This window comes from Sphingomonas sp. BL-S-29 (assembly GCF_055521495.1).
Map to the genome: position 1 here is coordinate 4,198,897 of NZ_CM145482.1, position 223,936 is coordinate 4,422,832.

215 protein-coding genes, 1 tRNA gene and 2 riboswitches (2 of these 218 running past the window's edge) are annotated in these 223,936 nt (G+C 66.2%); of the genes, 122 read left to right on the forward strand and 94 right to left on the reverse strand.

The genetic code is table 11. The features are described 5' to 3' along the window. Positions 1–170: the end of an SRPBCC domain-containing protein gene (locus tag ACZ1I2_RS19965; RefSeq protein ID WP_465172438.1), read on the forward strand. It extends 307 nt beyond the left edge of the window; the window shows 170 of its 477 coding nt (coding positions 308–477); its start codon lies off the left edge, out of view; its stop codon occupies positions 168–170. A gap of 8 nt (positions 171–178) precedes the next feature. Here the strand turns inward: ACZ1I2_RS19965 and ACZ1I2_RS19970 are convergent, their stop codons facing one another. Both ACZ1I2_RS19970 and ACZ1I2_RS19975 read right to left on the reverse strand, forming a co-directional pair. Then, the gene (locus tag ACZ1I2_RS19970; protein WP_465172437.1) at positions 179–1,183 is read right to left on the reverse strand and encodes a cupin-like domain-containing protein; all 1,005 of its coding nucleotides are present in this window, start codon (positions 1,181–1,183) and stop codon (positions 179–181) included. Positions 1,184–1,190: 7 nt separating this feature from the next. Further along, complete coding sequence (locus ACZ1I2_RS19975) at positions 1,191–1,904, reverse strand: SapC family protein (protein WP_465181509.1); 714 nt, start codon at positions 1,902–1,904, stop codon at positions 1,191–1,193. A 517-nt stretch (positions 1,905–2,421) separates the two neighbouring features. Between ACZ1I2_RS19975 and ACZ1I2_RS19980 the strand changes: the two genes are divergently transcribed. Together ACZ1I2_RS19980 and ACZ1I2_RS19985 are read left to right on the forward strand one after the other, a co-directional pair. After that, positions 2,422–5,370, forward strand: coding sequence for a TonB-dependent receptor (locus ACZ1I2_RS19980; protein ID WP_465172435.1), 2,949 nt, complete (start codon positions 2,422–2,424; stop codon positions 5,368–5,370). Between the two features lie 103 nt (positions 5,371–5,473). Further along, entirely contained in the window at positions 5,474–7,021 is a 1,548-nt protein-coding gene (locus tag ACZ1I2_RS19985) for a tryptophan halogenase family protein (protein ID WP_465176095.1), read from the forward strand. Between the two features lie 6 nt (positions 7,022–7,027). Here the strand turns inward: ACZ1I2_RS19985 and ACZ1I2_RS19990 are convergent, their stop codons facing one another. The 4 genes from ACZ1I2_RS19990 to ACZ1I2_RS20005 are packed head-to-tail and all read right to left on the reverse strand — an operon-like array spanning position 7,028 to position 11,635. Next, positions 7,028–8,563, reverse strand: coding sequence for a DHA2 family efflux MFS transporter permease subunit (locus ACZ1I2_RS19990; protein WP_465176094.1), 1,536 nt, complete (start codon positions 8,561–8,563; stop codon positions 7,028–7,030). After that, positions 8,563–9,768: an EmrA/EmrK family multidrug efflux transporter periplasmic adaptor subunit gene (locus tag ACZ1I2_RS19995; RefSeq protein WP_465176093.1), complete on the reverse strand. Its 1,206-nt coding sequence runs from the start codon at positions 9,766–9,768 to the stop codon at positions 8,563–8,565. The genes ACZ1I2_RS19990 and ACZ1I2_RS19995 overlap by 1 nt, the downstream gene beginning before the upstream one ends. Then, a complete protein-coding gene (locus ACZ1I2_RS20000) occupies positions 9,765–11,174 on the reverse strand; it encodes an efflux transporter outer membrane subunit (RefSeq protein WP_465176092.1) in 1,410 nt (469 codons plus the stop codon). Before ACZ1I2_RS20000 ends, ACZ1I2_RS19995 begins: the two co-directional genes overlap by 4 nt. Continuing rightward, complete coding sequence (locus ACZ1I2_RS20005; RefSeq protein WP_465176091.1) at positions 11,165–11,635, reverse strand: MarR family winged helix-turn-helix transcriptional regulator; 471 nt, start codon at positions 11,633–11,635, stop codon at positions 11,165–11,167. The genes ACZ1I2_RS20000 and ACZ1I2_RS20005 overlap by 10 nt, the downstream gene beginning before the upstream one ends. A gap of 299 nt (positions 11,636–11,934) precedes the next feature. On the opposite strand from ACZ1I2_RS20005, the gene ACZ1I2_RS20010 reads away from it, so the two are divergent. Both ACZ1I2_RS20010 and ACZ1I2_RS20015 read left to right on the forward strand, forming a co-directional pair. Beyond that, positions 11,935–14,061, forward strand: a complete 2,127-nt coding sequence (locus ACZ1I2_RS20010; protein WP_465176090.1) for an autotransporter assembly complex protein TamA — start codon at positions 11,935–11,937, stop codon at positions 14,059–14,061. After that, positions 14,061–18,260: a translocation/assembly module TamB domain-containing protein gene (locus ACZ1I2_RS20015; RefSeq protein ID WP_465176089.1), complete on the forward strand. Its 4,200-nt coding sequence runs from the start codon at positions 14,061–14,063 to the stop codon at positions 18,258–18,260. Before ACZ1I2_RS20010 ends, ACZ1I2_RS20015 begins: the two co-directional genes overlap by 1 nt. Positions 18,261–18,454: 194 nt before the next feature. Here ACZ1I2_RS20015 and ACZ1I2_RS20020 read toward each other — a convergent pair whose 3' ends face one another. Then, positions 18,455–19,801, reverse strand: coding sequence for an L-serine ammonia-lyase (locus tag ACZ1I2_RS20020; RefSeq protein ID WP_465181672.1), 1,347 nt, complete (start codon positions 19,799–19,801; stop codon positions 18,455–18,457). Between the two features lie 109 nt (positions 19,802–19,910). Beyond that, positions 19,911–19,976, reverse strand: a riboswitch (glycine riboswitch). Position 19,977: 1 nt separating this feature from the next. Next, positions 19,978–20,065: riboswitch (glycine riboswitch) on the reverse strand. 43 nt (positions 20,066–20,108) lie between these two features. Continuing rightward, the gene (locus tag ACZ1I2_RS20025; RefSeq protein ID WP_465176087.1) at positions 20,109–20,963 is read right to left on the reverse strand and encodes a helix-turn-helix transcriptional regulator; all 855 of its coding nucleotides are present in this window, start codon (positions 20,961–20,963) and stop codon (positions 20,109–20,111) included. Between the two features lie 102 nt (positions 20,964–21,065). On the opposite strand from ACZ1I2_RS20025, the gene ACZ1I2_RS20030 reads away from it, so the two are divergent. After that, entirely contained in the window at positions 21,066–21,944 is an 879-nt protein-coding gene (locus ACZ1I2_RS20030) for an SDR family oxidoreductase (RefSeq protein WP_465176086.1), read from the forward strand. Here the strand turns inward: ACZ1I2_RS20030 and ACZ1I2_RS20035 are convergent. Next, the gene (locus ACZ1I2_RS20035; RefSeq protein WP_465176085.1) at positions 21,932–22,573 is read right to left on the reverse strand and encodes a glutathione S-transferase family protein; all 642 of its coding nucleotides are present in this window, start codon (positions 22,571–22,573) and stop codon (positions 21,932–21,934) included. The genes ACZ1I2_RS20030 and ACZ1I2_RS20035 overlap by 13 nt on opposite strands. A 20-nt stretch (positions 22,574–22,593) precedes the next feature. Then, positions 22,594–24,651 (reverse strand): M13 family metallopeptidase, encoded by a 2,058-nt coding sequence (locus ACZ1I2_RS20040; protein ID WP_465176084.1) that lies wholly within the window; start codon positions 24,649–24,651, stop codon positions 22,594–22,596. 171 nt (positions 24,652–24,822) lie between these two features. Between ACZ1I2_RS20040 and ACZ1I2_RS20045 the strand changes: the two genes are divergently transcribed. The 9 genes from ACZ1I2_RS20045 to ACZ1I2_RS20085 all read left to right on the forward strand — a co-directional run bounded on the left by ACZ1I2_RS20045 (position 24,823) and on the right by ACZ1I2_RS20085 (position 33,182). Beyond that, positions 24,823–26,424: a carboxyl transferase domain-containing protein gene (locus ACZ1I2_RS20045; protein WP_465176083.1), complete on the forward strand. Its 1,602-nt coding sequence runs from the start codon at positions 24,823–24,825 to the stop codon at positions 26,422–26,424. Positions 26,425–26,427: 3 nt separating this feature from the next. Then, on the forward strand, positions 26,428–26,769 hold the full coding sequence (locus ACZ1I2_RS20050; protein ID WP_465176082.1) for a hypothetical protein: 342 nt from the start codon (positions 26,428–26,430) through the stop codon (positions 26,767–26,769). A gap of 35 nt (positions 26,770–26,804) precedes the next feature. Continuing rightward, entirely contained in the window at positions 26,805–27,278 is a 474-nt protein-coding gene (locus tag ACZ1I2_RS20055) for a nuclear transport factor 2 family protein (RefSeq protein WP_465172420.1), read from the forward strand. 2 nt (positions 27,279–27,280) lie between these two features. Beyond that, a complete protein-coding gene (locus ACZ1I2_RS20060) occupies positions 27,281–29,233 on the forward strand; it encodes an acetyl/propionyl/methylcrotonyl-CoA carboxylase subunit alpha (protein ID WP_465172419.1) in 1,953 nt (650 codons plus the stop codon). Continuing rightward, positions 29,230–29,685 (forward strand): N-acetyltransferase family protein, encoded by a 456-nt coding sequence (locus ACZ1I2_RS20065; protein ID WP_465172418.1) that lies wholly within the window; start codon positions 29,230–29,232, stop codon positions 29,683–29,685. Before ACZ1I2_RS20060 ends, ACZ1I2_RS20065 begins: the two co-directional genes overlap by 4 nt. A 21-nt stretch (positions 29,686–29,706) precedes the next feature. Continuing rightward, on the forward strand, positions 29,707–30,486 hold the full coding sequence (locus ACZ1I2_RS20070; RefSeq protein ID WP_465176081.1) for an SDR family oxidoreductase: 780 nt from the start codon (positions 29,707–29,709) through the stop codon (positions 30,484–30,486). After that, positions 30,486–30,938 carry a MaoC family dehydratase gene (locus tag ACZ1I2_RS20075; RefSeq protein WP_465176080.1) on the forward strand — a complete coding sequence of 151 codons (453 nt, stop codon included), beginning with the start codon at positions 30,486–30,488 and terminating at the stop codon, positions 30,936–30,938. Before ACZ1I2_RS20070 ends, ACZ1I2_RS20075 begins: the two co-directional genes overlap by 1 nt. A gap of 588 nt (positions 30,939–31,526) precedes the next feature. Then, entirely contained in the window at positions 31,527–32,591 is a 1,065-nt protein-coding gene (locus ACZ1I2_RS20080; RefSeq protein WP_465176079.1) for an alpha/beta hydrolase, read from the forward strand. A 219-nt stretch (positions 32,592–32,810) separates the two neighbouring features. Further along, on the forward strand, positions 32,811–33,182 hold the full coding sequence (locus tag ACZ1I2_RS20085; RefSeq protein ID WP_465176078.1) for a hypothetical protein: 372 nt from the start codon (positions 32,811–32,813) through the stop codon (positions 33,180–33,182). A gap of 42 nt (positions 33,183–33,224) precedes the next feature. On the opposite strand, the gene ACZ1I2_RS20090 is transcribed toward ACZ1I2_RS20085, so the two are convergent. The 8 genes from ACZ1I2_RS20090 to ACZ1I2_RS20125 all read right to left on the reverse strand — a co-directional run bounded on the left by ACZ1I2_RS20090 (position 33,225) and on the right by ACZ1I2_RS20125 (position 40,254). Next, positions 33,225–33,578 (reverse strand): HesB/IscA family protein, encoded by a 354-nt coding sequence (locus ACZ1I2_RS20090; protein ID WP_465176077.1) that lies wholly within the window; start codon positions 33,576–33,578, stop codon positions 33,225–33,227. Beyond that, positions 33,578–34,045 (reverse strand): SUF system Fe-S cluster assembly protein, encoded by a 468-nt coding sequence (locus ACZ1I2_RS20095; RefSeq protein WP_465172412.1) that lies wholly within the window; start codon positions 34,043–34,045, stop codon positions 33,578–33,580. The genes ACZ1I2_RS20090 and ACZ1I2_RS20095 overlap by 1 nt, the downstream gene beginning before the upstream one ends. Positions 34,046–34,054: 9 nt before the next feature. Then, positions 34,055–35,236, reverse strand: coding sequence for an aminotransferase class V-fold PLP-dependent enzyme (locus ACZ1I2_RS20100; protein WP_465176076.1), 1,182 nt, complete (start codon positions 35,234–35,236; stop codon positions 34,055–34,057). A gap of 168 nt (positions 35,237–35,404) precedes the next feature. Next, entirely contained in the window at positions 35,405–36,157 is a 753-nt protein-coding gene (locus ACZ1I2_RS20105; protein ID WP_465176075.1) for a SufD family Fe-S cluster assembly protein, read from the reverse strand. 145 nt (positions 36,158–36,302) lie between these two features. Continuing rightward, positions 36,303–37,046 carry a Fe-S cluster assembly ATPase SufC gene (sufC, locus tag ACZ1I2_RS20110; protein WP_465176074.1) on the reverse strand — a complete coding sequence of 248 codons (744 nt, stop codon included), beginning with the start codon at positions 37,044–37,046 and terminating at the stop codon, positions 36,303–36,305. 246 nt (positions 37,047–37,292) lie between these two features. After that, positions 37,293–38,756, reverse strand: a complete 1,464-nt coding sequence (gene sufB, locus ACZ1I2_RS20115) for a Fe-S cluster assembly protein SufB (protein ID WP_465176073.1) — start codon at positions 38,754–38,756, stop codon at positions 37,293–37,295. Beyond that, positions 38,756–39,172 carry an SUF system Fe-S cluster assembly regulator gene (locus ACZ1I2_RS20120; RefSeq protein WP_465172407.1) on the reverse strand — a complete coding sequence of 139 codons (417 nt, stop codon included), beginning with the start codon at positions 39,170–39,172 and terminating at the stop codon, positions 38,756–38,758. The genes sufB and ACZ1I2_RS20120 overlap by 1 nt, the downstream gene beginning before the upstream one ends. Positions 39,173–39,396: 224 nt before the next feature. Then, the gene (locus ACZ1I2_RS20125; protein ID WP_465176072.1) at positions 39,397–40,254 is read right to left on the reverse strand and encodes a helix-turn-helix domain-containing protein; all 858 of its coding nucleotides are present in this window, start codon (positions 40,252–40,254) and stop codon (positions 39,397–39,399) included. A 248-nt stretch (positions 40,255–40,502) separates the two neighbouring features. Here ACZ1I2_RS20125 and ACZ1I2_RS20130 point away from each other — a divergent pair, with 248 nt between their 5' ends. The 3 genes from ACZ1I2_RS20130 to ACZ1I2_RS20140 are packed head-to-tail and all read left to right on the forward strand — an operon-like array spanning position 40,503 to position 45,085. After that, positions 40,503–41,549, forward strand: coding sequence for a quinone-dependent dihydroorotate dehydrogenase (locus tag ACZ1I2_RS20130; RefSeq protein ID WP_465176071.1), 1,047 nt, complete (start codon positions 40,503–40,505; stop codon positions 41,547–41,549). A 30-nt stretch (positions 41,550–41,579) separates the two neighbouring features. Next, positions 41,580–43,250 carry a gamma-glutamyltransferase gene (gene ggt / locus ACZ1I2_RS20135; protein WP_465176070.1) on the forward strand — a complete coding sequence of 557 codons (1,671 nt, stop codon included), beginning with the start codon at positions 41,580–41,582 and terminating at the stop codon, positions 43,248–43,250. Positions 43,251–43,300: 50 nt separating this feature from the next. Next, positions 43,301–45,085 (forward strand): AMP-dependent synthetase/ligase, encoded by a 1,785-nt coding sequence (locus ACZ1I2_RS20140; protein WP_465172403.1) that lies wholly within the window; start codon positions 43,301–43,303, stop codon positions 45,083–45,085. Between the two features lie 184 nt (positions 45,086–45,269). Here ACZ1I2_RS20140 and ACZ1I2_RS20145 read toward each other — a convergent pair whose 3' ends face one another. Continuing rightward, positions 45,270–48,164, reverse strand: a complete 2,895-nt coding sequence (locus tag ACZ1I2_RS20145; protein ID WP_465176069.1) for a M16 family metallopeptidase — start codon at positions 48,162–48,164, stop codon at positions 45,270–45,272. A 213-nt stretch (positions 48,165–48,377) separates the two neighbouring features. Between ACZ1I2_RS20145 and ACZ1I2_RS20150 the strand changes: the two genes are divergently transcribed. After that, on the forward strand, positions 48,378–49,238 hold the full coding sequence (locus ACZ1I2_RS20150) for an aspartyl/asparaginyl beta-hydroxylase domain-containing protein (protein WP_465172401.1): 861 nt from the start codon (positions 48,378–48,380) through the stop codon (positions 49,236–49,238). A gap of 382 nt (positions 49,239–49,620) precedes the next feature. Here the strand turns inward: ACZ1I2_RS20150 and ACZ1I2_RS20155 are convergent, their stop codons facing one another. The 3 genes from ACZ1I2_RS20155 to ACZ1I2_RS20165 all read right to left on the reverse strand — a co-directional run bounded on the left by ACZ1I2_RS20155 (position 49,621) and on the right by ACZ1I2_RS20165 (position 52,729). Further along, complete coding sequence (locus tag ACZ1I2_RS20155; protein ID WP_465176068.1) at positions 49,621–51,693, reverse strand: TonB-dependent receptor plug domain-containing protein; 2,073 nt, start codon at positions 51,691–51,693, stop codon at positions 49,621–49,623. A gap of 184 nt (positions 51,694–51,877) precedes the next feature. Continuing rightward, the gene (locus tag ACZ1I2_RS20160) at positions 51,878–52,258 is read right to left on the reverse strand and encodes a 6-carboxytetrahydropterin synthase (RefSeq protein WP_465176067.1); all 381 of its coding nucleotides are present in this window, start codon (positions 52,256–52,258) and stop codon (positions 51,878–51,880) included. A gap of 150 nt (positions 52,259–52,408) precedes the next feature. Continuing rightward, complete coding sequence (locus ACZ1I2_RS20165; protein ID WP_465172398.1) at positions 52,409–52,729, reverse strand: hypothetical protein; 321 nt, start codon at positions 52,727–52,729, stop codon at positions 52,409–52,411. A gap of 239 nt (positions 52,730–52,968) precedes the next feature. Here ACZ1I2_RS20165 and ACZ1I2_RS20170 point away from each other — a divergent pair, with 239 nt between their 5' ends. The 19 genes from ACZ1I2_RS20170 to ACZ1I2_RS20260 all read left to right on the forward strand — a co-directional run bounded on the left by ACZ1I2_RS20170 (position 52,969) and on the right by ACZ1I2_RS20260 (position 70,070). Beyond that, positions 52,969–54,744, forward strand: a complete 1,776-nt coding sequence (locus ACZ1I2_RS20170; protein ID WP_465181510.1) for a RiPP maturation radical SAM C-methyltransferase — start codon at positions 52,969–52,971, stop codon at positions 54,742–54,744. Next, complete coding sequence (locus tag ACZ1I2_RS20175; protein WP_465176065.1) at positions 54,741–55,361, forward strand: 7-cyano-7-deazaguanine synthase; 621 nt, start codon at positions 54,741–54,743, stop codon at positions 55,359–55,361. The genes ACZ1I2_RS20170 and ACZ1I2_RS20175 overlap by 4 nt, the downstream gene beginning before the upstream one ends. Next, positions 55,358–56,212, forward strand: coding sequence for a phytanoyl-CoA dioxygenase family protein (locus ACZ1I2_RS20180; RefSeq protein WP_465172395.1), 855 nt, complete (start codon positions 55,358–55,360; stop codon positions 56,210–56,212). Before ACZ1I2_RS20175 ends, ACZ1I2_RS20180 begins: the two co-directional genes overlap by 4 nt. Continuing rightward, positions 56,209–57,051, forward strand: a complete 843-nt coding sequence (locus tag ACZ1I2_RS20185) for a phytanoyl-CoA dioxygenase family protein (protein WP_465172394.1) — start codon at positions 56,209–56,211, stop codon at positions 57,049–57,051. Before ACZ1I2_RS20180 ends, ACZ1I2_RS20185 begins: the two co-directional genes overlap by 4 nt. 170 nt (positions 57,052–57,221) lie before the next feature. Then, positions 57,222–58,760 (forward strand): DUF1800 domain-containing protein, encoded by a 1,539-nt coding sequence (locus ACZ1I2_RS20190; protein WP_465181511.1) that lies wholly within the window; start codon positions 57,222–57,224, stop codon positions 58,758–58,760. Between the two features lie 15 nt (positions 58,761–58,775). Beyond that, on the forward strand, positions 58,776–60,005 hold the full coding sequence (locus ACZ1I2_RS20195; protein ID WP_465172392.1) for a DUF1501 domain-containing protein: 1,230 nt from the start codon (positions 58,776–58,778) through the stop codon (positions 60,003–60,005). 94 nt (positions 60,006–60,099) lie between these two features. Beyond that, positions 60,100–60,675, forward strand: a complete 576-nt coding sequence (locus tag ACZ1I2_RS20200; protein ID WP_465173885.1) for a NifU family protein — start codon at positions 60,100–60,102, stop codon at positions 60,673–60,675. A 27-nt stretch (positions 60,676–60,702) separates the two neighbouring features. Next, on the forward strand, positions 60,703–61,299 hold the full coding sequence (locus ACZ1I2_RS20205) for a malonic semialdehyde reductase (RefSeq protein ID WP_465172391.1): 597 nt from the start codon (positions 60,703–60,705) through the stop codon (positions 61,297–61,299). Then, positions 61,292–61,939, forward strand: a complete 648-nt coding sequence (tsaB, locus tag ACZ1I2_RS20210; RefSeq protein WP_465176063.1) for a tRNA (adenosine(37)-N6)-threonylcarbamoyltransferase complex dimerization subunit type 1 TsaB — start codon at positions 61,292–61,294, stop codon at positions 61,937–61,939. The genes ACZ1I2_RS20205 and tsaB overlap by 8 nt, the downstream gene beginning before the upstream one ends. Beyond that, entirely contained in the window at positions 61,936–62,412 is a 477-nt protein-coding gene (locus ACZ1I2_RS20215; protein WP_465172389.1) for a GNAT family N-acetyltransferase, read from the forward strand. Before tsaB ends, ACZ1I2_RS20215 begins: the two co-directional genes overlap by 4 nt. Before the next feature lie 108 nt (positions 62,413–62,520). Beyond that, positions 62,521–62,940, forward strand: coding sequence for a Ros/MucR family transcriptional regulator (locus ACZ1I2_RS20220; RefSeq protein WP_465172388.1), 420 nt, complete (start codon positions 62,521–62,523; stop codon positions 62,938–62,940). 115 nt (positions 62,941–63,055) lie between these two features. Continuing rightward, a complete protein-coding gene (locus ACZ1I2_RS20225) occupies positions 63,056–63,478 on the forward strand; it encodes a Fur family transcriptional regulator (protein ID WP_372853105.1) in 423 nt (140 codons plus the stop codon). Between the two features lie 3 nt (positions 63,479–63,481). Then, positions 63,482–64,375, forward strand: a complete 894-nt coding sequence (locus ACZ1I2_RS20230; protein ID WP_465176062.1) for a lysophospholipid acyltransferase family protein — start codon at positions 63,482–63,484, stop codon at positions 64,373–64,375. A gap of 99 nt (positions 64,376–64,474) precedes the next feature. Continuing rightward, positions 64,475–65,797 (forward strand): tRNA (N6-isopentenyl adenosine(37)-C2)-methylthiotransferase MiaB, encoded by a 1,323-nt coding sequence (miaB, locus tag ACZ1I2_RS20235; protein ID WP_465172385.1) that lies wholly within the window; start codon positions 64,475–64,477, stop codon positions 65,795–65,797. A gap of 312 nt (positions 65,798–66,109) precedes the next feature. Further along, a complete protein-coding gene (locus tag ACZ1I2_RS20240; RefSeq protein WP_465172384.1) occupies positions 66,110–67,105 on the forward strand; it encodes a PhoH family protein in 996 nt (331 codons plus the stop codon). Continuing rightward, positions 67,098–67,331 (forward strand): hypothetical protein, encoded by a 234-nt coding sequence (locus ACZ1I2_RS20245; RefSeq protein ID WP_465172383.1) that lies wholly within the window; start codon positions 67,098–67,100, stop codon positions 67,329–67,331. The genes ACZ1I2_RS20240 and ACZ1I2_RS20245 overlap by 8 nt, the downstream gene beginning before the upstream one ends. A gap of 120 nt (positions 67,332–67,451) precedes the next feature. After that, positions 67,452–67,964 (forward strand): rRNA maturation RNase YbeY, encoded by a 513-nt coding sequence (ybeY, locus tag ACZ1I2_RS20250; protein WP_465172382.1) that lies wholly within the window; start codon positions 67,452–67,454, stop codon positions 67,962–67,964. 9 nt (positions 67,965–67,973) lie between these two features. Continuing rightward, positions 67,974–68,900: a hemolysin family protein gene (locus ACZ1I2_RS20255; protein WP_465172381.1), complete on the forward strand. Its 927-nt coding sequence runs from the start codon at positions 67,974–67,976 to the stop codon at positions 68,898–68,900. Positions 68,901–69,092: 192 nt separating this feature from the next. Then, positions 69,093–70,070 carry a phosphoribosylaminoimidazolesuccinocarboxamide synthase gene (locus ACZ1I2_RS20260; protein WP_465172380.1) on the forward strand — a complete coding sequence of 326 codons (978 nt, stop codon included), beginning with the start codon at positions 69,093–69,095 and terminating at the stop codon, positions 70,068–70,070. A gap of 36 nt (positions 70,071–70,106) precedes the next feature. Here the strand turns inward: ACZ1I2_RS20260 and ACZ1I2_RS20265 are convergent, their stop codons facing one another. From ACZ1I2_RS20265 to ACZ1I2_RS20285, 5 genes are read right to left on the reverse strand one after another with little or no spacing between them, the layout of a single operon-like run. Next, entirely contained in the window at positions 70,107–71,108 is a 1,002-nt protein-coding gene (locus ACZ1I2_RS20265; RefSeq protein ID WP_465172379.1) for a DUF4402 domain-containing protein, read from the reverse strand. Next, positions 71,105–73,786: a hypothetical protein gene (locus ACZ1I2_RS20270; RefSeq protein ID WP_465176061.1), complete on the reverse strand. Its 2,682-nt coding sequence runs from the start codon at positions 73,784–73,786 to the stop codon at positions 71,105–71,107. The genes ACZ1I2_RS20265 and ACZ1I2_RS20270 overlap by 4 nt, the downstream gene beginning before the upstream one ends. A 16-nt stretch (positions 73,787–73,802) precedes the next feature. Next, positions 73,803–74,762, reverse strand: coding sequence for a hypothetical protein (locus ACZ1I2_RS20275; protein ID WP_465176060.1), 960 nt, complete (start codon positions 74,760–74,762; stop codon positions 73,803–73,805). Between the two features lie 26 nt (positions 74,763–74,788). Then, on the reverse strand, positions 74,789–75,211 hold the full coding sequence (locus tag ACZ1I2_RS20280; RefSeq protein WP_465176059.1) for a hypothetical protein: 423 nt from the start codon (positions 75,209–75,211) through the stop codon (positions 74,789–74,791). A gap of 30 nt (positions 75,212–75,241) precedes the next feature. Beyond that, positions 75,242–75,772 carry a DUF4402 domain-containing protein gene (locus ACZ1I2_RS20285; protein ID WP_465172375.1) on the reverse strand — a complete coding sequence of 177 codons (531 nt, stop codon included), beginning with the start codon at positions 75,770–75,772 and terminating at the stop codon, positions 75,242–75,244. A 622-nt stretch (positions 75,773–76,394) separates the two neighbouring features. On the opposite strand from ACZ1I2_RS20285, the gene ACZ1I2_RS20290 reads away from it, so the two are divergent. Both ACZ1I2_RS20290 and ACZ1I2_RS20295 read left to right on the forward strand, forming a co-directional pair. Beyond that, the gene (locus ACZ1I2_RS20290; RefSeq protein ID WP_465176058.1) at positions 76,395–78,461 is read left to right on the forward strand and encodes a phosphocholine-specific phospholipase C; all 2,067 of its coding nucleotides are present in this window, start codon (positions 76,395–76,397) and stop codon (positions 78,459–78,461) included. Positions 78,462–78,517: 56 nt separating this feature from the next. Beyond that, a complete protein-coding gene (locus ACZ1I2_RS20295; RefSeq protein WP_465181512.1) occupies positions 78,518–79,885 on the forward strand; it encodes an MFS transporter in 1,368 nt (455 codons plus the stop codon). On the opposite strand, the gene ACZ1I2_RS20300 is transcribed toward ACZ1I2_RS20295, so the two are convergent. Both ACZ1I2_RS20300 and ACZ1I2_RS20305 read right to left on the reverse strand, forming a co-directional pair. Then, a complete protein-coding gene (locus ACZ1I2_RS20300; protein ID WP_465181513.1) occupies positions 79,861–80,583 on the reverse strand; it encodes a DeoR/GlpR family DNA-binding transcription regulator in 723 nt (240 codons plus the stop codon). The genes ACZ1I2_RS20295 and ACZ1I2_RS20300 overlap by 25 nt on opposite strands. Before the next feature lie 155 nt (positions 80,584–80,738). Continuing rightward, positions 80,739–83,747 carry a TonB-dependent receptor gene (locus tag ACZ1I2_RS20305; protein WP_465176055.1) on the reverse strand — a complete coding sequence of 1,003 codons (3,009 nt, stop codon included), beginning with the start codon at positions 83,745–83,747 and terminating at the stop codon, positions 80,739–80,741. A 303-nt stretch (positions 83,748–84,050) separates the two neighbouring features. On the opposite strand from ACZ1I2_RS20305, the gene katG reads away from it, so the two are divergent. After that, positions 84,051–86,279 (forward strand): catalase/peroxidase HPI, encoded by a 2,229-nt coding sequence (gene katG, locus ACZ1I2_RS20310; RefSeq protein WP_465172370.1) that lies wholly within the window; start codon positions 84,051–84,053, stop codon positions 86,277–86,279. Between the two features lie 222 nt (positions 86,280–86,501). Here the strand turns inward: katG and ACZ1I2_RS20315 are convergent, their stop codons facing one another. Then, the gene (locus ACZ1I2_RS20315; protein WP_465176054.1) at positions 86,502–88,121 is read right to left on the reverse strand and encodes an NAD(P)/FAD-dependent oxidoreductase; all 1,620 of its coding nucleotides are present in this window, start codon (positions 88,119–88,121) and stop codon (positions 86,502–86,504) included. A 172-nt stretch (positions 88,122–88,293) separates the two neighbouring features. Here ACZ1I2_RS20315 and ACZ1I2_RS20320 point away from each other — a divergent pair, with 172 nt between their 5' ends. Both ACZ1I2_RS20320 and ACZ1I2_RS20325 read left to right on the forward strand, forming a co-directional pair. Beyond that, the gene (locus tag ACZ1I2_RS20320; protein ID WP_465176053.1) at positions 88,294–89,619 is read left to right on the forward strand and encodes a PQQ-dependent sugar dehydrogenase; all 1,326 of its coding nucleotides are present in this window, start codon (positions 88,294–88,296) and stop codon (positions 89,617–89,619) included. A 269-nt stretch (positions 89,620–89,888) separates the two neighbouring features. Next, positions 89,889–90,374, forward strand: coding sequence for a winged helix-turn-helix transcriptional regulator (locus tag ACZ1I2_RS20325; protein WP_465172367.1), 486 nt, complete (start codon positions 89,889–89,891; stop codon positions 90,372–90,374). A 21-nt stretch (positions 90,375–90,395) separates the two neighbouring features. Here ACZ1I2_RS20325 and ACZ1I2_RS20330 read toward each other — a convergent pair whose 3' ends face one another. Next, entirely contained in the window at positions 90,396–90,698 is a 303-nt protein-coding gene (locus ACZ1I2_RS20330; RefSeq protein ID WP_465176052.1) for a polyhydroxyalkanoic acid system family protein, read from the reverse strand. A gap of 11 nt (positions 90,699–90,709) precedes the next feature. Then, the gene (locus ACZ1I2_RS20335) at positions 90,710–91,129 is read right to left on the reverse strand and encodes a VOC family protein (RefSeq protein WP_465176051.1); all 420 of its coding nucleotides are present in this window, start codon (positions 91,127–91,129) and stop codon (positions 90,710–90,712) included. Positions 91,130–91,273: 144 nt separating this feature from the next. On the opposite strand from ACZ1I2_RS20335, the gene lnt reads away from it, so the two are divergent. From lnt to ACZ1I2_RS20355, 4 genes are all read left to right on the forward strand, one after another. Further along, entirely contained in the window at positions 91,274–92,890 is a 1,617-nt protein-coding gene (lnt, locus tag ACZ1I2_RS20340; RefSeq protein WP_465176050.1) for an apolipoprotein N-acyltransferase, read from the forward strand. 72 nt (positions 92,891–92,962) lie between these two features. After that, the gene (gene metK / locus ACZ1I2_RS20345; RefSeq protein WP_465172363.1) at positions 92,963–94,180 is read left to right on the forward strand and encodes a methionine adenosyltransferase; all 1,218 of its coding nucleotides are present in this window, start codon (positions 92,963–92,965) and stop codon (positions 94,178–94,180) included. A 109-nt stretch (positions 94,181–94,289) separates the two neighbouring features. Continuing rightward, positions 94,290–94,970, forward strand: a complete 681-nt coding sequence (gene trmB, locus ACZ1I2_RS20350; RefSeq protein ID WP_465172362.1) for a tRNA (guanine(46)-N(7))-methyltransferase TrmB — start codon at positions 94,290–94,292, stop codon at positions 94,968–94,970. 46 nt (positions 94,971–95,016) lie between these two features. Continuing rightward, the gene (locus ACZ1I2_RS20355; RefSeq protein ID WP_465181514.1) at positions 95,017–95,649 is read left to right on the forward strand and encodes a hypothetical protein; all 633 of its coding nucleotides are present in this window, start codon (positions 95,017–95,019) and stop codon (positions 95,647–95,649) included. Between the two features lie 31 nt (positions 95,650–95,680). On the opposite strand, the gene ACZ1I2_RS20360 is transcribed toward ACZ1I2_RS20355, so the two are convergent. After that, on the reverse strand, positions 95,681–96,301 hold the full coding sequence (locus ACZ1I2_RS20360; RefSeq protein ID WP_465176048.1) for a PilZ domain-containing protein: 621 nt from the start codon (positions 96,299–96,301) through the stop codon (positions 95,681–95,683). Between the two features lie 288 nt (positions 96,302–96,589). On the opposite strand from ACZ1I2_RS20360, the gene ACZ1I2_RS20365 reads away from it, so the two are divergent. The 3 genes from ACZ1I2_RS20365 to ACZ1I2_RS20375 all read left to right on the forward strand — a co-directional run bounded on the left by ACZ1I2_RS20365 (position 96,590) and on the right by ACZ1I2_RS20375 (position 98,644). Beyond that, positions 96,590–97,669: a 50S ribosomal protein L11 methyltransferase gene (locus tag ACZ1I2_RS20365; protein WP_465176047.1), complete on the forward strand. Its 1,080-nt coding sequence runs from the start codon at positions 96,590–96,592 to the stop codon at positions 97,667–97,669. Between the two features lie 112 nt (positions 97,670–97,781). Continuing rightward, entirely contained in the window at positions 97,782–98,243 is a 462-nt protein-coding gene (locus ACZ1I2_RS20370; protein ID WP_465176046.1) for a DUF2721 domain-containing protein, read from the forward strand. 32 nt (positions 98,244–98,275) lie between these two features. Next, positions 98,276–98,644 (forward strand): DUF4345 domain-containing protein, encoded by a 369-nt coding sequence (locus tag ACZ1I2_RS20375; protein WP_465181515.1) that lies wholly within the window; start codon positions 98,276–98,278, stop codon positions 98,642–98,644. Positions 98,645–98,763: 119 nt separating this feature from the next. Here ACZ1I2_RS20375 and ACZ1I2_RS20380 read toward each other — a convergent pair whose 3' ends face one another. From ACZ1I2_RS20380 to ACZ1I2_RS20395, 4 genes are all read right to left on the reverse strand, one after another. Further along, complete coding sequence (locus ACZ1I2_RS20380; RefSeq protein WP_465176044.1) at positions 98,764–100,341, reverse strand: amidase; 1,578 nt, start codon at positions 100,339–100,341, stop codon at positions 98,764–98,766. Between the two features lie 517 nt (positions 100,342–100,858). Beyond that, entirely contained in the window at positions 100,859–101,134 is a 276-nt protein-coding gene (locus ACZ1I2_RS20385) for a DUF3175 domain-containing protein (RefSeq protein ID WP_465176043.1), read from the reverse strand. Positions 101,135–101,136: 2 nt separating this feature from the next. Continuing rightward, entirely contained in the window at positions 101,137–101,286 is a 150-nt protein-coding gene (locus ACZ1I2_RS20390) for a hypothetical protein (RefSeq protein WP_465176042.1), read from the reverse strand. Between the two features lie 47 nt (positions 101,287–101,333). Then, on the reverse strand, positions 101,334–101,873 hold the full coding sequence (locus ACZ1I2_RS20395; protein WP_465176041.1) for a hypothetical protein: 540 nt from the start codon (positions 101,871–101,873) through the stop codon (positions 101,334–101,336). A gap of 117 nt (positions 101,874–101,990) precedes the next feature. On the opposite strand from ACZ1I2_RS20395, the gene ACZ1I2_RS20400 reads away from it, so the two are divergent. Then, on the forward strand, positions 101,991–103,265 hold the full coding sequence (locus ACZ1I2_RS20400; RefSeq protein ID WP_465176040.1) for an MFS transporter: 1,275 nt from the start codon (positions 101,991–101,993) through the stop codon (positions 103,263–103,265). Between the two features lie 19 nt (positions 103,266–103,284). Further along, entirely contained in the window at positions 103,285–103,659 is a 375-nt protein-coding gene (locus ACZ1I2_RS20405) for a PRC-barrel domain-containing protein (protein ID WP_465172351.1), read from the forward strand. Here the strand turns inward: ACZ1I2_RS20405 and ACZ1I2_RS20410 are convergent. From ACZ1I2_RS20410 to ACZ1I2_RS20425, 4 genes are all read right to left on the reverse strand, one after another. Beyond that, complete coding sequence (locus tag ACZ1I2_RS20410) at positions 103,645–105,192, reverse strand: PQQ-dependent sugar dehydrogenase (RefSeq protein WP_465176039.1); 1,548 nt, start codon at positions 105,190–105,192, stop codon at positions 103,645–103,647. The genes ACZ1I2_RS20405 and ACZ1I2_RS20410 overlap by 15 nt on opposite strands. A 45-nt stretch (positions 105,193–105,237) precedes the next feature. Beyond that, entirely contained in the window at positions 105,238–105,456 is a 219-nt protein-coding gene (locus tag ACZ1I2_RS20415; RefSeq protein WP_465176038.1) for a hypothetical protein, read from the reverse strand. Positions 105,457–105,697: 241 nt separating this feature from the next. Beyond that, on the reverse strand, positions 105,698–107,833 hold the full coding sequence (locus tag ACZ1I2_RS20420; RefSeq protein ID WP_465176037.1) for an outer membrane protein assembly factor BamB family protein: 2,136 nt from the start codon (positions 107,831–107,833) through the stop codon (positions 105,698–105,700). Positions 107,834–108,079: 246 nt separating this feature from the next. After that, positions 108,080–109,186, reverse strand: coding sequence for a helix-turn-helix domain-containing protein (locus tag ACZ1I2_RS20425; protein ID WP_465176036.1), 1,107 nt, complete (start codon positions 109,184–109,186; stop codon positions 108,080–108,082). 19 nt (positions 109,187–109,205) lie between these two features. Between ACZ1I2_RS20425 and ACZ1I2_RS20430 the strand changes: the two genes are divergently transcribed. Genes ACZ1I2_RS20430 through ACZ1I2_RS20440 form a run of 3 tightly spaced genes read left to right on the forward strand, consistent with a single transcriptional unit; the run spans position 109,206 to position 110,915 of the window. Beyond that, complete coding sequence (locus ACZ1I2_RS20430; RefSeq protein WP_465176035.1) at positions 109,206–110,084, forward strand: catalase family peroxidase; 879 nt, start codon at positions 109,206–109,208, stop codon at positions 110,082–110,084. Then, positions 110,071–110,472: a cupin domain-containing protein gene (locus ACZ1I2_RS20435; RefSeq protein WP_465176034.1), complete on the forward strand. Its 402-nt coding sequence runs from the start codon at positions 110,071–110,073 to the stop codon at positions 110,470–110,472. The genes ACZ1I2_RS20430 and ACZ1I2_RS20435 overlap by 14 nt, the downstream gene beginning before the upstream one ends. Next, on the forward strand, positions 110,469–110,915 hold the full coding sequence (locus tag ACZ1I2_RS20440; protein ID WP_465176033.1) for a carboxymuconolactone decarboxylase family protein: 447 nt from the start codon (positions 110,469–110,471) through the stop codon (positions 110,913–110,915). Before ACZ1I2_RS20435 ends, ACZ1I2_RS20440 begins: the two co-directional genes overlap by 4 nt. 71 nt (positions 110,916–110,986) lie before the next feature. Here the strand turns inward: ACZ1I2_RS20440 and ACZ1I2_RS20445 are convergent, their stop codons facing one another. From ACZ1I2_RS20445 to uvrB, 5 genes are all read right to left on the reverse strand, one after another. Further along, positions 110,987–111,277: an addiction module antidote protein gene (locus tag ACZ1I2_RS20445; RefSeq protein ID WP_465176032.1), complete on the reverse strand. Its 291-nt coding sequence runs from the start codon at positions 111,275–111,277 to the stop codon at positions 110,987–110,989. A 30-nt stretch (positions 111,278–111,307) separates the two neighbouring features. Then, entirely contained in the window at positions 111,308–111,628 is a 321-nt protein-coding gene (locus tag ACZ1I2_RS20450) for a HigA family addiction module antitoxin (RefSeq protein WP_465176031.1), read from the reverse strand. Further along, complete coding sequence (locus ACZ1I2_RS20455) at positions 111,597–111,884, reverse strand: type II toxin-antitoxin system RelE/ParE family toxin (RefSeq protein ID WP_465176030.1); 288 nt, start codon at positions 111,882–111,884, stop codon at positions 111,597–111,599. The genes ACZ1I2_RS20450 and ACZ1I2_RS20455 overlap by 32 nt, the downstream gene beginning before the upstream one ends. Beyond that, positions 111,881–112,300 (reverse strand): DUF4357 domain-containing protein, encoded by a 420-nt coding sequence (locus tag ACZ1I2_RS20460; protein ID WP_465176029.1) that lies wholly within the window; start codon positions 112,298–112,300, stop codon positions 111,881–111,883. Before ACZ1I2_RS20460 ends, ACZ1I2_RS20455 begins: the two co-directional genes overlap by 4 nt. Positions 112,301–112,381: 81 nt before the next feature. Then, positions 112,382–114,574: an excinuclease ABC subunit UvrB gene (gene uvrB / locus ACZ1I2_RS20465; protein WP_465176028.1), complete on the reverse strand. Its 2,193-nt coding sequence runs from the start codon at positions 114,572–114,574 to the stop codon at positions 112,382–112,384. A gap of 83 nt (positions 114,575–114,657) precedes the next feature. Between uvrB and ACZ1I2_RS20470 the strand changes: the two genes are divergently transcribed. Beyond that, positions 114,658–115,101, forward strand: coding sequence for a DUF3617 domain-containing protein (locus ACZ1I2_RS20470; RefSeq protein WP_465176027.1), 444 nt, complete (start codon positions 114,658–114,660; stop codon positions 115,099–115,101). Between the two features lie 31 nt (positions 115,102–115,132). On the opposite strand, the gene ACZ1I2_RS20475 is transcribed toward ACZ1I2_RS20470, so the two are convergent. The 8 genes from ACZ1I2_RS20475 to ACZ1I2_RS20510 form a co-directional block, all read right to left on the reverse strand. Then, a complete protein-coding gene (locus ACZ1I2_RS20475) occupies positions 115,133–115,588 on the reverse strand; it encodes a hypothetical protein (RefSeq protein WP_465176026.1) in 456 nt (151 codons plus the stop codon). 108 nt (positions 115,589–115,696) lie between these two features. Continuing rightward, positions 115,697–117,064 carry an MFS transporter gene (locus ACZ1I2_RS20480; protein WP_465176025.1) on the reverse strand — a complete coding sequence of 456 codons (1,368 nt, stop codon included), beginning with the start codon at positions 117,062–117,064 and terminating at the stop codon, positions 115,697–115,699. Between the two features lie 31 nt (positions 117,065–117,095). Further along, entirely contained in the window at positions 117,096–118,016 is a 921-nt protein-coding gene (locus ACZ1I2_RS20485) for a DMT family transporter (protein ID WP_465172337.1), read from the reverse strand. 2 nt (positions 118,017–118,018) lie between these two features. Beyond that, positions 118,019–118,444, reverse strand: a complete 426-nt coding sequence (locus ACZ1I2_RS20490; RefSeq protein WP_465172336.1) for an endonuclease domain-containing protein — start codon at positions 118,442–118,444, stop codon at positions 118,019–118,021. Positions 118,445–118,510: 66 nt separating this feature from the next. Next, positions 118,511–118,996: a hypothetical protein gene (locus tag ACZ1I2_RS20495; protein WP_465176024.1), complete on the reverse strand. Its 486-nt coding sequence runs from the start codon at positions 118,994–118,996 to the stop codon at positions 118,511–118,513. 3 nt (positions 118,997–118,999) lie between these two features. Further along, the gene (locus tag ACZ1I2_RS20500) at positions 119,000–120,520 is read right to left on the reverse strand and encodes a fumarate hydratase (protein WP_465176023.1); all 1,521 of its coding nucleotides are present in this window, start codon (positions 120,518–120,520) and stop codon (positions 119,000–119,002) included. 83 nt (positions 120,521–120,603) lie between these two features. Continuing rightward, on the reverse strand, positions 120,604–121,263 hold the full coding sequence (locus tag ACZ1I2_RS20505) for a glutathione S-transferase family protein (protein ID WP_465172333.1): 660 nt from the start codon (positions 121,261–121,263) through the stop codon (positions 120,604–120,606). Between the two features lie 12 nt (positions 121,264–121,275). Continuing rightward, the gene (locus ACZ1I2_RS20510; RefSeq protein ID WP_465172332.1) at positions 121,276–121,920 is read right to left on the reverse strand and encodes a dihydrofolate reductase family protein; all 645 of its coding nucleotides are present in this window, start codon (positions 121,918–121,920) and stop codon (positions 121,276–121,278) included. Between the two features lie 91 nt (positions 121,921–122,011). Between ACZ1I2_RS20510 and ACZ1I2_RS20515 the strand changes: the two genes are divergently transcribed. Beyond that, positions 122,012–122,509, forward strand: coding sequence for a winged helix-turn-helix transcriptional regulator (locus ACZ1I2_RS20515; RefSeq protein WP_465172331.1), 498 nt, complete (start codon positions 122,012–122,014; stop codon positions 122,507–122,509). 148 nt (positions 122,510–122,657) lie between these two features. Here the strand turns inward: ACZ1I2_RS20515 and ACZ1I2_RS20520 are convergent, their stop codons facing one another. Further along, entirely contained in the window at positions 122,658–123,209 is a 552-nt protein-coding gene (locus tag ACZ1I2_RS20520) for a hypothetical protein (protein ID WP_465176022.1), read from the reverse strand. Positions 123,210–123,390: 181 nt separating this feature from the next. On the opposite strand from ACZ1I2_RS20520, the gene ACZ1I2_RS20525 reads away from it, so the two are divergent. The 4 genes from ACZ1I2_RS20525 (at position 123,391) to ACZ1I2_RS20540 (ending at position 128,264) form a co-directional block, all read left to right on the forward strand. Then, complete coding sequence (locus ACZ1I2_RS20525; RefSeq protein ID WP_465176021.1) at positions 123,391–124,056, forward strand: response regulator; 666 nt, start codon at positions 123,391–123,393, stop codon at positions 124,054–124,056. Further along, on the forward strand, positions 124,053–125,420 hold the full coding sequence (locus tag ACZ1I2_RS20530; RefSeq protein ID WP_465176020.1) for a sensor histidine kinase: 1,368 nt from the start codon (positions 124,053–124,055) through the stop codon (positions 125,418–125,420). Before ACZ1I2_RS20525 ends, ACZ1I2_RS20530 begins: the two co-directional genes overlap by 4 nt. Positions 125,421–125,832: 412 nt before the next feature. Continuing rightward, complete coding sequence (locus ACZ1I2_RS20535; protein ID WP_465176019.1) at positions 125,833–127,779, forward strand: ribonucleoside-diphosphate reductase subunit alpha; 1,947 nt, start codon at positions 125,833–125,835, stop codon at positions 127,777–127,779. Positions 127,780–127,856: 77 nt separating this feature from the next. Then, on the forward strand, positions 127,857–128,264 hold the full coding sequence (locus tag ACZ1I2_RS20540) for an SPFH domain-containing protein (RefSeq protein WP_465172326.1): 408 nt from the start codon (positions 127,857–127,859) through the stop codon (positions 128,262–128,264). Between the two features lie 95 nt (positions 128,265–128,359). On the opposite strand, the gene ACZ1I2_RS20545 is transcribed toward ACZ1I2_RS20540, so the two are convergent. Beyond that, positions 128,360–128,602 (reverse strand): DUF2171 domain-containing protein, encoded by a 243-nt coding sequence (locus ACZ1I2_RS20545; protein ID WP_465176018.1) that lies wholly within the window; start codon positions 128,600–128,602, stop codon positions 128,360–128,362. A gap of 164 nt (positions 128,603–128,766) precedes the next feature. Here ACZ1I2_RS20545 and ACZ1I2_RS20550 point away from each other — a divergent pair, with 164 nt between their 5' ends. The 7 genes from ACZ1I2_RS20550 (at position 128,767) to ACZ1I2_RS20580 (ending at position 132,959) form a co-directional block, all read left to right on the forward strand. After that, positions 128,767–129,069 carry a hypothetical protein gene (locus ACZ1I2_RS20550; protein WP_465172324.1) on the forward strand — a complete coding sequence of 101 codons (303 nt, stop codon included), beginning with the start codon at positions 128,767–128,769 and terminating at the stop codon, positions 129,067–129,069. Further along, the gene (locus ACZ1I2_RS20555) at positions 129,066–129,260 is read left to right on the forward strand and encodes a hypothetical protein (protein ID WP_465172323.1); all 195 of its coding nucleotides are present in this window, start codon (positions 129,066–129,068) and stop codon (positions 129,258–129,260) included. Before ACZ1I2_RS20550 ends, ACZ1I2_RS20555 begins: the two co-directional genes overlap by 4 nt. Beyond that, the gene (locus ACZ1I2_RS20560) at positions 129,257–129,751 is read left to right on the forward strand and encodes a hypothetical protein (RefSeq protein ID WP_465172322.1); all 495 of its coding nucleotides are present in this window, start codon (positions 129,257–129,259) and stop codon (positions 129,749–129,751) included. Before ACZ1I2_RS20555 ends, ACZ1I2_RS20560 begins: the two co-directional genes overlap by 4 nt. Next, a complete protein-coding gene (locus ACZ1I2_RS20565; RefSeq protein WP_465172321.1) occupies positions 129,748–129,993 on the forward strand; it encodes a hypothetical protein in 246 nt (81 codons plus the stop codon). Before ACZ1I2_RS20560 ends, ACZ1I2_RS20565 begins: the two co-directional genes overlap by 4 nt. A gap of 26 nt (positions 129,994–130,019) precedes the next feature. Beyond that, positions 130,020–131,084: a ribonucleotide-diphosphate reductase subunit beta gene (locus ACZ1I2_RS20570; protein WP_465176017.1), complete on the forward strand. Its 1,065-nt coding sequence runs from the start codon at positions 130,020–130,022 to the stop codon at positions 131,082–131,084. A 5-nt stretch (positions 131,085–131,089) separates the two neighbouring features. Continuing rightward, entirely contained in the window at positions 131,090–132,361 is a 1,272-nt protein-coding gene (locus tag ACZ1I2_RS20575) for a RelA/SpoT domain-containing protein (RefSeq protein WP_465176016.1), read from the forward strand. 127 nt (positions 132,362–132,488) lie between these two features. After that, complete coding sequence (locus ACZ1I2_RS20580) at positions 132,489–132,959, forward strand: hypothetical protein (protein WP_465181516.1); 471 nt, start codon at positions 132,489–132,491, stop codon at positions 132,957–132,959. Positions 132,960–132,994: 35 nt separating this feature from the next. Here the strand turns inward: ACZ1I2_RS20580 and ACZ1I2_RS20585 are convergent, their stop codons facing one another. Further along, positions 132,995–133,396 carry a hypothetical protein gene (locus ACZ1I2_RS20585; protein ID WP_465181517.1) on the reverse strand — a complete coding sequence of 134 codons (402 nt, stop codon included), beginning with the start codon at positions 133,394–133,396 and terminating at the stop codon, positions 132,995–132,997. Between the two features lie 124 nt (positions 133,397–133,520). After that, positions 133,521–134,399 (reverse strand): alpha/beta hydrolase family protein, encoded by an 879-nt coding sequence (locus ACZ1I2_RS20590; RefSeq protein WP_465176013.1) that lies wholly within the window; start codon positions 134,397–134,399, stop codon positions 133,521–133,523. Positions 134,400–134,683: 284 nt separating this feature from the next. On the opposite strand from ACZ1I2_RS20590, the gene ACZ1I2_RS20595 reads away from it, so the two are divergent. From ACZ1I2_RS20595 to ACZ1I2_RS20605, 3 genes are all read left to right on the forward strand, one after another. Further along, positions 134,684–135,190: a hypothetical protein gene (locus tag ACZ1I2_RS20595; protein WP_465176012.1), complete on the forward strand. Its 507-nt coding sequence runs from the start codon at positions 134,684–134,686 to the stop codon at positions 135,188–135,190. A 586-nt stretch (positions 135,191–135,776) separates the two neighbouring features. Then, the gene (locus ACZ1I2_RS20600; RefSeq protein ID WP_465176011.1) at positions 135,777–136,943 is read left to right on the forward strand and encodes a glycosyltransferase; all 1,167 of its coding nucleotides are present in this window, start codon (positions 135,777–135,779) and stop codon (positions 136,941–136,943) included. Then, positions 136,940–138,874, forward strand: a complete 1,935-nt coding sequence (locus tag ACZ1I2_RS20605) for a hypothetical protein (protein ID WP_465176009.1) — start codon at positions 136,940–136,942, stop codon at positions 138,872–138,874. The genes ACZ1I2_RS20600 and ACZ1I2_RS20605 overlap by 4 nt, the downstream gene beginning before the upstream one ends. Positions 138,875–138,890: 16 nt before the next feature. On the opposite strand, the gene ACZ1I2_RS20610 is transcribed toward ACZ1I2_RS20605, so the two are convergent. Then, complete coding sequence (locus tag ACZ1I2_RS20610) at positions 138,891–139,220, reverse strand: hypothetical protein (RefSeq protein ID WP_465172312.1); 330 nt, start codon at positions 139,218–139,220, stop codon at positions 138,891–138,893. A gap of 199 nt (positions 139,221–139,419) precedes the next feature. On the opposite strand from ACZ1I2_RS20610, the gene ACZ1I2_RS20615 reads away from it, so the two are divergent. Both ACZ1I2_RS20615 and ACZ1I2_RS20620 read left to right on the forward strand, forming a co-directional pair. After that, the gene (locus ACZ1I2_RS20615; protein WP_465172311.1) at positions 139,420–140,136 is read left to right on the forward strand and encodes a class I SAM-dependent methyltransferase; all 717 of its coding nucleotides are present in this window, start codon (positions 139,420–139,422) and stop codon (positions 140,134–140,136) included. 180 nt (positions 140,137–140,316) lie between these two features. Then, on the forward strand, positions 140,317–141,003 hold the full coding sequence (locus tag ACZ1I2_RS20620) for a DUF4893 domain-containing protein (protein ID WP_465176007.1): 687 nt from the start codon (positions 140,317–140,319) through the stop codon (positions 141,001–141,003). 58 nt (positions 141,004–141,061) lie between these two features. On the opposite strand, the gene ACZ1I2_RS20625 is transcribed toward ACZ1I2_RS20620, so the two are convergent. From ACZ1I2_RS20625 to dxs, 4 genes are all read right to left on the reverse strand, one after another. Beyond that, positions 141,062–141,628, reverse strand: a complete 567-nt coding sequence (locus ACZ1I2_RS20625; protein ID WP_465172309.1) for an opacity protein — start codon at positions 141,626–141,628, stop codon at positions 141,062–141,064. 444 nt (positions 141,629–142,072) lie between these two features. Next, a complete protein-coding gene (locus ACZ1I2_RS20630) occupies positions 142,073–142,480 on the reverse strand; it encodes a CHRD domain-containing protein (protein ID WP_465172308.1) in 408 nt (135 codons plus the stop codon). A gap of 130 nt (positions 142,481–142,610) precedes the next feature. Continuing rightward, positions 142,611–142,862, reverse strand: a complete 252-nt coding sequence (locus ACZ1I2_RS20635; RefSeq protein ID WP_465172307.1) for a hypothetical protein — start codon at positions 142,860–142,862, stop codon at positions 142,611–142,613. A gap of 102 nt (positions 142,863–142,964) precedes the next feature. Then, positions 142,965–144,890 (reverse strand): 1-deoxy-D-xylulose-5-phosphate synthase, encoded by a 1,926-nt coding sequence (gene dxs / locus ACZ1I2_RS20640; RefSeq protein WP_465176006.1) that lies wholly within the window; start codon positions 144,888–144,890, stop codon positions 142,965–142,967. 97 nt (positions 144,891–144,987) lie between these two features. Here dxs and ACZ1I2_RS20645 point away from each other — a divergent pair, with 97 nt between their 5' ends. Next, entirely contained in the window at positions 144,988–145,524 is a 537-nt protein-coding gene (locus ACZ1I2_RS20645; RefSeq protein ID WP_465173884.1) for a GNAT family N-acetyltransferase, read from the forward strand. Here ACZ1I2_RS20645 and ACZ1I2_RS20650 read toward each other — a convergent pair. Beyond that, positions 145,521–145,997 carry a Fur family transcriptional regulator gene (locus ACZ1I2_RS20650; protein WP_372857177.1) on the reverse strand — a complete coding sequence of 159 codons (477 nt, stop codon included), beginning with the start codon at positions 145,995–145,997 and terminating at the stop codon, positions 145,521–145,523. The genes ACZ1I2_RS20645 and ACZ1I2_RS20650 overlap by 4 nt on opposite strands. Positions 145,998–146,041: 44 nt before the next feature. Beyond that, positions 146,042–146,449, reverse strand: a complete 408-nt coding sequence (locus ACZ1I2_RS20655; protein WP_465176005.1) for a MerC domain-containing protein — start codon at positions 146,447–146,449, stop codon at positions 146,042–146,044. Positions 146,450–146,569: 120 nt separating this feature from the next. Between ACZ1I2_RS20655 and ACZ1I2_RS20660 the strand changes: the two genes are divergently transcribed. The 6 genes from ACZ1I2_RS20660 (at position 146,570) to ACZ1I2_RS20685 (ending at position 151,480) form a co-directional block, all read left to right on the forward strand. Then, entirely contained in the window at positions 146,570–147,607 is a 1,038-nt protein-coding gene (locus ACZ1I2_RS20660) for a COX15/CtaA family protein (protein WP_465172304.1), read from the forward strand. Next, positions 147,604–147,924 (forward strand): divalent-cation tolerance protein CutA, encoded by a 321-nt coding sequence (gene cutA, locus ACZ1I2_RS20665; RefSeq protein ID WP_465176004.1) that lies wholly within the window; start codon positions 147,604–147,606, stop codon positions 147,922–147,924. The genes ACZ1I2_RS20660 and cutA overlap by 4 nt, the downstream gene beginning before the upstream one ends. A 118-nt stretch (positions 147,925–148,042) precedes the next feature. Further along, positions 148,043–148,522, forward strand: a complete 480-nt coding sequence (gene rplM / locus ACZ1I2_RS20670; protein WP_465172302.1) for a 50S ribosomal protein L13 — start codon at positions 148,043–148,045, stop codon at positions 148,520–148,522. Next, complete coding sequence (gene rpsI / locus ACZ1I2_RS20675; RefSeq protein WP_465172301.1) at positions 148,522–149,070, forward strand: 30S ribosomal protein S9; 549 nt, start codon at positions 148,522–148,524, stop codon at positions 149,068–149,070. The genes rplM and rpsI overlap by 1 nt, the downstream gene beginning before the upstream one ends. Before the next feature lie 113 nt (positions 149,071–149,183). Beyond that, positions 149,184–149,687, forward strand: a complete 504-nt coding sequence (locus tag ACZ1I2_RS20680) for a hypothetical protein (protein ID WP_465176003.1) — start codon at positions 149,184–149,186, stop codon at positions 149,685–149,687. Between the two features lie 56 nt (positions 149,688–149,743). Continuing rightward, positions 149,744–151,480 carry a serine hydrolase gene (locus ACZ1I2_RS20685; RefSeq protein WP_465176002.1) on the forward strand — a complete coding sequence of 579 codons (1,737 nt, stop codon included), beginning with the start codon at positions 149,744–149,746 and terminating at the stop codon, positions 151,478–151,480. Positions 151,481–151,510: 30 nt separating this feature from the next. Here the strand turns inward: ACZ1I2_RS20685 and ACZ1I2_RS20690 are convergent, their stop codons facing one another. From ACZ1I2_RS20690 to ACZ1I2_RS20700, 3 genes are all read right to left on the reverse strand, one after another. Beyond that, positions 151,511–152,194, reverse strand: a complete 684-nt coding sequence (locus ACZ1I2_RS20690) for a DUF4166 domain-containing protein (protein ID WP_465176001.1) — start codon at positions 152,192–152,194, stop codon at positions 151,511–151,513. A gap of 227 nt (positions 152,195–152,421) precedes the next feature. Beyond that, positions 152,422–153,189, reverse strand: a complete 768-nt coding sequence (locus tag ACZ1I2_RS20695) for a metallophosphoesterase family protein (RefSeq protein ID WP_465176000.1) — start codon at positions 153,187–153,189, stop codon at positions 152,422–152,424. After that, positions 153,186–154,016, reverse strand: a complete 831-nt coding sequence (locus tag ACZ1I2_RS20700) for a diacylglycerol/lipid kinase family protein (protein ID WP_465175999.1) — start codon at positions 154,014–154,016, stop codon at positions 153,186–153,188. The genes ACZ1I2_RS20695 and ACZ1I2_RS20700 overlap by 4 nt, the downstream gene beginning before the upstream one ends. 83 nt (positions 154,017–154,099) lie before the next feature. On the opposite strand from ACZ1I2_RS20700, the gene ACZ1I2_RS20705 reads away from it, so the two are divergent. From ACZ1I2_RS20705 to ACZ1I2_RS20725, 5 genes are all read left to right on the forward strand, one after another. Further along, entirely contained in the window at positions 154,100–155,617 is a 1,518-nt protein-coding gene (locus ACZ1I2_RS20705; protein WP_465175998.1) for a malonate--CoA ligase, read from the forward strand. A gap of 9 nt (positions 155,618–155,626) precedes the next feature. Continuing rightward, entirely contained in the window at positions 155,627–156,043 is a 417-nt protein-coding gene (locus ACZ1I2_RS20710) for a polyketide cyclase (protein WP_465175997.1), read from the forward strand. A 6-nt stretch (positions 156,044–156,049) separates the two neighbouring features. Next, a complete protein-coding gene (gene ybaK, locus ACZ1I2_RS20715; RefSeq protein ID WP_465175996.1) occupies positions 156,050–156,523 on the forward strand; it encodes a Cys-tRNA(Pro) deacylase in 474 nt (157 codons plus the stop codon). A gap of 110 nt (positions 156,524–156,633) precedes the next feature. Then, positions 156,634–156,707, forward strand: a tRNA-Gly gene (locus tag ACZ1I2_RS20720). Positions 156,708–156,763: 56 nt separating this feature from the next. Continuing rightward, positions 156,764–158,011 (forward strand): NAD(P)/FAD-dependent oxidoreductase, encoded by a 1,248-nt coding sequence (locus tag ACZ1I2_RS20725; RefSeq protein ID WP_465175995.1) that lies wholly within the window; start codon positions 156,764–156,766, stop codon positions 158,009–158,011. A gap of 525 nt (positions 158,012–158,536) precedes the next feature. Here ACZ1I2_RS20725 and ACZ1I2_RS20730 read toward each other — a convergent pair. Continuing rightward, a complete protein-coding gene (locus ACZ1I2_RS20730; protein WP_465175994.1) occupies positions 158,537–159,922 on the reverse strand; it encodes an RNB domain-containing ribonuclease in 1,386 nt (461 codons plus the stop codon). 313 nt (positions 159,923–160,235) lie between these two features. Between ACZ1I2_RS20730 and ACZ1I2_RS20735 the strand changes: the two genes are divergently transcribed. Together ACZ1I2_RS20735 and ACZ1I2_RS20740 are read left to right on the forward strand one after the other, a co-directional pair. Next, positions 160,236–161,975, forward strand: a complete 1,740-nt coding sequence (locus tag ACZ1I2_RS20735; protein WP_465175993.1) for a hypothetical protein — start codon at positions 160,236–160,238, stop codon at positions 161,973–161,975. Between the two features lie 3 nt (positions 161,976–161,978). Beyond that, a complete protein-coding gene (locus tag ACZ1I2_RS20740; RefSeq protein ID WP_465175992.1) occupies positions 161,979–163,307 on the forward strand; it encodes a ComEC/Rec2 family competence protein in 1,329 nt (442 codons plus the stop codon). 189 nt (positions 163,308–163,496) lie between these two features. Here the strand turns inward: ACZ1I2_RS20740 and ACZ1I2_RS20745 are convergent, their stop codons facing one another. Then, complete coding sequence (locus tag ACZ1I2_RS20745) at positions 163,497–165,392, reverse strand: ABC transporter ATP-binding protein (RefSeq protein ID WP_465175991.1); 1,896 nt, start codon at positions 165,390–165,392, stop codon at positions 163,497–163,499. Between the two features lie 248 nt (positions 165,393–165,640). Between ACZ1I2_RS20745 and ACZ1I2_RS20750 the strand changes: the two genes are divergently transcribed. Next, on the forward strand, positions 165,641–166,072 hold the full coding sequence (locus ACZ1I2_RS20750; protein ID WP_465172287.1) for a lysozyme inhibitor LprI family protein: 432 nt from the start codon (positions 165,641–165,643) through the stop codon (positions 166,070–166,072). 7 nt (positions 166,073–166,079) lie between these two features. On the opposite strand, the gene ACZ1I2_RS20755 is transcribed toward ACZ1I2_RS20750, so the two are convergent. Next, positions 166,080–166,976: an AraC family transcriptional regulator gene (locus tag ACZ1I2_RS20755; RefSeq protein WP_465175990.1), complete on the reverse strand. Its 897-nt coding sequence runs from the start codon at positions 166,974–166,976 to the stop codon at positions 166,080–166,082. A gap of 89 nt (positions 166,977–167,065) precedes the next feature. On the opposite strand from ACZ1I2_RS20755, the gene ACZ1I2_RS20760 reads away from it, so the two are divergent. Further along, entirely contained in the window at positions 167,066–167,890 is an 825-nt protein-coding gene (locus ACZ1I2_RS20760) for an SDR family oxidoreductase (RefSeq protein WP_465175989.1), read from the forward strand. On the opposite strand, the gene ACZ1I2_RS20765 is transcribed toward ACZ1I2_RS20760, so the two are convergent. Beyond that, positions 167,891–169,393: an FAD-dependent oxidoreductase gene (locus ACZ1I2_RS20765; protein WP_465175988.1), complete on the reverse strand. Its 1,503-nt coding sequence runs from the start codon at positions 169,391–169,393 to the stop codon at positions 167,891–167,893. Between the two features lie 132 nt (positions 169,394–169,525). On the opposite strand from ACZ1I2_RS20765, the gene ACZ1I2_RS20770 reads away from it, so the two are divergent. Then, complete coding sequence (locus tag ACZ1I2_RS20770) at positions 169,526–169,933, forward strand: MarR family winged helix-turn-helix transcriptional regulator (RefSeq protein ID WP_465181518.1); 408 nt, start codon at positions 169,526–169,528, stop codon at positions 169,931–169,933. On the opposite strand, the gene ACZ1I2_RS20775 is transcribed toward ACZ1I2_RS20770, so the two are convergent. The 4 genes from ACZ1I2_RS20775 to ACZ1I2_RS20790 form a co-directional block, all read right to left on the reverse strand. Next, positions 169,924–170,709 (reverse strand): hypothetical protein, encoded by a 786-nt coding sequence (locus tag ACZ1I2_RS20775; RefSeq protein ID WP_465172282.1) that lies wholly within the window; start codon positions 170,707–170,709, stop codon positions 169,924–169,926. The genes ACZ1I2_RS20770 and ACZ1I2_RS20775 overlap by 10 nt on opposite strands. Positions 170,710–170,821: 112 nt before the next feature. Continuing rightward, entirely contained in the window at positions 170,822–172,309 is a 1,488-nt protein-coding gene (locus ACZ1I2_RS20780) for a S41 family peptidase (protein WP_465175986.1), read from the reverse strand. Between the two features lie 63 nt (positions 172,310–172,372). Continuing rightward, positions 172,373–173,059 (reverse strand): lysozyme inhibitor LprI family protein, encoded by a 687-nt coding sequence (locus ACZ1I2_RS20785; protein ID WP_465175985.1) that lies wholly within the window; start codon positions 173,057–173,059, stop codon positions 172,373–172,375. A 185-nt stretch (positions 173,060–173,244) separates the two neighbouring features. Continuing rightward, the gene (locus ACZ1I2_RS20790) at positions 173,245–174,000 is read right to left on the reverse strand and encodes a competence/damage-inducible protein A (RefSeq protein ID WP_465175984.1); all 756 of its coding nucleotides are present in this window, start codon (positions 173,998–174,000) and stop codon (positions 173,245–173,247) included. A gap of 64 nt (positions 174,001–174,064) precedes the next feature. Here ACZ1I2_RS20790 and map point away from each other — a divergent pair, with 64 nt between their 5' ends. Continuing rightward, the gene (map, locus tag ACZ1I2_RS20795; RefSeq protein WP_465175983.1) at positions 174,065–174,892 is read left to right on the forward strand and encodes a type I methionyl aminopeptidase; all 828 of its coding nucleotides are present in this window, start codon (positions 174,065–174,067) and stop codon (positions 174,890–174,892) included. Here map and ACZ1I2_RS20800 read toward each other — a convergent pair. Next, positions 174,883–175,407, reverse strand: coding sequence for a helix-turn-helix domain-containing protein (locus ACZ1I2_RS20800; RefSeq protein ID WP_465175982.1), 525 nt, complete (start codon positions 175,405–175,407; stop codon positions 174,883–174,885). The genes map and ACZ1I2_RS20800 overlap by 10 nt on opposite strands. Before the next feature lie 134 nt (positions 175,408–175,541). Between ACZ1I2_RS20800 and ACZ1I2_RS20805 the strand changes: the two genes are divergently transcribed. Continuing rightward, entirely contained in the window at positions 175,542–176,225 is a 684-nt protein-coding gene (locus ACZ1I2_RS20805; RefSeq protein ID WP_465181519.1) for a hypothetical protein, read from the forward strand. A gap of 30 nt (positions 176,226–176,255) precedes the next feature. Here the strand turns inward: ACZ1I2_RS20805 and ACZ1I2_RS20810 are convergent, their stop codons facing one another. After that, positions 176,256–177,485, reverse strand: coding sequence for a TCR/Tet family MFS transporter (locus ACZ1I2_RS20810; RefSeq protein WP_465172274.1), 1,230 nt, complete (start codon positions 177,483–177,485; stop codon positions 176,256–176,258). 148 nt (positions 177,486–177,633) lie between these two features. On the opposite strand from ACZ1I2_RS20810, the gene ACZ1I2_RS20815 reads away from it, so the two are divergent. The 7 genes from ACZ1I2_RS20815 (at position 177,634) to ACZ1I2_RS20845 (ending at position 185,645) form a co-directional block, all read left to right on the forward strand. Next, a complete protein-coding gene (locus ACZ1I2_RS20815) occupies positions 177,634–178,023 on the forward strand; it encodes a hypothetical protein (RefSeq protein ID WP_465181520.1) in 390 nt (129 codons plus the stop codon). Between the two features lie 325 nt (positions 178,024–178,348). Further along, the gene (gene ybaL / locus ACZ1I2_RS20820) at positions 178,349–180,010 is read left to right on the forward strand and encodes a YbaL family putative K(+) efflux transporter (RefSeq protein WP_465172272.1); all 1,662 of its coding nucleotides are present in this window, start codon (positions 178,349–178,351) and stop codon (positions 180,008–180,010) included. A 308-nt stretch (positions 180,011–180,318) separates the two neighbouring features. Beyond that, positions 180,319–180,657, forward strand: coding sequence for a P-II family nitrogen regulator (locus ACZ1I2_RS20825; protein ID WP_332718811.1), 339 nt, complete (start codon positions 180,319–180,321; stop codon positions 180,655–180,657). Positions 180,658–180,754: 97 nt separating this feature from the next. Further along, a complete protein-coding gene (gene glnA, locus ACZ1I2_RS20830; RefSeq protein ID WP_465172271.1) occupies positions 180,755–182,167 on the forward strand; it encodes a type I glutamate--ammonia ligase in 1,413 nt (470 codons plus the stop codon). 346 nt (positions 182,168–182,513) lie between these two features. Further along, positions 182,514–182,864 (forward strand): GreA/GreB family elongation factor, encoded by a 351-nt coding sequence (locus ACZ1I2_RS20835; protein WP_465172270.1) that lies wholly within the window; start codon positions 182,514–182,516, stop codon positions 182,862–182,864. Next, positions 182,861–183,700, forward strand: coding sequence for a uroporphyrinogen-III synthase (locus tag ACZ1I2_RS20840; protein WP_465175979.1), 840 nt, complete (start codon positions 182,861–182,863; stop codon positions 183,698–183,700). The genes ACZ1I2_RS20835 and ACZ1I2_RS20840 overlap by 4 nt, the downstream gene beginning before the upstream one ends. A gap of 76 nt (positions 183,701–183,776) precedes the next feature. Beyond that, the gene (locus tag ACZ1I2_RS20845) at positions 183,777–185,645 is read left to right on the forward strand and encodes an AsmA family protein (RefSeq protein ID WP_465175978.1); all 1,869 of its coding nucleotides are present in this window, start codon (positions 183,777–183,779) and stop codon (positions 185,643–185,645) included. A gap of 19 nt (positions 185,646–185,664) precedes the next feature. On the opposite strand, the gene ACZ1I2_RS20850 is transcribed toward ACZ1I2_RS20845, so the two are convergent. Continuing rightward, on the reverse strand, positions 185,665–185,961 hold the full coding sequence (locus tag ACZ1I2_RS20850) for a hypothetical protein (protein ID WP_465172267.1): 297 nt from the start codon (positions 185,959–185,961) through the stop codon (positions 185,665–185,667). 75 nt (positions 185,962–186,036) lie between these two features. Between ACZ1I2_RS20850 and ACZ1I2_RS20855 the strand changes: the two genes are divergently transcribed. Beyond that, complete coding sequence (locus ACZ1I2_RS20855; RefSeq protein WP_465172266.1) at positions 186,037–186,645, forward strand: flavodoxin family protein; 609 nt, start codon at positions 186,037–186,039, stop codon at positions 186,643–186,645. A gap of 27 nt (positions 186,646–186,672) precedes the next feature. On the opposite strand, the gene ACZ1I2_RS20860 is transcribed toward ACZ1I2_RS20855, so the two are convergent. Beyond that, positions 186,673–187,647, reverse strand: a complete 975-nt coding sequence (locus ACZ1I2_RS20860; RefSeq protein ID WP_465175977.1) for a quinone oxidoreductase family protein — start codon at positions 187,645–187,647, stop codon at positions 186,673–186,675. Between the two features lie 120 nt (positions 187,648–187,767). On the opposite strand from ACZ1I2_RS20860, the gene ACZ1I2_RS20865 reads away from it, so the two are divergent. After that, complete coding sequence (locus ACZ1I2_RS20865; protein WP_465172264.1) at positions 187,768–189,192, forward strand: aldehyde dehydrogenase family protein; 1,425 nt, start codon at positions 187,768–187,770, stop codon at positions 189,190–189,192. A gap of 4 nt (positions 189,193–189,196) precedes the next feature. Further along, positions 189,197–190,033, forward strand: a complete 837-nt coding sequence (locus ACZ1I2_RS20870; protein ID WP_465175976.1) for an ATP-grasp domain-containing protein — start codon at positions 189,197–189,199, stop codon at positions 190,031–190,033. Here the strand turns inward: ACZ1I2_RS20870 and ACZ1I2_RS20875 are convergent. Further along, positions 190,030–190,314 carry a hypothetical protein gene (locus tag ACZ1I2_RS20875; protein WP_465181521.1) on the reverse strand — a complete coding sequence of 95 codons (285 nt, stop codon included), beginning with the start codon at positions 190,312–190,314 and terminating at the stop codon, positions 190,030–190,032. The genes ACZ1I2_RS20870 and ACZ1I2_RS20875 overlap by 4 nt on opposite strands. A 65-nt stretch (positions 190,315–190,379) precedes the next feature. Between ACZ1I2_RS20875 and ACZ1I2_RS20880 the strand changes: the two genes are divergently transcribed. Beyond that, positions 190,380–190,745: a VOC family protein gene (locus ACZ1I2_RS20880; protein ID WP_465175974.1), complete on the forward strand. Its 366-nt coding sequence runs from the start codon at positions 190,380–190,382 to the stop codon at positions 190,743–190,745. Between the two features lie 172 nt (positions 190,746–190,917). Here the strand turns inward: ACZ1I2_RS20880 and ACZ1I2_RS20885 are convergent, their stop codons facing one another. Then, on the reverse strand, positions 190,918–194,979 hold the full coding sequence (locus tag ACZ1I2_RS20885) for a translocation/assembly module TamB domain-containing protein (protein WP_465177104.1): 4,062 nt from the start codon (positions 194,977–194,979) through the stop codon (positions 190,918–190,920). 92 nt (positions 194,980–195,071) lie between these two features. Next, positions 195,072–197,054 (reverse strand): autotransporter assembly complex protein TamA, encoded by a 1,983-nt coding sequence (locus tag ACZ1I2_RS20890; protein ID WP_465172260.1) that lies wholly within the window; start codon positions 197,052–197,054, stop codon positions 195,072–195,074. 143 nt (positions 197,055–197,197) lie between these two features. Here ACZ1I2_RS20890 and ACZ1I2_RS20895 point away from each other — a divergent pair, with 143 nt between their 5' ends. Continuing rightward, entirely contained in the window at positions 197,198–197,377 is a 180-nt protein-coding gene (locus tag ACZ1I2_RS20895) for a hypothetical protein (RefSeq protein WP_465172259.1), read from the forward strand. 10 nt (positions 197,378–197,387) lie between these two features. On the opposite strand, the gene ACZ1I2_RS20900 is transcribed toward ACZ1I2_RS20895, so the two are convergent. Beyond that, entirely contained in the window at positions 197,388–198,002 is a 615-nt protein-coding gene (locus ACZ1I2_RS20900) for a S24 family peptidase (protein ID WP_465175973.1), read from the reverse strand. A gap of 112 nt (positions 198,003–198,114) precedes the next feature. On the opposite strand from ACZ1I2_RS20900, the gene ACZ1I2_RS20905 reads away from it, so the two are divergent. Together ACZ1I2_RS20905 and ACZ1I2_RS20910 are read left to right on the forward strand one after the other, a co-directional pair. Beyond that, entirely contained in the window at positions 198,115–198,294 is a 180-nt protein-coding gene (locus tag ACZ1I2_RS20905) for a hypothetical protein (RefSeq protein WP_465172257.1), read from the forward strand. Further along, positions 198,291–198,602, forward strand: coding sequence for a hypothetical protein (locus ACZ1I2_RS20910; protein WP_465175972.1), 312 nt, complete (start codon positions 198,291–198,293; stop codon positions 198,600–198,602). The genes ACZ1I2_RS20905 and ACZ1I2_RS20910 overlap by 4 nt, the downstream gene beginning before the upstream one ends. Positions 198,603–198,604: 2 nt before the next feature. Here the strand turns inward: ACZ1I2_RS20910 and ACZ1I2_RS20915 are convergent, their stop codons facing one another. Next, a complete protein-coding gene (locus ACZ1I2_RS20915; RefSeq protein WP_465175971.1) occupies positions 198,605–199,468 on the reverse strand; it encodes a hypothetical protein in 864 nt (287 codons plus the stop codon). A 123-nt stretch (positions 199,469–199,591) separates the two neighbouring features. On the opposite strand from ACZ1I2_RS20915, the gene ACZ1I2_RS20920 reads away from it, so the two are divergent. From ACZ1I2_RS20920 to ACZ1I2_RS20930, 3 genes are read left to right on the forward strand one after another with little or no spacing between them, the layout of a single operon-like run. Continuing rightward, positions 199,592–200,593 carry a DNA topoisomerase IB gene (locus tag ACZ1I2_RS20920; RefSeq protein ID WP_465172254.1) on the forward strand — a complete coding sequence of 334 codons (1,002 nt, stop codon included), beginning with the start codon at positions 199,592–199,594 and terminating at the stop codon, positions 200,591–200,593. A 4-nt stretch (positions 200,594–200,597) separates the two neighbouring features. Then, complete coding sequence (locus ACZ1I2_RS20925) at positions 200,598–201,851, forward strand: mechanosensitive ion channel family protein (RefSeq protein ID WP_465175970.1); 1,254 nt, start codon at positions 200,598–200,600, stop codon at positions 201,849–201,851. Further along, positions 201,848–202,219 carry a nuclear transport factor 2 family protein gene (locus ACZ1I2_RS20930; protein WP_465172252.1) on the forward strand — a complete coding sequence of 124 codons (372 nt, stop codon included), beginning with the start codon at positions 201,848–201,850 and terminating at the stop codon, positions 202,217–202,219. Before ACZ1I2_RS20925 ends, ACZ1I2_RS20930 begins: the two co-directional genes overlap by 4 nt. A gap of 46 nt (positions 202,220–202,265) precedes the next feature. Here the strand turns inward: ACZ1I2_RS20930 and ACZ1I2_RS20935 are convergent, their stop codons facing one another. Beyond that, positions 202,266–202,760, reverse strand: a complete 495-nt coding sequence (locus ACZ1I2_RS20935; RefSeq protein ID WP_465172251.1) for a hypothetical protein — start codon at positions 202,758–202,760, stop codon at positions 202,266–202,268. A 297-nt stretch (positions 202,761–203,057) separates the two neighbouring features. On the opposite strand from ACZ1I2_RS20935, the gene ACZ1I2_RS20940 reads away from it, so the two are divergent. The 3 genes from ACZ1I2_RS20940 (at position 203,058) to ACZ1I2_RS20950 (ending at position 205,932) form a co-directional block, all read left to right on the forward strand. After that, the gene (locus tag ACZ1I2_RS20940; protein WP_465172250.1) at positions 203,058–203,516 is read left to right on the forward strand and encodes a MaoC family dehydratase; all 459 of its coding nucleotides are present in this window, start codon (positions 203,058–203,060) and stop codon (positions 203,514–203,516) included. A gap of 147 nt (positions 203,517–203,663) precedes the next feature. Further along, positions 203,664–204,842, forward strand: a complete 1,179-nt coding sequence (locus ACZ1I2_RS20945) for an acetyl-CoA C-acyltransferase (protein ID WP_465175969.1) — start codon at positions 203,664–203,666, stop codon at positions 204,840–204,842. 181 nt (positions 204,843–205,023) lie between these two features. After that, a complete protein-coding gene (locus ACZ1I2_RS20950) occupies positions 205,024–205,932 on the forward strand; it encodes a glucokinase (RefSeq protein ID WP_465181522.1) in 909 nt (302 codons plus the stop codon). 11 nt (positions 205,933–205,943) lie between these two features. Here ACZ1I2_RS20950 and ACZ1I2_RS20955 read toward each other — a convergent pair whose 3' ends face one another. Next, complete coding sequence (locus ACZ1I2_RS20955) at positions 205,944–207,173, reverse strand: polyhydroxyalkanoate depolymerase (RefSeq protein WP_465175968.1); 1,230 nt, start codon at positions 207,171–207,173, stop codon at positions 205,944–205,946. A gap of 167 nt (positions 207,174–207,340) precedes the next feature. On the opposite strand from ACZ1I2_RS20955, the gene ACZ1I2_RS20960 reads away from it, so the two are divergent. The 3 genes from ACZ1I2_RS20960 (at position 207,341) to ACZ1I2_RS20970 (ending at position 211,394) form a co-directional block, all read left to right on the forward strand. Next, positions 207,341–209,143 (forward strand): ABC transporter transmembrane domain-containing protein, encoded by a 1,803-nt coding sequence (locus ACZ1I2_RS20960; RefSeq protein WP_465172246.1) that lies wholly within the window; start codon positions 207,341–207,343, stop codon positions 209,141–209,143. A gap of 1 nt (position 209,144) precedes the next feature. Then, entirely contained in the window at positions 209,145–210,584 is a 1,440-nt protein-coding gene (locus tag ACZ1I2_RS20965; protein ID WP_465175967.1) for an FAD/NAD(P)-binding protein, read from the forward strand. A 96-nt stretch (positions 210,585–210,680) separates the two neighbouring features. Then, positions 210,681–211,394, forward strand: a complete 714-nt coding sequence (locus ACZ1I2_RS20970) for a hypothetical protein (RefSeq protein WP_465175966.1) — start codon at positions 210,681–210,683, stop codon at positions 211,392–211,394. Positions 211,395–211,698: 304 nt separating this feature from the next. Here ACZ1I2_RS20970 and ACZ1I2_RS20975 read toward each other — a convergent pair whose 3' ends face one another. After that, a complete protein-coding gene (locus tag ACZ1I2_RS20975; protein WP_465175965.1) occupies positions 211,699–212,151 on the reverse strand; it encodes a MarR family winged helix-turn-helix transcriptional regulator in 453 nt (150 codons plus the stop codon). A gap of 57 nt (positions 212,152–212,208) precedes the next feature. On the opposite strand from ACZ1I2_RS20975, the gene ACZ1I2_RS20980 reads away from it, so the two are divergent. The 4 genes from ACZ1I2_RS20980 (at position 212,209) to ACZ1I2_RS20995 (ending at position 215,084) form a co-directional block, all read left to right on the forward strand. Next, positions 212,209–212,880 carry a glutathione S-transferase family protein gene (locus tag ACZ1I2_RS20980; protein ID WP_465175964.1) on the forward strand — a complete coding sequence of 224 codons (672 nt, stop codon included), beginning with the start codon at positions 212,209–212,211 and terminating at the stop codon, positions 212,878–212,880. 31 nt (positions 212,881–212,911) lie between these two features. After that, complete coding sequence (locus tag ACZ1I2_RS20985; protein ID WP_465175963.1) at positions 212,912–213,361, forward strand: hypothetical protein; 450 nt, start codon at positions 212,912–212,914, stop codon at positions 213,359–213,361. Positions 213,362–213,507: 146 nt separating this feature from the next. Continuing rightward, positions 213,508–213,780: a hypothetical protein gene (locus ACZ1I2_RS20990; protein ID WP_465175962.1), complete on the forward strand. Its 273-nt coding sequence runs from the start codon at positions 213,508–213,510 to the stop codon at positions 213,778–213,780. Positions 213,781–213,920: 140 nt separating this feature from the next. After that, complete coding sequence (locus ACZ1I2_RS20995) at positions 213,921–215,084, forward strand: saccharopine dehydrogenase family protein (RefSeq protein WP_465175961.1); 1,164 nt, start codon at positions 213,921–213,923, stop codon at positions 215,082–215,084. Between the two features lie 157 nt (positions 215,085–215,241). Here ACZ1I2_RS20995 and ACZ1I2_RS21000 read toward each other — a convergent pair whose 3' ends face one another. Genes ACZ1I2_RS21000 through ACZ1I2_RS21010 form a run of 3 tightly spaced genes read right to left on the reverse strand, consistent with a single transcriptional unit; the run spans position 215,242 to position 218,236 of the window. Continuing rightward, positions 215,242–215,556, reverse strand: a complete 315-nt coding sequence (locus ACZ1I2_RS21000; protein WP_465175960.1) for a hypothetical protein — start codon at positions 215,554–215,556, stop codon at positions 215,242–215,244. A gap of 41 nt (positions 215,557–215,597) precedes the next feature. Further along, the gene (locus ACZ1I2_RS21005; protein WP_465172240.1) at positions 215,598–215,900 is read right to left on the reverse strand and encodes a hypothetical protein; all 303 of its coding nucleotides are present in this window, start codon (positions 215,898–215,900) and stop codon (positions 215,598–215,600) included. Then, a complete protein-coding gene (locus ACZ1I2_RS21010) occupies positions 215,897–218,236 on the reverse strand; it encodes a ribonuclease R family protein (RefSeq protein ID WP_465175959.1) in 2,340 nt (779 codons plus the stop codon). Before ACZ1I2_RS21010 ends, ACZ1I2_RS21005 begins: the two co-directional genes overlap by 4 nt. 145 nt (positions 218,237–218,381) lie before the next feature. Between ACZ1I2_RS21010 and ACZ1I2_RS21015 the strand changes: the two genes are divergently transcribed. From ACZ1I2_RS21015 to ACZ1I2_RS21025, 3 genes are all read left to right on the forward strand, one after another. Next, positions 218,382–218,738 carry an ArsR/SmtB family transcription factor gene (locus tag ACZ1I2_RS21015; RefSeq protein WP_465172238.1) on the forward strand — a complete coding sequence of 119 codons (357 nt, stop codon included), beginning with the start codon at positions 218,382–218,384 and terminating at the stop codon, positions 218,736–218,738. Beyond that, positions 218,722–219,225 carry an SRPBCC family protein gene (locus tag ACZ1I2_RS21020; RefSeq protein WP_465172237.1) on the forward strand — a complete coding sequence of 168 codons (504 nt, stop codon included), beginning with the start codon at positions 218,722–218,724 and terminating at the stop codon, positions 219,223–219,225. Before ACZ1I2_RS21015 ends, ACZ1I2_RS21020 begins: the two co-directional genes overlap by 17 nt. Positions 219,226–219,293: 68 nt before the next feature. After that, positions 219,294–219,560, forward strand: a complete 267-nt coding sequence (locus ACZ1I2_RS21025; RefSeq protein ID WP_465175958.1) for a hypothetical protein — start codon at positions 219,294–219,296, stop codon at positions 219,558–219,560. Positions 219,561–219,676: 116 nt separating this feature from the next. On the opposite strand, the gene ACZ1I2_RS21030 is transcribed toward ACZ1I2_RS21025, so the two are convergent. From ACZ1I2_RS21030 to ACZ1I2_RS21040, 3 genes are all read right to left on the reverse strand, one after another. Continuing rightward, positions 219,677–222,433: a TonB-dependent receptor gene (locus tag ACZ1I2_RS21030; protein WP_465172236.1), complete on the reverse strand. Its 2,757-nt coding sequence runs from the start codon at positions 222,431–222,433 to the stop codon at positions 219,677–219,679. Between the two features lie 266 nt (positions 222,434–222,699). Beyond that, positions 222,700–223,767, reverse strand: a complete 1,068-nt coding sequence (locus ACZ1I2_RS21035; RefSeq protein ID WP_465173882.1) for an acyl-CoA dehydrogenase family protein — start codon at positions 223,765–223,767, stop codon at positions 222,700–222,702. A gap of 40 nt (positions 223,768–223,807) precedes the next feature. Then, positions 223,808–223,936 carry the final stretch of an acyl-CoA dehydrogenase family protein gene (locus ACZ1I2_RS21040; protein WP_465172235.1) on the reverse strand. Its footprint extends 1,089 nt past the window's final position, so only the last 129 of its 1,218 coding nucleotides appear in the window; the start codon falls outside the window, past its right edge — the gene reads right to left on this strand; its stop codon occupies positions 223,808–223,810.

Here is a 223,936-nt window from a genome sequence, read left to right on the forward strand (position 1 = left end):
ATGGCGCGGTCGGGCGGGTGAAGCTGGTCGAGGCGTCCGGCAGGACTCGCATGACCGTCGAGATCCAGTGCCAGTCGAGCGAGCATCTCGACCACTATATGCAGATCGGCGTGCATCTCGGCACCGACCGGACGCTGGACAATCTCGTCGCCTTTGTCGCTGGGGCCTGAGGCCAGGCTCAGCCGCGCAGCATCTGCATCACATAAGCGCGGATGCGGCCGTAATTGTCGCGGAGCGGCCCGAGGATGCCGTGCCGCTCCGGCGGCAGATGCGCGAGCGGATGGCCGTTCTCACGGAAGACATAATGGTCGAACAGCGCCTTCCAGGCGCCCCGTTCGCCCTCGGGCCGTTCGGCAATGGCGATCATCGCGAGCAACAGCGTGGTATAGGGCGCATCCGGCCCGGCGCCGAACGCGTCCCACCAGTAATTGACCAGGACGTTGAACGGCGCGGTCGATTCGACCTGATGCCACCAGAGCTTGGGCAGATAGAGCGCGTCGCCGGGTTCGAGCTCGGCCACCAGGGCCCGATCGCGTACCGTTTCGAACTTCGGATAGCGCGCATCGCCAGGTGCCGCGGCAGCGGCGAGGCTGACCGGCTGGCCCGCCATGGTCCGATCGATCGGGCCGACATAGAGGCTGTCGATCAGCCTGGGATCGTACAGCGTGAAGCGCCGGCGGCCGGCGACGACGCAGGCGACATTGTCCATCGTGTCGTAATGCGCCGCGACATTGGAGGCGTGGCCAATCCAGATGCGCGGCCTGACGCCGGGTAGCACCGGGATCGGATTACGGTCGGCGAGTCCGGGAAGATAATCGTCCGTCGAGAGCGAGCCGGCATAGATGCTGTCGGCGTCGGGCCGATCGAGGCCGGCCAGGATTGCCTCGAGCGCGTCAGCGAGGCGCATCCGGCGACGCTCGAAATTGAAGCCCTGCAGGGTCTCGTCATAATAATATTTGCCGGCGATGCGCGGCGCGCCGAAAAAGGCCTCCATCTCGCGGCCCGTATCGAACGACGCGAGGTAGCGCGCGAAAGCGGCCGGCGACTCGCCCGCCGCGGCGATCGCCGGCCAGTCACGCACCAGCCCGCGCAACAGGACCGGGCGGCACGGCTCGACGACATCCCGCCGGAACGCCGCGGCATCGGTGAGCAATTCTGCCGGATATTCCGCAACGGCGGGCATGGCTGGTTCAGAACGCTCCGACCGGGGCGAGCGCGGTCAGCCGGTCGTTGCGGCGACGCGCCAGCGACGGAATCTGATTGAGCGAGCCGAGCATCAGCGACGCGGCATGGAGATAGCCGCGCCGGAACAGGTCGACCACCCGCGCATCCTCCAGATCGGCCAGCGCATCGCGATTGATGGTATAGGCGCCCGCCACGCTGCTCTTCGTGCCGTCGTCGAAGCTCACATCGATATCGATCGGTTCGACCAGCTTGAGGTCGAGCATCGTCCGGATGAACGCGCGCGTCTCGTCCAGGCCCGGGCGCAATTCGCGGAAGGTGGCGATGACGCGCTGCAGATAGGGAGTCGGCCCTCCCCCATCGTCGAACACCCGCTCGCCGCCAAAAGCGCTCACCCGGGGGCTGTCGAGATCGACCGCGAGGCCCGTCTCGGTCGCGAAAAAGGGTTCGCGCTCCAGGTTCAGCGGCCGGTAACCGTGCATGCCGCCGCCCGGCTTCAGGAACAGATTCTCCCCTTCGTCGAAACCGAGCATCGCGGCACAGAAAAAGGCGCCGGTGTCCGACTGCTTGCCGAACAGGATGGGATAATCGACCGCGAGCAAGGCGAATTCGCGCAGGATGACCTGAACGAGATGCGTGCCGTCGCCGTTGCGCGGGGAAGCGATCGTATCGATGCGCAGGTCGCGGTGGGCGACCGTGTCCAATGGCACGATATTGCTCATCAAGTCAGACGCCTTCCCATGGCCGCACCGCTCTCTGACGGTTGACCTATCCGTTGTGGAGATGGCCCGTCGCAGCCGACATGCGCCTCCCCTGCGCGATGATAGCTGGCGCCATGCGCGAAGCCAATGACGGATGATAGCGCGCACAAACAAGATCCATTCCCGATATAAATGCCCCCGTTCCCGTGCTCCAACCGATCAGCAGCCAGCCTGACAACGGCGGAAATGTGGCAAATATGGCGCTTGCCCGACAAAAATGTTCGCGCTACCACTATAGGATATAGAATATGCGAAAACGCATATAGGATATCAAAATCGGTGAGGCGCGTAACGGCGCGACCTCATCACGGAGAGGATGAATGGGGCTCCACTCATCATCGTGACGGAATGTGTCGTCGGGTCCGAAGGACCCGGCGCAGCATGGGGCGTGGTTCGCAGTGATCCGCGCCGACGAGGACGCGCCGACCGGAAAATGTGCCGGCGCCGAACCAGAAACGACGTTAGGCAGGAGAGAAGAATGACCATGAACAGGGTGGGCACGAGAACCGGCAAGGGGAGCGCGCTGCCGATACGCAGCCTTTTGCTCCTCGGCGCCTCGACAGTTACGATGATGGCGGCGCCGGCCTATGCGCAGGCAGCGGCGGAGCAGGACAGCCCTGCCGCGGGCGCGGCGGCATCGCCTGACGAGGACATCATCGTCACCGGCATTCGCGGGTCGCTCCAGCGCAACCTCGACATCAAGCGCGATGCCGTGGGCGTTCTCGATGCGATCTCGGCGGAAGACATCGGCAAGTTTCCGGATTCGAACGTCGCGGCGGCGTTGCAGCGCCTGCCGGGCGTGTCGATCCAGCGCGACGGCGCGCGCGGCGAGCCCACGGGCATCACGGTGCGCGGCTTCGGCGGCGACTTCAACGAGACGCTCTATGACGGCCGCCGCGTGCCCACGACGAATGGCGGGCGCTCGGTCGACTTCAGCACCGTCGGCGCCGATTTCGTCGGTCAGCTGAACGTGATGAAGACCCCGGACGTCTCGATCGGCGCGAGTTCGATCGGCGCGACGCTCAACATCCTGCTGCCCAAGCCGTTCGACCATCCCGGCTTCCGCCTGGCGGCCAGCGCATCGGGATCGTACCAGGAATATGCCAAGAAGGTCGTTCCGACCGGCGGGATCCTGATCAGCGACACCTTCGCCGACGACACCTTCGGCATTCTCGCCGACGTCGTCTATACCCGGCACGATACCCAGACGAACCAGGCTTATATCAACGGCTTCGGCTTCGCCTATTTCGCCCCGTGCCAGCTGGCCGGGAGCACGGCGCAAAACTGCGCGCCGACCTCCGCAACGGCGAATGCCCAGGGCGTTCCGACGCCCGCCAGCAACCTGACCAGCGTGCGCGGCGCGTTCGAACAGCAATATGGCCTGAGCCAGATCTACACCAAGGACGAGCGCATCGACGGACGCCTCGCCCTGCAATGGCAGCCGTCCGACAAGGTCCTGGTGTCGCTCGACAGCAATTTCTCACGCCAGTCGATCAACCAGGATTCGTTCGGCTTCGGCATCTGGTTCAACCAGGGCAGCCTGCGCAACGTCACGCTCGACAGCAACGGCGTGCCGACCAACTTCACCCAGGCCGGCACCCAGACCGACTTCAACGCGACCACCAATAGCGACGTCCGGCAGACCAGCCAGACTGGTCTGAACGTGAAATGGGACGTCTCCGACAACTTCAAGGTCGAAGCCGACGCCAATTATGCCAAGGGCTGGCGCAATCCGGACGGACGGGTCAACAGCCGCAACGGTGACGTCGGCTATGGCTTCGGCATCGGCCCGTCGCTCGGCATCGTCATTGCCGGCGACAGCACGAATTCGATTCCCACGCTCAACAATTACGGCGTGAACGGCGACGAAGCGCGCTGGGTCGATACCTCGGTCATCGGTTCGCATGTGACCGTGAACACGGCGAACAAGAACACCGATACCGTCAAGCAGGCCCGGCTGTCGGGCGAGTGGAAGCAGGACGATTTCTCGATCAAGTTCGGCGGGACCTATCTCGACGATCAGTTCAAGATCCAGACCAGCGACACCTTCGCCAATAATTTCTGGCAGGCCTATGCGGGCTATGGACCGCCCTCGGGTGGCACGACGGGCGTTCTGCTCCCCGCGAGCCTGTTCAAGGGTACGGTGAGCACCGCCAACTTCCTGCCGGGCTATACGGGCAATCTGCCACCGTCGCTGCTCCGGTACACCGCGGCGGACTATCAGGCCTATCTGACGAGCCTAGGCAACCCGCAGACCAAGAACATCCCGGGGTTCAACTATCTGGACGGACAGGTCGGCCCGAATTTCAAGGGCACCTTCGACGTCAAGCTCAACCCGGCCAGCGTGCAGGTCATCACGGAGAAGACCTGGGCGGCGTTCGTCCGCGCCAGCTTCGAAACCGAGATCGCCGGCATGAAGTTCAACTTCAACGCGGGTGCCCGTGAGGAAGTCACTCACATCACCTCGAGCGGCGTAGGCCAAGTGCCGCTGACGCTGACTCAGGGCATTGGCGATCCCACCCTGTTGTCGGTCGGATTCTCGCCCAGCCAGCCGGTGACGACGAAGAGCAGCTATGCCTATCTGCTGCCGAGCATCGACATGAAGCTGAACCTCACGGACAATTTCGACGTCCGGTTCGATGCCTCGCGCACGCTGACTCGCCCGAATCTCGGCTTCCTGACCCCGGTTCTCAACGTGGGCAGCGGCCAGCGTATCGGTGCCTTCACGGCCACCGGCGGCAACCCGACGCTGCGTCCGTATCTGTCGGAGAATTTCGACCTCACGGCCGAATGGTATTACCAGCGCAACTCCTATTTCGCGGTGGATCTGTTCGTGAAGAACGTCAGCAACTTCATCGTTGCCGGCGTGACTCGCCAGCCGATCAACAACGTGATCGATCCGACCACCGGGTTGCCGGCGCAATTCTCCGTCTCGGCCCGGGTCAACGGACCCGACGCGACGGTGAAGGGTGTCGAAATCGCCTGGCAGCACGTGTTCGGGGACAGCGGCTTCGGCTTCAACGCGAACGCGACCCTGGTCGATACCAACAAGCCCTATGATCCGAACGACTTCACCCAGAGCGGCTTCGCCGTCACCGGGCTGGCCAATTCGGCGAACTTCGTTGGCTTTTTCGACAAATACGGCTTCCAGGCGCGTGTCGCGGTCAACTGGCGTGACGAATATCTGCTCCAGTTCGGCCAGGCGCAGAACAATGGCAGGTTCGGCGCCGAACCGACCTTCGTGAACCAGAGCACGCAGATCGACTTCAGCACGAGCTATGAGCTGACGAAGCAGTTCACGATCTTCGCCGAAGCGCTGAACCTGACCAACGAGACCTACAGCACGCATGGCCGGTACAAGAACCAGCTGCTGACCGCGTACGGCTATGGCCGGCGTATCACGGCCGGCGTGCGCTTCCACTACTAAGAGGGTCGCATCCCCTGGGGCCGTCGACCGTCGAGGTTGGCGGCCCCCTTTTCTTTCATGCTAGGGGCAGCCCGGGCCACAGCGAAGAAAGTAGCCGACTGATATGGTTCGTCCGGTTCGCAATATCGTCATCGTCGGCGGCGGCACCGCCGGCTGGCTGACCGCGGGCGTCATCGCCGCACGCCACAAGGGCCGGATCGCGGCGGGCGACGTCAGCGTCACCCTGATCGAATCGCCTAACGTCAAGATCATCGGCGTCGGCGAGGGGACCTGGCCGACGATGCGCACCACCCTGCAGAAGATGGGCGTGTCCGAAACCAATTTCTTCCGCGAATGCGACGCGGCCTTCAAGCAGGGCGCGAAATTCGCCAAATGGACGACAGGCGCGGAGGACGACGCCTATTACCATCCGCTGATGCTGCCCCAGGGGTTCAGCGAAGTGAACCTGGTGCCGCACTGGCTGCAGGACGGCCATGGCCGGACTTTCAGCGACGCGGTCTGCCCGCAGGAAGCGATCTGCGAGGCCGGCCTTGCCCCCAAGATGATCACCACCGCCGAATATGATGCGGTCGCCAATTACGCCTATCATCTCGACGCGGGAAAATTCGCGCCGTTCCTGCAGCGGCATTGCACCAGCGCCCTGGGCGTGCGGCACGTGCTGGCCGATGTGACGAGCGTCAACCAGGCCGAAAATGGCGATATCCTGAGCCTCACCACCGAACAGGCGGGCGAGATTCCGGGCGACCTGTTCGTCGACTGCACCGGTTTCGCCTCGCTGCTGCTGGGCAAGACGCTGGGCGTCCCTTTTCGCGATTGTTCGGACGTGCTGTTCTGCGACACCGCGATCGCGATGCAGGTGCCGTTCGACGACCCCGACGCGCCGATCGCCTCGCACACCATCTCGACCGCGCAATCGGCCGGCTGGATCTGGGACATCGGCCTGCCGACGCGGCGCGGCACCGGCCATGTCTATTCGAGCGCGCATATCGACGACGAGACCGCCGAGCGCGAGCTGCGCGCCTATATCGGTCCGGCGGCGGACGGACTGACCGCGCGGAAGATCCCGATCCGTGCCGGGCACCGCGAGACCTTCTGGAAAAATAATTGCGTCGCGGTCGGGCTGGCCGCCGGCTTCATGGAGCCGCTCGAATCCTCGGCGATCGTGCTGGTCGAGCTTTCGGCCAAGCTGATCGCGGAGCAGATGCCGGCCAATCGCGAGGTGATGGACATCGTCGCCAAGCGCTTCAACGAGACCTGCCATTATCGCTGGGGCAGGATTATCGACTTCCTGAAGCTGCATTATGTGCTGACCAAGCGGCGCGACACGCCCTTCTGGATCGACAATGTCGCGCCTTCCAGCATTCCGGAGCGGCTGCAGGAGCTGATGCAGCTGTGGAAATACCAGCCGCCCTGGTTCTTCGAGGAATTCGACCGGCTCGACGAGATCTTCCCGGCCGCGAGCTACCAATATGTCCTGTACGGCATGGGCTATGAGACCGAGGCCAATCCGCTGGAGACGGCCACGACCCGGCAGCGCGCGGCGCGCCTGATCGACGAGAATGCGCGGATGGCGGCGCGGATGCGCGAGCAGCTCCCCCGGAACCGCGAGCTGCTGAAAAAGATCGAGCAGTTCGGGTTCCAGGCGATCTAGGCGGGATCAGTCCGCCGCAACCGGGCCCTTGGCGGGTTGCGGGCGGCGGGTGAGCCAGACCATGAAGGTCAGCGCGACGCACAGCCAGGCCGAGAGGCGGAACAGGTCGGTCGAGGCGAGCAGATAGGCCTGCCCGACCATCTGCCGCGTGATCGCGCCGGCCGCCTGGACGTCGGTCAGGCCGAGACCGTGGAGCGCGTCGCGCGCTGCCTGGAACGGCGCGCCGCTGCCGACCGCTTCGGACAAATGGCTCTGGTGCAGCGCTTCGCGCCGGTCCCAGGCGGTGGTGGTGATCGAGGCGGCGAAGCTGCCCGCGGTGATGCGCGCGAAGTTCGAGATGCCCGATGCCGAGGGGATGCGCTCCGGCGGGATGCCGTCGAGCGAGATGGTGATCATCGCGAGGAAGAAGGTGCTCATCGCCACGCCCTGGACGAGCAGGGGCAGCATGAAATCCCATTCACTGGCGCCGGTCGTGTAGCCTGCGCGCATATAATAGGAGATGCCGAACGCCACGAAGGAGATCGAGGCGAGGATGCGCGCATCGACCTTGCCCGAGGCGCGGGCGACGAAGGGCGTGAGGATGACCGCGACCACCCCGCTGGGTGCCGCGACCAGACCGGCCCAGGTCGCGGTGTAACCAAGTTGAGTCTGCAGCCAGAGCGGCAGGATGAGCGTGTTGGCGAAGAACACCGCATAACCGAGACAGAAGGCGATCGACCCGAACAGGAAGTTGCGGTTCTTGAACAGGGTCAGGTCGACCGTCGGGTTGGCGTCGGTCAGTTCCCAGATCACCCAGGCGGCGAAACCGATCACCGCGATGACCGCCATCACCACGATGCGGGTGGAGTTGAACCAGTCGTCATTCTTGCCGAGATCGAGCATCATCTGCAGCGAGCCGACCCAGAGGACGAGCAGGATCAGCCCGACTTGGTCGATCGGCAGTTTGCGCGTCGGGGTCTCGCGCCGGCGCAGGCTCTGCCAGCAGATAAAGGCGCAGAACAGGCCGACCGGCACGTTGATCAGGAAGATCCAGCTCCAATGATAATTGTCGGAGATATAGCCGCCCAGGATCGGCCCCATGATCGGCGCGACCAGGGTGGTGATCGACCAGATGCCGAGCGCGGTGGAGCGTTTCTGCGGTGGGAAGATCGCGATCAGCAGCGCCTGGCTGCCCGGGATCATCGGGCCCGACACCGCGCCCTGCAGGATGCGGAAGCCGATCAGCGAGGGGAGATCCCAGGCGATGCCGCAGAGGAAGGAGGCGAAGGTGAAGAGCAGCACCGAGACGCTGAAGGTCTTCACCACGCCGAAGCGGCCCATCAGCCAGCCGGTCAACGGCACGGCTACGCCGTTCGCCACGGCGAAGGCCGTCACGATCCAGGTGGAATTGTCGCTGCTGACGCCGAGATTGCCGGCGATCGTGGGCAGGGACACATTGGCGATGGTCGAATCGAGCACCTGCATGAAGGTGCCGAGCGCCAGCGCGAACGCGGTCAAGGCTAGCGCGCCGCCCCGGAGCGGCGCCTGGGCGGCGCCGGACATCAGCGGTTCGCCGCGATGATCTGCGCGATACGCGCCTCGACCTTGGGGTCGCCGCCATCGGACGCGCCGTCATGATAGACCTGCCGCGCCGGCGCACCGACGCGCGCGCCGCTGGCGTCCGCGGTGTCGATCGTGGCGTTGACCGAGAGGCCGACGCGCAGCGGATTGCGCTGAAGTTCGCCCCGGTCGAGCGCGATGCGCACCGGCAGGCGCTGCACCACCTTGATCCAGTTGCCGCTGGCATTTTGCGGCGGGAGCAGCGCGAAGGCGCTGCCGCTGCCGGCGCCGAGGCCGATGACGCGGCCATGATAGACCGTGCCGCTGCCATACATGTCGGCGGTCACCGTCGCGGGCTGACCGATGCGGATATCCTTCAGCTGAGTCTCGCGAAAATTGGCGTCGATCCAGACGCGGTCGAGCGGGACGACCGCCATCAGCGGCGTGCCGGCCGCGACCTGCTGGCCGAGCTGGACGGTGCGCTGAGCGACGACGCCGTCGATCGGCGCGATGATGTGCATATGGCTGTGCGCGATGGCGGCGCGACGATAGGCCGCGATCGCGGCGAGCACTGCCGGATTGGTCGAGACGGTGGTGCCCTGCACGCCGGTGCGCGACTGGGCCTGCTGGCTGCGCGCGAGCGCGAGATTGGCCTGGGCGACCTTCACCGCATCGGCGGCGTGGCTGAGTTCCTCGCCCGAGACGGCACCTTCGGCGGCAGCGCCGCGACGGCGGGCAAGGTCGTTCTGGGCGCGCTGAAGCTCGGCCTGTGCCTGGCCGACGACGGCACCGGTCTCGTTGAGCTTGGAGAAGTCGGACCGGGTCGAGCGGACCGCCCGGGCCAGCTCGGCCTCGGCAGCGGCGAGGCCGACATCCACCGTCGCAGGATCGAGATCAAGCAGCGGCTGGCCGGCGCGGACCGTCTGGGTGTTGTCGGCATGGATGGCGAGGATGGTGCCGGGGTCACGCGCCGTGATCGAGACCACGTCGCCCGCGACATAGGCGTCATCCGTCTCCTGCTCGGGCTTGGCGAGCACGAAATGGAATACGCCCCAGATGATCGCCGCGATGGCGATGAGGATGGCGAGGATGGTCAGCCCGCGGCGACGCGCATTGGGGTTTCCGCGGACGGGCGGCGCCGGAGGAGCGGCGGGCTCGGGAGCGGCCGGTGCCTCGGCGGGCACTTCGATCTTTTCCATCTTGGTCATTTCGGGTCCTTCGGATCGAAGCCGCCGCCCAGCGCCATGACCAGCGCGACCCGCTGGCTGGCGGCATCGGCCGCGAGATTGGCATCGGATTGCTGCGCGTCGAGCAGCCGCACGTCATTGTCGACAAGGCCGAGGCGGGATTCGAGCCCGCTCGACACGCGGATCGTGTTGAGGCGTCCGGTCTCGGCGAGGCCGCGCACGACCTCGGCCTGGCGCGCGCGATCCTCGGCGAGGCTGCGGATGCGGGTGAGCGCATCGGCGGCTTCGCGAACGGCGCCAACCACCTTTTCGTTATAGTCGGCGATCGCGACATCGACCCCGGCAGTGGCGCCCGCGAGGCCTGCGCTCAACCGGCCATTGTCGAAGATCGGCAGATGGATCGCGGCGCCGCCGCCCACCGTGCCGGCATCGGCGTTGAAGAAATTGCCCACCCCGATCGCCTGCAGACCGACCAGCGCCGACAGATTGACGTCCGGGTAGAAAGCACGGCGCGCGGCCAGCCGGCCCTGCGACGCCGCGTCAATCCGCGCCAGCGACGCGGTGACATCGGCGCGCCGGGCGAGCAGGTCAGCAGGGATCGTCGCGGGCAGCGACAGGGCCGCATCGAGCTGGAGCCGCGCGGGAGCGATGGTCGCGGGATAATCCACACCACGCCCGGCCAGCGCGGCGAGCGCATTCGCCGCGAGTTCGCGTTGCGCCGTGGCGCGGACCAGCGCCTGCTGCGCCTGGGCGAGCAGAGTCTGCGCCGCCTGCGCGTCGAGATCGCTTGCCAGCTTGTTGCGGATACGGATCTGCACCAGCCGGAGCGAGCCCTGGCGGGTGGCGATGGTCTGCTGCGCCAGCGCCGCGAGGCGTTCGGCGCGGGCGAGCTCGATATAGGTCTGCACGACCGACCCGGCGAGCGCGAGGCGGGCGGCGGTCGCATCGAGCATTGCCGCACGCGTCGAGGCGCGCGCGCCGGCGATCACGGCCTTTTGCCGGCCGAAAAGGTCGAGGTTCCAGTTCAACCCGGCCTGGGCCTGGCCGATGAACCGCGTGGTGCCGGCGAAAGGCGGCGGGATCTGGTAGCGGCCGCTGAGACGGGCGACCTGCGCCTGGGCGTCGAACGCCGCATTGGGGCCGTCATCGGCGCGCTGGCTGGCGAGGATCGCGCTTGCCTGACGCACGCGCGCGAGCGCCGCATCCAGCGTCGGATTGCCCGCCTGGGCATCGGCGACCAGCCGGTCGAGCTGCGGATCGCCGAACGAACGCCACCAGTCATCGGCGATCGCCGGGAAGACGGCGTCGGTAGCACCGGTCAGGCCAAGCGCGGAATCGGCGATGGGTGCGACTTCGGGCCGCGACGCGGGGATCGCGCAGCCTGCAAGCAAGGCAGTAGTGGCGAGCGCCAGGGCGGTCAGGCGCATGATGGGTCTCCGACACTGGTCTCGAGCGTCGTCCGCAGGCGCTGGAGATGGCCGATCAGCTGCGCCGCATCCTCCGGCGACCAGTCGGCAAGCCAGCCGTTCCACAGATCGACCACGCCGTGCATGCAGCGCTCGGCGACCTGCTGACCTTTCTCCGTCAACACGAGATTGATCACGCGCCGGTCGCCTTCGTCCCGGTCCCGCGCGAGGAAGCCGCGCTCCTCGAGCGAGTCGACCAGACGCGTCGTGGCACCCTTGTCGTGCCCGAGATCGTGCGCGAGCGCACGACAGGTAAGGCCGCGGGCGAGCCAGATCGACACCAGCGCGGACCATTGCAGGTGCGTGACATCCTCCGCGACGAAGATCGGCTCGAGCCCCAACTGCGCAGCCTGGAAGATGCGCTTGGTCAGATAACCGACCGAGATGTCGGGGTTGAACTCATCGTGCGTGTAGATCGGCACGTCGTTGCTCCAGCAATGGTTGCTGCGGCAACTAATAAGCCCGCCACCTCGCCGTTTCAAGTGAGCGGCGCGGGGAAAATTTCGAGTCATGCCTTGGTATGAGGGACGGACGGAGACGCAGGTTCGATGTATGGAGGGAACCACTAGGGCCGCCGGCCAGTTAAGCAGGACAGGGGCCGGGATGGCCGGGTTGTGCCTGAACCACACGCAACCCGCCCGATAGGCACCGCAGGGCAGGTATTTTATTCATTCGCGCCGGGGGACAGGCTGTTTTGCGTTCAAGCTCAAGCTTAGTCCTGTTGGCTAGCCTGTATGCCGTTACGCAGCCTGTATCCGCACAGCGCCGCCCCGATCCGGTCGAGCAGGCGCGCAAGGACCAGCAGGATCAGGCGGCCAAGGCCGATCCCGCCGCGCCCGCCAGCAGTGATCCCATCATCCCGGAGTCGCAATTCCAGGAAGCGTTGCCGCCGATCGACGGGGAGCTGAACCAGCCGCTGGCACCGATCGAGAGCATCGATGCGATGCCGGCCGCGCCCGCCACCCAGCCGACGGCGCCGAGCCCCGCCGCGCCGCAGACCGTCGCCGCGCCCACCGCCGAGGATCCGGCGCTCACCCAGCCCCTGCCCCCGCTCGCCGGCTTCGACGTCGAGCCGCCGCCCGCGACGACGCAGACCGAGATTGCCGACACCCCGCCCGAGCTGCGCTACTCCGTAAAGGTCGAGGGGCTCGACGCGGTCAATCTCGAAGGCCCGTTCCGCGCGCTCTCGGCGCTCGACAAGGGCGACGGCAAGGGCGCCAATGGCGCGGTGATTGCCGCACGGGCGAAGGAGGATGAGGGGCTCGCCCAGCGCCTGCTCCGCTCCGAGGGCTATTATGACGGCGTGGCCTCCTCGCTGGTCGAGCCGGTGCAGAACCAGCCCGGGCGAGTCACCGCGACGATCAGCGCCGCACCCGGCACGCGCTACACGCTCGGCTCGATCGTCATCGAAGGGCCGGAGACGGTGCCGCCGGGTCTGGTGCGCAGCGCGCTCGCCCTGCGCACCGGCGATCCGATCGTCGCGAGCGCGATCGAGGCCGCCGAAGGCGGCGTCGCGCTGCAATTGCCGCAACAGGGCTATCCCTTCGTCAAGGTCGGGCAGCGCGACATCGAACTGGACGATGCGAGTCATCTCGGCGCCTATACGCTGCCGGTCGAGACTGGGCCGCGCTCCTCGTTCGGCACCTATTCGACGACGGGCAAGCTCGCCTTCGACGCGAAGCACGTCGGCATCCTCGCGCGCTTCAAGCCGGGCCAGCTCTATGACGACCGGAAGGTCAACGACTTGCGCGAGGCGCTGGTCGCGACCGGCCTGTTCGACAGCGTCGCGGTCGAGCCGCGCCAGACCGGCCGGACGGCGGCCGACGGCACCGAAGTGGTCGACCTGCTCGTCACCCAGAATGCCGGCAAGCCCCGCCGTCTGGCCGCGACCGCGGGTTATTCGACGGGCGAAGGCATCAGGCTCGAGGCGAGCTGGACTCACCGCAACCTGTTCCGCCCGGAAGGGTCGCTGACTTTCAGCGGTACCGCGGGGACGCAGGAACAGGGGCTCGCCGCCACGTTCCGCCGCGCCAATGCGGGGCGCCGCGACAAGACCGTATTGTTCGGCGTCACCGCCAACCGGCAGGACTTCAAGGCGTACAAGGCGCTGACGATCGGCATCAACGGCAAGATCTCGCTCGATTCTACCCCGATCTGGCAGAAGCGCTGGACCTGGGCGTACGGCTTCGAACTGCTGGGATCGCGCGAGGACACGTTCCAGCCGGCCAGCGGCACGCGCGCCTATCAGAATTACGGTATTTTCGGCCTGAACGGGCAACTCGCGTTCGACAGCACGAACAGCCTGCTCGATCCGACCAAGGGTTTCCGCGCGATGGTGCGCATCAGCCCGGAGACGTCGCAGACCGAAGGCAGCAACTATCGGTACGCCCGCGCGCAGGTGGACGGCAGCACCTATTACCCGGTCTCCGACAGCCTGGTGGTCGCCGGGCGCGTGCGGGTCGCTTCGATCGCCGGCGCGCCGCGCGATGCGATCGCGCCGTCGCGGCGGCTTTATGCGGGCGGCGGCGGATCGGTGCGCGGCTTCGGCTATCAACAGCTGGGCCCGCGCGACACCAATAACGATCCGGTCGGCGGGCGCAGCCTGGTCGAGGGCGCGATCGAGGCACGGTACCGCTTCGGCGACTACGGCATCGTGCCGTTCTTCGATGTGGGCCAGGCCTATGCCTCGACTCAACCGAAGTTCAGCGACCTGCGCTATGGCGTCGGTATCGGCGCGCGTTACTACACCAATTTCGGGCCGGTACGGTTCGACGTCGCGACGCCGTTGGGCCGGCGCAAGGGCGAAGCGAAGGTCGCGATCTATATCTCGATCGGGCAGGCCTTCTGATGGCCGAAACCGAGGTCGAAACCGTGGTGCCGCGCCGCCGCTTGCCGGTCGGGCGGATCGCCAAATGGGTGGCAATCACTGTCGCGGCTCTGCTCGCGCTCGCCGTGCTGGCGGTGTTCGCGCTCAATACCGATCCGGGCCGGCGATTCCTCGCTGGCAAGCTGACCGGCTATGAGACGGCGTCCGGCATCAAGGTCGAATTCGGCCGGCTGGAGGGTTCGCTCTACGGCAAGCTGACCATCCGCGACCTGAAGATCAGCGATCCCAAGGGCGTGTTCGCCACCGCGCCGCGAGTCGATCTCGACTGGCGGCCCTTCGCCTTCATCCGCAACCATGCCGATATTCGGTCCGCCAGCGCGCCGCTGATCACCCTTGCCCGCCTGCCCGAACTGAAAGTGGTGCCGAGCGACCCCAACGCCCCCACCCTGCCCGACGTCGATATCGATATCGGCAGACTGAAGGTCGACCGCCTGGTGCTCGGCGCGCCCGTCACCGGCACGCGGCGCCTGATGACACTCGATGCCGTCGCGCATATCGCCGATGGCCGCGCGCAGATCACCGGCAACGCAGCCGCGCTGGACGGCGGCGACCGGCTCGCGCTGGTGCTCGATGCGGTGCCGGATCAGGACCGGCTGATCGTCGATGCGCGGCTCGATGCGCCGGCGGGCGGAATCGTCGCGGGCATGGCGGGTCTCAAACAGCCGCTCGTCGCGCGGATCGACGGGCGGGGAAGCTGGTCGTCCTGGCAGGGCAAGGCGCGGGCGCTGCTCGGCGGCCAGCCGCTGGCCGCGCTCGATCTCACGGCACGCAACGGCACCTTCACCGCGCGCGGACCGCTTCATCCCGGGCTGATCCTGGCCGGGCCGGTCGAGCGGCTGACCGCGCCGGCACTGCTGGTCGATCTGACCACGACCCTGGCGCAGCGGCGCGCGAACACGAAGCTGTCGGTCAAGTCCGACGCGCTGGCGGTCACGGCGAACGGCATGATCGATCTGGCGCAGAGCCGCTTCGAGGGATTGCAGGTCGAGGCGAGCCTGCTCACCCCCGGATCGATCGCGCCGAACCTCAACGGGCGTGACGTGCGCGCGTCGCTGCGGCTCGACGGCGCCTTTGTCCGGCCGCTGGTCGACTACAAGATCAGCGCCGCGGCGATCGGCTTCGACAAGACCGTGGTGCAGGGCCTCTACGCCGAAGGCCGCAGCCGGGTCGATGCCGACCGCATCATCGTGCCCGTCACCGGCCGCATCGCGCGCGTCACCGGGCTGAACGCGGCGGCCGGCGGCTTGCTGACAAAGGTGACGATCAACGGCGAGTTCGCGATCTCCGGCGACACGATCCTGTCGGACAATCTGCGCATCCGTTCGCCCCAGATCGATGCCACCGCGATCGTCGTCGCCGACCTGTCGACCGGCATCTACCGCGCCGGGCTGAAAGGGCGGATCAACGATTACCGGATCGACGGCGTCGGCATCATCAACCTGACGACCGACATGAACCTGGTCACCGTCCCGTCCGGCGGCTTCGGGCTGAAGGGAAGGTTCGGCGTCACCACGGTGAAGCTCGACAATGCCGGCGTTCAGAACTTCCTGGGCGGACGCGCGGTGATCGTCGGCAATCTCAGCTTCGATCCCAAGGGCGTGTTCCGGGTCCAGAACCTACGGGTCGCGGCGCCGAGCTTCCGCCTCACCGGCGGCCAGGGCAGTTATTTGCCCGACGGCCGCATCGCCTTCACCGCGCAGGGCCATTCGACTCAATATGGCCCGCTGGCGGTCGCCATATCGGGCACCGCCGAGCGCCCGCTGATCAAGCTGCGGGCGAGCCGGCCCAATGTCGGCGTGCAGCTCAGCGATGTCGTGGCGACGATCCGCGGAACCGGGACCGGCTATGCCGTGGTCGCGACCGGCGGCTCGCCTTATGGGCCGTTCAACGCGGACGTGCTGATCCGCACCGGTGGCGGGCCGCTGACCATCGACATCCACCGCGCGCGCTTCGCCGGGGTCGGTTTCGCGGGCACCGTCCGCCAGGCGCCCGCCGGGCCGTTCATCGGGAAGCTCACCGCCAATGGGTCGGGCATCACCGGCACCGTCACTTTGTCGGCGGTCGGCAAGATCCAGCGCGCGCAGGTCTCGGCCCGGGCCAATGGCGCGCATATCCCCGGCCAGGCCAAGCTGGTGATCGAGCGTGCGATCGTCGAGGCGACGATCACCCTCTACACCAAGGCGCCGGAGATCCTCGCCGATGTCCAGCTCGCCGGCGTGCGCCAGGGCAGTTTCTTCCTCCAGGCGGCGCGCGCCAAGGTGAATTACCAGGGCGGGCGCGGCACCGCGCAGATCGTCGCCAATGGCCAGAGCGGCGCGAGCTTCCGCATCGCCGCCAACGCCCAGCTCTCGCCCGACCTGTACCGGGTCGCGGCGCAGGGCCAGGTAGGCACTGTGCCCTTCCACCTCGCCCAGCCGGCGATAATCCGGAACGAGCACGGCATCTATGTGCTCGCGCCGGTCGCGATCGTCGTGCCGCAGGGGCAGGTGCGGGTGGCCGGTCGCTATGGCAAGACGCTCGAGCTGCAATCGCGCTTCGACAATTTCGATCTCGCGATCCTCAACACCTTCGCCGCCGGCGCGGGCACCGGCGGCCGGGCGACCGGCAGCCTGGACTATGTCCAGGCCGGATCGGGCGTGCCCCGCGCCGACCTGCGCGTCGACATCCGTAGCTTCACCCGCTCCGGCGCGGCGGTCGTGTCCACCCCGGTCGACATCTCGGCGCTCGGCACGCTCCGCCCCGAAGGCGGCGCGCTCGCCGCGCTGATCAAGCGCGGCGGTGCGACGATCGGGCGGGCGCAGCTGCGGTTGCAGCCGGTCGGCGGCGGCGACTGGATGACGGCGCTGATGGATGCCCCGCTCGGCGGCGGCATCCGGTATAACGGACCGGCCGACGTGCTGTGGAGCCTGTCGGGCCTGGCGAACCAGACGCTCACCGGGCAGATCGGCATTGCCGCCGATTTCTCCGGCCGTATCTCCAGCCCGCAGCTGACCGGGCTGATCCGCGCCAATGCGCTGGCCTATGATAACGAGACCTATGGCACCCGCATCAGCGCGATCAAGCTGACCGGACGCTTCACCAACGACCGGTTCGAGATCAGCGAGTTCACCGGGCGCGCCGGCAAGGGCACCGTCTCAGCACGCGGCAGCGTCGGGTTCGGCTCGGACGCGGGCTTCCCGATCGATGTCCGGGTGACCTTGAGCAATGCGCAGCTCGCGCGCAGCGACGCGCTGGGCGCGACCGTCTCGGGCGAGATCGCGGTGACCAACAGCAAGGCGAATGGCGGCCTGATCTCCGGCACCCTGAACCTGCCCGAAGTGCGGTACGAGATCATCCGCCAGGGCGCGGCCGAAGTCGCCGAACTGCAGGGGGTGCGCCGCAAGGGCACCAGCCGCGCGCAGGCCGCGCGCGATGCGGCCGAAGCTGCGGCAGGCGTGCCCAGCCTGTTCAAGCTCGACCTGCGCATCCGTGCCGACAACCGGCTGTTCGTGACCGGCATGGGGCTGGAAAGCGAATGGAGCGCCGACCTGCGGGTGGGCGGCACCTCGGCCACGCCGGAGGTGATCGGCAATGTCGACCTGGTGCGCGGCACCTATAATTTCGCGGGCAAGCGTTTCGATCTCGACCAGGACAGCATCATCCGCTTCGAAGGCGGCCCGGTGACGAACCCGAGCTTGTCGATGCGGGCGACGGCGACTCTCTCCGGCACCGCGATCACCATCAATATCGGTGGCCGGGCGCAGAACCCGCAAATCACCTTCACTTCCTCGCCCAGCCTGCCGCAGGACGAACTGCTCTCGCGCATCCTGTTCGGCAACTCGATCACCGAGCTGTCGCCGATGCAGGCGATCCAGCTCGCCTCGGCGCTCAATTCGCTGCGCGGCTCGGGCGGCGGGCTCAATCCGCTGGGCAAGCTGCGCTCCGCCTCGGGCATCGACCGGTTGCGCGTGCTGGGCGCGGACGAGGCAACCGGGCGCGGAACGTCCGTCGCCGCGGGCAAATATATCTCCAACGATATCTATGTGGAGATCGTTACCGACACGCGCGGCTTCACCGCGACCCAGATCGAGATCGCCTTGTCCAAGGCATTGAGCATCCTGAGCCAGACCGGCGGATCGAACGGGACCGCGATCAACCTGCGCTATTCGAGGGATTATTGACGGGCGGCTTGAGGCGTAGAGCCGAAACCCATACCGTCTCCGTTCGTCCTGAGTAGCCATTGAGCTTGTCGAATGGCGTATCGAAGAACAGGCGTCATGCGCTCCAACTGTCCTGCGATACGGGTCTTCGACTTCGCTCAGCCCCTACTCAGGACGAACGGTTTGCTCCTTGCACCTATTGATCCAACTGCCTGTCAGCACTCCACCACGTTGACGGCGAGGCCGCCCAGGCTGGTTTCCTTGTATTTGGAGCGCATGTCCTCGCCGGTCTGGCGCATCGTCTCAATCGCCTGGTCGAGGCTGACGATGTGGGTGCCGTCCCCGTCGAGCGCGAGATAGGCGGCGTTGATCGCCTTGACCGCGCCCATCGCGTTGCGCTCGATGCAGGGCACCTGGACGAGCCCGCCGATCGGATCGCAGGTCAGGCCGAGATTATGCTCGATGCCGATTTCGGCGGCATTCTCGATCTGGGCATTGCTCGCGCCGAGCACCGCCGCGAGGCCGGCGGCGGCCATCGAGCAGGCCACGCCGACCTCGCCCTGGCAGCCCATCTCCGCCGCCGAGATGGAGGCGCGGGTCTTGTAGAGCATGCCGATCGCCGCCGCAGTCGACAGGAAGATGCGAATGCCCTCGCGCGTCGCGGGACCCTCGAACGTCTCGTAATAGCGGATCACCGCGGGGATGATGCCGGCGGCGCCATTGGTCGGCGCGGTGACCACGCGGCCGCCGGCGGCATTCTCCTCGTTCACGGCCAGCGCCCAGAGGCTGACCCATTGGATGGTATGCGACGGGGCGCCGCGTTCCGAGCGGGAGATCAGCGCTTCGTGCAGCCCCTTGGCGCGGCGACGCACGTTGAGGCCGCCCGGCAATATGCCACCCTTCACCATGCCGCGATCGATGCAGGCGCGCATCGCATCGGCGACGCCGTCGAGCAGCGCGTCGGTCTCGGCCGCGGTGCGCCAGGCAGTGTCGTTGCGGCGAACCAGCTCGCTGATCGAGATATGCTCTGCCTCGGCCGCCAGCAGCAGCTCGTCACCCGACGTGAAGGGATGGCGCACCGCGACATTGCCAAGCTCCGGTCGTTCCCCGCCGCGCCGGATGGTGCCGCCGCCGACCGAATAATAGCGTAGCGTCTGCGACGTACCGTCCGGGAACCAGGCAGTCAGATCGAGGGCATTAGGATGTTCCGGCTCGAAGCGTTCGGGATGGAAATCGATCCCGCCCTTGCCGTCCAGCGCCACCGCATAGCCGCCCTCTCCGCCTCCTCGCCCGAGCGGCAGCGCATTGTCCGTGCGGAACCCGGCGACCAGCGCCGCCGCCGCTTCGGGATCGACTGTCTCCGGCTCCCAGCCGGCAAGGCCGAGCAGGACCGCGGTATCGGTGCCGTGCCCGATGCCGGTGAGCGCCAACGATCCGTACAGGCTGCAACCGACCCTGGTCGCGCGTTCCGGCAGGGCGAGGATGGTCCGCGCGAAATCCGCCGCGGCGCGCATTGGCCCGACCGTGTGCGAGCTGGACGGGCCGATGCCGATGGTGAACATCTCGGCGATGCTGATCGGGCGAAAGCGCGGGTCGGGAAAAGTCGAGGTCGCGAGAGGTGAGGTCACCGGGGCATGCTCCTGTCAGGCGCTGCGCGCGCCGTTGCATGCCCCCTCTGTCCCTTTGCCTGAGATCGCTATCCCGTCGGCGGGTGCCGTGGCACCACTCTCCAGAGTGTCTGTGTCGCGCGGTCCTTTTGCCTGAGAGTTTCCGGGGCGGTTGCTCCTTCGGCGCCGGCCAAAGCCGATCTCTCCCGTGCGACCGCCGATAGGTGAGCGAGTGCCCGCGCCAAGTCAATCGCCACGCTGGTCAGGATGCCCAGACCGCGCGGGATTCCTCGACAGGAGCTTCCCACCCGTCGACCAGGGACTGGACGAGCGCCCGGTCGTCCGGCGTGGCCGGGTTGTAGACGATCAGGCTGAGGTCCGGCCGGCCGTCCACCGCGAAGGCGGAATATTCCAGGGCGATCAGGCCGACCTGGGGATGGCGCAGATGCTTGGTCCCGTCGCCATAGGTCCGCACTTCATTGTCCTGCCACATCGAGGCGAATTCGGGGCTCGACCGGCAGAGTTCCTCGACCAGCGGCGCGACCTCGGCGTCGGCGCCGGCGCGCGCGGCATCGATCCGGAAGGAGCTCACGACGAATCGCGCCACCGATTCCCATTGCGGCTGCGCCGCGCGGACTCGATCGTCGCAGAAGATCAGGCGCAGGATATTGCGCTGGCCGGGCGGGATCGTGCCGTAATTGGTGAGGACCACCGCCGCGGCGCGGTTCCAGGCGACGACGTCCCAGGTCGCGGTCCGCACGATGGCGGGACTGCAGGTCAGCACGTCGAGCAGCCCCTGCAAGCGCGGCGTGATCGGATCCCCGCCGCGATACTGGGCCGCGGGCGGGCGGCCGAGACCAAGCAGGAACAGATGCTCGCGCTCGACCTCCGTCAGGGTCAATGCCGCCGCGATGCGATCGAGCACGTCGGCCGAGGGTTTCCCACCACGTCCTTGTTCAAGCCAGGTATACCAGGTCGGGCTGATATTGGCGCGCTGCGCCACTTCCTCGCGGCGCAACCCCGTGGTCCGCCGCCGCCCGGCGAACCCGAACGAGGCGGGATCGAGCCTGGTGCGCCGATTCCGGAGATAGGTGCCGAGCATGTTGTCGTCGGACATGGCTGCCCATCCAGTTAGTGTTTATACCAGGATAATGTCACTACTTTACCCGCATAAACCGGATCACGACAATAGGCGGATCGAAATGCTGGAGATGAGCAGATGCGCGTATTTGTAACGGGTGCCACCGGATGGGTCGGGTCGGCGGTGGTCGAGGAACTGGTCAGTGCCGGCCATCAGGTGACGGGCCTGGCCCGGTCCGCGGAAAAGGCAGCCGGGCTCGCCGCGGCCGGTGCCGACATCGTGTCCGGGACGCTCGACGACCTCGATACGCTGCGCGATGGCGCGGCGGCGGCGGACGGGGTGATCCACACCGCATTCAACCATGATTTCTCCCGGTTTGCCGAGAATGCGCGGCAGGACCAGCTGGCGATCGAGACATTGGGCAGCGCGCTGATGGGGTCGGACCGGCCGTTGCTCGTCACCTCGGGCTTTGCGTTGCTCGCGCCGGGCCGGGTCGCGACCGAGGCGGATCTGCCCGCGTCGCACCCCTCCTACCCGCGCCGGTCCGAGGCCGCCGCGATAGCTCTGGCGGCGCGCGGCGTGCGGGCCGCCTCCATCCGGCTGGCGCCGTCGGTGCACGGCACTGGCGACCACGGCTTCATCCCGTTCCTGATCGGCCTGGCCCGCGAGAAAGGCGTGTCCGCCTATATCGGCGACGGGGCGAACCGTTGGCCTGGGGTACACCGGCTCGACGCCGCGCGCCTCTACCGGCTTGCGCTCGAACAGGGCGCCACCGAGGCGGCCTATCACGCGACCGGCGACGAAGGAGTCGCGTTCAGGGACATCGCCGCGGTGATCGGGCGGCGGCTCGGCGTGCCGGTCGAATCGCGTGGACCGGAGCATTTCGGCTGGTTCGCCGATTTCGCCGGAGCGGATATTCCCGCATCGAGCGCGCGCACGCGGTCGTCGCTGGGCTGGGAACCGACGGGCCCGGATCTGCTGAGCGACATCGACCAGCCCGGCTATTATGCTGCCTGATCCGGCAGCGTGAGCTTGAACGCCTGATAAGCGTCAGTGAATTCGGGGAGCGCTTCGCACCGTGCGGCGTGCTCCCCCAGGGCGACCCAGCCATCCATGACGAACTGATCGGCCAGCGCCTCGCTGACGAAGCGGTGCATCGTGCCGAGCAGGACATCGGCGTGGCTCATCGTCTCGCCGAGCAGCCATGGGTCCTTCGCCGCCGCGCGCTCGCGTTCGAGCAGGTCGAGCGTGTCGATCACCTGGGCGCGGCACCGCTCGACCCACATCTTCAGGCCGCCATCGCGAAAGGCACGTTCATAGACCAGGCTGACCGCCTTTTCCGCGACGCCGGCGGCGAAGGCGCAGGTACGGAGCATGGCACGGCGATCGTCGCCGCGGCGGGTGAGGAAGGCGCGCTCGGGGCCGACCATCTCGTCGAGCGCATCGACGATCGCGCCGCTGTCGGTCAGCGCGACGCCGTCCTCATAGACCAGGGTCGGCACGCGCCGCAGCGGGTTGTAGCGCGCGATCTCCTCGACATCGCCGAACGCCGACAGCGGCGCGTGGCGATAGGGCAGATCATAGAGCTTCAACGTCACCGCGACGCGGCGGACGAAGGGCGAATCATACTGTCCGATCAGCAACATGGTCCGCCCTTCCCGTCCTTTTACCAGACCTTCACGCGCGCACTGGGTTCCAGATACAGCTTCTGGCCCGGCTGCACGTCGAATGCCTTGTACCACGCATCGAGGTTGCGAATGGTCTGCGCACGGAAACGGCCCGGCGAATGGCCGTCGGTCGCGACCTGCTGACGCGTGGACTTCTCGCGAGTCTTCTCGCGCCAGCTCTGGGCGAAGGCGAGCATGAAGCGCTGATCGCCGGTCAGCCCGTCGATCACCGGCGCTTCCTTGCCGCCGAGCGAGGCACGGTACGCCTCGTACGCCGCGGTCAGGCCAGCAACGTCGGCGATATTCTCGCCCAGCGTCTGTTCGCCGCTGAGGTGAAGGCCTGGCAGCGCCTCATAGGCGTCATACTGCTTGGCAAGCGCCGCGCTCTGCTCCTTGAAATGCGCGAAGTCGGCGAGGGTCCACCAGTTGCGCAGTTTGCCGCTCGAATCGAACTCGGCGCCGGTGTTGTCGAAGCTGTGGCTGATCTCGTGCCCGATGACCGCGCCGATCGAACCATAGTTCGCAGCCGCGTCCGCCTTGGGATCGTAGAACGGCGCCTCAAGGATCGCCGCCGGGAAGTTGAGCGCATTCTGCAGCGGCAGATTGACCGCGTTGACCGTCTGCGGCGTCATCCACCATTCGCCCTTGTCCGGCGCCTTGCCGATCTTGCCGACCTGGTGTCGGTATTCCGCGAGGCGCGCACGCTGCAGATTGCCGAGCGGATCGTCGCCCTTGATCTCCAGCGACCCGTAATTGCGCCAGGTCTCGGGATAGCCGACGCCGACGCGCATCGTCTCGATCTTCTTGCGCGCTTCGGCCTTGGTCGCGGGCGCCATCCAGGTCAGATTCTCGACGCGCTTGTCGAAGGCGGCCAGGATGTTCTTCACCATATTCTGGATGTCGGTCTTGGACGAGGCCGGGAAGAATTTCGCGACATAGATCTGGCCGACCGCGTCGCCCAGGCTGTTGTTCACGGCGGCAATCGCCCGCTTGTCGCGCGGCCGCGGCTGCTGCGTGCCGCTCAGCGTCTTGCCGTAGAAGTCGAACGAGGCATCGTCGAAGGCCTTGGGCAGCACCGGCGTGACGGTGTTGATGTGGTGGAAGGCCATCCAGTCCTGCCACGCTTCCAGCGGCTCGCTCGCCACCAGGGCGGAGAGCTTCGCGGTCGGGGCGGGATGCCAGACGATGAAGTCCTGCTGGCCCGAAAGACCCGCCGCTTCGAAAAAGGCGTTCCAGTCCAGGCCCGGCGCCTTCTTCGCGAAGTCCGCCTGTTTCCACGGGTTGTTCGCCTTATGGACGTCCTGGCTCTCGATATAGCCGGCATGCGCCGTGGCGATCTTGGTCTCGAGCGCCATTACACGGTCGGCGCGCGCGGCGGGATCGCTCAGGCCGGCCAGGGTGAAGACCTTGGTAACATAGGCCTTATAGGCGGTGCGGACCTGCGCCATGTCGGGCTTGGCCGAGACATAATAGTCGCGCTCGGGCAGACCGATGCCGCCCTGAAGCAGATACGGCACGGTCTGGCCCGGATTGTCGAGCGCCTGGGTGACGAACAGGCCGAACAGATGCTCGGTCTTGAAATTGGTCGCGTTGAGCGGATCGACATCGGCGCGAAGATCGGCGCCGAGGGCCTTGGCCAGGGCGGTCTTGTCCGCAATGGCGGCGATCGCGTCCAGCTCGGGCTTGATCGGGGCGAGGCCGCGCTTCTCGATGCCGGCGGTGTCGAGATAGGCATTGTAGAAATCGGCGATCCTGCGCTGGTCGGTGCCGGCGGCGGCATTGGCCTTGACGGCTTCCGCGATCAGCTGCGCATTGCGGCCTTCAGCGATGTTGAACACCTGAAGGAAGATGCCGGTGCTCGACCGGTCGGCCGGGATCTCGGTCTTGGCGCGCCAGCCGCCATTGGCATATTCGTCGAAATCGTCGCCGGGTTTGACGGCCTTGTCGAGCCCCGCCACGTCGACGCCGATCGCGCTGCCCGCAACCGGCGTCGTCGCGCTCTGGGTGCAGGCAGTGGTGGCGAGCAGGGCCGCGAGAAAAATCGTTGAACGCTTCATGTGATAGACCTCTCCAAGGTGTATGGCGCGGGGGATACACCCGTGTTTTCGGTTACACCAGATACCAACGCCGCCGTTTCCCCGCACCGCCGCACAGAGCCTTATGCCGCGAGCGTCGCTTCCCATTCGCGCGATCGCTGTCTAGTCAGGGGCCAAGATGAGGATAACACCATGAGCGCGCCGGCTCTCGACACCAAGCTATCGCCGGAGAGCGAGACCTTCCGCGCCAACGCAGCGCACAACCGGGCATTGGCGGAGCGACTCCGTGCCGATGTCGCGCGGACGGCGCTTGGCGGGTCCGAGAAAAGTCGCGAACGGCACGCGTCGCGCGGCAAACTGCTCCCACGCGACCGGGTGGAGCGGCTGCTCGATCCGGGATCGCCCTTTCTCGAGATCGGGCAGCTCGTCGCGAACGGGCTGTATGACGACGAGGTGCCGGGTGCCGGCGTGATCGCGGGCATCGGCCGGGTCTCCGGCCGGCAGGTGATGATCCTGTGCAACGATGCCACGGTGAAGGGCGGGACCTATTATCCGCTGACGGTGAAGAAGCATCTGCGCGCGCAGGAGATCGCCGAGGCGAACCGCCTGCCCTGCATCTATCTGGTCGATTCGGGCGGCGCGAACCTGCCGCATCAGGCCGAGGTGTTTCCCGATCGCGACCATTTCGGGCGGATCTTCTTCAACCAGGCGACCATGTCGGCGAAGGGCATTCCGCAGATCGCCTGCGTGATGGGCAGTTGCACGGCGGGCGGCGCCTATGTGCCCGCGATGTCCGACGAGACGGTGATCGTGCGCAACCAGGGCACGATCTTCCTCGCCGGCCCGCCGCTGGTGAAGGCAGCGACGGGCGAAGTGATCTCCGCCGAGGAACTGGGCGGCGCGGAGACGCATGGCCGCAAGTCGGGCGTGGTCGACCATGTCGCCGAGAATGACGAGCATGCGCTGACCATCGTGCGCGACATCGTCTCCACGCTGCCCGAGAACCGGAAACCCGACATCGCGCTGGTGGAACCCCGGGCGCCGAAGTTCGATGCGGAGGAGCTGTACGGGATCATCCCGTCGGACGTCCGTGCGCCGTACGATGTGCACGAGGTGATCGCGCGGCTGGTCGACGCGTCCGAGTTTCACGAGTTCAAGGCGCTCTATGGATCGAGCCTGGTGTGCGGTTTTGCGCATATCTGGGGCATGCCGGTCGCGATCCTCGCCAATAACGGCGTGCTCTTCTCGGAGAGCGCGGTGAAGGGCGCTCATTTCATCGAGCTGGCGTGCCAGCGGCGCATCCCGTTGCTGTTCCTGCAGAACATCTCGGGCTTCATGGTCGGCGGGCGTTATGAAGCGGAGGGCATCGCCAAGCATGGCGCGAAGCTCGTGACCGCAGTGGCGACGGCGAGCGTGCCGAAGATCACCGTGCTGATCGGCGGCAGCTTCGGCGCAGGCAATTACGGCATGTGCGGCCGGGCCTATTCGCCGCGGTTCCTGTTCAGCTGGCCCAACAGCCGGATCAGCGTGATGGGTGGGGAGCAGGCGGCCTCGGTCCTGGCGACGGTGCACCGCGATGCGGAGAGCTGGACCGAGGAAGAGGCCGAGGCGTTCAAGGCGCCGATCCGCCAGAAATATGAGGACGAGGGCAATCCCTGGCACGCGACGGCGCGGCTGTGGGACGACGGCATCATCGATCCGGCGCAGACGCGCGATGTGCTTGGTCTGGCTTTTGCGGCGACGTTGAATGCGCCCATTCCGGAAAAGGCGTCGTTCGGCGTGTTCAGGATGTAAGCGATGGAATTCGAGCTCGAGGACGGCCTGGTATTCCCAAGGCCCAATGCCGCGACGCTGGATGCGCAACTGCGTATCCTCGCACCGGACAGCAGGAACAGCTTCGCGATCCTGACCCTGTCGGATGGCGATTACATGCAGACCGCCTGCGAGGGCGATGGCTACGTCATCGAACGGCAATCGCAGGATCCGGTTCACCATTTCCGGGCGGTCAGGCCAGCGGGTGGCACGCTGTTCACGATCGACGAAGTGATCGCGGCCTTTGCCGCCTTTGCGTACGAACCGGCTCATCCGCTCTTCCTCGTCTGGGAATCGATGGACGATGAGCTCGGAATATCATCGTGACCGTCGAGACGACGCCTTTCCATGGAGTCCTGTGAATGTCCCTGATGCTTGCGCTTCTCGCCCAGGTCACGCCGATGCAGCCGATGCCGAAGGGCACCGGCCTGCCGCCCCCCGGCACTGACGAGGGCGCGGTGATGGCGCCGATCAACGCATTGTTCGCCGGGCTGGCCGCACGCGATTCCGCGGCGATCCTGGCCCAGCTTCGTAGCGAGGGCGGCGCGACCGTGGCGAATGAAGCGCCGAACGGCACACGCACCGTCCGCCATATGAGCTGGGCGGAGTTCGCCGCCGGGGTCAAACCCGGCCCGGAGAAATATGAGGAGCGCATCAGCAACCCAGCGATCGAGATCGACGGCGACATCGCGATGGTCTGGGCGCCCTATATTTTCCTGATCGACGGCAAGGCGCATCATTGCGGCGTCGACCATTTCGATCTGGTCCGCGAAGCCGGCGCCTGGAAGATCGTCAACATCACCTGGACCGCGCGCGCCACGGGTTGCGAGGGCTGATCTTGCTGAAATCCCTTCTCATCGCCAATCGCGGCGAGATCGCCTGCCGGATCATCCGCACCGCGCGGGCGATGGGCGTGCGCACCGTCGCGGTCTATTCGGATGCCGATGCCAAGGCGCTGCATGTGCGTCAGGCCGATGAGGCCGTGCATATCGGCCCCTCCCCGGCGCGCGAGAGCTATCTGGTCGGCGAGAAGATAATCGCCGCTGCGAAGCACACCGGGGCCGAGGCGATCCATCCGGGCTATGGCTTCCTGTCGGAGAATGCCGACTTCGCGCAGGCGGTGATCGATGCCGGCATTATCTGGGTCGGGCCCAAGCCCGATAGCATCCGCGCCATGGGGCTGAAGGATGCCGCCAAGGAGCGGATGATCGCGGCGGGCGTGCCCGTGACGCCGGGCTATCTCGGCGAGGACCAGTCGCCGGAGCGGCTCGCGGCGGAGGCTGCGGCGGTTGGCTATCCCGTGCTGATCAAGGCGGTTGCGGGCGGTGGCGGCAAGGGCATGCGCCGCGTCGAAGCGCCGGAGAATTTCGCCGACGCGCTGCTGTCCTGCCAGCGCGAGGCAGCATCGTCCTTCGGCAACACACAGGTGCTGATCGAGAAATACATCCTCTCGCCGCGGCACATCGAGGTGCAGGTGTTCGGCGATGCCCAAGGCAATGTCGTCCATCTGTTCGAGCGCGACTGCTCACTGCAACGCCGCCACCAGAAAGTGATCGAGGAAGCCCCTGCCCCCGGCATGGACGAGGTGACGCGCGAGGCGATCTGTGCCGCAGCGGTGAAGGCGGCCAAGGCAGTCGACTATGTCGGCGCCGGCACGATCGAGTTCATCGCCGACGCCAGTGAAGGCCTGCGCGCCGACCGCATCTGGTTCATGGAGATGAACACGCGGCTGCAGGTCGAGCATCCGGTGACCGAGGAGATCACCGGGCAGGATCTGGTCGAGTGGCAGTTGCGGGTGGCGAGCGGGGAGCCGCTGCCGAAGCGGCAGGATGAGCTGGCTATTGATGGCTGGGCGATGGAGGCGCGGCTTTATGCCGAGGATCCACGGAACGGGTTCCTGCCCTCCATCGGCGAGCTCGAATCATTCAAATTCATGACGCCGTGGGAAGACCAATGGACCACACGAAAGGACATGGGATATGATTGGGGCGACGTCGTTTCTCCTTTCTACGACCCCATGCTCGGCAAGCTGATCGAGCATCGTGAAAGCCGGGAGGAAGCGGCGCGGGAACTGGCATCCACCTGCGAAACCGCGCAGATCAGTCCGGTGCGGACTAACTTGGCCTTTGTCGCCCGTGCTCTCGATCATCCTGATTTTCTGGCCGGCAAGATCGACACCGGCTTTATCGATCGACATCTCGCGGAACTCGCGACGCCTGAACTTCCCGTCGAGACCATGGCAGCAGAAGCTGCCTATGACCTAGGTGAACTCGACACGAAAGGGCAGGATCCCTGGAACAATCTCGGCTTCAGGCTCAATGCCGAGCGCCGTGCACCCGTTCGGGTGGTGGACGAATTTGGCGTCGTTCATGAGAGCAACCTAGTCGAGCGGTTCACTTCGCAAGCCTTGTCGATCATCGGCCAGAGCCTGATGAATACCGATTATGCCGGCCCGGGTTTACATTTTGGCGGGTTCGAACGGGACGGGACCGCGGTCAGCTTTGCTGACGGCGAACATCGCAGCTTCCGCCTTTACGAACCACGCGGAACCGCCGTCGGCGCATCTTCTGACGGCACCATCCTCTCCCCCATGCCCGGCCGCATCATCGCGGTCGAAGTCGCAGCAGGCGCCACCGTCACCAAGGGCCAGAAGCTGCTCACCCTCGAAGCGATGAAGATGGAGCACAGCCTCGTTGCGCCGTTCGACGGAACGGTGGCGGAGCTTGGCGCGGAGACCGGCGGACAGGTGAGCGAGGGTGCGGTGCTCGCCCGGATCGAGCGGGCCGCATGAGCATCATCTTCCGCCCAGCGACCGCCGATGATCTGCCCGCGATCGTCGCGCTGCTCGACGATGACGAGCAGAGCAAGGGGCGCGAGGATGCGAGCCTGCCGCTCGATCCGCGCTATCTCGCCGCGTTCGAGGCGATCGTCGCCGATCCGAACCAGATGCAGGTCGTCGCCGACCTCGACGGCGCGGTGGTCGGCACGATGCAATTGAGCTTCCTGCCAGGCATCGCCTTTCGCGGCGGCTGGCGCGGGCAGATCGAGGCAGTGCGGATCGCGAGCAGCCTGCGCGGCCAGGGACTCGGCAAGCAGATGATCGAATGGGCGGTTGCGCTGTTCCGCGAGCGCGGCTGCCATATGGCGCAGCTCACCTCCATGTCGACGCGGACCGATGCGCATCGCTTTTACGAGCAAATGGGCTGGAACAAGAGCCATGCCGGGTTCAAGCTGAAGCTCTGAAAAACAAACCAGGGGATGGATATGGCCGACGGCTTCGATTTCACCGGCAAGACCGTGATGGTGTTCGGCGGGACCAGCGGGATCAACCTGGGCATTGCCAAATCCTTTGCCCGGCGCGGGGCGACGCTCGCCGTTGCCAGCCGCAGCCAGGACAAGGTCGATGCCGCGGTGGCGGCGCTGTCGGAGAACACGCCTGCGCTCGGCTATAGCCTCGACGTGCGCGACTATGATGCGGTGAAGGCGGCGATCGACGATTTCCGCGCGCAACGCGGCACGATCGACGTGCTGGTGTCGGGCGCGGCCGGCAATTTCCCCGTCGCGGCGGCGATGCTCAGTTCGAACGGGTTCAAGGCCGTTACCGAGATCGACACGCTCGGCACCTTCCATGTCATGCGCGCCGCGTACGAGCATCTGACCAAGCCCGGCGCGAGCATCATCAACATTTCGGCGCCCCAGGCGTTCATCGCCACGCCGTTCCAGGTCCATGTCTGCGCAGCCAAGGCCGGGGTCGACATGATCACCAAGACGCTGGCGATCGAATGGGGGCCGGAAGGCGTGCGGGTCAATTCGGTCTCGCCCGGGCCGATCGCCGGGACCGAAGGCATGGAGCGGCTGGCGCCGACGCCCGAGGCCAAGGCGAAGTCGGCCCGGTCGGTGCCGCTGGGGCGGATGGGCACGGTCGACGATGTCGCCGATGTCTGCCTGTTCCTCGCATCGGACTATGCGCGCTATGTCTCGGGCGTGGTGCTGCCGGCCGATGGCGGCTGGACCGCGGGACGGACCTTGGGAGGCATGGGCTGATGGCCGGCAGATTCTATGACGAGTGGCAGGTGGGCGACCGGATCAGCCATGAGATCCGGCGCACGGTGACCGAGACCGACAATCTGCTGATGTCGACGCTGACGCACAATCCGCAGCCGCTGCACCTCGATGCCGAATATGCCGGCGCGACCGAGTTCGGGCGGATCGTCGTCAATGGAACCTTCACCTTCTCCCTGATGGTCGGGGTGTCGGTGGGCGACACGACGCTCGGCACGCTGGTGGCGAACCTGGGTTACGATAAGCTGGTGATGCCCAAGCCGGTGTTCATCGGCGATACGCTGCGCTGCGAGACCGAGGTGGTCGAGTTGCGCGAGAGCAAGTCGCGCGCCGATGCCGGACTGGTGACGTTCCGCCACCGCATGATTAACCAGCGCGACGAAGAGGTGTGCTCGTGCCTCAGGACCGCGCTGATGCGGAAGAAGCCGGCCTGAGATTTCCCTGTTTCTGCACCAATAACAGGGAATTAACAGGGAATTTCGTTTTTTCCGGCCGCCGACTCGACCGTTTTCACCAAATCGTCCAGCATTCACAATGTGTTGATCGAAATTCCCTGTTATGCCGGAACAGCGAATTTTGCCGAGCGGAACAGGGAAATGCGCGCCCGAAGGGCAAATCCGGTTATACAGCGACGAGAAGGAGCGAGGGTGAAGCCATACAACTCCACCCCGCACGATCATTACCCCTTTCACGCCGGATTTGAATCGATCCGCCCCGGCGCTGGAACAGCCATCGCGGCGCTGTCGTTGTGGGATAACTCCGACCTAATCCATGTTGGCCTCGCACGACCTTCGAGCGGGGATCGCCCTCCCATCTCTCTTCTGTTATCCGCCTCGCCCTTCCGGCCGTCGCGGAAAGGCAGCGCGAGCAGATGCGTCCGATCGTTGACTTTCGACGCAAATACACAGACAAATTGATACACGGGGGCGGAACGACCGGCCTGCGGAAATACGATCATCGGGAGAGGGGCCGCGTGCGCCTGCTTCCGCAAAGAATGGACGCCATCGCGAGGGGGCCTGAAGATGAAACCGTTTTACGGCGTGAGTGCCGCATTGCTGCTTTGCGCGGCGAACGCAGCCGGTGCCCAGGTGACGACGAACGCACCGCCGCCAGTTGCCGGCGCACAGCCTGTCGCGATTGAACGCATCAAGGTCCATTCACCGGCGATCATGGGCAACCTGGAAGGCGAAACCGCCGACCGGGACGTCATCGTGGTGCTGCCGCCCAGCTATGCGAAGAACCCGCGGCATCGCTATCCCGTGGTCTACGCCCTTCACGGCTATTCGATCGGTGCCGACCAGTGGACCAGGGAAATCCATGTTCCGCAGACGATCGAGGGCGGCTTCGCCAAGGGCGCGAAGGACATGATCCTGGTCTTTCCCGACAGCAAGACCATTCACAACGGCTCGATGTATTCCAGCTCGACGACGACCGGCGACTTCGAGACCTTCGTGGCGCGCGATCTGGTCGCTTATGTCGATGGCCATTACCGGACGCTGGCGAAGCGGGAGAGCCGCGGGCTGGCGGGCCATTCGATGGGCGGATACGGCACCAGCCGGATCGGCATGAAGCATCCGGAGGTGTTCGGCGCGCTCTATATGATGAGCCCGTGTTGCCTGTCGGCGCGCCAGGGCGGCCAGTTCAACGCGGAGGCGGCAGCGGCACTTGCGGCCGTGAAGGTGCCGGCGGATTCGGCCAAGCTGCCATTCGGGCTGAGAGCGCAGCTGGCGAGCGCCGCGGCATGGTCGCCCAACCCGAAGAACCCGCCGCTCTATCTCGACCTGCCGGTGAAGGACGGCGTGGCCCAGCCCGACGTGCTCGCGCGATGGGCGGCCAACGCACCGCTGGCCTTTGTCGACCAATATATTGGCAACCTGCGGCAATATCGCGCGATCTCGATCGATGTCGGAGACAAAGACGGGCTGAAGGTCGATGCCGAGAAGCTGCACACTGTGCTCGACAGCTATGGCATCGCCAACGGCTTCGACATCTATCCCGGCGACCACACCAACAATGTCGCAATCCGATTCCAGGATCAGGTGATCCCGTTCTTCAGCCGCAATCTCGTCTTCGAAAAGGGTCGCTGATGACGCCGACACAAAGCCAGGGAGCAATTCCTGGAGCAAAACTTAGTTAGCTGGAATCGTCTCTCCCCGTTCGCCCTGAGCTTGTCGAAGGGCTGTTCTTTCTTCCGAGGAAGAGGAGAGCAGGGCCTCGACAGGCTCAGCCCGAACGGTGGGGATTAATCCAGCCCGAGAGCGCTTTAGCGCAGCCGAACGACGACCGACCATCAGAGGGAGACTATCATGAAGCCTGGTTTCGCAGCCGCCATTATATTGACCTTTGCGGGCTCTGCCCTGCCAGCCCATGCCCAGGATTTCGATCCGATGGCGATGGCCGACACCAATGCCGACGGCAAGGTGAGCCTGGCCGAGGCGACCGCCTTTTCGGCACAGGGGTGGACGTTCGTCGATCAATCGAATGCGGGCAAGATCAAGAAGGAGACGCTGCCGGACTTCATGCAGCCCTCCTTCGCGAGCGCGCAGGTGGACGCCGAGGGCTATGTCACCAAGGACGCGTTCCTGGCGGCCGTGCCCGATCGTTTCAAGGCGGCCGATGCGAACGCGGACGGCTCGCTCAGCGATGCCGAGCTGCGCGCTTTTCTCGGCATGCCATGATCGGCGCGACCTCCAGCGACAGGCGGCGAGCGGCCGAACCCTTTATACGGTGAAGCTCTCGCCGCAGCCGCATTCGCCCTTGGCGTTAGGGTTCTGGAACACGAAGCCGGCCGCGAAATCATCCTCGACCCAGTTCATGGTCGACCCGATCAGATAGAGGATCGAGCCGCCGTCGACGAACAGGGTGCCGCCGGGCGTATCGATGCGCTCGTCGAACGGCTTGGCCTCGGTGACATAGTCGACCGAATAAGCGAGGCCCGAGCAGCCGCGCCTGGGCGTCGACAGCTTCACGCCGATCGCGCCTTCGGGGGCCTTGGTCATCAGGTCCGCGATCCGCGCCTCGGCGGTCGGGGTCAGGATCAGCGCCGCCGGGCGCACGCGCGCGGTGGTTGCCATCACAGCATCCCCAGTTCGAGTTTGGCGTCGTCCGACATCTTCTGCGGATCCCATGGCGGATCCCAGACGAGATTGACGTCAGCGGTACCGACGCCCGGCACCGAACCGACGCGCAGTTCGACTTCGGCGGGCATGGATTCGGCGACCGGGCAATGCGGCGTGGTGAGCGTCATCGTCACCACCGCATGGCCTTCATCAGTCACCTCGACGCCGTAGATCAGGCCAAGATCATAGATGTTCACCGGGATTTCCGGATCGTAGATTTCCTTGAGCGCGTCGACGACGGCCTCATACAGCGCGCCGCCCGGCTCGCCCGAAGGTTGAGCCTGCGGCTTCTGGGAAAGGAAACCCTCCAGATAGTCGCGCTTGCGCTCGAACGTCTCCGTCACCCCGCCATCGACGCGCGCCCTGGGCGGCGCCTCGACCGAGTCCACTTCTTCAACCACAATCTTGCGTTCTTCGTTCATCGAAGATCCCTACCCGAAAATTCTCGTTACCCGTTCGATACCGCGCACCAGAGCGTCCACATCCGCCGCGCCGTTATAGACGCCGAAGCTCGCCCGCGCCGTTGCCGGAATGCCCAGGGCCTCCATCAAGGGCTGCGCGCAATGGTGCCCCGCGCGGATCGCGACCCGTTCCTCGTCCAAGATGGTGCCGATGTCGTGCGGATGCACCCCCTCGATCGAGAAACTGACGATGCCCGCGGAATCCTCGGGGCCGTAGAGCGTCACCGAATTGATCTGCGACAGCGCCTCGCGCGTCTTCGCCACCAGCGCCGTTTCGTGTGCGTGGATCGCGGCGAGCCCGATGCGTTCGACATAGTCGATCGCCGCATGCAGGCCGAGTGCGCCGACGATATGCGGCGTGCCCGCCTCGAACCGCCCCGGCGGCGGCGCGTAGGTGGTCTTCGCGAAAGTGACGCGATCGATCATCGAGCCGCCGCCCTGCCAGGGCGGCATCGCGTCGAGCAGCTCGGGCCGCGCCCACAGCACGCCGATGCCGGTCGGACCGTAGAGCTTATGGCCGGAAAAGACGTAGAAGTCGCAGTCGAGCGCGGCGACGTCCACTGCAAGGCGCGGCACCGCCTGGCAGCCGTCGAGCAGGATTTTCGCGCCGACCGAATGGGCGATATCGGCGGCGCGCCGGGCATCGAGCACCGAGCCCAGCACGTTCGAGACATGGGCGAGCGCGACCAGCTTGTGCGCGGGCGTGATCATCGCGGCCATCGCATCGAGATCGATGCGGTGGTCGGCGGTCAGCGGGATGACGTCGATCACGGCGCCGACGCGTTCCGCCGCCATCTGCCAGGGCACGATGTTGGAATGATGCTCGAGCGTGGAGAGCAGGATGCGGTCGCCCGGCTTCAACTGCTCGCGCGCCCAGCACTCGGCCACGAGGTTGATGCCCTCGGTCGCACCGCGCACGAAGACGATCTCGTCCGCGCTGCCGGCGCCGATGAAGCGGGCGACCTTCTTGCGCGCTGCCTCATAGGCGAGCGTCATGTCGGCCGAGCGCTGGTACACGCCGCGGTGGACCGTGGCATAGGTCTCGGCATAGCCGCGGGTGATCGCGTCGATCACCGGTTGCGGCTTCTGCGCCGTGGCCGCGGTGTCGAGATAGGCCCAGCCCGCGGGGATCGCCGGAAAATCGGCGAGCACGTCGAGGGGGCTCGTATTCCCTCTCCTATCGGGAGAGGGAGGGAGGAGCGAAGCGACGGAAGGGTGAGGGTGACTAGCCATTCCGATCGCCCTCACCCTTCCCACGCCTTCGGCGCGGGCCCCTTCCCTCTCCCGCTGGGAGAGGGAGAGAAGAATGCCGAAGATTGCTCACAGCATCCGCTCCAGCGCGGCCTGCGCCGCAGCCTCGACCGCCTCGCGCTCGCCGGCATCCGCGACGCCGTCGAACACCGATCCGATGAACGCCCGCAACAGCAATGCCTTGGCCTCGGCCGGGGCGATGCCGCGGCTGGCGAGGTAGAACAGCGCCGTCGCGTCGAGCTCGCCGACGGTCGCGCCGTGCGCGCATTTCACGTCGTCGGCGTAGATTTCCAGCTCGGGCTTGGCATTGGCGGTGGCGGTGCGGGTCAGCAGCATCGCCTTGACCGACTGGCTGGCATCGGTCTTTTGCGCGTGGCGCGCGACGGCGACCTTGCCGAGATAGCTGCCCGTCGCCCGCCCGCCGAGCACCGAGCGCACGACCTGGTTGCTGGTCGCATTCGGCTCGATGTGGCGCATGGTCGTGACGATCTCGAGCGTCTGCTCGCCACCACCGAGGATCGCCCCGCCCAGCTCGAAATGCGCGCCGTCGTGCAGGGTCACGTCGATCGCGATGCGGCCGAGCTTGCCGCCGGTGTTGAGCACATGAAAGGTCGCGCGGGCGCCGGCGTCGAGGGTGACGGTATAGTCGCGGATCGCGACGGCATCGGTTGGAGCATCCTGCACGATGAGGCGGGTGATTTCCTCGCCGGCGGGGACGTGGATCGTCTCCGGTCCGTCAATCGGCCACATGGTGGCGACCGCGTCGAGGTCGCTGTAGCGCCAGGCTTCGTCGCGGCGTGTGGGGATGGCAAGCGTAGCCACACTCATTTCCCGTCACCCCGGACTTGTTCCGGGGTCCATGCTTCCGCAGATGCGCCGCCGGTTGGCGCCCGCGCCATATCAGCCTGCAGCGCCTGAGGCTCGATGGATGCCGGAACAAGTCCGGCATGACGGAAGCTGCCAGATGTCACGCCGCCAGCGCTCCGTAACCTTCGCGCTCGAGTTCGTGCGCCAGGTCGGGTCCGCCGGAGCGCACGATCCGGCCATCGGCCAGGACATGCACGAAATCGGGCTGAACATAGTCGAGCAGCCGCTGGTAATGGGTGATCAGCAGCACGGCCTTGTCGGGCGCGCGCATGATGCGGTTGATGCCGTCGCCGACGACGCGGAGCGCGTCGATGTCGAGGCCGGAGTCGGTCTCGTCGAGGATCGCCAGCTTCGGGCCGATGATGCCCATCTGGACCATCTCGTTGCGCTTCTTCTCGCCGCCCGAGAAACCGACATTGACCGGGCGCTTGAGCATGTCCTGGTCCATTGACAGCAGATCGGCCTGAGCGCGGGCGAGCTTGAGGAACTCGCCGCCCGACAGCGGCGCCTCGCCGCGGCCCTTGCGCTGCGCGTTGAGCGCCTCGCGCAGGAACTGGACGTTGGACACGCCGGGGATCTCGACCGGATACTGGAAGCCGAGGAACAGGCCGGCGGCCGCACGCTCGTGCGGCGCCATTTCCAGCAGGTCCTGGCCCGCGAAGCTGACCGAGCCCGAGGTCACCTCGTAACCGGGTCGTCCGCCGAGCACATAGCCCAGCGTCGACTTGCCTGCGCCGTTCGGGCCCATGATCGCGTGGACTTCGCCCGCATTCACGCCGAGCGAGAGGCCTTTGAGGATTTCCTTGCCGTCGATCTCGGCGTGGAGGTTTTCAATTCGAAGCATGAATAATACCAAGAAACTGGATCAGGAAGGCGAGAAACCCAAGCCCCACGAAAACGGCAAAGAGAATATTGAACGCTTGTCGGATTTTGAAGAGCGCTGGGCTCCGAACACGTGACCAAGGCTCGTACGGGATAAAGAAACGCAGCGCCTTTCCACTATTCATCTCATACCGCGTGACTGCCACGGCACCGGCAGTCGCCGCACCCGAGAGCAATACAAGCGGCAGAAACCCCCATATGATGTGCATCACCCGACGCTCCCCTCAAGCGAGATCCCCAGCAGCTTCTGCGCCTCGACCGCGAATTCCATCGGCAGCTGCTGCAGCACCTCGCGCGCGAAGCCGTTGACGATCAGCGCCACCGCCGCCTCGGCATCGAGGCCGCGCTGCATCGCGTAGAACATCTGGTCTTCGCTGATCTTCGAGGTGGTCGCCTCATGCTCGATCTGGGCGGAGGGATTGCGCACCTCGATATAGGGCACGGTGTGGGCGCCGCACTGGTCGCTCAGGAGCAGGCTGTCGCACTGGGTGAAGTTGCGCACGCCCTCGGCGGTCGGGGCGACGCGGACCAGGCCGCGATAGGTGTTGTCGCTATGGCCGGCGCTGATGCCCTTCGACACGATGGTCGAGCGGCTGCCCTTGCCGAGATGGATCATCTTGGTGCCGGTATCGGCCTGCTGGCGGTTGTTGGTGACGGCGACCGAATAGAATTCGCCGACGCTGTTCTCGCCCGCGAGAACGCAGCTGGGGTATTTCCAGGTGATCGCGCTGCCGGTCTCGACCTGAGTCCAGCTGACCTTGGAGTTCCGGCCCTGGCAGAGCGCGCGCTTGGTGACGAAATTATAGATACCGCCCTTGCCTTCGGCATCGCCGGGGTACCAGTTCTGCACGGTCGAATATTTGATCTCGGCGTCGTCGAGCGCGACCAGTTCGACCACGGCGGCGTGGAGCTGGTTCTCGTCGCGCATCGGGGCGGTGCAGCCTTCGAGGTACGAGACGTACGAGCCCTTGTCGGCGACGATCAGCGTGCGTTCGAACTGGCCGGTATTCTCCGCATTGATGCGGAAATAGGTCGACAGCTCCATCGGGCAGCGCACGCCCTCCGGGATGTAGACGAAGGTGCCGTCGGAAAAGACCGCGCAGTTGAGCGCCGCGAAATAGTTGTCATGCTGCGGCACGACCTTGCCGAGCCATTTGCGCACGAGATCGGGATATTCCTTGATCGCTTCGCTGATCGACCGGAAGATCACGCCCGCGGCTTCGAGCTCCTTGCGGAAGGTCGTGGCGACCGAGACGCTGTCGAACACCGCGTCGACCGCGACCTTGCGCGCGCCCTCGACCCCGGCGAGCATCTTCTGCTCCTCGATCGGGATACCGAGCTTTTCATAGACGCGCAGGATCTCGGGATCGACTTCGTCCAGGCTGCCGATCTTGGGCTTGGCCTTGGGCTCGGCGTAATAATAGGCGTCCTGATAGTCGATCGGGGGAATGTTGAGCTTGGCCCAGTCGGGCGGCGTCATCGTCAGCCACAGGCGATAGGCCTTCAAGCGCCAGTCGAGCATCCATTCGGGCTCGTTCTTCTTGGCCGAGATGAAGCGGACGGTGTCCTCGCTCAGGCCCTTGGGCGCGAATTCCTGTTCGATGTCCGAATGGAAACCCCATTCGTATGTCTTGTTCGCGGCGGCATGCGCCTCTGCGTTCCTGGTGGCCATTATGCCGGCACCTGCTGCGACAGGCTGGCGAGCGACACGCCCGCGAGCGCGCCCTTCACCGCTCCGTTGACGGCGTTCCAGTGCGGCTTCACCCGGCAATTCTCCTCGATGCAGCAATCATGGCTGCCATTTTCGACACAGGACGTCATCGCGATCGGCCCCTCGATCGCCTCCACGATATCGGCGAGGCTGATTGCCGCCGCCGGACGCGCGAGACGGAAGCCGCCGCCGGTGCCGCGCGCGCTCTCGATCAGGCCGGCCGCGGACAGGCGGCTGACCAGCTTCTGCACGGTCGGCAGCGGCAGGCCGGTTTCCTCGGCGAGCAGGGTCGCGTTGAGCCGCGCCGCGCCGCCGCAATGGCGGGCCGCGGCGGACATCATCACGACCGCATAGTCTGCAAGGCTGGAAAGGCGCATCTGGTCCAATCGGATTGATTCGTTCCGATTGGGCATGTGGGGGCGTGAGGGGCTTGGGTCAACCTTGTTTTCGTTCCTCCCCATCGCAGATGGGGAGGGGGACCATCCGAAGGATGGTGGAGGGGGATTGGAGCGCGGCAACGCAACCTCGCTCCAATTCCCCTCCACCATTCGCTGAAGAAGCGAATGGTCCCCCTCCCCAAGCGAGCTTGGGGAGGAAGTGATTACGTGTCGCTGACCAGAGGGCTTACCTGACCGCCGAGCGCGACGCGCTGGCTGATGGTCAGTTGCGACAACAGGCTCGGTTCCGCCTTGATCTGGCGCGGGGTGTGGCCGGTGAACTGCTTCACTTCGCGGATCAGGTGCGACTGGTCGTAGAAGCCACGAGCGATCAGGTCGTCGACCGACTGGCTTTCCGAGACCAACGCCACCGCTGCGCGGAGCGCGCGATATTTGCGGGCGAGCAGCTTGGGCGGCGCGCCGTACAGCGCCTTGCACTTGCGCTCGACCTGGCGGCGCGAAAGCTTCGTCGCGGTGACCAGATCCTCCATGTCGGGCGAGGGGCTGCCCGCCAGCCAGGTGTCGACATGGCGGACGAAGGTCGTCGCGCTGCGATCGCACCCGCGCAGCAGCTCGCGGATCAATTGTTCGCCGATCGCCACCCGGGCCGGGATATCGGGTGCCGCGCGCAAGGCATTGGCGGCGGCGCGCAGGCGCGGCGCCCCGAACAGATCGGTCGCGTCGATCACGCGGTTGAGCATGCTCGACGCGTCGTTGCCGATCAACGCGGCCCAGCCGGTCGCGGTCACGCCCATGCCGAGCACCCAGACGGGGCCGACACAGCGGACCCCCATCGCGCCGCTGGTCGGGCCGACGACATGGATCTCGGTCGCGTCCTGCTGCGTGCCGTCCGGGAAAGTGTAGTCCGAAGCGCCTGGGGACAGGCGGAAGCGGATCTGCGCATGATCCGCGCGCTCGGTGTCCTCGAACAGTGGAACATCCGCGCGGAAGTGATAGAAAAGGGTGATGTATTCGGCCAAGTCGGCAGCCGGGACCGCGTAGTCGAGCTGGATGTCCGGCAATGTACGCGCCCCTGTTTTGTACAGAAACGACATTACCCGGGTCCGACACCAATGAAAAGAGGCCCGGCCGGTAAACCGGCCGGGCCCAAGTGAAAGAGACCCCCGTTGGGAGCTCTTCGGGTCGCAAGCGCGTTAGACCAGCGTGCGGTTTGACTGTATTGGATGAAAGCGCCAATTCGGACATATTCGTCGCAGCTTCGTCGCAGCCGGTTTTTGACCCGCGGGCCCGGCGATGCCAAAGCGCCCCGATGATGTTCCCCCTGCTCCGCCCCGCCCTGTTCAGCATCGAAGCCGAGCGCGCGCACGGCCTGACGATCGCCATGCTCGAGGCATGGGCTCGGGCGGGGACGCCGCTGGCGGCCGGACCGGGCGATTCGAGCCTTCGCATCACGGTGGCCGGTCTTGATTTCGCCAACCCGATCGGCCTTGCCGCCGGCGTCGACAAGGACGGCCGGGCGATCGACGGATTTTTCGGCCTGGGGTTCGGCGCGGTGGAGATCGGCACACTGACGCCGGTACCGCAGCCGGGCAACCCGCGCCCGCGCCTGTTCCGCCTGGTCGAGGATCGGGCGGTGATCAACCGCATGGGCTTCAACAATGGCGGGCTGGAAGCAGCCCTGCCCCGCGCCGCCCGGGCCAAACGACGCGGCGTGCTCGGCATCAATGTCGGCGCGAACAAGGACGCGGCCGACCGGATCGCCGACTATCGGAACGGCGTGGAGAAAGCCGCGCAGATCGCCGATTATGTCACGATCAACATCAGTTCCCCCAATACGCCGGGCCTGCGCGAGCTGCAGCACGGCGCGGCACTGGCCGAGCTGCTCGCCGCGGCTGACGAAGCGCGGCACCTGCCAATCCAGCGGCCACCCTTGTTCCTGAAGGTCGCGCCCGACCTGGAGCCTGCCGCGATCGACGAGATCGCGCGCGCGGCGATCACGCACCATATCGACGGGCTGATCGTCAGCAACACGACCATTTCCCGTCCCGGGCTGCGATCCGCCCATGCGGCGGAGACCGGCGGCCTGTCGGGCGCGCCGCTCGCTGCGCTCGCACGGCAGCGCCTGGGCGATTTCCGCAAGGCGACCGGCGGCACGCTGCCGCTGATATCGGTCGGCGGGATCGGCAGTGCCGAGGAAGCCTATGCCCGCATCCGCGCGGGGGCGAGCCTGGTCCAGCTCTATACCGCGCTGGTCTATGAGGGCCCCGGCCTGCCGCGCCGGATCGCGCACGGCCTGGCGGGCCTGCTGAAGCGGGATGGGCATGATCATGTCGCGGATGCCGTCGGGGCCGGTTGACGTAGCGATAGTCACCGCTACCACGGAGCCATGAAGAAGCTCCTGCTCGCGCTTGCCATCCTCGTCTATTCCCCCGTCGCCTCCGCTCAGGGCGTCGTCACCTCCGCCGATCCGCGTGCGACCGAAGCCGGGCGAGAGATTTTGCGCGAAGGCGGCAGCGCGGCCGATGCCGCGATGGCGATGATGCTGGCGCTGACCGTGGTCGAACCGCAATCGAGCGGCATCGGCGGCGGCGGTTTCCTGGTCCATCACGACGGCAAGACCGGCAAGATGGACACGATCGACGGCCGCGAAAAAGCGCCGGCCGCCGCAACGCCGCAGCGATTCCTCGGCGCGGACGGCAAGCCGATGCCGTTCGGCCAGGCGTTCCAGGGCGGCAAGTCTGTCGGCGTGCCGGGCAATATCCGGCTGGCCGCGCTGACTCACCAGAAATGGGGCAAGCTGCCATGGAAGGCGCTGTTCGCCCCCGCGATCAAGCTGGCCGAGGACGGCTATCAGGTCAGCAAGCCGCTGAACGACCGCATCGCCGGCATGGCGCGCATCTGGGACCGCTTCCCGGAAATCGCGAAGCAATACACGGTCGACGGCCAGGTGCCCGTAGTGGGCGCGACGATGAAGAACCCGGCGCTCGCCGCGATCCTGCGCAGGATCGCCGATGAAGGGCCCGAAGCGTTCTATGCCGGCGACAACGCGAAGGCGATCGTCGCCGCCGCGACCGGCACCTCCGTCAATAGCAGCGACATCACCCTTGCCGACCTGACCGCCTATCAAGCCAAGGAGCAGCCGCCCGTCTGCGGTTTCTACCGGACGTACAGGATCTGCGGCATGGGCCCGCCCTCCTCAGGCGCGGTGACGGTGCTCGAGATCCTCGGCATGCTGAAGCGTTTCGACCTGAAGAAGATGGGGCCGAACTCGCCGGTCGCCTGGCATCTGATCGGCGAGGCGATGGAACTCGCTTATGCCGACCGCGAGAAATATCTGGGCGATACCGATTTCGTGCAGGTGCCGGTGAAGGGCATGATCGATCCGGCCTATCTCGCCCGGCGATCCATGCTGATCTCCACCACCGTGACCCTGCCGGCCTATGAAGCGGGCACGCCGCCGGGCGCGCAGGCGCGGACCGCGGCGGTGCAGAACGAGATCCACGGCACCACCCATTTCATCGCGATCGACAAGGCCGGCGACATCGTCGGCATGACATCGACCGTGGAGGGGCCGTTCGGCAGCCAGCTGATGGCGAACGGCTATGTGCTCAACAACGAACTGACCGACTTTACCTTCGCGCCGGAGAAGGAAGGCGCGCCCGTCGCCAACCGGGTCGAGGGCGGCAAGCGCCCGCTGTCGTCGATGGCGCCGACCATCGTCTATGACGCCAAGGGCAAGCCGGTGTTCACCGTCGGCGCGGCCGGCGGCAAGACGATCATCATGCAGGTCGCGAAGGCGCTGATCGCCCATCTCGACTGGGGCATGAGCGCACAGGAGTCGATCGGCCAGGGACTGATCTATTTCAGCGGCCGGACGTTGATCCTCGAAAAGGGCACGTCGCTCGAGCCGATGAAGGAGCCGCTGGAGAGACTGGGCCATCAGGTCGTGATATCCAGCCTCGGCCTCAAGGCGAATGCGGCGGAACGCACGGCCAGGGGCTGGGTCGGCGCGGCGGACCCAAGGAGTGTCGGAACAGCACTGAGCGACCTGCCCTGAAAACCTGAACGGCGCAGCCGAACACGGCGCGCCCCTCCCCGGGAGAGACAATGCGAACGCTCGAACATTTCCCCAACCTCGTCACGATGTTCTTCGCGCGGGCGCGGGAGAAGGGCGACAAGCCCTTTCTGTGGCACAAGGCCGGCAGCGCCTGGGTGCCGACCAGCTGGCGCGAGACCGCCGAAAAGGTCGCTAGCCTGGCCGCCGGGCTGAAGGCAATCGGGCTGGCCCCTGGCGACCGCGTGATGCTGGTCGCGGAGAACCGCCCGGAATGGTGCATCAGCGACCTCGCGATCATGGCCGCCGGTTGCATCACCGTCCCGACCTACACCACCAATACCGAGCGCGATCACAGCCACATCATCGAGAATTCGGGCGCCAAGGCCGTGATCGTGTCGAGCGCCAAGCTGGCCCGGACGCTGCTGCCCGCCGCGATCCGCGCGGACAATGCCAAGATCATCATCGGCATCGAGGATATCCGCATCACCCAGCCGGGTACGCTCGACGTGTATAGCTGGCCAAAGCTGATCGCCGACCACAAGACCGATCCGTCCGGTATGGTCAGCAACGCGACGCGCGAGGACACGGCGTGCATCATCTACACCAGCGGCACCGGCGGGGCGCCACGCGGCGTGATGCAGCATCACGGCGCGATCCTGCATAACGTCAATGGCTGCTGCACCGTCATCTCGGAGGATTTCGGCTGGGAGGACGAAGTGTTCCTGTCCTTCCTCCCTCTGTCCCACGCCTATGAGCATACCGGCGGGCAGCATTTTCCGATCGGGCTCGGCGCGCAGATCTATTATTCGGAGGGCCTCGACAAGCTGGCCTCCAACATCGAGGAAGTGCGCCCCACCATCATGGTCGTGGTGCCGCGGCTGTTCGAGGTGCTGCGCACCCGCATCTCCAAGGCCGTGGAGAAGCAGGGCAAATTCTCCAGCTATCTGCTCGGCAAGGCGCAGGACCTGGGCGCCAAGGAATATGAAGGGCGCATGGGGCTGCTCGACCAGCCGATGAACCTGTTCCTCAAGGCGACGCTCAAGCCGAAGATCCAGAAGCGCTTCGGCGGGCGGATCAAGGCGATGGTGTCGGGCGGCGCGCCGCTGACCCCCGAAGTCGGCATCTTCTTCCAGTCGCTCGGGCTGACCTTCCTGCAGGGCTATGGCCAGACCGAATCGGCCCCGGTCATCTCGTGCAACCGGCCTTCGGTGGGCTTGCGCATGGACACGGTCGGCCCGCCGTTGGTCAATACCGAGGTGCGCATCGCCGAGGATGGCGAGATCCTGGTGCGCGGCGAGCTGGTCATGCACGGATATTGGCGCAACGAGGCCGAGACGGCGCGGGTGCTGAAGGACGGCTGGCTCCACACCGGCGATATCGGGCTGATCGACGACAAGGGCCGGATCAAGATCACCGACCGCAAGAAGGACATCATCGTCAACGACAAGGGCGACAATGTCGCGCCGCAGAAGGTGGAGGGCATGCTGACCCTGCAGCCCGAGATCGTCCAGGCGATGATCTATGGCGATCGCAAGCCGTATATGGTCGCGGTGCTGGTCGCCGATCCGGAATGGACCCAGGAATGGTGTGCGCGGAACGGCGACAAATGCGATTTCGCGCGGCTGGCGGAGAATAGCAGCTACCGCACCGCGATCGGCGCGGCGGTCGAGCGGGTCAACAAGGACCTCTCGGTGATCGAGCGCGTCCGCCGCTTCATCCTGGCCGACCAGCATTTCACGATCGAGAACGAGCAGCTGACGCCCTCGCTGAAGATCCGGCGGCATGTGTTGAAAGAGGTGTACGGGCCGCGGCTGGACGCGCTGTACAAGGGGTAGGCATGGCCGGGGTCTGGCATGGCTGGGCCGAAGGTTGAATCAATCCTCTATTCCTTCTCCCCTCGGGAGAAGGTGGCGCGAAGCGCCGGATGAGGGTGACTTGGGCGCTACCTCTCACCCTCACCCTTCCCATCGCAAGAGCGATGGGCCCCTTCCCTCTCCCGCTGGGAGAGGGAGATAAGGGTTACTTCGCCGAAGCGACCGTCCCCGCCACTGACTTCGGCAACACCTCCAGCGTCCAGTCGGTATCGGGCCGCAGATATTTGCGCGCCGTTTCCTGCAGCTGGACCGACGTCAGGGTCGAGATGTCGCTGAGCACGCTGCGGAAGGCGGCGATGCGGCGGGGGTCGTAGGTCGCGCCTTCGAGGTTGAGCATCCAGAACTGGTTGCCGGTCGACTGGCGCTTGAGCACTTCGATCATCGGGCCGATGGTCCGCCGCAGCTCGTCGTCGCTGACGGGATTGGCGACGAGGTCGGCCGCAATCTCGCGGGAGAGCTTGAAGAACAGCGGCAGATTCGCCGGCGCGACCTGGCCGACCGCCATCACGCGGCCGCCCGAGGGCAGGCCGATCGGCCAGCTGCTCGATACGCTGGGGCTGTAGCTCGCCCCCGCTTCCGAGCGCAGCCGATCGAACAGCCGGTCGCTGAAGATCGCGGCGAGCACGTCGAGACGGCGGCTCTCGGCGACACCCTCGATTCCACCGCCGGTCGGCCAGGCGATCACCGCCGCGGCCTGGTTTTCCGGCCCGTCATGGGTGCGGATCACCGGGGTCTGGTTGTGCGCGGGGAAATGCACCGGCGGCACCGGCCGCGCATCGTCGACGCGGGGCTTCAGCGCGCCGATGCTCCGCGCGACCGCGTCGATCGCCTTGTCCGTGCCGATATCGCCGAACACCTGCACCTCGATCGGCCCGGTCGCGAGCAGCGGCTCCCACAGGGTGCGGAACGCCTCGGGCGTGGTGTTGCGGATCTCCTCGCGGGTCGGCGTGCCCCAGCGCGGATCGCCGCCGCGGAGCAGGCCGTCGAGATCGCGCGCGAGCACGCCGTCAGGCGAGGATTCGAGGCCGGCATAATTGGCCAGCACCGCTGTCTTGGCGCGGGCGAGCGGGCTCGGGTCCCAGGCCGGCGCGGCCAGCTTGGCGGCCATCAGCCTGAGCTGATCGGGCAGATCGCCCGGCGAGGTCATGGCACCCAGCTGGAAGGCATCGTCGTCCACGTCGAAGTCGAGCCCGATGCGGCGGCCGGCGGCCATGGCGTCGATATCGCCCTGCTTGAGCTTGCCGATGCCGCCCGCGATCAGCGCGAACTCGCCGGCCCAGGCCGGGCTTTCGCGATCGGCCGGAAGCGCGTTGAAGCCCTTGCCGAACCGCACGCGGACATAGACCCGGTCATCCTCCGACGTGGTCGAATAGACCATCAGGCGCACGCCGTTGGAGAAGGTGACCTGCTCCAGCCCGAATTCGGAAATCTTCTTGCGGCTCACCACCTTGGCCGGGGGACCAAGCTTCGGCAGCTTCGAGAAATCGACCGCTGCCTGAGTGCTGCGGATGCCGGCGACGCCCTTCACGTCAGCGCTGAGCGCTGCGGCGAGCCTGGCCGCGGCGCCCTCTTCCGGCTTCGACACGCTAACCAGCGCGCGGGTCGTGGTGCCCTGGAAGATGCGTTTCGTCGAGGCGAGGATCCGCGCGGGCGAGTACATGCCCTTGCGCCGCGCATCGAGGAACACGTTCTGGATCACCGCCGCGCTCGTCGTCGTCTCGCGGATATCGACGGCCTGGACCATGTCGTCGGCAAGCTTGCTGCCGGCATCGGCGCGCGCGGTATCGACCATCGTCTTGTAGGCAATACCCTGCTCGGCGAGCTCGCGGTCGATCTCGGCCTGGGACGGTGGCGAGGCCTGCGCGTCGGCGATCACCGCGCGGACATCCTTCAGCGCGGCTTCCCAATCGTCGCCGACGGGCGCGACCTGCACGAAAGTGACATTGGCCGAGCGCGCCGGATCGTCGAGCCCGACCCGGGCCGAGACATAGCTGCCCCCTGCCCTTGCCCGCGTCTCGAGCCGCCGGTTAATCACGGCCAGCGCGACCATGTCGACCAGGCGGTTCTGGTTGAAGATCACCGTATCGGCATTGAATTTCCAAGGGCGCAGCACCGCGATCATCGCCATGGTCGGCAGGCCGGGCTCGACGATCGCCTTGGTGGTCGGCTGCTTCGCATCGGGCACGCCGAAATCGGGCTCGGCCGGCGCCGGGCCGGTGCCGCGCCACGCCCCGAAATATTTGGCCACGAGGCGTTCGAAGATCGCCGGATCGAGATCGCCCGACACGACGACCACGGCGCGTTCCGGCCGGTACCAGCGATCGTGGAACGCCCTGACCGTCCCGGGGGTCGCTTCCTCTAGCGTCTTCGTGTGGCCGATCGGCGACCGGTCGGCAAAGGGCTGGCCGGCGAAGAACGCGGCGTTCATCGCATCCGACAGCCGGACCTGCGGCCCCGGCTGCTCGCGCTGCTCGGCGAGAACCGCGGGCCGCTCCGCCGCGAGGCCAGCCTGAGTGATGTTGGGCTTGCTGACCATGCCGGCGAGGATCTTCAGCGCGTCATCGAGGCTCGCCTCCGACGCGTTGGGCAGATCGAGCTTGTAGACCGTCTGGGTCGGGGTGGTCTGCGCATTGCTGTCCGACCCGAAGGTGGCGCCGAGCCGCTGCCACACCTTCTTGGTATCGCCATCGGGCACGAACTCGGAGCCGCGGAAGGACAGATGCTCGATCAGATGAGCGTAACCGAGCTCGCTGTCCTGCTCCATCAGCGAGCCGGCATCGATCCGCACCCGCACCGAGACCTGGCCCGGCGGCACGCCATTCTTGCGCACCGCGTAGCGCAAGCCGTTGGTCAGCGTGCCGAAGCGCCAGGCGGCGTCCGGCACGATGTCGCTGCCCTTGTACAGCCACGCCTCGCGGCTCGCGATGTTGCCGGAGCCGGCGACCGGTGCCGGAGCGGTCTGGCCGCTGACCGTCGGGGACAGGCCGAGCAGCAGCGAAGCGAGGAGCGACAGGCGCAGCGCGCGCGGTGTTACATACATGAAGGCGATCCTAGCGGTGTAATCCGATCGCGGCCAGCGTTGCTGACGCAAACCTGAACCTGCCGTTAAACTCCACGCCATCGCCACTATTTGGTCGAACACGGCCGATAACGATTCGGTTGCCGCATTATTGCGGGGTGTATTCGATCGCGACGCAGATGAGGCTTTTCCGGGCCGGCGCGTCGCCAGTGACGTGCGGAGGCGTGGTAGCGGATGAGAGTCGAAACCGGACCGGACGCGAATGCTTTGTGGCGCAAATCGGGCAAGACGCCCCCGCACGGCTCGCGCATCCCCGATCTCACGGTGATCTCGGGCGTGCCCAATCCCCAGCCCAGGCTGGAAGCGGAACGCGACCGGCCGCTGCTCATCAAATATGGCAAGCATCTGCGCGGGTTGTTCGACCGGCTGATTGCCTCCTCCTCGCTCGTCTCGAACGAGCCCGTGCTCGACGTGCGCGATTTCGCCTGGACGGCGCTGCTGCGCGCGCATTGGCGCGAGATCCGCGAGGAAGCGATCGCGGTCGCGCTGCAGGGCGACGCCTCGCCGAGCCTCGCGACCATCTCGCCCGATCACCGCGCGATCGCTGCGGTGAACATGTGGCGGTCCTTTTTCCTCTGGGGGTACAGCTACCCGATCGAGGACAATCTGGCACAGTGCCCGAAGACCGCGAGTATCGTCGCGCAAATCCCGCGGCTCAACAGCGCCTTCTTCTCGATCCTGGCGCCTGGCACGCATATCCCGGCGCATCGCGGCGTGACCAAAGGGCTGATCACCTGCCATCTCGGCCTGATCGTGCCGCGCGACGGCGATGTGCGGATGCGCGTGGACGACCGGGTGGTGCGCTGGGCGGAAGGCGAGACCCTGGTGTTCGACGACACCTATGACCATGAGGTGTGGAACGACACGGCCGGCACGCGCGTGGTGCTGCTGATCCAGTTCGAACGGCCGCTGCGGCGCCCGGGCAAGTGGATCGCCGACGCCTTTCTGAGCATCGTGCGCCGCTCCGCCTTCGTGCAGGAAGCGCGGGACAATATCCACAGCTGGAACGAGGCGGTGAAGCAGCTCGACGTTTGAGGAAGCGGCGACGACCGCCGCCTTTTTCCCGACCAGCCCGTCAGACGATGCGGTTTTCCCGTGCCTTTGCGCGTGCTGCACCGGGATTTTTCGAGTTTCGTTTTTTCTTCCGCTGTTATGTTGGATTTCCGCCGGACAATTTTCGTGCGGCATCAGCGGCTTGGTAGCCGTTTTCCCTGTTACGCCATAACAGCGGAAAAATGCGTCGATATCCGGCGAAACTTTCCCCTATTCGTGGCGGATCGGGGCTGACATTTCCGCTGCTCGAGTCAGCCTTGCGCGCGGTTCGGGTCTTGCGGCGGGGGGATCGTTCATGGCGCGTGCGTGACATTACCCGCCGGAAACTTGAATCGTCCTGCAGTCGGGGAAGTCAGGCCAACGGTCAAAAACTCCTGCGCAGCCGCATCATGAAGAACGGGTCGAGCACCGCCGTCCGCCGCTCGAACCCGGAGATATGCCCCGCGCTCCTCGGCCCGTCGAAGCGAATGCGGTCGCGGCTGCGCTGGCGGAAGGCGATGTTTTCGACCTGGAGGCGCAGCGAGGTGCCCGGGCGCGGCGTCCAGTCCCAATAGATCTTGGCGAGCGGATCGTTCGACGAGCTCTCGGTGCGTATCTCGTTGATGCGGTAGGAGCGTTCTTTCCAGCCGAAGAAGACATCGGCGGTGAACACCGATTTGAGCGCGGGCAGTTCCTTGATCAGCGAGACGTCGCCGCCGGTCGGGCGCTGGTTGGAGATGCGGCGCGTCGCCAGGGTCACCGGATCGGTGACGCGCGACCAGCGCAGCGCGCCGTTGAAGCGGAGTAAAAGGCCCGGCGCGCCGAGGCGGTCGAACGGGAGGGTGAGCGACGCCTTGGCTTCCTGCCTTGTACCGCTACCGATATTGCCGGGCGCGTCGAAGCGGCCGTCAATCGGGACCAGATCGATGGCATTGCTTATCGCGGCGTGGCTGGCGGTGAGAGTCAGCGCGCCTCGCGCCCAGAAATGACGCTCGATCGCGGCCTCGAACACCCAGGCCTGTTCCGGCACCAGATCCGGATTGCCGGCATTGACGGTACCGGTGTCGAGCGAGGCGGTGCTGGCATAATCCTCGAAATCGAGCTGGCTGACGGTGCGTTCGGCGCGCAGCCGCACTTCCCAGTCCTTGAACGGCGCAATCGTCGCGTTCAGCCGGGGCTTCCAGTAGCGCAGGGTGAGCGAGCTGTCGGCATCGCCCTGCTGCGCGATGGTCGAGCTTTCATAGGCAAGGTTCGCCTCGAGCGTGCCTTCCGCCCAGGCCTGCCACCGCGCCGACATCTGCGCCTGGATGCGGCGCTCCTCGACCCGGACATCGGCCGAGGGAAGGATGATCGGCACCCCGCCGCGTTCGAGCGTGTTCTCCGCATCGAGGAAATTGAACGCGCGCTCGACGCTGCCGTCCAGGGTGAGAGTTTCGGCCGGGAGCCAGGTAGCGGCGCCGCGGACGATGGATTCGCCGGCGAGCGCATCCTCGGTCGAAACCTGGATGGGCGACAGACCGGTCGAGGTCGAACTGCTCGTGTCGTGCTCCCGGCTCTCGAGCGCGAGCAGGCGCACCGTGAGCGCATTGCCGAATGTGCGTTCGTAATCGAGGCTGGCGGCGAACTCGTTGCTCTGGAAGTCAGTGATGACGCGTTCGTCGAAGCGGATACCCGCCGTGTCGAAGAGCCTGGAAATGTCCCGCCGGTCCTCATGGCTGAGTTCGCCGCTGAGGCTCAGACGGAAGAAGTTCGGGCCGGTGCGATATTCCGCCGCGCCGTTGCCGGCGAGCAGCCGGCGATCCCATGCCGCCTCGAATGTGCCGAAGCTGGCCGGCGCCCCGTTCCGGTCGCGGCGCATCACATGGCCGGTGCCGGACGCGCCCTGATCCTTCTCGTCGCGCCACTGGATCGCGCCTTCGAGCGACAGGTTGCCGCGGGCGCGCGATCCCTCGATCCGGGCGACGCGCGCGGGTATGTTGTCCCCGTAGAATTTGGTCAGCAGCTCGACCGCGGCGGAGGAGGTGCCCCCTGCCCTGCGGATGACGTTCGCGACGATCGGGCGGCCCTGCATGTCGACGCCCGGCGCGCTGCCGCGGATCACCTCGATGCGCGTCACATCCTCGACCGCGATGCGGCGCAGGATATCGTCGAGCGCGAGCGACTTGGTCGACGGGCGCTGGCCGTCGATCAGGATATTGCCACTCGCGCCCGAAAGGCCGCGCTGGCCAGTGTCGCCGCGTTCATAAGTGAAGCCCGGGATGCGCAGGATCATGTCGAGCGCATTGGTCGGCTGGAACTCAGCGAAGAAGGCCGGCGGCCAGATGGTGACGCGACCGCCGTCAACGGCCTCGGTCACCGGCGCCGCATCGTCCGGCACCGGCGCTTCCTGGGCGCGGAGCGGCGCATCGTCGAGCACGGCGAAGGACAGGCACAGACCAACGATCCAGCGACGCGACAATGCGGTTCCTCCCCCGAGCCCCGACCTTTGCGTGCACGATTTACAGACTGTATGCAAGATTGGGCGGCGATCGAGCGCTCATCAGGCGAAAGGCGTCGCGCCGGCTGCCTCCTCCCCGAGTCGGGCTCGCGGCGCTCGCGCCGTCGGGAATCCGGCGACATTGCGCACGGGATGGGCGTGGCCCTTAGCGGTCCCCCTGAAACGCCTCCCCCCAATAGGAGCAGGTTTCGCCACTGCTGTCGCGGTAGATGCTTACCCGGAAAAGACCGGTGACGACCGGCGACAACCGGCCCCATATCCACAGGCTGAGATTTTCCATCGTAGCCGGCCCGAGATCGTCGATTTCGTCGAGGAACCGGTGGTCGAGCGCATCGCGCGCCTCGGCCACCATGCGCTCCAGCAGGCCGAGATCGGCCACCATGCCGGTAACCGGATCGGCCCGCCCGCGCACGGTGACTTCGGCGCGGTAGCTGTGGCCATGGATCCTGCGGCTGGAGGCGGTTTCGATCGCGCGGTCGAGCGTATGCGCAGCGTCGAAGCGAAACTGCTTGCTGAGCTCGAACATCAGCGGCTTCCGATCCTCTTGGGCGACTGGAGCGAAAGGCGCCACCAGCGGCGCACCGGCATGACGGCGTGCGCGCGCATCGCCGTCAGGCGAGGACGCGCCCGGCCCTCCCGGGGGAGAGAGCCAGGCAGCGCCAGCGATGAGATGCGATCAACCCGGCGAGCGCGTGACGCCGCGAAAGAACGCCCGCTCTTTCGACCGGAGCTCCCCAATGCTGATCGGCACGACCGGGGCCGTTTGTCCGTCCTTGGTATAGTTAGCACCGATTGCGATGCTGTTGGCCAACGGACCGCTGAATTCGGTGATAGGATCCCTTTCGGATTTCGCTGCCGTCGCGGCATTGAGGATCACCCGCGCGAGGGCGGAACGCTCTCCTTCGCCCATGCTTGCGGCAAGAACGTCAAGTCTTTCCGCGAGGGACTCGATGTCCTTGGCGGTGACGGCGTAAAGTTCTGAGTCACTATTTTGCATCGCTTGCCACCTTCATGATAAAAATGTACCAGGACCGCAATATCCGCACCTAAAAATTCTGTCCGGGCCTTCATCATGACTGAGGTATGGATGAAAAGCAAATCGTTCGATTCGACCATTCCTTGAACTGTATCGAATTTATCTCCGATCAGTCATTGACTCTTCGTTATGACTTTAAAGTGGCATTCGTCGTGATGCCATTTGCACTGTCGACTCGGCCATCACTTCAGGCCGGTCTCTTGGGAGAAATCGCCAGAATCGGCGGATTTTCAGTCGACACGCTTCACCTCAACCTTGATCTCGCGCAGATTCTCGGCGTCCCGCGCTATCATCATCTTGCCTGTACACGCGATCCGATGGTCGGCGACTGGCTGTTCTCCCGCGACGCCTTTGGCAGCGCCGCGCCCGATCCGGCCGGCACGATGCTGGAGGATCTCGGCGCGGCCACCCAGGAGACGCTCGACCTGCTGGGGATGACGGCCGACGAGTTGCGCCATGTGCGGGACATCGTCGTGCCCGCCTATCTGGACGGCCTGATCGCCGGGACCAACTGGGCGCGCTATGCCGTCATCGCCTTCACCTCGACCTTCCAGCAGAATGTCGCCTCCTTCGCGCTGGCGCGGCGCCTCAAGACGCTGCATCCCGACATCACCCTGTTGTTCGGCGGCGCCAATTTCGATGGCCCGATGGGTCGGGCGTGGATGGAGGCGGTGCCGCAGATCGACCTGGCGCTGTGCGGCGAATCGGATCGATCCTTTCCCGTGCTGCTCGGCGCGCTGGCGAACGGCACCGATCTCTCGGCGATCCCGGGCCTGTTGTGGCGCGACGGCGACAGCATCGCGTCGGGTCCGCCCGCCATACCGCTCGACCGCATGGACGATCTGCCGGTGCCCGAGTTCGGCGAATATTTCGACCGCGCGCTCGATCTCGGGCTGCTCACCCCGGCATCGATCCGCAGCGTCGACATGCCGTTTGAAAGCTCCCGCGGTTGCTGGTGGGGCGCAAAGGTGACGTGCCGGTTCTGCGGCCTGAACGGCAGCACCATGACCTATCGCGCCAAATCGCCCGACCGCGTGCTCAGCGAGCTCGCGACGCTGGCCGGACGGCACGGCAGCCTCGCCTTCAACGCCACCGACAATATCATGAATGTCGACTATCTGCGCTCGATGATGCAGCCACTCGCCGAGGCGTCGATGGATTACTGGCTGTTCTACGAAGTGAAGGCCGATCTGTCGCGGCAGGACATCCGGCTGCTCCACCATGCCGGGGTGCGCGCGGTGCAGCCCGGCATCGAGTCGCTCAGTTCCCATCTGCTGCACCTGATGCGCAAGGGCACCCGCGCGGTGACCAACGTCAATCTGCTGCGCTGGACCCGCCATTACGGCGTCGACACGCACTGGAACCTGCTGTTCGGCTTTCCCGGCGAAACGGAGCAGGATTATGCCGAGCAACAACAGCTGGCGAAGGGGATCGTCCACCTCTCGCCGCCGGGCGGTTTCCTGCGCATCGGGCTGGAGCGGTTCAGCCCCTATTTCGAACGCCCCGAGCTCTATCCGGTGCGCGGCGGACGCGCGGTGCCGGAGCAGGGTTATGCGCACACCTACCCTGCCACGGTCGATCTCGAGCGCGCCGCCTATCATTTTTCGGGCGAGCTGGAGGGCAGCCTAGCGGATGCCGCCTATGTTCCGCTCGTGCGGTCGCTCGAGGCGTGGAATGCGCGCTGGCAGGCCGGGGAACGGCCGACGCTGACCTTCTGGTGGGCCCCGGGCATCCTGCATGTCGAGGATCGTCGCAGCGCGCTGGCACCTGCCTCCTTCCGCTTCGACGATCCCGCTGCCGCCCTGTACGTCGCCTGCAGCGATGCCCCGGCGACGATCGCGGCCCTGGCGCGCCACTGCGGCATTTCTACCGACGCGGTGTGCGAGATCGTCGATACCTTCGTCGCCGCCGGGCTGGCGATGCGCGACGGCCAGCAAGTGCTCGCGCTGGCATTGCCCGGGAGCCCGGGGCGATGAGCGGCGGCTCAGTCGTGCTTGCTTCCGGCGGGATCGATTCATCGCTGTGCATCGCGCTCGCCGCGCGCTCGGGCGGGCCGGTCCTCGCGCTGGGGATCGATTATGGCCAGCGCAACCAGATCGAGCTCGACCGGCTGGCCGCCGTCACCGCGCGGCTGGGGGTCGAAATGCTGATCGTGAACCTCGACATGGGGGGCTGGTTGAGCGGCGGGCTGATCGGTCGCGACGCGGCGGGGCCCGATCCCGCCGCGACCAATTATGTGCCGGCGCGCAACATCATCCTGCTGTCGATCGCGGCGAGCGTCGCCGAGGCGCGCGGCGCCGACCGCATCTATCTCGGCGCGACCGCGGCGGACTGGCGCCATCCCGACTGCCGCCCGGCCTTTTTCGCGGCCTTTGCGGCCGCGCTGAAACTGGGACAGGATTCCGCGCCGGACCTGCGCACGCCGCTGGCCGGCCTGTCCAAGACGCAGGTGGTGCGCGCGGCCCTGACTTTGGGGGTGCCACTCGAGCTGACCTGGTCGTGCCATATGCCCGGCCCCGTCCCGTGCGGGATCTGCGCGCCCTGCGGCATCCGGCAGGCGACCTTTGCCGAGCTTGGGCTTCCCGCCGAATGAGCGCGCACATCCCCCTGCGCCTGCCCACTGGCGAAGAGATCGACCAGTTCGAACGGGACGGCTTCGTCGTGCTGCGCGCGGTGCTGTCGCCCGAGGCGCTGGCGCCGTTGCGCACCGTCTGCGCCAGGCTGATCCGCGGCCCCGCGGCGCTCGACATCACCGACGAGACGTTACGTGTCGGGCTTCCGCCGCCCGACGCCCTGTTCGGCGCACCCAGCTTTGCCAGCACGCTCGCCGCGCGCGGCCATTTCCGGATGCGGTTCAACACCGCGCGCGACGAACCCGCGGTGCTGGCCTTTGCGCTGGGCGGCGCGATCGGCGCGCTGGTCGCCGCGCTGATGCGGGCAACCCGCGTTCGTTTCGTCGACGACATCCTGTTCGTGAAGGAACCCGGCACCATCGAGCCGACCGAATGGCATGACGATGATCGGGGCAGCGTCGCCACGGGGCCGCAACGCTGCTCGGTGTGGATATCGCTGGCCGATGTGCCGCTCGAAGCCGGGCCGGTGCAGTATCTGCGCGGCTCGCACCGCAAGCATCGTGGCTGGCGCGACCGCGGACTCTCCGCCGACGCGCTCGCGGCGGGAGCGCCGCATGATATCCTGACCTGCCCGATCGCGTGCGGCGACATCGCGGTTCACGATCTCGACACGCTCCATGCCGCCGGCCCCAATCGCAGCGCATCGACGCGCGAGACCTGGTCGTTCCGTTACGCCGGGGAGAAGGCCCACTTTCTCCTGCGCGACACGCGGCGCGAAGCGCGCAGCTATTACGGCCTGCCCGATGGGGCGCCGCTGTCCGGCCCACGCTTCGCCATCGCCTGGCCGGTTCCGACGGAGGCACAGACATGACCGGACTCGCTCCGTTGCGCCCCGTGACGCCTGCCGAAATCCAGGCCTTCGAGCGCGACGGCTATGTCATCCTGCGCGACGTCCTGTCGCCGAACTGGCTCGCCCCGCTGGTCGGCGCGTGCGAGCGACTGCTCGCCCGGTCCGAAGCGCTCGACGTGACCGAGGAGGCCATTGCGCTGGCCGTGCCGACCACCCCCGACGAGCTGTTCGGCGCCCCGCGGTTTCAGGAGGAAATGGAGCGGCGTGGGCATTTCTACGTCTATTTCAATTCCGCCCGGCAAGATCCGACCGTTCGCGACTTCGCGGTGCGGGGCGCGGTGGGTGCGCTGGCGGCCGGACTGATGCGATCGACCACCGCGCGCTTCGTCGACGATATCCTGTTCGTGAAGGAAGCCGGCGCCCGCGAGGCGACCGAATGGCATGACGACGATGGCGGCGGCGTGATGATGGGAGACCGCAAATGCTCGCTCTGGGTGTCGCTCGGCGATGTCAGCGATGCCGGCGCGCCGCTCGAATTCATCTCCGGTTCGCACCGGTCGCATCAGGGCTGGCGGGCGCGCGGCGAGCAGGCTGGCGATATCGCGATCGCCGACGCCGCCAGCATCGTGCGCTGCCCGATCCGCTGCGGCGACGTCATCGCGCATCACCCGGCGACGATCCATGGCAGCGGGGGCAATGAAAGCGCGGTGCCGCGCCGTTCCTGGGCATTGCGTTTTGCCGGCGACGGCGTGCGTTTCAACCTGCCCGAAGTACGCGAAGATGAGCGCGGATGGTATAACCTGCAAACCGGCGACCTGCTCGACGGGCCACGCTTTCCGGTTGCGTGGCCAAGACCCTGACGCAACGCGCCACGCCCATCATCCCTGATCTGGCGGATAGATGCGGTGAAGGGATTTCGCGACGGGACGCGACGAAAATCGGCGGGCATCCACCATTCCCGTCGCGCGTTAAGCCTGGAGCAATCATCCCGGTGCCATGAAAGCCGTCCGGGACAACGAGTTGCATGTTTATGGCGTTGCGCCGGCTTGCCTTGTGTCCATCCCTGAGTCGCGCGGGCGCGCTCGCGGCGCTGGCGCTGCTGATCGGCGGGGGCGCGCCGCCCGATCGCGCGGCTCGACAAGTGGCGCTGCTCAACCGGATAAGCTGGGGCGCGTCTCGCTGTTCCATCGCGGCGCTGGACGGGCATGGCGCTTCCGCGCTGATCGACGCGCAACTGCGTATGCCGGCCAACGCCCCCCTGCCCGTCGCCGCTCAGGCGCAGATCGACGCGATGGAGATCAGCGGCACGCCGATGGCGACGCTGGTGGTGAATCTCGACGCGGAAAACCGTGCCGCGCGGGCGCTGACCGATCCGGATCAGAAAAAGGCGGCAATCGCCGCCTATAACAAACACATCCAGGGCCTGGAAACTCAGGCAGCGACCCGATCGATCCTGCGCGACCTCTATTCCCCGGCCCAGCTCCGCGAGCAGATGACCTGGTTCTGGTTCAATCAGTTCAACGTCCAGGCGGCGAAGGCCGACATCCGCGCCATGGTGGGCGATTATGAGGACCAGGCGATCCGAGTCCACGCGCTTGGCCGGTATCGCGATCTGCTGGAAGCGACGCTGCGCCATCCGGCGATGCTGCGCTATCTCGACAACAGCCAGAACAGCGCCGGCCATATCAACGAGAATTACGCGCGCGAGATCATGGAACTGCACTCGATGGGAGTGGGTTCGGGCTATACCCAGAAGGATGTGCAAGAACTGGCGCGGATCCTGACCGGCGTAGGCGTCGACCTGAAGCCCGATCCGCCCAAGCTGAAGCCGACCCTGCAGCCGCTGCTGATCCGCGAGGGGCTGTTCGAATTCAATCCGGCCCGGCACGATTTCGGCGACAAGATGTTCCTGGGCCAGAAGATCAAGGGGTCGGGGTTCGCCGAGGTGGAACAGGCGCTCGACCTGATCGCCGCCTCGCCCGCGACGGCCCGTCGCATCTCGGAGCGGCTGGCGATCTTTTTCGTCGGCGACGCCCCGCCCGCGGCGCTGGTCGACCGGATGGCCGCGACCTTCCGGCGCAGCCATGGCGATATCGCCGCGGTATTGCGTACTCTGTTCCGGTCGCGCGAATTCGACGCGTCGCTGGGCAAGGCGTTCAAGGACCCGATCCATTATGCGGTGTCGGCGGTACGCCTGGTGCATGACGACCGGGTGATCGCCAATAGCGCGCCGATCCTCGGCTGGCTCCGGCGCATGGGCGAAGGCCTGTATGCGCGCGAGACGCCGGACGGCTATCCGCTGACTTCCGCCGCCTGGATCGGGCCCGGCCAGCTCAGCGTCCGCTTCGAGATCGCCCGGCAGATCGGCGGTAGCCCTGCCGGGCTGTTCAACGCTCCCGTGGCCGGCGCGACCGATCAGCCGGCATTCCCGCGCCTCCAGAACGCGTTGCAGGTCAAGGGTCTGCACGATCGCCTGTCCGCGCCGACGCGGACCGCGCTGGATCAGGCCGCGTCGCCCAACGAGTGGAACAGCCTGTTCCTGTCATCCCCCGAATTCATGCGCCGCTGAGGCCGGAGAAATGCCATGATCGACCGCCGCACCCTGCTCAAGACCGTCGCGATCGCCACGCCGCTGGTGCTGGCCGGACGCGCCTTCGCCGCGCCGCAGGCGGCAGGCGCGCGGATGCTGGTCGTGTTCCTGCGCGGCGCCTATGACGCGGCGAACATCATCGCGCCGACCGGCAGCGATTTCTATGCGGCCGCCAGGCCGACGCTGGCGCTGAAGAAGCCCGATCCGGCCAATCCCGACGCGGCGTTGCCGCTCGACACCGACTGGAGCCTGCATCCTGCGCTGAAGGATTCGATCCTGCCGCTATGGGACAAGAAGCAGATCGCGTTCGTCCCCTTTGCCGGCACCGACGATATGAGCCGGAGCCATTTCGAGACTCAGGACACGATCGAGCTGGGCCAGCCGATCGGCGGCTCGCGCAATTATCAGTCGGGTTTCATGGCGCGCCTGGCGGACGTGATCGGCACCGATGCCGCGGCGGGCAACCGGCCGATCGCCTTTACCGACCAGATGCCGCTGATCTTTCGCGGCGGCGGCGGCTCGATTCCGAATATCGCGCTGAACGGCGTGGGCAGGCCCGGGATCGATCCGCGGCAGGCCCAGCTGATCGAGGCGATGTACAAGGGCCAGCGTCTCGGCACCAGCGATCTGGGCGGATCGGTGGCGCAGGGGTTCAGGGTGCGCGACACCGTATACAAGTCGATCGCCCAGGAGATGATGGCGGCCAATCGCGGCGCGGTGAGCCCCAAGGGCTTCGAGCTTTCGGCGCGCCGGATCGGACGACTGATGCGCGACCAGTTCAACCTTGCCTTTGTCGATGTCGGCGGGTGGGACACCCATGTGAACCAGGGTGCCGCGCAGGGTTACCTCGCGGCGCGGATCGGCGAGCTGGGGCGCGGCCTGGCCGGATTCGCCGACGAGATCGGGCCGGAGGCGTGGTCGAGCACGATCGTGCTGGTCGTCTCCGAATTCGGCCGCACCTTCCGCGAAAACGGCGACAGGGGCACCGATCATGGCCATGGCAGCGTCTATTGGGTGATGGGCGGCGGGGTGGCCGGCGGGCGGATCGTCGGCCCGCAGGTGAAAATCGCGCCGGAGACGCTCAACCAGGGCCGGGACCTCCCCGTGCTGACCGATTATCGCGCGCTGACCGGCGGATTGCTGGCGCGGCACTACGGGCTGGATGCCGCGCGGCTGCAGACGATCTTCCCGGACACTGCGCCAGTGGATCTGCGGATCGTATGATCGCCCCGTCCCGGATGGATCGGGGATGATTGCGAGAACAAGGGTTTCCATATCGATCCTTGATCCCGCGGCGCTGTCGGCCCACATGCGACCCATGCTGATCGAGACCGAGACCACGCCGAACCCGGCGACCATCAAGTTCCTCCCCGGCCGCACGGTCATGGAGGCGGGTACCCGCGACTTCGCGACACCGGAGGAAGCCGAGGCCTCGCCGCTGGCCAACGCGCTGTTCGGGCTGGGCGACGTGACCGGCGTGTTCTTCGGGCGCGATTTCATCTCGGTTACTGCGGCGCCCGGCGTGGAGTGGGAAGGGCTGAAGCCGGACGTCCTCGGCCTGCTGCTCGATCATTTTAGCGCGAACATGCCGCTGTTCCGCCCCGGCAATGCCGGCGAGATCGCGGTTCCCGCCGCGGACGAGATGTTCGCCGAGGATCCGGAAGACGCGGACATCGTCATTCAGATCAAGGACCTGATCGAAACGCGCATCCGCCCGGCGGTGGCGAATGATGGCGGGGACATCGTCTATCGCGGCTTCGACAAGGGCAAGGTCTATCTGCAAATGCAGGGCGCCTGTTCGGGCTGCCCCTCGTCGAGCGCGACCCTGAAGAACGGGATCGAGCAGCTGCTCAAATATTACGTTCCCGAGGTCACCGAAGTCCGGGCGATCTGATCGCCTTTTCTTTTCGAGGAATTCTGCATGAGCGAGAAGCTGTCCGACGCGGCGCTCGACACGATCTTTCGTGCCGCGCGTACCTATAACGGCTATACCGACGAGCCAGTCGGCGAAGCCGAGCTGCGGGCGATCTGGGACCTGATGAAATGGGGCCCGACCTCGGCCAATCAGCTGCCCGCGCGGCTCGTGTGGTGCGTGAGCGACGAGGCCAAGGCGAAGCTCGCCGCCTGCGCCAGCGCGCAGAACGCCCCGAAGATCCTCGCCGCGCCGGTGACGGTGATCCTGGGCATGGATACCAATTTCCACGAGAATCTGCCCGAGCTGTTCCCGCACAACCAGACCGCGAAGAGCTGGTTCGACGGCAATAGCGAGCTGCGCGAGGTCTCGGCGCTGCGCAACTCGACCTTGCAGGGTGCCTATTTCATCATCGCGGCCCGCGCGCTGGGGCTCGATACCGGGCCGATGTCGGGCTTCGACAATGGCAAGGTCGATGCGGCGTTCTTCGCCGACACACCGGCGGTGCGGTCCAACTTCATCTCGACCTTGGGGCATGGCGACCCCGCAACGATCTTCGATCGGCTGCCGCGGCCCGAGTTCGAGCGGTTCAACATCATTGCCTGAGACGAGCCGGATCCTCGTCATCGAAACGGCCACCGCCGCCTGCTCGGTCGCATTGATCGAAGGTGGGATCGAGGCGGGCGTGGTGATCGAGGCGCGACATGAAGTGGTCGGGCGCGGCCATGCCGAGCGGCTGGTGCCGATGATCGCCGAACTGCCCGGCGGCGGCCGGGCCCCGCGTATCCTGGTCGATTGCGGCCCGGGCAGTTTCACCGGCGTGCGCGTCGGCATCGCCGCGGCGCGCGGACTGGCGCTGGGCTGGGGCGCCGAAGCGTTCGGCTATTCCTCGCTGCCGCTGGTCGCCGCGGCCGGTTTCGCGCAGAATCCGGGCTGGTCGAGCCTTGCCGTCGTGCTGGAAGGCGGGCATGGCGAGGTCTTCATGCAGGCTTTCGATGTCCAGCTCGCTCCCCTATCCGCGCTCGCCTCGCTCAAGCCGGAGGTGGCGCTCGTGGCGCTCGGCGAGCGACCGGCGATCGGCAATGGGGTACGTTTCCTCAAGACCCTGGACGACCGCCTGCCGTTGACCGAGGCACTGCCGCGCGCCGCCGATGCGGTGCTGCTGCCGGCGCCCCTTGCCACCCTGCCGCCCCGCCCGATCTACGGCCGGGCGCCTGACGCGAAGCCGCTCGCGCCGGCGCCATGAGCACGACCCTGAACATGATCGAATTGCGTTCCGGCAGCGTCGCCGATCTCACCCCGGTCGATCAGATCATGCAGGACGCGTTCGATCCGCGGTTTGGGGAGGCATGGACCCGCAACCAGTGCCTCGGCATCCTCGCCATGCCGGGCGTGTGGCTGACCATCGCGGCGGTCGATGGCACGCCGGCCGGCTTCGCCCTGTCGCGGATCGTCGCCGACGAGGCCGAATTGCTGCTGCTCGCGACCGCTCCGGCGATGCGACGCCGCGGCGTGGCCGCCGCTTTACTGCGTTCCGTCATTGCCGATGCCATAGGTTCCGGCGCCGTTACTCTCCATCTGGAAGTCCGTGAGGGCAATGACGCGATCAAGCTGTATCGCGGTACAGGTTTCGTTAAGGTTGGCGAGCGCCGTAACTATTATCGGGGTACCTCGGGTCAGGCATTTCACGCCTATACCTATCGTCGCAACCTTCCCTGAAAACGGTTCAATTCGCAATTGTTACTTGCACGTGGCGATCCAAAGTAGGATAGCGCGCGCCACGGTTGCGAATTCAATGCAAGCGAATAATGGGTCGAAAGGAATATAATGGATACGCAGAGCGAACTGCAGGAAACCTTGATAACGCTGACCGCGGATATTGTCGCAGCACATGTCAGCAACAATAGCGTGGCCGTTTCGGACCTGCCGGTGCTGATCGCCAACGTACATGGTGCGCTCGCAGGCCTTGGCGGCGCTGCGCCGGTGCCGGAAGTGAAGCAGGAACCTGCGGTTTCGGTGCGTTCCTCGATCAAGCCGGACTTTATCGTCTGCCTTGAGGACGGCAAGAAACTCAAGATGTTGAAGCGCCACCTGATGACGCATTATCAGATGACGCCCGAACAGTACCGCGCCAAGTGGAACCTGCCGGCCGACTATCCGATGGTCGCCCCCAACTATGCCGAACAGCGCCGCACCCTGGCGAAGAAGATCGGCCTGGGCACGAAGCGCCGCAAGACGACGCGCTGACCGGCCATCAGCTTCAGGAGTCCCCCGACCCTTCCCCCCGACGGGAAGGGGGGCTTCGGCTTATTGCGAGTCGGTCGCCCTTTATCAATAAGCCCAAAGAGACTACATGCGGGCCATGGCACGCAAGATAGATCTCGAAGCCCTGTGCAATGAAAAGGGCCTGCGGATTACCGACCAGCGCCGCGTCATCGCGCGGGTATTGTCCGAAGCCGAGGACCATCCCGATGTCGAAAAGGTCTATGCCCGCGCATCGGCGATCGACCCCGGCATCTCGATCGCGACCGTCTACCGCACGGTGCGCCTGTTCGAGGAAGCCGGCATCCTCGACCGTCATGATTTCGGCGATGGCCGTTCGCGCTACGAGCCTGCCCCTGAATCGCATCACGATCACCTGATCGACGTCGAGACCGGCAAGGTGATCGAGTTCGTCGATCCCGAGCTTGAGCAGCTGCAAAAGGCGATCGCCGAACGACTGGGGTTCCGCCTCGTCGACCATCGCATGGAACTGTACGGCGTCGCTCTCGACCGCAAGTCCTGATCCTTGTCCAGCGCCGACCTGAGGCGTGCCGAGGCAGCGGCAGGCAGACCCACCCCGATCGACGCGCTGGGCTGGACCCGGATCGCCCTGCGCGCCGCGGGGCTGATCCTCGGGCTGCTGGTCACCGTGCCGCTCCATTATCTGTGGCGCCTGCTCCGCATCGGATCGCCCTGGCCGCGGATCTTCCTCGCCTGGGCCGGCCGCATCTCCGGGGCGCGGGTCGAGCGGGTCGGCGTGCCGCTCAAGCGCGACGTCTTCTATATCTCCAACCATCTGAGCTGGATCGATATCCTGGCGATCGCCGGGCAGAGCGGCACTGCCTTCGTCGCCAAGGAAGAGATCCGCGAGGCACCGGTGGTGGGCTGGCTCTCGACGCTCAACCGCACCGTCTATGTGAAGCGCGAAAACCGCATGGGCGTGGCCGAGCAGATCAACCAGCTGCGCGATGCGCTGTCCGACAACTGGTCGGTCACGGTGTTTCCGGAAGGGACGACGACCGACGGCAAGTCGCTGCTGCCGTTCAAGACGCCGATGCTGCGGGTGCTCGAACCGCCGCCGCCGGGCGTGCTCGTCCAGCCGGTATTGCTCGATTACGGCGCGGTGGGCGAGGAAGTCGGGTGGATCGGCCTCGAGGCCGGTATCGACAATGCCAAGCGCCTGTTGTCCAGGCGGGGCTCCTTCCGGATGAAGGTGCATTTCCTGGAGCCGTTCCATCCACGCGACTTTCCCGGGCGCAAGGCGATCGCGGCGGAGAGCCGACGGCGGATCGAGGAAGCGCTGATGGCGTCGCTGGGCCATCCGCTTCGGCCGTTCGCTTACGCGGTCGACGCGGTGCGCTATGAGGCGCCGGCTCCTCCCCTTCCGGCAGATGGTGGAGGGGGCGAGCCGCTGGCATAGCAGGCGCGGAAGCCCCCTCCACCGCGCGAGCGCGGTCCCCCCCCCCGGTTCCGGGGAGGATTTGCGGCACCGCCTGCCTCGGCCTATAGGCGCCGCATCATGAAACCCTCCCCCAAGACCTTCCACGTCAAGTCGTTCGGCTGCCAGATGAACATGTATGACGGCGACCGGATGAGCGAGCTCATGGCCGCCGACGGGATGACCGCGACCGACGATGCCAATGCCGCCGACCTGATCGTGCTCAATACCTGCCATATCCGGGAAAGGGCGACCGAGAAGGTCTATTCCGACATCGGCCGCCTGCGGAAGCACGGCCGGACGCCGATGATCGCCGTCGCGGGCTGCGTCGCGCAGGCCGAAGGCGCGGAGATCGTGCGCCGGGCGAAGGTGGACGTGGTGGTCGGCCCGCAGGCCTATCACAACCTGCCCGAACTGGTGGCGAAGGCCGCGCGGGGCGAAGCCGCGCTCGACACCGACATGCCGGTCGAGACCAAGTTCGGCCATTTGCCCGCCCGCCGCCGCGTGCCGCCATCGGCGTTCCTGACGGTGCAGGAAGGGTGCGACAAATTCTGCACCTATTGCGTGGTGCCCTATACCCGCGGCGCGGAGGTAAGCCGGCCCTGGGCCGCGATCGTCGACGAGGCGAAGGCGCTGGTCGATGCCGGCGCGCGCGAGATCACGCTGCTGGGGCAGAATGTGAATGCATGGGAAGGCGAGGACGCGGCCGGCCGCACCGGCGGGCTGGACGCGCTGGCGCGCGAACTCGACCGGATCGAGGGGCTGGCGCGCATCCGCTACACCACCAGCCATCCCAACGACATGACTCAGGGCCTGATCGACGCGCACCGCGACGTGGCGAAGCTGATGCCGTTCCTGCATCTGCCGGTGCAGGCGGGCAGCGACCGCATCCTCAAGGCAATGAACCGCAGCCACAGCCGCGATTCCTATCTGCGCATTCTCGACCGCGTCCGCGCGGCGCGGCCTGACATCGCGCTGTCGGGCGACTTCATCGTCGGTTTCCCGGGGGAGACCGAGGCCGATTTCGCGGAGACACTGAGCCTGGTCGACGCCGTCGGCTATGCCCAGGCGTTCAGCTTCAAATACAGCCCCCGCCCCGGCACGCCCGCAGCCGACATGGGCGAGCAGATTCCGGCCGAGGTGATGGACGAACGGCTGCAGCGGCTGCAGGCAGCGATCAACCGCGACCAGGAGGCGTTTAACAAGGCGACCGTCGGCCGGACCTGCGAGATATTGCTGGAACGCAAGGGCAAGCTGCCGGGCCAGCTGATCGGCAAGAGCCCGTGGCTGCAATCGGTGCACCTCGTGTCTGGTGGGGCGATCGGGGATATGGTCGAGGTGGAGATCGAGGCGGCTTGGCCGAATTCGGTGTCGGGTGTCGAGCGGGTGCAGGTCGAGGCATGACTTACTCCCTCCCTACAAGGGAGGGCTGGGGTGGGTCAGCGGCGAGCGGGGCTCGATGCCCCGATCGTCGCTTCTGTCGGAACGTTCGGAGAGCTCGCTGCGCTCGCCACCCACCCCCGGCCCCTCCCCTGCAGGGAGGGGAGAGCTTCGTTGCCGAAAGATCGGCAGTGTTGCCCGTTTTCCTCTGTGCACCGCGCGTGCGCTCTGCCAAACTCGCGGGCGGATGCAGCTGACTCGCCCCTCCCCCGGAACACCGCACCGCGCGGTCCGTTCGGGTGAGTCGCCTCCTTTCCTCCCGCCTGAAGGAACCGCATGAGCCGCAAGCCTGTCCAAGCCCAGTCCGGTGATCGCAGCCGTGCCGAGATCGTGTTCGACAAGCCCCAACTCATGCCGCAGCTGTTTGGGGAGTTCGACAAGAACCTGTTGCAGCTGGAGAGCCGGCTTGGCGTGTACATCACGGCAAGGGGCAATCGCGTCGGCCTGGAAGGCACAGCAGAGTCGGTCGCGGAGGCGCGGGATGTGTTGCAAGGCTTGTACAATCGCATCGTGCGCGGCGAACGAGTCGATCAGGGTCTGGTCGAGGCAGTGATCACCATGTCCGCCGAGCCGACGCTCGAAGGCATCGTCCGCGCCGATGTCGGCGGGCCCCAGATCATGATCCGCACGCGCAAGAAGACGATCGTGCCGCGGACCATCGCACAGGCGCATTACATGCGCGAACTGCTCAACAACGACATCATCTTCGCGCTCGGGCCAGCGGGCACCGGCAAGACCTATATCGCGGTGGCGCAGGCCGTCGCGCAGCTGATCACCGGCAGCGTGCAGCGGCTGATCCTGTCGCGGCCGGCGGTGGAGGCGGGCGAGAAGCTCGGCTTCCTGCCGGGCGACATGAAGGAGAAGGTCGATCCCTATCTCCGCCCCTTGTACGACGCGCTGAACGATTGCCTGCCGGCGGAACAGGTCGAGCGGCGCATCCTGTCGGGCGAGATCGAGATCGCGCCGATCGCCTTCATGCGCGGGCGGACGCTGGCCGATGCCTTCATCATCCTGGATGAAGCGCAGAACACCACGCCGGCGCAGATGAAGATGTTCCTGACCCGCTTCGGCGAGAACAGCCGCATGGTGGTGTGCGGCGATCCCAAGCAGACCGATTTGCCCGGCGGCATGGCGGCGTCGGGGCTGAACGACGCGGTCGGTCGGCTGGAGGGAGTCGAGGGACTGTCGATCTGCCGGTTCGGGTCGGGCGACGTGGTACGGCATCCGATCGTCGGGCGGATCGTCGAGGCATATGAGGGTGTGGATGCATAACAAGCTTGCTTTATCCCGACGTGTGCTGACCGCAAATACGGCGCAGGTGCGGAAGCTTGAATCGCTGAGGGCGACCCAGCAGCATCTTGGGAATACCAGCAAAGGCTGGATGATCGACGACGCTGAAGTGATTGCCCTCGCTGCGGAACTCGCCACTAGGCTCGACACCTCCAAAAGGGCCGTCATCAAGTTGGCGCTATTATCATCTGAAGGTCGGGATACGTGACCGAGATGTTCATCTCCTCCCTCCCGTTCGCCCTGAGCTTGTCGAAGGGCTGCTCTTTCTTCGGCGCAAAGGGGAGAACAGTGCTTCGACAAGCTCAGCACGAACGGGGAATATGGCCCTGTGCTTGAAACAGCCATCTCCATCGAATCGCCCTGGCCGGAGGCCACCGACTGGCAAGCGCTTGCCCTGCGCGCCGCGTCCGCGGCGATGGAGCGGACCGAGCATGGCGAGATGCTGACCGCGCCGGCGCTGGTCGAGATCTCGGTGCGGCTTACCACCGATGAGGAAGTACAGACGCTCAACGCGCAGTACCGGCAGAAGGACAAGCCGACCAATGTGCTGAGCTTTCCGATGGTGCAGGCCGATCTGCTCGAGACGATCGACCAGAATTCGGACGATGGCGAAGTGCTGCTCGGCGATATCGTGCTGGCGTACGGCGTGTGCGCGAGCGAGGCGGCCGAGAAGAATATCCCGATCGAGGATCATGCGACTCATTTGATCGTGCATGGCACACTGCATTTACTCGGCTATGATCATATGGAAGATCATGAGGCCGAGGCGATGGAGCGGATCGAGACCGAAGCGCTCGCTTCTCTCGGGCTCGAAGACCCCTATCTGATACGCGAGGACTGACACACTAATATGCCCGAAGGCGACAGTAGCAGCGGCACCGGACGAGACGCGGACGGCGCCGGAACCCAGGAAGGCAGCATATGGCGCTCCTTCCGCTCCTTCATCTTTGGCGGTCCGGGGGATGATTCGCTCCGCGCGCAGCTCGAAGAAGCGATCGACGCGCATGAGGACGAGCCCGGACCCGACGCGGCCGGCGACCTGTCCCCGCTCGAGCGCCAGATGGTGCGCAACCTGCTGCATTTCGGCGAGCGCGACGCAGGCGATGTCGGCGTGCCGCGCGCGGACATCGTCGCGGTGGAGGAGAAGACCAGCTTCGACGCCCTGATCAAGCTGTTCGCGGAGGCGGGGCACAGCCGGTTGCCGGTGTACCGCGAGAAGCTCGATACGATCATCGGCATGATTCATCTGAAGGACGTGTTCAACATCCTGGCGACCGGCGCCGAGCACCCGGCGACCCTGGAGGGGCTGATCCGCGAGCCGCTGTACGTGCCGATGTCGCGCGGGGCGCTCGATCTGCTGGCCGATATGCGGCAGAAGCGGGTGCATCTCGCCATCGTGCTCGACGAATATTTCGGGACCGAGGGGCTCGTCACGATCGAGGACCTGATCGAGGAGATCACCGGCGACATTGAGGACGAGCATGACGACGCGCCCGAGGCGCTGCTGATCCCACTCGATGGCGGCGCGTGGGAAGCCGATGCGCGCGCCGAGCTGGAGGATGTCGCGGAGACGATCGGCACCGAGCTGGAGGTAGACGGCGACATCGACACGATCGGCGGGCTCGCCGCGGTGCTGGCCGGGCATGTGCCCCAGGCGGGCGAATGCATCCAGCATGACAGCGGCTGGACGATCGAAGTGATCGAGGCCGAGCCGACCCGGGTGGAACGGGTGCGGCTGCACCCGCCCAAGGCGCGGCCGGAGGGCGACGAGGGCTGAACGACGGGCGGTTGCGCTCTGCCTTGCGCCTCCCCCACCCCCGTTCGCCCTGAGCCTGTCGAAGGGCTGTTCTTTCTTCCGCCGAAGGGAAGAACAGTGCTTCGACAAGCTCAGCACGAACGGAGAGGAGTGTTTCCAGCAAGCCAGGTTTTCCTCTACGAACGCCCCGCCTGCCCCAACAAGGACCCCCGCATGTCGCCCCAAGACCTTGCCGCTTACGCCACGCGCGTGCTCGACGATGCGACGATCCCGCAGCTGCCAAAGCACTATCGCGGCAAGGTGCGCGACAATTACGATCTGGCGGACGGGCGCCGGGTGATCGTCGCGAGCGACCGGCTGAGCGCGTTCGACCGGATCCTCTGCGCGGTGCCGTTCAAGGGGCAGATCCTGACTCAAACGGCGCGCTTCTGGTTCGAGCAGACCGCCGATATCTGCGCCAACCATGTGCTCGGCTATCCCGACCCCAATGTGTTGCTGTGCCGCCGGCTCGACATCCTGCCGGTGGAGATCGTGGTGCGCGGCTATCTCGCGGGGACGACGGGCACCTCGATCCTGACGCTGTACAGGTCGGGCCAGCGCAGCATGTACGGCATGACCCTGCCCGACGGGATGCGCGACAATCAGGCCCTGCCCGAGCCTGTCATCACCCCGACCAGCAAGGAATTCGACGGCGGGCATGACGCGCCGCTGACCCCGGCCGAGATTCTCGAACACAAGCTGCTCACCCCCGCGCAATGGGAGGAGATCAGCGCCACCGCGCTTGCCTTGTTCGCACGCGGCCAGACGATGGCGGCCGAGCGCGGGCTGATCCTGGCCGACACCAAATACGAGTTCGGCGTCGACCCCGACGGCAAGATCATCCTGGCGGACGAGATCCACACGCCAGACAGCAGCCGCTACTGGAAGCAGGCAAGCTATGCGGAGCGGTTCGCGGCCGGAGAGCGGCCGGAGAGCTTCGACAAGGACTTCATCCGCGCCTGGGTGGCGGCGCGGTGCGACCCCTATGTCGACCCGATCCCGGCGATTCCGCAGGAGCTCGTGCTGGGCACCTCGGCGATCTATGCCGAGGCGTTCGAGACGATCACGGGCGAGGCGTTCGAGCCCGATCTTACGGGGGCGACGGTGCTGGAGCGGATTACCGGGCGGCTGGCACCGTTGTTCGAGGAGTAACCGGGTCGGGGCAACGTGCCCGGTCAAGGCATCGGTCTAGTTATACTGCACGGTAACGGTCACGCTGCCACTATAACTTTCCGCCGGCGTGGCGGCGGACAGGTTGAAGCTGCCGCCGACCTGGAGCGGCAAGGTGGCGGCCGCGCCGAGCGCGCCGCTGAGCACCTGCGCGCCGCTCACGGTCGGATTGGTGGTCACGGTAATGCTGCCGGTCGCTCCGGTCATGGTAAAACTCGGCACCGATACCGAGACGCTCTGCCCGCCTTCCCCACTGATGATGAAGGCCCCCGCGGCGGATGCAGACGAGCCGAGCGCCTTCACGCCGATGCCCGATACGGTGACCGCGCCGGTGGCCGGGGCGAGGCTGACGGTCCCGGCCCCGCTCGAAGGCTTGCTGATCCGCCCAAAGGCCAGGTTCTGCGACGCCGTGATGGCCAGCGCGCGGAATATGCGCGCCTGGACCAAGCCCGCCAAAACGCTTGCCTGACCAGCGCCATTCGTGCGCGAGACGGTCACGACGAAGGCGGCCGTGGCCAGCCCCGTCGCGGCGGCTGTGTCGTTCCCCTGAACCGGTAGATCGAAACCGACCCAGAATGTCCTGGTCTCACCGCGGCCAAGCGGATCGATGGTGAAGGAAATCGAACTGCCGCTCCCGGGTGGCGTGACGATCACGGCGGTTGCGCCCGATGTCGACACCGTGAAATTCTGCAGCGCCGCCGCGCGACCCGTAGGGGCACTCGTCGTCGTGATCGTCACCAGCACGTCATTGTCGTCGCACTTCTTCGAATTGTTGCATTCGACGGTGACGAGCGACCGAACCGCCGCGGTCGAGAGCCTGGTCCCGGCGCCGGAGATCCGCGAGACCGTGCCGCTCGCCGGATCGGTCCGCAGGAGGGTCTGACCGCCGGCGGCCGCTGCGACGTTACCGAAATCAGCCGTCGATATCGAGGCAACGGTGACCTTCTGCGCGCTGGCCGGGTCGGCGCAGGCAATGGCGGCATACAGCGCGACAATGGCCCAGAAGAGGAGACGGATCATCGTTGCGCACTCCGGTTGAAGAGGATTTCGCCCTCGGCGACGAGGGTTCGTCCATCGGTGCCGACCATGACCTTGACCGGCGCTGCGAGGCTCATTGCGAGGCGCTCGGCCTGATCCGGATCCAGCTCGATCCGGTAGGTGCCGGGCTTCACCGCATCGAACACCGCCGAGCCGTCGAATTCCGTGACGCCCGATATGGCCGCCCCCGAGACGGGGACCAGACGGATACGCACCGCGGAAAGACCGGTCATGCTGCGGTCCTTCTGTCGAAAACCGAGGCGGACGACGAGTTCGGAGCTGGGCACCATCGGGTAGAGGATCCGGGCGACATCCCCGGCCCTCGGGGTAAAGGCGATGCCCTGCGGCGGCGAGCTGACGAACACCGTGTCGGCACCGGACGTGTCGGCGCGCAGCATGGCGCCGGCCCCGTCGCCCAACCCCGTCACGAAGGCGCGGCCATGGGCGTCGGTCGTTACCGGGCGGCCCGCGCCCTGCAGCACGACGCCGGCGACGGGCGCCTCGCCCGGATCCGGGAGGCCGTTGGCGTTGGCGTCGACAAAGGCGACCAGCGCCGCGCTGCCGCCATTGGCTGGACCGGGCGCCGTCGCGCGATAGTGCCGGCCGAACGGATCATAGACCAGGCCGAAATTGAGCTGCAACGCAACCCGCCAGCGCCGTTGGCCGGTCGCGTAATCCGCCCCAAGGGTCGCGTCCGCGAAAGGCAAATGCGCCGAGAGCCCAGCCTGCAGCGTCGTGCCGCCGCCCCGCCCGAAGACCCGCGTCGCACCCCAACGCAAACTATACCGATCATCGATGGCCCGGTCGGCGGTCAACCCCAGGTCGCGCAGCGTGAGGCTTGGCCTGATCTCGTAGTCGGCGCTGGCGCGCAATTGCCATCGGTAGTTGACGAAACGCGAGGCGGCGACGGTTCCGCTGAACTGGTCCGCCTTGAAACCCGGGCCCGTGCGGCGTGTGTAATCATTGGCCACCGCTACCAGCGTATTGGCGACGCTCAGGGTCGTGCGGCCCCGCGCGGAAAAACTGGTACCGCCGTCCGCGAACCGGGCATGGTCGAACCGGCCCGAAAAGGGCAGCCGAGCGCCGCCCGGCAAAGGCAGGGAGACATCGAAAACCAGCTCGCTGTAGCGCCGGAGCGGCCGGGACACGTCCCAGATGGCATTGGCCTCGTCTGCGAAGACCCCGGAATATTCGACGTGCCGGGCGACGAGGTTGAGACCTCCGACACGCCCGGCGGCAGCCAGCGACGCGGCGACGCCCCCTGCGATGTCCTTCGCCGCATCGGCCTGCACCGACATGCCGAGGAGCGACGTCCGGACACCTCCGGCGACCACGTCGTGCCGGCGGCCGGACATATCCGTATAACGCGACAGGCCGGCGCTGAGCGTCAATCCCGCGGTAAGGCCATGAGCGAGGCTGAGCACCGCGCGCATTGAACCACGGTCGCGCTCGCCAGGCAGGACATCGTCGCTCGACAGCGGAAGGACCGGCCGGTCCTGGACGACGATGCCGGCGTCGATCACGGTTTGTCCCGCAGCGAGCTGACCGCCCCCGACATTGATCACACGGGTCTGTTCGGCGCGCTCCCCCCGGGGGCCATAAAGCACGATGCGGATGATGTTGCGGCCGCGCACCAGCGGCACATCCGTGAAATCGTAACGACCCTGAGTCTTCACGCCCTGCTCGCCATTGCGCAGCACGTCATTGACATAGAGCTCCACATCATAGCCGATCGGCAATTCGCCGCGCAGGTCGATACGCTGGAAGACGCTGGTATCCCCGATCCGCGCGGTGGACAGCGTGATGCCAGCGCCGCCGGTGCTGCGCGGACCGAGCGCCTGCGCGGGCGTGTAGACATCGCCGGCGGCGACGAAGCTCGCGTGCAGCGGGCCGAGGAGATCGCCGTCGATCGATCGCCGCTCGGCCCGCAGGCGCGCCGTCGAGAGATGTCCTAGATCGTCGGTCGCGACATAGCCGGTGACACTGGCGCGCGCCATGTCGAGCGCGATCCTTCCTTCCAGCCGCGTAATCGGCCGCGCGCGACCGCTATCGTTGCCCAGTTCCAGCCCGATATCGAAGGCGGGGCGACCGAGCCAGCGATAGGGCGTGGCGACGCGCAGCACCTGATCGGCCGGATCGGGCGGGCCGGAAAGGCCGGCCATGCGCTGCGCCCGTTCGCGCCGGGACTGGAACGGCAGCTTTTCAGTGGCAGTCAGGACCAGCACCAGATCCTCCGGCGACGAGATTATGGTAATGGGAAGCAGCCGCTGAACCAGCGACGCTCTGAGGTAGATGTCGGTACCCGTTACCTTGACGTCCGCCGGGCCGATGGCGATGACGCCGCTGCCGAGCCGGGCCGTCCCCGCCGACAGGTCGATCGTGAGCGCGCGCTGGCTTTCGCCCAGCCGCCCGGTCACGAGCCCGGTGTCGGGATGTACCTCAAGCGGAAGATCGAGCAGACGGGACAGCTCGCCCAATGGAATCAACGGGTCCGCAGGATCGCCATAGGCAGTCAGCGCATCCGTCAGAGTTGCATGGTCGATCTGCACAGCAAAGAGCAGCAACTGATCGGACAGGACCGACGCGTCTACGAGTTGCGCGGGCGCAACCCAGCCGTCTCCTGACGGGCCGGGCGCGGCCACCAGGAGGGCAAATGCCACAGGCTCGACCAACATTTCAGGGTACGGTGAACGTCCTTCTGGCAAGCTCGCCAGGCTTGCCGTCCGCGGTGAAATAGCTGACCGTCACCGCCTCGCCCTTGCGCAAGGCACGCGACAGGGGGATTCGGGCCAGGCGTTCGTCGACCTCCGGATAAACGCCGAGACCACGGACGAGGCCGACGACCTCCCCGGTCCCGCCCGTTCCGGCCCGCACTTCGAGATCGCCATAGAGCGACGTCGTTCCCTGGCGCATGACCGGTATTTCCAGCACTGGCTTGTCGCCTTCCAGCCTCGCCGCAATGGCGCCCAAGGTCGCGGTCGCATTGGCCGCTCCCGTTCGCACGATAAGCGGGATCGACACGCCGAAGATCGACTGGACCCTCAACACCAGCTCGCCCCTCGTTGTCGCCGCGACCTGTTCAGCGGTGAGGCCGGAATCGGGCGTGGGCAGCGTAGCGACGGTGAGGTGGGTGCGATATTCCACGACGTCAGTCGATTCCGGCAGGCTGGCGCGGATTCGGATCACCCTGCCCTGGCCGGGCGGCAAGGTCAGGCGGCTAGGAACCGCCAGCAGCAGGAGCTTGGCCGAGCGCACCGACGCAGCGGCGGCGACCGCGGCCGGGCCCTTCTCGGCCGCGCGCGCCACCGGCAGAATCTCGCCGGACGGCAGCATCACATTATCGATCAGCGCGACATCGACCGTCACGGCGGCATTGCCCTGGTTGAAGACATAGACCGTGTCGCTGCGCTTGGTGCGATCGAAGATGATTCGGCGCGGCGTGAGATTGATGTTCGCGACACCGGTCTCCGCCCCGCCCGCAACGGGCGGCGGCGTCGCCGCGGTCGTCTGCGACGCATTCTGGGCGGCAGCGCCGGCGCACAGGACGCATAGGGCGAAAGCGGTGGTGGCAGCGACCGCGGCGCGCGCAAGGGCGGGAGGGCCCTGCGTCGTATGGACTTCATGAACCTCGATCATCGCGGCGAGTGCCTATCTGCTAGCGGTCAGTTGAATTGGGCAAGGACCAGGAAATTGTCCGGGCCGCCGCCATCCCGTAGTGGCGTGAGGTCGACCTTGGCGTCGGGGTTCGCCACGATGGCGCGCGCAACACCGGACGCGACATCCATCCTGTAATAAGCGGTGGACAGCACCACGACCTCGTTGGGAAGACGGCTCCCGGAGCCAGAGCGTTCGGGCAGAAGCAGCGACACGGAATCGCCGGTACGCCCCGACAGGAACACGGTGGAGAGGATATCGGTCAACAGGTCATACGCGATCCCGGCACCGACGGCTTCACTTATCTCCACCGCGCCACCTGCCGCGGCACGCTGACCTTGCGCGACGACCGGTGACGGCGGTGACACCGCAAGGACCGCCCCCACGACAATGGCCCAGTGACGCATTGCCCGGCGGCGGTCCTTGCCCATGTCCATCGTTCCCTACAATCCGCTAGCGGATCACTGATAGGCAACCGTCACGTCGAAGGTGCCGCTATAGGCACCGGTCACCTGCGTCGAGGGCAGTGCGAAATTGCCGCCGACATAGAGAGTCTGGGTGCCAGCCGCGCCGAGCGCGTTGCTGAGCGTCGTCGTGGCGCCCAGATCCGGCGCGAGCGTGATGGTGATCTTCTTGGTGGCATCCGTGCTGAGCGCCAGGTCGAAGCTGGTCGGCACGCTGACGGTAGCGACCTGGCCGCCTTCGCCATCGATGGTGAATTTGGCACGCGTCGTGGTGATGCCGCTCAGGGCGATCGCACCCGAGCCGGCGGTCACAGCGTCCGCCGTGTTGGCGATGGCGACGGTGCCGCTCCCGGTGCTCGGCTTGACGATACGGCCGAAGGAGAGGTCGACATTCTTGGTCAGGGTGAGCGGCTGCACGATGGTCGTGCTTCCCGTCGCCGTGGCTGTCGCGGAAGACTGGGCAAATGCCGCCGAGGAGCCCGCAGCAAGGCCGATGGTGATGAACGCACCGGCTAAAATCTTCTTCATGACTCAAATCCCCACAAAGTACCGCCCCAACAAATGGGCGCGGTTTCCCGAAAAGGCTGTGCCTTTATTCAATTGATCGCAAATATCCTGGCCACATTCATGGTCTACGGCCAGACAAGATCCGAAGCGGGATCTTGAGTTGTATTTTTAAATTACAACCACAGTGAATATTTCTAAAACCGCAAATGCACTTAGTCAAGTGGCAGTACTTGTGCCAAAACAGCGCGGTATTTTCAACTTAACCCTTTGACAAGACAGGGATAAAAGGTCCGATACGGCCCAAAATGCCGTCCTCGCGTTCCATGCAGGCAAGAAAAAAATCGCGTAAAAAAGGTCGGAAAACCGATGCAACGCCGTTCCGAGAGCCGGCGCCCCGTCCGGGAATTCGACCTCCCAGCGATTCGACCTCACGCTAGTCTAGCTGCGGGTGCCGCGTTCCTCGCACCGCTAGCGCGCATCGTCGTCGGCAGGCACGCGCCTGTGTTGACGCAATGACCGTTCCGCTCAGAAATTCCAAAAAACCTGGAGTCTCGTCACATCTCTTCCACATAGCGCGGCTAGCTGCGGGGCCGCTTCCGACCAATACCGCCGCGCCGGCGGGATCAGATAAAGGAAAACACGCGTGACGATCGACCGCAGGGCTTTTCTCCTCGGTGCCTCCGGAGCCGCCATCGCCACCAGCGAGCCGGCACAGGGGTTGCGCCGACTGGGCGGGCACGGCTCGATCGCGGATATCGAGCATGTCGTGATCCTGATGCAGGAGAACCGATCGTTCGATCATTATTTCGGCACGTTGCGCGGCGTGCGCGGCTTTGGCGATCCGCGCCCGGTAACGCTGCCGGGTGGTAAGCCGGTCTGGGCGCAACGCCGCGCGGATCGTGACGGGGGACAGATCGCCTGGCCGTTCCGGCTCGACTACGACAGCAGCAACGCGCGGTGCTTCACCGGCCTCGACCATAGCTGGAAGGACAGCCAGGCGCGCTGGCGCAACTGGGACGTGTGGGCGGACCAGAAAGGGCCGCTCACCATGGCGCATCTGACCCGCGCCGACATTCCCTATTATTACGCGCTGGCCGACCAGTTCACCATTTGCGACAGCTATCACTGCTCGCTGCAGGGGCCGACCGGTCCCAACCGCCTCTATCATTTTTCCGGCACGAACGGCCTCAGCGTCGGGCAGGAAGGGGTTTATTGCGTCACCAATGGCGGCACCGACGGCAACCCCGGCGCCGACATGGCGAAGGACGACGCGACCGAGGGGCTGCCCTGGCGCACTTACGCAGGGCGGCTGGAAGAAGCCGGCATATCGTGGCGCGTCTACCAGGAGCTGGCCAATTATTCGGACAATCCGCTCGGCTATTTCAAGGAGTTCCGGAAGCTCGATCCGGCATCGTCGCGCTACCGGCGCGGGCGGGCCTATGTCGACTGGATCGGCGGCGCGGCACCCGCCGACCCGGAAAAGACGCAGGCACGGCATCTGATCGCTGCCTTCGCCGCGGACGTCGCCGCCGATCGCCTGCCCTCGGTTTCCTGGATCGTGCCGATGATGCAGATGAGCGAGCATCCCGATGCGCCGGTACCCTTCGGCGAAGTGCTGATCGGCAACCTCGTCGCGGCGCTCGCCGCGAACCCGACAGTCTGGGCGAAGACCGTCTTCATCCTGAACTATGACGAGAATGACGGGTTTTTCGATCATGTGCCAGCGCCCATGCCGGCGATAGAGCCGAGCTATGGCGCGAGCAATGTCGATGTGCGCAGCGAGACCTATCAGGGCGAGCCGGTCGGGCTCGGCCCGCGCGTGCCGATGCTGGTGATCTCGCCCTGGACGCGCGGCGGCTGGGTGAACTCGCAGCTTTTCGACCATACCTCCGTGCTGCGCTTCCTGGAAAAGTGCTTCGGCGTGGCCGAACCCAATATCTCGCCCTGGCGTCGCGCGGTGTGCGGCGATCTGACCTCGATCTTCGACTTCGATGTGTCGCGCGAAGCGCGTCTCGACACGGGCTGGGCGGCGGCGTTGCCCTCGGTCGCAGGCTATATCGCCGAAACCGAGCGGCTGTGCGCCGGCGCCCCTGCACCGGCGATCGCCAAGGGCAACGGCGTACCGGCGCAGGAGCCCGGAACACGCCGGGCCCGGCCGCTGCCGTACCGCTTCGCCGTCGAACCCAGTTGGTCCGACGCCGGCCTGACCTTGCGCTTCGAGAATCGGGGGTCGGTCGGGATTGTGTTCGGGGTGCAGGACGAAACCCTGTTTTCCGGCTGGCGCTATTTCACCGTCGCCGCGACCTCGCAGCTCGAGGAAGCCTGGCCGCTCCGCCGGGACCGGCCGCATGCGATCGTCGTGCGCGGGCCCGACGGTTTCCACCGCGAGTTCCGAGGCCATGGGAACGCGCCGCGGGTCGAGGCGGCAATCGCCTGGCGTGAGGATGGGACAGGCGGCACGCTGCGCCTCGCCAATCGCGGCGATGACGCGGTCGCCATGACGCTGCACTGCGCCCATCGCGGCACCAGCGAGCAGGTCGCGGTGCCCGCGGGCGCGAAAGCGCAACGGCCAGTCACGCTCGCCGACCATCGCTGGTACGATCTGATGCTGACCGCGGAGAATGGGGTACGCCTGCGCCTGGCGGGGCATGTCGAGACCGGCGCGCCCGGCATCAGCGAACCCGCTTTGGCCTTCCCGCATCCAGGCTGAGCCGTCCCCCGCTACTGTCATCATCATGTTGCCAAGCCTGCCTAGGGCTCCGCTCGATGAGGGCGGGCGAGATGGAATCGGGCGAAGACGCGGCGGCGGACGTCAAGATACTGGACCCGCGCTTCCTGTCGCTTGCGGCGATGGAGTTTTGGGAGCGATTCGCCATGTACGGCGTGAAGTCGCTGCTCGTGCTGATCCTGGTCGACCGGGTGCTGGTGGGCGACCTGTCGCGCGTGATCGGGGCGTCGGCCGTTCGCGCGGCGAGCACCGCGCTGTTCGGCCCGGTCTCCAGCATCGCCCTCGCCTCCCAGCTCTATGGCTATGCCAATGCGCTGATCTATCTTTCGATCCCGTTCGGCGGACTGGTGGGCGACCTGATCGGCAGCCGGCGAATGATGGTGGTGACCGGTGGGGTCGGCATGCTGCTCGGCCTGGTGATGATGCTGAGCGAGCACAGCTTCCTGATCGGCCTGATCCCCTTCGCAATCGGCACCGGCTTGCTGAAGGGAAATTTGTCGGCACAGGTCGGCTTGCTGTTCCGCGACGAAGCGCAACGGCGGCGCGGCTATGCCGTTTATCTCGGCTTCCTGAATGCAGGGGTGATCTGCGGCCCGCTGGCCTGCGGCGCCGTGGCGGTGGTAGCGGGTCCGGTCAACGCAATCGGCGCGGCCATCGCCGCGGTCGTCCTGGGACTGGTCTTCTATCTGCGCATCGGCGGCGAACAGGAGCGGGCGGCGGCAGTGGCCGTGCCGGCAAGCGCGCCGCGCGCGCCGCTCGCCACGACCGCGCTGCTGATCGTCACGCTGGCCGCGATCTATCTGTGCTTCGCGGCTTATGAGCAGCTCGGCAACATCTTCCTGCTATGGGCGCGCACCCGGATCGACCTGCGGGTGGCCGAGTGGACGATGCCGGTCGCCTGGTTCCTGTCGCTCGACGGCGTCTTCACGCTGGCGCTGATCGCCGGATCGCAACTGACGATCCGCGCGCTCGAGCGGCGCGACATCGCGATCGGTCCGGTGGTGCAGGTCCTGGTGGGCGGATTGTGCTGCGCGGCGGGATATCTGCTCCTCGCGGTCGGCAGCGCTAGCAGTGGCGGGGCGCCGCTGTCGCTGCCATGGGCGCTTTGCTATCTGCTGCTGATCGACAGCGCGATCGTGCTGATCTGGCCCTCCGGCCTGAGCCTGATCGCCGGCGTCGCGCCGCGCCGGCTGGTCGGGTTCTGGATGGGCCTATTCTACCTGCACGGCTTCTTCGCGCATTTGTGGGTCGGCTTCAGCGGCGTCTATTACGAGCGCATGGCGCCACCGTCCTTCTGGCTGCTCCAGGCGGCGGTGGCGGGTTCGGGCGCGCTGCTGATGCTGCTTGTCGGGATGCCGCTGATGCGCGCCGTCAAGGACCGTCAGGCGACAACGACCTCGGCATGAGCGAACGCCCGGGCGTAATCGTGTTCGAGCGGCTGATCGGTGACGAGGATATCGACCTCGTTGAGCGCCGCCGTCTGGATCAGCGCATAGCGCCCGAATTTGGATGAATCGGCGCCGAGCAGCACCTGTTTCGAGGTTGCATAGGCGATCCGGCTCATCTCCGCCTCGCCGGGATGGAAGTCCATCAGCCCGCGCTCGATGCTGATCCCGCCGACCGACAGGATCGCCAGGTGCGGGGTGAAGCCGCGGACAAAGTCCTGCGCGTGATGATCGGAAAAGGCGCGATAATCATAGTCCATCTGCCCGCCAGCGAGGAACAGGCGGTTGTTGTTGATGCCGCCGAGATCGTTCGCCACGCGCAGCGAATTGGTGATGACGGTCAGCGCCCTCCGGTCGACCAGCTGCCGCGCGATGAAGCAGCTCGTCGTGCCGGAGTCGATGAACAGGATCGCGCCGTCCAGGACGAATTCGGCGGCCGCGCGGGCGATACGCAGCTTGGCGTCGGAATTCTCCTCCATCCGCTGATGGAGCGGCCCTTCATGGACCGGCGCGGTCATGCGCGCGCCGCCATGTTCGCGGATGATGACGCCGTGATCCTCGAGCGCGCGAAGCTCGCGGCGGATCGTCTCGTCCGACACGGCGAGATCCGCCGCGAGTGCCGTCACCGACAATGTCCGTCCGCTTCGCAGCCGCGACATGATTTCGCGCTGCCGTTGTGATCGTTTCTCTATCGCCCCCTCCATCGTGCTTGTTCCCGCTAGCCCGCCGTCCCGGCCAACCATGCTTGGTGTCCGGGTTTTTGCAAGCGGGATGCCCGGGGCCGGCCGCGCGGGCCAGCCCCGGCGATATGGCCTCAGAAGCCGAAGCGGGCCGTCAGCCGCACCGAGCGCGGCGGCTGATAATTGACCGGCGCTCGATAGTCGGGGTTAGCCGATCCGTCGCCCAGTTCGCCGAAATTGTTATACGACGTCACCGCATGGCTGTTGAACAGGTTGAACACGTCGAGACGAACCGACGCGTCGACCCCATAGGGCAATGGCAGATGGACGACCGCGCTGACATCGAATTGAGTCAGCCAGTCGCCGGTGAACGCCGTGCCGCGCGGAATGAGCTTGCCCTGACAATAATAGGCATAGCCGTGATAGGTGTTCGCATAGGCATCGACATTGACCGGCACCGCGCCGATGCAGCTGTAATGCACGGGTGACTGGAGAACGGCGTTGGCGCCCAGATCCAGCATGTCGAGCAGACGGTAGCTGCCATAGGCCTTGAAGGTGTGGCGGCGATCGTTCGGCAGATAGCCATAAGCGCCGTTGACGAAGCCTGGCGAGTCGAAGTCGGCAGTGCGGTTGATCGCCAGCTGGCCATTCTCCGATCGCACGCCGCCCTCGTAATTCCCCTTGTCGAAGGCAAGCGTGTAGGAGCCGGCCAGGCTCCATTTCTTGTCGAAGCTGCGGTCGAAGGTCAGCGTCAGCGCGTTGTAATTGCGGCTCGGCTTGGGATAGCCGAGGTCGGCCGCCTTCAGCGTCACCGTCGGCGTCGATCCATCGGGCAGCTTGTTGATCTGCACCGTCACGTCGCGCCCGGGATTGGCGATGACGAACTGGCTGCCGCCCGGATAGGCCGACTGGCACGCAGCGGCGGTAAAGCCCTTGCCGACGCAATAGGCGCGTGCGCCGGCGTCGATCGAGATGTCCTCGATCACGTCCTTCAACTCGCGGTGCGTGAAATAGGCACCGATCCGCACATGATCGCCGAACTGATGCTCGGCACCCAGGATGAACTCGTTGCTCGACTGCGGCTTGATGTTGGTGGCGATGGCGCCGGCCGGGTTGAACGCCGAACCATCGGCCGAAACTTCGCAGTTCCGCACCCCGGTATCGGGGCAGGCGGTCGTGTTGACGACTGACAGGATCGGGGCGCCCTCGGCCGGGATGCTGCCCGCGCCGCTGACGCCGTTGAAGCGGTTATAGCGGGTGTAGGTGACCAGGCTGCCGGCGACGTTCAGGTTGATGTCGCCTGCCATCGGCAGATAATATTGCGAATAGGAGCCGAAGATCTTTGTGCGCCCGTCGCCCAGCGGATCGAACGAAGCGCCGACGCGCGGCGCCCATTGGTTGCCCGATTCGAAGAAGGACTTGCCGTTGACGCCCTGATTGCTGAAGCGGTCGTTGCGCAGGCCAAGATCGAGGCGCAGGCGATTGTCGAGCAGCGACCATTGGTCCTGCAGATAATAGGCCTCGTTGCGGACATGCGCGATGCCGTTCTGGGCATAGACGCGCGTCGTATAATATTCCGTGCCGACCGGCAGGCCGATGCGCGCGGCGGAATCGGCGGTGACGGCGAAGATCTTGAACGCGCCGGCGCCGATCGTCTGGAAGGTCTGCGCCTGAGTGTCCTTCTCATGGTCGTAGCCGATGCGGACATGGTGCGACCCGAACAGATGGAATTGCAGGTCGGCGTCCACACGGTAGAATTCGCGCTGGTCATCGGTGCTGCTGAAGGCGTCGGTCACCTTGTTGAGGCCGATCTGGATGCCAGCCGGGTCCTTCCGGTAATCGACGACCTGCGGATTGACGGTGTCGAGCGGAAGATTGCCCGAGCGCAGCTTGTTGACGCCGTACGCGCCCGACAGCGTCAGCCACGGCGTGAAGGTGCCGGTGTAGCGGCCGACATAATTGATGCCGCCCGCCCGGGCATTGGTACCGCCCGTCTTGTTGCCGAGCGTGTGGTTGGTCCGGTCCCAATTGTAGCTGCGGTTATGCGTATCGTTGGTCGTGTCGAAATAGGTGAACTCGAAATGATGGTCACCCGTGATATAGCCGTCGATCTTGCCGCCCCAGAAGGGGCTCGTATTCGTCACGCCGGTTGCGTTGTTCTGATTGGCCTGCGGCGTCATCGAGCGGATGTCGCGCATATTGTAGAGACCATAGACGAACAGGTGATCCTTGATGATCGGGCCGCTGGCCTGAAGGATCAGTTCCTTGCGGCTGGCGGTGGCGTGGCGATAGTCGATGGTGCGGGTCGACGGCGCATTGCCGCGCAGGTCATCCGGTTCCCAGATGCCGGTCACGCTCGCATGATATTCGTTCGAGCCCGACTTGGTGGTCGCGACGACATAGCCGCCGGTCGCGCGGCCGAATTCCGCCGGGGCGCCGCCGGTCTTGACCTCGACCGTCTGGTAGAAGTCGAACGGCACTTCGGTCGGCTGGCCGCCCGAGACGAAGTCGGTGACGTTCAGGCCGTTGATGTAGAAGGCGTTCTCGGTGAATGCAGCGCCGGCAATCGAGACCTGGTTGGCAAAGCCGCCGTTCGAGGGCGACGAACCCTGCACGGTGCCCGGCGTCAGCAGCATCACGTCGCGCAGCGAACGCCCGATCGGCACGCGCTGCGTGAGGGACGCAAGGTTGATCGTGCTCCCGACGGTGGTGTCCTGGAAATCCGCGACGCGCTGGCGCGCACCCGTCACGACGATGTCGCCATTTTGCGACTCCGGGACCAGGCGGTAGCTGTTGGCCCCGCCGGTCTCCCGCGTCAGCGGCACGCTGGACTCGCTATAAGCCGTGAAGCCGTCCGCCGTGATGGTGACATCGTAATTGCCGGGCGAGAGCTGCGGGATGGTATAGGCGCCAGCGCCATCGGTCGTCGCCGTGCGGCTGACGCCCTTGTCCGAGGAGGTGATCTTCACCTGCGCATCGGCGATCGGCGCGCCGTCCATCGAGGTTACCCGGCCCGAGGCGGAAATGTTGGTGTAATCCTGAGCGCCGGCAGGCGCCGCCGCCATGACGACGACCGCGGTCGAACCGAGCATCAGCAACGCGCGCAGAGCTGCGCGCGACGAAAGTCGCGTGAAGCGGAACATCGAATTTCCCCTTTTGGTGATTAAAGCCGGAAACGCGGTGAAACCGCGTCACGGAGGGTCCGTTATGCGGAGGCTGTGGATTTTTTGTGACAATACGACAGAAAATGCACAAAAACTGTGGGCGGCAACCATAGCAGGAGGACGCGACACGCCGGCTACGTCAGGCGCGCCCTTCCACCCCCCGCCCCTTCTTTCGTCTCTGATCGATTTCCCCGTTCGCACTAACCGAGTTAAGTCGTTTCCGCCCGCACGGTGCCGAGTCTAGGTTCCGTGAAGAAGGTTCAACCACGAGAGGATACCGACATGGACGCGAAGACGAGCGGCGACCCGCTGGGCTGCCCGATGAAAGAGCCTGCCGCGCTGCGATCCCTTCTCGGGCGGACCAACCGCGACTGGTGGCCGAACCAGCTGTCGCTGGACATCCTCCAGCAAAACGGCCTGTCGGGCGATCCGATGGGCGACGATTTCGATTATGCCGCCGAGTTCAAGACGCTCGACCTCGCGGCGGTGAAGCGCGACCTGACCGCGCTGATGACAGACAGCCAGCCCTGGTGGCCGGCCGATTACGGGCATTACGGCCCGTTCTTCATCCGCATGGCCTGGCACAGCGCCGGCACCTATCGCAGCGGCGACGGGCGCGGCGGTGCCTCTTCCGGGTCGCAGCGCTTCGCGCCGCTCAACAGCTGGCCGGATAATGGCAATCTCGACAAGGCACGCCGGCTGCTCTGGCCGGTGAAGCAGAAATATGGCCGCAAGCTGAGCTGGGCCGATCTGATGATCCTGGCCGGCAATGTCGCGATCGAGTCGATGGGCGGACCTGTTTTTGGCTTCGGCGGCGGCCGTGCCGATGTGTTCGAGCCCGAAAAGGACATTTACTGGGGCACCGAGGAGCAATGGGTCGGCCATGCCGACAACCAGACGCGCATTCAGCCCGAGCGTGAGATGGTGCTGGAAAGCCCGCTCGCCGCGATCCAGATGGGCCTGATCTACGTCAATCCCGAAGGGCCAGGCGGTAATCCTGACCCGATTCAGTCGGCGCGCGACATCCGCGAGACGTTCGCCCGGATGGGCATGAACGACGAGGAGACCGCGGCGCTGGTCGCGGGCGGCCATACCTTCGGCAAGGCGCATGGTGCGGGCGACGCCTCGCTGGTCGGTGCGGAGCCGGAAGGCGCCGATATCGCGCAGCAGGGGCTTGGCTGGCAGAGCGGGCATGAGTCGGGCGTGGGCGACCACACCATCACCAGCGGCATCGAAGGCGCGTGGACGCCGACGCCGATCACCTGGGACATGAGTTTCTTCCACATGCTGTTCGACTACGAGTACGAACTGGTGCGCAGCCCGGCGGGGGCCAAGCAATGGCAGCCGATCAACCAGGCACCCGAGGACCTCGCGCCCGGTGCGCACAGCCCCGAACGGCGCCTGCCGACGATGATGACTACCGCCGACATCGCGATGAAGGCGGACCCGACGTACCGCGCGATCAACGAGCGGTTCCGGGACAATCCCGACCAGTTCGCCGATGCCTTTGCCCGCGCCTGGTTCAAGCTGTGCCACCGCGACATGGGGCCGAAGGTGCGGTATCTCGGGCCCGACGTGCCGGCCGAGGACCTGATCTGGCAGGATCCGATCCCCAAGGCGGACTATACGCCGATCGATAGCGGCGATGTGGCGGCGCTGAAGCAGAAGATCCTGGCATCTGGGCTGAGCGTGGCCGAGCTGGTGCGGACGGCCTGGGCATCGGCCGCGACCTATCGCGGTTCGGACCATCGCGGCGGCGCCAATGGCGCGCGCATCCGCCTGGCGCCCCAGAAGGACTGGGAGGTCAACGAGCCGGCGAAGCTGGCCAGGGTGCTGGAGGTCTATGAGGGCATCAAGCGCGACTTCGACGGTGCCGGGGCGGGCAAGAAGGTCAGCATCGCCGACCTGATCGTGCTGGGTGGCTCTGCCGCGGTCGAGAAGGCAGCGAAGGATGCCGGGCAGGACGTGACCGTGCCCTTCTCGCCGGGCCGCACGGACGCGACCGCCGAGCAGACCGAAATCGGCAATATCGACGTGCTCGAGCCCAAGGCGGACGGATTCCGCAACTATCTCTCAGTGCGGTTCAGCGTGCCGACCGAGGAGTTGCTGATCGACCGGGCGCAGTTGCTGGGGCTGAGCACGCCCGAAATGACGGTGCTGGTGGGCGGCCTGCGCGTGCTGGGCGCCAATCATGGCGGCTCGGCGCACGGCGTGCTGACCGACCGGCCGGGGCAGCTGACCAACGACTTCTTCGTCAATCTGCTCGACATGGGCACGGCGTGGAAGGAAATCGACGAAGCCGGTGACGAGGAGTTTGCGGGGACCAACCGCAACACGAACGAGCAACGATGGACCGCGACGCGGACTGACCTGGTGTTCGGATCGAACTCACAACTTCGGGCGGTGTCCGAGGTCTATGCTTCGAACGATGCGGGGGGGAAGTTCGTGAAGGACTTCGTTGCCGCCTGGACCAAAGTGATGGACGCGGACCGATACGATCTGCGGGTGTGACCCCTTCTTTTAGCTTAAGCGCTCATGGCCGCCGGCGACTCCCCTCGCCGGCGGCCTTTTTATTTGGTTCGTGCGGAGGCGCGGAGGGGGTGCGCTCACGAACTGGCGAGATTCCCCTTCCCCGTTCGTTTCGAGCGAAGTCGAGAAACAGGCCAAACAGCGCACGGGTCGGTTTCTCGACTTCGCTCGAAACGAACGGGAGAGGGTGTGACCGGGCGAGGTTTAACCCGTGATGCGCACCGCAACCGCTTCCGCCACCTTGATGCCGTCGACCGCGGCGGAGAGGATGCCGCCGGCATAACCCGCGCCTTCGCCGGCGGGGAACAGGCCGTTGGTGTTGAGGCTCTGGAAATCGGCACCGCGGGTGATGCGGATGGGGGAGGAGGTGCGGGTCTCGACGCCGGTCATCAGCGCGTCGGGGTGGTCATAGCCCGGGACCTGGCGGCCGAAGGCGACCAGTGCCTCACGCATCGCGGTCACCGCGAAATCGGGCAGGCATTCGGCCAGGTCGGTCGGGGTGACGCCGGGAAGATAGGACGGCGCGACGGTGCCGAGCTTGCTCGATGGGCGGCCGGCGAGGAAGTCGCCGAGCGTCTGGGCGGGGGCCCTGTAGGTCGAGCCGCCGGCGACATAGGCGCGCGATTCCCAGTGGCGCTGCAACTCGATGCCGGCGAGCGGGTGGCCGGGATAGTCACGCGCGGGATCGATGCCGACGACCAGGCCCGAATTCGCGTTGCGCTCGTTGCGGGAATATTGGCTCATGCCATTGGTGGCGACGCGGCCTTCCTCCGAGGTGGCGGCGACCACCGTCCCGCCGGGGCACATGCAGAAGCTGTAGACGGTGCGGCCGTTCCTGCAGTGATGCGACAGGCTGTAATCCGCCGCGCCGAGGATCGGGTGGCCGGCCGAGGGGCCGAAGCGGGCGTCGTCGATCCAGCTTTGCGGATGTTCGATGCGCACGCCGATCGAGAAGGGCTTGGCCTCGACGAACACCCCTTCGTCATGGAGCATGTGGAACGTGTCGCGCGCGCTATGTCCGATCGCGAGCACGACCTGATCCGCCTCGAGATAGTCGCCGGTGTGAAGGTGAAGACCCGTCACGCGGCGGGAGCCGTCCGGGGCAGTCGCGATATCGATCCGGTCGACGCGGTTCTCGAAGCGATATTCGCCACCCAGGCCCTCGATCGTCTCGCGCAGGCTCTGGACCATCGCGACCAGGCGGAAAGTGCCGATATGCGGGTGCGCCTCGGTCAGGATCTCGGCGGGAGCGCCGGCCTTGACGAACTCGATCAGCACCTTGCGGTCGAGATGGCGCGGGTCCTTGATGCGGCTGTAGAGCTTGCCGTCGGAGAAGGTGCCGGCCCCGCCTTCGCCGAACTGGACGTTGGATTCGGGGTTGAGCTCGCTCTTGCGCCACAGGCCCCAGGTGTCCTTGGTACGCTGCTTCACCTCCTTGCCGCGATCGAGGATGATCGGGCGAAAGCCCATCTGGGCGAGGATCAGCCCGGCGAACAGGCCGCACGGGCCAGTGCCGATGACGACGGGGCGCTTGCCGGTCCAGCCGGAAGGGGCCTTTACCGGGAAGCGATAGCTGGTGTCGGGGGTGCGCTGGACATGGCGGTCCCTTTTGAAGCGCGCGAGGACGGGCGCCTCGTCGCGCAGGGTGACGTCGACGGAATAGACGAGCTGGATGTCCATCTTGTCGCGAGCGTCATGGGCGCGGCGAGCGATGGTGAAGCGGACCAGGTCGCGCGGCGTGATGCGCAGGCGATTGCGGATCGCGGCGGCCAGGGCCTCTTCCGCATGGTTGAGCGGCAGTTTCAGTTCAGTGATGCGGAGCATGAGTGCGCCATAACGGGGGATGCGGGGTTCGGCCAATCCTCTCGCGGCTGCTCCGTCCTCCCCGCCTTCGCCGGCGAAGGTGAAATGGGGAAGGCACGGAACAACGTCGAAAGGGCGGCGTAGAGCGCGCGTCCCCCTTCCTTTCCCCCTGTCGCTGGCGTAACCTTATCTCATGCGCAAACATATCCTGATCATCACCGGAATCCTCATCGTCGCGGCGATCGCCTTCTGGTTCTGGCTGCGCCAGCCCGATGTGGCGCGCCTCCCGGTCGACGCCGTCACCGGCGCCAGGCCCGAGATCACGCCGCCGCGGATCCAGAGCTTCCCGACGATCGGGGTGGCGGACGCGGTAGGCTGGCCGAAGGGGGTGACGCCGGTGCCCGCCGCCGGGCTGGCGGTGACGGCGTTCGCGGGCGGGCTCGAGCATCCGCGCTGGCTCTATCGCCTGCCCAATGGCGATGTGCTGGTGGCGGAGAGCAACTCGCCGCCGCGCGAGGGCGGCGGCATCACGGGCAAGGTGATGGGCTATCTGATGGGCCGTGCGGGCGCGGGCGTGCCTTCGCCCAACAAGATCGTCCTGCTGCGCGACGCCGACGGCGACGGCGTGGCGGAGAGCCGCACGACCTTCATGTCCGGGCTGAATTCGCCCTTCGGCATGGCGCTGATGGGGGGCTGGCTGTACATCGGCAACACCGACGCGCTGGTCCGCGTGCCGTACAAGGACGGCGAGACGAAGATCGACGCAAAGCCCGAAACGGTGATCAAGCTCAACCCGGGCGGCAATCACTGGGCGCGCAACGTCATCGCCGATCCGGATGGCAAGACGCTGTACGTGACGGTCGGATCGTCGAGCAACATCGCCGAGAACGGGCTGGAGGCGGAGAAATTCCGCGCCAACATCCTGCAGGTCTATCCCGAGGCGAAGACCTTCCGGGTCTATGCGGCGGGGCTGCGCAACCCCAATGGGCTGGCGTTCGAGCCGAAATCGGGCGGGCTGTGGGTGACGGTCAACGAACGCGACATGCTCGGATCCGACCTCGTGCCCGATTATATGAGCGCGGTGGAACTGGGCGATAATTTCGGCTGGCCCTGGTATTATTGGGGCGGCTATCCCGACACGCGCGTCGAGCCGGCCAATCCGCAGCTCCAGCAATATTCGAAGCGGCCCGATTACGCGCTGGGGCCGCACACCGCCTCGCTCGGCATCAGCTTTGCCGGCGACGCGAAGCTCGGCGACCGATTCGCCAACGGCGCCTTTGTCGGCCAGCACGGATCGTGGAACCGGGAGCCGATGTCGGGCTACAAGGTCATCTATGTGCCGTTCGGCGACACTGGCTTTCCGCTGAAGGGCGCGAAGCCGGTCGATGTGCTGACCGGATTCCTCGACAAGGACGGCAAAGCGCAGGGGCGTCCGGTCGGCGTGATCACTGATCGGACGGGCGCGCTGCTGGTGGCGGACGATGTCGGCAATGTGATCTGGCGGGTAGCGGCCAAATAGGGCGCGGCAAGGATATCGGGCTGGGATATCGGGCTGGGATATCGGGCTGCGGCCGGCTCCCCCCGAAGCCGCCGCAGCCCGTGTCGCGCGTATGCTGCTTTCGCCGCGCGCGCGCTCCTCCCCAAGACTATTAGCACCCCTCGTGCCAAAATCCGAGTTCTTTCTTAAGGGTATAGCTTCCTCATGGCTAACGGATAGTTTAGGAAACACGATGTTACCCATAACGGGTAACAGGGCCGCGATGGCCTTATCCGCGAGAGAGGATGCCGATGAGTGATCGTGTCGTCACCAACCAGGCCAAGATCGGCGAGAATTGGCGAGTCGCCGTGAGCTCGCTGCAGAACCTGTTCCTGACGATGCATCGCACCCTCTCGGCCGCCATACCGGTCGGCCCAACCGAATTGCTGATCTACGCCACGGTGTCCACCGCCAATGTCCAGCGGCTGATGCGCGAGCGCGCCATTCCCGAACCTTTTGCCGGGACCGCGATATTGCCGCGCGAATGGGTCGTGCCGATCTCGCGCAACGCGATCGCCACGGCGAGCGGCCTGCCGCGCGAGACGGTACGCCGGCACGTCGCGCGGATGATCGAAGCCGGATTGCTGATCGAGGATAGCCGCGGCGGGGTCACCCTGCCGGAAGGCGTGATCCAGGATCGCCAGCTCGAGCCGTTTCTGGAGGGAATGCTGACCATCTACGCGCGCAGCGCCGAGGAATTGCTGCGCAGTGGGGTGATTCGAATCGAGAAGGATTGAAGGCCGCCAGCTGTCCGGGCGCTATTTTAGCAGCGTCTTTCCCCGTTCGGTCAGCTTGTCGCGTATCTTGCCGGCGAACAGGCGGAGCATCGGCGGCAGATCAAAGCTCGCATGGACCCTGGTCTCCATCACGTCGAGCCGGCTCGCGACGCGCTGGCCCATCGCCTCGACGGTGAAGATCAGTGTGTCGCCGTCCCAGCGATGCTCGGTGACGGTACCGCCGGGCACGAAGGATGCCAGTTTGCCGACCCCCTTCTCGATTCGCGCGCGGGCGGCGGCGAGACCAAGCTTGTGAGGGATATCGACGGTGATCGGGTCGGTCATCGGGCTATCCCTCAACGCGCGAACAGCATCGCGTCATCCGCGAACGCCTTGAACTCCAAAGCGTTGCCGCTGGGGTCGAGGAAGAACATCGTTGCCTGCTCGCCGACCTGCCCCTTGAAGCGGACATGCGGGTCGATGCCGAAGCGGATGCCCGCCGCCTTCACGCGCTCGGCGAGGGCCTCCCAATCGGCCATTTCGAGGACGACGCCGAAATGCGGCACGGGCACGTCATGGCCGTCGACTGGATTGGCGACCGCCACCGGCGTCGCCGCGGGATCGAGATGCGCGACGATCTGATGGCCGAACAGGTCGAAATCGACCCAGGACTCGGCGCTGCGCCCCTCGGGGCAGCCCAGCACGCCACCGTAAAAGGCGCGCGCGGCCGGGATGTCGTGGACGGGAAAGGCGAGGTGGAAGGGGCGGAGCGTCATGAGGCCCGCCATAACGCCAATCCACGGTGTTCGTCACCCCGGGTCCCTCGACGCGGTTCGGGACAGGCTTGTTCCGGGGTCTACCGTTCCGCATACGGACGACCGAAGCACTTGCGGCCCGGTGGATGCCGGAACAAGTCCGGCATGACGGAAGTGGGGAAGGCCTTGCTCGACAATCAGGTTCAGGCATTGCGGCGCGCCGCGGCGGCACGCCCCGCCCTGCTCTCCCTCGCACTCGGCGCACTGTCCGCGACGGGCTTCGCACCGCTCGATCTCTGGCCGGTCGCGCTTGTGTGTTTCGCCCTGTGGATGGGGCTCATCCACGATTCGCCCGCGCTGAAACCGGCACTGCTGCGCGGCTGGCTGTTCGGGGTCGGGCAGTTCGCGATCGGCATCAACTGGCTGCAGCACCCTTTTGTCTATCAGGACGCGATGCCGCATTGGCTCGGCTATGCCGGCGTGCTGCTGTCGGCGCTGTATCTCGCCCTTTACCCGATGTTCGCGGCCGGACTGGCCTGGCGCCTGGCGAGCCCGCGCGCGGCGGGCGACGCGATGACGCGGCCGGGCATCGCCTATCTCCTTGTCTTCGGCGCGGCCTGGATCATTACCGAATGGCTGCGCGCGACGATGCTCAGCGGCTTTCCGTGGAACCCGCTCGCGGCGATCTGGGTACCGATGCTCGGCGTGGCGCGGATCGCGGCCTGGACTGGAACCTACGCCCTGTCCGGCCTGACGGTGGCGATTGCCGGAACCCTGATCCTCGCGGCCGGCCCGCGCTGGATCGTGCCCGCCGCTGCCGCGATGGTCATTGCGGTGCTGGCCGTGCTGGGCCTTCCCATCGAAACCACACCCGCCGCGCTGCCCGCCGACTCGCCCTATGTCCGAATCGTCCAGCCCAATCTCGGCGAGGAGGAGCGCCCCACTCCCGCTTACGCCGAGAACAGCCTGCGCGCGCTCGAATCGCTCGCCGGCACGCCCGGCACCCATCCGCGCCTGATCGTGTGGCCGGAAGGCGCGCTGCGCTTCTTCGTCGAGGACGGGTATCCGGCCGATTATTACTGGCGCGGATCGCCCCTGGTCACGCGCCGCCGCATCGCCGCCCAGCTCGGTCCGCGTGACATGGTGGTGAGCGGCGGCAACGCGCTGCAATTCGATAGTGCGGGCAATCTCACCGCGGGGACCAATTCGGTCTTCGCGATCGATTCGGCCGGCACGATCCGCGCGCGCTACGACAAGGCGCATCTCGTGCCGTTCGGCGAATATCTGCCGCTGCGGCCGCTGCTCACCGCGTTCGGGCTTCAACGCCTGGTGCCGGGCGACCTGGATTTCGCTCCGGGGCCCAGGCCGCGCACCATCGCCCTGCCCGGCTTTGGCGATGTCGGCATGGACATCTGTTATGAGATCATCTTTTCCGGCCAGGTGATCGATCCGGCGCAGCGGCCTGCGATGATCTTCAACCCTTCCAACGATTCGTGGTTCGGCGACTGGGGCCCGCCCCAGCATCTTGCCCAGGCGCGTCTGCGCGCGATCGAGGAGGGGCTGCCGATCATCCGTGCGACTCCGACCGGCATATCCGCGGTGATCGCGGCCGACGGCCGGCTGCTCGACAGCCTGGCGCTGCACAAGGCCGGCGCGATCGAGCTTGCCATGCCCCAGGCGGCGGCACCGACGCTGTTCTCCCGCCTCGGCAACTGGATGGCGGCCCTCGTCGCGACGACAATGCTGCTCCTGGCAGTTGCGTTCCGCCGGTCGGCTCGCTAGGGCAATCATATAAGGAAAGCTTTATATGCGGTTTCCGGAGGGCCGGGACCGCGCCAGCCAAGGGTAGATTTGATGCGCGCTTCGTTTCTCTTCACCTCCGAATCGGTTTCCGAAGGCCATCCCGACAAGGTCGCCGACCAGATTTCCGACGCCGTGGTCGATCTGTTTCTGTCCAAGGACCCCTATGCGCGTATCGCCTGCGAAACGCTGACCACGACCAACCGTGTCGTGCTGGCCGGTGAAATCCGCTGCAAGGGCGTGTTCGAGAATCACGAATGGGCACCCGGAGCGAAGGAAGAGATCGAGGCAGCGGTTCGTGCGACCGTGAAGCGGATCGGTTACGAGCAGGACGGTTTCCACTGGGCGAATTTCTCGTTCGAGAACCATCTGCACGCTCAGTCCGCGCACATCGCGCAGGGCGTCGACGAGAGCGGCAACAAGGACGAAGGCGCCGGCGACCAGGGCATCATGTTCGGCTACGCGACCGACGAGACCCCCGACCTGCTGCCCGCCACGCTCTATTACTCGCACCGCATCCTCGAGAAGCTGGCGCATGACCGCCACAACAAGGTCGTGCCCTTCCTCGAGCCCGACGCGAAGAGCCAGGTGACCCTGGAATATCGCAACGAGGTCCCGGTCCGCGCAACGGCGCTGGTCGTCTCGACCCAGCACGCGCCGGGCTATTTCTACGACGGCACCGAAGGCAATCCGGAACTCTACAAGGAGCTACGCGACTATGTCGTCGGCGTGTTCAACGAAGTCCTGCCTGACGGATTCGTGGACGAAGAGACCAAGATCTACGTCAACCCGACGGGCCGTTTCGAAATCGGCGGGCCTGACGGCGATGCCGGCGTCACCGGCCGCAAGATCATCGTCGACACCTATGGCGGCGCAGCCCCGCACGGCGGCGGCGCTTTCTCGGGCAAGGACCCGACCAAGGTCGACCGCTCGGCCGCCTATGTCGCGCGCTATCTCGCCAAGAACGTCGTCGCCGCCGGCCTCGCCCGCCGCTGCACGATCCAGCTGAGCTATGCTATCGGCATCGCCGAGCCACTGTCGGTTTATGTCGACACGCACGGCACCGGCACCGTTCCGGAAGCGAAGCTGGAAGAGGTGCTGCCGAAGCTGGTCCGCCTGACCCCGAAGGGCATTCGCGAGCATCTGAAGCTCAACGCCCCGATCTACCAGAAGACCGCGGCCTATGGTCATTTCGGCCGCAAGCCCGACGGCGATTCCTTCACCTGGGAAAAGACCGATCTGGTCGACCAGCTCAAGGCCGCCGTCGCCTGAGCCGCCCAGCCCACTGACGCGCAAGACGGCGCGGTTCCGCTTCGACGGAACCGCGCCGTTTTCGTTGAAGGCTTGCACCGAGCCTCCACGCGACTATGCCCGCCCGACCATGAACGATCCGACCACCATCCGCCGCCTCTATGGCCGTCGCCAGGGGCATAAATTGCGCCTTGGCCAGGCCGCGCTCGTCGAGGAGTTGCTGCCCGAGATCAGCGTGCCCGAGAGCGGGCCGATCGATGCGCGGAGCCTGTTCGGCGATGACCGTCCCCTCGAAGTCGAGATCGGCTTCGGCGCGGGCGAGCATCTCGCCGGTCAGGCGGCGATGCGGCCCGGCACCGGTTTTATCGGCTGCGAGCCGTTCCTCAACGGCGTGGTCGGCGCGCTCAACCATGTCCGCGACGGCGAACTGGAGAATGTCCGGCTGCACATGGGCGATGCGCTTGAGGTGATCGAGCGGCTGCCCGATGCCTCGCTCGACCGTGTCTATCTGCTCCACCCCGATCCGTGGCGGAAGGCGCGCCACGCGAAGCGGCGGATGGTCAATCACGGGCCGCTCGACCTGATCGCGCGCAAGCTGAAGCCAGGTGCCGAATTCCGCCTGGGCACGGACGATCCGACCTATTGCCGCTGGTCGATGATGGTGATGAACGCGCGGACCGATTTTATCTGGCAGGCGACGCACCCATGCGATTTCCTGACCCGGCCGGACGACTGGCCCGAGACCCGCTACGAGCGCAAGGCGCGGCGGCAGGGGCATGAGGTCTGGTACTTCCGATATCGCCGCAGCTAGGTCGGGGCGGCGGGAAACCGGGAGCATCTTCGGTCGTTTGGGCAGGATGAAACCTCTTCCTCTCCGCCCGATCGGTCTCGCCCTCGTCCTGCTCCTCGCTGCCTGTTCGTCCGGTTCCGAGCGGCAGCCGGAAACCAGCACCGTAACGAACGGCACCGCGCCGTCCGCGCCCATGGCGAATCAACACGACGCGCCGGCGACCACTATGGCGGAGCCGGCGACCGCGACCCCGGCCGCAACGGCATCGGGCAAGGTGATCGGCCTCGAAGGACTCGGCGCGTTGCGGCTCGGTCAGGCGGTGCCCGGCGGCGGGTCCTGGGCCGAGACCAACGCGGAGACCGGGGATTCCTGCCGGACGGTGACGTCGCCGGAGTATCCCGGCGTCTATGCGATCGTGTCCGGCGACAAGGTCAGGCGGATCACGGTCGGCCAGCGCTCCGACGTCAAGCTGGCGGAGGGCATCGGTGTCGGGGCGACCGAAGGCGACGTCCGGAAATGGTTCGGGGGTTTCCGCGCGACGCCGCACAAATATGAGGCCGCGCCGGCGAAATATCTAACCGCGCCCAATGCATCGAGCGGAGACCCCGCCGTGCGATTCGAGATCGGCGAGGACGGCAAGGTCGGGATGATCCATGTCGGCATGATGCCCGAACTCGCCTATGTCGAGGGGTGCGCCTGATCGGCAACAAGGCGTGATGGGCGCGACTGGTTCAGGCGCCGTCCTGCCGTTGCCGCGCCAGGGCGTTCATGGTCGGAACCCAGCGGGCCAGCGTTTCGAACGGGATCGGGGTGTCGAACGCGATACCGGCATGCTCCTTGTCCAACCAGCGGACCGATCCGGCGATCGGCGACAGGCCGCTGACCATCAGGATCAGTTTCTGCCCCACCTCCAGCACCTCGCTCGGAGAAATCCGCCCACCGCCCTGCGAGATGTTGCACAGCGCGACGACATGGTAGCGCACGCCGACGCGGATCCGCGCCTTGACGTCGATATCAACGCGCGGGGCACGCGGCTGCCGCTCGTCCCTGGCGGCGAGGAGTTCCTCGGCGCTCACCGGCTCGTCGAACACGATCCCGGCCAGGCCGTCCCGGCGCCATTGCACCCGGCCGGCGACAGGCTGGCCTGACTTGAATTCCGCGGTCACCGGCTCTTCGACGTTCAGTTCCGAATAGATATGGGCCATCAGGCCACTCGAGGAAATGTTGCGGACCAGACACAGTTCCTCGCCACGCGGCGTCTGCAGCCGCGCCACGCGCAGCACCTTCACGCGCCGCAGATCTTCCCGCTGCTCGGGCGGAGACGGCGAATCGGAGAATGAGATCGTCGTCAAGTCGCCGTCGTCGTGATGGTCTAGCATCGGGACACCCCTATTCGAGCGACGTTGTCCACATCGCCACGACCTTGAAAAGCGCCCCCGCTCTTCAAGCACAACAACGCCCCTCGGAGCCGGATTATCGGCCAGTGATCCCTTCCAAATCCCTAACGGCGCTTCCCCACCGGCGCGATTTCTATGGCGGACGCGGCATTAACCCTCGCAATGCCGCCTTTTGCTTGCCTTTCGCTACGCCCTGCCCTGTCCTAGGAAGTGGCGGACGGGCCGTCCGCGCGGGGAAATCGAGTGACCGACGAGATCGAGCGGATGATCGCGACCATTGGCGCGGCGCTGCGGCAACGCCCCGATCACCCGTACAACCTGGTCGGGCTCGCCGAAATGGTCGCAGCGCGCAAGGCGCCGCGCCGGGCAGCGGACCTTGCACGAGAGGCGATGGCGCTGGGGCGGGACGATCCGGCGACCGTCATGCGCGGCCGACGACTGCTGGCGTCGCTGATCCCGGGCTATCACGTGCCGATGATGAACGACGCCCGCCGCAACGCCGCCTGGGACGCGGCGCTGCGGCGGGCGATCCGCCCCGGCATGACGGTGCTCGAGATCGGCACCGGCGCCGGCATGCTGGCACTGATGGCGGCGCGCGCCGGCGCGGAGAAGGTCGTTACCTGCGATTATAACACGGTCGCGGCGCGCATGGCCCGCGAGCTCGCCGAACGGAATGGCTATGCCGACCGCATCCAGGTCGTCGCCCGGCGCTCCCAGGCATTGATGATCGGCAAGGAGCTGGAGCGCCCAGCCGATCTGCTGGTTTGCGACATCTTTGCCGACGGGCTGCTCGATTTCGACCCGCTCAGCGCGATCGCCGATGCGCGGCAGCGGCTGCTCGCGCCCGGCGCCCCCGCCGTACCGATGGCAGCGAGCCTGCGCGCCGCGCTGGTGGACTGGCAGGACTATCCGCGCGCCGGGCATATCGATGCAGCCTGCGGGTTCGACCTGACCCCGATGGCCGATTTCGTGCCGACCGGCATCCTCAGGCCGATCGGCTCGGCCGGGATCGACCCCGTGTCGGAAGAGGTCGAGCTGTTCCGGTTCGATTTCGCGCAGGCCCGCTTTCCGCCGTCGGACCGCCGCACCCTCGCCTGCCGTGCGACGAGCATCGGCGAGGCCAATACGATCGCACGGTGGATCAGGCTCGAGCTGGATGACGAGGCAATGATCGAGGCGCGGCCCGAGCCAGGCGCGACCTTCTTTTCCGGACTGACCCTGACGCCGCTAGACGCCGCGGTGCCGGTGCGGCCCGGCGAAACGACCACGATCGGTACCGCGCATGACGGCCGCGCGATCTTGACCTGGGTCGAACGGGATTAGGACAGGGGGCACGCGAAGAAACGTCACGCAGCGTCGCCGATAGCCCAGCGCGCCGGAGGCGCCGCCGGGTTCGCGCTTGACCCGTCGCGCGGGATGCCGCCACAACGCGCGGGTGGAATATTCGCCCGCCGTCACGACGATCGCCCAGACGATCCAGCTCTCGCTCTCGCCGGTCTTCATGCTCGCGGGTATCGGCGCGCTGCTCAACGTGCTGGCCGGCCGCCTGTCCCGCGTGGTCGACCGGGCGCGGCAGGTGGAGGCGCTTCACCCGCGCTCGACCGGCCCCGAGCATGACCGCCATGTGTGGGAGCTGCGGCTGCTCGACAAGCGCATGTCAGTGATCAACAACGCCCTGGTGATGGCGGTGTCGAGCGCGGTGATGACCTGCCTGGTGGTCGCGCTGCTGTTCGTCGCCGAACTGGCCAGGCTGCATATCGGCACCGTGGTCGCTTTGTCCTTCATCCTTGCGATGATCCTGCTGATCGCCGCGCTCGCTGCCTTCCTGATCGAAGTGCGCATGTCGCTGCGCGCGATCCATATCCGGCCCGAGCTGCTCGAAAAGGACCGACGCTGAACGTCACCGCCGAGAAGCGGGCGCTTCAACTGGTGGTGGCGATCGCCTGCCTCGTGCCGCTGGTGACGGGCGGGCAGAGCATCCTGTTCGGGCCCGGTTTTCTGGGCCATGCGCCGGTGATCCCGACCGATCTCGACAGCCATTTCCGCTATGTTTCGGGGATATTCTTCGCAGTGGGCGTGGCGTTCGCGACCTGCGTGCCGGGGATCGAGATGAAGGGACCGCGGTTTCGGTTGCTCGGGGCATTGGTGGTTGCGGGCGGGCTGTCGCGGCTTGTGTCGCTGGTGGCGGTGGGGATACCGTCCAGGGGGCATGTGTTCGGGCTGGCGATGGAGCTTGGGGTCGTGCCGTTGCTGATACTGTGGCAGGCGGGGCTGGCGCGGCGGTGGAGTGTTTCTTGAGCCCCTCCCCTTAAGGGGAGGGGTTGGGGGTGGGGGCCTCCGGCTAGCCATCCAGCGTTGCACTTGCGGGACTGCCCCACCCCAACCCCTCCCCTGAAGGGGAGGGGCTTTTTAGGGCTTTATTTGGAGGCGCCCTCCAGCCCCGGCCCGACATCCGCGACGGGAGGGTATTTCGGCGCCACCCGGGCATGGCTCGCCCGCTCATAGGCGTAACCCGCGTTCAGCACCGCCTGGTCGCCATAAGCCGTCGCGATGAAGGACAGCCCCACCGGCAGTCCCATGGCCAGCCCCATCGGCACCGTCAGATGCGGGTACCCCGCGATCGCCGGCATCTCGCTCGCGCTCGGGCCGGTGAAATGGTCGCCCGAGACGCTGTCGCTCAGCCAGGGCAGGCCATAGGTCGGCTCGACCAGGATCGTCGCGTTCGCTTTCTTCAGCATCGCGTCGATGCCCTCCGCCCCCGCCAGCCGCAGCGACCTGGCCCGCGCGCCGAGATATTCGGCATCGGCGAGCCCGCGCGTCTTCGCTGCGTCGAGGAAGATCTCCTGGCCGAAAAAGGGCATCTCGGTCGTCCTGTTCGCCTCGTTGAAGGCAATCACCTGATCGAGCGTACGCGTGGTCACGGCCTTTGGCGTGGTCGCGAGATAGGCGTCGAGATCGGCCTTGAGCTCGACCTTGAGCACGTCGAATTCGGCATCGCCCATGCCGTCGAGCTTGGGCTTCTCGACATCGACCAGCACCGCGCCGGCCGCTTTCAGCACCGCGAGCGCCGCGTCGTAAGGCGCCTTCATCGCGTCCGGCATCTCGGGCCGCAGCACGGCGATGCGCAGGCCCTTGAGCGCATCGGGCGACAGTCCCTTGGAGAAGTCAGCGCGGTATTTGGCGGCATCCTTCGTGGCCTTGTCCGCCGGATCGGCCGCGACCATCGCGGAGAACAGGATCGCCACGTCCCTGACGGAACGGCCCATCGGCCCCGGCGTATCCTGGCTGTGGCTGATCGGCACGACATGCGTGCGGCTGACCAGTCCGATCGTCGGCTTGAGCCCGACCAGCCCGTTCATCGAGGACGGGCAGACCACCGACCCGTCCGTTTCGGTGCCCAAGGCGACCGGTGCGAAGCTCGCCGCCACCGCGGCGCCCGATCCGCTCGACGATCCGCAGGAGGAACGGTCGAGCGCATAGGGGTTGCGCACCAGCCCGCCGATCGCGCTCCAGCCGCTCATCGAATTGGTCGAGCGGATGTTCGCCCATTCCGACAAATTGGTCTTGCCGAGGATGACGGCGCCGGCCTTGCGCAATTCGGCCACCACCGGCGCGTCGCGGCCAGTGAGATTGTCCTTGAGCGCGAGGCTGCCGGCAGTGGTCGGCAGTTCCTTCGTTTCGATATTGTCCTTGATCAGCACCGGAATGCCGTCGAGCGGGCCGAGCGTCCTGCCCGCCCGGCGGCGCGCGTCGCTCGCTTTGGCCTGGGCGATCGCGTCGGGGGTGAGCGCGATGACCGAGCGCAACGCCGGCCCGCTGCGGTCCATCGTCGCGATCCGCGCGAGATAGGCCTGGGTGATCGCCTCGCTGGTCGTGCCGCCGGCCATCATCGCCTGGAGCTGGTCGATCGATTGTTCTTCGATCTTCACCGTCTGGGCGGCGGCGGGCGTGGCGCCTGCCGCGGCGAGAAGCAGAAGCGAAGCGAATAGGCGCATAGGATCCCCACCCCCGTCATGCCGGACTGGTTCCGGCATCCATCGCGCCGCGCAAGCAGCACGGGACAATTCATGCGGAACGATGGACCCCGGAACAAGTCCGGGATGGCGAATTATTTGACGCGATCTGCCCGCGCCAAAATGTGAAATACCCCGGATATGAAAAGAGGCTGCCGGGTCCGCAGACCCGGCAACCTCCTGACATGGTCAGCGGCCGGAAGTTCCAGCCCGGGAGACCATGCGAACCGCAGCTTCGATAGACGGCAGCGTTGATTGAGGGAGAATACCCCCCGCCGTCATCCCGATAAAGCTAGCGGTGCGTCCCCCGAACGAACTGAACCGACCCCATTGCTGAACCATGAGACATCGGATCACCTCCTTTCGCTTGTTAAAACGCCGTACCCAGGACTGGGTACGACTCCTGTTTGAATCATCCGAATCACATAAACAAGTCTTGTAATGTTTTGCGTTTTCGACGATTCTCTTCCGCCTGCGCCGCTTCCGGGGCAACCCGCCCTCAGGCCTTGCCGAAGGCGACGCGCAGTTCCTGCTTCGCCTCCTCCAGCACCTTCCTTTGCCGCGCATCCAGGCCGTGCCCGGCGCGGTTGATGTAGAAGGTCAGCATCGACATCGCGGACCGGAACGGCGTGCTCCTGCGCCGCAGGCTCCGTTCGGCCGATCGCTTGAGCGAGGCGGCGATGCGCTTCGGGTCCTGCCAGGTGAACACCTCGCGCTCCAGGTCGAGCGCGTCGCTATGCTCGGTCACGTCCTGCGACCATTTCTCCGTCGCCATGATCAGTGCCGCTTGAAATACTGGACTTCGCGCTCGTGCTTCTCGGCGGCGGCGCGGCTGTCGAAGGTGCCGAGGTTGCGGCGCTTGTGCGTGTCGGGATCGACCTTGCGCGAATAGAGGCGGTATTCGCCGGACTTGAGCTTGCGGATCATGGCATTCTCCTCGCGACAAAAACGCGCGAGGCCAGGAGTTTATCCCGTCAGCGCCGGCAATCCTCGGTCACGCGCTCGATCTCGGCCCAGGCGGGCACCACCAGCGGGGCGGTGCCGGCCTGCTCGATAACGAAACGTCCGCGGCTGAAACCCATCGCGTCGAGCAAGCCATCGCGCGGCTGAAGCGCCACCGCGACATAGGGCGGCGTACCGCCGGTCGGCGCGGCGGACAGGGTGCGCAGCGCGGTCGAGGTGCGGATCGTCAGCGCCACCGGCCCGGCGGCGACACCCTGACGCGACAGGTAAAGCGTGTTCGCCGCCCGATCGCAGCGGAGGGTCAGCGCCGCATCGGCACCGGGCACGCCAAACAGCGCGATCGAACCCCGGCCGTCCTGGCGGTAGACCCAGTCGCCCGGCGTCATCGGCCAGTCGCGCCAGTCCTTGCCGACCGGCGTCGCGGTCGGCACGGGGGCCGGCGGCGGAACATAGGCCGGCGTCGGGGCGGGCCGGGGCGCGGTGGGCGGGGCGGCCGTGCCGACGCAGCCCGACAGGGAGACGATGGCGGCAAGGAGCAGGAACAGACGCATTCGTCCGTCTATGGGCGAAGCGGCCGCGCGGCTCAACCGCCCGTCTTGCATGCGCCCGAGAATTCGCCTCTGTTGCCGCCGGGCCGTGCAGCGACACGGATGGGGAGAGACCGGACCATGGCGATCGATGCCAAGCGACTGAAATCCATCGTCGGCGGATCGGCCGGCAACCTGGCCGAATGGTATGACTGGTATGCCTATTCCTCGCTGTCGCTCTATTTCGCGGCGACCTTCTTTCCCAAGGGCGATCCGACCGCGCAGCTGATGGGCACCAGCGCGATCTTCGCGGTGGGTTTCGTCATGCGGCCGATCGGCGCCTACTGGATGGGGCGCTATGCCGACACGCATGGCCGCAAGGCGGGGCTGGCGCTGTCGGTCGGGCTGATGTGCCTGGGCTCGCTGATGATCGCGCTGGTGCCAGGCTATGCCGTGATCGGCGTCGCGGCGCCGGTCATTCTCGTGCTCGCGCGCATGATCCAGGGCCTGTCGGTCGGCGGCGAATATGGCGCGAGCGCGACCTATCTCTCCGAGATGGCGACGCGCGACCGGCGCGGCTTCTGGTCGAGCTTCCAGTATGTCACCCTGATCGGCGGGCAGCTCACCGCGCTCGCGGTCACGCTGCTGCTGCAGACGGTGCTGAGCAAGACCGAGATGTCGGAATGGGGCTGGCGTATCGCCTTCTTCTTCGGCGCGGTGCTAGCACTGGTCGTCTATATCCTGCGGCGCCGGCTCGCCGAGACCGCCTCGTTCGAGAACCAGTTGGCCGACCGGCCCAAATCCGGCCTGATCGCCTTGTGGAAGGCACATCCGCGCGAGTTCCTGCTGGTCATGATCATCAGCGCGGGCGGCAGCTGCACCTTCTACGCCTACACCACCTATCTCCAGAAATTCCTGGTCAACACCAGCGGCTTCGAGATCCAGACCGCGACCCAGGTGATGACCGCGGCCCTTGTCGTCTACATGCTGGCGCAGCCGGTATTCGGCGTGCTCGCCGACAGATTCGGGCGCAAGCCGATGCTGTTGCTGTTCGGGGTGGGCGGCATGCTCGTGACCGTGCCGGTGTTCAGCGCGCTGGCGGTGGTACGCGATCCAATGGTTGCCTTCGCGATCATCCTCGGGCCGCTGATGCTGCTGTCGGCCTATACCTCGATCAGCGCGCTGGTGAAGGCGGAACTGTTCCCGGCGCATATCCGCGCGCTGGGTGTCGCCTTCCCCTATGCGATCGGCAATGCGGCGTTCGGCGGCACAGCGGAATATGTCGCGCTATGGTTCAAGAACGCGCATGTCGAATCCGCCTTCTACTGGTATGTCACCGCGATCCTGTTCTGCGCGACGATCGCATTTCTGATGCTGCCGGAAACCAAGCGCACGAGTTTGATCCTCGAGGATTGACCCGATTGAAGGAACGACCATGTCCAAAGACCAGCCCGTGCAGCTTCTCGCTTATTCGACCCGGAGTGACACGATCAGAGTGAGAACGCGCGACAACGAAAAGGTCGGATCGGTCCACGAGTTTCTGATCAACAAACGAACCGGCCGGACGGCCTATGTGGTGCTGACGATCGGCGGCTTCCTGGGCATGGGCAAGGCCTATTATCCCCTGCCCTTCAGCCTGCTCGCGTACGAGCCGGCAGCGGACATCTATCTCGTCACGATCGACCGCAAGGTGCTCGAAGGCGGGCCGAGCTGGGCCGCCAACCCGCCACTGTTCGACCAGGACTATGCCAATCGTGTGGCGAGCTATTACGGCACGGCGATCGAAGACCTCTCGCTAGGCGGTGGGTGACGCCGTCACCCTATAAATCTCGCCATCGAGATCGACGAGGTAGAGATTGCCCGCCGCATCCTCGCCGAACGAGGCGAGCTGGTTGATCGTGCCGATATCGGGCGCGAAATCCTCGTTGCGACGTTCGAAGCCGGCCGCACCCAGGGTCGTGCCCTGCGTAAGCGTACTCGCCGGCACGGTGAAGATGCCGCCACGGATGAAATCGGCGAAGACATAGGAACCGGTGAGGGAGGCGACCGGCCCGCGATAGACATAGCCGCCGGTGATCGTGCTGCCCTGTTTCGGCCCGGTGCCATGGCCATATTCGAGCACCGGATCGATCAGTCCAGCAGGCGCGGTGCCATTGAAGGCATGCGTCCCTTCACGGAAGCGCCAGCCATAATTGCCGCCCTTGTCCTGCGGGCGGAGCAGGTCGAGCTCTTCCCACGCATCCTGGCCGACATCGCCGATGAGCAGATTGCTGCCCCAGAAGGACGCGCGGAACGGATTGCGGAAGCCATAGGCATAGACTTCGCGCGCGCCGCCGACGCCGCTGGCGAAGGGATTGTCGGCGGGCACGTCGAAATAGCGCGGTGACGCGCCGGCAAAGGGATCGGCGACGATCTCGATCCGCAGGATCTTGCCGAGCAGCGAACTGGTATTCTGGGCATTGTTGCCCGGATCGCCGCCACCGCCGCCGTCGCCGGTCGCGATGTAGAGATAGCCATCGGGTCCGAACCCGAGCCACCCGCCATTGTGATTGTTGTTGGCGGTATGCGGAATGGTGAGGACGGTATTGGACCGGCTGACCGATCCGTTGCTCAGGCGCCGATATTGCCGAATCGAAATATCGCCATTGTTGCCACCTGCGGCATTGTTCGTGGCATAGACATAGAAGAAGCCGTTGGTCAGATAGTCCGGGCCGAACGCCACGCCGAGCAGGCCCCGTTCCCCGTCAGTCGAGATATTCTCGATCGTGGCGAACGGCGATTTGGCGCCGGTCGCAGGATCGAGCAGGATCAGGTTGCCGCCCTTTTCCACGACCATGACGCGGGTGTCGCCCGGGATCGGCGCGACATAGAGCGGCTGGTTGAAGCCCGTCCCGACGCGGCGGACCTGGATGCCTTCCTTGCTGTTGGTGACGGTGATCGCGACGGCGCGCGTGGCGCTCGCCTGCCCGTCGGTGACGCCAACCTGCACGTCATAGACATTGTCCTGCCCGGCATCGGCCGGCGCCTCGAAATTGGGCGGCGACACGAACCGCACCAGCCCGGCCGCGGTGATCGAGAAGCGCGCGGCGTCGGCCCCGCCGGCGATGCTGTAGGTCAGCGGGTTGCCGTCCGGATCGGTCGCCGCCGCCTGATAGGCGTCGGTGGCGTTCTCGACGATGCTGGCGGTGGCCGCGGAGGTGAAGCTCGGGGCCTGGTTGGCGGGCGTCGGGGTCGGCGTGCCACCACCTCCTCCCCCGCCGCCGCCGCAGGCCGATGTGGCAAGCAACAGGGCGAGCGTGAAGCCGCAGGTCGATCGCCGCGACAGGGATGAAAAGGCCGACATAAATCCTCCCGACGGCCCGCGCGGGAAATCATTCGCCCCCCGCGTTCAGGCCGCCTGAAGCAGCAAACGCGCGATCTTCCGGTCCGTTGCTCCGGCCCGTGCCCTATCGCCGCCGGACTGGCGCTGTTGTCGGCGGCCGAAGCCGACCAGCCCGGGCGCCGCCGGCAGGCGACCGCGGCCCTGTTCCTGGCCATCAACAGGGTGGAACAGGGTGAATTTTTTTCTTGCCCTGTTATTTCCAACTTTGTTGGAGATATTTTTCATACATTTCAATGTTTTGAATGGCGCCTGCCCTGTTCCGGAATAACAGGGCGGCGGTCACGCATAACAGGGCAGGCCCGCGCCGTTAACAGGGGGTGTTTCGCAATAGCAGGGACGGACGAGGCAACGGTGCCGAACCGTCATGGGAAAGAGCGAGCCGGCATTTCTTCAAACGCCGACTAGTCTCACGATGCGACGATTCGGGCCGCGGTTGAATCGACCGTCCACAAGACCGTCTTCGCGATCAATCCGTGATCGGCGGACGCGGCGCTTCGGTTCGCGGCGCCCCCGCCGCACGAGGCGCTGGCAGGCGGTAGCAGATGAACTCTCCACCATCGAAACCCCCGCTGGCCAGCACGATATGCTGACGGCCACCGAGCATATAGGTCATCGGCGAGCCGGTCTGCGGCTGATCGAGAAAGACCGTGCCGACCTCGTGCCCCGTCATCTTGTCATAGGCGCGCAATCGCGCCGCCTTGCGCCCCTGCTCGTCGGTGAATTCGCCGCTGTCGCCGCAGATGACGAGGGTCTTGGTCACCAGGACGCCGAGGATGCCGGACTGGCCGGTGCGCGGGATGGTCACGCCCTTGAGGAGCGGGTTGTTCCGGATGAAGTCGGGCGTTTCGCCGTGCGCGACCTGCCAGAGCTTGGTGCCGTGCGTCAGGTCGAGCGCGGTGATCCGGCCGTAAGGCGGCTTCAGGATCGGCATGCCGCCGATGGTGAGCAGATCGGGGGTGATCGGGTCGTTCAGTCCGTCCTTCACGTTGGGCGCGACGGGCCCGCCGAGCCCCGCGCGTCCGCCCGGATTCGCCGATCCGCCAAAGGCCGCACCCATATTGTCGTTCGTGCCGCGCGACGTACTGCCTCCGGGGACAAGACGTCCATTGGGCAGCTGCCTGATCGCGTAATTCTGCAGCACGGTTTTCGAATAGATATAGAAGATGCCGGTTTCCGGATCGCAGCCGCCGCCGGCCCAGTTCGCGCCGCCCTGATTTTCCGGCGTCATCAGCGTGCCCCACGGCCCCTCGGGCTTCGCGATGGTCGGCGGCCGGTAGAGCCCGCCCAGCCGGTAGTGGCTGATGATCTCGAGCGCGCGTGCCTTCAGCTCGGGCGTCCAGTCGATCACATCGTCAGCCGTGACGCCCTGGTGATCGAACGGCGGCGGCCGCGACGGCACGGGCTGAGTCGGCGCATAATATTCGCCGGGCACGTCGCCGGGCAGCACCTTCTCCTCGCGGATCGGCCAGACCGGTTTGCCCGTCGCGCGGTCGAGCACGAACAGGAAGGCCTGTTTGCTGGGCAGGGCCAGCGCCTTGATCACTTTCCGGCCCTGGCGGACATCCATCAGGACGGGCGCGCAGGCGATGTCGCGATCCCACAGCCCGTGATGCTCGGTCTGGAAATGCCAGCGGCGCTCGCCCGTTTCGATATCGAGCGCGACCAGGGTCTCGGTGAACAGCGCATCGCCGTGCCGGGTGAGGCCCATCCAGTCGGCCTGGGGCAGCTCGACCCCGGCATAGACGAGACCCAGCTCCGGATCGGCGGACATCATCGCCCACACGCCGGTGTTCGTCGCCGTCTCGGCCTGTCCCGGCTTGATCCAGGTGTCGTAGCCGAACTCGCCCTTTTTCGGCACGGTGTGGAAAATCCACTTCCGCTTGCCCGTGCGCACGTCGAAGCCGCGCAGATAGCCGGGGCCGGTCGAGGACGACGCGGTACCGACGACGACGGTGTCCCTCACCACCAGGGGCGGCGCGTGCAGCCCGACGACCGGCGCCTTGGGATCGACCTCGTGATCCCAGTCGAGCCGGAGATCCACTTCATTGCCCGTGCCGAACGCGGGATCGGGCAGGCCCGTCTTGATATCGATCGAGATCAGCTGATAGCTGCGGGTGACGTACAGGATCCGCTCGACCGTGCCGTCGGTCCAATAGCCGACACCCCAGCCCGAGCCGCCGCGGGCGCCGAGCCGGCCCTTCTCGTCGTGGCGGTAGGTCCAGATGAGCTGCCCGGTGCCGGCGTCCATGCAGACCAGATAGCGGTCCACGCCAACGGTCCCGTAGAGGCGACCCTTCACCACGGTCGGGGTGGCGTTGAAATAGGAATCCTTGCGAGCCCCGAAATTGTCGGTCTTGAACCGCCAGGCGACCTCCAGATTGTTGAAATTCTCGGCATGGATCTGGTCCAGGCCGGCATAGCGGGTGGAGGCCAGATCATTGCCATAACCGATCCAGTCGGTGTCCGCCGGCGGTTTGGCGGGTGCGGTACCGGTGCCGCCGGTCAGCGCAGCTTGCGCCTCGGCGCGGGCCGCCCAGGGGGCGACGGCGAGTGCGGCAGCGGTGGACAGGAGAGCTTGGCGGCGGCTGATAGGAGTCGTCATGGTCACTTTCAACAAGCGCGAATGATAACGCCCAAGGTCCACCAGGAGCGTCGGACGACGCGAAAGCGCCGGCGGCGCGAATATGCATGAGTCACCGCCGCACGCAATGGGATTGTATAGTATATGATTCTGGGCTCGCCGTGCGGAGGGCGCCGATCGGTGAATGGCTTTTGAAAATCGACGCGAAATGCCGTGATCGACCCGCTCCTGGCGGCAGCTAACCGGGGACGCCGGTCGGCCCACACGTCAGCGGGGCGGACACCATGATTGCTGACGATAGATTTGCGGTGTCGTTCCCGTGGCGCGGCGGAAGGCGCGGGTGAAGGACGACTGGGACGAGAAACGACAGGCCAGCGCAATCTCGGCGATCGGCATCGTCCGCAGCGACAACAATGTCTTGGCGCGCTCGAGCCGCATGCGGCTCAGATAACGGTGTGGCGGCACGCCCGTGGTGCTGGTGAACATCCGAATGAAGTGAAAGGTGCTGAAGCACGCTGCCTGAGCCAGATCCTCGAGTCCGACATCGTCCTCGAGATGGGCGGTCATATAGTCGAGGACACGGCGCAGCCGCCTGCCGTCGAGCTTGTGGCCGCCCTCATCACTTCCCCGCCTGCGCGCGTCGGCGGAATAGCCGTCGACGACGCAAGCGGTCAGTTCGGTCGATAGCGTGTCGATCAACACCGGGCCCGCCGCGCTGGGCGCGTGGAGCTCGCGGAGCAACCCCGCGCCGATGCGGCGGAGGCGTTCATCATAGAAGCCGCCGAGATACGGTACGGCCTCGGGACGACAGGCCGCGCCGCCGCGCACCTCGGAAAGGTCGACGAAGCGAGCGGGGGGCAGGTAAATGTGAAGCGCATCGTGCCATTCGGACAAGACGATATCGTCTTCCTGCACGCCTGCCGGACAGAACCATAGTGTCCCTGGCTCCACCCGCGTATGCTGGCGGATGCGATCGCCGGTCCGGCTGACGACACAATCCGGATCACATCCCGTCGCGATGGCGATTTCCAGATGCAGCGGCTGGAAGGACCCCACCTCGCCTTTCGGGTGATGGCGATGATCCACCGCCAGTCCCCGCCACTCGCAGGTAGCGGACGAGGCCAGGATATCCCTGGCCCCATATTTGGCTCCGCCTTGATCTTCCAGTTGCATCACCAGAACTCCGCCGGAGCAGAAATCGGTATCGGCCCAAAATAGCAATTTGGGAACAGACTTGAGCGGCCCGCCTGGCGCAGCATCAATCGAACGACTGGGGAGAAGGTACTTGGCTATTCGCTCGATGGCGGCCGCAATCGCTGCGCTGTGCTGCGCCTCCCTTGCGGCGAACGCGCAGACGGAACAGGCGCCTCCCAAACGCCTCCCGGCTCAGCTGGTGGAGGACTTCCATGGGGCCTTTGGCGAGCATCATGCACGTGCCGTCCATACCAAGGGCGTCATCTTGCGGGGCCATTTCGACCCCAGCCCCGAGGCGGGTAGCTTGTCGATCGCGGCGGTGTTTGCGCGCGCCGTGCCGGTGATCGTCCGATTCTCGGACTTCACGGGCCTGCCGGATATTCCGGATACCAGCGGCAGCGCGAACCCGCGCGGTTTCGCGGTCAAGTTCCTGATGGCGGACGGATCGAACCTCGACATCGTCAATCATAGTTTCAACGGCTTCCCGGTGAAGACGGCGACCGAGTTCAGCACGCTTCTGCAGGCGCTCGGCCACAGCCCCGCGGGCACGGCCTCGCCGACACCCTTCGAGACGTTCCTTGGGTCGCACGCCGCGGCAAAAGCCTTTTTCACCACCCAGAAGCCGCCGCCGGAGAGCTTCGCAACCACTGCGTTCTTCGGGGTCAACGCCTTCTTCTTCACCGACGCAGCGGGGAAAAGCCGGCCGGTGCGATATCGCTTCGTGCCCGAGGCCGGCGAGCATTATCTCAGCGACGCGACGCTGCAGGGACGCACCCCGACCTATCTGATGGATGACATCACTGCCCGCGTCGTCAGGGCCCCGGTCCGGTTCACCTGGTTCGCGCAAATCGGCGAGGCCACCGACAAGATCGACGATCCGTCGGTGGCATGGCCCGAGAACCGGCGCCTGGTGAAGCTCGGCGTCATCACGATCGACCAGGCCGCGTCCAACTCGGCGGCCGCCGATCGGGACCTGTTGTTCCTGCCCGGCGCGTTGCCGCCGGGCATCGGCATCGCCGACCCAATGGTCACGATCCGCAATTCGGCTTATCCGGTCTCCTTCCATGAACGCCAATAGCGTCGCGGCCCTTTTCCTCCTCCTGGCCGCGCCAGGCGCCGCGCCGGTGCCCGAGGAAAGCGTAGCGCCGCTCGTCTCGCAGGCGCTTCCCGGCATCGCAGGCAAGCGGTTCACGGCGGCTGTCGTAACCTTCCCGCCGGGCGCGCGCGCGGCGCCCCATCGGCATGGGAGCGCCTTCGTCTATGCCTATGTGCTCGCGGGCACCGTGCGGAGCCGGCTCGCGGGCGAGCCTGCGCGCACCTACCGCGTGGGCCAGGGCTGGACCGAGCAACCGGGCGCGCACCATCTCCTCACCGCCAACGCCAGCGCGACCCGGCCCGCGCGACTGCTGGTAACCTTCGTTTCCAGCGACGGCGAACCGCTCAAGATCACGGACGGCCACCCATGATGCGGCTCGACTATCAGCACCTCGCGCCGAACGGCATGAAGGCCCTTGGCGGCGTCTACATGTATGTCAGTGGCTGCGGGCTGCCCAAGGCACTCGTCGACCTGGTCTATTTGCGGGCCTCGCAGATCAACGGCTGTGCTTATTGTATCGACAGCCACAGCCGCGATCTCCTTGCCGCCGGCGTACCTGCCGAGAAGCTGCTGCTGGTCTCCGCCTGGCGCGAGGCCGGGCCCCTCTTCAGCGAGCGCGAGCGGGCGGCACTGGCCTGGACCGAGGCGGTGACGCTGGTGGCGGGTACCCGGATCTCCGACGACCTGTTCGCGACGGTCAGCGCCCAGTTCTCCGAAAAGGAAGTCGCCGACCTGACCCTGTCGATCGGTCTCATCAACGCCTATAACCGGATCGCCATCAGCTTCCGACGCGGCCCTGACGCCCGCCCCTGATCCCGCCGGCGACTGCCGCCAAACTCGATATGCCGACGGCAGCAGATCTACGCGGAGACGCGCGGCCGCGATCAGGCAGCCGCCCTGCCGACGCTCAACCGCAACCCCATCGCGGCCAATACCGAGGTCAACGTCTCCAGCGTCGGATTGCCGTTTGCCGAAAGGGCGGCGTACAGCGCCTGGCGACCCACGCCCGTTTTACGGGACAATTCGGTCATGCCCTTCGACCGCGCCACATCTCCCAAAGCTCTGGCGATGACTCCGGGGTCGCCGCCCTCCATCGACGCGTCGAGATAGGCGATGATATCCTCTTCGGTCTCGAGATATTCCGCTGGATCAAACGGTGTCGTCTCAAGGGTCATCGGTTCGTCAGCCAGTTCGAGCGCAGAAATTCAGGCAGCCCGGGGAACGATGCGGTCGAGTTCGGCTGCGTCGCGCCGATGCACCTCTTCGAGATCGTAGCTGTTCTGGAGGCGCAGGAAGAAGCCCTCGCTCATACCGAAATAGCGCGTCAGCCGCGCATCCAGGGCCGCATCGATATTCAGCTTTGTGTCGAGCAGGCGGGTAAGGCGGTTCTCGTCGATGCCGGCGCCCTCGGCCACTTCTGCCACGCCGATATCGCTGCCGATCAGGAAATCATGACGCAGGATGTCGCCCGGATGGACGTTGTCCAGCCGATCCTCATCCGCGATGATAATCTTCGATCCGGACATCGTCCGCGCCTCCGTCCGACCAGCCAAAAGTGACACGCCACTGGTCGTTGATCCGGATGCTATATCGTAAGGGGGTAAAGCCTTTCAACTGCTCAAGCCGGTTGCCGGGCGGGATGCGGAGATCGTCGAGGCGCGCGACGGCGTTCAGCTGCCGCAGCTTGCGACGCGCGGTTTGCTGGATGTCGGACGGCAGCTTGCGGCTACGTTCGCCATTCCAAATCAGCTCGGCCTGATCATCGTCGAAACTCACGATCATTGGCTAAAGCCTGACAAGGCGTTCAGCTTCTTCCAACCACTGTCATTTGGCCTCTTGGCGCTCCAGAACAACAAGCCGTTGACGCTGTTTCCAGTCACAGATCGAGCAGCAGCTGATGGGCTGACGTGTTCCACATTCTTGTCGTCAATCCAGCGTCCGCCCTTAATTTCAGCGGTATATGTGTTGCCCTTGTAAATTACCCGAAGCTTGGTTCCGTCCGGGAGAAATAACCCCCTAAACGAATAGCCCTTTCGGTCGCTGGGAGGTTTTCTGAGTAGTGTCTCGTTGATTGCTCTTCCGAGCGTTTTCTCCAGACCAAGCAGCTCACGAATCACATCGTTATAGGAAACCGCCTCGGACGGCCGCATCGACGTAAGAGCCTTAAATACCTCGAAATCTATTTCAATCTGCGTCATAGCCCGCCCTCTCAGAGCATACTATAGCGCTATAGCGTTATATTGTCGAGTAGCTCGCTAGGCCGCTGCGAGCCCTTAGACCTACCGCCGTCCCCCACCCATCCGCATCTTCTGGCTCTTGCCGTAGCGCGTCTTGCGTGTGCCCGGCTTGCCCTCGTTGGAGCGGCCCATCACCGGGGCACGGTGCTCGTCTGCCGGCAAGCCTAGCTCCTCCGCTTCCAGCGACCTGATCTCGTCGCGCAGGCGGCCGGCCGTTTCGAACTCCAGGTCCGCTGCGGCCGCGCGCATCTGCTTTTCGAGGTCCTCGATATAGGCGCGCAGATTGTGGCCGACCATGTGCGGCCGGTCTTCGTCGATTTCGATCGTGACCTGGTCGCGGCTCGCCACGTCCTGAATGATATCGCCGATGTTGCGGCGGATCGTCTGCGGGGTGATGCCGTGCTCTTCATTGTAGATCAGCTGCTTCTCGCGGCGCCGGTTGGTCTCGTTCATCGCGCGCTCCATCGAGCCCGTGATGCGATCGGCATAGAGGATCACCCGGCCGTCGACGTTGCGCGCGGCGCGGCCGATGGTCTGGATCAGTGAGGTCTCGGAGCGCAGGAACCCTTCCTTGTCGGCATCGAGGATCGCGACCAGCCCGCATTCGGGGATGTCGAGCCCCTCGCGCAGCAGGTTGATGCCGACCAGCACGTCATACACGCCGAGCCGGAGGTCGCGGATCAGCTCGATGCGTTCCAGTGTCTCGACGTCGGAATGCATGTAGCGGACCTTGATGCCCGCCTCGTGCATGAACTCGGTGAGGTCCTCGGCCATGCGCTTGGTCAAGGTCGTGACCAGGGTGCGATAGCCCGCCTCCGCCGTCTTCTTCGCCTCGACGATCAGGTCCTGCACCTGCTCCTCGACCGGCTTGATCTCGATCGGCGGATCGATCAGCCCGGTCGGGCGGATGACCTGTTCGGCGAACACGCCGCCGGTCTGCTCCATCTCCCACCCGCCCGGCGTGGCCGAGACATAAGTGGTCTGGGGGCGCATCGCCTCCCATTCGTTGAAGCGCAAAGGCCGGTTGTCGATCGCCGAGGGCAGGCGGAAGCCATATTCGGCGAGCGTCAGTTTTCGGCGGTGATCGCCGCGCGACATACCGTTGATCTGGCCGATCGTGACATGACTTTCGTCGACGAACAGCAGGGCATTGTCGGGCAGATATTCGAACAACGTCGGCGGCGGCTCGCCCGGCATACGCCCGGTGAGGAAGCGCGAATAATTCTCGATGCCCGCGCAGCTTCCCGTCGCCGCGATCATCTCGAGGTCGAAATTGGTGCGCTGCTCGAGCCGCTGCGCCTCGAGCAATTTCCCTTCCGGCACCAGCTCCTTCAGCCGCTCGGCGAGCTCGTGCTTGATCGCCTCCATCGCCTGCTTCAGCGTCGGGCCCGGCGTGACGTAGTGGCTGTTGGCATAGACGCGCACATAATCGAGGCTCGCGACCTTCTTGCCGGTCAGCGGATCGAACTCGACGATCTCCTCGATATCGTCGCCGAAGAAGGACACGCGCCAGGCAGTGTCTTCATAATGCGACGGGAAGATCTCCAGGTTGGAGCCCCTCACCCGGAAATTGCCGCGCTGGAACGCCGCGTCGTTGCGCTTGTACTGCAGCGAGACGAGCTTGCGCACGATCTCGCGCTGGTCGACCGTCTGGCCCTTCTTCAGGTCGAAGATCATCGCCGAATAGGTCTCGACCGAGCCGATGCCGTACAGGCACGAGACCGAGGCGACGATGATGACGTCGTCGCGCTCGAGCAGGGCACGCGTCGCCGAATGCCGCATCCGGTCGATCGATTCGTTCACCGAGCTTTCCTTCTCGATGTACGTATCCGACCGGGGAACATAGGCCTCGGGCTGGTAATAATCATAATAGCTGACGAAATATTCGACCGCATTCTCGGGGAAGAAGCTCTTGAACTCGCCATAGAGCTGCGCCGCGAGGATCTTGTTCGGGGCGAGCACCAAAGCCGGGCGCTGCACCGCCTCGATCACCTTGGCCATGGTGAAGGTCTTGCCCGATCCGGTCACGCCGAGCAGCACCTGGTCGCGCTCGCCGGCTTCGGTCTGTTCGACCAGCTCCGCGATCGCGGTCGGCTGGTCGCCCGACGGGGTATATTCGGAGACGAGCTTGAACTTCTTGCCACCCTCCGCCTTGGGCGGGCGCGCGGGGCGATGGGGAACGAAGCTGACGCCCGTCTCGGGCTCTTCGAGGCTGGTGCGAATCTGGATTGCCATAGTCAGCGAATATGGGGAGGAAGACGCCAACCCGCAACGAACGGGATCGGTCGCGTGTCACTTCCGTTTCGGAGTAAAATGCGATGAACAGGTTCCTTGCCGCCGCGCCCTTGCTGCTCCTCCTCGCCGCCTCGGGCAGCCTGCCGATCCAGCCGGGCAAATGGCAGACGACGGTCACCATCCTCGACGTCCAGATGGAGGGCGGGCCTCCGGGCGTAGCCGCCGGGATGCGCGGCCAGCCGCCGCAGGTCGCCACGGCGTGCGTCACGCCGCAACAGGCAGCGAACGGGCCGCGCAGCGTGATGGAGGCGAGCAAGGGCAAGTGCCAGTACACCAGCTTCAACGCGAGCGGCGGCCGGCTGACCGGGGTGATGGCCTGCACTTTCGGCAGCGGCGGCATGACCGTCACGTCGAACGGGACCTATACGGCGACGTCGCTCGACATCAGCGGCAAGTCGGTGATGACGGGCAGGATGCGCATGACGACCAGGACGCATACGGTCGCCCGGCGCATCGGCGCCTGCTGAACCGGATCGGCGGGGCTCGATTCGGGGCCGTTCAGCCGGTCCGCCGATAGGCGACGCGCCACATCACCAGCCCGATCGCCGCCGACATGCCCGCGAGGATCACGCAGCTTGCGATCGCGCCGATCCAGCGGAACAGCAAGGTGTGCGTGTCGGTGGCCGGCAGGGCGAACAGGCCGAAGCCATAGGTCTGGCCGCCGAGGAACAGCGCGAGACCGCAAAGCCCGCCGATCAGCGCGGCGATGGCCGGGCCGCGCCGGTTCAGGGCATGCGCGACGAGCCACAAGGGCGCGGCGACCGCGACCGCCGTCATTACCGTAATCACCATACCGATGACGAAACCGACGGCGATGCCGAGCAGCAACGGCGGCCCGCCGATCGCGACCAGGATACTGGCGAACGCGCCGCCCATCAGGGCACCCGCGCCGAGCGACAGCCCGGCGCGATCCAATGTCGTGTCATATCCGCGCAGCGCGACCCGCTCGGCCAATGTCCTTCCCCCCCGGTGCCGGTTGCATATCACCGCCGCGCGCCGGGCCCAAGCCTCTCCGTTTCGGGTTCCTCCCGGTTCCTCGGCGTCGCTCGAACGAACGCGGGGCTAGACCTGCTTAACCCGCACCAGCAGCCACCCGCACAGCCCCGCGCCTGCTGCCATCGCCGCCGCTGCGAGCGCCGCGCCGTGGAACGCGCCGAGCGACACGCCGCGCCCGTCGCCGGTCAGCACCAGCCCGATCAGCGCGACCGCGATCATGCCGCCGATCCGCGCGGTCGCGTTATTGACGCCCGAGGCAGCGCCGGTGTGGCGGTGATCGACCGCGGCCATCACGGTCGTGGTCAGCGGCGCGACCGCCGTCGTCATGCCGATCCCCACCAGCATCATGCCCGGCAGTACGTGGCGGACATAGTCGATGCCCTCGCCCGGCATCGTCGCGAACAGCGCGAAGCCGGCGCCCGTCACCATCGGCCCGATCGTCAGCAGCGGCCGGGCGCCGATCTTCGCGGCAAGCGCCCCGACGCTGCGGGAACCGAGGCCCATGATCAGCGGCAGGGGCAGCACCGCCGTGCCCGCCGCCGCCGCGCTCCAGCCATGCGCGATCAGCAGATAGGGGAGCAGCAACAGCGAGCCCGACAATGCGGCATACAGCAGGAAGGTGAGCAGGGTCAGCCCGGTGAAGGTCCGCGTGCCGAACAGCGCGAGCGGCACCATCGCGCGATCGCCCAGCCGCGCCTCGAGCGCCACGAAGGCGATCAGCGCGATCGTGCCGCCGGCGATCATCGCGGCGCCGGTGCCGCGGTCGTGCGCGGTCATCAGGGTCAGGCCCCAGACGAGCAGGCCGAGCCCGACCGTGGCGAGCGCGGCGCCGTACCAGTCGGGCGGGGTCGCATCCTTGTCATGCCCGCCCGGGACATAGCGCCACCCCATCACGAAGGCGGCCGCCGCGATCGGCAGGATCAGCGCGAAGATCGAGCGCCAGCCGACATGGTCGACCAGCCAGCCGCCGAGTACCGGGCCGATCGCGCCGCCGATCGCGCCGGCCGCCGCCCAGGTGCCGATCGCCCGGGCGCGCGCCGCGCCCTCGAAATCGGCGCCGAGGATCGCGAGGCTCGCCGGCACCAGCAGCGCGGCACCGATCCCCTGTCCGATCCGCGCGGCGATCAGCCAGCCGAGCGTCGGCGCGGCGATGCAGCCGAGCGTGGTTATAGCGAAGGCCAGCAAGCCCCAGAGAAAGGTCCGCTTGCGCCCGACCCCGTCGGCCAGCGCCCCGCCGATCAGCACCAAGGCCGACAGGGGCAGCATGAAACCGTTGACGATCCACTGCACCCCGCTGCTGTCGGCGCCAAGGCCGCGCGCCATCGCCGGCAGCGCGACATTGACCACCGATCCGTCGATCATCGCGACGCTCGACCCGAGCACGGTGGCGATCAGCGCACCGGTACTCCCCGCCTTCCGGCCCGCGTCCGTCATCGATCAGCTCCCGGCTCTCATGGTGTTCACTCTATAACGCGCCGGCCAGCGCCAGGACCACGCCCGTCACCACCAGGACCAGGCCGAGCCCTTCGCTGCGCATCATGCGCTCGCCGAGATAGAAGCGCGAAAAGGCGAAGGTGAAGGCGACCTCGACCTGGCCGACGATGCGCACCAACGCCACCGGCGCGGTGGCGAACCCGGTGAACCAGCAGGCCGATCCGAGCGAGGACAGCAGCCCGACCTGCCCCGCAACACGCCATTCGGCGAACACGGTGCGGACCTGATCGCGTTCGCGCAGCATCAGATAGCTGCCCTGCATCAGCACCTGCAGGCTGGCCGTCACCGCGAGCACGATCAGCGCGGCCTGGATCGGATCGGGGGTCGCCACCTCCCGCGTCGCGCGGCGGATGGCGATGGCGGTCAGCGCGAAGAAGAAGCCCGAGGCGATGCCGCACAGCGCTGCGGGCTGGCCGAGCGCGCGGAGGAAATCCACCGGCCCCATGCGCTTGCCGCCGGTCGACAGCACCATCACGCCGATGACGCCGCAGCCGATGCCGGCCCAGCTCAGCGGGCTCAGCCTTTCGCCGAGCAGCAGGAAGGACAGGATGGCGCCCTGCACGGCCTCGGTCTTCGAATAGGCGGTGCCGACGACGAAGTTGCGATAGCCGAATGCCAGGAGCAGCAAATTGGTCGCCACGATCTGCGCCAGCCCGCCGGCGGCGCAGAACAGGAGGAAGCGATGACCCAGCGCCGGGAAGCCACCCGACGCAAAAACCAGCTCGTACCCCGCGACCAGCATCAGGGCGAAAGGCAGGCCATAGAGATAACGCACCAGCCCGGCGGCGTTCACCGACATGCCGTGGCTGACGCGCTTCTGCACAGCGGTCCGCCACGCCTGCAGCGCGCCGGCGACGACGGTCGCCGGCAGCCAGATGGGAGAGGTGATCAACCCTATTCCTCCCCATGCGAAGCATCGGGAGGGGGACCATTCGCCTCTTCCGGCGAATGGTGGAGGGGAAGGCGCGACAATTGTTCGTGACATACGGCCATTATCCCGCGGGTAACGCTGTCCAGATCGTTCATCACCAGGGTCGCGGGAATGCGCAGGACCCGGAAGCCCTGCTCAGCACACCACGCGTCGCGCTCGATGTCGCGCGCGGGCTGATCTCCTCGATTATGCGCTTCCCCATCCACCTCGATGACGAGCCGCGCCGCCGGGCAGTAGAAATCGAGAACATATCGCCCTGTCGGGTGCTGCCGCCGAAACTTGAAGTCATCGGGCCGGCCACGCAGCCATTGCCACAGTTGCACCTCCGGCGCCGTCATCACGCGGCGTAATTTCCTCGCACGTTCCACAATCTTGCGGCTGGCCGGCATTTCCCCTCCACCGCGCAAGAGCGCGGTTCCCCTCCCCATCTGCGATGGGGAGGAAAGGTGACGTGGTCAATCCACCACCCGCGCCGCCACCGTCGTCGCGAGGAATGCCAGAATCGCCGCTTCGTCCTTCTTCGCGGTCCAGGTGCCCAGCCGCCAGAGCAATCCCCCGAACGCCATCATGCCGAGCGGGATCGCCAGGAACGGCAGCATCTCGCCGAGCGGCGCGCCGGACGCGATCATGCTGCCACCGGCCAGCCCCAGGAACAATGTCAGGAACCCGAACCAGCACCCCATGAACAGCCGCGCGCTGGCCGGGGTGCCGATCTTGCCCTCGATCCGGGCGCCGCCACCGGCGGGCTCCATCGTCGCGGTCAGGCTGGTCTGGAAGCTGTTCTGGATGTTGGGGCGGAAATAGAACAGCGTCATGTCCTGTTCCGAGCCCCGGCCCGTCACGCCCTTGGCCGGCTTCGCGGTCCGATCGCCCAGCACCTCCTTCAGTTTCGTCGCGATCGCGTCGGGCGCGAGCGGGGACTGGAGGACGATGCGGGCCACGGCTCAGACGCCCGCCAGCAATTTCTCCCGCGCGATCTTCTCTCGCCAGACCAGCGGCGCGAGCTGGTGGACATTCTGTCCCGCGCTGTCGACCGCCACCGTCACCGGGAAATCGCTGACCTCGAATTCGTAGATCGCTTCCATGCCGAGGTCCTCGAAGCCGACGATCTTCGAACCCTTGATCGCGCGTGCGACGAGATAGGCCGCGCCGCCGACCGCCATCAGATAGGCGGACTGGTGGTCGCGGATCGCCTCCACCGCGGCCGGGCCCCGCTCGGCCTTGCCGACCATCGCGAGCAGGCCCTGTTCGAGCATCATGCGGGTGAACTTGTCCATGCGCGTCGCCGTCGTGGGGCCCGCCGGGCCGACCACTTCCTCGCCGACCGGATCGACCGGGCCGACATAATAGATCACCCGGCCCCTGAACTCGACCGGCAGCTCCTCGCCGGCATCGAGCATGTCCTTGATGCGCTTGTGCGCGGCGTCGCGCCCGGTGAGCATCTTGCCGTTGAGCAGCAGCCGGTCGCCATGCTTCCAGCGCTGCACCACCTCCGGCGTCAGCGTATCGAGATCGACCCGGATCGCGGCCTGGTCAGGGGTCCAGTTCACATCGGGCCATTCGTCGAGCTTCGGCGCCTCGAGATAGACCGGACCCGACCCATCGAGCGTGAAATGCGCGTGGCGGGTCGCCGCGCAGTTCGGGATCATCGCCACCGGCTTGGACGCGGCGTGCGTCGGCCAGTCGAAAATCTTCACGTCGAGGATGGTCGAGAGCCCACCCAGCCCCTGCGCGCCGATGCCGAGCGCGTTGACCGCGTCGAAGATCTGGATGCGCAGGGTCTCGATGTCGTTACGGGGCCCGCGCTGCTTCAATTGCGCCATGTCGATCGGCCCCATCAGGCTTTCCTTGGCGAGCAGCATGGCCTTTTCCGCGGTGCCGCCGATGCCGATGCCGAGCATGCCCGGCGGGCACCAGCCGGCGCCCATTTGCGGGATCATCTCGAGCACCCAGTCGAGGATCGAGTCGCTCGGGTTCATCATCTTGAACTTCGACTTGTTCTCCGACCCGCCGCCCTTCGCCGCGACATCGACCGAGACCTTGCTGCCGGGCACCATCTCGACGTGCAGGACGCTCGGCGTATTGTCCCTGGTGTTGCGGCGGGTGAAGGCGGGGTCCGCGAGGATCGAGGCGCGCAGCTTGTTCTCCGGGTGGAGATAGGCGCGGCGCACGCCCTCATCGACCACTTCCTGCAGCGACCTGTCGGATTCGAGCCGGCAATCCTGGCCCCATTTCACGAACACCGTGACGATGCCGGTGTCCTGGCAGATCGGGCGATGCCCCTCGGCGCACATGCGGCTGTTGGTCAGGATCTGCGCGATCGCATCCTTGGCCGCCGGGCTCTGCTCCGCCTCATACGCCACGCCCAGGGCGCGGATATAATCCATCGGGTGGTAATAGCTGATGAACTGCAGCGCGTCGGCCACGCTCTCGATCAGGTCGGCTTCGCGGATGATGGTGGTCATATCGGGTCCGTGCGGTGGTGAGTCGCACGACGCCTTATGCGCGCAGCCCGGCGCGGCCAAGGGGGGCAGCCCGACAGAGGCGCTCAATCCCGGTCGGTCGGCGCCCCCAGCGGGAAATAATGCCGATAGGGACGCGCCTCGTCCAGCGCCCGGGCATAGGACGGCCGCGCGAGCAGGCGGGTCCGGTACGCCCAGACATTGGCGAACCGCTCCGGGATCGCATGAGTCCAGTCGGCATAGAGCAAGGCTGGCGCCGCCGCGCAGTCGGCCATGCTGAACGCGCCGCCCGCGGCCCATTCGCGCCCTTCCAACCAGCTGTCCAGCCACGCATAGGCATTGTCGAGCATAGCCTTCGCCTCGGCGACGCCATAGGGGTCGTGATTGCCTTCCGGGCGGATGAAATCGAACACGACGCGGCCCTGGCTGTTCATCACATAATTGTCGAAGAAGCGGTCGAGCATGCGCACCTCGATCGCGGCATCGGGATCGTCCGGGATCAGCCGTACCGGGCCGGGATAGTGCACCCCTAGATATTCGATGATCACGGTCGCTTCCGCCACCATCCGCTCACCGTCCATCAGCAGCGGGAAGCGCTTCATCGGCCACAGGGCAGCGAACGCGCTCGCCACGGGCTCGCTGCCGTCGAGCAGCTTGTAGTCGAAGGGAATGTCGTTCTCGTACAGCGCGACTAGGGCCTTGTGGCAATAGGACGACAACGGATGGGCGTAGAGCGCGAGCGTCATGTCGATTTCTCCTTATTGCTTCGTCAGCACGATGTGCGTCGCGTTCTCGCCCAGGACCTGCTCGCCGACCTTATAGCCGAGCGCCGGCAGATCGAGCCCGACGAACAGCGCCTCGCCCTTGCCGATGAGCATGGGCGAAATCGCGAGATGCGCTTCGTCGATCGCGCCGAGGGTCAGATATTCGCGGATCGTCTCGGCGCCACCACCGATGCGGATATCGCGGTCGCCGGCCGCCTCGCGGGCGAGCCGCAGCGCTTCTTCGGCCCCCTCGGTGACGAAATGGAAGACGGTGCCGCCGTCCATCTCGAGCGGTGGACGGGCATAATGGGTGAGAACGAACACCGGGCAATGATAAGGCGGCGTGTCGCCCCACCAGCCCTCCCAGCCATCATCGGTCCAGTCGCCGCGGCTATGGGCGAACATGTTGCGGCCCATTATCCAGGCGCCGAGGCCCTCCATCGAGCGGGAAGCGAAACCCTCGTCAATACCGGTCGACCCGCCGTCCTGGCCGAACATCGTGCGGAAGGTTTTGGTGGCAAAGGCCCATTGGTGCAGCCCCTCGACGCCCACGCCCATGGGATTTGCCAGGCTCTGCTCGATACCAGCACCAAAGCCGTCCACCGAAATCGAATAGGCGTTTACGCGAACCCTGGTCATCACGCTCTCCCTGAAAATGCTGTCGGCTCAAACCGCTTTCGAATCACAACCGGTTGTCTTCTAGCAAACCGATCCTATATTGCAACCAGTCATGACGATCCATATCGACGATCCGCGATCGGGCTGTCCGATCAACCTTACCATCCAGGCGCTGGGCGATCGATGGAGCCTGATCGTCATTCGCGACATCATGTTCGGCCATCGCCGCCATTTCCGCGAGCTGCTGGGCGCGTCGGAGGAACGGATCGCCTCGAACATCCTGGCCGACCGGCTGAAGAAGCTGGTCGCGGCGGGCTTTCTCGCCATCACCGACGATCCGAGCCACAAGCAGAAGCATTTCTACAGTCTGACCGAGCCGGCGATCCAGCTCGTGCCGCTGATGGCGCAGCTCGGCGCCTGGGGCCGGCGGCACCTGCCGGTCACGCCCGACCTGGCGATTCGCGCGCAGCTGCTGGAGGAAGGCGGCCCCGAGATGTGGGCGGATTTCATGGACGAGCTGCGTACCGAGCATCTCGGCACGCCGCCGACGGGCCGGCCGAGCGTCGCGATGCGGCTTCAGGCGGCCTATGAGGCGATCAGGGGGGCGTAAGCTCGGTCTGCCCCCACTCACATCCGTCACCCCGGGCTTGTCCCGGGGTCCATCCATCCGCGAGCGCAACGCCCGATTATGGATGTTGCGCCTCGCCGCAGAATGGATGCCGGAACAAGTCCGGCATGACGGAGGAGACGTTGGGCTGTTACCCGGCGCTGTTGCCGACAGTCGCGGCCGGAGCAGCGGGCGGCGGCGCGTCACGCCCGCCGCGATCCGGACCGTCCGGGCCATCGCGACCAGGACCATCTGGACCATCTGGACCACCATGATGCCCGCCATGGCCGCGAGGCTCATGGCCCCTCGGCCCGAGCGGCGTCACGGTGCCGTCTGCCGCAACCAGGAAGGACGCGCGCAGCATGCCGTCCTGCTTATGGCCCTGCACCGTCACCGAACTACCGGTCGTGACCAGCGCGTCGGATCGCGGCCCGCCCTCGATCATCGTGCGGCCGCTCCCATCAGCCAGGATGAAGTTGGATCCATACACCTCTCCCACCTTGCCGCGCACGGTGACCAGGCCCTCGCCGGTCTTGAGCGAGGCGATCGCGACGGGGTTGAGCGGCGCGACCTCGATCGAGGGGCCGGCCATGCGCGCGGCGGTAGCGCCCACGGCACCGCCCGCGCCGAGCAGGGCGATGGCGGCAAGCGCCATTTGAAGCGATGGCTTGCGGACGGGTTTCGCGGTGATGTCTTCAGTCATTCGGTTTCACTCCATGGGTTTTGAGTGACGCCGTGATAGCGATGCGTGCCCACGCCCCGCTGAACCTCCCCGTTCAGTTTCGGTTTAAGGCGCGGGCTTAGCGATTGGGCGGATACCCCTTCCCCGTTCGGGCTGAGCGAACGGAGAGGGGGCGCCTCAGCGCAAAGGAGAAAGGACCCGGATGCGCATCCTGCTGGTCGAGGACGACTCCGCGCTCGCCGACGGCATCGCCCGGGCGTTGCGCGCGGAGAATTTCGCGGTCGATATCGCCGGCAATGGCGAGGACGGCGCGCATCTCGGCGATACCGGCCTCTATGACGCCGCCGTGCTCGATCTCGGCCTGCCGGTGAAGCCGGGCATCGCCGTGCTGCAGGAATGGCGCGCCGCCGGGCGCAGCCTGCCCGTGCTGATCCTCACCGCGCGTGACGGCTGGTCGGACAAGGTCGAGGGATTCCGCGCCGGGGCCGACGATTATCTGACCAAGCCCTTCCGCGTCGAGGAGCTGGTGATGCGCCTGCGCGCGCTGATCCGCCGTGCCGCCGGCCATTCCGCCACGGTAATCGCCTGCGGTCCGCTGCGCTTCGACGCCCAGACCGGCCAGTTCGAGCTCGACCGCCTGCCCCTGAAGCTCACCGCGCTCGAATGGCGCATCCTGTCGGCGCTGATGCTGCGCAAGGAAGCGGTGATCGACCGGCTCGACCTGCTCGACCATGTCTATGAGAGCGATGCCGATCCCGATTCCAACTCGCTCGAGGTGATCATCGGCCGGTTGCGGCGGAAGATCGGCCGCGACCTGATCGAGACGGTGCGCGGCCGCGGCTATCGCCTGACGGCGACTCAGCCATGAGGCTGATGCCGCGCTCGCTGTTCGGCAGGCTCGCCGCCCTCGCCGCGCTCGCGACGATCGCCGCGCTGGCCTTTGCCGCGCTGGCGATCGGCGCGGTGCTCGAACGCTTCGTCATGCAGGGCCTCGACCAGCGCCTCGACGCCCAGGTCGCGCTGCTCGCCACGGCGGTCGGCCCCGATGGATCGGTGGATCGCGCACGCATCGTCTCGCCCGCACCGTTCAATCGCACCGGGTCGGGCTGGGGCTGGCGGATCGACGCCCCCGCCGTCACCCTCGCCTCGGCCGACCTGCCCCAGATCGAGCAACCGCCGCCCCCGGACGCGGATGACCATCACCGCCGCCGCCACGAGCAAGGCGAGCCCCAGCCGCTCGACTGGCGCGACGCGACGGGGGGCGCCCGCCACGCTCGCAGCCTGACCGTCCAGACCAGCGCCGGCCCGGTCCGGATTGCTGCCTCGGCCCCACGCGCGATCGTCGAGCGGCCGCTGCGGGCCGCCATGACGCCATTGCTGGGCTCGCTCGCCCTGCTCGGCCTCGCGCTGGCCACAGCGACATTGGTCCAGCTTCGCCTCGGCCTGCGCCCGCTCGCCGCGCTGAGGGCTTCGCTTGCCTCGGTCCGCGCCGGGCAGGCGCAGGCCGTGCCTACCGACCAGCCCGCCGAACTCCAGCCGCTCGCGAACGAGCTCAACGCCCTGCTGGCCGAGAATGCCGCCGCGCTCGCCAATGCCCGTGGCCATGTTGCCAATCTCGCGCATGGACTGAAGACGCCGCTCGCCGCGCTTGCGCTCCGCCTGAACGAGCAGGGCCGCGACCCGGACGGGGCGATGGCGGCCGAGGTCGCGCGAATCGACCGATCGATCCGCCATCATCTCGGCCGCGCGCGCGCCGATGCCTCAGGCGGCGCGGGGCGGCGGCACACCCAGATCGAACCGGCGGTCGACGGCGTTGCCGCGGCGCTCGCCCGAATCCATGCCGACCGCGCCATCGCCTTTACCCGCTCGATCCCCGCCGGCCTCGCTGTGGCGATCGACCCGCAGGATCTGGACGAGCTGCTCGGCAATCTGCTCGACAATGCCTGGCGCTGGGCCGCCGGCCGAATCGTGCTGACGGCCGAACCCGGTCCCCCGGGCCGGGCACGAATCGTCATCGAGGACGACGGGCCCGGCATCGCCGCCGCGGATCGCGCCGAGGCGCTGCGCCCCGGCCGCCGACTCGACGAAAGCGGCGACGGTCATGGCTTCGGCCTCTCCATCGTGCGCGAACTGGCCGAACTCCATGGCGGCACCCTGGCGCTGGAGGCATCCCCCTCAAGCGGGCTGCGCGCGATCGTTACGCTGCCGATAGCCGGAGCCGGTGGAATGTGAAAATTTAGTCATGTTCCATGTTCGTTCTCTTGCCTTTCACGAACCCCGCAGAACTCCACGCGTCGCTGCGCTGCACCGTTTTGGCGATGCCATGAACCGACTCAAATTAGCGACGAACCGAGTCTCGTAACTGTCATTTACCGTCTTGCGTCCCCGCCGGAATGGGCACAATCTGTTGGGGTTGAGTTCGGGGGCGAACCCAAGAACTGGTAGAACGACCACCGCGACCCCATATTGCGGCATGCTTCCACCCTGCACCCTGTGGTGCGGGCACGGCATAATTCGTTCTCCCTGGGCGCCCCTGAAATGATAGGATGGGGGTTCGCCCCCGATTCGAACGGACCGGGAACGCCAGCGGCAAAGGCCAAGGCAAACCAGTCGTGTATGTTTGATGGAAAGCAGGGGCAGAGCGATGGATTTCAGAGATACCCAGGAGGCAAGCGTAACCATGGCCACCGATGCGATCGAAGCCGCCACGAGCGCCGCGCCCGCCACGGACACGTCCAGCAAACATGGCGGCGCGGCGCGCAAGCTCGACGCCCGCGGCGATTCGAAGGAAGTGAAGCCGCAGCTCTATCCGGTCGAGGTCGATCATTCGCGCGACGCGTTGCTCACCGATTTCGGCAAGGACACGCTGAACGACCGCTATCTGCTCCCGGGCGAGCGCTACCAGGACCTGTTCGTGCGCGTCGCCTCGGCCTATGCCGATGACGGGGCACATGCGCAGCGCCTCTACGACTATATCTCCAAGCTGTGGTTCATGCCCGCCACGCCGGTTCTGTCGAATGGCGGCACCGGACGCGGCCTGCCCATCTCCTGCTTCCTCAATTCAGTGCCGGACAGCCTGAACGGCATCGTCGACACCTGGAACGAGAATGTCTGGCTCGCCTCGCGCGGTGGCGGCATCGGCACCTATTGGGGCAATGTCCGGGGCATCGGCGAGCCGGTCGGCCTGAACGGCAAGACCAGCGGCATCATCCCGTTCGTGCGCGTGATGGATTCGCTGACTCTCGCGATCAGCCAGGGCAGCCTGCGCCGCGGTTCGGCCGCCTGCTATCTCGACATCTCGCACCCCGAGATCGAGGAATTCCTCGAGATCCGCAAACCCTCGGGCGACTTCAACCGCAAGGCGCTGAACCTGCACCACGGCGTGCTGATCCCCGACGCCTTCATGGAAGCGGTGCGCGAGGGCGCGGAATGGAACCTGACCAGCCCGAAGGACGGATCGGTCCGCGGCACGGTCGATGCGCGCGCCTTGTTCCAGAAGCTGGTCGAGACCCGTCTCGCGACCGGCGAGCCGTACATCATCTTCGCCGATCACGTGAACAAGGCGATGCCCAAGCATCACCGCGATCTCGGCCTCAAGGTCTCGACCTCGAACCTGTGCTCGGAAATCACGCTGCCGACCGGCAAGGACCATCTCGGTAACGATCGCACCGCGGTCTGCTGCCTCTCGTCGCTCAACTTCGAGACCTGGGACCAGTGGAAGGGCGAGAAGGGCTTTATCGAGGACGTGATGCGCTTCCTCGACAATGTCCTGCAGGACTTTATCGACCGCGCCGAGCCCGGCATGGAGCATGCCGCCTATTCGGCGATGCGCGAGCGCTCGGTCGGCCTCGGCGTGATGGGCTTCCACAGCTTCCTCCAGGCCCGTGGCCTCGCCTTCGAAGGCGCGATGGCCAAGAGCTGGAACCTGAAGATGTTCAAGCACATCAAGGCGCAGGTCGACGAAGCCTCGATGCAGCTCGCGATCGAGCGCGGCCCCTGCCCCGACGCGGCCGACATGGGCGTGATGGAGCGGTTCAGCTGCAAGATGGCGATCGCGCCGACCGCGTCGATCAGCATCATCTGCGGCGGTACCAGCGCGTGCATCGAGCCGATCCCGGCGAACGTCTATACCCACAAGACGCTCAGCGGCTCCTGGTCGATCCGCAACCCGTATCTGGAAAAGCTGCTGATCGAGAAGTCGAAGAATTCGGATGCGGTGTGGAACTCGATCCTCGAACAGGGCGGTTCGGTGCAGCATCTCGACTTCCTCACCCAGGAAGAAAAGGACTGCTACAAGACCAGCTTCGAGATCGACCAGCGCTGGCTGATCGAGCTCGCCGCGGACCGCACGCCCTATATCGACCAGTCGGCCTCGCTGAACTTGTTCATCCCGGCGGACGTCGAGAAATGGGACCTGCTGATGCTCCACTTCCGCGCCTGGGAGCTCGGCATCAAGTCGCTCTATTATCTCCGCTCGAAGAGCATCCAGCGGGCGGGCTTCGCCGGGGGCGTGGAGGCCGACAACACGATCGACCTGCGCGAGATCCAGGTCGAGTCCAAGGATTATGACGAGTGTCTGGCCTGCCAATGAGCCCGCCGATCATCGGCTGTCGGACCGCCACGGCGCCGATAGCCGGTCGGTGACGGCCCAGCATCGAGGATAGCGGCATGGATCAGAAATCGGGCTGTATTGCGGTGGGGATCCTCGGCGGTGTCCTGCTGCTGATGGTCTTCATGTTCGGCTATCCGCAATATCGCGTCTATTCGCAGCGCCTCGCGGGCGAGGCCGCGCTGGCGGAGGCGCAATCGTCGCGTCAGGTCGCGATCCTGGAGGCGCGCGCCAAGAAGGAAAGCGCGATCGCGCTGGCCGAGGCCGAAGTGATCCGCGCGCGCGGCGCCGCGCAGGCCAATGCCATATTGCAGAACAGCCTTGGCGGGCCCGAGGGTTATCTGCGCTATCTGCAGATTCAGGCGCTGGAATCGACGCGCGCCTCGCTGATCTATGTGCCGACCGAAGCCGGCCTGCCAGTCACCGAAGCGCGTCGCCTTCAGACCGAAGCGCCGCCGGAGCGCTGATGTACGCGCCGGTCGCCCTTGCTCTGGCCGTTAAACGCCACCCGGTGCCGGGAATGACGGAGGCGATCGCAGTGGCGACCGCCTCCCGGCCTGATTCAGGCCTCTTCCTCGAACGTCACGGCGACGTCGGCATTGGCCGAGAGGCGCACCTGATCGCCCTCCACATCGGCGACCAGGCCGAGCGGGATGAAGTGATGGTGCCCTTCATGGGCGCCTTCGCCGCTGTCGGCCTTGGTCAGCTTGATGCGGCCGTCCTGGACATGGTCGACGGTCCCGACATGGACGCCGTCGGCGCCGATGACTTCCATATGTTCCTTGATTGCGCTTGCGTCGGCCATGTGCATTTCTCCTTGGTTACGGATGCGGGCTCACAACGCACGCAATGCCGATTCGATGCAAGCCCGGAGGCCCGACCCATGTTGGTGACCATCGCCCCTTCCAGCCTGATTCCCGCCACGGGCCCCGGCCCGTCCATTGATGGCTCTTGCCGGAGGACGGCCGCATGAGCCGCGCCCCCTTGCGCCTTCTCGCCGCCCTCGCGCTTGCCGCGAGCCTGTCGGCCTGCGCGCACCAGATCGGCTCCGCGGTGCAGCCCGCCGCGCCCGGCTTCCTGCTCGGCGTGTGGCACGGCTTCATCTTCCCGGTCGCCTGGATCCTGTCGCTCTTCATGCCCGACGTCGCGGTCTATGCCGTGCCGAACAATGGCGGCTGGTATGATTTCGGCTATTTCGTCGGCATCGTCTTCCTCGGCGTCGGATCGCACCGCGGATCGAAGACGGTCTATGTGCGGCGGGACCGCGGATGAACCGCGCGCCGCTGATCATGGCCGCGGTCGCGGCGACCGCCGGGATCGGCGGGCTGGTCGTGTTCACGCGGCCGGCGCGGAGCGAGGGCGCGATCTATGGCCGCCGCATCGCCGGCACCATGCTGATCGCGCTGGCGCTGCTGCTGGGGCGTTTCGCCTGGGCGCTCGACTCATGGGGGGCGGGGTCGTGAGCACGCCGGTCTTTCTTGCCATCGCCATGGCGTTGGGAGTCGGCTTCATCGCGCTGATGGTGATCATCGGCAAGCTGGCCGAACCGCTGGGCGCGCTGCACCGCCATTGGCTGGAACGCCGCCATCAACGCCGGCTGTCACGCGGCAACGACGGCTATTTCGAAGAGTTGCGCTCCATCGAAACCGCGCTTGCTCAACATAATCACACACCGCGCAAGCTCAGCGCACTGGACTATGCACTGGGCCTCATCCTTGCGGTCATCGTGGGCGTGCAATTCCTCACCTGGACGGTACCGGAAACCGAACGTCCCGGCTGGACCGAGCATGTGGGCACCTCGATCTTCATTCTGATCGGGGTCCAATGGGCAACCGGCACCTCCAGTTTTTCCGGAACCGCGACACGCGGTTCCAGGCTCCTGGGCGTCGCAATGATCGCCTTCTTTTCCTTCTTCCTCATCGAGGACCTCTCCAAATTGGGAGGCGCATCATGAGCCACTGGTCCACCAGCGAGTGGGTCGCGGGCGCGCTCGATCTGGCGATGCTGGGCTGCGGGGTCTATTATCTGGTCTTCGGCGCGAAGCTGCGCGACCGTCTCGATCGCAGGAACGAGGCGGGCCTGGCCAATGGCGCGCTCGACCCGAGGACGCTGAAGCGCCCGCCCGATTATTTCCGCCTGGGGATCGTCCTCACCATCGCTGGTGCCGGCCTCCTCTACCTCAATTTCTTCCGCTAGAACCGCGTAATTGTAAGGATCCGCCCATGTCCCTCCTCGAAGCCCGCAAGCAGTACAAGCCGTTCGAATACCCCTGGGCGTTCGATTTCTGGAAGCGTCAGCAGCAGATCCACTGGATGCCGGAGGAAGTGCCGCTCGGCGAGGATTGCCGCGACTGGGCGCAGAAGCTCAGCGACCATGAGCGCAACCTGCTCACCCAGATCTTCCGCTTCTTCACTCAGGCGGACGTCGAGGTGCAGGATTGCTACCACGAGAAATATGGCCGCATCTTCAAGCCGACCGAGATCAAGATGATGCTCGCCGCCTTCTCCAACATGGAGACGGTGCACATCGCGGCGTACAGCCACCTGCTCGACACCATCGGCATGCCCGAGAGCGAGTATGGCGCCTTCCTCGAATATAGCGAGATGAAGGACAAGCACGACTATCTGCAGGGCTTCGGCGTCGACACCGACGAGGATATCGCCAAGACGCTGGCGATGTTCGGCGGCTTCACCGAGGGGCTTCAGCTCTTCGCCAGCTTCGCGATGCTGATGAACTTCCCGCGCTTCAACAAGATGAAGGGCATGGGCCAGATCGTGTCGTGGAGCGTCCGCGACGAGAGCCTGCACTGCGAGGGCATCATCAAGCTGTTCCACGCCTTCTGCAAGGAGCGCGATTGCCTGACCAAGTCGGTCAGGCAGGACATCATGGACATGTGCCAGACGACCGTGCGGCTGGAGGACAATTTCATCGACCTCGCGTTCGAGATGGGCCCGGTCAACGGCATGACGCCCAAGGAGATCAAGAAGTATATCCGCTACATCGCCGACTGGCGGCTGGGCCAGCTCGGCCTGAAGCCGATCTACATGATCGACGAGCACCCCCTGCCCTGGCTCGCCCCGCTGCTCAACGGCGTGGAGCACGCCAACTTCTTCGAACAGCGCGCGACGGAATATTCGAAAGCCGCGACGCGCGGGAACTGGAACGAGGTGTGGGACGGGTTCGACAAGCGGCAAAAGGCCAAGAGCGGCAAGGCTGCGAATGAGGATGCCGGGGATGCGGCGGGCGGCGGGGATATGTTCTCGCAGGCTGGCGTGGCGGCGGAGTGAATTAGTTGGCACTTTCCCGCTCTCGGATTGATAAAGCAGGGAAGGCGCTGGCCACTCCGCCCGAGGAGCTCACATATGAATTCTTGGAGCTGGAGGACGTATTCGATGAATATCGGACCCTCCACCTTCGTCCACTCACCCTGTTAACTTCGACTATACAAAATTGGCTGACCGACCATGGGCAGACATATTATATTGCACAGCGCCTGAAGCGAAGACCTCAAATTTCCAGAAAACTTCGACGCTTAAGCGTGCGGTTAACTCAACTTCAGGACATTGGCGGACTCCGAATAATTGTACAAGATGATAATTCCGTAGACGATTTAAGTCAATTTTTAGATGAGCACTTCTTGCTCTCTGGACAATTCAAAGTTCAAAGGACTACTGATTACCGCGAAAAAGGGCGAGACAGAACGGGATATCGGGCCCTCCATAAAGTTATTACCGACGGCAGCGTTCACCTTGAACTTCAGATAAGAAGCAGGATTCAGCATTACTGGGCAGAGAATATAGAAAAGACTTCCGTTATATATGGCGAGCACCTTAAAGAAGAACAGGGATCTCCCATAGTTCTCGAATATTTTCGTCGATTGTCGGATATTTTTTACGAAGTTGAGAAGCACCGGCAACCTAGCTCTGATGAGAAAATCTTACTTGAACAATCCAGAGTTAGTGCCGAAAAAATAATCAGCCAGACAACAGGTGGTAAGAGACTCAACAGCTTTGTTGATGAAAGTGTTATTAAAACACTAACTGCGAAACAGTCCGCCAATCCAGGCTCGGTAAATAATTGGATACTTGTCTTTAACTGGAATTCTGCCACCTTCGTTTCTTGGGATACAGTTGACAGAGATCCAGAGTTAGCGGTCAAGAAGTATTCTGAATACGAAAAGCAATTTACCACTCAAGACGGATATGAGGTGGTATTAATCGGATCTTCTGATATCGAGACCGTACAAGAGACGCATAGTCACTACTTTGGAATTTCTCCGCCAGATTCTGTTTTGGAGAGCTTGGACGATTCCTTAACCGGAATCTCTAGCCGGATGGATCTTGGGTTAGATGAACGCAAGATCCTATCCTCCATGTATCGAAAAGGGTACTGGGGCACCAAAAGCACGTCTCCGGAGACGTTAAAAAATCATTTTTGCCGAGATTTACTCGATTTTGATGACGCAGTTGAAAAACTTATCGGCTTAAATTATATGATTGTTCGCCCTTTAGGCGGATTAACACTCAATATTAAGAAACGCAGCGAAATAGAGCAATATATATAGATCAAGGCGGAATTACGGTGCCAGTTTACTAATTAACGTACCTAATAGATTGGACTCGCTCCAGTCCTCACCTCCCGCCACTTGCGTCCGCTTGATCCGCTCGTCGCGTCCACCTACCCTCGCGGCCGTGAAGGATGAAAACAAACGCCACCTTGCAGCAGTTCTGGGGCTCGCCATGTGGCTCGCCTATCCGATCGCCTTCGGTGCCGGCATGTGGGCACGGCGCGACTATCGCTGCGCTGGGCGGACCTTCACCGGCCAGTTCGACGACTGTTTCAACGATCTCCTGCCGCTGCTGGAATTCCTGCTCGTCGCGCTGATGCTGGCGTTGACCGTCGAGTTCGCCCGCTTCGCCTTCACGATATTCGCCCCACCCGTGCCGGAGCGTCGGTATCGCTGGAGACTGGCCAGGGTGCGGCCCGCTGCGGACCGTTATCCGCTCTACCAGATCCTTGCCGGCGCGGGGGTCCTTTGGGCGGCCCTTCACCTGTGGTCGGTCCCCCTGTCGCCACGCTATTGGTATCTGCTCGCCTATTGGCTGGTCTGGATCGGCTGGTTCATCGCAGGCGCCCTGCTGAGCCGCCCGGCAATAGACTGAACAATCAGACCGGGGCGACACGCCCCTCGGCGCGCTCAATCGTGACCCAGCACGATATCGGCGACATGGCCCGTCCGTCCCCTCAGCCGTCCATTCCAGCGCACCACCGTTCTGCCGGTGGGTGTGACGATCTCCATGACGTGAGAGGGAGCGCCGATCCCGATCTCTCCGGTCCAGCGCACCGTCTCACGGTACAAGGCACCCGACAGCAAAAGCCTGTCGAGCGAGCGCCCGTCACGCGCGGACAATATCTTGATCGTTTCCGGCAGGAGGCGCTTGTCGATCGGTAACAACCCACCGGGACCATCTTCACCAACGGCGCTGATCCGCCAGATTCCCGCCGCATCGCGCCACGCGATGGTGCTCCACTCGGTCATGATATGATGGACCCCGACGCTATCGACCCGGATGATTTCCCGAGCTTCCGGGGCCACCACGCCATATCGCGCCCGTAGGGCCAGGCTCTGCTCGATTCGGGCTCCGATCGATCGAGCGCCTGTTTGGAGGCCAAGGGTGCAGGCGAAACCAGCAACCCGATCAACAGCGCGCCTGCCACCCACCTCACTTCCCCAACCCCGCCAGCCACCGGATGATCTCGCTCTCCAGCCGGATGCGCCGGTCGGACCAGCTATGGTCGGTCGCGACATGCAGCGTCGTCAGCTTCGTGCCCCCGGCCGCCTTCACCTCGGCGGCCAGCCGGTCGGCCTCCGGCGCGAGGCCGTCGTCGGAGGTCAGCACGAACAGCCTGGTGCCGGCGAGGCGCGGGCCGGCCTTCACGAAGTCGAACGCGTCGGCATGGGCGATCGCTTCGTCCGCCATGATCGCGCCGCTCGTATCGGCCAGCGCCTCCAGCCCGTTGGCGGTGAAGGCAACAGTCGCGGCATCGCGCGGCATATGGCCGAGAAAACCGATATTGCCGGGCGAGATCAGCGCCGCGCCGAGCAGCGCCGGATCATGCGCCGCGGTCAGCGCCGTCACCCATCCGCCGAGGCTGTGCCCGACCATCGCGATGCGCTTCGGGTCGATGCCCAGGCTCGCGGCGTTCGCCGGCGTGCGCAGCCAGGCCAGCACTGCATCGGCATCCTCGAGATCATTGGCGAAGCGATAGCTGCCGGGGCTGCCCCAGGAACCGCGATAGTTGAAGGTGATCACCGTCCACCCGGCGCGCCGGATCGCCTGGGCGAGATCGAGATTCTTCTCGTTGCCGGGCAGGCCGTGGCACAGCAGCACGACCGGATGCGGCCCCGCCCCCGCCGCGACATAGGCCAGCCCGTTGATCGCGACGCCGCCGCTCGGGATATGCAGCACCTCCATCCGCGCGGGGTGCGCCGCATCGCGCGCCGGATCCGTGAAGATCGCCGCCGGCACTTCCTGCGCCGCCACGGTATGCGCCGTCGGGGCCGCGGCCAGCGCGGCCAGTGCGATGGTCCAGGCTTTCATCGATTCTTCCCCTCGCTGACATGATCGACCGTCCAAAGATTCGTATATCTTATTGAAATATATGTATAAGTGATGGCCGACAGACAAATCCGAAAATGTCAGTGACCTTCATGACATTTTCAGCAGTCGCCCTTGATTCAACCATGCCACCCCGACCGATAACAGGCTGTTCCGGCGGTTCCCCCGCCTGTTTCTCATCGTTGGTAGCGGAACGCCATCCGAATCGGACTGGAGGCCATGGCAGAGTTTCCCCAAGGCGATCGTCCAGCGTAGACCCGGCAGGCATGCCCGCCGATCCCGCCCGAGAGCCCGCGCCGCTCCTCCTCGTCACGCTGATGGACCCGGATGCGCCGCCGGGTGGACGCGAGCTCCTGTCGCGGCTCAACGCGCGCGCGCTGGCGGCGGTGTTCGGCGATGCGCTGGCGGTGCACCAGCTGACCAGGAAGCCCGCCCCCAGCCTGGCCGACGCCGTGCATGGGCGCCTGGGCGGGCTCGACCCCGATGAGATCGCCCGCATCGTCGCCCGGGTCGGCGACATTTCCGCAGGTCAGGTGTTCGTGGACGGCTCGACGCTGGGCCATGTCGTCGCGCCGATCAAGCGCGCCTATCCGCATGTCCGGGTGGTGACCTTCTTCTACAATGTCGAGGCGCGCTTCTTCCTGGGCGCGGCCCGGGCCAAGCGGACCGCACTCTCCCTCGCCCTGCTCGCCGCCACCTGGGCCGCGGAGCGCGCGGCGGTGCGCACAGCGATACGATCATCTGCCTGTCCGCGCGTGAAAGCTCAAACATGACCATGTCGAGTGGCTCTCATCGCTCGCGTCAGGCATACCACAAAGATGAGATATGCACTCGGCCTGTTGATAATGACCGTGATTGGTGGCTGTGCTCCGAGATCGCAGCCGCAGATCGATCGCGTCGAAATAAGAATTAGAGGAGGCATGCCGGCGGTCGCGACCGCGAACCGGCAAGGGTCGAGCCGGACTCAATCTTTTCCACCCTGGCCGAACGGGCGCGCCGAGACATATTCTCTTACCGAATCCCAGTTCGTCGACCTTCTCGCGCGTATCGAACCGTTTCGCGCCAAGGCAGTGCCACTGAACGATTCAAGTGCGCGGGCACTATTGGAGACGCCGTGCCCCAAGGGGGTTCCTTACGTCACCGACGCCGGGGGCACGAGTATACGATGGATCGGGCCGGCTTCGGATTTGATCTATGACGCTGATTTTGGATGTGACCATGAGCGGAACGCGTCACGGAATGATGACATTCGACGCACGGTGAGAAGCTTGCCGGTTCATCTGAATTGACTCAGCGAGGCTCTCACTGCCTCATGACCGCGTTTCCCCAAGGCGCTCGTCCAGCGTAGACCCGGCAGGCATGCCCGCCGATCCCGCCCCGCTCCTCCTCGTCACGCTGATGGACCCGGATGCGCCGCCCGGCGGGCGCGAACTCCTGTCGCGGCTCAATGCGCGCGCGCTGGCGGCGGTGTTCGGCGATGCGCTGGCGGTGCACCGGCTGACCAGGAAACCCGCCCCGAGCCTGGCCGATGCCCTGCACGGGCGTCTTGGCGGACTCGGCCCCGATGCGATCGCCCGCATTGTCGCCCGGGTCGGCGACATATCCGCAGGTCAGGTGTTTGTGGACGGCTCGACGCTGGGCCATGTCGTCGCGCCGATCAAGCGCGCCCATCCGCAGGTCCGGGTGGTGACCTTCTTCTACAATGTCGAGGCACGCTTCTTCCTGGGCGCCGCCCGGGCCAAGCGGACCGCGCTCTCGCTCGCCCTGCTTGCCGCCACCTGGGCCGCGGAGCGCGCGGCGGTGCGCCACAGCGATGCGATCATCTGCCTGTCCGCGCGCGACAGCGAGGGCCTGCGCCGGCTGTACGGGCGCGGCGCCGACCATATCGCGCCGATCGCGCTCGACGACGCGCTCCCCGCGCCGCGCCCGGCCATGGCGCCGGACCGGGCGCGCTATCTGCTATTCGTCGGGGGCGCCTTCTACGCCAACCGGCGCGGGATCGAATGGTTCGCGCGCGAGGTCGCACCCCGCTCGCCGCTGCCGACAATGGTGATCGGGCATGGCATGGAGGCCCTGCGCGACAGGCTGGGCGAATCGCCCAACCTCAGGATCGTCGGCGGCGTCGACGATCTCGCGCCCTGGTATCTCGGCGCGCACTGCGTGGTCGCGCCGATCTTCGACGGTTCGGGCATGAAGACCAAGATTGCCGAGGCGCTGATGTTCGGGAAACACATCATCGGCACGAGCGAGGCCTTTTCGGGTTATGACCGCGCGGTGCAATCATCCGGATGGCTGGCCGAGGACGCTCCCGGCTTCCTGGCGGCGATCGCGGACGCAGCGAAGGCCGATCTGCCGGTATTCGATCCGGCGGCGCGCGCACTGTACGATGCCGCGCATTCCTTTCCGGCCGCGACGCGCCGCCTGGCGGAAATCATGCTGCCCGTCGCGACCGCCGCGCGTTCAGACGACAGCCATGGCGCGGTTCGTAGCGCCGTCGCGGGCACCATGCCGGAAAGGGACGCATGACCATCACCCGCCAGGGCGCCCCTCGCCCGATCAGCCTCGACACATTCGGTGCCGTGGCGAACGGGCCTGAATCGAGCAGCGCCGCCACCTCCGCCGCACTCAACGCGTTCGGCCGGTGGGCACGCGCCGAATCCGCGGCGGGGCGTGCAGTGCATGTCACGGTGCGGCCCGGCCTCTATCATTTCGATCAGACCGTCGCGCTGGACTGTTTCAAGGGCATCTCGACCCTGGTCTTCTCGGCGCATGGCGCGACCTTCGTGCAGACGGCGCCCAACGGCTTTCCCTGGCCGGTCGGCTGCGACACGATACTCTATCGGAACGCCGCCAACCCGCTGATCCGTGCCGCGAAGAAGGGTGATGCCAGGGTCATGGTGACGACACCCGCGGACCTGCGGCACTATGCGCCGGGCGAGATGGTGATGATCGCCGGCGAAGACATCCAATATTGGGGTTATCCGCCCAATCTCTACCGCTTCGATTTCGTGCGGCTCAGGACAGTCGATCCGGTCACCGGCGCCGTGACCTTCGATCGGCCGCTCACCCATCACTACCGGCCGGATTTCGCTTCCTATCTGTCGCTGAACAGCTGGAACGGATCACGCCTCTACAAGCTCGATCACAGGGGCTTCTCCTGGGATATCGATCACAGTTTCATCGGGCTCACCTGCCGCAACCTGCGCGAAGGGCATGGCGAATATATCCTGGCGATGGGACGCAAGCTCACCTTCCGCGATTGCGACACGCCCGGTTTCGCCGAGAGCATCTGCGAGGATTTCCTGGCCGAACGCTGCATTGAGCGCGTGCACAGCGAGCCGGACAAGCTGGTGAAGAGATCGGTCCGGCGCGGCGGCCGCATGCCGGCCGGCATCGCGGTGCAAAGCGCGAGCGTCGACCGGGTCAGCCTGGAGGATTGCAGCATCGCGCTGCTCGGCATCGGCGGCAAGGCGCTGAGCGTGACCAATTGCGACATCGGCCGGCTTGGCTTTTCCGGCGGATACGGTTTTTGCGACGAGGCGGTCTTCGACCATTGCCGCATCGCCCAGGCGCAATATTGCTATCCCTCGATACCGACCGGCAGCCGCTATAATTTCGTCGACGGCACCAATGTCACTTATGCGAACGGCGTGTTCACCGTCCTGAAGAACACCGATGCGGGCACTGCCCGGGGTGGCGGCGTGGCAAACTGGAACATCCTGCGCGGCCAGCCCCTGTCCTTCTGCCGCGGCCGGCCAGGCGATTCGACTCAGCATGGGTCACACCTGGCGAGCGATCTCGGCGCCGGTCTGGTCCTCTCGGTGCAGGATCGCCCCGACGCCATCGTGATCGCGACCACGATCCGCTCGGCGCGCGTGCCGGCCTGGTCGTCGGGCCAGGTACAGATCAAGCGCCGCAACGCCCCCGTCTTGCGCAACTGCACCGGCGCCGAGCCGATCCGCCTCGCCGCCGAGGCGGCGCGGGCGGGGAAGGAGTTCGGCGCCTGGTTCCGCTATCTCCTCACCGCGAAGACCATCGCCCAGGGGCCGGTGCTGGAGGGCCGTTCGGGCAGGCTGGTGCGGCTGTATGCGAACGTCATCAAGCCGATGACCGGAACGCCGGGGGCCGTGCTCACGCTCGCCGAACTGGCCGCCTATCGCGCCAGCACCATGGAATCGCCCGCCCATTTCCAGATCGACATCGACCTGACCATCGCGGGCAAGCGGGATTTTACCCTGGCCGCCCTGCGCGGCGGCGTGGGCAAGGACCGGGTCGTGCATGATGGCCGCCCGCAGCCGCACCTGCCCGTCGACCTGTGGTGCGACGATGGCATGCCCAATCTGTTCTGCACCGGCGCGCCCTTCACCGGGAACCCGGCCGCCGCGCCGGTGGTCGAGCTGATCTTCGAATTCGACGCCGGACTGCTCGCGCGGCGGACCATCCTCGCGGAGGCATGATGCCCGCCCGGGGGCGCTATGCCGGATCCTGCACGCGCTCGCGTCGCTTGATCCTGCGGATCTCGGCCAGCTGCCCCTGCACGATATCCAGCGCGTCCTGTTCCTCGGCGCTCAGCCCCGCCGGGTCGACTCGCCGGATCAGCACTTCCAGCGCATCGCCGATCCGGCCGAGCTGGCGGCCATAGCTGCCGACCTCGTCCAATATGTCCTGCTCGATATCGGGCCTCGGCGTCGCGCCGAGATCGATGTTGATGAACCCGAACTGCGCGCCGGGCTGGTAGAAACTCATCGGGTTGATCGCCTGCCACAGCTGGTCCGGGGCCAGGGAGAATTGGAACGACTTCATGCGGTGCCTCCATCGCAAGATCGGAAACGAGGGTAATCCGGATCTGCCGCAGCGCGGCATGACTTGCGACGAAAGTCCGACGGACTCGCCACGATAGCGCTGGATCGCCGTCACCGTTGATTGTTCGGCGGCCTGTGGGCGCGTGACGCGTGATGCTTTAGGAGAGCCACACTCCGATCAATCGGGTGGCGAAGGGGGCATGGTGACGGACGGCTGGACTGACTCGGCGGAGGCCTGGATCGCCGACATGGGCGATATCGGCGATTTCGGCCGCGCCTGCGTGCTTGACCGGCCGATGCTGGCGAGGGTCGAAGGGGGCCGTTTTGCCAACGCACTGGACGTCGGCTGCGGCGAGGGGCGTTTCTGCCGCATGCTGGGGGCAAAGGGCATATCGACGGTCGGCGTCGATCCCACCGAGTCGCTGATCAGCCAGGCGCGATACAGGGACCCCAACGGCGATTATCGGATCGGTCGCGCGGAAAGCCTCGATTTCGCCGACGCCTCGTTTGATCTGGTGGTCAGCTATCTCTCGCTGATCGACATCCCCGATATCGCCGCCGCCATCGCGGAAATGGCGCGGGTGCTCCGGCCCGGCGGATCGCTGCTGATCGCGAACCTCACCAGCTTCAACACGGCCGGACAGGCGGAGGGATGGACACGCGACTGGAAGGGCCATCCGCGCTTTTCGATCGACCATTATCTCGAGGAACGCGCCGACTGGGTCGCGTGGCGCGGCATCCGCATCCGCAACTGGCACCGGCCGCTGGAAAGCTACATGGCGCTGCTGCTCGGACAGGGTCTGCTGCTGCGGCACTTCGCGGAACCTGCGCCTTATGGCGGCGACCGCGAGTCGATCGCCCGTTATCGGCGGGTCCCCTGGTTCCTGATCATGGAATGGGAGAAGCCGGGCGGCTGAGCAGACGACCTCAGAGGCGCTGCTACACGGCCTTCACGGGCGAGCCGAATGCCCGCACCGACAATCCACCGTACGAACAATACGCTGTCGCGACCCGTTTTTGCGCCCGTTGCTGCAATGCACCCTCCTTGAACCGGCTCGGATCATGTAGGGTGACGCTCGTCCATCGGGGGGAGAAACATGCACCGCGATGCTCGCCTTGTCCTGCTCCTGCTCGCCGCGACTCTTGGCGGGTGCGCCGCCATGCAGGCGCGCACCGCCGCGCATGCCCGCAAGCCAAGCGTGATCGTCGAGCTGCCCGCGCCCTCCGACAAGCAATGGGAGCGCCTGATCGTCGCCGAGGATGCGGAACGGCTCGATACCTTCCGGGCCTTCTGGTCGACCGCGCTCGCCGCCGCGAGACCGCGCTTCGCGACCGCGCTGGCGCGGGAGGGCGCGCTGCTCGATCCCACCCGGGCGCTGGGCCATCCGGCACTGCCGCCCGGATCCTATCGCTGCCGCGTGGTGAAACTTGGCGGCGACGGTCGGCGCGTGCCCGCCTATCGCACCTTTCCCCCGACCTTCTGCTATGTGGGCGGGGAGGATGACGGCCAGTCCTTCACCAAGCAGACCGGCACCGAACGGCCCTCGGGCTGGCTCTATCCCGATGACGACACCCGGTTCGTGTTCCTCGGCGCCTATGGCGTGGGTCAGGCAAGGGCGCCGATCTACGGCGCCGTCCCCGGCCAGAGCGCGCTGGGCGTGGTGGAACGCATCGCTCCGTTCCGCTGGCGGCTGACCCTCGCGCCAGTCGACAAATCGGCGTTGCTCACGGTGTATGAGATCATCCCGGTTCCGACCGAGTTCCAGCTCGCGGAAGGGAAATAACGCAAAGGGCGGGCACGGCCCTCGCCGCACCCGCCCCTGCCTCACGATCGCAAGTGGCTCAGAAAGCCTTCACCAGTCCGGCCATCGGCCGAACGCTGTGCGCCGCGCCAAAGGTGTTGACCTCGCCGCGCACCCGGATACCGCTCTTGGTGCCGACCTCGACGCCGGCGCCATAGGTCATCGCGTGATAGTCGCGGCTATTGTCGCCGAACTTGTCGAAATTAACCCACTGATAGCCGACCTTGCCGTAAAACAGGCCGTTCTGGCCCGCGCGCACGCCGACCCGGCCGGCCGCGCCATATTCCCAGTCGATATCGCCCGAGACCCCCTTCGCGACATTGCCCTCGGCACCGACGAACAGCGGCCCCGCCACGGTCACATTGACGCCGGCGACGCCCTGGACGAGCGCGCCGTTCAGCCGATCGTGACGGTTCACCGATTGCGGGATGCCCGCGTTGCGCTCGTTATCGAACTGCTCCCAGCCGCCCGTCACGCCGACATAGGGCTCGATTCGCGAAGGCCGGCTGCCGTCGGATGCTGTGTCGGCCTGTCCATTGTCCTGCGCGATGGCGGGGACGGCGACGAATGCGGCCGCTGCGGCGGTCACGATGAAAAGCTTACGCATGGTGTACACCTTTGTTGTTACTCCCCAGGGGCCGGACGCCTTACGCATGCCGACATCGCCGAGGTCCGTCCCAACCCCTCAGTTCCGGCTACGTTGCACTGCGGGGCAAATAAGCCGGGCACGGGTCGGAACTGCGGCTTTCGGGCAACGGTTTCTGTCGCCCCGATGAATGAAACATGGCGGAAATCGTCCTTTTTCAGGCATTTGGAGGGCGGTGCTGGACAAAGATTTGGGCGCGCCAAATCCGATTTTGATTTGCGATGCGCTGCACCATCTATGGGCCCGGCCGCCTATCGCGCCGGTGCCTATGTACGTGCCTGAAAATGGGTGCGCGGTTCCGCCGCGCATCGAGAGCCCCGTTTATGGGTGCTTTTTTCACCAGCTCCACTCGAGCGGTGACCGGCCCCGGAAAAACTTCCGGGGCCCTGTCCAGTTCGGCTTGGCTTACTTGCTCAGCTGCCCGCGGATCGCACCCTTGGGGAAGGTCGCGTTGTGGACGTTGACATAATAGTCACCCGGGTTTGCTGCGATCGCGGCCGAGACTTCGGCCGTCACGGGCTTGCAGCCCTCGGAGCTGCCGCTGGTCGGCGCGTCGAACGGCACCACCACTGGTCCGGACACGCCGGCCGCACCCTTGTGGATGTGCGCCATCGTCGCCGGCTCGATGCCGGATACGGTGAGCTTGTAGCAGACCTCGTTTTTGGTCGTGTCGACCGTCACCTTGGCGCTGCCAGTCCCGTCGGCATCGCTGTCGGCGCTGCCGGCGAGTGTCGCCGTGAGCGGGACGGGATCGGCGGCGAGTGCGGGCGTGGTCGTCATCGCCGCGGCGAGAGTGAGCAGGATCAGTCGCATCGCGTTCTCCTAGATCGTCCAGGCGCCCGGCCGGCGCGATACGCATCCGGCCGCCGCCATGGCCGCGTGGTTGTGAGCCCGGGGCAATCGCCGGTCAATGTGGGAAGGCGCGGGCACGCATCGGCTCGTCTCATCCGCGCGGCGCACCCGGGTCTTCCGGCGCGGCGAGGCCGACGCCGCTCATCAACCGGTCGTATCGCGACCGGTCTGTCTCGCTGATCCCCAGCGAGATCGCGAGGCCTGACAGGGCGCCGATCGCGACGATCAGCCCGATGCGCAACCAGGGTCCGGGCGGGCGCACCTCAGGGTCGGGGCGGCTGTTCCAGTCCTTCGCCCGCCGCTTGCGGACTTCCGCGCGGTGCCATTGATAATCGCGTGCCATCCCTCGCCCCTAGGAGCGAATGGTAACCCGATCGCTAAAACAGGCGCCGTCGCGCGGTTGAAATACCACCAGCTTGAGGTCTTTAGTCGGATATATCGCCGACTATGCCCGCGCACCCTCGACGACACCGCCCGAGTTATGGCGGAGTGCCTTGAGCACGGTATCGACGATGGCATCGGCATCGAGGCCGGCCTCGGCATATTGCTTTTCGGGCTTGTCCTGGTCCTGGAAGACATCGGGCAGGCGCATGGTGCGGATCTTGAGGCCCGCATCGACCAGCCCGGTGTCGCTGGCAAGCGTCAGCACATGCGCCCCGAGCCCGCCGATCGACCCTTCCTCGATCGTCACCGCCACCTCATGCGTGGTCAGCAGCTTGCGGATCAGCGCCTCGTCGAGCGGCTTGACGAAGCGCAGGTCGGCGACCGTGGTGGAGAGCCCCCGCGCATCGAGCGCATCGGCTGCCTTCAGTGCCTCGCCAAGGCGCGTGCCGAGCGACAGGATCGCCACCTTGTGCCCCGTGCGCACGATGCGGCCCTTGCCGATCTCGAGCAGCTCGGGCGTCTCGGGCAGATCGACCCCCGTGCCGTTGCCGCGCGGATAGCGCACCGCGATCGGCCCGCTGTCATGTTCGACGCAGGTATGCGTCATGTGCACCAGTTCGGCCTCGTCGGCCGCCGCCATCACCACGAAATTGGGCAGTGTCGCGAGATAGGTCACGTCGAAGCTGCCGGCATGCGTCGCCCCGTCGGCACCGACCAGCCCGGCCCGGTCGATCGCGAACCGGACCGGCAGGTTCTGGATCGCCACGTCGTGCACGACCTGGTCGTACGCGCGCTGCAGGAAGGTCGAGTAGATCGCACAGAATGGCCGCATGCCCTGCGCGGCAAGCCCGGCGGCAAAGGTCACCGCATGCTGCTCGGCGATGCCCACATCGAAGAAGCGATCGGGATAGGCCTGGGCAAAGGCATCGAGCCCGGTGCCAGAGGGCATCGCCGCGGTGATCGCGCAGATGCGCGGGTCAGTCGCGGCTTCGGCCACCAGCGCTGCGCCGAACACATTCTGGTAGGCCGGCGGCCCCGGCGGCGCCTTGGCCTGGGCACCGGTGATCACGTCGAACTTCTGCACGCCGTGATATTTGTCGGCCGCCGCCTCGGCCGGCGCATAGCCCTTGCCCTTCTTGGTCACGACATGGACCAGGATCGGGCCTTCCTCAGCATCGCGCACATTCTCCAGCACCGGGATCAGCTGGTCGAGGTTATGCCCGTCGACCGGGCCGACATAATAAAAGCCCAGCTCCTCGAACAAGGTCCCGCCCATCGCCATGCCGCGCGCGAACGAATCGGTCTTCTTCGCCGCCGAATGCAGCGGCCGCGGCAGCTTGCGCGCCAGGCGCCGCGCCAGCTCGCGCAAGGACAGGAACTCCCGGCTCGACACGATGCGCGACAGATAGGCCGACAAGCCCCCCACCGGCGGCGCGATCGACATGTCATTGTCGTTGAGGATCACGATCAGCCGGTTGCCGGCGGCCTCCGCATTGTTCATCGCCTCATAGGCCATGCCCGCCGACATCGCCCCGTCGCCGATCACCGCGATCGCCTTGCCCGGCTGATCCTTGATCTTGTTGGCGATCGCAAAACCCAAAGCCGACGAGATCGAGGTCGACGAATGCGCCGCACCGAACGGGTCATATTCGCTCTCGCTGCGCTTGGTGAAACCCGACAGCCCCCCGCCCATGCGCAGCGTGCGGATCCGGTCCCTGCGCCCGGTCAGGATCTTGTGCGGATAGCATTGGTGACCCACGTCCCAGATCAGCCGGTCGCGCGGCGTGTCGAACACATAATGGATCGCCGTCGTCAGCTCGACCACACCCAGCCCCGAGCCGAGATGACCCCCCGTCACCCCCACCGCCGCAATCGTCTCCGCCCGCAACTCGTCGGCCAGCTGCCGAAGCCGGGTCGGGGAAAGCGCCCTGAGATCCGCGGGCGTATGAACCGTGTCGAGCAACGGGGTCGAAGGAACGTCAGACATCGCGCCTGCTTAGCGGACGCGAAGAAGTGTGTCGATTGTTGTGGCGGTTGCGAGTGCTTCTTGACGACATGTGCACAGGATCGTGACACTGCCGACCATGGACCTCACGCATCGCCTCGCCACCGAAGCCGACATTCCGGCGATTCGCATCCTGATGGACCGCGCGATCGAGGCACTGCAACGTCCGTTCCTGTCGCCCGAAGAAGTAGCGGCTAGCCGGTTGAGCATGGGCCTCGACAGCCAGCTCATCGCCGACCGGACCTATTTCCTGGTCGAGACGACGGGCCGCCTGGCGGGGTGCGGCGGCTGGAGTCGCCGGGCGACGCTTTATGGCGGCGATCACAGCGCCGCGTTGCGCGACCCGAAACTGCTCGATCCGGCGACGGACGCGGCGCGGATCCGGGCGATGTACACCGATCCGGATTTCACGCGGCGCGGCGTGGGCCGGCTGGTGCTGCGGCTGTGCGAAACGGCCGCTCGGGAGGCGGGATTCGCCCGGGCCGAGATGATGGCGACGCTTGCCGGCGAACCGCTCTATCTCGCCTGCGGCTATGCGCCGATCGAGCGGGTGATGAAATTATCGGCGGAAGGTGCACCGGTCCCCGGCGTCCGCATGGGCAAGCCGCTGGTTTAAGCGGCGTCCTCATGCTCGCAATCGGCGCATTTGCCGCGCACCTCGATCACCGGCCGAACCGGCGAGAAGCCGGCTGCCTCGGCGGCTGAACGAACGCCGCTGGTGATGCGATCATTGTCGAGATGAGTCGTCTGGCCGCAGGTGTCGCAGACCAGGAAGATGCAGTCGTGCAGGCAATCCGGATGCGCATTGGCGACATAGGCGTTCGAGCTCTCGACTCGCCGCGCCAGGTTCGCGCCGACGAACAGGTCGAGGATGCGATAGACGCTGTTCGCCGCGACCCGGCGCCCCTCGGTCTTCGATACCGCCTCGGCGATGTCATAAGCGCTTGCCGGCTTGTCGAAGCCAGCGAGCGCCTCGAAGATCTGGGCGCGCATCGTCGTCCACTGCTCGCCCGATTTCTCGAGCGTCTCGCGCGCTGCCTTTGAAAGGTCAGCGCCCTGCGGTTCGTGATGGTGATGATGTGCGGCCATGGGGTTCAATTTAGGCACTGCCGCCCCCCGCGGCAAGTAAAGTCCTAGTAGGTCGCCCGGCGGTTCAGATCATGGCCGAGTGCGAGGATCGCGACGCCGATCAGAGTCCACACCGTCTCCGTGCCGCCGTCATGCGGCATGGTGATCGCACCCGCCATGATGCCGAGGCCGAGCGAGCCGACCACCGCCGGCATCATATAGCCATGCGCGAAGATGCCGCGGCCGAGCGCCAGCACGCCGAAGCCGATCGCGACGGTCAGGCCGATCTCGTGGAACAGCGGGTTGAGCAGCAGGCCGCCGGCCGATGCCGCGAGCGCCAGGAACACCGAACTCGCCAGGCAGTGCACCGCGCACAGCCCGGACAGGCCGATCGCGAATCGATCGAACCGCGACTCGAGCCACGCAAAAGCGGGGAAATGGGAATGGACATGCGTTGTCATTGTGCGGGTCATTTGGCACAGCATAGCGCAAGTTACAATATATCATCGATGATTTTTCGACGAACCGATCGTCGCAATCCCGAATCCCAATCCTGAATCGACGCGCGCGTGCGATGGGGCTAGAGGCGGAGCATGCTTCAGGCCTCTTCGCTCGCCCATCCATCGCGGCCGCGCGCCCTTGCCGTGTGGCTGTTTTCGGTCGCCGGGCTGATCGTGCTGATGGTGGTGATCGGCGGCATCACCCGCCTGACCGAGTCGGGCCTGTCGATCACGGAGTGGAAGCCGATCAGCGGCATCATCCCACCGCTTACCGATGCGGCGTGGCAGGCCGAGTTCGACCATTACAAACGCATCCCCGAATATACCCAGATCAACAGCGGCATGACGCTGGCCGGGTTCAAGGCGATCTTCTTCTGGGAATATACGCACCGGCTGCTCGGCCGCTTGATCGGCATGGCCTTCGCGCTGCCGCTGCTGTGGTTCGCGGTCCGCCGGCGCATTCCCCCCGGCTATGGCTGGCGTCTGGTCGCGCTGCTTGCGCTGGGGGGGCTTCAGGGCGCGATCGGCTGGTGGATGGTCGCCTCGGGCCTGTCGGTACGTACCGATGTCAGCCATGTCCGGCTCGCGGTGCACCTGATCACCGCGCTGGTGCTCCTGTCGGGCCTGGTCTGGACCGCGCTCGACCTGCGCGCCTTGGCGGAGAGCCGCCTCGCCGCCCCTGCCTCGCTCAAGCCGCTCGCGGTGGTCGCGCTCGCGCTGCTGTTCAGCCAGATCATGTTCGGCGCCTTCACCGCCGGGCTCGACGCGGGCTACGCCTTTTCGAGCTGGCCGCTGATGGGCAATGCCCTCTTCCCGGCGGGCGTGGCGTTCATCGAGCCGATCTGGCGCAACGCGGTCGACAATCCGGTGGTGGTGCAGTTCATCCACCGCTGGTTCGCGTTTGTCGCGGCGACCGCGCTGATCATCCTGGCGCTGCGGGCGATCCGCCAGGGCGGGGTCATCGCCGGGCGCATGCTCGTCTGGCTGGTGGTGTTGCAGATCCTGCTGGGTATCGCGACCCTGCTCAGCGGGGTGCAGATCGTCATCGCGATCGCGCATCAGGCCAATGCCGCGCTGACGCTGATCGCTGCGACCTTCGCCGCGCATGCGATCGGCCGCGCGACGCGGTGAGCCGAATCCAGCTCGTCCGGACCAGCTTCGGCAGCGCCGACGAAGCCGCGCGCGTTGCGCGGGCGATGATCGAGGATCGCCTCGCTGCCTGCGCCTCGATCGCGCCGATCCGCTCCATCTATCGCTGGCAGGGCAAGGTCGAGACCGACGACGAGATGGCGGTCCTGTTCAAGACCACCGGCGACCGGGTCGCCGCGCTGAAGGCGGCGATCATGGCGCAGCACAGCTACGACCTGCCCGTCATCGAAACCTGGGAGGCCGAAGTCGACCCGGCGGTCGGCGACTGGATCTATGAGGAAACCGTGCCGGTATCCTGATACCCGTCATGAAACCGGCCTTTCGCTTGACTTTTTTAGGCCTTCCTCACATTAGCCCGCCATCAGCGCCGTCCCGTGGGGGCGGCGCATGTCGTTTGAACGAAAGAGGTCTGGCCCCATGAAGGCGCTGATGAAGACCACCAAGTCGGTAAAGCCGCACGAGGTGGAGAAGAAATGGCATATCGTCGATGCCGACGGCCTGGTGGTCGGTCGCGCAGCCTCGATCATCGCCAATGTCCTGCGCGGCAAGCACAAGCCGAGCTTCACCCCCCATGTCGATTGCGGTGACAATGTCATCGTCATCAACGCGGACAAGATCCGGTTCACGGGCAACAAGCTCAAGGACAAGATCTATTACCGCCACACCGGCTATGCCGGCGGCATCAAGGGCGTCGCAGCGGGCAAGATCCTCGAGGGTCGCTTCCCGGAGCGCGTCCTGGAAAAGGCGATCGAGCGCATGATCCCGCGCGGCCCGCTCGGCCGTGAGCAGATGCGCAACCTTCGCGTCTTCTCGGGCAGCGAGCATCCGCACGCAGCGCAGAACCCCGAAGTCCTCGACATCGGTTCGATGAACCGCAAGAACAAGGTGGGCAATTGATGTCCGACAATCGTCAGTCCCTTTCCGATCTCGCGACCCTGACCAGCCAGCCGGCACCGGTCGCAGCCACGTCGACGGTTCTCGCCGGTGACGAATATGCGCCCGCCGCTCCTGTCGTCGTCCGCGAGCCGATGCCCCTGCGCGAGCAGATCCTCGACAAGTTCGGCCGCGCCTATGCGACCGGCCGCCGCAAGGACGCCGTCGCACGCGTCTGGATCAAGCCGGGCACCGGCAAGATCACGATCAACGGGCGCGACCAGGAAGTGTATTTCGCACGTCCGACGCTGCGCCTCGTCATCAACCAGCCGTTCGGTGTCGCCGAGCGTGACGGTCAGTATGACGTGGTCTGCACCGTCAAGGGCGGCGGGCTTTCGGGCCAGGCCGGCGCGGTCAAGCACGGCATCAGCCAGGCGCTGACCAAGTTCGAGCCGATCCTGCGCGCGCCCGTCAAGGCCGCCGGGTTCCTGACCCGCGACAGCCGCACGGTCGAGCGCAAGAAGTACGGCCGCGCCAAGGCACGCCGCAGCTTCCAGTTCTCGAAGCGCTGAGTCGTTCTCGATTTCGCGAAATGGGGCGGTCCGGCAACGGGCCGCCCTTTTTCGTTCTCCCCTTTCGCGAGGCGCTGGGCTAGCTTCCCCGGAAATCAGACGGAGAAAATGCGTTGGCTTTGCACGATCCCGTAACGGCCCGCATCGTGACGTTCATCGAACAGGTCGGCATCCCGGTGGAAACCGATTCAGTCCCCGAGGCCTCATTCCTTCCCGCGATCACGATCCGGAACGGCGCGGTCGTCTATGATCCAGCGCGGCTCGAATGGCCGGGCGATCTGCTGCACGAGGCGGGACACGTCGCCGTGACGCCGCCGGAGGAGCGGTCCACGCTCAGCGAGATCCGGTCCGACCCCGCCGAGGAGATGTCGGCAATCGCCTGGTCCTATGCCGCGGCGCTGGCGATGGAGCTGGATCCCAGAGTGGTGTTCCACGAGCATGGCTATCGCGGCGGCAGTGACTCGCTGCTCGAGAATTTCGCCGAGGGCCGGTATCTCGCCGTGCCGATGCTGCAATATTACGGGATGACGCTGGAGAAGCGCCCGGCGGCGGAACGCGGCGAAGAGCCCTATCCGCACATGGTGTCGTGGCTTCGGACCCGTCCGAAGGACCTGTGAGCCGCACCATGACGACAGCGCATAAGGCGGGCGGCAGAAGAGGCATGATTCCCGTGATGAAGCGTTGGCTCGTGCTGCTGGGACTCATCCTGCTCCCTGCGGCGGCCTCGGCGCAGGATGCGAAGGGCGACTGGGCGGGTACGCTCCAGATCAACATGTCGGTCAAGCTTCGCCTGGCCGTCCATATCGTCGCCGCCGAAAGTGGCGCGCTGACGGGGACGCTCGACAGCCTGGATCAGCAGGCGCTCGGTATGCCGCTTGCCAATCTGGCCACTGCATCGGGTAGCCTCTCCTTCGACGTACCCGCCGTGAAGGGGCATTATGAAGCGACCTGGAACGACCCGGCGAAAAGCTGGTCAGGCACCTGGAGCCAGCTGGGCCAGAGCTGGCCGCTCTCGCTGAGCGCCGGCACCAGGGAATCGCTCGCGCCCGCACCGCCAAAGCCGTTGCCCGCCAATTGGTCGATTCCCGACAAGGCCGCGATCAACGCGCTGATCGATCGACGCCTTGCCGGTCGCGCCGGCGAAGTGATGGTGATCGGCATAGCCGACGCCTCGGGCCACCGTCTCACCGGCCGCGGTCCGGCGGGCGCAGTGGCGTTCGACGGAACGACATTGTTCGAGATCGGGTCGATGTCGAAGGTCTTCACCTCGCTGCTGCTCGCCGACATGGTCCGGCGCGGCGAGGTGGCACTTGACGATCCGGCGGAGAAATATCTTCCGGCCGGCGCGAAGATGCCGATGCGCGCCGGCCGGAAGATCACGCTCGAGGATCTCGCGACGCATCGCTCGGGGCTGCCACGCCTGCCCGACAATCTCTCCTTTGCCGATCCGGCCAATCCCTATGCCGATTACAGCGAGGCCAATCTGCTCGACTTTCTCGGCCGCTATGCGCTGACGCGGGACATTGGCAGCCAGTTTGAATATTCCAACCTGGGTGTCGGGCTGCTCGGCTATCTGCTCGCGCGGCGGACGGGCGCCGATTACGAGACGTTGCTCAAGCAGCGGATCACCATCCCGCTCGGCATGCGCGACACGACGATCACGCTGACACCCGCGCAAAAGGCACGCTTCGCCATCGGTCATGACCAATATATGCGGCCGACCAGCGCCTGGGACCTGCCGACATTGGCCGGGGCCGGGGCGATACGATCGACCGTCAACGACCTGCTCCTCTTTCTCGACGCCAGTATCGGCACCAAAGCCTCTCCGCTCGCGCCCGCGATGAAGGCGATGCTGGCGAAACGCTGGCCGGGGGTCTCGCCCCACGTCGCCACCGGTCTCGGCTGGATGGTCCTGACGACGTCCTCCGGCGACATCGTCTTCCACGACGGCGGGACGGGCGGGTTCCGCACCGCGATGGCCTATGATCCAGCCAGGCGGCGTGGCGCCGTAGTCCTCACCAATGCGGCGATCGAGGAGTCGATCAGCGACATTGCCTTTCATCTCTTGCTGGGTGCACCGGTGGCGCCGCCCGCTCCAGTGCCGCCGGCGCCAAAGCCGGTCGCCACACGCACCGCGATCGAGTTGCCAGCCGCCGAGCTCGATCGGGTCGTCGGACGTTATCGCTTCACCGCCCAGCTCGACATGACCGTCACGCGCGATGGGTCGGGGCTGAAAGCGCAGCTCACCGGCCAGCCGGCCTTCCCGATCTTCGCCGAGGCACCGCTCAACTTTTTCTGGCGGGTGGTCGATGCTCAGGTCGCGTTCACCGCCGATCCGGGTCGCCAGGCAACCGGCGTGGTGCTCCATCAGGGTGGCGGCACGATGACGGGGACGCGCGTCACTCCCTGACGATCGGTGCGGCAACGAACGCCGGGTCGTTCATGCCACCTCGCCCGGGCGATATTCCGTGAACAGGCCGCATTGATGGACCAGCGCGCCGAACCATGGGTGGTCGAGCGCGAGGGTGAAGGCGAACCAGCCATGGTCGCAGTCGATATGGCCGATGCTGAGCCGGCCGGGACTCAGCCAGCGCGGCAGGCGAAGGCGGAGCGGGCCGAGGCGCCAGAAATAATGATCGCTGTCGAAATAGAGCGCTTCGTTCTCGACCCGCAGTTTCAGCGCAATGCCGAAGCCCATGCCGAGATATTCCTCGATGCCGGTGGGGCCGGCGAAGCGCTTGGAGCTGTGGATCACCTGGGGGAAGCCGGCGTGGCGACTGTACTGGCGAGTCCAGAACTGGCCGCCGCCGCCCGCATCCTCGGTCACGCACACCGCCGCGGCGACGCCGGTATCGGTGGTGAGCGGCAGCGGCGCGCCGACCAGGCGGCAGGCCTGGGCGAAGAGCCAGCCGAGCTGGCTCATCCGGCATTCGACGATCTCGCCGACATAGCTGATCGTCTGAGTCGCGAGCGCCTTACGCCCGAACCGGGCGCGGACGGCGGGCGGGAGGCTGGCCCAGCCCGCCTCGCCGAGCAGCTGGCGGAAACGGGGGTCGATGACGGTGACGCCGGTGCGCGGCGCGTGCTGCGGAACGGGGCTTCGAGGGGTCGCGATGCTTGCCACTTCTTCCTCCTGTTCCGGTTATTTCTGTTAAATCAGAAATTACAGATTATGGAGGCGGAGTCAAGGCGGGAGGTAGCGGATCAGTTGGGAGGGGGCTTTTTTTGTTCCTTCCCCGGCGAAGGCCGGGGCCCAGTCGGGGGACAGTTCTGGTTCGCGTTGCGCGTCGTCACAGCAGCCTTTCCAACTGGGCCCCGGCCTTCGCCGGGGAAGAAGGAAGGGAAAACGCCCTATCCCACCCTCTCCTTCGGCAGCACCGCGTCCGGCTCCGGCCCGAGCGTGCGCAGGACCACGTCGAAACGCGCGTCCTCTATGCGGATCTCGTTGAACGATGGCGGCGAGTCGCGGGTGCGTTCGGAGAGGGTGCCGGCCCCGATCATCCGAATCTTGCGGCCAGCCGCCTCGTGAGCCACGTCGAACGGGTCGTGGACATGGCCGGTCAGCACCGCGCTCGCGCCCGCTGCCGCCAGCGCCGCGAAGGCCTCGGCGCCGTTGCGGGTCGAGGAAGTCATGCGGGTATGCGCCTCGATCAGCGGGTGGTGGCAGGCGACGAAGACCAAAGCGTCCTTCGGCGCCGCCTCGACCAGCGCCAGCGCCTTTTGCAAGGCGCGCGTGCTGACATGACCCTTGGACCAGTTGAGCCGCCACTGCGCGCGCGCGGTCGTGACCATCGGGACGATCGCCACCCCGGGCAGGTCGAGCGGGCGCTCGATCAGCCGCTCGATCGCGTCGATCCGTCCATAAGGGCGGAAGAAGCGCGCGATCGGGTTGAAATAGGGCAGGTCGTGATTGCCCACCTCGACCGTCACCGGCACGCCGAGCCCCTGCAGCCAGGCAAGACCGGCGGCGAATTCGTGCGCCCGCGCGCGCATGGTGAGATCACCGGTCATGATCACCGCATCGGGCTGCTCGGCGCGCACGAGACCGTCGAACCAGGCGATCGCGGCGCGATCCTCGCGGCCGAAATGCACGTCGCTGACATGGAACAGGCGTATCATGTGGCCTCCACGGTCGCGATGAACATCTCGCGCCCGATTCCGCCGGTGATGGTGACATTAGCATCGAGTTTGACCGGCTCGCCGTCGAACAGCGCCTGGACCGGCTTGTGTCCGGCGATGCGCAGCCGCTTGGCCTGGACCTCAGTGACCTGCGCCGCCGCGACCCAGTCTCCGGTCAGCCATTCCCAACCGAGCGCGGCGATCGACCGCCAGTCGCGCGCGTCGACGGCGGCGACGTCGAGATGGTCGGGCTCGGGCGTGACGAACACCGCCTGGGCGTGGTGGCGCAGGCCCGGCACGCCTTCCAGCCGAATCCCGCGCGAGAAGGTGCGGCGCCACGCAGCGAGGATCGCCCGACCAAGCCCGCGCAGCCGCCGCGACCGCACCAGCTCGCGCGCCCGGACCCAGGTGGCGGCCGGGCCGAGGATCAGCCCGACAAAGGCGCGGTGCGGCCCCGCCTCGACATAGGGCAATGCGATCCGCCTGCCCCCTTGCTTCGCCGCATGGACGATCGTGGCGGGATCGGCATTGCCGTGGAGCGCCTTGGCGAGCAGATTCATCGTGCCGCCCGGCAGGATGAGGATGGCGCCGGTCCAGTCGGCGAGCCTGCAGGCCGCGGCGTTGATCGTGCCGTCGCCGGCGAACAGCACGACCGTGTCGACTCCCTCGGCATCGAGGCGATCGGCGTCGGGCAGGTCGTCCTCGGGAAAGGCAGTACGACCGACGAGTTGCAGGTCATGTTCGGCGAACACGGCTTCGATCGCCGTGGCTTTTGCCGCCGTCGCCGTGCCGGAGGCGGTGTTGGTGATGAACCACAGTTTCTGCATGACACCTCCAACGCGCGAGAAGAGAGAAAGGTGACGCGCCGCGCGCGGCGCGATAGGCAGCAGGCGACAAAAGCGGAGAGCTCATGCCCAATCTCTACAACCGGTTCGTCGAAGCCTTCACGCCGCGATCCGACGCGCCGTTCATCATCCGCCCGAACGGCGGCACGATCACCTATGCCGATCTCCACGCGGCAACGGGGCGGATCGCCAATTTGTTCGTCTCGTTGGGTATCGAGCGGGGCGACCGGATCGCGATGCAGGTCGACAAGTCGGCGGAAGGGCTGCTGGTCTATCTCGCCACCCTGCGCATCGGCGCGATCCACCTGCCGCTCAACCCGGCCTATACCGCGCGCGAGCTGGATTATTTCCTGCGCGATGCCGAGCCAGCGCTGTTTATCTGCAGCCCGGCGAACGAGCCGGTGCTGGGACCGCTGTGCCGGGAAATCGGCGTTCCTCATGTGATGACCCTCGGCAAGGCTGGGGACGGCAGCCTGATCGAAGCTGCAGAAGCAATGCCCGCCGACTTCGCGACCGTCGATGTCGCGGGCGATGAGCTGGCGGCGATCCTCTACACCTCGGGCACGACCGGGCGCTCCAAGGGCGCGATGCTGACGCACGACAATCTCGCCTCCAACGCCGAGACGCTGGTCGATCTGTGGCGCTTCACGAAGGACGATGTGCTGCTCCACGCACTGCCGACCTTCCACACGCACGGGCTGTTCGTCGCGACCAACATCATCCTGCTCACGGGCGCGCGGATGATCTTCCTGCCGGCGTTCGATCTCGACACGATGATTCGGCTGCTGCCGCGATGCACGACGATGATGGGCGTGCCGACCTTCTATTCGCGGCTGCTGTCGCGGCCGGAGTTCACGCGAGACCTGGTCAGGGACATGCGGCTGTTCGTGTCGGGATCGGCCCCGCTGTCGGCGGAGGTCCACCGCGAGTTCAGCGCGCGCACCGGGCATGCCATCCTCGAACGCTACGGCATGACCGAGACCAACATGAACAGCTCCAACCCCTATGACGGGGACCGGGTGCCGGGCAGCGTCGGCTTCCCGCTGCCGGGCGTGGAGATCCGCATCACCGATGCCGAGACGGCCACGCCGCTCGCGCAGGGCGAGATCGGCATGATCGAGGTGCGCGGCCCCAATGTGTTCAAGGGTTATTGGCGGATGCCGGAGAAGACCGCCGAGGAGAAGCGGACCGACGGCTATTTCATCACCGGCGATGTCGGCAGTTACGACGAGCGCGGCTATCTGTTCATCTCGGGCCGGCAAAAGGACCTGATCATCTCGGGCGGCCTCAACGTCTATCCGGCCGAGGTCGAGGCGCTGATCGACGAGATGGCGGGCGTCGCCGAATGCGCAGTGATCGGCGTGCCGCATCCCGACCTGGGCGAAGGCGTAGTCGCGGTGATCGCGGCGAAGGCGCCGGGCGCGGTGGATGCGCAGGGCGTGAAAGCGGCGCTCGCCGATACGCTGGCGTCGTTCAAGCGACCGAAACAGGTCTATGTGGTCGACGAATTGCCGCGCAACGCGATGGGCAAGGTGCAGAAGGCGGAACTGCGCAAAACCTATGCCGGGACCTTCCAGGCATGAAAGGACAGCATGATGTTGCCAGCCCGCACCTATAGCGTTTCGATCGATCGCGACTGGCGCGCGCTGTACGAGGAGATCTGGCGGCCGGAATTCTTCACCAAATGGGCGTCCGGTCTCGCCGAATCCGATCTGCGCGCCGAAGGCGATGGCTGGACGGCGGACGGGCCGGAGGGGCCGATCCGCATCCGCTTCACGGCCCATAACGACTATGGCGTGATGGATCATTTCGTCGATGTCGGCGCCGACGGCGAAGTCCATATCCCGCTGCGCGTCGTACAGAATGGTGACGGCGCCGAGGTGATGCTGACGCTCTATCGCCAGCCCGGCATGAGCGACGAGAAATTCGCCGCCGACGCGAAATGGATCAATGCCGACCTGAAATCGCTGAAGGCGCTGTTCACGCCGCAGCGCGGCCGGAACGGATAAGGGGTCATGTCCAAAGCCACGCCGGCAACCCGCGCGCTTTCCGCTGCCGGTATCGCCTTCACCGTTCACGCTTATGACTATGATCCGGGCGCCGAGCGGATCGGACTCCAGGCAGCCGAGGCGCTGGGCGAGCCACCGCAGCGCGTGCTCAAGACGCTGATGGCGCTGGTCGACGGCAAGCCCGTCTGCGTGGTGCTGCCGTCGGATCGCGAGGTCGCGATGAAGAAGCTGGCCGCCGCGTTCGGCGGAAAGGCGGCCGAGATGATGAAACCGGCCGATGCCGAGCGGCTGACCGGCTATCATGTCGGCGGGATCAGCCCGTTCGGCCAGAAGCGCCGCGTGCCGACCGCGATCGAGCAGGCGGCGCTGGGCGAGGCGCTGGTCTATATCAATGCCGGCCAGCGCGGCCTTCAGGTCCGGCTCGATCCGAAGGCGGCGGCGGCGATTCTCGGGGCGGTCGCGGCGGCGATCGTCAGCTAGGCACCGCTTGCAGGAAAATCCGCGCCGGGCTATCGGCGCGTCAGGCGATCCGGCTGAAAATGTCGGAAAGCTACCGGCCGATACGCCAGAAATGGCGGAAAAGCGGGTTCGCGGGTGTAGCTCAATGGCAGAGCAGAAGCTTCCCAAGCTTACGACGAGGGTTCGATTCCCTTCACCCGCTCCAGATTTTCGGCTCTCCCGTATTCCGCACGCTGAAGCCGAACGGGGAGAGAGAATTTCATGACGACAGCAGCACCCCGCATCGTGATCATCGGCGGCGGCCATGCCGGCGCGAACGCGGCCGCATCGCTGCGTCAGGCCGGGCATGACGGCGAGATCGTGATGATCTCCGAAGAGGCCGTGCTGCCTTATCATCGCCCGCCGCTGTCCAAGGCCTATCTCAAGGGCGGGTCGACGCTCGAGGCACTGTATCTGCGGCCGGCCAAATTCTACGAGACCAACCGGATCGAGACGATCCTCGGCGCGCGCGCGACCGGAATCGACACGGCGCGCAAGATCGTGACGCTGGCGGACGGGCGCGAGATCGGCTGGGAATTGCTGATCCTCGCCACCGGATCGGTCGCGCGGCGGCTGGACGGGCCGGGAGCCGATCTCGACGGCGTGCATGTGCTGCGCGACATCAAGGACGCCGAGGCGCTGCAGGCGCGGATCGTCGAGGGCGCGAAGCTGGTCATCATCGGCGCCGGCTATATCGGGCTCGAGGTCGCCGCCTCGGCGCGCGAGCTGGGCGCTGAGGTGACCATCCTGGAACGCGAGCCGCGCATCCTGTCGCGCGTGGCGTGCGAGGAGCTTTCCGGTTTCTTCCACCGCTTCCATGCGAGCCGCGGCGTGACGTTCCGCACGGGCGTGTCGGTCGCAGGGCTGCACGGCGAGGACGGTCAGGTGCGATCGGTCGAGCTGTCCGACGGCGAAGTGCTGCCCGCCGATGTGGTGCTGGTCGGGATCGGCGGGGCGCCCTGCGATGCGCTGGCCAGGGCGGCGGGCCTGCATTGCGACAATGGCGTGATCGTCGATCTGGCGGGGCGGACGTCGGTGCCCGGCATCTATGCGATCGGCGACCTGACGCGCCGGCCGATGCCGCATTATGGCGACCGCATGTTCCGGCTGGAAAGCGTGCCCAATGCGGTCGACCAAGCCAAGGCAGTCGCGGCCGACATCATGGGCAAGCCCCTGCCCGCGCCCGACCTGCCCTGGTTCTGGTCCGACCAATATGAGCTGAAGCTGCAGATCGCCGGCGTGCCGTTCGACGCCGACCGCCAGATCGTGCGGCATACGCCGGACAAGGAGAACAGCTTCTCCATCTTCCATATGAGCGGCGACCGGATCGTCGCGGTCGAGGCGGTGAACGCGCTGGGCGATTTCGTTGCGGGCAAGAAGCTGATCATGAGCGGGCAGGCGGTGGATATCGCGAAACTGTCCGATGCGAGCGTGGCGGTGAAGACGCTGATCGCCGCTTCGGGCGATTGAAGAGCGCAAGTCATCGCCCGCGATCCGGGCGCACCGCATGAACAGTGTTTCGACCACGAAGTAACGCATCGCCGCCACCGGGGTACGGTCGCAACTATTCGGGTATTTTTGCCACCCAACGTCGACCCCGATTTTTCGGGCTTCGGGCGACGTTTCGGCATGCGTGTTGGAGATTTTTACAGAGACCCGACACGCGATCCAACAGATCGAGCCTGGCGGTGAAAATCTGTAGTGGAGAATTTCACGGGCTTTATTCGACGAATTTCGAGAATCGATAGGGTTTGACCTGAACGGTATTTGGTCGCGTCGATCGTATGGCGTTGCCGGCATTTCGCGACCTCCCTTCAGCCTGACCGAACAGGTTAGGGCAGATGACGGCGCGTTAGAATCGAGCCAGTTTCTTCCGCTTCCCCGGCGAAGGCCGGGGCCCAGTTGGGAAGGCGGGAGCAACAGCGCGAAGCGCTACCCAATTGACCTCCCCCAACTGGACCCCGGCCTTCGCCGGGGAAGGTCAGGGAGGAAGGCTCAGCCTACCCGTTCGAAGCTGATCGTCCTCTTGTCGGGGTCGGCCGCGACCAGTTTCACGTTCAGGGCATCGCCCGGCGCCACATGGTGGGCGGTGATGCGCGCGACCACCGGCAGGTCGCTCAGCTGCATGCGCGCACCGCGATCGTCGAGGTCAGTGACAACCGCCGGAAACACCTCGCCCTCGCGCCCGCGCAGCATCGTGGCCTCGGCCATGTCGATCACCGCACGGTCGATCTGGCCGCTCAGGGAATCGGCACGGGCCATGACGGAGGGAAGCTGGGTGAAGGCAGCCGTCACCACCTCGGGCACGGGCTGGCCGTTGGCGATCGCGAGGGTGGCGCGGACGACATAGCGGTCGGCGAGGCGGCGGAGTGGCGCGGTCGCATGGGCATAGGTCGCGGCCATGGCGGCGTGCCAGGGGATGACGCCCTCGCGAAAGGGCACGTAGCTCGCCCCCTCGCCTGCGCGGCGGATCGCCAGCATGAACGCGGCCTGTTTCGGATTCCGGGGATCGAGCCTGCGGCTGAACTGGTCGAGCGTCGCGGTTGCCGGCCAGTTCAGGCCGAAGGCGCGCGCGGTGAGGCGCAAGCGCTTGATCGCACCTTCATTGGGTTCGGCCATGACGCGGAACAGGCCCGTCCCGTGGGCCTGAAGCGCATCGGCGATGGCGAGGTTGGTGGCGAGCGACATCGCCGCGTTGCGCACTTCCGACTCGAGCACGGGCCGGAACAGCAGCTTGAAGCGCCCGTCGCCGAGCGCATCGACTTCCTGTTCGGGCGGATCGACACGGGCGGCGCCGCGCCGGTCCTCGGCACCCTGGATGCGGCGCGCCAGCTCGTCGAAATCGGCGGGCAGGTCGGCCGGGGTCACGCTGTCATAGGCCAGCTTTGCGCGGCTGCGGATAACGGCGCGCTCGGCTCCGTCGAGATGCACCGCGCCATCGGGCGCGACGCGCACGGTGAAGATCACCGCGGGGCGCGGGCCGGTGGGCAGCAGGCTGGCAGCGCCTTCGGCCAGCACCGGCGGATAAAGCCCGGCCTTGCCGTCGGGCAGATATTGCGTGGCGCCGCGATGCCAAGCCTCGGCATCGAGCGCGTCGCCGTCGTCGACGAACCAGGCGACATCGGCGATGGCGTAATGGAGCAGAAGATCGGCGCCGCTGCGATCGATGCAGAAAGCCTGATCGAGATCGGTCGAACTGGCCGGATCGAGCGTGACAAAGGGCCGGTCGGTGCGGTCGGCATGTTCGGTCGGCACGCGTTTCGCGGCGGCCTCGGCGGCGGCGAGCACCGCGGGCGGGAAGGAATCCGGCACCTGAAACTGGGCGCGGATCGCGGCAAGGCCGGCGGCCAGCGCTTTATCGGGATCGGCGAGCGCCTTCATTGCCGCCTGCCGTACACGCTGCGCGTGAAATGGGGAAGACGGGAGCGGGCCAGCGGGGCCTGCGACACCGGAGGGGAATTGGAGCGATTCCCGGTGCCAGTTTTCCCGGCTCGGCGTCGTGGCTGCCGGCTCCCTTGCGCGGAGTCGCGTTCGGGCCAACACACGGACAGGAAAAGCAATTCACTCTCCCATGCAGCACAGGCGCGGCCTGCGCCGACCTGGTCCAGCCCATTTCCGAAGGATGGAACTCACCATCAGGGCGTTGTCCGGGGGGAGAGGCTGCGGTACGCTTCCACGTCCGGGAGACAAGCACATGGCCACCCTTCAACCGGTACGCAAGCTCACCATCGTGGCGAAGGATCCCGCGCTGCGGATCGGCAAGGACGGGCCGATGGCGTTCGCCCAGGTCGACGTGCCCGCCGAGATCCTTGCCGCCGGGCCGACCGGCTACAGGATCAAGGTGGTCGATTACAATGCGACCGAACGCCGCGCCTATGCCAACCGGAAACAATATCAGGACGCGACCGGCGCGCTGCTCGACCCGTTCGCGCCGGGCAGGAACGAGACGATCCAGGATCCGGCCTATCAGGCGCGCCTGCTCGCCGACCCGAATTTCCACGCGCAGAATTGCTACGCGATCGCGATGCGGACGCTCGGCCTGTTCGAGCGGGCGCTCGGGCGCCGCGTGTCCTGGTCGTCGGGCGGGCATCAGCTCCACATCGCGCCGCATGCCTTCGCTCTCGCCAACGCCTTTTATTCGGAACCCGACCGCGCGCTGATGTTCGGCTATTTCTTCGACGCCGCGGGCAAGCCGATCTTCACCGCGCTGAGCCATGACGTCGTGGCGCACGAAACCACGCATGCGGTGCTCGACGGACTGCGATCCCGCTACACCGAGCCTTCCGGCCCCGATCAGGCCGCGTTCCATGAGGGGCTGGCGGATATCGTCGCGATTCTGTCGATCTTCTCGCTCCGCGAGGTGGTGGTGGCGGGGCTCGACCCGGCGCTCACCCTGCCCGGCCCCGGCGAACCGCTGCGTTTCATCAACGCGGACAAGGTCACTTCTTATGCCATCCGCCGATCGATCCTGCTCGGCATCGGGGCCGAGATCGGCATGACCACGGGCGGCGGCCGCGGCGCGCTGCGCCAGTCGGTCGAGATCGCGCCCGACCCGGCGATTCTCGACCGGCCCGGCATGGCCGAGCCGCACAATCGCGGCGAAGTGCTGGTCGCGGCGATGATGCATGCCTTTGTCGCGTTGTGGTCGGCCCGGATCGAGCAGCTCGGCACCTTCAAGGGCGAGACCTATAATCTCGCCGCGGTCGTCGACGAAGGCGCCAAGGCGGCGGCCCAGCTGCTCCAGATGGCGATCCGGGCGCTCGATTATTGCCCACCGACCGATGTGGATTTCAGCCAGTTCCTCACCGCCCTGCTGACCGCCGACCGCGAGCTGGTGCCGGACGACAGCCGGTTCGGCTATCGCGGCACGGTCAAGACATCGTTCGCCGCCTATGGCATCTTGCCGCCCGCCGGCGCGAGCGACGCCGAAGGATGCTGGCGGCGGTTCGACCAGGCCGACTCGCTCAGCTATTCGCGCAGCAATTCGGAGGCGCTGACCCGCGACCTGGACGAGTGTTTCCGCTTCCTGTGGGAGAACCGCCATGCGCTCGACATCAGCGACCGGGGCTATACCGAAGTGGTGTCGATCGACACCTCGCTGAGGATCGATCCGGACGGCATCCCGTTCCGCGAAACCATCTGCCAATATATCCAGCTGGGCCATTTCTTCGGCGCCGAGCTCCAGGCGCTGCTGAAGATGGAGCCGCTTCCCGAGGGTTTCACGACACGAAGCAGCGCCAATATCCTGGGCGGGGGCGTCGTCGTCTTCGACCAATATGGGCGAGTCAAATATCACATCGCCAACGCGCTGCTCGACGGACCGCGCCAGCAGCGCCGACTCGAATATCTGCGCGACACCGGCCAGCTGACGACGCGGCGCGACGACGCGCGCAGCCGGTTCGCGAACCTGCATCTTGCGCGGATGGAGGGCTGACCGATGGCCGCGACCCCCGTGACCGCAACGATCAACGCCTATCAGGTCGGGTTCGGCGACTGTTTCCTGCTGCGCCTCGACTATGACGACGGCAGCGCCCGGCACATCCTGATCGATTTCGGCACCACCAAGCTGCCGGACGATCCGGCGGTGAACATGAAGCGCATTGCCGACGACGTCGCCGCGCGCTGTGGCGGGAAGCTCGACATCGTCGTCGCCACGCACCGCCATGCCGACCATATCAGCGGCTTCACGACTCAGGCGGACGGCAAGGGCCCGGGCGACGTCATCCGCGGCCTGAAGCCGCGGCGCGTGGTCCAGCCATGGACCGAGGCCCCCGACGCGCCCGAGGATTGGGAAGGCCCCGAGGGCGTGAGCCCGGCGACCGCGTTCGCCGCGCGCCGCCAGTCGCTGGACAATATGCATGCGGTGGCGGAATCGGTCGTGCAGCGGCTCAACCGCAAGGACGGGTTCGACCCGCGCTGGCCGCTGGCATCGCGCCTGCGCTTCATCGGCGAGGACAATATCAAGAACGTCTCCGCGGTGAAGAACCTGGCGACCATGGCGGGCGACAAGAAGAACAACCTTTATGTCTTCCACGGCTGCAAGCTGAAGCTCAGCCAGATCCTGCCGGGCGTGAAGGTCCATGTGCTCGGCCCGCCGACCCTGCGGCAGACCGAGACGATCAGGAAACAGGCAGCGAAGAATGCCGACGAGTTCTGGCTGCGCGCGCCGGCGATGCTGGCGCTGGGCGCTGACGGCGCGGCGGCATCGAACACGGACAGCATGTTGTTCCCCGGGCTGAAGCGCACGGACAGCTTTCGCAAATCGAAGCTGCCGACCGAGATGCGCTGGGTCGCCGAACGGATCGATACCGCCGAGGCCGAACAGATGCTGGGCATCGTCACCGCGCTGGACAATGCGATGAACAATACCAGCGTCATCCTGTTGTTCGAGGCGGGATCGAAGAAGCTGCTCTTCCCGGGCGACGCGCAGCTCGAGAACTGGATGTTCGCGCTCCAGTCCCCGATGGCCAAGCTGCTCGACAGCGTGGATGTCTACAAGGTCGGCCATCATGGCAGCCTCAACGCGACGCCGAAATCGATGTGGAACCGCTTTAGCAAGCGCGGCAAGGCGGGCACACCCGACCGGATGACCTCGGTCATGTCGACCATGGCGGGCAAGCATGGCGGCAAGAACGGCGCGCCGACCGAGGTGCCGCGGCAACCGCTGGTCGATGCGCTGAAGGCCGACACCAATTTGTTCAACACCCAGGATTTGGGCAGCGGGGAGCTGTGCCAGACCGTGGTGATCGATTTGCGGCCGGCTTAACTAGCCAGGTAAGGTCAGGACCGTTCGTCTCGAGTAGCCATCGAGTAGCTCCGCAGGAGCGTAGCGAGATGGCGTATCGAGAGACATGTGATCCGCCCGGAACAGTGCCTCGATACGAGCCCTCGATACGCGCCTGCGGCGCTACTCGGTCTCACTCGGCACGAACGGGAGAATTTGACGTTATCGGATCTAAATCTCCCGCCTGGGCAGCCGGGCGAAGCCGCTTTGCCAGCGCCGGCCGACCCGGTTCGGCGCGCGGGCGCCGGTCATCAGCAGCCGCTCGATCCGGCCCGGTGCCGTGGCATGGACCGGGGCCTTGCGCCCGGGCTCCTCGAGCGGCGGCTGTTCCAGCCCTTCTGCCTGGAGCGCCCAGAGCTGCTGAAAGGCGCCGCGTTCACGCAGCAGACGCTGCGGCGCGCCGTCCTCGACCACGCGGCCATGCTCGATCACCAGGATGCGGTCGAAGGTGGCGACGGTCGACAGCCGGTGCGCGACGGCGAGCACGGTGCGGTCGGCCATCAACGCCGCCACGCCGGCCTGCACCTCGAGCTCCGAGCCGGTATCCAGCGCCGAGGTCGCTTCGTCGAGCAGGACGATCCGCGCATCCTTCAGAAAGGCGCGCGCGATGCCGATGCGCTGGCGCTGGCCACCCGACAGGTTGGTGCCGCGCTCGCCGGCGATGCTGTCATAGCCGTTCGGCATCTGGCGGATGAACGCGTCGCAATGCGCCGCCTCGGCCGCGCGATACACCTCCGCGTCGGTCGCGTCGGGACGGGCGAAGCGGATATTCTCGAGGATCGTACGGTGGAACAGCAGCACTTCCTGCGGCACCACGGCGACTGACTCGTGCAGCGTCTCCTGCGTGACGCCGTCGATCGCCTGGCCGTCGATCAGCACGCGGCCGGCCTGCGTGTCGTAGAGACGCTGCAGCAGCTGGAGGATGGTCGACTTGCCCGCGCCCGACGCCCCGACGATGCCGACCTTCTGCCCGGCGGGGATGTCGATCGAGACGTCATGCAGCACCGGGCGGTGCGGATCATAGCCGAAGGTGACGTTTTCCAGCCGGATCGCGCCCGCGCCGCGGCGCAGGGCCGGCGCACCCGGCGCATCGACCACCTTGTGCGGCTTGCCGACGATGTCGAGCGTCTCGCCGAGATAGCTGAACTGCTGGCTGGTATCGATCAGCGCCATCGCCAGATCGCGCGAGCCGTTGAGCATGCGGAAAGTCATCGAGCTGATCATCACCACATCGCCCGCGGTGATGCTGCCGGCCGACCAGCGGCTGACCGCGTAGAGCAGGGTCGCGCCGACCAGCGCGACCAGCGCGACGTCATGAAGGCAGCGTACACGCTCGACGAAGAACCAGCCCTTGCGCTGGGCATCCGCTTCGTCCTCGAAAAAGCCGCGCAGGCGATCGAGCTCGCGGCGGCGCGCGGCAAAGGCCTTCACCGCCCAGATATTGCTGATCAGGTCGACCAGCTCGCCGCCGCAATTGCCGGCGCGGCGGGCGAATTCCTTGTGATGGACATCGCCGCCAAGGCCGACCCCGACCAGGACCACGCCCACCACCACGACGAACAAGGCGAGCAGGACGGCCATGCGCACGTCGATCGACAGGAAGATGATCACCGCGCCCGCAAAGGAGATCAGCGGCGGGACGATCTCCATCAGGATGCGGTGGGTGATCGCGCTGAACGAGCCGGTGAGCGCGGAAACGCGGTGGCCAAGCGAGCCGGCCCGCTCATTCTGGAAGAAGGAAAGCTGATGGCCGCTGAGATGATCGACCATGTCGAGCCGGATCCGTACGCCGGTCGACACCGTCATGCGGCAGAGCAGCCTGGCCGACAGGCGGACGAGGATGCTTTCCAGCGTGACCAGCCCGACAAACGCGATCAGCGCGGTCTGGACCGGCCCCATCACGCGACCCGGCGCGGCCATCGCGTCGATCAGCAGCTTCATCGCATATTGGATGCCGACCGAGCTCGATGCGCTGGCGACCACCATGGCGGTGAGCAGGAGAAAGCCCCAGGGACGGGCGGCGAGATAATGGGCGATGAACCGGGCAGGCCGGGCGACATAGGGCAATGGTGCGATCCCTTGTTATCGTCGGTTGCAGTGCAGCAACGTTCGTAACGCCGAGAGCGGCGCGAAGATGAACGGCAGATGAAATTTTCTTCAGGCCGCCCTGAAAACACGACGAGATCAAGGCGTTGCCAGGTGAATCGCCTATTAAATGTCCGGTCCGGCCCGGTTCGTTCTTTTGCGGCAGACAGGCTTTGACGAAGCCGGAGCGCTGGGCCAAGGCTGCTGCTTCCCCACAGGAGAGGATGAGCATGCGGAACGGTGCATCGATCATGGGTCTTGCCTTGGCGGCGCTGGCGCTGTCCGCCGCCCCGCCTCTGGCTACGTCAGGTCGGGCCGCCGGCCTCCCCCAGGCCCGCGCGACGAGCTGCGACAATCCCAAGACCGCGTTCGACAATGTCTATTGCGAGCGCAAGGTCTATATGCAGGCCGATACCGACCTGAACGCCGCCTACAAGAAGCTGCGCCCGCTGCTGACGGTGGCTGATCGCGCCACGCTGTTGCAGTCGCAGCGCGCCTGGATCCGCCAGCGGGACCAGCGCTGCGGGCTGAGCGAGGGCGACTCGATCAAGGTCGACCTGGTCTGTGCCAAGGACATGACGATCGAGCGCACCAACTGGCTGAACGACCGCTCGCGCGAATGCACCAGCTCCGGCTGTCGGTCGAGCCGGCTCGACGAATGACGCCGCGTCAGCGCCCGCGCGCAAAGGCGCCGGGCGCGCAGCCGACATGCCGGCGAAAGGCCGTGCTGAAGGCGCTGGCGGAGTCATAGCCGATCTCCGTGGCAAGGCGATCGAGCGATGTCCGGCCGCGACTGAGCGCGTCCCGGGCGAGGGCCATGCGCCAGCGCGCGAGATATTCGATCGGAGCGCAGCCAAGGGTCGCCGCGAAGCGCGCGGCAAAGGCCGAGCGCGACATGCCGGCGCGCCTGGCGAGCGTGGCCACGGTCCAGCCGGTGCGGACATCGGCGTGGATCGCGCGCAGGCTTTCGGCGAGCGCCGCGTCGCGCATGCCGGCGAGCAGCCCGGCCGGCAGCGCCTGGCCGCCGATGCCGCGCCAGCGCAGGCATTCGACCAGCATGACCTCGAGCAGCCGCTCCAGGATCATGTCGCGGCCGGGCCGGTCGATCGCGGTCTCCTCCACGATCAGGTCGATGATGCGGGAGAGGCGGCCGGTATCGCCATCGGCCGCGCGGATATGGATCATCTCCGGCAGCAGCGCGATCAGCAGGGGCGCGTTGACCGGATCGATCCGGAACGCCCCGCCGAGCATCTCGACGTCAGGCTCCCCCTCCTGCTCACCATGCCGCACCGGGCGATCGGACGGATCGCGCTCGACACAGGCCGCGCCGGGGTAGCTGGACAACGTGAAGGCGGGCGTGGCGGGGAGCAGCACGAAATCGCCCTGTTCGAGCAGCACCGGCGGCGCTCCGTCGAGCGCGAGCCAGCATTGTCCCGCAAGGACGATGGCGAATCCCGGTTCGCCATAGGCGGCATAGCGAACGCCCCATTCCCCCCGCCCGCTAATCGGCTTGGACAAGGCGGCATGCGGCCGGAGCAGGGTGATGACGTCGCTGAGCGGATCCATCTGGACGATCCATAATGAATTGCGGATGATCGATTATAGAACGTCCTGCCCTTCTGTCTATGATGCCGGCAACAGACAGGAGCATCGACATGACCAGCACCATCCTCATCACCGGCACGTCCTCCGGCTATGGCAAGGCGATCGCCGAACATTTCCTCGCGCGCGGCTGGAACGTGATCGCGACGATGCGGCGCCCCGATCCGGGTGTGTTCGCCCCGTCGGACCGGCTGAAGATCGTGGCGCTCGACGTCACCGATACGGCCAGCATCGACCGCGCGATCGCCGAGGGCGTCGCGGCGTTCGGGGCGATCGACGTGCTGGTGAACAATGCCGGGATCGGCCTGGCCTCGATCGTCGAGGCGACGCCGGATTCAGTGGTGCGGGAGGTGTTCGAGACGAACTGTTTCGGCGTGTTCGCGACCTGCCGCGCGATCATCCCGCAGATGCGCAGGCAGGGCGGCGGCGCGATCGTCAACCTGACGTCGAGCACGACGATCGGCGTCATGCCGTTGGTCGCCCTCTATGCGGCGAGCAAATGCGCGGTCGAAGGCTTCACCGAATCGCTGGCCTATGAGCTGGACGGGTTCAACATCAGGGCGCGACTGGTCGAGCCGGGCTATGCGCCGACGACCAACTTCACCGCCAATGGCGGCCCGCGCATGGCGGGCCTGATCCCCGAGGATTATATGCCGTTCGCTCAGGCCAGTTTCGCGAAGATGGCCGATTATCCGACCGCCTATTGCACCGAAACCGAGGTGGCGGAGGCGTGCTTCGCGGCCGCGACCGAGAAGGGCGACAGGATCCGCTATCCGGCCGGGGCCGACAGCCGCATGCTCGCCCAACTGCGCTGGCCGACCGAGGACGCCTATCTGGCGCGGATGCGGGAGATGTTCGCACCGCGGCCGGTCACCTAATCAACCCCCAGCCGCGATCCCGAATTGCGCGAGATAGCAGGCGAGCGCGCCCTGCTCCCCGCGCGCGATAATCGCGCCGACATAGCCGTCCGGGCGGACGAGGAGCATGTCGCCGGTATCGAGGCCGCACAGGGCGCGGAACCGGTCGCCGTCGTCAAGCATATCGCCGTCCCCGCCGATCGCGCGACACTGCAGGTCCGGGCGCGCCGCCGGAAGATCCCGCGCGGCGCCGAAGAGCAGCAACGTCATGTGCGGACCGCGCAGCAGATCGAACAGCCGCACGGGCTGGCCGCCGGCACCGCGGAGCGGCGCGTCCGGCATGCGATCGCCCGCCAGTAGCCCGCCGGATCGCGCCGGCATTTCCAGCGACAGCGAGGATTCGGGATAGCCGAGATCGAGCTGATGCACTTCCCGCCCGCGCCGCATGTCGCCACGTTTCGCCTTTTCGAGCAGGTCGGTGGACAGGCCGAGCACCTCGGCCGCGATCGGACGGCGTTCCTCCTCATAGCTGTCGAGCAGCGCATCGGGCGCACCGGCGCACACCGCGCCCAGCTTCCACCCGAGATTATAGGCGTCCTGCACGCTGGTGTTGAGCCCCTGCCCGCCGGTCGGCGGATGGATATGGGCGGCATCGCCGATCAGGAACACGCGGTCGATACGGTAGCGATCGGCCAGACGGGCATTCATGCTATAGGCCGACGCCCAGGCGACCGACCGCACCGTCAGGCCCCGCCCGCCGATCCGGTCATCGATGAAGCGCTGCAATCCTTCGACCGAAAGGTCCGGCTCTCCCTCCGGATCGATCGGTGCCTGGAGCTGGAACAGATCGGTCTGCGGCAAGGGGCAAAGCCCGATCTGCCGCGCCATGTCGCCCTCGTTGAAACGGTGCCACACGTCACGGTCCAGCCCGTCCAGTTCGATATCGGCGACCACCGCGCGCACCCCGAGCGTCTTGCCGGGGAAGCCGATGCCAAGCGCGTGACGCACCGCGCTGCGCCCGCCATCGGCGCCGACCAGGTAATGGCAGCGCAGGCTCTCCAGCCCATCGGGTCCGGCGATGCGCACGGTAACGCCGCCGGCACCCTGATCGAAGCCTTCCAGGGTCCGGCCATAAAGGGGACGGTGGCCCAGCTCGGCCAGCCGGTCGCGCATCGCCGCCTCGGTCCTGAACTGCGGGACCATCAGCGCCGCGCGATAGGGTTCCTCGGCGGTCGGCGAATCGATCGCCGCTTCCTGCCTCTCCTCCACACCGCCATCGTCCCCATATTCGCGCTGCAACGGGTACAGCCCGCCGGTCGCGAAGAGCCGGTCGATGATCCCGAGATCCTCGAACACTTCCTGCGTCCTGGGCTGGATGCCCTTGCCCCGCGACCCGGCAAAGGGCTGGTCGAGACGATCGATCAGCCGAAACGACACGCCGCGCCGCGCAAGATCGATCGCCAGAGTCAGGCCGGCCGCGCCGGCACCGCAGATCAGGACGTCAACATCGCTTCGGTCTTCCATCGATGCCTCCTATGTGTATAATGCACATATCTCTCGCGGAGGCGCTGCGTGTCAACAAATAAAGTGCATAATACACATATTTCTCGATCGCTGCCCGCGCTGCATCGATCCCTGATCGATATCGTCACCCTGATGGTGCAGCCGGAGCGCGATGCCGCGATGCTGGAAGCGGCGGGGCTGACACTGGAGCGGGCGCTGTTTCCGTTGCTGGTGCTGATCGAGCGGCTCGGCCCGATCGGCGTCGTCGATCTCGCCGGCCGGGTGGGGCGGGACTATACGACGGTCAGCCGCCAGGTCGCGCGGCTGGAGGACCATGGTCTCGTCACGCGCCATGCCGGCAAGGCCGACAAACGCGTGCGCGAAGCGGCGATCACGCCCGCCGGCAAGACCGCGACCGACGCCGTCGACGCGGCGCGCGAGCGGATGGCGCTGACCTTGTTCCAGGACTGGAGCGCGGAGGAATTCGATGAGCTGGTCCGGCTGATGCGCAAGCTGGCGGACGGGATGAACGAGGCGGGGCCGCAGTTCGATCAGGGCTGATCCGCCCCCTCATCCTCCTTCTTCTTTTCCCGGGTGAACGTAATTCGGATGCGCACCCAGGAGCCGATCAGCGACTTGCCGCCGAGGCGCGGCGGGCGGACAAGGAACTGCCACGAGGCAAGGCGCATTGCGCGAGCCAAGCCCGATCCGACCGGATATTCGCCGAGCGAGCGGCAATTGTCGACATGGTAGGCGGCGATCGTTTTGCAGGCGATCTCCGCCCAGCTGCCGCGCGTGGCCGCGCCCTCGGGGACATAGGTGGAGAGCTCGGCATGGGTGGGCTCGCGATACCATTCGACGTCATAGAGACGCTCGCCGCCCGGCCCCTCACCCGGACCATAGGCCGAGCCGCTGTCCTTGCCGGCACCGGTGTCGCCCGCGCCCGGCGCGTCGTTGCCGCGGGTGGTGGGAATCTTGGAGATGTCGGCGGCGTGGAACAGGTCGCCTTCGTTCAGCCAGGGATTGACGGGAGTCGGCTCGGGCGCGGCCGGCGGCGTCGGTGATGGGGGGGCGGGCGACGCACCGCCGGCCGCTTGTTTCTTGCGCGAGACGGCGCGCGGGCTCGGATTCTTCTTCGCCTCCTGATTCGCGTCCGGCGCCAGGCTGAAGGTCTTCTCCTTTTCCTTGGGAATCGGCGGCGGCAGGTGCGGCGAGAGCGTGAGCAGGCCGATCACGACCAGGATCTCGAGCGCAAGCGCAAGCAGGAAGGAAGTCGCGCGGCTGCGGGTCGAAGCGCGACGCCGGTCCGGCAATTCGTGGTCGGGCGCCGAACGCATTGGCGGCACGCCTAGACGGCGCGCGGCTACGCCGCAACGACCGGACGGCGAGATGACATTCTTTTAATCGGCCCTTTAATCGACGCGCCGGCGCGCGCGCGACCTCCGAAACTCAGAACAGGCCGGGGACCTCGCGCTGCGGTGTGCTCGGCCGATCGGGTGTCAACAGCTCGCGGGGAGCCGCGAGCGTGTCCCGCGCCGCCTGGGCGCGCTGGTCGCTCGCCGCGCTGGTGGAGCCAGACGCGATCGCCGAGCAGGACCGCCCGGCGAGGAAGTCCAGCGCCGAGCGCGTGGACGATTCGAGCGGGTCGCCGAGCTGGTGCGTGATATCGTCGTCCGCGCGGCAGCTCGCCTCCATGAAGGGGGCGAGGCCGTCGAAATAGGCGCCCTGACGCGCGGCGTTCTGAGTCGCGAAGGCGATCACGCGCAGCCGATCGTCACAGGCGGCGCGGTCGAGCGCGATCTGCCCGACCGGCTTGCCATAGGTATTGGTGCCGATCAGCGCCGAGCGGTTGTGAAGATAGGGCGTAAAGGCGTTGATCACGAGCTCGCTGGCCGATGCGGTGCCGCCGGTGCCGATAAAGGCGAGCCGGGTCGGCGAGGCCGATTGCGGCTGGGGCGAGAAAGTGCGGGTCGAGTTCTCCGACGATTTCTCGGGACGCAAGGTGACATAGTCGAACACGTCCGCGGTCGAGCGGTTGCCGCCGAGGAGATCGCCCATCAGCTCGGCGATCGAGACCAGCCCGCCGCCATTGTAGCGCAGATCGACGATGATCTCCGTGATGCCCTGGGCACGGAAATCGGCAAAGGCGGCGCGCAGCGCCGGGTCCGCGGTGTTGATGAAAGTGCGCAAATTGACATAGCCGACCTTGCGCCCGCCATCATTGATCACCTTCGCGCCGTAGCGCGATGAGACCGGCGTCAGCTCGAAATCGGCCTTGGCGACGGTCACGTCGCGCGTGCCACTCGCATTGTTGATGCGCAGGAGCCTGGTCGTGCCGACGGTGTCGGGCCCCAGCGCAGCGGTCACGCCGGCAGTGCCCTCCGCCGCGATGATCGCGTTGACCGTGCGGAGATTGGCCGATGTGGTCCCGATCGCGAGGATCTCGGTGCCGCGGTCGATGCCGGCGGCGAGCGCGGGCGCGCCTTCGAAGGATTCGATCGCGAAGATGCGGCGGGCCGCGGTATCGGCGCCGAGGCGGAAACCGAAGCCGGCGCTCGCGCCCGAATTATAATAGGCGTTCTCCTCCGCGATCGAGGTGAGATAGGTGAAGAAGCGATCGCGCCGCTGGCTGCGCGCGGTGGCGGTCAGCGCGTCGATATAGGCCTCGACCGTGGTGTAGGGTGCCGGATCGAGGCTCGCGGGCAGCGTTTCCGGGAAAAGATACCATTCGCGCAGCTGCGCGCCCGCCCAGTCCTGCCGCTCGCGGAGCGAGCATCCGGCCGCGGTTGGGGTCGGTGTCGAGCTGGGCGTGGGCGTTGGCGTCGTGCCGCCCCCTCCCGCGCCGCCGCCATTCGCGAGCGAACCGCCGCCGCCACCGCCGCAGCCGGACACCAGAGCCGCGATCGCCAACATGGCTCCGAACGGACGACGCTTCATCAGACTTCCCCTCTGCTTCCAGACGTTTAGCCCGGCGAAATGCTTATGTCAGGAGGGTATTACCTATTGATTGCCGGCCGCCCAGATATTGTCGGGCGTATAGCTGTCGTCGATCGAATAATGTTTGTTGGAGCAATAGCGTTTACACCCGGCCGAACTCGTCACGGCGATGCGCGTGACATGACCGGTCTTGTCGCGATCGAACCCGAAATCGACCGTGCAGGCGCCGCCGCCGACCCAGCGCGCCTGGACGAGCGGCGCCTTGTCGGAGAAGGTCGCGATCTGTTCCGCGCCCGCGAGCGCGCAAAGCGATTCGGCCTTGTCGCCTTCCAGGTCGCGCTTGATCGTGAAGCTGAACTGCATCGGCCCTTCGTGCGCGATGTGGAGATAGGCGACATCGGCCGTCTTGTAGCTGGCTGACCATTCCTCCTCCCTGAAGCCTTCGAGGAAGGCGCGTTGCTGCGTATAATCGCGCTCCACATCGGCGGCGCGGCAGGTCTTCGCGCAGCGGGTCCGCAGGATCTGCTGCCAGTTGCGCTGCTGCGCGCGGAACGCGACCTTGTCGAACACGATGGCGAGCTTGTCGCGATATGCCTCGGCGACCAGGCTATCGAGCAGGGCGAGCTGCTCATTGGCGCAGATCGTCTTTTCGAGCGGGTGCGTGGCCTTGGCGCAGCTGAAGCTGGGTTGCTGCTGGGGTGCGGCGACGCCGAACAGGGCAGCGATCAGCAGGGGGATTACGTCGATCATCAAGGCCTCCCGGGTTGGCCGTGCAATGTTCTACCCCCCGATTATGTCATGTGCGCAACGGGCGGGGAAGGAGCGTTCTCTCCCCTCCCACTTCTGGGAGGGGTCGGGGGAGGGCCTGTCATAGGCACTCAATCTGCGGACAGGCCCTCCCCTAACCCCTCCCGCAAAGCGGGAGGGGGATAAGATCAGATCCCGTCCGGCACCACCACCCTGCCCTCGGCCTCGAGCCGGGCGGTGAGATCCGCCACGCAGGCATCGACCACCGCCTGGTCGGTCGAGCGGACCACGAAATTGGCGCCGGTGCGCCCCTCGCGGAAAAAGGGATAGCTGCCGATCGCGACGCCGGCATAAGCGCGTTCGACCTCGCCGAGCAGGACCGCGACTTCGCTCTCGGCGACCCAGCAGCCGATCGTGCGGGAGATCACCGGCAGCCCGCCCTCCAGGGTGCCGGTCAGGGCATCGAGCATGCCCGCGGTGATGTGCGGCACGCCCGCCATCACGAAGATGGTGCCGATGCGGATGCCCGGCGCGCCGGACATGCGGTTCTCGATCAGGTCCGCGCCTTCGGGCACGCGGGCCATGCGCTTGCGGGCCTCGGTGAGGCCGCCGCGCGTTTCATAGTACCGTTCGAGCACGGCCACTGCCTTGGGGTGGAAGGTGACGGGCACGCCCAGCGCCTCGGCGATGGCATCGACGGTGATGTCGTCATGAGTCGGGCCGATGCCGCCAGTGGTGAAGAGATAGTCGTTGCGGGCGCGCAGGACGTTGACCGCCTCGACGATCGCCGCCGTCACGTCCGGCACCACGCGGACCTCGGCGAGGCGAATGCCCTGCACGTTGAGCCAGGCCGCGACCTGCGCGACATTCTTGTCCTGGGTGCGGCCCGAGAGGATCTCGTCACCGATCACCACCAATGCTGCTGTCCAGATCCTCTCGCTCATAACGTGCGCATAGACTGGTAACCCCGCCCTCGCAAAGTGCGCCGTTGCACGCTATATCTCCGGAATGACCGAATATGTAACCGTTACCCCGGATGCGCCCGCCGGCCGCACCGGCGCGATCAAGCTCCATGGACGCGAGGCGTTCGATGGCATGCACCGGGCCGGCCGCCTCGCCGCCGAGACGCTCGACATGGTCGTGCCGCACATGGTGCCCGGCGTCGCCACCGCGGATATCGACGACATGATCCGCCAGTTCATCGCCGATCGCGGCGGCGTGCCCGCCACGCTCGGCTATCGCGGCTATACCCATTCCAGCTGCATCTCGATCAACCATGTCGTGTGCCACGGCATCCCGAGCGAGAAGACGCTGAAGGCGGGCGACATCGTCAATGTCGACGTGACGCCGATCCTTGACGGGTGGCACGGCGATTCGAGCCGGATGTATCTGATCGGCGACGTGCCGATCAAGGCGAAGCGGCTGGTCGACGTGACCTATGAATGCCTGATGCTCGGCATCGAGCAGGCCAGGCCCGGCAATCATCTTGGCGACGTCGCGAATGCGATCCAGGTCCATGCCGAGAAGCATCGCTACGGCGTGGTGCGGGATTTCTGCGGGCATGGCCTCGGCCAGCTGTTCCACGACGCGCCCGAAGTGGTGCATGTCGGCCGCCCCGGCACCGGGCCCGAGCTGAAGCCGGGCATGATCTTCACGATCGAACCCATGATCAATATCGGCCGTCCGGACGTGAAGCTGCTCGACGACGGCTGGACCGCGGTGACGCGCGACCGCTCGCTCTCGGCGCAGTTCGAGCATTCGATCGGCATCACCGAGGATGGCTGCGAGATCTTCACGACCAGCCCCAAGGGCCTGCACCAGCCACCTTACGCCTGAAGCCCGCGCCGGGCGAGTTCCTCGGCGACTCGGGTTTCGAAACGGATCGCCTCCTCCTCCGCCTTTTCGCGCCGGTGTTTTTCCAGGCGGACCTGGGCCTTCTCCAGCGCTTCGACCAGGTTGAAGTCCTCCGGCGCTTCCTTGACTGCGCCCCATCGTTTCGGTCTGCGGCTGGCGAGCCATTGCCGGGCGGCACCGACATCCGCCGGAACATGGACGCGGATCGGCACGATCACCGGCTCCTTCGAGCCACTCGGGTGGAAGATTTTCTTATCGTCATAATCATAACCGCAGGCACGCTCGTACAGGGCGCGCTCGACGCGGTCGTCGGCCAGTTCCTTGCCGGTCCGGAGCGCCTCGGCGAAGTCGTCATGCTCGGCACGCCAGCGATAGAAGGTGCGCACGCAGACGCCGAGGATATCGGCGATCTCGCGGTCGGTTGCGCCGTTGCGGCAGAGTTTCCGCGCCTGCTCGGCGAAATCGGGACGATAGGGGCTGGGGCGACCTCGGGACATGACGCCGGTTTAGCGGGGTGCGGGGGATGGTTGAATCAAGCTTTCGGGTGCCAGAATTCAATGCGCGCGTGTGACAAAAGTCAGCGCAATTGTCGCGCCGAAATTGGCGATTCACAAAGGAACCGCGCGACAAATTGGCAGGCGGCGCCGGCGAATTTTGTCATGCCGTCGGCGGTCGCAGAGCAGAGAGGCATAAAATCACTCTGACCCCTTTTACTCACAGTGTCATCGAAATCGGGCGCCATCTGACTTCACCATTATGGCGGCATCGGCTGATTTACTGGCGAAAATCGTATAAAAAGAATGCGGGGAGATACGCCATGCTCAATTACGTCATGTCGCACCTTGATAACATCAAGGACGCCGGCAATATTGTGTCTGTCGTGTTGTCGATCGCCGGAACGGCAATAGCCTCGTCAGCACGGCGGCAGATACGGAACGAACTTTTCGTAGCGGCCCGTGAGAGACTCTTGCTGTCGATGGCAGAGAACGATGCGAAAATGCAAATTTCGAAAATAAAAGCAGAAGGCCTGTCGAAAATCCTGAGCTCGCGATTAACCGGCACAGAACCCGATATAGAAGAAATATACCACACCCTCGAGAAAATTGAGAGCGAAAATAGTACAATATCTTTACGACAATATACTACTGAAAGCCTGAGAGACCTTAGACCTACAACAGCAAACCTTATTCTCATGCGTGAAATTGGGATATCAGAAGCAGCTTTGACCAAGAATATCTCGGTCATCGATGCATATGTGGATCAAAACGCCATGATCGTGGAACTGCTGCCCAGTCGAGCGACTTCGCTTCCCTGACCAACACCAATGCGGGCACGTTGCCGCCCGCTACGCAGTCGGTTTTGCCGCGAAATGCCGCCGGATCGTCCAGGCCAGCAATAGCCATGCCGCGACGAGAAGTCCGCTCGCCAGCACGAACGGCGCGCCGGGGAAATAGACGCCCTTCGCATCGGCGAAATGGCCGAACACCGAGGTCATCACCAGCGGTCCGATGATCGCGGTCAGGCCGACCGTGCTGGCGACCGCACCCTGCAGCTCGCCCTGCGCATCCTCCTCGATCCGGCTGCTCATCATGCCTTGCATCGCGGGAAAGGCGATGCCGGTCAGGGCACCGATGACAATCGCGAGATAGATCATCCAGCCCGAGCCGGCGACGGCGAGCAGGAGATAGCTGGGCAGGCCGAAAGCGAGGCTGAAAAGGGCGCTGCGCCGCTCGCCGAAGCGCGCGATGGCGTGGCCGGTGACGAGCCCCTGCGCGATCGCGATGGTGATGCCGAAGGTCGCGATCGACAGGCCGATATCGAGCGGCGACCAGTTCAGCCGCGCGATCAGGAAATAGCCCCAGGTCGAGAGCTGCGATTGCGCGGCGAGCTGCATCAGGAAGATCGTCGCGAGGATGCCCAGCACGAAGGGATAGCGCGCCATGCGGATCAGCGTGCCGAACGGATTGGCGCGGGCGAGAGTGAAGGGGCGGCGCCGGTCGGCCGGCAACGTCTCGGTGAAGATGAAGAAACCGATCACTGCGCCGGACAGCGCCAGCACGCTCGCCGCGACGAACGGCAGGCGCAGGCCGATGGTGCCGAGCAACCCGCCGATCGCCGGGCCGAGCACGAAGCCCGAGGCCCCTGCCCCACCGAGCAGGCCGAACAGGCGGCCACGCTGTTCCGGCGGATAGATGTCGGCGATGCAGCTGTTCGCCGCCGCCCAGGTCGCGCCCATCACGCCCGAGATCAGCCGCCCGGCGAACAGCCAGGCGAGGGTCGGCGCCCAGGCCATCATCGCATAGTCCATGCCAAGCGCGACCAGGGTGCCGAGCAGCACAGGCCGGCGCCCGAACCGGTCGCTGAGCCCGCCGATCACCGGCGCGAACAGGAACTGCATCGCGGCATAGGCGAACAGCAGCTCGCCGCCGATCAGCGCCGCATGCGCGACATCGGCATGGCCGAGGCTCTCGACCAGCGACGGCAGGATCGGGATGATCAGCCCGATACCCGCCATGTCGATAAAGACGATGAACGCGATCAGCGGCAGCCGATTGTCGCTTCTGGAAATGGCCACCGATTCCCCCTCGCGCCGCCCCCGGCGCGCCGCCCTTATGCAGATTTCCGCGCGAAAGCCCATGCTCCGGATTCCCCAACCCCGAGGATCGATTATCGGCCTCGTCCGTTATCTCAGGGAGAATGCTACGCCACGGCTGGGAGAGAGGGTGCACATCACGAAGCCTGGACACATGAGGGACACGCTGCGGCTGTTCGCCGGTGCGGTATGGCTGACCGTTGCCACCACGCTTCTCTGCGCTCTTCTGCCGATCGGGCTGCCGCAAACCAGCGCGGTCGGATCCGCGTTCAACCCGTCGACCACCATCGTTGCACTGCGCAGCGTGGAGCCTTCTTCCCGGCTGACTCAGGCCGATGCGGTGCGGCCGAGGGACAGGGATATTCCCGCCGCCGATGCGCTGGTGATTCCGGCCGCCATCGCCTCTGTCGGTATCGTACCGAAACCGACGATCGCCCTTGATGGCGCGGTCGATCAATCGCCGTCGGTCTTTGCACCAAGCGGCGCCGCATACCCTCGGGGTCCGCCCTCCCGCGCCTAGGCGACCCGTGACGACATGGGCCGCCACCCGGTTCGTCGCGGCACTGACCAGCGCACGACGCTGCATGCCGCATCGGAAGGAAGCGCCCGGTGGAGCGGCCTCATCCGCCCCCTTGCGCTTTTCGACAAGGAATGAGTGATGACCCGACAAACCAAGCGGCCGCCCTGGTGGTTCGCCGCCGCCCTGTGGGCGGGAATTGCGGCAAGCGCGGCGATGATCGCCGCGGTCGCGAGCACCGCCCAATGACTCGACCGCCGGCGGGCGCTTCGTCCGCCGGCACCGGCCCGCCCGGCGCGTGCCGTTACCACCCCGTCAAGGAGACCCGATGCACCATACGCCCCTGATCGCCACCATCGTCGCCGCGCTGTTCACCGCCTTCGTCACCGGATCGATCGCGCACCGGCTGAAGGTGTCGCCGATCGCCGGATATCTGCTGGCCGGCGTCATCGTCGGGCCATTCACTCCCGGCTTCGTCGCTGATGGAGACCTGGCCAACGAGCTCGCCGAGATCGGCGTCATCCTGCTGATGTTCGGCGTCGGGCTGCATTTCTCGCTGCGCGACCTGCTGTCCGTCCGCAACATCGCGGTGCCGGGGGCGATCGTCCAGATCGCGGTGGCGACGCTGCTGGGCATCGGGCTGGCGCTGCTGCTCGGCTGGGGCCTGTTCGCCGGCTTCGTGTTCGGGCTGGCGCTGTCGGTGGCGAGCACCGTGGTGCTGCTGCGCGCGCTGCAATCGCGCAAGCTGGTCGAGACCGAGCGCGGCCGGATCGCGGTCGGCTGGCTGATCGTGGAGGACCTTGCCATGGTCCTGGCGCTGGTGCTGCTGCCGCCGCTCGCCAAGGTGATCAACGGCGCCGATGGCGGGGGCGCGTCGACGCTGATCGTGCCGATGCTGATCACCTTCGCCAAGGTCGCCGGGTTCATCGCGCTGATGCTGGTGGTCGGGCGCCGGATCATTCCCGCGGCGCTGCACTGGGTGGTGCATACCGGGTCGCGCGAGCTGTTCCGGCTCGCGGTGCTGGCGATCGCGCTCGGCGTCGCTTTCGGCGCAGCCTATGTGTTTGACGTATCCTTCGCGCTCGGCGCCTTCTTCGCCGGCATGATCCTGGGCGAGACTCAGCTCAGCCGTCAGGCGGCGGAGGAGACCCTGCCGCTGCGCGACGCGTTCGCGGTGCTGTTCTTCGTGTCGGTCGGCATGTTGTTCGATCCGTCGGTGGTGGTGCGGCAGCCGCTGCCGCTGCTTGCCACCGTGGGCATCATCGTGTTCGGCAAATCGATCGCGGCATATGCCATCGTCCGCGTCTTCGGCCATTCCAACCGGACCGCGCTGACGGTGGCGGCAAGCCTTGCACAGATCGGCGAATTCTCCTTCATTCTCGCCAGCCTCGGCACCAGCCTGCAGATCCTGCCCAAGGCAGCGAACGACCTGATCCTGGCGGGCGCGATCATCTCGATCTTCCTCAATCCGTTCATCTTTTCGCTGGTCGCCTCCCGGCTGCGCAAGGCCGAGGGCGAGCGCGACGACGCGCCGCAGCCCGCGCCGCGCAAGGGTCATGTCGTCCTGATCGGCTATGGCCGGGTCGGCCGGCTGATCGCCCGCGACCTGGCGCTGCGCGGGCGCGACACCATCGTGGTCGAGGACCAGGACGTGGCGGCGAAACGCGCCGAAGCCGATGGGGCGGTCGTCGTGCGCGGCAATGCCGTCGATGCCGAAACGCTGATGGCGGCGGGGATCGACAGTGCCGACAAACTGCTGATCGCGATTCCGGAAGGGTTCGAAGCGGGCGCGATCGTCGAGCGCGCGCGCACGCTCAATCCGGCGGTGCCGATCATCGCACGCGCGCATTCGGACGCGGAGGTGCAGCATCTGGAAAAGCTGAAGGTCGCGCATGTGGTGATGGGCGAGCGCGAAATCGCTTCACGGATGCTCGAGCTGGCGGGCCGGGCCGCCGCCGGGCAGGGCGTGCCGATACCCTCGGCGGCGTGACGGAGGAGGCAATGATCCTGACCCTGCCCGATCGCGGTCGAGCGGATTGAGCGGCAATTCGCTCTGCCCCCTTTTTGCACTGGCCTCTTGTCTGCCGACAACGCCGGACACTGCCGCAAAATAGGGCAGCCCCTGCCCGCCTGCACGGGCGTTAGGCATAGGTTGGCGCGCGAATCGCGCGTCGCGTCGCGGCGTTCCGCGCTCGCGCGGCTGGCACGCTTGTTGTAAGGGTTGCCGACAGGCATGGACGCCCGCTCAGTTTTTGGCGGCTCGGACTGGCCAACCACTTACCCCGGGGGCGTACCGACGTGAAGAAGATCGAGGCTATCATCAAGCCGTTCAAGCTGGACGAAGTGAAGGAGGCGCTGCACGAAGTCGGCGTATCCGGCATCACCGTTACCGAAGCCAAGGGTTTCGGGCGCCAGAAGGGGCATACCGAACTGTATCGCGGCGCGGAGTATGTCGTCGATTTCCTGCCCAAGGTGAAGCTCGAGGTCGTGGTCGAGGACGCGCTGGCCGACCGCGTGGTGGAGGCGATCGCCGCCGCCGCGCAAACCGGCCGCATCGGCGACGGCAAGATCTTCGTCATTCCGGTCGAAACCGCGCTCCGCATTCGTACGGGGGAGCGCAACGAAGACGCTATTTGACGCAACGCAGCATTTTGTGACAGCAGGGCCCTCCGGGGCAACATCATGATTCCCGATTCTATCGGGCAAACGACATTTCCAGAAAGGCTAGGGGCATATGGCGAATTCGGCGAACGACGTCCTGAAGATGATCAAGGAACAGGAGATCGAGTGGGTCGATCTGCGATTCACTGATCCCAAGGGCAAGTGGCAGCATCTGACGATGGTGTCGTCCGTCGTCGGCGAAGACGAGCTTACCGACGGCTTCATGTTCGACGGATCGTCGATCGCGGGCTGGAAGGTGATCAACGAGTCCGACATGATCCTGAAGCCGGATCTGGACGCGGTGTGGACCGATCCCTTCTCGGCGACGCCGATGCTGATCCTGGTGTGCGACATCGTCGAGCCTTCGACCGGCGAGCTCTATGCCCGCGACCCGCGCTCGACCGCGAAGCGCTCGGAAGCGTATCTCAAGACCACCGGCATCGGCGACACCATCTATATCGGTCCGGAAGCCGAGTTCTTCATGTTCGACAATGTGCAGTTCGAGACGAGCTACGCGACGAGCTATTACAAGATCGACGATATCGAGCTGCCGACCAACACCGGCCGCGACTATGAGGGCGGCAACCTCGGCCATCGTCCGCGCGCCAAGGGCGGTTATTTCCCCGTCGGCCCGGTCGACAGCGCCGTCGACATCCGCGGCGAGATGGTCTCGACCATGCTCGAAATGGGCCTGCCCTGCGACAAGCATCACCATGAGGTTGCCGCGGCCCAGCATGAGCTCGGCCTGACCTTCGGCACGCTGACGCTGACCGCCGACCGCATGCAGATCTACAAATATGTCTGCCACCAGGTCGCGCAGGCCTATGGCAAGACCGTCACCTTCATGCCGAAGCCGATCAAGGAAGATAACGGCTCGGGCATGCACACCCACCTTTCCATCTGGGAAGGCGGCAAGCCGCTGTTCGCGGGCAATGGCTATGCGGGCCTGAGCGACACCTGCCTGTATTTCATCGGCGGCATCATCAAGCATGCCAAGTCGCTGAACGCCTTCACCAACCCGTCGACCAACAGCTACAAGCGTCTGGTCCCGGGCTATGAAGCGCCGGTGCTGCTCGCTTATTCGGCACGCAACCGCTCGGCATCGTGCCGCATCCCGTACGGCACGGGCGCCAAGGCGAAGCGCGTGGAAGTGCGCTTCCCCGACGCGATGGCCAATCCGTATCTCTGCTACGCGGCGCTGCTGATGGCCGGCCTCGACGGCATCCAGAACCGCATCCACCCGGGCGAGGCGATGGACAAGAACCTGTACGACCTGCCGCCGGCAGAGCTCGCCCAGGTGCCGACCGTCTGCGCGTCGCTGCGCGAGGCGCTGGAGAATCTGGCGGCCGACAACGACTATCTGCTCAAGGGCGGCGTGTTCACCCCCGACCAGATCGAATCATACATCGAGCTGAAGATGGAAGACGTGGCGCGCTGGGAAATGACCCCGAGCCCGGTCGAGTACGACATGTATTATTCCTACTGATCGAATTCGTTTCGAGAGGGAGGGCGTCCGGAGCGATCCGGGCGCCCTTTTTCTATCGGGCGGCAATGTTTGACTTGCCCGGCCTCCCGGCCCATCCTGCCACCATGCAGATCGCTGCGCATCACGACCGCTTTCGCGACCATTCGGGGCAACTCGCCGCACGCGGCTAGCCCGGGTTCCGCTCGGCTTCGCCGCCGGTGCCCGGGTGTCATCTCGCCATAGAAATTTCAGCGCTGCCGAACGGCGGCCCTTCAGCGGATGGACAATCGTGATTCCCCAACCTGCCATATCTGCCTGCGCGGCGCCTGTGCCGTGCCTAATCGACGCGGAATGCCGCCGTCTGGAAATGCTGGCGCTCGAGCGTCGGCATCTCAACCCCCTCGCCTCCTCGCTTCTGCTGGCCGAACTCGAGCGGGCCATTCTCTACCCGGCACGGGAGCTGCCGCCCGGGACCGTGACGATGAACGCCGAGCTGGACTATCTCGACGAGAGCAGCGATGTGCGCCGCACCGTCCGCCTGGTCTATCCCAATGAAGCGGATGTCGAGCGCGGGCGCATCTCCATCCTGACGCCCGTCGCGGCGGGATTGATCGGCCTGCGCGAAGGCGATCGCATCGTCTGGCCCGATCGACAGGGTCGGACACGCACCCTGCGCATCATGAAGGTCGCGCCGCGCGACGCCGAGCTTACCCCATGACTCTGTGGGTGACGCGGGCAGCGCCCGACAATCTCGCGACCGCCCGGCGCCTGAGAGCGATGGGCTATGGGTCGATCGTCGTGCCGGTGCTCCGCACCCGGGCGATCGAGCACGAGCCGGGGACAGGCCGGCCCGACGCGATCATGTTCACCAGCGCGCATGCCGTCCGCCACCACCGCCGGCCAGCGGTGAACGACACCGTCGCCGTCTTCGCTGCGTCGGAAGGAGTCGCCCGCGCCGCCCGTGCGGCCGGCTATGCGAACATCACCTCGACCGGCGACGATGCGGGGATATTGGCCGGGCTGCTCGCGCATGTCCTGCCGCCCGGCGGACGGCTGACCGAATTCTGCGCGCGCCGGACGTCACCGGGGTTCAGCCAACGCCTGTCCGGCAAGGGTTTCCGGGTCGACCATGTACCGGTGTACGACATGGAGCCGGTGGATCCCGCCGAACTCGGCGACACGCCCGTCCCGACCGGTGTCGGCGGAATCCTGGTCCATTCCTGCGGCGGGGCCCTGGCCGTGCGCCAGATCATCGAGCGGACCGGCTGGCGCGGGCCAATCTGGTGCATCTCACCGGCGAGCGCGCTGCTTCTGGACGGCCTGGACGGGATAACGCTGTCCTGGGCCGCCGCGCCGACCGAACGGGACCTGATGGCGCTGGTCGAAAGCGAAGCGCTGCCGACGCGGTGGCCGACGCAATCCACGGCCGGTCGCGTGCTGCTGCGGCCGGTGCCGATCCGGTTCGGCGCGGGGCGGCGGCGAAGGCCTGGACCGGCCAATGATCCATGGCCGGCCGGCGGCCCGCAAGACGATGGGCCACCCCCTGCCGCATGAGCGGGCCACCGCCCGTCCCGGGGAACCGGGCGTCCGGCAAACGGAACGATCCGCCGGTCGGTTCGTCCTTCCCGCGATGACCATCCGCACTGTCCTCGCCGACCGGCGACTCCATCTCGCCGCCGGGGGCGTGATTGCGCTGCTCGTCGTGGCGCTGGTCGTGCTCGCGATGATGCCATGGGGAATGTTCAAATCGACCATCGAGTCGCGGCTGAGCGACAGTTTCGGGCGGAAGGTGACGATCGCCTCGGTCGAGCGGCTCGACGGTTTCTCGCTCTCGCCGACCGTCGCGATCCGGGGGTTGCGCATCCCGCAGGCGAGCTGGGCCGGGACGGGCGACCTGATCAAGGTCGACAGCGCGACGCTGCGCTTCCCGGTATTGCCGCTGCTGATCGGCCAGTTCCGCCCGGGCACGATCGACGTCAACGGCGCGCATCTCGTGCTCGTTCGCGACGCGCAGCGCCGCAAGAGCTGGAGCAAGCCCGACGACCCCGCGCAGGATGGCGGCGGCGGGGATGCGATATCCCCGACCAGCCTGCGGATCGCGAACAGCAGCATCACCTATCGCGATGCCTTTCAGCAACGCACCTTCACCGCGGCGATCGCCGCCGATCCGCAGCGCGGCGTGACCCTGGACGGCACCGGCGTGGTGCGCGGCGAGCCGGTGACGATCGCGGCGCGCGGCCCCGCGGTCGAGGGCGCCGAAGGCAAGCCCTGGCCGTTCCGGGCGACGATCCGCGGTGCCGCGCTCGACATGACGATCATCGGGGCGATGGATGCGCCGCTCGATCCGGGCGCGCTGAGCATGGATGTCACCGCCCGCGCCGACGATCTGAAATTCGTCGACTCGATCGTCGAGGCCGGCCTGTTCGGCACCCGCCCGGTCCGGCTCAAGGCCCATGCCCGGCGCGACGGGGTCATGTGGAAGGTCACCGGCCTGAGCGGACTGATCGGCCAGTCGGACATTGCCGGGCATGTCACCGTGCGCAAGGTCGACGGGCGGACCAAGCTGGACGGCGCGGTCTTCTCCAACCGGCTCGACTTCGACGATTTCGCGTCACGCGCGGGCGCCGCCGAGGCAGCGGCGAAGCGCCAGGCGATCGGGGCGCGGCTGGTGCCCGACACGCGGATCAACATCCGCAAGATCACCCGCACCGACGGCACCATCGCCTTCACCGCCCGGCAGCTGGTCAGCGCCAAGCCCTCGTCGCTGCGGGCGATGCGCGGCACCATCACGATCGACCATCAGCTGATGACCATTGCCCCGTTCGCGCTCGACCTGACTCGCGGCGCCATCACCGGATCGATGCGAGTCGATCAGCGCGGCGGGCGCAGGGAGCCGCTGGTGCGGATCGACCTGACGATGCGCGGCAGCAGCATCGCCACGCTCGCGGGCGGCGGTGGCGAGGTCGACGGGCGCGTCGACGGCCGGGTGAAGCTGACCGGCACCGGCAGCACGATCCGCGAGGTGGTCGGCGCCTCGGACGGCACGATCGGGCTGGTCGCGCGGGACGGCGTGCTGCCGGCGAAGATCGCCTCTTTCCTCGGCCTGGATCTTGGCCGCGGGCTGTTCACCGACAAGGACGCGCGGTCGACCCTGCGCTGCGCGATCGTCCGGCTCTCGGTGCGGCGCGGGGTCGGGACGACCGATCCGTTCCTGATCGACACGACTCGCAGCCAGGCGAACGGCACCGGCACGATCGGCTTCCCGTCCGAGCAGATGGCGATCCGCGTGACCGGCGCGCCCAAGGAGAAAAGCGTGCTGCGCCTGCCCGGATCGCTGACCATCGGCGGGTCGATCAAGGCGCCCGACGTCGGGCTCGCGCCGGGTACCAAGTCGGTCGGCAATATCTTCAAGGCGATCGGCCGGTCGATCGCCGGAACTCAGCGGCCGCGCGCGACGGACGCGGACTGCGCGGGGCTGGCAGCGCGGACGCTGGGGTGATCGCTTCGCGACGAGCGCTCTACCCCCGGACCTTGCCGAAATGCCAGGCAAGATAGGCGCCGATTGCGAGCCAGCCGGCCGCTGCGGCGACCAGACCAGGCAGCAGGCCGGCGTCCGGCAGCCAGAGGATCATCAGCGCCACGCCGGCGAAGAGATTGGCCGAGCCCCACAGCATGTTCACCAGCGGCGGCGAATTGCCGATGCCGCGGGGTGTGGCGAAGGGCGTCGGGAAGGGATCGCCGCTCAGGCCGCTGGCGAGATGGGGAATGGCGTTGCAGAGCAGCGCGCCGGCGAGGAAGAGAAGCGCCAGGGTCATTTCGTCGCCTCGTCAAAGGGATAGGTTTCGATCGCTCCTCGTTTGCTGGTGAGCACCATCACGAGGAACCCGACCATGACGCTTAAAGCCATCGCCCTCAACTGCACGCTCAAGGCCGACGCCTCGAAGGAATCTTCCACTGACGCGATGATCGCGGTGCTGAAGGACGCGTTCGCCAGGGTGGATGTGGAGGTGACCGAGACGATTCGTGTCGCAGCGTTCGACATCAAGCCGGGCGTTACCTCCGATGAAGGCGATGGCGACGAATGGCCGGCGCTGCGCGAAAAGATCCTGGCGCATGACATATTGATCTTCGGCGGGCCGATCTGGATGGGCCAGGTCGGCAGCGTCGGCAAGCGCGTGCTCGAGCGGATGGATGCCTTCCTGAGCGAAACCGATGATCAGGGGCGGATGCCGAGCTACTCGAAGGTCGCGATCGCCGCGATCGTCGGCAATGAGGACGGGGCGCATATGTCGTCCTCGCAGATCTTTCAGTCGCTGAACGATGTGGGTTGGACGATCCCTGCGGTCGCCGCCTGTTACTGGGTTGGCGAGGCGATGGGGGATGTCGACTTCAAGGATCTGGAGAAGACGCCGGACAAAGTGCTGGAGACCGCGAAGATGGTGGCGGGGAATGCGGCGCATCTGGCCGGCTTGCTGAAGGGCGCACCGTATCCCGGATAGTTCAATCCTCCCCGGCACGGGCAGGAATTAAGGGATCAGCACCGTCGCCCCGCGCGTCTCGCCCGCCTCCAGCGCGCGGTGCGCCTCGGCGGCATCTTCCAGGGCGAAGGTCTGGCCGATCTCCGGCACGATCGCGCCGGCCGCCAGCATCTCGAACAGGCGGTCGGTGCCGGCCTGTTTCTCGGCATGGTCGAGATAATAGTCGAACAGGGTCGGACGCGTGACGAACAGCGAGCCTTTGGCCGCCAGCACGCCGAGCGCCACATCGGTGACGGCGCCCCCGGCATTGCCATAGCTGACGATCAGGCCGCGCTTCGCCGCGGCGGCCAGCGAGACCTGCCAGGTCGTCCTGCCGATGCCATCGAGCACCACCGGGACGCCCTTGCCACCGGTCAGCGCGCGGACCTCCTTCGCCACATCGACCTGCTTGTACAGCAGGATATGGTCGGCGCCCGCCGCACGCGCCTGCTCGGCCTTCTCCTCGGTACTGACCGTGCCGATCACCGTCGCCCCGATATACTTGAGCCAGCCGACCAGCAGATGGCCGACACCGCCCGCCGCGGCATGGACCAGCACGGTCTGGCCGGCCTGCACCTTGGCGCAGCGCTCGACCAGGAATTCCGCCGTGCATCCCTTGAGCAGCAGCGCCGCGGCGGTGCGATCGTCGACGCTGTCGGGCAGGATCATCACCTGGTCCGCCGGCAGGTTGCGTTCGGTCGCATAGGCACCCCGCGCCGGGCCGAAGGTGCCGACCCGGTCGCCGACCGCGACTCCGTCGACGCCGGGGCCGACCGCCTCGATCACGCCTGCCGCTTCGCCGCCAAGGCTGGTCGGCAGCTCGGCGGGGTAGAGGCCGCTGCGGAAATAGGTGTCGATATAGTTCAGCCCGACCGCGGTGTTGCGCATGCGGACCTCACCGGGACCGGGATCGGGCAGGTCGATATCGACCCACTGAATCACCTCCGGACCACCGGTCCGCTCGATCCTTGCAACGCGCGCCATGTGTCGGTCTCCTGCTGGGATGAGGTGCACATAATCATCGCGTTTCAGGTTGCAACGTTTCGCGTTGCCAGCCATCTAGACCGCAACACCGTACCGCGAATTCAAAAATCGGAGGCGAGGATGAAGAGCTACCTCAACCAGTATATCGACGGCGCCTGGGTCGAGAGCGAGGGCGGCACGCGCCATGAGGTGATCGATCCGGCGACCGAGCAGCCCTGCACCGAGATCACGCTCGGCACCAGCGCCGATGTCGACAAGGCGGTCGCCGCGGCCCGCCGCGCGTTCGAGAGCTGGTCGCAGACCAGCGTCGAGGAGCGCGCCGCGCTGCTCGGCCGGATCATCGAGGAATATAAGGCGCGCATCCCCGATCTCGCCGCCGCGATCAGCCAGGAAATGGGCGCGCCGATCGGCTTCGCCACCGCGGCGCAGGCACCGACCGGGCTTGGTCATTTCATGAACACACTGAAGGCGCTGAACGCGTTCCAGTTCGAGGAGCGCCTGGGCCGCGCCCGGGTGGTGCATGAGCCGCTGGGCGTCGTCGCGATGATCACGCCGTGGAACTGGCCGCTCAATCAGATCTGCGCGAAGGTCGCTCCCGCGCTCGCCGCCGGCGACACCATGGTACTGAAGCCGAGCGAGGAATCGCCCGCCTGCGCGATGATCCTCGCCGAGATACTGGAAAAGGCCGGCGTGCCGGCGGGCGTGTTCAACCTGGTCAATGGCGACGGGCCGGGTGTGGGCGCGGCGCTGTCGAGCCACAAGGACGTCGACATGGTGAGTTTCACCGGATCGACCCGCGCCGGCATCGCGGTGGCGCAGGCCGCCGCCGCGACCGTGAAGCGCGTGCATCAGGAACTGGGCGGCAAGGCGCCGAACCTGGTGCTCGAGGGCGCCGATCTCGCCAGCGTGCTGCCGCCGACGGTGTCGGGCGTGCTCGCCAATTCGGGCCAGAGCTGCATCGCACCGACCCGCCTTCTGGTCCATGCCTCGCAGGTCGAGGACGCGACGCAGATCGTGAAGACGATGATGGAGGCGACTCAGGTAGGCGATCCATCCGTGATGGGCGCGCATATCGGCCCGGTGGTCAACAAGGCGCAATATGAGAAAATCCAGGGCCTGATCCAGTCAGCGATCGACGAAGGCGCGACGCTGGTCACCGGCGGCACCGGGCGGCCTGACGGGCGCAATGCGGGGTATTTCATCAAGCCGACCCTGTTCACCGGCGTCACGCCCGACATGCGCATCGCGCAGGAAGAGACGTTCGGGCCGGTCGCGACGATCACCTCCTATGAGACTCAGGACGAGGCGATCCGCCTTGCCAACGACACGCCTTATGGCCTGTCCGCCACCATCTCGGGCGATCCCGCCGCTGCGGCGAAGGTCGCGCCGCGGCTGCGCGCCGGACTCGTGACGATCAACTCCTGGTCGCCCGAGGGCAGCGGCCCGTTCGGCGGCTACAAGCAGTCGGGCAATGGCCGGGAGGGCGGGAAATACGGCCTGACCGACTTCATGGAAGTGAAGAGCATCGTGGGCGAACCCGCCTGACCCGATGACCCTGACCATCGATGTCCTGATGCCCGCCGCCGCCAGCGACTATGGCGCGGCGGCGGTGGCGATCCTCGACCAGTATCGTGCGGCCTTTGCGGCGCGCGACATGGCGCTTGCCACCCGGCCCTGGGACCAGGGACCGGGAGACGGCGACGTCACGCTGGCGCTGTTCGCCTGGGGCTATCATCTCGACGTCACGCGCTGGGAAGCGATCCTCGCCGCCTGGCCGGCGGAGCGGTTGCTGTTCAACGCCCCTGCCCTGCTCTCCTGGAACACGCGCAAGACCTATCTGCGCGAGCTCGAAGCGGCGGGCATTCCGATCGTGCCGAGCTGGTTCGGCCGCGCCGACACGGCGAGCGTCGCGGCGGCGTTCGAACGGTTCGGCGCCGGGGAGCTGGTGGTGAAGCCGCAGGTTTCGGGCGGGAGCTACCGCACGGTGCGCGTCCGGCCGGGCGACGCAGTCGAGCCGCTCGACGATGCGATCGTGCAGCCATTCGTGTCGGCGGTTTCCGGTGAGGGCGAGCTGTCCTTCCTGTTCATCGGGGGCATGTTCAGCCATGCCGTGCGCAAGGTGGCAAAACCGGGCGATTTCCGCATCCAGCCGCAATTCGGGGGGCAATTCAGCCGGTTCGAGCCCGAAGCGTCGCAACGGGCGCTGGCCGAAACCGTGATCGCGGCGCTGCCTGACGCACCGCTCTATGCCCGGGTCGACCTGTTGCGGCTCGCGGACGGCAGCCTGGCGCTGATGGAGCTGGAGGCGATCGAGCCCGACCTTTATCCGCATATGGCGCCGGAGCTGCCCGGTCGCCTGGCGGAGGCCGTGGCCGCGCGGCTCTAACGCCGCCAGGGGCGAAGCGGCCGGTAGCTCGCCGCCTCATTTTCCGCGCGCCTTTCCACCTCGATCAGGCGGCGACGCTCGAGGTGCGCGACTGCTGCCTGGCAGGACCGGCGCGACAGGCCGGTACGCTCGGCGATGATGGCGTAACTCAGCGCCTCCGGGCCGCTCGCCTCGATCAGCAGATAGACGAGAAAGGCCGATGGCCGGCGGTCATGGCCGACCAGGTCGCCCATCAGCGTGTCGATCACATAGGAGTCGATCGATATGGCATTCATTGCCATGGCAATGCCTGCACCCCTCCCCGGCCGCAAGCCCCTTGTCTAGGCTCGCGGGCAAGGAGATGGCGATGATAAAGATGGTGAAGTTCGTGAGCATCCCGACGACGGACCAGGACCGCGCGCTCGATTTCTGGACGAAGAAGATGGGGTTCCGAGTCGTGACCGACCAGCCGATGGGCGAGACTCAGCGCTGGATCGAGCTGGGCATTCCCGGCGCGGAGACCAGTGTGGTGCTGTTCACGCCCGAGGGGCATGAGGATCGGATCGGCAGCTTCTTCAACGGCTCCTTCGCGTGCGACGACGTCGATTACAGCTATCGCCAGTTGAGCGAGCGCGGGGTGGAATTCGATGGCCCGCCGGAGAAACAGCCCTGGGGGACCTTCGCGCGATTCCGCGATCCGGATGGCAACCAGTTCATCATGTCGAGCCGGTAGATTTGCTTCGACGAATGCATGCTGAATCGCACGCTTCCCAATCCAGATCATCATGCCGGACCTGTTCCGGCATCCATGGCTCCGCAAGCGCCGCAGCGGTGGGGTTTGCGGATCGATGGACCCGGACAAGTCCGGCGTGACGGATGAGGGACGCGCAGCTTACCTAAAAAACTCAATAATCCTTCGACACCCGGAGGTTCGCGCTCTGGCGGCCGAGGGTGGAGATGCTCGACAGGATCGACAGCCAGCGGGTGACCTGGAATTCGACCTGGGTCGCGGAATAGCCGGCGCCGTCCGTGATGATCTCGGCGAAAAGCCGGCGGGTGATATATTTGCCTGCGGCGACCGAGGTGCCCGCGCCGGTCTGCGGATCGGCGGGCAGGATGCGCAGCCGGTCGAGGCCCGCCGCGCGGCGCACCGCGTTGATCGGGTTGAGCCCGCCGCTGCCATCGCGCAGCGCCGCGACCGCCGCCGCGAGCTGGAGTGCCTCGGGCGCCGACAGGTTGGTGATCGAGGTGCCGAACAGCAACCGCGAGAGCAGCTCGTCTTCCGGCAGCGCGGGTGTGCTGGTGAAGCTGATCTCCGGCTTCTGCGCGAAGCCGGTGACCCGGATCGTCGCGCTCAGCCCGGTCGAATCCGCATTGGCCGCGATATCGAGCGACGGGTTGGCCGGCACCTCGCCCGCGAAGCGGATACGGCCGCGCACCAGCTCGAACTGCCGGCCGGCGAATTCGTAATCGCCGCGGATCAGGTCCGCCTCGCCATTGATGGCGGGGTTTTCGGGCGCGCCGCCAATCTGGAGGTCCGCCGACCATTCGCTGCTGAGTCCCAGACCGCTGACGGTCAATTCGGTGGGCGCGTGCGCCTTGATTGCCAGCCGCCACGGCTTGCGCGGAACATCGTCCTCCTCGCCGCCGCCGGGCAGGTTGATCTCGCGGATGTTGAGCTGCGGCACCGCGCTCGCCGCGGTCGCCTGGCCGAGCCGGTAGCGGCTCTTGTTGAGCAGCAGGTCGCCGCCGATCACCCCGCCCTGGCCATCCGACTTGATCGTCAGCGGTCCGGTGACGGTCGCGCCGATATCATCGCGGTTGATCATCACCGCATTCTCGGCGCGAATCGCGAGGTCGATGCCGAAGCCGTTGGCGGCGGCAAGATCGAAGCTGCCGGTGCCGGTGACCCGCCCGCCCTTGCCCGCGTCCGCCGCGAACCTGTCGATCACCAGGCGCGACCCGCCGAAGCGCCCGGTGGCCTCGACATTGGTGAGCAGGGTGCCGGTCACGCCGCTTTCGATCCGCGCATTCTTTGCCTGGACCACGCCGCGGATCTGCGGATCATTGACCTTGCCGCCAAGATCGGCCCCGATCGCGATCGGGCCGGTCAGGTCGAACAGCTCGATGCCGGTCAGCCGCCACAGCGTATCGGCTGGGCCGTCATAGCGAAGCTGCGCGAACAGCGCGGCGTTGGCCAGCTGGGTCGGCAGATCGCCCGAACCCGACAGGGTGAGCTGTGCCTGGGCGCGGCCGACCATCTTGCCGCCGCTTTTCGCCACGGCGCGCGCCGCTGCCTTGCCCGGCTGGAGAATGCCGGCAATGCCGACATCGACCGGCTGCGATGAGAGGATCAGTCCCGACCGGGTCAACCCGCGCACCGTCATGTCGACCCGTCCGGTCGGCGCCGCCCCGCGGCTTTGCGTGAAGGACAGCTTGCCCGAGGCAGTGCCGCCCAGCCCGAGGCCCGGATAGCCGATGTCGAGGATCGACAGCGGCATGCGCGACAGTGTCGCGTCGACCGAACTCGATGCGCCGGTGAACCGCCCCGCGACTTCCGCCTCGCCGCCGGCAAAACTCAATCTGGCCGGCGCGAGCCGCCAGCCATCGCCGTCGCGCGTGAACACCGCCGGCGTCACCAGCTTGATCGGCCGGCGATCGAGCGTGCCCTGCGCCGTTAGGGTGAAACTGTCGGGCGTCACCTCGGTCACGGTCTGGATATCGAAGGCGCGCCCACGCGAGCCGGAGATCGAGGCGCGGATCTGGCCGCGCCCGCCGCGCAGGGAGATGTTGGCCGCGACCCGCCCGAGCGACAGCGTGCCGCGCCGGAGGCCGGCGCCGGTCGCCGTCGCTTCGATCGACGTCCCCGCCGGATCCAGCAGCATCACCGCATCGATCCGACCGCGTCGCAAGGTGACGTTGTTGGCGAACGTGGCCGCGGCGATGTCGAGATGCGCTTCGATGCGCTGGATGCTGCCGACGGGACGGAACAGCAATTCGCCCGACAGGCCACCACCCGCAATGGCCAGTCGCCCGTCGAAACCGCCATCGACGATCGCCAGGGTTCCGGTCGCCTTGCTGCCGCTGACGTTCAGTTCGTCGATCTGGATCGATCCACCACCACCCGGCGGCAACAGGATCTCGCCCTTGCCGTCGAACGGCCCGAGCCGCGAGCCGCCCCGCGCGGTGAACGCAAAGCCTCGCGCGGTCGGATCGAGATGCGCCACGACGCCGGCCAGGCCCAGCGTGTCGTTGGGCCGTTCGAACACCAGGTCGAGCGTCGGCCGTTCGATCTTGCCGTCGAGTTTCAGGGTCAGCGGGCCATAGGTCGCCTGAGTCCCGCGCCCCTCGAAGTGGAAGGTGCCGTCGCGACGGCGAATGCCGTTGCCGGCCAGTCGCAGCGAGGGCGAGGTCAGCACCAGATTGTTGAGATGGAGGATGCCGTCAGGCGTGCGCTCGAGCCCGGTGACGAGCTTCGGCAGGCCGCCGGTGAGCGAGCGGAAGAAAGCGTTGTCGAGCCGCACCATCTGCGCCGTGCCGGTGCCGATCACCCGTGTACCGTGGCCGCCGGGGCCGGGCACCACGCGCAGGGTCGATTTGACGTCGACGATGCCGAGACCGGGGATGAGGTAGCGCCCGAGCATACCGTTGATCCCGACCTCGAACTTGCCGGTCGCCAGGTCGAGGATCAGGTTGATCCGCCCGGTCAGCTTGTCCGATTTCACGCGGAGATCGTCCCCAATGACGAACTTGCTGGTGACGCGCAGCACGCCGTCCAGGCTGAGATTGCGCAGGATGCCGCCGGCCACGTCGCCGACACCGGTCACCCGCGCGGCGGTGAAACGGATCGGCACCTTGATCGGCTGTTTCGAGAAATTGCCGGCGCCGCCGGCGCGCGCGACCTCGAACCCGGTCTGGTCGAAGGCGAAGCGGTCCGCGGTCAGGCGATAGTCGAAATGCGCGGTGGCAAAGACGCCGTCGAGGATTGCGCGCAGCTCGATCCCGCGGCCGCTCATATTGGGGAACAGCGCCTTTGGCTGGAGCAGCCGGGCATGGATCCGCAGGTTGCGGTACGCGCCCTGCCCCAGATCCACCGTGCCGACCGTGTCGACCGCCATGGCCGCCGACCGGAGGTTGAGACTGCCCTCCAGCCGCCGCTCGGCGAGGGTTGCCGCGCCGTTGACGATCACGCGCGGTGTCGTCAGCCGCTGCAGCTTCCCTTTGGAGAGCGGCGCCGGGTTGAGGGTGCCGGTCAGCGCATAGGTGCCCGAACGATTGGTCAGCGCGAGATCGATCAGCCGCACATCGCCGACATCGGCGCGCGCCATGCCCTTCCACACGGTCCAGGTGCCGTCGCCCGATACGTCCATCGCGATCGGGCGGGCAAAACCGGCGAGCTTCGCCAGCACGCCGGTCGCGCTGCCGCGCGCATGGATGTCCGCGTCGAACTTGTTGCGATCCGGCTCGGCATCGAGCTTCAGTGTCAGCGTGTCGCTGCCCTCGACCATCGCGTTCAGATCGACCAGCGCACGGCCGGCATGGATTTCCGCCCGTCCGGCCAGCCGGCCAATCCGCGCCACGCCGGTGATCTTCGGTGAGACCGCCAGCCGGTCGACGCGCAACTCGCCGATCCGGATATCGAAGGAGGGCAGCAACGGCCCGGCCTTGCCGGTGCGGATCGTCTGGGGAAGCTTGGCCAGGGTCGCGCGGGGGATGACCAGACTGCGAATATGCAGGCGGTTGTCGAGCCAGGCGAAGGGGACCCAGCGCAGTTCGGCGCGCGGCGCGTAGAAGATCAGGCCCTTGGGATCGGAGATGCGGACGTCGATCAGCCGCGCCTTGGAGAAGAGCGATCCCTCGATCCGCCCGACGCTGTAGCGCAGCCCGTTGGAGGGCCGCAGCGCCGCGATCCGGTCCGCCACCCAGCGATGGCCAATGGCGGTATCGAGCACCGCCAGCCCGACCATCAGCAAGGCAACGATGCCCAGCAGGCCGCCCACCAGCCAGCGCCACCAGCGGCGGCGCGCCTTAACGGCAGCCGGGGGTGCCGTTTCTTCGGTCAAAAGGCCTGTCCCAGCGAGACATAGACCGCGACGCGTGAATCCCCGCGCTGGGGGTTGATCGGCGTGCCGACATCGATGCGGATCGGCCCGAAGCTTGAATAATAGCGCACGCCGATGCCGGTGCCGAAGCGGAACTGCGTGAATTTGGGCAGAGGTGAGGTGTAGATGTTGCCGCCATCGAGGAACGGCACCACGCCGAAATTGCCGAACGCCTTGACCCGCGCCTCGAGGCCGAATTCGGTCAGGCTGCGTCCGCCGATCGGCGCATTGTTCGGATCGCGCGGCCCGATGCTCTGATACCCATAGCCGCGGACCGAGGCGCCGCCGCCGGCATAGAAACGCCGCGACGGCGCGATCGCGTCGCGCGGCGCGCCGGCAATCGTGCCCAGCCGGATGCGCCCGGCCATCACCACCCGGTCGCTGACCGACTGATAGGCGCTCGCGTCGATTTGCATCCGGGCATAGCCGAAGGCCGATCCCTCGAGCGAAATCTCGGGCGAGAATCGTCCCCCCAGCCGGAACCCCCGGGTCGGATTGAGCAGGTCGTCCGATCCGTCATAGATGAGCGTGGTGGGCAGCGCGCCGATGAAGAAGGTGCGGCGGCGCGGCGCGCCGGTCGACAGGATCACGTCGCGCTCGTCCGACGCGGCCAGCTCGGCGCCGAGCGACCAGGTCCATTTCTTCTGGAAGAAGATGTTGGTCTGCTTCTCCAGGCTGCCCGATATCGAAAAGGTCTTCGCCTGATAGGCGTCGCGCGTCAGGTTGGAGGCGACGATCTGGCCGGTCAGAACCCGATCACGCGCATGAAAGTTGCTGCGGCGGAATACGACGCTGGCGAGCTGTTCCTTGGTGCCGAGCACGCCGCGCAGGGTCAGCGCGCCCTCGGGAGGAAACAGGTTGCGATGAGTCCAGCTCGCCTCGGCGCGTACGCCTTCACCGGTGCCATAACCGATCTCGCCGGCGATGGTGTGCGGCGGCGCGGGCGCGAGCCCGACATTGATGTCGACGACCTGGGGGTCGGCGCTCTGCACCGGCTTGATGTCGACGGTGGACACCAGGCTGGTCTGGATCAGTGCGCGACGCAGATCTTCAAGCGCCGCGGCATTATAGGGTTCGCCGGGCGCGAAGCGGGCGATCTCCAGAATGTGCTTTGCGTCGAACACCTTGTTATCGGCTGCGGTCGTGATGGTACCGAAGCGCTTCTGCCCGCCTGGGTCGACTGTCATCGCCAGAGTCGCGGTGTGAGTCGCATGGTCGACGACGATCTCGGGCTCGCCCATCTCGGCAAAGGGAAAGCCCTGCTGGCCGATCGCGGTGCGCAACTGCGCCTCGCCCGCCGCAATTCTGTCGGCGTTGACCGCATCGTCGGCCTTCACGCCAAAGGCATCGCGCAGCCCCGGTTCCTTGTCGCCGGCGGCGGCGACGCCGGCAAGGGTAACGCCCTCGAACTTGTAGATCACGCCCGGCTCGGCATCGAGCACTACGACTGGCCGGCCCGCGGCCCGCTCGATCCGGGTGGAGACCCGCGCGTCATAATAGCCCTCTGCGCGGAGCAGTCCCACCAGCAGCGTGGAATCCTCGCGCGCGCGCCGGTCGAGCTGCGCGGCATTGGCCGGATCGCCCTCATGCGCCTTCAACGTGGAGAGCCCGAGGAAGCGCAGGTGGAGCAACGGACTGGCTACCGCGTCGATGCCTTCGATGCGGTAGCTGTAGCGCGATTCCCCGGTCATCTCGGCCTGGGCGGCCGCGGCCGGATCGACCGGCTCGGGCGGGGCCGCATCGAGATCGGGCCAGTCGACACCGAGACCCGGCATGGGTGCAAGCGGCGATTGCGGATCGAGCGCGGAGGGCTGCTGCGGCAGCGTCTGGGAAGCGGTCGCCGCGCCGCCATCCTGCGCATGAACGCCGGGCGCGGTGCAGACAAAAAGACCAGCGGCGGCACACAACACCGTGCCACGCGCCCTTACGGGTAACCACATGCCCCAGTCCTAGCGGGTCAAATCCCCCAGCGACAGTGGCTTGGCGCTCAACCTCCCCGAGCGGTGCCGATCACGCGTCGGCGGTGGCCCGATCCCATGGCCGGACGCTGGCGTCTTGCGGCGGGACATGGCAGAGGCGGGCCATGGCCAGCAAACCACCCACCCGCACCCCGCTTGCCGGCGGCGCCCTGATCGCGCTGGGCGCCCTGGGCGGCGCCGTGATCGGCCAGTTGCTGTACGCGCCGATCCCCGGGCTGCTGATCGGCACCGGGCTCGGCATCGCCGTCTCGATCGCGATGTGGCTGTTGAACCTGCAGCGCTAGCCCGCCGGGATTACCGCAGCGCGCGCGACAGCCAAACGACCCGGCCGAGCACTTCCACCTCGTCCGGCGCCCGGGACGGAATCGGCGGGAAATCCATATTGTCGCTGGTGATGGCGATCAGCTCCCCCGCCCTGGCCAGCCGTTTCACCATCAACGCGCCGTCCATGCGGACGACGAAGATACCGCCCTTCGCCACGACCTTCCGGTCGCGTTCGTCGATCAGCATGCGATCGCCGTCCTCGATCGTCGGCGACATCGAATCGCCCTGGGCGCGCAGCACCGCGCTCTCCTCCTCGCGCACGCCGAGCGACGCCAGCAAGCGCGGGTCGAACAGCTCGCCGCCCAGCAACCGGTCATCCTCGGCCAGCCCGCCCGGCCCCGCCGAGGCCGCCACGTCGAGCCGCCGGACCTGCGCGACCGACGGGATGGCGGGCGTTTCGGGCCCGCCCAGCACCGCCTCGTCGACGCGGAAATAGCCGGCGAGCAGCTTGCGGTCGCGCTCCGCCAGCAAGCGCGGCGTACCACGCTTCACATATTGCTGGAGATAGGCCGGGTTGCGGTGGAGCATGCGCGACAGTGCGGCATAGCTTTCCCCGCTCGCCTCGACGAGGCGGTCCAGAGCCATGCGAGGATCAGACGCCTCCATTCCCGTTCCAATAGCATAGGAAAATTCCTAGACAAGTTGGAAATTACGGAACAGACCGGGAACACAACCAGGAGACTCGGGAAGGGCTGTGATGTCGGTGCTGGCAAGAATCAATCGCTATCTGAAGAGGACGGGCATGCCGCCGACGCGGTTCGGGCGGCTCGCCATCAACGACCCGCGGCTGGTCGGCGACATGCGCAACGGACGGGAACCCGGGCCACGCGTGATCGCGCGGATCGAGGCGTTCCTCGCGCAGGGCCGCGAACGATGAGCCGCGGCCCCGATGCAGCCACGCTGCTCGTCCGAAGTCTGGAGGCCGATTCGCTGCGCGCCGGTTGCCCGGTGCGCATGACCGAGTCGGGCTGGACGCGCTGGGCCAGCGCCACCTTCAGCGGCGCGCGCCATGAACTGGGGCTCGAAGCGCCCGCTTCGGCCGCCCTCGATGCATGGCTCGAGGCGTTGCCCGAGGCGGATTTGCCGCTGCGCGGCCATCTGGTCGCGGATATCGTGGTGGCCGGCATATCCCGTGCCGACGGCATGGCGACGATCGCGATCGAAGCACTGACCGTGGAAGAATAAAGTCAGCCGCGGCTGCCGAGACGCCGCAGCGAACCCAAAGCCAGATCCAGCGAATCCCTATCATAGGGCAACGTCCGCGACGGCGGCGGTGCTATCGTCTCGCGCCCGCCGAAACTATGCTCGAGCCGATCGAGCAGCGCATGGATACTGGCCGACGGATCCTTCTCGACCAGCGCCGAGGCAAAGGGCCGGGCGGGTGCGAAAGGCCGGTCGCGACCGCGCGGTACCGGGCGGAACGGGTTCCTGGCGCGGAAAAACCCTGCCGGCTCGAACGTCGCGGCGCGAACGGGCTGCGTCAGGTCGGCGGTCGCGACGCGTAGGCCGGGCTCGAACGGCTGCCGGTCGACCGGCTTCGCCGGAATGGCGCCCGGATCATAGGCGGCCAGCGGCAGGTCGAGATCGGCGGGCAGAGCGCGTTCGAAGACCGCTTCCTTCACCGGCACCCCGTCGACTGCGGCAGCGGCAATCACGTCCGCCCTGGCACGGACCGGGCGATGCGCGCGCACCTCGAGAAAGGGTGTGCCCAGCTCGCGACTGGCCGACAGCGGCCGCCGCGCCGGCGCGTCCGGATGGGCATCGGCCCGGCGTAGCACTGGCGGCGCGTCGTCGCCGGCCGATTTTTCCACGACGATCGCACGGTCGCCCAGCAGGAACAGGCCGAACCAGATGATCAGCGCGACGCCGGCCATCAGGATCAGCACCGCGCCGGCCGGGCTCGCGCCGGCGAGGCCGCCATCGATCATGCCGGGGTCGATGAGGCGCGTCGGGACAAGCGCGAAGACAAGTGCGACGCCGCCGCCGATCACCGCCGCGGCGAGCGGCGCGACCGGGAGGTTCAGCTGTTGGCGGCGCACGGTATCGACCATCTGTACGGGATGGCATGCTTTTATGAGTTTTTGGTTAACGCCAGCGTAACGTCCGGCATCGCCGGCCTGTTGCGCCGGTAACTCCCGGTGGAACCTCACCCCCGTCCCGCGCATTCCGGCCCTATGGCCAAGATCAGTTATTGCGACGACAGCGAGCCCGGCATCACCCGGAAGAAGATGCGGCATGGCTGGGGTTATTTCGATCCCGAGGGCAACCGCATCACTGACCGCGACGAAATCGACCGGCTGAACGCGGTCGGCCTGCCCCCGGCCTATCGCGACGCCTGGTATTGCCCGAAACCCAATGGCCATATCCAGGCGATCGGCTGGGACGAGAAGGGCCGCAAGCAATATCGCTATCACCCGGAATTCCGCGAGGCCCAGGAATCCGCCAAATATGAGCTGTGCGCGCCGTTCGGCCGCGCCCTGCCGAAACTGCGGGCACGAGTCGAGGCGGACCTGAAGCGGCGCGGACTCGACAAGGAAACGGCGGTGGCTGCCATCGTCCGCCTGCTCGATCTCGGCCATGTCCGGATCGGCAATGAAGGCTATGTGAAGGCGAACAAGAGCTTCGGCGCGACCACGCTCCGGAAGCGCCACGCCAATCTGCGCGGCAAGACGCTGAAGCTGCAGTACAAGGCCAAGTCGGGCAAGCTGCGCGTGCTGACCATCACCGACGGCTCGCTCAGCCGATTCGTCAGGAAGTGCCAGGACTTGCCGGGCCAGCATCTGTTCCGCTGGATCGACGCCGCCGGCGAGGCGCATCCGGTCACCTCGTCGGACGTCAACGCCTATATCCGCGAGGCGATGGGCGAGGATTATTCGGCCAAGCATTTCCGCACCTGGGGCGCGAGCGTGCTCGCGTTCGAGACACTGGCCGGGGCCGGCCACGACATCAGCCTGAAGACGATGCTGGAGCCGGTCACCGAGGCGCTGGGCAACACGCCCGCCATCGCGCGCAAATCCTATGTCCACCCCGCGCTGCTCGCCGCGGTGAAGGACGGGCAGGCAGCGCTTCGCGAGACGCCCCTGCCGCGATCGACTCAATATCTGTCGCGCGCCGAGCGCGGGCTGATCGATTTCCTCGAAAACCCTGGTGCCGCGACGCCCGCCAAGGCAGCATGATTTCATGACAGTAACGAACAACACGCAGGCCCAGTCGCCTGTCCTTTCCGCGTCCAACGTGCAGGATCAGGCCGAGGACCTGTTCACCGCCAGCTCGATCTGGTTTCAGACTCACTGGCTGCAGATCATCATCGCCGTCGCTGCCGCGGCGGTGATCGTCGTCGTGCTGCATTTCCTGCGGCGGCTCGGCAACAAGCTGTGCAATCTCCGGCCCGGCCAGGCCGGCTGGGGCACCGTATTCGGCCGCGCCATCGTCAAGACCGGCAATTTTTTCATCGTCATGGTCGCGGCCAAGCTGGTCGCCGGCTATGCCAATGCCCCGCACGAGGTGGCGACGACCATCACTTTCCTGTTCACGGTCTCGGCCGTGTTCCAGGCGGCGATCTGGGCGCGCGAGATCATCCTCGGCACGATCGAGCACCGCACCCATTCCGAACATTATTCGGGCGAGGCGATCGGCAGCGCGATGGGCATCATCCGCCTGCTCGTGACCTTCGCGCTGTTCGCGATCGCGCTGATCGTCGTGCTCGACAATCTCGGGGTGAACGTCACCGGCCTGGTCGCCGGCCTCGGCGTCGGCGGCATCGCGATCGGCCTCGCTGCGCAGGGCATCTTCGCCGACCTGTTCGCCGCGCTGGCGATCATTTTCGACCGCCCGTTCCGGCGCGGCGACGCGATCTCCTACGACACCAGCTCGGGCACGGTGGAAGCGATCGGCCTCAAATCGACCCGCATCCGCGCCGCGACCGGCGAGGAACGGATCATCGCCAACCGCAACCTGCTCGACAAGGAGATCCTGAACACCAGCCAGCGCGACTATCGCCGCGGCCAGTTCAAGCTCGGCCTGGTGCAGTGGACGCCGGTCGAGAAGATGGAAAAGCTGCCCGACATCCTGGAGGAAGTGATCGAGGGATGCGGCCGCAAGTTCGTCCGCGCCGGATTCATCGGCTTCGGCGAGGCGAGCTATGATTTCGACGTCGAATTCGATTCGCCGACATCAAGCTTCGAGGATTTCTTCGCCGCCCGCCATGCCGTCGGCCTCGGCATCATCAAACGGCTGAACGCGGAAGGGATCGAGCTCGCCTATCCCACGCAGACCGCCTTCACCGCGGCACCGCGCGGCGGGATGATCGCGCCCTATCCCGACGGGCCGATCTATGGCGAGAATGCCGCGCCGATCGCTGACGATCCCGGCACCACGGCCGAGCTGAAACGGTCGGGCAATCACTCGGCCGTCGACCAGGATTCGCATCCATGACCAACGATCATGAAGCGATCGTCCGTGCCCAATATGAGGCGTTCCGCGATCGTCGTCGCGAGGATAGCGAGGCGCTGCTCGCGCCCGACTTCACCTTCACCAGCCCCTATGACGACGCCATTTCGCGCGCCGCCTTTTTCGACCGGTGCTGGCCCAATGGAGACAGGTTCGCCGAATTCCGGGTCGAGCGGGTCGCGCCGGATCCGGAAGGAGCGTTCGTCACCTATCTCGTCACTGCCGATACGGGCGAGCAATTCCGCAACACTGAATATCTGACCGTCTCTGATGGGCAGATCCACAGCGTCCATGTCTATTTCGGCGAAAGCTATCGCAGCGGAGAATTCGTCGCCAGGAAGCCGGAAATCTGAAGCCGGCGGTCCCCCCTCCCCGGGCAAGCCCGGGGAGGACTCGGGGTTACGCCATCTCCGGCACGCGCTGGCTCATGGCAATCGACGCGAGCATCGCGTTCCAGTTGCCGACGGTCATCGCGCCGAGATATTCGTCCTGCATCACCGGCGTCAGCACTTCGATCATGCGGCTGCCCTCGACCCAGAACTCGATTACGCCGAACGCGCCGCCGCGCTTGCGGTATTTGGCGGGCCAGCCCTCGCGCTCGGCGATGGCGAAGACGTCGGTCGCGCCCATGCGGGTGGCGATGGCGACGTGAGTCGCCGAACGGCGATCCGGCGATCCGATTACGCCATAGCAATCGGCGTCGCCATCGGCCGGCACCAGCTCGGTGCCGCGCGGATAGACTTCGATGATGGTGTTGCGCTCGTCGCCGGCCATCGCGACCCAGCTGCCCTCGATCACGGGCGGAAACGGCGTGGCCTGGCCGTCCCACAGCTCGGCAATCACCTTGGCGACATGCTGCGGATTGTCGGCATCGATCGAAACGTGGAAAATCATCTGTGAGCTCCGTAAATCTCGGTCCTCGCGATCGGCGAGGTGTCGCAATCTTCCTATCGCAGAGCCCGGTCGGGACGGTGCGGCGTTCGACGGATTCGACGAAATTGCGACGGGTGCGATTCGGCGCTACGCCTTTTAGAAGCTTGGGTCCGCTCCTGTCGCCGCGCCGGTTGCCGGATTCGCGAGCCAGGGACGCTACGTCATCGCCGCAATTAATGTTTCCGGTCAGCCGAGGCTTGCGCGGGCCGGGGCGGCGTGCCTAGAGGGTTTTCACATCCAACTACCCCTGAGGACATCATGGCGACCATCACCGCGCAGGACATGGCGGGCCGCATCGGCACCGAGACGGTCTCGGACTGGGTCGAGGTGAGCCAGGAGATGATCGACAAGTTCGCGGACGCGACCGGCGATCACCAGTTCATCCATGTGAACCCGCAAATGGCGGCGATGACGCCGTTCGGCGGCACCATCGCGCATGGTTTCCTCACCTTGTCGCTGATGCCGCTGCTTGCCTCGAAGGTGCCCGACGCGCCGAAGATCGAGGGCGTGAAGATGGGGATCAACTACGGCGGCAACAAAGTCCGCTTCCTCCAGCCGGTCCGCTCCGGCAAGCGCGTGCGCGGCCGGTTCAAGCTGATCGAATTCATCGAGAAGCGCCCCGGCCAGTGGCAGCAGACCAATGAATTCACCGTCGAGATCGAGGGCGAGGAAAAGCCCGCGATGATCGCGGAATGGATCGCCCAGATTTTCGTCTAACTTTCTCCCCTGGAACTCCCCCTTCCCGCTTGCGGGAGGGGGTCGGGGGGTGGGCACCCGCTCTCCGCACCGTCATCGCCCGCTCAGGCCGGGCGCCCACCCCAGCCCCTCCCGCAAGCGGGAGGGGAGTGAAGAAGAGGAATACCCATGCGTTCCGCCGTCATCGTCTCGACCGCCCGCACTCCCATCGGCCGCGCCTATCGCGGCGCGTTCAACAACACCCCCTCGCCCACCCTTGCCAGCCATTCGATCAAGGCAGCGGTCGAGCGTGCCGGGATCGATCCGGCCGAGGTCGACGACGTGGTGTTCGGCTGCGCGCTGCAGCAGGGCCATCAGGCCGGCAACATCGCCCGCACCGCGCTGCTGCGCGCCGGCCTGCCGGTCAGCGTCGCCGGCCAGTCGATCGACCGCCAATGCTCGTCGGGCCTGATGGCGATCGCGACCGCGGCCAAGCAGATCATCACTGACCAGATGGACATCACCATCGGCGGCGGCGTGGAGAGCATCAGCCTCGTCCAGACGCCCAAGATGAACGTCGCGCCCGACCCCGAGCTCGTCGCGATGCACAAGGACATCTACATGCCGATGCTCGGCACCGCCGAGGTCGTCGCCAAGCGCTACGGCATCAGCCGCGACGTGATGGACGAATATGCGCTCCAGTCGCAGCAGCGCACCGCCGCCGCCCAGGCCGCCGGCTATTACGACAAGGAGATCGTGCCGGTCACCGCGACCATGGCGGTGGTCAACAAGGAGACCAAGGAAGTCACCTACAAGGAAGTGACGCTGGCCAGGGACGAGGGCAACCGCGCCGACACCACGATCGAGGGCCTGCGCGCGCTCCAGCCGGTGATGGGGCCGGGCATGACGATCACCGCCGGCAATGCCAGCCAGCTGTCGGACGGCTCGTCCTCCTCGGTGCTGATGGAAGAGAAGCTTGCCGAGCAGCGCGGGCTCCAGCCGCTCGGCCGTTATGTCGGCATCGCCGTCGGCGGCACCGAGCCTGACGAGATGGGCATCGGCCCGGTCGTCGCCATCCCCAAGCTGCTCCAGCGCTTCAACCTGAAGATGGACGATATCGGCCTGTGGGAGCTGAACGAGGCGTTCGCGGTGCAGGTGCTCTATTGTCGCGACAAGCTCGGCATCCCCAATGAACTGCTCAACGTCTCGGGCGGCGCGATCTCGATCGGCCATCCCTATGGCATGACCGGCGCACGCGCGACCGGCCACGCCCTGATCGAAGGCAAGCGCCGCGGCGCGAAATATGTCGTCGTCACCATGTGCATCGGCGGCGGCCAGGGTGCGGCCGGCCTGTTCGAAGTCCTGTGAGCTGACCGGGAGGGTGCCGGGCGGCACCCTCCCGCCACTTCCGGGCAGCGCATTAGCTTCTGAGTAAGCACCCGCGCCCTATGGTACCGCTCACAGGATTGCCCCTCCGGACAGGAGGGCGATGGAGGGGCGGATGACCGGCGACGCAATTGGTTTAGTGGCTGATATCGGCCGACAGTCAGTGCGATTTGCGCTGACCGGCGGCGGTGTGGGCATCACCCCGCGCGACGTACGCAGCTATCACACCGCCGAACATGCCACCTTCACCAGCGCGCTGCTCGCCTATCTTTCCGAGGTCAATCAGCGCGATACGGTGCTGCCCAGCGTGCTCGCGGTGGCCGGCGCGGCGCGGGGCGACCTGATCAACCTCACCGGAAGCCGCTGGTATATTTCGCTCTCGGGCGTCGAGGCAGTGCTTCGGTCGCGCCCCCAGGCACTCAACGAATGCGCCGCCACCGCGCTGGCGCTGACGACCCTCAACCAGAGCGCCTTCACCCCGATCGGCGCGCAATCGACGCGCCTGGTCCAGCCCGGCGGCAATTATATCGTGCTCAGCATCGGCACCGGGCTCGGGGTCGCCGCGCTGGTCACCGGATCGAACGGCAGGCTCCAGCCGATCGCCAGCGAGGCTGGCCATATGGGCTTCTCGCCGGGTAGCCCTGACGAGGAGAAGTTTGCGGCCTTCATCCGGGCGCGAGGCCCGGCCAGCGCCGAATCGCTGCTCAGCGCCGGCGGGCTGGTCGCGGCCTATGCCGCGCTGGCCGAGGGCGGCAGGACGATCGGCAGCCCCGAAGAGGTGACGCGGTCCTCGGGCCGCGATCCGGTGTCGACCGCGGTGACGAGGATGTTCGCGGGTTATCTCGGCGCGTTCATCGGCGATCTGGTACTCGCTTATGGCGCGTGGGAAGGCGTCTACCTGACCGGGCCGATCCCGCGCGCGTTGCAGGTGCAGTTGAGCGACCCCCGTTTCCGCAGCCGGCTCGAGGCGAAGGACGCCTTTCGCCGTCAGCTCGGCGAGGTTCCGATCGCGATCGTCAACCGCTCCGACCTGGAACTGATGGGCGCCGCCGCCGCGCTACACAACGACTAGCGGCCCGGGCGTCAGGCGTTCGACGCCATCCACTCTTCCAGCACCGGCGCGATCTGGTTGCGCCACTTGCCGCCATTGAAGATGCCGTAATGGCCGGCATCGGCTACCAGATATTTCTTCTTCGCCGCCGGCAGCTTCGTCGCCAGCTTCAGTGCCGCCCTGGTCTGGCCGAGACCGGAGATGTCGTCGCGTTTCCCCTCGATCGCCAGGATGGCGATATCGGTGATCGCCGCCGGATCGACCGGGCGGCCGCGATGCGTCATCGTGCCCTTGGGCAGCGAATGGTCCTGGAACACCACGTCGATCGTCTGGAGGTAGAATTCAGCGGTCATGTCGCAGACCGAGCGATATTCCTCGTAGAAATCCTTGGTCTGGTTGGCGCTGTCGTCATCACCCTGCACGAGATGTTTGAACATCTCGTAATGCGACATCATGTGGTTGCCGAGGTTCATCGTCATGAACCCGCTGAGCTGCAGGAAGCCGGGATAGACCCGCCGTCCCGCGCCCGGATAGGTCGCCGGGATGGTCGCGATGACATTGTTCTCGAACCAGCTGTGCGGCCGCTCGGTCGCCAGGGTGTTGACCGCGGTCGGCGCCTCGCGCGTGTCGATCGGGCCGCCCATCATGGTCAGGGTCTTTGGCCGCGCCGGATTCTTGTCGGCGCTCATCAGGCAGGCCGCGGCATAGCAGGGCACCGAAGGCTGGCAGACCGCGAGCATGTGCGAGCCCCCCTCTTTTTCATTGGGCCCGACATGCTCCATGAACTCGATAATGTAATCGATATAGTCGTCCAGATCGAAGCTGCCGTCGCTCAGCGGCACCAGCTTCGCGTCGCGCCAGTCAGTGATATAGACATCCGCCACCGGGAGCATGCGCTCGACCGTGCCGCGCAGCAGCGTGGCGTAATGGCCCGACATCGGCGCGACGATCAGCAGCTTGGGGCCGCCCTTCACGCCCTTGCGCACGAAATGCTTGAGCTGGCCGAACGGCTTGCGCAGCGCGATCTCCTCGACAACGTCGACCTGCTTGCCGTCGATGATGGTGTGATCGAGCCCGAAGGCCGGCTTGCCGCGCGGCGCCGACGCATGGGCGAACACTTCCAGTGCGGAGCTGACGATCGAGCCGCCACCGAAATAGGCGAAGGGATTGGCCGGGTTCGACAGCATTCCTGCACCGAAATTGGCCATCGCGCTGGCGCCCGCCAGCATCGATTTCTGCATTTCATAGGCGTCGTAGAGCATTGCGTACCCAATATCGGAAAACTGGTTTGTCGGATCAATGCATAGGTGTGCAGCGCAGCATACGCAATCGAAACGGACATACTATTTGGGTCCGCGACCCGGAGCGGGTCACCCGCATCGCTTTCTCGCCCATTGCGGAGGCGGAGGACAGGCCCTACTCCGCCGGCATGGCTGAGCCACTACCCGCGTCACCCGCCGTTTCCGTCGCGAAGCCCGCCGAATCGCGGCGCCAGCTCGGCAATCTCAGGATGGTGTGGCAGCACGCCTCGCGCTATCCGCGCCAGATCGTCACAGCGTTGCTGGCCCTGCTCGTCACCTCGGCGGCGACGATCGCCATCCCATACGGCTTCAAGAAAGTGATCGATCGCGGTTTCGGCCCCGGCGCCGACGGCTCGGTCACCAATTCCTTCCATTATCTGCTGATGATCGTGGTCGTGCTCGCCCTCGCGACGGCGGTGCGTTTCTATTATGTCTCCTGGCTGGGCGAGCGAGTCGTGGCCGATATCCGCACCGCCGTGCAGCGTCATTTGCTGACTCTCGCGCCGCGCTTCTTCGAGGAGAACCGGCCGTCGGAAATCTCCTCGCGCCTGACCTCGGACACCGCACTGATCGAACAGGTGGTCGGCACCACCGTCTCGGTCGCGCTGCGCAACTGCTTCACCGGCGTCGGCGGCATGATCTATCTGTTCGCGCTGTCGCCCAAGCTGGCCGGCATGCTGATGCTCGGCATCCCGATCATCATCATGCCGATCGTGCTGCTCGGCCGGCGCGTGCGCAATTTCTCGCGCACCTCGCAGGACCGGGTCGCCGATGTCGGCTCGATCGCCTCGGAGACACTCGGCGCGATGAAGATCGTGCAGGCCTTTGGCCAGGAGGATCGCGAGGCGGCCCGCTTCGGCACTGCCGTCGCCGCCACCTTCGCCGCGGCCAAGCGCCGCATCGCGCTGCGCGCGGTGATGACCGCGATCGTGATCGGGCTGATCTTCGGGTCGATCACCATGGTGCTGTGGGAAGGCGCGGTCGACGTCGCCGCCGGCCGGATCAGCGGCGGATCGATCGCGGCGTTCGTGCTGACCGGCGGCCTGGTCGCGGGGGCGTTCGGGGCATTGACTGAAGTCTATGGCGACCTGCTGCGCGGCGCGGGCGCCGCCGGCCGCCTCGCCGAACTGCTCGACGAAGTCCCCGAGATCCGGGCGCCGGCGCATCCCGTCGCCCTGCCCGAGACCGCGCGCGGCGCGATCGAGTTCGACAATGTCACCTTCCGCTACCCGACCCGGCCCGAAGTCTCCGCGCTGCAGGATTTCTCCCTGGCGATCGCTCCGGGCGAGACCGTCGCGGTGGTCGGCCCGTCGGGGGCGGGCAAGACCACCCTGTTCCAGCTGATCCAGCGTTTCTACGATCCCGATGCCGGCCGCGTGCTGCTCGACGGCGTGCCGCTGCCCGATGCCGATCCCGCCGATATCCGCCGCCACATCGCGATGGTGCCGCAGGAAACGGTGATCTTCGGCGCCTCGGCCCGGGACAATCTGCGCTACGGCAAATGGCAGGCAAGCGACGACGAGCTCTGGGCCGCCGCCGAGATCGCCAATGCCGCCGAATTCCTGCGCAAGCTGCCCCAGGGCCTCGACACCTTCATGGGCGAAGGCGGCGCGCGCCTGTCGGGCGGCCAGCGCCAGCGCGTGGCGATCGCCCGCGCCGTCCTGCGCGACGCGCCGATCCTGCTGCTCGACGAAGCGACCAGCGCGCTCGACGCCGAGAGCGAGCGGCTGGTGCAGGAAGCGCTGGAGCGGCTGATGGAAGATCGCACCACGCTCGTTATTGCGCATCGCCTCGCCACCGTCCGCGCCGCCGGCCGGATCATCGTGATGAGCGAGGGGCAGATCGTCGAAAGCGGCACCCACGGCTCGCTGATCGGCCAGAACGGCCTGTACGCGCGGCTTGCCAGCCTGCAGTTCAGCGAGGCGGCGTAGCTTGAGCAGACCGACTGTCCACACCGTCGCGGTGATCGGCGGCGGGATGAGCGGCGCGCTGTTCGGCCTGAAGCTGGCCGCCGCGCGCCCCGATTTCCGGGTGGTGGTGATCGAAGCGACGCGTCGGATCGGCCGCGGCCTCGCTTATGGCGCATGCTCGCCGCAGCATCTGCTCAACGTGCCGATCAGCCGGATGGAAGTCGGGCTCACACCCGGTTTCGCTGACTGGCTGCAGGCGAACCCGAACGCCCGGGAGGCTCTCTCGACCGGCATGGCGGAAAGCGGCGGCGACCTGCACGGCGTGTTCGTGCCGCGCGCGCTGTTCGGCGCCTATCTGGAGGAGCGGCTGGAGGCGGCGCTGGTCACCGGCGACGGGCCCGGCCTGTCGCTGGTCCGCGGCGAAGCGGTCCGCGTGCTCGCCCGACCCGATCGCACCGTCCGGCTGAGCGACGGCCGCGAGATCCCTGTCGATGCCGTGGTGCTTGCCACCGGCAATCTCGCCCCGCGCGCACCGGGCGGGCCGGACTCATGGTTCTATGACAGCCCCGGCTTCGTGCCCGACCCCTGGGCGCATGATGCGTTCGACGGGCTTGCGGCCGACGATTCCGTGCTGCTGCTCGGCACGGGCCTCACGACCGTCGATATCGTGCTGAAGCTCAGTGCCGCCGGCCATCGCGGCCCGATCCTCGCCACTTCGCGCCGGGGCCTGTTGCCCCAGGTGCACGCGGCCGGCGGCGCCTGGCCGGCCTTCCTCGAAGCGGCCCTGCCCGCCTCGCCGCGCCGGCTGATGCGGCTGATCCGCGAGCAGGTCGCCACCGCCGGGGGGCGCGGCATCCCGTGGCAGCGCGTGTTCGACGCCGCCCGCCCCGCCATTCCGGCGGTGTGGAGCAGCTGGTCCACGCGCGAGAAGCGCCAGTTCCTCCGCCATCTCCGCACCCGCTGGGACGTCCACCGCCACCGCATGGCGCAGCGCATCCATGACGCGCTCCACGCCGAGACCGCGCGTGGCCGGCTCGAGATCCTGCCGGCGCGCCTGCGCGGCTATCGCCTGGTCGGAGACAAGGTCGAGGTCGCCCTCGCCGCTCGCAGCGGCGGCGAGCGTCGCTTCACCGCCGCTCGCGTGGTCAACTGCACCGGCCCGCGCCGTGACGCGGGCGCGATCGCCATCCCCCTCCTCGCCGACCTGCGCGACCAGGGTCTTGCCTTGCCGGATGCGCTCGGCCTCGGCCTCGAAACCGACAATTGCGCCCTGCTCGACTCGGATCGCCGCGCCTCGACCTGGCTGTTCGCGCTCGGCGCGCTGACCTGCCCGCAATGGTGGGAGATCACCGCCGTTCCGGAAATCGCGGTCCAGGTCGACCGGCTGGTCGGACACCTCGCCAACCCTGCCGCCGCGCATCTCAGCGCCGGCGACTTCCTGGATCTTGGATCGGGTATCTAAGCCGCGGCTGGCGCTTTCAACCGCCATATTCGATTGCTATGCTTCTTCCACGACGGCTTTCGGGAGTGGAAGGCCGGCATAGGGGGTCGTGTTTCCATGTCGAAATATCCGCATCTTGCGGCCGCGTGCGCGGCTGCGCTGTTCATCGCAATGCCTGCGCATGCCCAGGAGGCCGCGGCGGCCCCGAAGGCACAGGATTGCGAGCTGCATGTCTGGCCGACCGAGAACTATCTGGGCATCAACACCGGGCTTTTGTCGGGTTTTGGACTGGTCGGCGCCGTCGCCGACATCGCGGCGCATGATGGACGGGTGAAGACGGTCAAGGACCTCATGCGCGACTATCTTGGTCCCGATGTCCAGATGGAGGAGCTGAACAAGATCGGCCTGGCCAAGGCCTTGAAGCTGGACGGTTATCGGATCGTCGTCGAGGAACCGACGCCGTTCAACGAGGACCTCAAGAACAATCCCGAGCTGAAGGCCAAGACCAAGGCGATGAACGCCAGGATCAAATCCGGCGAACGCCTCTCGGCCTCGACCGCGCCTTGCTATGCCGAACTGATCGGCACGATGATCTTCTACCACAAGGCGATGATGTACGGCAGCAACCTGTTCGGCGGATGGATCTATCGCGAATTCCCCGCGACCGGGAAGGCCATAAAAACCGCGCCGGGAGCCGTGAAGAATCCGCTCGAGGATTTCCCGGCCAAGTCCGAGGACAAGGTGGAGCCGGCCAAGCTCGAGCTGCGCGAGGCCTATTCCAAGGACTTCCTCGAATATGTCGACAAGAAGATATTCAAGACGGCGAAATAACATCGGGCGCGGTTTTCGCGCCCGAAGCCCAACTGTTTCGACCATAAGAAAGAGCGAGCCGGCGCGGATCCGGCAAGCGCTCGGATGCCAGATACCGGGTCATGATTGAATCAACGCCGACAAGACCCTGAAGACGAATGGCGGGAGATATGGGACACCGGCTTGTCCCATATCTCCCGCCACAATCGTCGAGCTTCTTTTACAATATCAATGTATTTCAAATATTTAATTAGATTTTCGTGTCCGCGGACAGCGCCCGTCGCGAGGCACCGCGCTGATAATTTCCAACAACTGCCCATGAGGCTCACAGCAGCGCGCCGAGGCCCATGCGAAGCGCGTCGCCACTGGCGGCACGCGTCTCCAGCCCCCTCTCGATCTCGCCATGGACGCCGGTCCATACCGGCATCGCTTCCGCCAGCACCTCCCGCCCCGCCGCCGTGAGCACCAGCCGCTTGATCCGGCGGTCCGACGGATCGGCCTCGACGCGCACCAGCCCGTCACGCTGCATCGGCTTCAGATTGGCGGTGAGGCTGGTGCGGTCCATCGCGAGCAGGTCGGCGACCGAACCGAGCGACGGCGGCATTGGCCGGTTGAGCGCGTTCAGCAGCGAGAACTGGCCGCTGGTGATGCCGAACGACCGGAAGGCTTCGTCGAACCGCCGGGACAATGAACGCGCCGCGCGCTGGGTGGCCAGACACAGGCAGTGATCGCGCACGAAATGCGTCTGATCGACGGATACCGGACCAGGCTTTGACATGACGCATTTATGTTGATATCAACTGATTCTGTCAAGTGCTTCGTGAGAGGATGCCCCATGCCGATCGATCCCAATGCCGATATCGAGATTACCAGCTTTGCCTGGGTGCCGGACTTCGCGCGCGGCTTCGTCCGGGATCTGCGGCCGCGCTGGGCGTGCGAGGAAGCCGGCATCGGCTATTGCGAGCGGCTGATCGGTTTCGAAACGGCCAAGGGCGCGGATTACCGCCGCGAGCAGCCCTTCGGCCAGGTGCCGGCGTACCGCGACGACGAGGTGCAGATGTTCGAAAGCGGCGCGATGGTGCTGCGTATCGCCGAGCGTTCCGTGGCGCTGATGCCCGCGGACTCGGCGGGCCGCTCGCGCGTGCTCACCTGGGTCACCGCCGCGCTCAACAGCGTCGAGCCGTTCGTGTTCGACCTGGTCAATATCGACACGTTCAACCCGGACGCCGAATGGGGCAAGCTGCGTCGGCCACAAGTGATCGACAATCTGCGCGGGCGGCTCGCAGGCGTGTCGGGCTGGCTGGGTGAGAAGGACTATCTCGAAGGCAGTTTCAGCGCTGCCGACATCATCATGACGACGGTGCTGCGCGAGGTTTCGGACGACGCGCTGCTGGCCGAATTCCCCAACCTCGTCGCTTATCGCGATCGCGGCATGGCGCGCCCCGCCTTCAAGCGCGCGCTGAACGCGCAACTCGCCTCCTTCGCGCCCGAACCCGTGCCGGCCTGAGGCGTCCCCTCGTCGCGACCCTATAGTCGTCATGCCGGACTTGTCCCGGCATCATCTCTGTCGCAACATGATCCTCAGTGCTGGACAAGGGCCTGAGATCGAGATGCCGAGCCTGAGCGCTTTTATAAAATGGCTGGATCGTGATCTCGACAGGATCTGGCGCCAAGGGACTCGCGGTGGCTCGGCATCGCTTTACCTTGCCTTCTCCCCGCTGGTGATCGGTATCGTCGGCGATTGGCTTGGCCTGCCACGCTGGTCGTGGTGGTTTGCGATCTTGACCATCGCAGCCTACCTCGGCTTTTGGTCCTGGCGTCTGGTGCTGAGCCTCCGGCGATACGCGATAGCCGGTGACCGGCTCTATGACCGGAAGACCAAATTCATACTACCGCCAGAATATGCCGACACGCAGAGTGCAAGCTATTCTGCCAACCCCCATCCGAAGCGCGACCGCAAGACTGAAGGCGGGACTGGTAGCGAATGAGCGGGGGAGCGTCCATCCCCTGTCCCCGTTGCGGTGAGGAAGATCATGTCCAGGTCGGCCAATCGGTGATTAACGGCCAACTAAGATGGCATCGCTCGACACGATGCCCCCACGCCCCCGCCACGGAGGAAGATGGCGAGGATTGCATGCAAGGTGAAAACGGCATCGGTTCCACGCCAGCTGAAATACGCGATGTCTTGCTGGCATCGGAGGGTCGCTGGGTCGTGACGGCAGAAGAGCCGGATCGAGTGAAAGTCGCGATGGTGCTCAGGGAAAGCCTCAACCTGACCTTGGCGCAAGCCGCCGCGCGGACACGTTCGCCAGAATTATTCGCAGGCACGCACGCCGAAGCCCGGTGGCTGGCAGGCGAGATGCTATCGCTTGGCATTACAGCGGTCCTCCGGGCGGCTGATCGATAGCCCGAATCCGCGGCAGCTTTTGGCGGCGCGGGACACGTTCAGGATGGACTTGTTCCGGCATCTGCCCTGCCGCACACTCCGATCGCGCCTGGGAACAGGCAGACTCCGGAAAATGTCCGGGGTGACGACGGGAGTGAGACATGCGCGACTTCGACATCATCGTATACGGCGCCACCGGCTTCACCGGACGCCTCGTCGCGGAATATCTGATCCAGGCCTATCCCGGCCCCGACGCGCCGCGCTGGGCGATGGCGGGCCGGTCGCTGTCGAAGCTGCAGGAGGTCCGCGACGAGATCGGGGCGCCCGCCGACATGCCCCTGCTCACCGCCAATTCGGACGATCCCGCCAGCCTGAAGGCCCTGTGCGAGCGCACCACGGTGATGCTCACCACCGTCGGCCCCTATCAGCTCTACGGCAGCGATCTGGTCGCCGCCTGCGCGGAGACCGGCACTGCCTATGTCGATCTGTGCGGCGAGCCGGCCTGGATGCGCCACATGATCGACGCCCACCACGAAACCGCACAGCGCACCGGCGCCCGCATCGTCTTTTCCTGCGGCTTCGATTCGATCCCGTTCGACCTCGGCGTGCTCACCCTGCAGGACGCGGCGAAGCGCAAATACGGCAAGCCCGCCCCGCGCGTGAAATGCCGGGTGCGCAAGATGGTCGGTACCTTTTCCGGCGGTACCGCCGCCAGCCTCAAGGCCACGCTCGCCGCCGCGGCGCGCGATCCGTCGATCCTCGGCCTGCTGACCAACCCCTTCTCGCTGACCCCCGGCTTCCAGGGACCGAGCCAGCCGCGCGGGCTGCTGCCCGATTACGACAAGACGATCGAGGCCTGGGTCGCCCCCTTCATCATGGCGCCGATCAACACCAAGAATGTCCACCGCACCAATTTCCTGCTCGGCGAGGCGTACGGTGCCGACTTCGTCTATGACGAGATGATCGTTGCCGGGCTCGGCGATATCGGCAAGGCGGCGGCCGAGGCGATCGCGAAATTCAACCCGATGGCCAGCGACAAGGGCCCGAAACCCGGCGAAGGCCCGTCGAAGGAAGAGCGCGACAACGGCTATTTCGACGTGCTGTTCATCGGCGAGATGCCCGACGGCTCGCGCATCGACTCGGTCGTCACCGGGGACCGCGATCCCGGATACGGGTCGACCAGCAAGATGATCGCGGAGACGGCGCTCTGCCTGGTGCAGGACGTGGCGGGTGAAGGCGGTATCTGGACGCCGGGCGCGCTGCTCGGCGAGGTGCTGGTCAAGCGGCTGCAGGCGAAGGCGGGGCTGACGTTCCGGGCGGGCTAAATCCTCCCCGGAACGGGGAGGGGGACCATTCGCCTCTTCCGGCGAATGGTGGAGGGGCTTGGAGTGCGGAACGTCGGTCCCCCGCTCCAAGCCCCTCCACCACCCGCTGAAGAAGCGGGCGGTCCCCCTCCCCGAGCAAGCTCGGGGAGGAATTAAGTTAGCCGAGCAGCCCGATCCCCACGCCCGCCGCCAGCGCCGCGGCAAGGCCGGCCAGCGCCATGCCCAGCTTTTTCCGCCGGCCCTGCTGATACGCATCCAGCTTCGGCACATCGAGATACCAGGTCCCGTTCTTCGCCGGCGCGATCACGCCGTTTTCGCGCAGGCGGTCGAAGAATTTCTCCTCCATCCGCCGCGCCGGGGTGAAGCTGACCGCCTTGTCCGGCGATATCGCATTGCGCGACATGAAGTGCGAGATGACCCTGCGTCGCGCCCGTGCCGCCGCTGCCGCCACCGCTGCCGTTGCCCCGCCCATGCCCGTTCCCCAATGACGTAAGCGGCGATCATGCCACGGCTTCAGCCGCGATAGAAGAGCATCGCGACGGCGGCGATCACCACCGGCACCGCGATCGCGATCGGCACCCAGCGCCGGCTGAATGCTTGCGCCTCACGGTGATAGGCGACCAGATCGAACCACCAGCGCCCCGGCGCCGCCTCGCGCAGCGCGCCGATGCGGCGGAAGCGGTCGAACCACCAGCGCTCGACGCGATCCTTGGGCACGAAGGCGATCGCCTCCCCGGGCGACAGCGCATGCTGCGCGAGGAAATGACCCGCCACCGGCCCGCGCACGCGCCGGGCGGCCGCGGGAAGCTCGCTCACCGCTTGCGCCCCTGGTGGCGGATGTTCGCCGGCCGGCCGCGTCGCTTGATCACGCGGTGCGGTTTCGCGTCGCGCTCGGGCCGGGCGCCCTTCCCGTCCACCATCTCGAAGCGCAGCGCGCCCGACACCGGGTTCGCTTCGGCCAGCCGGAGTTGCAGCCGCTGGCCGCTCGCATATTCAGTGCCGGTCTCGTCGCCGATCAGGCGCCGCGCCGTCTCGTCATAGCGGAAATATTCGCCGCCAATGTCACGCACCGGCATCAGCCCGTCGCCACCGATCCCCTCGACCGTCGCGAAGAAGCCGAAATTGGCCACGCCGGTGATCCGCACGTCGAGCACCTGCCCCACCCGCTCGGCGAGGAAGGCGGCGACATAGCGGTCGATCGTGTCGCGCTCCGCCTCCATCGCGCGGCGCTCCATCATCGAGATGCTCTCGCCGATCTTCTCCATCGACGCCGCCTCGCCCTCGGTCAGCCCGCCGGGGCCGAGCTTGTACGCAGCAACCAGCGAGCGGTGGACGATCAGATCGGCATAGCGTCGGATCGGCGAGGTGAAATGCGCGTAGCTGCCGAGCGCGAGCCCGAAATGGCCGTGATTCTCCGGGCCGTAATAGGCCTGGGTCTGGGTGCGCAGCACCTGCTCCATCACCTGGGGGCGGAAATCCACCTCGCCGATCCGGTCGAGGATGTGGTTGAAGGTGCCCGGCCGCACCACCTGGCCCAGCGCGAACTCGACGCCGAAGGTCTTGAGATATTCCTTGAGCGCGACCAGCTTCTCGCGGCTCGGTGGCTCATGGTCGCGGTACATCACCGGGGCCTTTTTCGCCTCCAGCGCCTTGGCCGCCGCGACGTTCGCGGCGATCATGTAATCCTCGATCAGCTTGTGCGCATCGAGCCGCTCGCGCGGCGCGACCGAGAGGATGCGGCCCTTCTCGTCGAGCACGACGCGGCGTTCCGGCAGGTCGAGATCGAGCGGATCGCGCTTCTCCCGCGCCTTGTTGAGCGCGCGCCAGCAGGCCCAGAGGGGGAGGAGGGCGGATTCCAGCAAGCCATTCGCTGCCAGGGGGCCTGCCCCCTCTCCGTTCGCTTCGAGCGAAGTCGAGAAGCCTTGGGGCGGGAGACCGTCATTCTCATCGATGGTGTCTCGACTTCGCTCGACACGAACGGGTTGGTTTGCCGCTTCATGAGCATCGATCGCCGCCTGCGCATCCTCATAGGCAATGTTCGCCGCGATCCGCACCACGGCGCGCGTGAAGCGCCAGCTCTTGAGCGTTCCGTCCTTCGCGATCCGCAAGTGACACGCCAGCGCCGCGCGATCGACATCCTGCTTCAGCGAGCACATGTCGGCCGACAATTCCTCCGGCAGCATCGGCACGACGCGGTCGGGGAAATAGACGCTGTTGCCACGCCGCCGCGCTTCGCGGTCGAGTTCGGAGCCGGGGCGGACATAGAAGCTGACATCGGCGATCGCGACGATCGCCTTCCACCCGCCCTCGTTCGCGGGATCGTCGTCGGGTGCGGCCCAGACGGCATCGTCATGGTCGCGCGCATCGGCCGGGTCGATGGCGACGATCGGCAGGTCGCGCAGATCCTCGCGCCCCTCCCCCAGAGGCGTCTGCGCGACCCGCGCGGCTTCCTCGATCGTCTCGGGCGTGAAGACATTGGGGATGCCGAGCTTGTGGATCGCGATCAGCGAAAAGCTGCGCGGCGCGAAGGGATCGCCGAGCCGCTCGGTCACCCGTACGGTGATACGCGGCGGACGCCCGGCCTTTTCCGCCAGCACCAGGTCGCCCGGCTCGGCACCGCCGGCATCGGAGACCATGAACTCGCGCCGCTCCTTCTTTTCGACGCCCTGCAGCCAGAGCTTGCCGCCTTCCTGATGCAGCACGCCGAGCACCAGCTCCTCGCCACGCGCGAGCTGCTTCATCGGATGCGCGATCCAGCCATTGCCGGCTTCCTCGGTGCGCGCCAGCACCCGGTCGCCAATGGCCAGGGCGCCATGCTTGCGCTCGCGTATCCTGAGGCGCGGCGCGGGGGCGTCGGACTCCCAGCGCTCGGGCACGGCCCACACATTGCCGCCGTCATCGACATCGGCGATGCGCAGCACCGTCACCTTGGGCAGCCCGCCGAGCTTGTGGAAGGCGCGGCCGGGCGCGCTGTCGATCAGCCCCTCGTCCGCCATATCCTTCAGCAGCGCCTTCAGGCCGATCTTCTCCTGCGCGGTCAGGCCGAAGGCGCGCGCGATCTCGCGCTTGCCGGCGGGAGTCTCCGACGAGGCGATGAAATCGAGGATCTGCTCGCGGGTGGGAAGGCCGGGCGAACGCTTTGGCTTGGGCATCGGCCAGAGATAGGCCGCGCGCGGCGTTGCGTCACTCCCCTGCGGAATACTGCAATGGCGGTACGGGACATGGAATGACCGGCCTACAGCAACAAAGGCCGGGACGCTTGCGCTTTCCGCGCGGGCAAGTTACATACTGAACCATATGGTTCAGTATGCGAGTCCTCCCCTCGATCTCTCCTTTGCGGCGCTGTCCGATGCGACCCGTCGCGGGATCATCGATCAGCTCGGGCAAGGCGACGCGTCGATCACCAGTCTCGCGGACACGTTCCAGATGACGCTGACCGGCGTGAAGAAGCACGTCCAGGTTCTCGAGCGGGCGGGGCTCGTCGTCACGCAGAAGGTCGGACGCGTGAGAACCTGCAAGCTTGGGAAACGCGGCCTAACGGCGGAAGCGGAGTGGATCGAGGTGCACCGCAAGCTCTTCGAGGATCGCTTCGACGCATTGGACGACATCATCAGTGAACTGAAACAGGAGGAAAGCGATGGATCAGCAAGTTAGCAGCGCAGGTGGCGTGCAGAACCCCACGTCAGTCGAGCGCAGAGGGGATCGCGAACTCGTCGTAACGCGGACATTCGACGCGCCGCCGAGCATCGTTTTCAGGGCGTGGAGCCAGCCTGAGCTGTTCCAGCGCTGGTGGATGCCGAAATCGGTATCCGGCGTTTCGCTCGTATCGTGCGATATGGATGTACGCACGGGCGGCAAATATCGGCTGGAATTCGGCACCGGCGGTTCGGACACCATGGCCTTTTACGGCAAGTATCTCGAGGTGGTACAGAACGAGCGCATCGTCTGGACCAACGACGAGGGCGAAGAGGGCGCAATCACGACCGTGACCTTCGAGGACCAGGGCGGGAAGACGCTGCTGAAGTTCCACGAAATCTATCCGTCCGGGGAAGCGCTCGAGGAAGCACTGCAGGGCTCCGCGGCCGGATTGCCGGAGCAGCTGGATCAGCTCGACGAGCTGCTTCCCAGCATAGGCGCGTAGCGGGTGCTGCGTGAGATCTTGAAACACAGGCCAGTGGAGAAGCCGGAGTGATATTAGCGGCGTTGACAATGATGCTCGCGACGACGGACGACCCTCGCCTTATCGGGATCGCCGACGCCAAGGCGGCAGTGCGGATGCTCGACGCGGCGAAACGCTGCAACATACGAGCTTCAACGGATCCGCTGCCGTTCGATCCCAACGCGAGAATCCCAGTAAGATTGCTAGCGATCTTGGCGGACAAACCGATGAAGGAGTCCGATCCACGCATGAAATGCTACATCCGGCGCGCTTACGCCGGGGTGCCCGTATTACGCGACCCGGATTATCCTCGCTAGGTTTGTAAATTACGTAATCGCGAAACAAAAAGCCGGCCGGGGTCGCCCCCGCCCGGCTTCAGGTCATCCCGCGCCCCGCGCCTCCGTCACGCCCCGGGCGCGAGCGGCCGCGCCCGTCAGAACTTCCCGCGCAGCGTCACGCCATACGTCCGCGGCTCGGCGAGGAACGCCGAGAAGATCTGCGTCGCGCCGGGATAGGTCGCGGCCGGGAACACGCCCGCCGGCCCGGGCCCGTCCGCCTGGAAGGGCGAGCTGAACGCCACCTGGGTATATTGCGTGTTGGTCACGTTCTGCGCCCAGAATTCGATCGCCCAGCGCTCGTCCTTGCCGCGCAGGCCGATGCGGGCGTTCATCACGCCATAGCCATCCTGTTCCTTTTGCGGGAACAGGTCGGAGCCGGTGTTGTAATCGCCGGTCAGGCGCCCATCGACATAGAACAGCGCCGACAGGCCGCTATCGCCGAGCTTCGGCGTCCACGCCACGGACGAGGTGACGACGATCTCGGGCGCGTTGGACAGATTGTCGCCCGGCAACAGACGCAGCGCCGGGTCGAGCGGCGCGCCGCGATCATTGCCGATCAGGTTCTTGCGATAATGGGTGTTGGAATAGGTCAGGCCCGCGCTGACCCGGAAATCGCGGATCGGCACCATCGACGCCTCGAGCTCGACGCCCTGCGAGATCACGCCCGCTTTCACGTCGCCTGCGGCGCACGATCCGGTCGTCGCGCTCGTGTCGAGATCGGCGCCGGCAAGGTCGGTTTTGCAGCTGTTGACGTTCTGGACCAGGAAGACGCTGCCGTTGAAGGTGTTCAGCTGGAAATTCCTGAAGGCCTGGTGGAAGGCAGCGATGTTCAGGTTGAATTTCGGCGTCGAATATTTGAGGCCGATCTCGAACGCATTGTTGATCTCAGGGTCGAATTCCAGGTTGCGCACCAGCGCCTGGGCCCCGCCGACCGCCGCGAAGGTCGTCGTCGGCACGCCGTTCGCGACCAGGATCGGCGGTTTCAGGGCCGAGCGGTCGAGGTTGAAGCCGCCTGCCTTGTAACCGCGCGAATAGCTCGCATAGGCCAGCAGATCCGGCGTCACCTTGTACGACAGGATACCCGTGCCGGTCAGCTCGTTCTCGCTGCGCTTGTCGTTGATCGACACGCCGTTCAGCTCGGATGTGGAATTGCCCTGGCAGGTCAGGTTGATCAGGCCCCCCGCCAGCGCCGACAGCGCGGCATTGCTGAGGAGCCCCGTCAGGGCGGATTGCTGGGCCGGGCAGAGGCTGTTGTTGTTGCCGAAGGTCGCGTCGAGCTTCTTGGTCTCATGCGTGTAGCGCAGGCCGATGGTCAGCTTCAGCCCGTCGGTAATCTCGAAGATATTATGCGTGAAGACCGCGTAATTCTCGCTGTTCTGCTTGTAGGTGGACACCGTGTCGCCGACATTCACCACTGAATCCAGCCGGTCGAACGCGCCGATGAACAGCGGCGTCGCCGCGCCGAACTGGCCGGCGCCGCCATTGGCGCCGAGCAGCGCGGCCCGCCCGCCGGGGCTGAGACAGCCCGCCGAGGACGGGCTGGCGAGCCCGGCCAGCGCACCGCTGACGAGAATGCGGCAGGCGGCGAAACGGCCATATTGCGATCCGAATTTCAGATTGTCGCGAACCTCGAGGTCTTCGTTCGCGTAATAGCCGCCGATCAGCCAGTCGAGCTTGCCGTCGAACGCCTCGCCCTGGAGCCGCAGTTCCTGCGAGAAGGTCTTGAACCCTCGCCGTCCGGCATTCACGCTCGGCGCGCGGTACAGCAGGTCGACATAGCTGTAGTCGGTGTCGGACGCCTGGTAGTTGTAATAGTCGCGATAGGCCGTGATCGAGGTCAGCCTGGCCGGGCCGAGATTATAGTCGATCTGCCCCGAAACGCCCCAGTCCTGCGTCTTGCCGCCATAGACCCGGCCCGGGCTGATGTTGAGTTTGCGGGAATAGGGGTTGCTGAACGCCGCGACCGGCTGGCCCAGCGCGATCAGCACCGGGATGATCGGGTTCTGCGTGGTCAGCAGGTTGCGGTTCGCCGGCGCGATCGTCTGGTCGATATAGGCCGCGGCGCAGCAGGATTCGTCGCGCTTGGTATAATCGGCGATCAGGCGGATCGAGAGATCGCTGCTCGGCTGGTACATCAGCTGGCCGCGCAGAAAATAGCGGTCGCGGTCGTTGATTTTCCTGTTGTTCGTGACGTCCTTGTAGAAGCCGTCGCGCTTCACATAGACGCCGTCGAGCCGGGCCGCGAAGGTCTCGCCCAGCGGCACGTTCACATTGCCGCTGGCGCGCCAGTAATCATAATTGCCATAGGTCACCTCGCCGCCGCCGCTGAAACGGAATTCGGGCGGCTTGCTGTAGATGCTGATGAGGCCGGCCGAGGCATTGCGGCCGAACAGCGTGCCCTGCGGGCCGCGCAGCACCTCGACCCGGTCGATATCGCCCAGCTCGTTGAGGCCGACGCCGGAGCGCGATCGATAGACGCCGTCGATGAACACCGCGACCGAGCTTTCCAGCCCCGGATTGTCGCCGACGGTGCCAATGCCGCGCAGGCGCGCCGATCCGTTCGCTTCGTTGCCGGTGGACGACACCAGCAGCGAGGGCGCGACCTGGTTGAGCTGGCGGATGTCGTTCGCGCCGGAATTCTGCAGCGTCTCGGCCGTCACCGCGGAGATGGCGAGCGGCACATCGGCCAGGATCTGGGAGCGGCCCTGCGCCATGACGATGATGTCCTCGGCCAGGTCGGTCGCGTCGGTGGATGGGGCAGCCTGGTCGGCCACCTGGGCGAAGGCCGGCGGCGCCGTTCCGATCGCCAGGACGGACAGCGCACATGCAGCCATATAGTGCGTCTTCAGCATCACTCTCTCCCCTTCGGCCGGGATGCTCCATGATCCCGTACCGTAAACTCGAATTGATATCGAGATTGACGCGACGTCAAGTGAAAGACGCGTTTCGAAACAGTACCGATCCGCCCTGATCCGGCGCCAAACCCCGGGCGAAAGCCCCGGATCGGCCAGAACCTATATTCGAAATGGCTATATCTCCGCATTCCGGCGGCCCAAGAAAAAAGGCGCCGTCCCCAAGGGACGGCGCCTGTCTTTGCCGGGATAGGTCGCGCGAAGCGTCAGTAACCGTTGAGTCTCGCGAAGCGTTCGCGGTGCCAGGCGGCGTTGCCCCACAGGGTTTCCAGCACGCGCGCGCGCTTCAGGTAGAAGCCGGCGTCATGCTCGTCGGTCATGCCGATGCCGCCGTGCATCTGGATCAGCTCGCGGCTGACCAGGTTGAGCGTATCGCCCGCCACGGCCTTGGCGAGCGTCACGGCCTGGTCGACGTCCGACCGGTTCGCGTCGATCGCCTCCAGCGCGCCCTCAACCGCCGATCGCGTCAGCTCAAGCTCGGTGAACATCTTCGCCATGCGATGCTGCAGCGCCTGGAAGGTTGAGAGCGGCTGGCCGAACTGCACGCGCGTCTTGAGATAGTCGTTGGTCGTCGCAAAGGCCTGTTCCGCCATGCCGAGCATCTCGGCGCAGACCGCCGCGGTGGCGCGGTCGATCACCTTTGCGGTCAGGTCGGTCCCGCCCAGTCTCTCCGCGGGGGCGCCATCGAAGGTGACCTGCGCATGGCTGCGCGAATCCACCATCTTGCGCGTGGCGCGCGACACGCCCGCGCCGTCCGGCACCAGATAGAGCCCGTCCACCGCCGCGACGACGAACAGGCCGGCGCTGTCGCCTTCCGCCACGAACTGCTTGGTGCCGCTGATCCTGCCGTCGGACACGCTGGTCGCGATCGCCGCCGGGTCGTGGATCGGCCCTTCGTCCACCGCCAGCGTCGCAACGACCTCGCCCGCCGCGATCTTCGGCAGCCAGGCCGATTTCGCCGCGTCCGACCCGCCCAGCACGATCGCAGTGGCGGCGGCCGCGGTCGACGCCAGCGGGGACGCGGCCAGGTTGCGCCCGAGCTGCTCGAGCACCAGCCCGAGCGAGAGATAGCCGAAGTCCGATCCGCCAAAGGCTTCGGGCACGACGATGCCCGCCCAGCCCATCTGGCCCATCTCGGCCCAGGCGGCGGCATCATAGCCCTCCGCCGGCGCCGCATCGCGCATCCTGCGGAAGGCGGAGACGGGCGCCTCATTGTCCGCCCATTCGCGCGCCATGTCGCGCAGCATCGTCTGTTCGTCGTTGAGTGCCGCCATCATCCTGCCCCTTGAAACTATTTCGGTCCGGTACCGACGATCATTGGTGGTCGAGCATCCCGAGAATGCGCTTTGCGATCACATTGTTCTGGATCTCGGCCGATCCGCCATAGATCGACACGGCCTTGCCCCACAGCCAGGTGCGGGTCTGGCCCAGCTCGGCCTCGGT

Coding starts and splice junctions, on each gene's coding strand:
- ACZ1I2_RS19970 (WP_465172437.1), bottom strand. CDS start 1,183: ATGCCCGCCGTTGCGGAATATCCGGCAGAATTGCTCACCGATGCCGCG.
- ACZ1I2_RS19975 (WP_465181509.1), bottom strand. CDS start 1,904: ATGAGCAATATCGTGCCATTGGACACGGTCGCCCACCGCGACCTGCGC.
- ACZ1I2_RS19980 (WP_465172435.1), top strand. CDS start 2,422: ATGACCATGAACAGGGTGGGCACGAGAACCGGCAAGGGGAGCGCGCTG.
- ACZ1I2_RS19985 (WP_465176095.1), top strand. CDS start 5,474: ATGGTTCGTCCGGTTCGCAATATCGTCATCGTCGGCGGCGGCACCGCC.
- ACZ1I2_RS19990 (WP_465176094.1), bottom strand. CDS start 8,563: ATGTCCGGCGCCGCCCAGGCGCCGCTCCGGGGCGGCGCGCTAGCCTTG.
- ACZ1I2_RS19995 (WP_465176093.1), bottom strand. CDS start 9,768: ATGACCAAGATGGAAAAGATCGAAGTGCCCGCCGAGGCACCGGCCGCT.
- ACZ1I2_RS20000 (WP_465176092.1), bottom strand. CDS start 11,174: ATGCGCCTGACCGCCCTGGCGCTCGCCACTACTGCCTTGCTTGCAGGC.
- ACZ1I2_RS20015 (WP_465176089.1), top strand. CDS start 14,061: ATGGCCGAAACCGAGGTCGAAACCGTGGTGCCGCGCCGCCGCTTGCCG.
- ACZ1I2_RS20020 (WP_465181672.1), bottom strand. CDS start 19,801: ATGTTCACCATCGGCATCGGCCCGTCCAGCTCGCACACGGTCGGGCCA.
- ACZ1I2_RS20025 (WP_465176087.1), bottom strand. CDS start 20,963: ATGTCCGACGACAACATGCTCGGCACCTATCTCCGGAATCGGCGCACC.
- ACZ1I2_RS20030 (WP_465176086.1), top strand. CDS start 21,066: ATGCGCGTATTTGTAACGGGTGCCACCGGATGGGTCGGGTCGGCGGTG.
- ACZ1I2_RS20035 (WP_465176085.1), bottom strand. CDS start 22,573: ATGTTGCTGATCGGACAGTATGATTCGCCCTTCGTCCGCCGCGTCGCG.
- ACZ1I2_RS20040 (WP_465176084.1), bottom strand. CDS start 24,651: ATGAAGCGTTCAACGATTTTTCTCGCGGCCCTGCTCGCCACCACTGCC.
- ACZ1I2_RS20045 (WP_465176083.1), top strand. CDS start 24,823: ATGAGCGCGCCGGCTCTCGACACCAAGCTATCGCCGGAGAGCGAGACC.
- ACZ1I2_RS20050 (WP_465176082.1), top strand. CDS start 26,428: ATGGAATTCGAGCTCGAGGACGGCCTGGTATTCCCAAGGCCCAATGCC.
- ACZ1I2_RS20055 (WP_465172420.1), top strand. CDS start 26,805: ATGTCCCTGATGCTTGCGCTTCTCGCCCAGGTCACGCCGATGCAGCCG.
- ACZ1I2_RS20065 (WP_465172418.1), top strand. CDS start 29,230: ATGAGCATCATCTTCCGCCCAGCGACCGCCGATGATCTGCCCGCGATC.
- ACZ1I2_RS20070 (WP_465176081.1), top strand. CDS start 29,707: ATGGCCGACGGCTTCGATTTCACCGGCAAGACCGTGATGGTGTTCGGC.
- ACZ1I2_RS20075 (WP_465176080.1), top strand. CDS start 30,486: ATGGCCGGCAGATTCTATGACGAGTGGCAGGTGGGCGACCGGATCAGC.
- ACZ1I2_RS20080 (WP_465176079.1), top strand. CDS start 31,527: ATGAAACCGTTTTACGGCGTGAGTGCCGCATTGCTGCTTTGCGCGGCG.
- ACZ1I2_RS20085 (WP_465176078.1), top strand. CDS start 32,811: ATGAAGCCTGGTTTCGCAGCCGCCATTATATTGACCTTTGCGGGCTCT.
- ACZ1I2_RS20090 (WP_465176077.1), bottom strand. CDS start 33,578: ATGGCAACCACCGCGCGCGTGCGCCCGGCGGCGCTGATCCTGACCCCG.
- ACZ1I2_RS20095 (WP_465172412.1), bottom strand. CDS start 34,045: ATGAACGAAGAACGCAAGATTGTGGTTGAAGAAGTGGACTCGGTCGAG.
- sufC (WP_465176074.1), bottom strand. CDS start 37,046: ATGCTTCGAATTGAAAACCTCCACGCCGAGATCGACGGCAAGGAAATC.
- sufB (WP_465176073.1), bottom strand. CDS start 38,756: ATGGCCACCAGGAACGCAGAGGCGCATGCCGCCGCGAACAAGACATAC.
- ACZ1I2_RS20120 (WP_465172407.1), bottom strand. CDS start 39,172: ATGCGCCTTTCCAGCCTTGCAGACTATGCGGTCGTGATGATGTCCGCC.
- ACZ1I2_RS20130 (WP_465176071.1), top strand. CDS start 40,503: ATGATGTTCCCCCTGCTCCGCCCCGCCCTGTTCAGCATCGAAGCCGAG.
- ggt (WP_465176070.1), top strand. CDS start 41,580: ATGAAGAAGCTCCTGCTCGCGCTTGCCATCCTCGTCTATTCCCCCGTC.
- ACZ1I2_RS20140 (WP_465172403.1), top strand. CDS start 43,301: ATGCGAACGCTCGAACATTTCCCCAACCTCGTCACGATGTTCTTCGCG.
- ACZ1I2_RS20145 (WP_465176069.1), bottom strand. CDS start 48,164: ATGTATGTAACACCGCGCGCGCTGCGCCTGTCGCTCCTCGCTTCGCTG.
- ACZ1I2_RS20150 (WP_465172401.1), top strand. CDS start 48,378: ATGAGAGTCGAAACCGGACCGGACGCGAATGCTTTGTGGCGCAAATCG.
- ACZ1I2_RS20160 (WP_465176067.1), bottom strand. CDS start 52,258: ATGTTCGAGCTCAGCAAGCAGTTTCGCTTCGACGCTGCGCATACGCTC.
- ACZ1I2_RS20165 (WP_465172398.1), bottom strand. CDS start 52,729: ATGCAAAATAGTGACTCAGAACTTTACGCCGTCACCGCCAAGGACATC.
- ACZ1I2_RS20175 (WP_465176065.1), top strand. CDS start 54,741: ATGAGCGGCGGCTCAGTCGTGCTTGCTTCCGGCGGGATCGATTCATCG.
- ACZ1I2_RS20180 (WP_465172395.1), top strand. CDS start 55,358: ATGAGCGCGCACATCCCCCTGCGCCTGCCCACTGGCGAAGAGATCGAC.
- ACZ1I2_RS20185 (WP_465172394.1), top strand. CDS start 56,209: ATGACCGGACTCGCTCCGTTGCGCCCCGTGACGCCTGCCGAAATCCAG.
- ACZ1I2_RS20190 (WP_465181511.1), top strand. CDS start 57,222: ATGGCGTTGCGCCGGCTTGCCTTGTGTCCATCCCTGAGTCGCGCGGGC.
- ACZ1I2_RS20195 (WP_465172392.1), top strand. CDS start 58,776: ATGATCGACCGCCGCACCCTGCTCAAGACCGTCGCGATCGCCACGCCG.
- ACZ1I2_RS20200 (WP_465173885.1), top strand. CDS start 60,100: ATGCTGATCGAGACCGAGACCACGCCGAACCCGGCGACCATCAAGTTC.
- ACZ1I2_RS20205 (WP_465172391.1), top strand. CDS start 60,703: ATGAGCGAGAAGCTGTCCGACGCGGCGCTCGACACGATCTTTCGTGCC.
- ACZ1I2_RS20215 (WP_465172389.1), top strand. CDS start 61,936: ATGAGCACGACCCTGAACATGATCGAATTGCGTTCCGGCAGCGTCGCC.
- ACZ1I2_RS20220 (WP_465172388.1), top strand. CDS start 62,521: ATGGATACGCAGAGCGAACTGCAGGAAACCTTGATAACGCTGACCGCG.
- ACZ1I2_RS20225 (WP_372853105.1), top strand. CDS start 63,056: ATGGCACGCAAGATAGATCTCGAAGCCCTGTGCAATGAAAAGGGCCTG.
- miaB (WP_465172385.1), top strand. CDS start 64,475: ATGAAACCCTCCCCCAAGACCTTCCACGTCAAGTCGTTCGGCTGCCAG.
- ACZ1I2_RS20240 (WP_465172384.1), top strand. CDS start 66,110: ATGAGCCGCAAGCCTGTCCAAGCCCAGTCCGGTGATCGCAGCCGTGCC.
- ACZ1I2_RS20245 (WP_465172383.1), top strand. CDS start 67,098: ATGCATAACAAGCTTGCTTTATCCCGACGTGTGCTGACCGCAAATACG.
- ACZ1I2_RS20255 (WP_465172381.1), top strand. CDS start 67,974: ATGCCCGAAGGCGACAGTAGCAGCGGCACCGGACGAGACGCGGACGGC.
- ACZ1I2_RS20260 (WP_465172380.1), top strand. CDS start 69,093: ATGTCGCCCCAAGACCTTGCCGCTTACGCCACGCGCGTGCTCGACGAT.
- ACZ1I2_RS20265 (WP_465172379.1), bottom strand. CDS start 71,108: ATGATCCGTCTCCTCTTCTGGGCCATTGTCGCGCTGTATGCCGCCATT.
- ACZ1I2_RS20275 (WP_465176060.1), bottom strand. CDS start 74,762: ATGATCGAGGTTCATGAAGTCCATACGACGCAGGGCCCTCCCGCCCTT.
- ACZ1I2_RS20280 (WP_465176059.1), bottom strand. CDS start 75,211: ATGGGCAAGGACCGCCGCCGGGCAATGCGTCACTGGGCCATTGTCGTG.
- ACZ1I2_RS20285 (WP_465172375.1), bottom strand. CDS start 75,772: ATGAAGAAGATTTTAGCCGGTGCGTTCATCACCATCGGCCTTGCTGCG.
- ACZ1I2_RS20295 (WP_465181512.1), top strand. CDS start 78,518: ATGAGGGCGGGCGAGATGGAATCGGGCGAAGACGCGGCGGCGGACGTC.
- ACZ1I2_RS20300 (WP_465181513.1), bottom strand. CDS start 80,583: ATGTCGCGGCTGCGAAGCGGACGGACATTGTCGGTGACGGCACTCGCG.
- ACZ1I2_RS20305 (WP_465176055.1), bottom strand. CDS start 83,747: ATGTTCCGCTTCACGCGACTTTCGTCGCGCGCAGCTCTGCGCGCGTTG.
- katG (WP_465172370.1), top strand. CDS start 84,051: ATGGACGCGAAGACGAGCGGCGACCCGCTGGGCTGCCCGATGAAAGAG.
- ACZ1I2_RS20315 (WP_465176054.1), bottom strand. CDS start 88,121: ATGCTCCGCATCACTGAACTGAAACTGCCGCTCAACCATGCGGAAGAG.
- ACZ1I2_RS20320 (WP_465176053.1), top strand. CDS start 88,294: ATGCGCAAACATATCCTGATCATCACCGGAATCCTCATCGTCGCGGCG.
- ACZ1I2_RS20325 (WP_465172367.1), top strand. CDS start 89,889: ATGAGTGATCGTGTCGTCACCAACCAGGCCAAGATCGGCGAGAATTGG.
- ACZ1I2_RS20330 (WP_465176052.1), bottom strand. CDS start 90,698: ATGACCGACCCGATCACCGTCGATATCCCTCACAAGCTTGGTCTCGCC.
- ACZ1I2_RS20335 (WP_465176051.1), bottom strand. CDS start 91,129: ATGACGCTCCGCCCCTTCCACCTCGCCTTTCCCGTCCACGACATCCCG.
- lnt (WP_465176050.1), top strand. CDS start 91,274: ATGACGGAAGTGGGGAAGGCCTTGCTCGACAATCAGGTTCAGGCATTG.
- metK (WP_465172363.1), top strand. CDS start 92,963: ATGCGCGCTTCGTTTCTCTTCACCTCCGAATCGGTTTCCGAAGGCCAT.
- trmB (WP_465172362.1), top strand. CDS start 94,290: ATGAACGATCCGACCACCATCCGCCGCCTCTATGGCCGTCGCCAGGGG.
- ACZ1I2_RS20355 (WP_465181514.1), top strand. CDS start 95,017: ATGAAACCTCTTCCTCTCCGCCCGATCGGTCTCGCCCTCGTCCTGCTC.
- ACZ1I2_RS20380 (WP_465176044.1), bottom strand. CDS start 100,341: ATGCGCCTATTCGCTTCGCTTCTGCTTCTCGCCGCGGCAGGCGCCACG.
- ACZ1I2_RS20385 (WP_465176043.1), bottom strand. CDS start 101,134: ATGGCGACGGAGAAATGGTCGCAGGACGTGACCGAGCATAGCGACGCG.
- ACZ1I2_RS20390 (WP_465176042.1), bottom strand. CDS start 101,286: ATGATCCGCAAGCTCAAGTCCGGCGAATACCGCCTCTATTCGCGCAAG.
- ACZ1I2_RS20395 (WP_465176041.1), bottom strand. CDS start 101,873: ATGCGTCTGTTCCTGCTCCTTGCCGCCATCGTCTCCCTGTCGGGCTGC.
- ACZ1I2_RS20400 (WP_465176040.1), top strand. CDS start 101,991: ATGGCGATCGATGCCAAGCGACTGAAATCCATCGTCGGCGGATCGGCC.
- ACZ1I2_RS20405 (WP_465172351.1), top strand. CDS start 103,285: ATGTCCAAAGACCAGCCCGTGCAGCTTCTCGCTTATTCGACCCGGAGT.
- ACZ1I2_RS20410 (WP_465176039.1), bottom strand. CDS start 105,192: ATGTCGGCCTTTTCATCCCTGTCGCGGCGATCGACCTGCGGCTTCACG.
- ACZ1I2_RS20415 (WP_465176038.1), bottom strand. CDS start 105,456: ATGAAAAATATCTCCAACAAAGTTGGAAATAACAGGGCAAGAAAAAAA.
- ACZ1I2_RS20420 (WP_465176037.1), bottom strand. CDS start 107,833: ATGACGACTCCTATCAGCCGCCGCCAAGCTCTCCTGTCCACCGCTGCC.
- ACZ1I2_RS20435 (WP_465176034.1), top strand. CDS start 110,071: ATGAACGCCAATAGCGTCGCGGCCCTTTTCCTCCTCCTGGCCGCGCCA.
- ACZ1I2_RS20440 (WP_465176033.1), top strand. CDS start 110,469: ATGATGCGGCTCGACTATCAGCACCTCGCGCCGAACGGCATGAAGGCC.
- ACZ1I2_RS20445 (WP_465176032.1), bottom strand. CDS start 111,277: ATGACCCTTGAGACGACACCGTTTGATCCAGCGGAATATCTCGAGACC.
- ACZ1I2_RS20450 (WP_465176031.1), bottom strand. CDS start 111,628: ATGTCCGGATCGAAGATTATCATCGCGGATGAGGATCGGCTGGACAAC.
- ACZ1I2_RS20455 (WP_465176030.1), bottom strand. CDS start 111,884: ATGATCGTGAGTTTCGACGATGATCAGGCCGAGCTGATTTGGAATGGC.
- ACZ1I2_RS20460 (WP_465176029.1), bottom strand. CDS start 112,300: ATGACGCAGATTGAAATAGATTTCGAGGTATTTAAGGCTCTTACGTCG.
- uvrB (WP_465176028.1), bottom strand. CDS start 114,574: ATGGCAATCCAGATTCGCACCAGCCTCGAAGAGCCCGAGACGGGCGTC.
- ACZ1I2_RS20470 (WP_465176027.1), top strand. CDS start 114,658: ATGAACAGGTTCCTTGCCGCCGCGCCCTTGCTGCTCCTCCTCGCCGCC.
- ACZ1I2_RS20480 (WP_465176025.1), bottom strand. CDS start 117,064: ATGACGGACGCGGGCCGGAAGGCGGGGAGTACCGGTGCGCTGATCGCC.
- ACZ1I2_RS20490 (WP_465172336.1), bottom strand. CDS start 118,444: ATGCCGGCCAGCCGCAAGATTGTGGAACGTGCGAGGAAATTACGCCGC.
- ACZ1I2_RS20500 (WP_465176023.1), bottom strand. CDS start 120,520: ATGACCACCATCATCCGCGAAGCCGACCTGATCGAGAGCGTGGCCGAC.
- ACZ1I2_RS20505 (WP_465172333.1), bottom strand. CDS start 121,263: ATGACGCTCGCGCTCTACGCCCATCCGTTGTCGTCCTATTGCCACAAG.
- ACZ1I2_RS20510 (WP_465172332.1), bottom strand. CDS start 121,920: ATGACCAGGGTTCGCGTAAACGCCTATTCGATTTCGGTGGACGGCTTT.
- ACZ1I2_RS20515 (WP_465172331.1), top strand. CDS start 122,012: ATGACGATCCATATCGACGATCCGCGATCGGGCTGTCCGATCAACCTT.
- ACZ1I2_RS20520 (WP_465176022.1), bottom strand. CDS start 123,209: ATGACTGAAGACATCACCGCGAAACCCGTCCGCAAGCCATCGCTTCAA.
- ACZ1I2_RS20525 (WP_465176021.1), top strand. CDS start 123,391: ATGCGCATCCTGCTGGTCGAGGACGACTCCGCGCTCGCCGACGGCATC.
- ACZ1I2_RS20530 (WP_465176020.1), top strand. CDS start 124,053: ATGAGGCTGATGCCGCGCTCGCTGTTCGGCAGGCTCGCCGCCCTCGCC.
- ACZ1I2_RS20535 (WP_465176019.1), top strand. CDS start 125,833: ATGGATTTCAGAGATACCCAGGAGGCAAGCGTAACCATGGCCACCGAT.
- ACZ1I2_RS20540 (WP_465172326.1), top strand. CDS start 127,857: ATGGATCAGAAATCGGGCTGTATTGCGGTGGGGATCCTCGGCGGTGTC.
- ACZ1I2_RS20545 (WP_465176018.1), bottom strand. CDS start 128,602: ATGGCCGACGCAAGCGCAATCAAGGAACATATGGAAGTCATCGGCGCC.
- ACZ1I2_RS20550 (WP_465172324.1), top strand. CDS start 128,767: ATGAGCCGCGCCCCCTTGCGCCTTCTCGCCGCCCTCGCGCTTGCCGCG.
- ACZ1I2_RS20555 (WP_465172323.1), top strand. CDS start 129,066: ATGAACCGCGCGCCGCTGATCATGGCCGCGGTCGCGGCGACCGCCGGG.
- ACZ1I2_RS20565 (WP_465172321.1), top strand. CDS start 129,748: ATGAGCCACTGGTCCACCAGCGAGTGGGTCGCGGGCGCGCTCGATCTG.
- ACZ1I2_RS20570 (WP_465176017.1), top strand. CDS start 130,020: ATGTCCCTCCTCGAAGCCCGCAAGCAGTACAAGCCGTTCGAATACCCC.
- ACZ1I2_RS20590 (WP_465176013.1), bottom strand. CDS start 134,399: ATGAAAGCCTGGACCATCGCACTGGCCGCGCTGGCCGCGGCCCCGACG.
- ACZ1I2_RS20595 (WP_465176012.1), top strand. CDS start 134,684: ATGCCCGCCGATCCCGCCCGAGAGCCCGCGCCGCTCCTCCTCGTCACG.
- ACZ1I2_RS20600 (WP_465176011.1), top strand. CDS start 135,777: ATGCCCGCCGATCCCGCCCCGCTCCTCCTCGTCACGCTGATGGACCCG.
- ACZ1I2_RS20605 (WP_465176009.1), top strand. CDS start 136,940: ATGACCATCACCCGCCAGGGCGCCCCTCGCCCGATCAGCCTCGACACA.
- ACZ1I2_RS20610 (WP_465172312.1), bottom strand. CDS start 139,220: ATGAAGTCGTTCCAATTCTCCCTGGCCCCGGACCAGCTGTGGCAGGCG.
- ACZ1I2_RS20615 (WP_465172311.1), top strand. CDS start 139,420: ATGGTGACGGACGGCTGGACTGACTCGGCGGAGGCCTGGATCGCCGAC.
- ACZ1I2_RS20620 (WP_465176007.1), top strand. CDS start 140,317: ATGCACCGCGATGCTCGCCTTGTCCTGCTCCTGCTCGCCGCGACTCTT.
- ACZ1I2_RS20625 (WP_465172309.1), bottom strand. CDS start 141,628: ATGCGTAAGCTTTTCATCGTGACCGCCGCAGCGGCCGCATTCGTCGCC.
- ACZ1I2_RS20630 (WP_465172308.1), bottom strand. CDS start 142,480: ATGCGACTGATCCTGCTCACTCTCGCCGCGGCGATGACGACCACGCCC.
- ACZ1I2_RS20635 (WP_465172307.1), bottom strand. CDS start 142,862: ATGGCACGCGATTATCAATGGCACCGCGCGGAAGTCCGCAAGCGGCGG.
- dxs (WP_465176006.1), bottom strand. CDS start 144,890: ATGTCTGACGTTCCTTCGACCCCGTTGCTCGACACGGTTCATACGCCC.
- ACZ1I2_RS20645 (WP_465173884.1), top strand. CDS start 144,988: ATGGACCTCACGCATCGCCTCGCCACCGAAGCCGACATTCCGGCGATT.
- ACZ1I2_RS20650 (WP_372857177.1), bottom strand. CDS start 145,997: ATGGCCGCACATCATCACCATCACGAACCGCAGGGCGCTGACCTTTCA.
- ACZ1I2_RS20655 (WP_465176005.1), bottom strand. CDS start 146,449: ATGACCCGCACAATGACAACGCATGTCCATTCCCATTTCCCCGCTTTT.
- ACZ1I2_RS20660 (WP_465172304.1), top strand. CDS start 146,570: ATGCTTCAGGCCTCTTCGCTCGCCCATCCATCGCGGCCGCGCGCCCTT.
- rplM (WP_465172302.1), top strand. CDS start 148,043: ATGAAGGCGCTGATGAAGACCACCAAGTCGGTAAAGCCGCACGAGGTG.
- rpsI (WP_465172301.1), top strand. CDS start 148,522: ATGTCCGACAATCGTCAGTCCCTTTCCGATCTCGCGACCCTGACCAGC.
- ACZ1I2_RS20685 (WP_465176002.1), top strand. CDS start 149,744: ATGAAGCGTTGGCTCGTGCTGCTGGGACTCATCCTGCTCCCTGCGGCG.
- ACZ1I2_RS20695 (WP_465176000.1), bottom strand. CDS start 153,189: ATGATACGCCTGTTCCATGTCAGCGACGTGCATTTCGGCCGCGAGGAT.
- ACZ1I2_RS20700 (WP_465175999.1), bottom strand. CDS start 154,016: ATGCAGAAACTGTGGTTCATCACCAACACCGCCTCCGGCACGGCGACG.
- ACZ1I2_RS20705 (WP_465175998.1), top strand. CDS start 154,100: ATGCCCAATCTCTACAACCGGTTCGTCGAAGCCTTCACGCCGCGATCC.
- ACZ1I2_RS20710 (WP_465175997.1), top strand. CDS start 155,627: ATGATGTTGCCAGCCCGCACCTATAGCGTTTCGATCGATCGCGACTGG.
- ybaK (WP_465175996.1), top strand. CDS start 156,050: ATGTCCAAAGCCACGCCGGCAACCCGCGCGCTTTCCGCTGCCGGTATC.
- ACZ1I2_RS20725 (WP_465175995.1), top strand. CDS start 156,764: ATGACGACAGCAGCACCCCGCATCGTGATCATCGGCGGCGGCCATGCC.
- ACZ1I2_RS20730 (WP_465175994.1), bottom strand. CDS start 159,922: ATGAAGGCGCTCGCCGATCCCGATAAAGCGCTGGCCGCCGGCCTTGCC.
- ACZ1I2_RS20735 (WP_465175993.1), top strand. CDS start 160,236: ATGGCCACCCTTCAACCGGTACGCAAGCTCACCATCGTGGCGAAGGAT.
- ACZ1I2_RS20740 (WP_465175992.1), top strand. CDS start 161,979: ATGGCCGCGACCCCCGTGACCGCAACGATCAACGCCTATCAGGTCGGG.
- ACZ1I2_RS20750 (WP_465172287.1), top strand. CDS start 165,641: ATGCGGAACGGTGCATCGATCATGGGTCTTGCCTTGGCGGCGCTGGCG.
- ACZ1I2_RS20755 (WP_465175990.1), bottom strand. CDS start 166,976: ATGGATCCGCTCAGCGACGTCATCACCCTGCTCCGGCCGCATGCCGCC.
- ACZ1I2_RS20760 (WP_465175989.1), top strand. CDS start 167,066: ATGACCAGCACCATCCTCATCACCGGCACGTCCTCCGGCTATGGCAAG.
- ACZ1I2_RS20765 (WP_465175988.1), bottom strand. CDS start 169,393: ATGGAAGACCGAAGCGATGTTGACGTCCTGATCTGCGGTGCCGGCGCG.
- ACZ1I2_RS20770 (WP_465181518.1), top strand. CDS start 169,526: ATGGTGCAGCCGGAGCGCGATGCCGCGATGCTGGAAGCGGCGGGGCTG.
- ACZ1I2_RS20775 (WP_465172282.1), bottom strand. CDS start 170,709: ATGCGTTCGGCGCCCGACCACGAATTGCCGGACCGGCGTCGCGCTTCG.
- ACZ1I2_RS20780 (WP_465175986.1), bottom strand. CDS start 172,309: ATGAAGCGTCGTCCGTTCGGAGCCATGTTGGCGATCGCGGCTCTGGTG.
- ACZ1I2_RS20785 (WP_465175985.1), bottom strand. CDS start 173,059: ATGATCGACGTAATCCCCCTGCTGATCGCTGCCCTGTTCGGCGTCGCC.
- ACZ1I2_RS20790 (WP_465175984.1), bottom strand. CDS start 174,000: ATGAGCGAGAGGATCTGGACAGCAGCATTGGTGGTGATCGGTGACGAG.
- map (WP_465175983.1), top strand. CDS start 174,065: ATGACCGAATATGTAACCGTTACCCCGGATGCGCCCGCCGGCCGCACC.
- ACZ1I2_RS20800 (WP_465175982.1), bottom strand. CDS start 175,407: ATGTCCCGAGGTCGCCCCAGCCCCTATCGTCCCGATTTCGCCGAGCAG.
- ybaL (WP_465172272.1), top strand. CDS start 178,349: ATGCACCATACGCCCCTGATCGCCACCATCGTCGCCGCGCTGTTCACC.
- glnA (WP_465172271.1), top strand. CDS start 180,755: ATGGCGAATTCGGCGAACGACGTCCTGAAGATGATCAAGGAACAGGAG.
- ACZ1I2_RS20835 (WP_465172270.1), top strand. CDS start 182,514: ATGCTGGCGCTCGAGCGTCGGCATCTCAACCCCCTCGCCTCCTCGCTT.
- ACZ1I2_RS20840 (WP_465175979.1), top strand. CDS start 182,861: ATGACTCTGTGGGTGACGCGGGCAGCGCCCGACAATCTCGCGACCGCC.
- ACZ1I2_RS20845 (WP_465175978.1), top strand. CDS start 183,777: ATGACCATCCGCACTGTCCTCGCCGACCGGCGACTCCATCTCGCCGCC.
- ACZ1I2_RS20850 (WP_465172267.1), bottom strand. CDS start 185,961: ATGACCCTGGCGCTTCTCTTCCTCGCCGGCGCGCTGCTCTGCAACGCC.
- ACZ1I2_RS20855 (WP_465172266.1), top strand. CDS start 186,037: ATGACGCTTAAAGCCATCGCCCTCAACTGCACGCTCAAGGCCGACGCC.
- ACZ1I2_RS20860 (WP_465175977.1), bottom strand. CDS start 187,647: ATGGCGCGCGTTGCAAGGATCGAGCGGACCGGTGGTCCGGAGGTGATT.
- ACZ1I2_RS20865 (WP_465172264.1), top strand. CDS start 187,768: ATGAAGAGCTACCTCAACCAGTATATCGACGGCGCCTGGGTCGAGAGC.
- ACZ1I2_RS20870 (WP_465175976.1), top strand. CDS start 189,197: ATGACCCTGACCATCGATGTCCTGATGCCCGCCGCCGCCAGCGACTAT.
- ACZ1I2_RS20875 (WP_465181521.1), bottom strand. CDS start 190,314: ATGGCAATGAATGCCATATCGATCGACTCCTATGTGATCGACACGCTG.
- ACZ1I2_RS20880 (WP_465175974.1), top strand. CDS start 190,380: ATGATAAAGATGGTGAAGTTCGTGAGCATCCCGACGACGGACCAGGAC.
- ACZ1I2_RS20885 (WP_465177104.1), bottom strand. CDS start 194,979: ATGGTCGGGCTGGCGGTGCTCGATACCGCCATTGGCCATCGCTGGGTG.
- ACZ1I2_RS20890 (WP_465172260.1), bottom strand. CDS start 197,054: ATGTGGTTACCCGTAAGGGCGCGTGGCACGGTGTTGTGTGCCGCCGCT.
- ACZ1I2_RS20895 (WP_465172259.1), top strand. CDS start 197,198: ATGGCCAGCAAACCACCCACCCGCACCCCGCTTGCCGGCGGCGCCCTG.
- ACZ1I2_RS20900 (WP_465175973.1), bottom strand. CDS start 198,002: ATGGCTCTGGACCGCCTCGTCGAGGCGAGCGGGGAAAGCTATGCCGCA.
- ACZ1I2_RS20905 (WP_465172257.1), top strand. CDS start 198,115: ATGTCGGTGCTGGCAAGAATCAATCGCTATCTGAAGAGGACGGGCATG.
- ACZ1I2_RS20910 (WP_465175972.1), top strand. CDS start 198,291: ATGAGCCGCGGCCCCGATGCAGCCACGCTGCTCGTCCGAAGTCTGGAG.
- ACZ1I2_RS20915 (WP_465175971.1), bottom strand. CDS start 199,468: ATGGTCGATACCGTGCGCCGCCAACAGCTGAACCTCCCGGTCGCGCCG.
- ACZ1I2_RS20920 (WP_465172254.1), top strand. CDS start 199,592: ATGGCCAAGATCAGTTATTGCGACGACAGCGAGCCCGGCATCACCCGG.
- ACZ1I2_RS20925 (WP_465175970.1), top strand. CDS start 200,598: ATGACAGTAACGAACAACACGCAGGCCCAGTCGCCTGTCCTTTCCGCG.
- ACZ1I2_RS20930 (WP_465172252.1), top strand. CDS start 201,848: ATGACCAACGATCATGAAGCGATCGTCCGTGCCCAATATGAGGCGTTC.
- ACZ1I2_RS20935 (WP_465172251.1), bottom strand. CDS start 202,760: ATGATTTTCCACGTTTCGATCGATGCCGACAATCCGCAGCATGTCGCC.
- ACZ1I2_RS20940 (WP_465172250.1), top strand. CDS start 203,058: ATGGCGACCATCACCGCGCAGGACATGGCGGGCCGCATCGGCACCGAG.
- ACZ1I2_RS20945 (WP_465175969.1), top strand. CDS start 203,664: ATGCGTTCCGCCGTCATCGTCTCGACCGCCCGCACTCCCATCGGCCGC.
- ACZ1I2_RS20955 (WP_465175968.1), bottom strand. CDS start 207,173: ATGCTCTACGACGCCTATGAAATGCAGAAATCGATGCTGGCGGGCGCC.
- ACZ1I2_RS20960 (WP_465172246.1), top strand. CDS start 207,341: ATGGCTGAGCCACTACCCGCGTCACCCGCCGTTTCCGTCGCGAAGCCC.
- ACZ1I2_RS20970 (WP_465175966.1), top strand. CDS start 210,681: ATGTCGAAATATCCGCATCTTGCGGCCGCGTGCGCGGCTGCGCTGTTC.
- ACZ1I2_RS20975 (WP_465175965.1), bottom strand. CDS start 212,151: ATGTCAAAGCCTGGTCCGGTATCCGTCGATCAGACGCATTTCGTGCGC.
- ACZ1I2_RS20980 (WP_465175964.1), top strand. CDS start 212,209: ATGCCGATCGATCCCAATGCCGATATCGAGATTACCAGCTTTGCCTGG.
- ACZ1I2_RS20985 (WP_465175963.1), top strand. CDS start 212,912: ATGCCGGACTTGTCCCGGCATCATCTCTGTCGCAACATGATCCTCAGT.
- ACZ1I2_RS20990 (WP_465175962.1), top strand. CDS start 213,508: ATGCAAGGTGAAAACGGCATCGGTTCCACGCCAGCTGAAATACGCGAT.
- ACZ1I2_RS20995 (WP_465175961.1), top strand. CDS start 213,921: ATGCGCGACTTCGACATCATCGTATACGGCGCCACCGGCTTCACCGGA.
- ACZ1I2_RS21000 (WP_465175960.1), bottom strand. CDS start 215,556: ATGGGCGGGGCAACGGCAGCGGTGGCGGCAGCGGCGGCACGGGCGCGA.
- ACZ1I2_RS21010 (WP_465175959.1), bottom strand. CDS start 218,236: ATGCCCAAGCCAAAGCGTTCGCCCGGCCTTCCCACCCGCGAGCAGATC.
- ACZ1I2_RS21015 (WP_465172238.1), top strand. CDS start 218,382: ATGGTTCAGTATGCGAGTCCTCCCCTCGATCTCTCCTTTGCGGCGCTG.
- ACZ1I2_RS21020 (WP_465172237.1), top strand. CDS start 218,722: ATGGATCAGCAAGTTAGCAGCGCAGGTGGCGTGCAGAACCCCACGTCA.
- ACZ1I2_RS21025 (WP_465175958.1), top strand. CDS start 219,294: ATGATGCTCGCGACGACGGACGACCCTCGCCTTATCGGGATCGCCGAC.
- ACZ1I2_RS21030 (WP_465172236.1), bottom strand. CDS start 222,433: ATGCTGAAGACGCACTATATGGCTGCATGTGCGCTGTCCGTCCTGGCG.
- ACZ1I2_RS21035 (WP_465173882.1), bottom strand. CDS start 223,767: ATGGCGGCACTCAACGACGAACAGACGATGCTGCGCGACATGGCGCGC.